Origin of the sequence: Aurantiacibacter odishensis, assembly GCF_003605195.1 — a bacterium.
GTDB classification, from domain to species: domain Bacteria; phylum Pseudomonadota; class Alphaproteobacteria; order Sphingomonadales; family Sphingomonadaceae; genus Alteraurantiacibacter; species Alteraurantiacibacter odishensis.
This window is the reverse complement of the sequence record NZ_QYOS01000023.1, coordinates 166,891-392,070: the sequence shown is the minus strand read 5'-3', so window position 1 is coordinate 392,070 and position 225,180 is coordinate 166,891. Positions and strand designations below refer to the sequence as shown.

213 protein-coding genes and 1 tRNA gene (2 of these 214 cut by a window edge) are annotated in these 225,180 nt (G+C 65.1%); 104 read left to right on the top strand and 110 right to left on the bottom strand.

The genetic code is table 11. The features are described 5' to 3' along the window. From D4Q51_RS08980 to D4Q51_RS08965, 4 genes are all read left to right on the top strand, one after another. Positions 1-657: the 3' portion of a M13 family metallopeptidase gene (locus D4Q51_RS08980; RefSeq protein WP_120077495.1), read on the top strand. It extends 1,473 nt beyond the left edge of the window; the window shows 657 of its 2,130 coding nt (coding positions 1,474-2,130); the start codon falls outside the window, past its left edge; the stop codon is at positions 655-657. 128 nt (positions 658-785) lie between these two features. Further along, entirely contained in the window at positions 786-1,631 is an 846-nt protein-coding gene (locus D4Q51_RS08975; protein ID WP_120077400.1) for an undecaprenyl-diphosphate phosphatase, read from the top strand. Positions 1,632-1,774: 143 nt separating this feature from the next. Then, positions 1,775-2,065: a hypothetical protein gene (locus D4Q51_RS08970; RefSeq protein WP_120077399.1), complete on the top strand. Its 291-nt coding sequence runs from the start codon at positions 1,775-1,777 to the stop codon at positions 2,063-2,065. A gap of 60 nt (positions 2,066-2,125) precedes the next feature. Further along, on the top strand, positions 2,126-2,377 hold the full coding sequence (locus D4Q51_RS08965) for a hypothetical protein (protein WP_120077398.1): 252 nt from the start codon (positions 2,126-2,128) through the stop codon (positions 2,375-2,377). Positions 2,378-2,459: 82 nt separating this feature from the next. Here D4Q51_RS08965 and phhA read toward each other — a convergent pair whose 3' ends face one another. Genes phhA through D4Q51_RS08950 form a run of 3 tightly spaced genes read right to left on the bottom strand, consistent with a single transcriptional unit; the run spans position 2,460 to position 3,983 of the window. Continuing rightward, positions 2,460-3,419 carry a phenylalanine 4-monooxygenase gene (gene phhA, locus D4Q51_RS08960; RefSeq protein WP_120077397.1) on the bottom strand — a complete coding sequence of 320 codons (960 nt, stop codon included), beginning with the start codon at positions 3,417-3,419 and terminating at the stop codon, positions 2,460-2,462. Between the two features lie 37 nt (positions 3,420-3,456). Beyond that, complete coding sequence (locus D4Q51_RS15860) at positions 3,457-3,684, bottom strand: hypothetical protein (RefSeq protein WP_240624644.1); 228 nt, start codon at positions 3,682-3,684, stop codon at positions 3,457-3,459. Next, positions 3,681-3,983, bottom strand: a complete 303-nt coding sequence (locus tag D4Q51_RS08950; RefSeq protein ID WP_120077396.1) for a hypothetical protein — start codon at positions 3,981-3,983, stop codon at positions 3,681-3,683. Before D4Q51_RS08950 ends, D4Q51_RS15860 begins: the two co-directional genes overlap by 4 nt. Positions 3,984-4,104: 121 nt before the next feature. On the opposite strand from D4Q51_RS08950, the gene recQ reads away from it, so the two are divergent. The 6 genes from recQ (at position 4,105) to asd (ending at position 9,322) form a co-directional block, all read left to right on the top strand. After that, positions 4,105-5,895 (top strand): DNA helicase RecQ, encoded by a 1,791-nt coding sequence (recQ, locus tag D4Q51_RS08945; protein ID WP_205689466.1) that lies wholly within the window; start codon positions 4,105-4,107, stop codon positions 5,893-5,895. Positions 5,896-5,978: 83 nt separating this feature from the next. After that, positions 5,979-6,887: an SPFH domain-containing protein gene (locus D4Q51_RS08940; protein WP_120077394.1), complete on the top strand. Its 909-nt coding sequence runs from the start codon at positions 5,979-5,981 to the stop codon at positions 6,885-6,887. Between the two features lie 6 nt (positions 6,888-6,893). Beyond that, a complete protein-coding gene (locus tag D4Q51_RS08935; RefSeq protein WP_120077393.1) occupies positions 6,894-7,094 on the top strand; it encodes a type II toxin-antitoxin system antitoxin in 201 nt (66 codons plus the stop codon). Between the two features lie 41 nt (positions 7,095-7,135). Beyond that, positions 7,136-8,125, top strand: a complete 990-nt coding sequence (locus D4Q51_RS08930; protein WP_240624643.1) for a right-handed parallel beta-helix repeat-containing protein — start codon at positions 7,136-7,138, stop codon at positions 8,123-8,125. Positions 8,126-8,201: 76 nt separating this feature from the next. Continuing rightward, positions 8,202-8,465: a DksA/TraR family C4-type zinc finger protein gene (locus D4Q51_RS08925; protein ID WP_120077392.1), complete on the top strand. Its 264-nt coding sequence runs from the start codon at positions 8,202-8,204 to the stop codon at positions 8,463-8,465. After that, positions 8,465-9,322, top strand: a complete 858-nt coding sequence (asd, locus tag D4Q51_RS08920; protein ID WP_120077391.1) for an archaetidylserine decarboxylase — start codon at positions 8,465-8,467, stop codon at positions 9,320-9,322. The genes D4Q51_RS08925 and asd overlap by 1 nt, the downstream gene beginning before the upstream one ends. On the opposite strand, the gene D4Q51_RS08915 is transcribed toward asd, so the two are convergent. The 9 genes from D4Q51_RS08915 to pabB all read right to left on the bottom strand — a co-directional run bounded on the left by D4Q51_RS08915 (position 9,301) and on the right by pabB (position 17,063). Then, positions 9,301-9,798, bottom strand: a complete 498-nt coding sequence (locus tag D4Q51_RS08915; RefSeq protein ID WP_120077390.1) for a GNAT family N-acetyltransferase — start codon at positions 9,796-9,798, stop codon at positions 9,301-9,303. The two genes, asd and D4Q51_RS08915, sit on opposite strands and share 22 nt — an antisense overlap. Further along, positions 9,795-10,820: a GTP cyclohydrolase II gene (ribA, locus tag D4Q51_RS08910; protein WP_240624642.1), complete on the bottom strand. Its 1,026-nt coding sequence runs from the start codon at positions 10,818-10,820 to the stop codon at positions 9,795-9,797. The genes D4Q51_RS08915 and ribA overlap by 4 nt, the downstream gene beginning before the upstream one ends. 44 nt (positions 10,821-10,864) lie before the next feature. After that, positions 10,865-11,653, bottom strand: a complete 789-nt coding sequence (gene xth, locus D4Q51_RS08905) for an exodeoxyribonuclease III (RefSeq protein ID WP_120077389.1) — start codon at positions 11,651-11,653, stop codon at positions 10,865-10,867. Positions 11,654-11,902: 249 nt separating this feature from the next. Further along, on the bottom strand, positions 11,903-12,571 hold the full coding sequence (locus tag D4Q51_RS08900; protein ID WP_120077388.1) for a LolA family protein: 669 nt from the start codon (positions 12,569-12,571) through the stop codon (positions 11,903-11,905). A gap of 126 nt (positions 12,572-12,697) precedes the next feature. After that, complete coding sequence (rpmG, locus tag D4Q51_RS08895) at positions 12,698-12,865, bottom strand: 50S ribosomal protein L33 (RefSeq protein WP_120077387.1); 168 nt, start codon at positions 12,863-12,865, stop codon at positions 12,698-12,700. Between the two features lie 160 nt (positions 12,866-13,025). Next, the gene (arfB, locus tag D4Q51_RS08890) at positions 13,026-13,430 is read right to left on the bottom strand and encodes an alternative ribosome rescue aminoacyl-tRNA hydrolase ArfB (protein ID WP_120077386.1); all 405 of its coding nucleotides are present in this window, start codon (positions 13,428-13,430) and stop codon (positions 13,026-13,028) included. Between the two features lie 8 nt (positions 13,431-13,438). Next, complete coding sequence (locus tag D4Q51_RS08885; RefSeq protein ID WP_120077385.1) at positions 13,439-14,095, bottom strand: RluA family pseudouridine synthase; 657 nt, start codon at positions 14,093-14,095, stop codon at positions 13,439-13,441. Further along, positions 14,092-15,270: a pyridoxal phosphate-dependent aminotransferase gene (locus tag D4Q51_RS08880; RefSeq protein ID WP_240624641.1), complete on the bottom strand. Its 1,179-nt coding sequence runs from the start codon at positions 15,268-15,270 to the stop codon at positions 14,092-14,094. Before D4Q51_RS08880 ends, D4Q51_RS08885 begins: the two co-directional genes overlap by 4 nt. Continuing rightward, on the bottom strand, positions 15,267-17,063 hold the full coding sequence (pabB, locus tag D4Q51_RS08875) for an aminodeoxychorismate synthase component I (RefSeq protein WP_120077384.1): 1,797 nt from the start codon (positions 17,061-17,063) through the stop codon (positions 15,267-15,269). Before pabB ends, D4Q51_RS08880 begins: the two co-directional genes overlap by 4 nt. 55 nt (positions 17,064-17,118) lie before the next feature. Between pabB and D4Q51_RS08870 the strand changes: the two genes are divergently transcribed. Further along, positions 17,119-18,645 carry a helicase HerA-like domain-containing protein gene (locus D4Q51_RS08870; RefSeq protein ID WP_120077383.1) on the top strand — a complete coding sequence of 509 codons (1,527 nt, stop codon included), beginning with the start codon at positions 17,119-17,121 and terminating at the stop codon, positions 18,643-18,645. Here D4Q51_RS08870 and D4Q51_RS08865 read toward each other — a convergent pair. The 4 genes from D4Q51_RS08865 to D4Q51_RS08850 all read right to left on the bottom strand — a co-directional run bounded on the left by D4Q51_RS08865 (position 18,642) and on the right by D4Q51_RS08850 (position 23,357). Continuing rightward, on the bottom strand, positions 18,642-20,033 hold the full coding sequence (locus D4Q51_RS08865; protein ID WP_240624640.1) for an ATP-binding protein: 1,392 nt from the start codon (positions 20,031-20,033) through the stop codon (positions 18,642-18,644). The two genes, D4Q51_RS08870 and D4Q51_RS08865, sit on opposite strands and share 4 nt — an antisense overlap. A gap of 19 nt (positions 20,034-20,052) precedes the next feature. Beyond that, positions 20,053-20,787 carry a response regulator gene (locus D4Q51_RS08860; RefSeq protein WP_120077382.1) on the bottom strand — a complete coding sequence of 245 codons (735 nt, stop codon included), beginning with the start codon at positions 20,785-20,787 and terminating at the stop codon, positions 20,053-20,055. Then, positions 20,784-21,344, bottom strand: coding sequence for an EF-hand domain-containing protein (locus tag D4Q51_RS08855; RefSeq protein ID WP_120077381.1), 561 nt, complete (start codon positions 21,342-21,344; stop codon positions 20,784-20,786). The genes D4Q51_RS08860 and D4Q51_RS08855 overlap by 4 nt, the downstream gene beginning before the upstream one ends. 204 nt (positions 21,345-21,548) lie before the next feature. Next, positions 21,549-23,357, bottom strand: a complete 1,809-nt coding sequence (locus D4Q51_RS08850; RefSeq protein ID WP_120077380.1) for an aminopeptidase P family protein — start codon at positions 23,355-23,357, stop codon at positions 21,549-21,551. A 170-nt stretch (positions 23,358-23,527) separates the two neighbouring features. Between D4Q51_RS08850 and D4Q51_RS08845 the strand changes: the two genes are divergently transcribed. Beyond that, complete coding sequence (locus D4Q51_RS08845) at positions 23,528-25,618, top strand: S9 family peptidase (protein ID WP_120077490.1); 2,091 nt, start codon at positions 23,528-23,530, stop codon at positions 25,616-25,618. On the opposite strand, the gene D4Q51_RS08840 is transcribed toward D4Q51_RS08845, so the two are convergent. Next, a complete protein-coding gene (locus D4Q51_RS08840; protein ID WP_120077379.1) occupies positions 25,587-27,230 on the bottom strand; it encodes a hypothetical protein in 1,644 nt (547 codons plus the stop codon). The two genes, D4Q51_RS08845 and D4Q51_RS08840, sit on opposite strands and share 32 nt — an antisense overlap. A 29-nt stretch (positions 27,231-27,259) precedes the next feature. On the opposite strand from D4Q51_RS08840, the gene D4Q51_RS08835 reads away from it, so the two are divergent. Further along, on the top strand, positions 27,260-27,655 hold the full coding sequence (locus D4Q51_RS08835) for an acyl-CoA thioesterase (protein ID WP_240624639.1): 396 nt from the start codon (positions 27,260-27,262) through the stop codon (positions 27,653-27,655). Here D4Q51_RS08835 and ald read toward each other — a convergent pair. The 3 genes from ald to D4Q51_RS08820 form a co-directional block, all read right to left on the bottom strand. Then, complete coding sequence (ald, locus tag D4Q51_RS08830) at positions 27,652-28,767, bottom strand: alanine dehydrogenase (RefSeq protein ID WP_120077377.1); 1,116 nt, start codon at positions 28,765-28,767, stop codon at positions 27,652-27,654. The genes D4Q51_RS08835 and ald overlap by 4 nt on opposite strands. 103 nt (positions 28,768-28,870) lie before the next feature. Next, positions 28,871-29,905: an alpha/beta hydrolase gene (locus D4Q51_RS08825; protein WP_120077376.1), complete on the bottom strand. Its 1,035-nt coding sequence runs from the start codon at positions 29,903-29,905 to the stop codon at positions 28,871-28,873. 207 nt (positions 29,906-30,112) lie between these two features. Further along, positions 30,113-31,552 (bottom strand): helicase HerA domain-containing protein, encoded by a 1,440-nt coding sequence (locus D4Q51_RS08820; protein WP_120077375.1) that lies wholly within the window; start codon positions 31,550-31,552, stop codon positions 30,113-30,115. A 109-nt stretch (positions 31,553-31,661) separates the two neighbouring features. Here D4Q51_RS08820 and D4Q51_RS08815 point away from each other — a divergent pair, with 109 nt between their 5' ends. Then, the gene (locus tag D4Q51_RS08815) at positions 31,662-33,236 is read left to right on the top strand and encodes a DUF6351 family protein (RefSeq protein WP_120077374.1); all 1,575 of its coding nucleotides are present in this window, start codon (positions 31,662-31,664) and stop codon (positions 33,234-33,236) included. An 80-nt stretch (positions 33,237-33,316) separates the two neighbouring features. After that, entirely contained in the window at positions 33,317-34,075 is a 759-nt protein-coding gene (locus tag D4Q51_RS08810) for a siderophore-interacting protein (RefSeq protein WP_120077373.1), read from the top strand. Between the two features lie 6 nt (positions 34,076-34,081). Here D4Q51_RS08810 and D4Q51_RS08805 read toward each other — a convergent pair whose 3' ends face one another. From D4Q51_RS08805 to D4Q51_RS08775, 7 genes are all read right to left on the bottom strand, one after another. Beyond that, positions 34,082-34,711 carry a hypothetical protein gene (locus D4Q51_RS08805; protein ID WP_120077372.1) on the bottom strand — a complete coding sequence of 210 codons (630 nt, stop codon included), beginning with the start codon at positions 34,709-34,711 and terminating at the stop codon, positions 34,082-34,084. An 86-nt stretch (positions 34,712-34,797) separates the two neighbouring features. Further along, positions 34,798-35,307 (bottom strand): hypothetical protein, encoded by a 510-nt coding sequence (locus tag D4Q51_RS08800; RefSeq protein ID WP_120077371.1) that lies wholly within the window; start codon positions 35,305-35,307, stop codon positions 34,798-34,800. Positions 35,308-35,412: 105 nt separating this feature from the next. Then, positions 35,413-36,183 carry a sugar-transfer associated ATP-grasp domain-containing protein gene (locus tag D4Q51_RS15975; RefSeq protein WP_240624654.1) on the bottom strand — a complete coding sequence of 257 codons (771 nt, stop codon included), beginning with the start codon at positions 36,181-36,183 and terminating at the stop codon, positions 35,413-35,415. Then, the gene (locus D4Q51_RS08790) at positions 36,101-37,558 is read right to left on the bottom strand and encodes a 7TM domain-containing protein (protein ID WP_120077369.1); all 1,458 of its coding nucleotides are present in this window, start codon (positions 37,556-37,558) and stop codon (positions 36,101-36,103) included. Before D4Q51_RS08790 ends, D4Q51_RS15975 begins: the two co-directional genes overlap by 83 nt. Then, positions 37,548-38,513 (bottom strand): BamA/TamA family outer membrane protein, encoded by a 966-nt coding sequence (locus D4Q51_RS08785; protein WP_162925245.1) that lies wholly within the window; start codon positions 38,511-38,513, stop codon positions 37,548-37,550. Before D4Q51_RS08785 ends, D4Q51_RS08790 begins: the two co-directional genes overlap by 11 nt. 105 nt (positions 38,514-38,618) lie before the next feature. After that, positions 38,619-40,967 carry an FtsK/SpoIIIE family DNA translocase gene (locus tag D4Q51_RS08780; protein WP_120077367.1) on the bottom strand — a complete coding sequence of 783 codons (2,349 nt, stop codon included), beginning with the start codon at positions 40,965-40,967 and terminating at the stop codon, positions 38,619-38,621. Between the two features lie 174 nt (positions 40,968-41,141). After that, a complete protein-coding gene (locus D4Q51_RS08775) occupies positions 41,142-41,678 on the bottom strand; it encodes a thiamine phosphate synthase (RefSeq protein WP_120077366.1) in 537 nt (178 codons plus the stop codon). 20 nt (positions 41,679-41,698) lie between these two features. Here D4Q51_RS08775 and D4Q51_RS08770 point away from each other — a divergent pair, with 20 nt between their 5' ends. Next, positions 41,699-42,367 (top strand): YggS family pyridoxal phosphate-dependent enzyme, encoded by a 669-nt coding sequence (locus tag D4Q51_RS08770; RefSeq protein WP_120077365.1) that lies wholly within the window; start codon positions 41,699-41,701, stop codon positions 42,365-42,367. A gap of 18 nt (positions 42,368-42,385) precedes the next feature. Here the strand turns inward: D4Q51_RS08770 and D4Q51_RS08765 are convergent, their stop codons facing one another. Then, a complete protein-coding gene (locus D4Q51_RS08765; RefSeq protein WP_120077364.1) occupies positions 42,386-45,145 on the bottom strand; it encodes a [protein-PII] uridylyltransferase in 2,760 nt (919 codons plus the stop codon). A 143-nt stretch (positions 45,146-45,288) separates the two neighbouring features. Between D4Q51_RS08765 and lgt the strand changes: the two genes are divergently transcribed. Both lgt and D4Q51_RS08755 read left to right on the top strand, forming a co-directional pair. Continuing rightward, the gene (gene lgt / locus D4Q51_RS08760; protein ID WP_120077489.1) at positions 45,289-46,209 is read left to right on the top strand and encodes a prolipoprotein diacylglyceryl transferase; all 921 of its coding nucleotides are present in this window, start codon (positions 45,289-45,291) and stop codon (positions 46,207-46,209) included. Between the two features lie 5 nt (positions 46,210-46,214). Next, the gene (locus D4Q51_RS08755; protein ID WP_420807534.1) at positions 46,215-47,297 is read left to right on the top strand and encodes a class I SAM-dependent methyltransferase; all 1,083 of its coding nucleotides are present in this window, start codon (positions 46,215-46,217) and stop codon (positions 47,295-47,297) included. Here D4Q51_RS08755 and D4Q51_RS08750 read toward each other — a convergent pair. The 3 genes from D4Q51_RS08750 to D4Q51_RS08740 are packed head-to-tail and all read right to left on the bottom strand — an operon-like array spanning position 47,294 to position 51,126. Beyond that, positions 47,294-48,835 carry an ABC transporter permease/substrate-binding protein gene (locus D4Q51_RS08750; RefSeq protein ID WP_120077363.1) on the bottom strand — a complete coding sequence of 514 codons (1,542 nt, stop codon included), beginning with the start codon at positions 48,833-48,835 and terminating at the stop codon, positions 47,294-47,296. The two genes, D4Q51_RS08755 and D4Q51_RS08750, sit on opposite strands and share 4 nt — an antisense overlap. After that, the gene (locus tag D4Q51_RS08745; RefSeq protein ID WP_120077362.1) at positions 48,832-49,611 is read right to left on the bottom strand and encodes an ATP-binding cassette domain-containing protein; all 780 of its coding nucleotides are present in this window, start codon (positions 49,609-49,611) and stop codon (positions 48,832-48,834) included. Before D4Q51_RS08745 ends, D4Q51_RS08750 begins: the two co-directional genes overlap by 4 nt. After that, positions 49,612-51,126: a sensor histidine kinase gene (locus D4Q51_RS08740; protein ID WP_162925244.1), complete on the bottom strand. Its 1,515-nt coding sequence runs from the start codon at positions 51,124-51,126 to the stop codon at positions 49,612-49,614. Positions 51,127-51,256: 130 nt separating this feature from the next. Between D4Q51_RS08740 and D4Q51_RS08735 the strand changes: the two genes are divergently transcribed. From D4Q51_RS08735 to D4Q51_RS08715, 5 genes are read left to right on the top strand one after another with little or no spacing between them, the layout of a single operon-like run. Beyond that, positions 51,257-52,417: an isovaleryl-CoA dehydrogenase gene (locus D4Q51_RS08735; protein ID WP_120077360.1), complete on the top strand. Its 1,161-nt coding sequence runs from the start codon at positions 51,257-51,259 to the stop codon at positions 52,415-52,417. Further along, positions 52,414-54,015 (top strand): carboxyl transferase domain-containing protein, encoded by a 1,602-nt coding sequence (locus D4Q51_RS08730; protein ID WP_120077359.1) that lies wholly within the window; start codon positions 52,414-52,416, stop codon positions 54,013-54,015. The genes D4Q51_RS08735 and D4Q51_RS08730 overlap by 4 nt, the downstream gene beginning before the upstream one ends. Before the next feature lie 53 nt (positions 54,016-54,068). Beyond that, the gene (locus D4Q51_RS08725) at positions 54,069-54,746 is read left to right on the top strand and encodes a 1-acyl-sn-glycerol-3-phosphate acyltransferase (protein WP_120077358.1); all 678 of its coding nucleotides are present in this window, start codon (positions 54,069-54,071) and stop codon (positions 54,744-54,746) included. Then, entirely contained in the window at positions 54,736-55,551 is an 816-nt protein-coding gene (locus tag D4Q51_RS08720; RefSeq protein ID WP_120077357.1) for a DUF1295 domain-containing protein, read from the top strand. The genes D4Q51_RS08725 and D4Q51_RS08720 overlap by 11 nt, the downstream gene beginning before the upstream one ends. After that, on the top strand, positions 55,544-56,677 hold the full coding sequence (locus tag D4Q51_RS08715; RefSeq protein ID WP_120077356.1) for an endonuclease/exonuclease/phosphatase family protein: 1,134 nt from the start codon (positions 55,544-55,546) through the stop codon (positions 56,675-56,677). Before D4Q51_RS08720 ends, D4Q51_RS08715 begins: the two co-directional genes overlap by 8 nt. 5 nt (positions 56,678-56,682) lie before the next feature. Here D4Q51_RS08715 and D4Q51_RS08710 read toward each other — a convergent pair whose 3' ends face one another. The 3 genes from D4Q51_RS08710 to gyrB are packed head-to-tail and all read right to left on the bottom strand — an operon-like array spanning position 56,683 to position 61,060. Beyond that, positions 56,683-57,414, bottom strand: coding sequence for a M50 family metallopeptidase (locus D4Q51_RS08710; RefSeq protein WP_120077355.1), 732 nt, complete (start codon positions 57,412-57,414; stop codon positions 56,683-56,685). A gap of 4 nt (positions 57,415-57,418) precedes the next feature. Beyond that, the gene (locus D4Q51_RS08705; RefSeq protein WP_120077354.1) at positions 57,419-58,504 is read right to left on the bottom strand and encodes an AI-2E family transporter; all 1,086 of its coding nucleotides are present in this window, start codon (positions 58,502-58,504) and stop codon (positions 57,419-57,421) included. Between the two features lie 9 nt (positions 58,505-58,513). Next, a complete protein-coding gene (gene gyrB, locus D4Q51_RS08700; protein ID WP_120077487.1) occupies positions 58,514-61,060 on the bottom strand; it encodes a DNA topoisomerase (ATP-hydrolyzing) subunit B in 2,547 nt (848 codons plus the stop codon). A gap of 529 nt (positions 61,061-61,589) precedes the next feature. Between gyrB and guaA the strand changes: the two genes are divergently transcribed. The 3 genes from guaA (at position 61,590) to D4Q51_RS08685 (ending at position 64,831) form a co-directional block, all read left to right on the top strand. After that, positions 61,590-63,164, top strand: a complete 1,575-nt coding sequence (guaA, locus tag D4Q51_RS08695) for a glutamine-hydrolyzing GMP synthase (protein ID WP_120077353.1) — start codon at positions 61,590-61,592, stop codon at positions 63,162-63,164. A 32-nt stretch (positions 63,165-63,196) separates the two neighbouring features. Further along, positions 63,197-63,562 (top strand): hypothetical protein, encoded by a 366-nt coding sequence (locus D4Q51_RS08690; RefSeq protein WP_120077352.1) that lies wholly within the window; start codon positions 63,197-63,199, stop codon positions 63,560-63,562. 111 nt (positions 63,563-63,673) lie between these two features. After that, positions 63,674-64,831 carry an alkene reductase gene (locus tag D4Q51_RS08685; protein ID WP_120077351.1) on the top strand — a complete coding sequence of 386 codons (1,158 nt, stop codon included), beginning with the start codon at positions 63,674-63,676 and terminating at the stop codon, positions 64,829-64,831. A gap of 77 nt (positions 64,832-64,908) precedes the next feature. Here D4Q51_RS08685 and D4Q51_RS08680 read toward each other — a convergent pair whose 3' ends face one another. After that, a complete protein-coding gene (locus D4Q51_RS08680) occupies positions 64,909-66,345 on the bottom strand; it encodes a serine hydrolase domain-containing protein (RefSeq protein WP_120077350.1) in 1,437 nt (478 codons plus the stop codon). A 76-nt stretch (positions 66,346-66,421) separates the two neighbouring features. On the opposite strand from D4Q51_RS08680, the gene D4Q51_RS08675 reads away from it, so the two are divergent. Then, a complete protein-coding gene (locus D4Q51_RS08675) occupies positions 66,422-67,135 on the top strand; it encodes an endonuclease III domain-containing protein (protein ID WP_120077348.1) in 714 nt (237 codons plus the stop codon). A gap of 6 nt (positions 67,136-67,141) precedes the next feature. Then, positions 67,142-67,792, top strand: a complete 651-nt coding sequence (locus tag D4Q51_RS08670; protein WP_120077346.1) for an endonuclease III domain-containing protein — start codon at positions 67,142-67,144, stop codon at positions 67,790-67,792. Positions 67,793-67,799: 7 nt separating this feature from the next. On the opposite strand, the gene D4Q51_RS08665 is transcribed toward D4Q51_RS08670, so the two are convergent. The 3 genes from D4Q51_RS08665 to D4Q51_RS08655 form a co-directional block, all read right to left on the bottom strand. Continuing rightward, complete coding sequence (locus tag D4Q51_RS08665) at positions 67,800-68,354, bottom strand: DUF924 family protein (protein WP_120077344.1); 555 nt, start codon at positions 68,352-68,354, stop codon at positions 67,800-67,802. A gap of 7 nt (positions 68,355-68,361) precedes the next feature. Then, positions 68,362-68,772, bottom strand: coding sequence for a hypothetical protein (locus D4Q51_RS08660; protein ID WP_120077343.1), 411 nt, complete (start codon positions 68,770-68,772; stop codon positions 68,362-68,364). A gap of 79 nt (positions 68,773-68,851) precedes the next feature. After that, positions 68,852-69,094, bottom strand: a complete 243-nt coding sequence (locus tag D4Q51_RS08655) for a zinc-finger domain-containing protein (protein WP_120077342.1) — start codon at positions 69,092-69,094, stop codon at positions 68,852-68,854. Between the two features lie 56 nt (positions 69,095-69,150). Between D4Q51_RS08655 and D4Q51_RS08650 the strand changes: the two genes are divergently transcribed. From D4Q51_RS08650 to D4Q51_RS08630, 5 genes are all read left to right on the top strand, one after another. Beyond that, positions 69,151-70,113: an ABC transporter ATP-binding protein gene (locus D4Q51_RS08650; protein WP_120077341.1), complete on the top strand. Its 963-nt coding sequence runs from the start codon at positions 69,151-69,153 to the stop codon at positions 70,111-70,113. 336 nt (positions 70,114-70,449) lie between these two features. Continuing rightward, positions 70,450-72,042, top strand: a complete 1,593-nt coding sequence (nadB, locus tag D4Q51_RS08645; protein WP_120077340.1) for an L-aspartate oxidase — start codon at positions 70,450-70,452, stop codon at positions 72,040-72,042. Between the two features lie 14 nt (positions 72,043-72,056). Then, on the top strand, positions 72,057-72,947 hold the full coding sequence (locus tag D4Q51_RS08640; RefSeq protein WP_120077339.1) for an alpha/beta fold hydrolase: 891 nt from the start codon (positions 72,057-72,059) through the stop codon (positions 72,945-72,947). Between the two features lie 59 nt (positions 72,948-73,006). Beyond that, positions 73,007-74,032: an amidohydrolase family protein gene (locus D4Q51_RS08635; RefSeq protein WP_120077338.1), complete on the top strand. Its 1,026-nt coding sequence runs from the start codon at positions 73,007-73,009 to the stop codon at positions 74,030-74,032. A gap of 118 nt (positions 74,033-74,150) precedes the next feature. Continuing rightward, a complete protein-coding gene (locus D4Q51_RS08630; RefSeq protein ID WP_120077337.1) occupies positions 74,151-74,966 on the top strand; it encodes a universal stress protein in 816 nt (271 codons plus the stop codon). Positions 74,967-74,975: 9 nt separating this feature from the next. Here D4Q51_RS08630 and D4Q51_RS15700 read toward each other — a convergent pair whose 3' ends face one another. Further along, on the bottom strand, positions 74,976-75,275 hold the full coding sequence (locus tag D4Q51_RS15700) for a DUF1330 domain-containing protein (protein ID WP_162925241.1): 300 nt from the start codon (positions 75,273-75,275) through the stop codon (positions 74,976-74,978). A gap of 184 nt (positions 75,276-75,459) precedes the next feature. Between D4Q51_RS15700 and D4Q51_RS08620 the strand changes: the two genes are divergently transcribed. Next, positions 75,460-75,735 (top strand): hypothetical protein, encoded by a 276-nt coding sequence (locus tag D4Q51_RS08620; RefSeq protein ID WP_120077335.1) that lies wholly within the window; start codon positions 75,460-75,462, stop codon positions 75,733-75,735. Between the two features lie 82 nt (positions 75,736-75,817). Here the strand turns inward: D4Q51_RS08620 and D4Q51_RS08615 are convergent, their stop codons facing one another. Next, complete coding sequence (locus tag D4Q51_RS08615; RefSeq protein WP_120077333.1) at positions 75,818-76,036, bottom strand: hypothetical protein; 219 nt, start codon at positions 76,034-76,036, stop codon at positions 75,818-75,820. A 633-nt stretch (positions 76,037-76,669) separates the two neighbouring features. Here D4Q51_RS08615 and D4Q51_RS08610 point away from each other — a divergent pair. The 4 genes from D4Q51_RS08610 to D4Q51_RS08600 all read left to right on the top strand — a co-directional run bounded on the left by D4Q51_RS08610 (position 76,670) and on the right by D4Q51_RS08600 (position 82,534). After that, complete coding sequence (locus D4Q51_RS08610; RefSeq protein WP_120077332.1) at positions 76,670-78,721, top strand: ribonucleoside-diphosphate reductase subunit alpha; 2,052 nt, start codon at positions 76,670-76,672, stop codon at positions 78,719-78,721. A gap of 176 nt (positions 78,722-78,897) precedes the next feature. Then, complete coding sequence (locus D4Q51_RS15695; protein ID WP_162925239.1) at positions 78,898-79,233, top strand: GIY-YIG nuclease family protein; 336 nt, start codon at positions 78,898-78,900, stop codon at positions 79,231-79,233. A 13-nt stretch (positions 79,234-79,246) separates the two neighbouring features. Continuing rightward, entirely contained in the window at positions 79,247-79,525 is a 279-nt protein-coding gene (locus tag D4Q51_RS08605) for a hypothetical protein (RefSeq protein ID WP_120077331.1), read from the top strand. 66 nt (positions 79,526-79,591) lie between these two features. Further along, positions 79,592-82,534, top strand: coding sequence for a CHAT domain-containing tetratricopeptide repeat protein (locus tag D4Q51_RS08600; RefSeq protein ID WP_120077330.1), 2,943 nt, complete (start codon positions 79,592-79,594; stop codon positions 82,532-82,534). On the opposite strand, the gene D4Q51_RS08595 is transcribed toward D4Q51_RS08600, so the two are convergent. Further along, entirely contained in the window at positions 82,531-83,382 is an 852-nt protein-coding gene (locus D4Q51_RS08595) for an arylamine N-acetyltransferase family protein (protein WP_240624637.1), read from the bottom strand. The two genes, D4Q51_RS08600 and D4Q51_RS08595, sit on opposite strands and share 4 nt — an antisense overlap. Positions 83,383-83,510: 128 nt before the next feature. Between D4Q51_RS08595 and D4Q51_RS08590 the strand changes: the two genes are divergently transcribed. The 3 genes from D4Q51_RS08590 to D4Q51_RS08580 all read left to right on the top strand — a co-directional run bounded on the left by D4Q51_RS08590 (position 83,511) and on the right by D4Q51_RS08580 (position 84,650). After that, positions 83,511-83,909, top strand: a complete 399-nt coding sequence (locus D4Q51_RS08590) for a PepSY domain-containing protein (protein WP_120077329.1) — start codon at positions 83,511-83,513, stop codon at positions 83,907-83,909. Between the two features lie 65 nt (positions 83,910-83,974). Beyond that, entirely contained in the window at positions 83,975-84,283 is a 309-nt protein-coding gene (locus D4Q51_RS08585; RefSeq protein WP_120077328.1) for a hypothetical protein, read from the top strand. 43 nt (positions 84,284-84,326) lie between these two features. Then, positions 84,327-84,650, top strand: a complete 324-nt coding sequence (locus D4Q51_RS08580; protein ID WP_120077327.1) for a hypothetical protein — start codon at positions 84,327-84,329, stop codon at positions 84,648-84,650. 4 nt (positions 84,651-84,654) lie between these two features. Here the strand turns inward: D4Q51_RS08580 and D4Q51_RS08575 are convergent, their stop codons facing one another. Further along, the gene (locus D4Q51_RS08575; protein ID WP_120077326.1) at positions 84,655-84,960 is read right to left on the bottom strand and encodes a hypothetical protein; all 306 of its coding nucleotides are present in this window, start codon (positions 84,958-84,960) and stop codon (positions 84,655-84,657) included. Between the two features lie 41 nt (positions 84,961-85,001). Next, entirely contained in the window at positions 85,002-85,214 is a 213-nt protein-coding gene (locus D4Q51_RS08570; protein WP_120077325.1) for a hypothetical protein, read from the bottom strand. Between the two features lie 210 nt (positions 85,215-85,424). Between D4Q51_RS08570 and D4Q51_RS08565 the strand changes: the two genes are divergently transcribed. The 6 genes from D4Q51_RS08565 to nhaA all read left to right on the top strand — a co-directional run bounded on the left by D4Q51_RS08565 (position 85,425) and on the right by nhaA (position 89,425). Further along, positions 85,425-86,492, top strand: a complete 1,068-nt coding sequence (locus D4Q51_RS08565) for a ribonucleotide-diphosphate reductase subunit beta (protein WP_120077324.1) — start codon at positions 85,425-85,427, stop codon at positions 86,490-86,492. Between the two features lie 129 nt (positions 86,493-86,621). Further along, positions 86,622-86,912, top strand: a complete 291-nt coding sequence (locus tag D4Q51_RS08560) for a DUF1294 domain-containing protein (RefSeq protein WP_120077323.1) — start codon at positions 86,622-86,624, stop codon at positions 86,910-86,912. Positions 86,913-87,031: 119 nt separating this feature from the next. Then, positions 87,032-87,304, top strand: a complete 273-nt coding sequence (locus D4Q51_RS08555; protein ID WP_120077322.1) for an HP1242/YdcH family protein — start codon at positions 87,032-87,034, stop codon at positions 87,302-87,304. Between the two features lie 17 nt (positions 87,305-87,321). Beyond that, the gene (locus D4Q51_RS08550; RefSeq protein WP_120077321.1) at positions 87,322-87,606 is read left to right on the top strand and encodes a hypothetical protein; all 285 of its coding nucleotides are present in this window, start codon (positions 87,322-87,324) and stop codon (positions 87,604-87,606) included. Between the two features lie 293 nt (positions 87,607-87,899). Next, entirely contained in the window at positions 87,900-88,085 is a 186-nt protein-coding gene (locus D4Q51_RS08545; protein ID WP_120077320.1) for a YdcH family protein, read from the top strand. 119 nt (positions 88,086-88,204) lie between these two features. Next, positions 88,205-89,425 carry a Na+/H+ antiporter NhaA gene (gene nhaA, locus D4Q51_RS08540; RefSeq protein ID WP_120077319.1) on the top strand — a complete coding sequence of 407 codons (1,221 nt, stop codon included), beginning with the start codon at positions 88,205-88,207 and terminating at the stop codon, positions 89,423-89,425. 16 nt (positions 89,426-89,441) lie between these two features. Here nhaA and D4Q51_RS15690 read toward each other — a convergent pair whose 3' ends face one another. After that, entirely contained in the window at positions 89,442-89,588 is a 147-nt protein-coding gene (locus D4Q51_RS15690) for a hypothetical protein (protein ID WP_162925237.1), read from the bottom strand. Positions 89,589-89,755: 167 nt separating this feature from the next. Between D4Q51_RS15690 and D4Q51_RS08535 the strand changes: the two genes are divergently transcribed. Next, positions 89,756-90,034, top strand: coding sequence for a hypothetical protein (locus D4Q51_RS08535; protein ID WP_120077318.1), 279 nt, complete (start codon positions 89,756-89,758; stop codon positions 90,032-90,034). A 7-nt stretch (positions 90,035-90,041) separates the two neighbouring features. On the opposite strand, the gene D4Q51_RS15855 is transcribed toward D4Q51_RS08535, so the two are convergent. Both D4Q51_RS15855 and ppk2 read right to left on the bottom strand, forming a co-directional pair. Next, the gene (locus D4Q51_RS15855) at positions 90,042-90,587 is read right to left on the bottom strand and encodes a thermonuclease family protein (protein WP_205689464.1); all 546 of its coding nucleotides are present in this window, start codon (positions 90,585-90,587) and stop codon (positions 90,042-90,044) included. Continuing rightward, the gene (gene ppk2 / locus D4Q51_RS08525) at positions 90,550-91,335 is read right to left on the bottom strand and encodes a polyphosphate kinase 2 (RefSeq protein ID WP_120077317.1); all 786 of its coding nucleotides are present in this window, start codon (positions 91,333-91,335) and stop codon (positions 90,550-90,552) included. Before ppk2 ends, D4Q51_RS15855 begins: the two co-directional genes overlap by 38 nt. Before the next feature lie 98 nt (positions 91,336-91,433). Between ppk2 and argB the strand changes: the two genes are divergently transcribed. The 4 genes from argB to D4Q51_RS08505 all read left to right on the top strand — a co-directional run bounded on the left by argB (position 91,434) and on the right by D4Q51_RS08505 (position 94,140). Then, positions 91,434-92,330: an acetylglutamate kinase gene (gene argB / locus D4Q51_RS08520; protein WP_120077316.1), complete on the top strand. Its 897-nt coding sequence runs from the start codon at positions 91,434-91,436 to the stop codon at positions 92,328-92,330. A gap of 83 nt (positions 92,331-92,413) precedes the next feature. Beyond that, positions 92,414-92,692, top strand: coding sequence for a YggT family protein (locus tag D4Q51_RS08515; protein WP_338068467.1), 279 nt, complete (start codon positions 92,414-92,416; stop codon positions 92,690-92,692). A gap of 53 nt (positions 92,693-92,745) precedes the next feature. Next, on the top strand, positions 92,746-93,516 hold the full coding sequence (locus D4Q51_RS08510; RefSeq protein ID WP_120077315.1) for a hypothetical protein: 771 nt from the start codon (positions 92,746-92,748) through the stop codon (positions 93,514-93,516). A gap of 3 nt (positions 93,517-93,519) precedes the next feature. Then, positions 93,520-94,140: a MarC family protein gene (locus D4Q51_RS08505; RefSeq protein WP_120077314.1), complete on the top strand. Its 621-nt coding sequence runs from the start codon at positions 93,520-93,522 to the stop codon at positions 94,138-94,140. A 264-nt stretch (positions 94,141-94,404) separates the two neighbouring features. Here the strand turns inward: D4Q51_RS08505 and D4Q51_RS08500 are convergent, their stop codons facing one another. Next, a complete protein-coding gene (locus tag D4Q51_RS08500; RefSeq protein WP_120077313.1) occupies positions 94,405-95,016 on the bottom strand; it encodes an LON peptidase substrate-binding domain-containing protein in 612 nt (203 codons plus the stop codon). Continuing rightward, a complete protein-coding gene (locus tag D4Q51_RS08495; protein ID WP_120077312.1) occupies positions 95,013-95,933 on the bottom strand; it encodes a tetratricopeptide repeat protein in 921 nt (306 codons plus the stop codon). The genes D4Q51_RS08500 and D4Q51_RS08495 overlap by 4 nt, the downstream gene beginning before the upstream one ends. A 196-nt stretch (positions 95,934-96,129) precedes the next feature. On the opposite strand from D4Q51_RS08495, the gene D4Q51_RS08490 reads away from it, so the two are divergent. Then, positions 96,130-96,204, top strand: a tRNA-Gly gene (locus D4Q51_RS08490). 68 nt (positions 96,205-96,272) lie between these two features. On the opposite strand, the gene pyk is transcribed toward D4Q51_RS08490, so the two are convergent. Beyond that, positions 96,273-97,757, bottom strand: coding sequence for a pyruvate kinase (gene pyk, locus D4Q51_RS08485; RefSeq protein ID WP_120077311.1), 1,485 nt, complete (start codon positions 97,755-97,757; stop codon positions 96,273-96,275). Between the two features lie 45 nt (positions 97,758-97,802). Here pyk and D4Q51_RS08480 point away from each other — a divergent pair, with 45 nt between their 5' ends. The 10 genes from D4Q51_RS08480 to D4Q51_RS08435 all read left to right on the top strand — a co-directional run bounded on the left by D4Q51_RS08480 (position 97,803) and on the right by D4Q51_RS08435 (position 104,081). Continuing rightward, positions 97,803-98,120 (top strand): DUF1244 domain-containing protein, encoded by a 318-nt coding sequence (locus D4Q51_RS08480; RefSeq protein WP_120077310.1) that lies wholly within the window; start codon positions 97,803-97,805, stop codon positions 98,118-98,120. A gap of 109 nt (positions 98,121-98,229) precedes the next feature. Further along, positions 98,230-98,466 (top strand): DUF2312 domain-containing protein, encoded by a 237-nt coding sequence (locus D4Q51_RS08475; RefSeq protein WP_119587879.1) that lies wholly within the window; start codon positions 98,230-98,232, stop codon positions 98,464-98,466. A 97-nt stretch (positions 98,467-98,563) separates the two neighbouring features. Next, on the top strand, positions 98,564-99,445 hold the full coding sequence (locus D4Q51_RS08470; RefSeq protein WP_120077309.1) for an SDR family oxidoreductase: 882 nt from the start codon (positions 98,564-98,566) through the stop codon (positions 99,443-99,445). A 78-nt stretch (positions 99,446-99,523) separates the two neighbouring features. Beyond that, a complete protein-coding gene (locus D4Q51_RS08465; protein ID WP_120077308.1) occupies positions 99,524-100,270 on the top strand; it encodes a YebC/PmpR family DNA-binding transcriptional regulator in 747 nt (248 codons plus the stop codon). A gap of 21 nt (positions 100,271-100,291) precedes the next feature. Next, positions 100,292-100,756: a crossover junction endodeoxyribonuclease RuvC gene (gene ruvC, locus D4Q51_RS08460; RefSeq protein WP_120077307.1), complete on the top strand. Its 465-nt coding sequence runs from the start codon at positions 100,292-100,294 to the stop codon at positions 100,754-100,756. Between the two features lie 105 nt (positions 100,757-100,861). Then, positions 100,862-101,206, top strand: a complete 345-nt coding sequence (locus D4Q51_RS08455) for a hypothetical protein (RefSeq protein ID WP_120077306.1) — start codon at positions 100,862-100,864, stop codon at positions 101,204-101,206. A gap of 50 nt (positions 101,207-101,256) precedes the next feature. Further along, positions 101,257-101,556: an antibiotic biosynthesis monooxygenase family protein gene (locus D4Q51_RS08450; RefSeq protein WP_120077305.1), complete on the top strand. Its 300-nt coding sequence runs from the start codon at positions 101,257-101,259 to the stop codon at positions 101,554-101,556. Between the two features lie 176 nt (positions 101,557-101,732). Then, positions 101,733-102,083 (top strand): ArsC family reductase, encoded by a 351-nt coding sequence (locus tag D4Q51_RS08445; protein WP_120077304.1) that lies wholly within the window; start codon positions 101,733-101,735, stop codon positions 102,081-102,083. A gap of 22 nt (positions 102,084-102,105) precedes the next feature. Next, the gene (locus tag D4Q51_RS08440) at positions 102,106-103,014 is read left to right on the top strand and encodes an FUSC family protein (protein ID WP_120077303.1); all 909 of its coding nucleotides are present in this window, start codon (positions 102,106-102,108) and stop codon (positions 103,012-103,014) included. Next, positions 103,011-104,081 (top strand): glycerophosphodiester phosphodiesterase, encoded by a 1,071-nt coding sequence (locus tag D4Q51_RS08435; protein ID WP_420807531.1) that lies wholly within the window; start codon positions 103,011-103,013, stop codon positions 104,079-104,081. Before D4Q51_RS08440 ends, D4Q51_RS08435 begins: the two co-directional genes overlap by 4 nt. On the opposite strand, the gene ubiG is transcribed toward D4Q51_RS08435, so the two are convergent. Then, complete coding sequence (gene ubiG / locus D4Q51_RS08430; protein ID WP_120077301.1) at positions 104,062-104,799, bottom strand: bifunctional 2-polyprenyl-6-hydroxyphenol methylase/3-demethylubiquinol 3-O-methyltransferase UbiG; 738 nt, start codon at positions 104,797-104,799, stop codon at positions 104,062-104,064. The two genes, D4Q51_RS08435 and ubiG, sit on opposite strands and share 20 nt — an antisense overlap. 58 nt (positions 104,800-104,857) lie before the next feature. Between ubiG and D4Q51_RS08425 the strand changes: the two genes are divergently transcribed. Then, positions 104,858-106,138, top strand: coding sequence for an aspartate kinase (locus tag D4Q51_RS08425; protein WP_120077300.1), 1,281 nt, complete (start codon positions 104,858-104,860; stop codon positions 106,136-106,138). 12 nt (positions 106,139-106,150) lie between these two features. Here D4Q51_RS08425 and D4Q51_RS08420 read toward each other — a convergent pair whose 3' ends face one another. After that, on the bottom strand, positions 106,151-107,956 hold the full coding sequence (locus D4Q51_RS08420; protein WP_120077299.1) for an SLC13 family permease: 1,806 nt from the start codon (positions 107,954-107,956) through the stop codon (positions 106,151-106,153). A gap of 91 nt (positions 107,957-108,047) precedes the next feature. Here D4Q51_RS08420 and D4Q51_RS08415 point away from each other — a divergent pair, with 91 nt between their 5' ends. Further along, positions 108,048-109,067 (top strand): NAD(P)H-dependent flavin oxidoreductase, encoded by a 1,020-nt coding sequence (locus tag D4Q51_RS08415; RefSeq protein WP_120077298.1) that lies wholly within the window; start codon positions 108,048-108,050, stop codon positions 109,065-109,067. Here the strand turns inward: D4Q51_RS08415 and D4Q51_RS08410 are convergent. Together D4Q51_RS08410 and ligM are read right to left on the bottom strand one after the other, a co-directional pair. Beyond that, positions 109,064-109,744 (bottom strand): alpha/beta fold hydrolase, encoded by a 681-nt coding sequence (locus tag D4Q51_RS08410; RefSeq protein ID WP_120077297.1) that lies wholly within the window; start codon positions 109,742-109,744, stop codon positions 109,064-109,066. The two genes, D4Q51_RS08415 and D4Q51_RS08410, sit on opposite strands and share 4 nt — an antisense overlap. 102 nt (positions 109,745-109,846) lie before the next feature. Further along, the gene (ligM, locus tag D4Q51_RS08405; protein WP_120077296.1) at positions 109,847-111,265 is read right to left on the bottom strand and encodes a vanillate/3-O-methylgallate O-demethylase; all 1,419 of its coding nucleotides are present in this window, start codon (positions 111,263-111,265) and stop codon (positions 109,847-109,849) included. A gap of 116 nt (positions 111,266-111,381) precedes the next feature. Here ligM and D4Q51_RS08400 point away from each other — a divergent pair, with 116 nt between their 5' ends. Further along, positions 111,382-111,783: a VOC family protein gene (locus tag D4Q51_RS08400; protein WP_120077295.1), complete on the top strand. Its 402-nt coding sequence runs from the start codon at positions 111,382-111,384 to the stop codon at positions 111,781-111,783. A 199-nt stretch (positions 111,784-111,982) separates the two neighbouring features. Here D4Q51_RS08400 and D4Q51_RS08395 read toward each other — a convergent pair whose 3' ends face one another. The 8 genes from D4Q51_RS08395 to D4Q51_RS08365 form a co-directional block, all read right to left on the bottom strand. Continuing rightward, the gene (locus tag D4Q51_RS08395) at positions 111,983-112,387 is read right to left on the bottom strand and encodes a hypothetical protein (protein WP_120077294.1); all 405 of its coding nucleotides are present in this window, start codon (positions 112,385-112,387) and stop codon (positions 111,983-111,985) included. An 89-nt stretch (positions 112,388-112,476) separates the two neighbouring features. Further along, positions 112,477-112,656 (bottom strand): hypothetical protein, encoded by a 180-nt coding sequence (locus D4Q51_RS15685; protein ID WP_162925235.1) that lies wholly within the window; start codon positions 112,654-112,656, stop codon positions 112,477-112,479. A gap of 121 nt (positions 112,657-112,777) precedes the next feature. Beyond that, on the bottom strand, positions 112,778-113,680 hold the full coding sequence (locus D4Q51_RS08390) for a TauD/TfdA dioxygenase family protein (protein ID WP_120077293.1): 903 nt from the start codon (positions 113,678-113,680) through the stop codon (positions 112,778-112,780). A 13-nt stretch (positions 113,681-113,693) separates the two neighbouring features. After that, positions 113,694-114,701, bottom strand: coding sequence for a zinc-dependent alcohol dehydrogenase family protein (locus tag D4Q51_RS08385; protein ID WP_120077292.1), 1,008 nt, complete (start codon positions 114,699-114,701; stop codon positions 113,694-113,696). Between the two features lie 29 nt (positions 114,702-114,730). Then, on the bottom strand, positions 114,731-115,477 hold the full coding sequence (locus D4Q51_RS08380; protein ID WP_120077291.1) for an SDR family NAD(P)-dependent oxidoreductase: 747 nt from the start codon (positions 115,475-115,477) through the stop codon (positions 114,731-114,733). 19 nt (positions 115,478-115,496) lie between these two features. After that, complete coding sequence (locus D4Q51_RS08375) at positions 115,497-116,369, bottom strand: amidohydrolase family protein (RefSeq protein WP_240624636.1); 873 nt, start codon at positions 116,367-116,369, stop codon at positions 115,497-115,499. Positions 116,370-116,447: 78 nt separating this feature from the next. Next, positions 116,448-117,959, bottom strand: a complete 1,512-nt coding sequence (locus tag D4Q51_RS08370; RefSeq protein WP_120077289.1) for an aldehyde dehydrogenase family protein — start codon at positions 117,957-117,959, stop codon at positions 116,448-116,450. Positions 117,960-118,032: 73 nt separating this feature from the next. Next, entirely contained in the window at positions 118,033-120,177 is a 2,145-nt protein-coding gene (locus D4Q51_RS08365; protein ID WP_120077288.1) for a PQQ-dependent dehydrogenase, methanol/ethanol family, read from the bottom strand. A gap of 235 nt (positions 120,178-120,412) precedes the next feature. On the opposite strand from D4Q51_RS08365, the gene D4Q51_RS08360 reads away from it, so the two are divergent. Both D4Q51_RS08360 and D4Q51_RS08355 read left to right on the top strand, forming a co-directional pair. Then, positions 120,413-121,531 carry a 5-methyltetrahydropteroyltriglutamate--homocysteine S-methyltransferase gene (locus tag D4Q51_RS08360; RefSeq protein WP_120077287.1) on the top strand — a complete coding sequence of 373 codons (1,119 nt, stop codon included), beginning with the start codon at positions 120,413-120,415 and terminating at the stop codon, positions 121,529-121,531. Positions 121,532-121,667: 136 nt separating this feature from the next. Beyond that, the gene (locus D4Q51_RS08355) at positions 121,668-122,957 is read left to right on the top strand and encodes a metal-dependent hydrolase family protein (protein WP_120077286.1); all 1,290 of its coding nucleotides are present in this window, start codon (positions 121,668-121,670) and stop codon (positions 122,955-122,957) included. 12 nt (positions 122,958-122,969) lie between these two features. Here D4Q51_RS08355 and D4Q51_RS08350 read toward each other — a convergent pair whose 3' ends face one another. Together D4Q51_RS08350 and D4Q51_RS08345 are read right to left on the bottom strand one after the other, a co-directional pair. Beyond that, complete coding sequence (locus D4Q51_RS08350) at positions 122,970-123,500, bottom strand: nuclear transport factor 2 family protein (RefSeq protein ID WP_162925233.1); 531 nt, start codon at positions 123,498-123,500, stop codon at positions 122,970-122,972. Then, complete coding sequence (locus D4Q51_RS08345; RefSeq protein WP_120077284.1) at positions 123,497-124,225, bottom strand: nuclear transport factor 2 family protein; 729 nt, start codon at positions 124,223-124,225, stop codon at positions 123,497-123,499. Before D4Q51_RS08345 ends, D4Q51_RS08350 begins: the two co-directional genes overlap by 4 nt. Positions 124,226-124,311: 86 nt before the next feature. Between D4Q51_RS08345 and D4Q51_RS08340 the strand changes: the two genes are divergently transcribed. The 4 genes from D4Q51_RS08340 to D4Q51_RS08325 all read left to right on the top strand — a co-directional run bounded on the left by D4Q51_RS08340 (position 124,312) and on the right by D4Q51_RS08325 (position 127,538). Next, positions 124,312-125,256 carry an SDR family NAD(P)-dependent oxidoreductase gene (locus D4Q51_RS08340; RefSeq protein ID WP_120077283.1) on the top strand — a complete coding sequence of 315 codons (945 nt, stop codon included), beginning with the start codon at positions 124,312-124,314 and terminating at the stop codon, positions 125,254-125,256. A gap of 250 nt (positions 125,257-125,506) precedes the next feature. Further along, the gene (locus D4Q51_RS08335) at positions 125,507-126,346 is read left to right on the top strand and encodes a dienelactone hydrolase family protein (RefSeq protein WP_240624635.1); all 840 of its coding nucleotides are present in this window, start codon (positions 125,507-125,509) and stop codon (positions 126,344-126,346) included. Positions 126,347-126,453: 107 nt separating this feature from the next. Beyond that, positions 126,454-126,936, top strand: a complete 483-nt coding sequence (locus tag D4Q51_RS08330) for a YybH family protein (protein WP_120077281.1) — start codon at positions 126,454-126,456, stop codon at positions 126,934-126,936. Positions 126,937-127,130: 194 nt separating this feature from the next. Next, positions 127,131-127,538, top strand: coding sequence for a DUF4168 domain-containing protein (locus tag D4Q51_RS08325; protein WP_162925231.1), 408 nt, complete (start codon positions 127,131-127,133; stop codon positions 127,536-127,538). Positions 127,539-127,544: 6 nt separating this feature from the next. Here the strand turns inward: D4Q51_RS08325 and D4Q51_RS08320 are convergent, their stop codons facing one another. The 8 genes from D4Q51_RS08320 to D4Q51_RS08285 form a co-directional block, all read right to left on the bottom strand. Then, entirely contained in the window at positions 127,545-128,348 is an 804-nt protein-coding gene (locus tag D4Q51_RS08320; RefSeq protein ID WP_120077279.1) for a CmcJ/NvfI family oxidoreductase, read from the bottom strand. A gap of 1 nt (position 128,349) precedes the next feature. Then, positions 128,350-129,351 (bottom strand): aldo/keto reductase, encoded by a 1,002-nt coding sequence (locus D4Q51_RS08315; RefSeq protein ID WP_120077278.1) that lies wholly within the window; start codon positions 129,349-129,351, stop codon positions 128,350-128,352. Further along, a complete protein-coding gene (locus tag D4Q51_RS08310; protein WP_120077277.1) occupies positions 129,351-130,313 on the bottom strand; it encodes a Gfo/Idh/MocA family oxidoreductase in 963 nt (320 codons plus the stop codon). The genes D4Q51_RS08315 and D4Q51_RS08310 overlap by 1 nt, the downstream gene beginning before the upstream one ends. 90 nt (positions 130,314-130,403) lie before the next feature. Next, positions 130,404-131,312, bottom strand: a complete 909-nt coding sequence (locus D4Q51_RS08305; RefSeq protein ID WP_120077276.1) for a class III extradiol dioxygenase subunit beta — start codon at positions 131,310-131,312, stop codon at positions 130,404-130,406. Next, a complete protein-coding gene (ligA, locus tag D4Q51_RS08300) occupies positions 131,312-131,734 on the bottom strand; it encodes a protocatechuate 4,5-dioxygenase subunit alpha (RefSeq protein WP_120077275.1) in 423 nt (140 codons plus the stop codon). Before ligA ends, D4Q51_RS08305 begins: the two co-directional genes overlap by 1 nt. A 1-nt stretch (position 131,735) precedes the next feature. Continuing rightward, positions 131,736-132,044, bottom strand: coding sequence for a DUF2218 domain-containing protein (locus tag D4Q51_RS08295; RefSeq protein ID WP_240624634.1), 309 nt, complete (start codon positions 132,042-132,044; stop codon positions 131,736-131,738). After that, on the bottom strand, positions 132,041-133,066 hold the full coding sequence (locus D4Q51_RS08290; protein WP_120077273.1) for an amidohydrolase family protein: 1,026 nt from the start codon (positions 133,064-133,066) through the stop codon (positions 132,041-132,043). The genes D4Q51_RS08295 and D4Q51_RS08290 overlap by 4 nt, the downstream gene beginning before the upstream one ends. A 2-nt stretch (positions 133,067-133,068) precedes the next feature. Continuing rightward, the gene (locus tag D4Q51_RS08285; RefSeq protein ID WP_120077482.1) at positions 133,069-133,923 is read right to left on the bottom strand and encodes an NAD(P)-dependent oxidoreductase; all 855 of its coding nucleotides are present in this window, start codon (positions 133,921-133,923) and stop codon (positions 133,069-133,071) included. A gap of 161 nt (positions 133,924-134,084) precedes the next feature. On the opposite strand from D4Q51_RS08285, the gene D4Q51_RS08280 reads away from it, so the two are divergent. The 6 genes from D4Q51_RS08280 to D4Q51_RS08260 are packed head-to-tail and all read left to right on the top strand — an operon-like array spanning position 134,085 to position 139,390. Then, positions 134,085-134,756: a 4-carboxy-4-hydroxy-2-oxoadipate aldolase/oxaloacetate decarboxylase gene (locus tag D4Q51_RS08280; protein ID WP_120077272.1), complete on the top strand. Its 672-nt coding sequence runs from the start codon at positions 134,085-134,087 to the stop codon at positions 134,754-134,756. A gap of 16 nt (positions 134,757-134,772) precedes the next feature. After that, positions 134,773-134,916: a hypothetical protein gene (locus tag D4Q51_RS15680; protein ID WP_162925229.1), complete on the top strand. Its 144-nt coding sequence runs from the start codon at positions 134,773-134,775 to the stop codon at positions 134,914-134,916. Positions 134,917-134,935: 19 nt separating this feature from the next. Then, on the top strand, positions 134,936-135,994 hold the full coding sequence (locus D4Q51_RS08275) for a 4-oxalomesaconate tautomerase (protein ID WP_120077271.1): 1,059 nt from the start codon (positions 134,936-134,938) through the stop codon (positions 135,992-135,994). After that, on the top strand, positions 135,987-136,871 hold the full coding sequence (locus D4Q51_RS08270; RefSeq protein WP_120077270.1) for an amidohydrolase family protein: 885 nt from the start codon (positions 135,987-135,989) through the stop codon (positions 136,869-136,871). Before D4Q51_RS08275 ends, D4Q51_RS08270 begins: the two co-directional genes overlap by 8 nt. A gap of 43 nt (positions 136,872-136,914) precedes the next feature. Further along, positions 136,915-138,522 carry an AMP-binding protein gene (locus tag D4Q51_RS08265; RefSeq protein WP_120077269.1) on the top strand — a complete coding sequence of 536 codons (1,608 nt, stop codon included), beginning with the start codon at positions 136,915-136,917 and terminating at the stop codon, positions 138,520-138,522. Between the two features lie 7 nt (positions 138,523-138,529). Continuing rightward, positions 138,530-139,390: a PfkB family carbohydrate kinase gene (locus tag D4Q51_RS08260; protein WP_120077268.1), complete on the top strand. Its 861-nt coding sequence runs from the start codon at positions 138,530-138,532 to the stop codon at positions 139,388-139,390. On the opposite strand, the gene D4Q51_RS08255 is transcribed toward D4Q51_RS08260, so the two are convergent. After that, entirely contained in the window at positions 139,387-140,577 is a 1,191-nt protein-coding gene (locus tag D4Q51_RS08255; RefSeq protein ID WP_120077267.1) for a transaldolase family protein, read from the bottom strand. The genes D4Q51_RS08260 and D4Q51_RS08255 overlap by 4 nt on opposite strands. Before the next feature lie 164 nt (positions 140,578-140,741). Here D4Q51_RS08255 and D4Q51_RS08250 point away from each other — a divergent pair, with 164 nt between their 5' ends. Next, on the top strand, positions 140,742-141,512 hold the full coding sequence (locus tag D4Q51_RS08250) for a hypothetical protein (protein WP_120077266.1): 771 nt from the start codon (positions 140,742-140,744) through the stop codon (positions 141,510-141,512). Positions 141,513-141,529: 17 nt separating this feature from the next. Here the strand turns inward: D4Q51_RS08250 and D4Q51_RS08245 are convergent, their stop codons facing one another. The 8 genes from D4Q51_RS08245 to D4Q51_RS08210 all read right to left on the bottom strand — a co-directional run bounded on the left by D4Q51_RS08245 (position 141,530) and on the right by D4Q51_RS08210 (position 149,972). After that, positions 141,530-142,471, bottom strand: coding sequence for a complex I NDUFA9 subunit family protein (locus D4Q51_RS08245; protein WP_120077265.1), 942 nt, complete (start codon positions 142,469-142,471; stop codon positions 141,530-141,532). Positions 142,472-142,583: 112 nt separating this feature from the next. Then, positions 142,584-143,861, bottom strand: coding sequence for a spinster family MFS transporter (locus tag D4Q51_RS08240; protein WP_120077264.1), 1,278 nt, complete (start codon positions 143,859-143,861; stop codon positions 142,584-142,586). A gap of 121 nt (positions 143,862-143,982) precedes the next feature. Then, complete coding sequence (locus D4Q51_RS08235) at positions 143,983-144,846, bottom strand: crotonase/enoyl-CoA hydratase family protein (protein ID WP_120077263.1); 864 nt, start codon at positions 144,844-144,846, stop codon at positions 143,983-143,985. Further along, the gene (locus D4Q51_RS08230; RefSeq protein ID WP_120077262.1) at positions 144,839-145,771 is read right to left on the bottom strand and encodes a hypothetical protein; all 933 of its coding nucleotides are present in this window, start codon (positions 145,769-145,771) and stop codon (positions 144,839-144,841) included. The genes D4Q51_RS08235 and D4Q51_RS08230 overlap by 8 nt, the downstream gene beginning before the upstream one ends. Then, complete coding sequence (locus D4Q51_RS08225; protein ID WP_120077261.1) at positions 145,768-146,739, bottom strand: NAD(P)H-dependent flavin oxidoreductase; 972 nt, start codon at positions 146,737-146,739, stop codon at positions 145,768-145,770. The genes D4Q51_RS08230 and D4Q51_RS08225 overlap by 4 nt, the downstream gene beginning before the upstream one ends. 137 nt (positions 146,740-146,876) lie before the next feature. Then, a complete protein-coding gene (locus tag D4Q51_RS08220; protein ID WP_205689475.1) occupies positions 146,877-147,875 on the bottom strand; it encodes an NADPH:quinone oxidoreductase family protein in 999 nt (332 codons plus the stop codon). 13 nt (positions 147,876-147,888) lie between these two features. Further along, complete coding sequence (locus tag D4Q51_RS08215) at positions 147,889-148,701, bottom strand: tyrosine-protein phosphatase (RefSeq protein ID WP_162925228.1); 813 nt, start codon at positions 148,699-148,701, stop codon at positions 147,889-147,891. Next, entirely contained in the window at positions 148,698-149,972 is a 1,275-nt protein-coding gene (locus tag D4Q51_RS08210; RefSeq protein ID WP_120077258.1) for a TetR/AcrR family transcriptional regulator, read from the bottom strand. Before D4Q51_RS08210 ends, D4Q51_RS08215 begins: the two co-directional genes overlap by 4 nt. Positions 149,973-150,090: 118 nt before the next feature. Between D4Q51_RS08210 and D4Q51_RS08205 the strand changes: the two genes are divergently transcribed. The 6 genes from D4Q51_RS08205 (at position 150,091) to D4Q51_RS08180 (ending at position 157,326) form a co-directional block, all read left to right on the top strand. Beyond that, the gene (locus tag D4Q51_RS08205; RefSeq protein ID WP_120077257.1) at positions 150,091-151,134 is read left to right on the top strand and encodes a phosphotransferase family protein; all 1,044 of its coding nucleotides are present in this window, start codon (positions 150,091-150,093) and stop codon (positions 151,132-151,134) included. 30 nt (positions 151,135-151,164) lie between these two features. Continuing rightward, on the top strand, positions 151,165-151,941 hold the full coding sequence (locus tag D4Q51_RS08200) for an SDR family oxidoreductase (protein ID WP_120077256.1): 777 nt from the start codon (positions 151,165-151,167) through the stop codon (positions 151,939-151,941). After that, positions 151,941-152,741 carry an SDR family NAD(P)-dependent oxidoreductase gene (locus D4Q51_RS08195; RefSeq protein ID WP_120077255.1) on the top strand — a complete coding sequence of 267 codons (801 nt, stop codon included), beginning with the start codon at positions 151,941-151,943 and terminating at the stop codon, positions 152,739-152,741. The genes D4Q51_RS08200 and D4Q51_RS08195 overlap by 1 nt, the downstream gene beginning before the upstream one ends. Positions 152,742-152,974: 233 nt before the next feature. Further along, the gene (locus D4Q51_RS08190; protein ID WP_120077254.1) at positions 152,975-155,011 is read left to right on the top strand and encodes a 3-hydroxyacyl-CoA dehydrogenase NAD-binding domain-containing protein; all 2,037 of its coding nucleotides are present in this window, start codon (positions 152,975-152,977) and stop codon (positions 155,009-155,011) included. Beyond that, the gene (locus tag D4Q51_RS08185) at positions 155,004-156,188 is read left to right on the top strand and encodes an acyl-CoA dehydrogenase family protein (protein WP_120077253.1); all 1,185 of its coding nucleotides are present in this window, start codon (positions 155,004-155,006) and stop codon (positions 156,186-156,188) included. The genes D4Q51_RS08190 and D4Q51_RS08185 overlap by 8 nt, the downstream gene beginning before the upstream one ends. Before the next feature lies 1 nt (position 156,189). Continuing rightward, a complete protein-coding gene (locus D4Q51_RS08180) occupies positions 156,190-157,326 on the top strand; it encodes an acyl-CoA dehydrogenase family protein (protein WP_120077252.1) in 1,137 nt (378 codons plus the stop codon). Here D4Q51_RS08180 and D4Q51_RS08175 read toward each other — a convergent pair. Genes D4Q51_RS08175 through D4Q51_RS08160 form a run of 4 tightly spaced genes read right to left on the bottom strand, consistent with a single transcriptional unit; the run spans position 157,323 to position 162,081 of the window. Further along, entirely contained in the window at positions 157,323-158,396 is a 1,074-nt protein-coding gene (locus D4Q51_RS08175; protein ID WP_120077251.1) for an acyl-CoA dehydrogenase family protein, read from the bottom strand. The genes D4Q51_RS08180 and D4Q51_RS08175 overlap by 4 nt on opposite strands. Before the next feature lie 5 nt (positions 158,397-158,401). Beyond that, a complete protein-coding gene (locus D4Q51_RS08170; RefSeq protein ID WP_120077250.1) occupies positions 158,402-159,598 on the bottom strand; it encodes an acyl-CoA dehydrogenase family protein in 1,197 nt (398 codons plus the stop codon). 12 nt (positions 159,599-159,610) lie between these two features. After that, entirely contained in the window at positions 159,611-160,819 is a 1,209-nt protein-coding gene (locus tag D4Q51_RS08165) for a thiolase family protein (RefSeq protein ID WP_120077249.1), read from the bottom strand. After that, positions 160,816-162,081, bottom strand: coding sequence for an acyl-CoA dehydrogenase family protein (locus D4Q51_RS08160; RefSeq protein WP_120077248.1), 1,266 nt, complete (start codon positions 162,079-162,081; stop codon positions 160,816-160,818). The genes D4Q51_RS08165 and D4Q51_RS08160 overlap by 4 nt, the downstream gene beginning before the upstream one ends. 169 nt (positions 162,082-162,250) lie before the next feature. Here D4Q51_RS08160 and D4Q51_RS08155 point away from each other — a divergent pair, with 169 nt between their 5' ends. Further along, positions 162,251-163,333 carry a Zn-dependent alcohol dehydrogenase gene (locus D4Q51_RS08155; protein WP_120077481.1) on the top strand — a complete coding sequence of 361 codons (1,083 nt, stop codon included), beginning with the start codon at positions 162,251-162,253 and terminating at the stop codon, positions 163,331-163,333. Between the two features lie 19 nt (positions 163,334-163,352). Here the strand turns inward: D4Q51_RS08155 and D4Q51_RS08150 are convergent, their stop codons facing one another. Together D4Q51_RS08150 and D4Q51_RS08145 are read right to left on the bottom strand one after the other, a co-directional pair. Then, a complete protein-coding gene (locus D4Q51_RS08150; protein WP_240624633.1) occupies positions 163,353-164,333 on the bottom strand; it encodes a calcium/sodium antiporter in 981 nt (326 codons plus the stop codon). Further along, positions 164,330-164,578, bottom strand: coding sequence for a hypothetical protein (locus tag D4Q51_RS08145; RefSeq protein WP_120077247.1), 249 nt, complete (start codon positions 164,576-164,578; stop codon positions 164,330-164,332). Before D4Q51_RS08145 ends, D4Q51_RS08150 begins: the two co-directional genes overlap by 4 nt. Positions 164,579-164,735: 157 nt before the next feature. Between D4Q51_RS08145 and D4Q51_RS08140 the strand changes: the two genes are divergently transcribed. Beyond that, the gene (locus tag D4Q51_RS08140; RefSeq protein WP_120077246.1) at positions 164,736-165,659 is read left to right on the top strand and encodes a mechanosensitive ion channel domain-containing protein; all 924 of its coding nucleotides are present in this window, start codon (positions 164,736-164,738) and stop codon (positions 165,657-165,659) included. 67 nt (positions 165,660-165,726) lie between these two features. Here D4Q51_RS08140 and D4Q51_RS08135 read toward each other — a convergent pair whose 3' ends face one another. Further along, complete coding sequence (locus D4Q51_RS08135) at positions 165,727-167,484, bottom strand: class I adenylate-forming enzyme family protein (RefSeq protein ID WP_420807530.1); 1,758 nt, start codon at positions 167,482-167,484, stop codon at positions 165,727-165,729. 562 nt (positions 167,485-168,046) lie between these two features. Here D4Q51_RS08135 and D4Q51_RS08130 point away from each other — a divergent pair. Both D4Q51_RS08130 and D4Q51_RS08125 read left to right on the top strand, forming a co-directional pair. Continuing rightward, positions 168,047-170,758 (top strand): TonB-dependent receptor, encoded by a 2,712-nt coding sequence (locus D4Q51_RS08130; RefSeq protein WP_120077244.1) that lies wholly within the window; start codon positions 168,047-168,049, stop codon positions 170,756-170,758. Between the two features lie 80 nt (positions 170,759-170,838). Further along, positions 170,839-171,723, top strand: coding sequence for an acyl-CoA thioesterase (locus tag D4Q51_RS08125; RefSeq protein WP_240624632.1), 885 nt, complete (start codon positions 170,839-170,841; stop codon positions 171,721-171,723). A gap of 24 nt (positions 171,724-171,747) precedes the next feature. On the opposite strand, the gene D4Q51_RS08120 is transcribed toward D4Q51_RS08125, so the two are convergent. The 4 genes from D4Q51_RS08120 to D4Q51_RS08105 all read right to left on the bottom strand — a co-directional run bounded on the left by D4Q51_RS08120 (position 171,748) and on the right by D4Q51_RS08105 (position 183,564). After that, positions 171,748-174,807 (bottom strand): CHAT domain-containing protein, encoded by a 3,060-nt coding sequence (locus D4Q51_RS08120; protein ID WP_240624631.1) that lies wholly within the window; start codon positions 174,805-174,807, stop codon positions 171,748-171,750. After that, positions 174,807-180,743: a beta strand repeat-containing protein gene (locus D4Q51_RS16030; protein WP_120077243.1), complete on the bottom strand. Its 5,937-nt coding sequence runs from the start codon at positions 180,741-180,743 to the stop codon at positions 174,807-174,809. The genes D4Q51_RS08120 and D4Q51_RS16030 overlap by 1 nt, the downstream gene beginning before the upstream one ends. Beyond that, entirely contained in the window at positions 180,740-182,467 is a 1,728-nt protein-coding gene (locus D4Q51_RS08110; RefSeq protein ID WP_120077242.1) for a ShlB/FhaC/HecB family hemolysin secretion/activation protein, read from the bottom strand. The genes D4Q51_RS16030 and D4Q51_RS08110 overlap by 4 nt, the downstream gene beginning before the upstream one ends. Before the next feature lie 197 nt (positions 182,468-182,664). After that, positions 182,665-183,564: a tetratricopeptide repeat protein gene (locus tag D4Q51_RS08105; RefSeq protein WP_120077241.1), complete on the bottom strand. Its 900-nt coding sequence runs from the start codon at positions 183,562-183,564 to the stop codon at positions 182,665-182,667. Positions 183,565-183,685: 121 nt separating this feature from the next. Between D4Q51_RS08105 and D4Q51_RS08100 the strand changes: the two genes are divergently transcribed. The 4 genes from D4Q51_RS08100 (at position 183,686) to D4Q51_RS08085 (ending at position 189,715) form a co-directional block, all read left to right on the top strand. Then, a complete protein-coding gene (locus D4Q51_RS08100) occupies positions 183,686-186,151 on the top strand; it encodes an NAD(P)-binding domain-containing protein (protein ID WP_120077240.1) in 2,466 nt (821 codons plus the stop codon). Between the two features lies 1 nt (position 186,152). After that, positions 186,153-187,019, top strand: coding sequence for a hypothetical protein (locus D4Q51_RS08095; RefSeq protein ID WP_120077239.1), 867 nt, complete (start codon positions 186,153-186,155; stop codon positions 187,017-187,019). Positions 187,020-187,035: 16 nt separating this feature from the next. Beyond that, a complete protein-coding gene (locus tag D4Q51_RS08090; protein ID WP_120077238.1) occupies positions 187,036-188,790 on the top strand; it encodes a cytochrome c3 family protein in 1,755 nt (584 codons plus the stop codon). Between the two features lie 64 nt (positions 188,791-188,854). Continuing rightward, positions 188,855-189,715: a metallophosphoesterase gene (locus D4Q51_RS08085; protein ID WP_120077237.1), complete on the top strand. Its 861-nt coding sequence runs from the start codon at positions 188,855-188,857 to the stop codon at positions 189,713-189,715. 21 nt (positions 189,716-189,736) lie between these two features. On the opposite strand, the gene D4Q51_RS08080 is transcribed toward D4Q51_RS08085, so the two are convergent. The 6 genes from D4Q51_RS08080 to D4Q51_RS08055 all read right to left on the bottom strand — a co-directional run bounded on the left by D4Q51_RS08080 (position 189,737) and on the right by D4Q51_RS08055 (position 202,549). Continuing rightward, the gene (locus D4Q51_RS08080; RefSeq protein ID WP_120077236.1) at positions 189,737-194,032 is read right to left on the bottom strand and encodes an LVIVD repeat-containing protein; all 4,296 of its coding nucleotides are present in this window, start codon (positions 194,030-194,032) and stop codon (positions 189,737-189,739) included. Further along, the gene (locus D4Q51_RS08075) at positions 194,032-196,017 is read right to left on the bottom strand and encodes a hypothetical protein (RefSeq protein WP_420807533.1); all 1,986 of its coding nucleotides are present in this window, start codon (positions 196,015-196,017) and stop codon (positions 194,032-194,034) included. Before D4Q51_RS08075 ends, D4Q51_RS08080 begins: the two co-directional genes overlap by 1 nt. Before the next feature lie 57 nt (positions 196,018-196,074). Further along, positions 196,075-198,051, bottom strand: coding sequence for a heme-binding protein (locus tag D4Q51_RS08070; RefSeq protein WP_120077235.1), 1,977 nt, complete (start codon positions 198,049-198,051; stop codon positions 196,075-196,077). Further along, entirely contained in the window at positions 198,051-199,457 is a 1,407-nt protein-coding gene (locus tag D4Q51_RS08065; protein ID WP_120077477.1) for a multiheme c-type cytochrome, read from the bottom strand. The genes D4Q51_RS08070 and D4Q51_RS08065 overlap by 1 nt, the downstream gene beginning before the upstream one ends. A gap of 126 nt (positions 199,458-199,583) precedes the next feature. Beyond that, positions 199,584-200,393, bottom strand: a complete 810-nt coding sequence (locus tag D4Q51_RS08060; RefSeq protein ID WP_162925226.1) for a hypothetical protein — start codon at positions 200,391-200,393, stop codon at positions 199,584-199,586. A 71-nt stretch (positions 200,394-200,464) separates the two neighbouring features. Beyond that, positions 200,465-202,549, bottom strand: a complete 2,085-nt coding sequence (locus D4Q51_RS08055; RefSeq protein WP_120077233.1) for an adenylate/guanylate cyclase domain-containing protein — start codon at positions 202,547-202,549, stop codon at positions 200,465-200,467. Positions 202,550-202,688: 139 nt separating this feature from the next. Here D4Q51_RS08055 and gdhA point away from each other — a divergent pair, with 139 nt between their 5' ends. After that, the gene (gene gdhA, locus D4Q51_RS08050; protein ID WP_120077232.1) at positions 202,689-204,053 is read left to right on the top strand and encodes an NADP-specific glutamate dehydrogenase; all 1,365 of its coding nucleotides are present in this window, start codon (positions 202,689-202,691) and stop codon (positions 204,051-204,053) included. 13 nt (positions 204,054-204,066) lie between these two features. On the opposite strand, the gene D4Q51_RS08045 is transcribed toward gdhA, so the two are convergent. Further along, entirely contained in the window at positions 204,067-204,897 is an 831-nt protein-coding gene (locus D4Q51_RS08045) for a class I mannose-6-phosphate isomerase (protein WP_240624629.1), read from the bottom strand. A gap of 122 nt (positions 204,898-205,019) precedes the next feature. Between D4Q51_RS08045 and D4Q51_RS08040 the strand changes: the two genes are divergently transcribed. Genes D4Q51_RS08040 through D4Q51_RS08030 form a run of 3 tightly spaced genes read left to right on the top strand, consistent with a single transcriptional unit; the run spans position 205,020 to position 208,254 of the window. Continuing rightward, positions 205,020-205,868 (top strand): sulfite exporter TauE/SafE family protein, encoded by an 849-nt coding sequence (locus D4Q51_RS08040; RefSeq protein WP_120077231.1) that lies wholly within the window; start codon positions 205,020-205,022, stop codon positions 205,866-205,868. 22 nt (positions 205,869-205,890) lie between these two features. Continuing rightward, positions 205,891-207,021 (top strand): pyridoxal phosphate-dependent aminotransferase, encoded by a 1,131-nt coding sequence (locus D4Q51_RS08035; RefSeq protein ID WP_240624627.1) that lies wholly within the window; start codon positions 205,891-205,893, stop codon positions 207,019-207,021. A 15-nt stretch (positions 207,022-207,036) separates the two neighbouring features. Continuing rightward, positions 207,037-208,254 (top strand): NHL repeat-containing protein, encoded by a 1,218-nt coding sequence (locus D4Q51_RS08030; RefSeq protein WP_120077230.1) that lies wholly within the window; start codon positions 207,037-207,039, stop codon positions 208,252-208,254. A gap of 42 nt (positions 208,255-208,296) precedes the next feature. Here the strand turns inward: D4Q51_RS08030 and D4Q51_RS08025 are convergent, their stop codons facing one another. From D4Q51_RS08025 to D4Q51_RS08015, 4 genes are all read right to left on the bottom strand, one after another. Continuing rightward, positions 208,297-208,488 (bottom strand): helix-turn-helix transcriptional regulator, encoded by a 192-nt coding sequence (locus D4Q51_RS08025; RefSeq protein WP_120077474.1) that lies wholly within the window; start codon positions 208,486-208,488, stop codon positions 208,297-208,299. Continuing rightward, a complete protein-coding gene (locus D4Q51_RS08020; protein ID WP_120077229.1) occupies positions 208,485-208,910 on the bottom strand; it encodes a hypothetical protein in 426 nt (141 codons plus the stop codon). Before D4Q51_RS08020 ends, D4Q51_RS08025 begins: the two co-directional genes overlap by 4 nt. After that, positions 208,907-209,089: a hypothetical protein gene (locus D4Q51_RS15675; protein ID WP_162925225.1), complete on the bottom strand. Its 183-nt coding sequence runs from the start codon at positions 209,087-209,089 to the stop codon at positions 208,907-208,909. Before D4Q51_RS15675 ends, D4Q51_RS08020 begins: the two co-directional genes overlap by 4 nt. A gap of 209 nt (positions 209,090-209,298) precedes the next feature. After that, the gene (locus D4Q51_RS08015; protein WP_120077228.1) at positions 209,299-211,416 is read right to left on the bottom strand and encodes a TonB-dependent receptor; all 2,118 of its coding nucleotides are present in this window, start codon (positions 211,414-211,416) and stop codon (positions 209,299-209,301) included. 91 nt (positions 211,417-211,507) lie between these two features. Between D4Q51_RS08015 and D4Q51_RS08010 the strand changes: the two genes are divergently transcribed. The 3 genes from D4Q51_RS08010 (at position 211,508) to D4Q51_RS08000 (ending at position 215,094) form a co-directional block, all read left to right on the top strand. Beyond that, a complete protein-coding gene (locus tag D4Q51_RS08010; RefSeq protein WP_120077227.1) occupies positions 211,508-212,704 on the top strand; it encodes a winged helix-turn-helix domain-containing protein in 1,197 nt (398 codons plus the stop codon). 94 nt (positions 212,705-212,798) lie between these two features. Then, the gene (ftsH, locus tag D4Q51_RS08005; RefSeq protein ID WP_120077226.1) at positions 212,799-214,751 is read left to right on the top strand and encodes an ATP-dependent zinc metalloprotease FtsH; all 1,953 of its coding nucleotides are present in this window, start codon (positions 212,799-212,801) and stop codon (positions 214,749-214,751) included. 64 nt (positions 214,752-214,815) lie between these two features. Continuing rightward, a complete protein-coding gene (locus D4Q51_RS08000; protein WP_120077225.1) occupies positions 214,816-215,094 on the top strand; it encodes a hypothetical protein in 279 nt (92 codons plus the stop codon). Positions 215,095-215,173: 79 nt separating this feature from the next. On the opposite strand, the gene D4Q51_RS07995 is transcribed toward D4Q51_RS08000, so the two are convergent. After that, positions 215,174-216,361 carry a DUF3667 domain-containing protein gene (locus D4Q51_RS07995; protein ID WP_120077224.1) on the bottom strand — a complete coding sequence of 396 codons (1,188 nt, stop codon included), beginning with the start codon at positions 216,359-216,361 and terminating at the stop codon, positions 215,174-215,176. Positions 216,362-216,470: 109 nt separating this feature from the next. On the opposite strand from D4Q51_RS07995, the gene D4Q51_RS07990 reads away from it, so the two are divergent. Then, entirely contained in the window at positions 216,471-216,704 is a 234-nt protein-coding gene (locus D4Q51_RS07990) for a DUF3072 domain-containing protein (protein WP_120077223.1), read from the top strand. A 78-nt stretch (positions 216,705-216,782) separates the two neighbouring features. Here D4Q51_RS07990 and rpoZ read toward each other — a convergent pair whose 3' ends face one another. After that, positions 216,783-217,127, bottom strand: coding sequence for a DNA-directed RNA polymerase subunit omega (rpoZ, locus tag D4Q51_RS07985; protein ID WP_120077222.1), 345 nt, complete (start codon positions 217,125-217,127; stop codon positions 216,783-216,785). A 103-nt stretch (positions 217,128-217,230) separates the two neighbouring features. Here rpoZ and D4Q51_RS07980 point away from each other — a divergent pair, with 103 nt between their 5' ends. Next, complete coding sequence (locus D4Q51_RS07980; protein WP_120077221.1) at positions 217,231-218,394, top strand: phospholipase D-like domain-containing protein; 1,164 nt, start codon at positions 217,231-217,233, stop codon at positions 218,392-218,394. A 4-nt stretch (positions 218,395-218,398) separates the two neighbouring features. Here the strand turns inward: D4Q51_RS07980 and D4Q51_RS07975 are convergent, their stop codons facing one another. The 5 genes from D4Q51_RS07975 to D4Q51_RS07955 form a co-directional block, all read right to left on the bottom strand. Next, positions 218,399-219,163, bottom strand: coding sequence for an SDR family NAD(P)-dependent oxidoreductase (locus D4Q51_RS07975; protein WP_120077220.1), 765 nt, complete (start codon positions 219,161-219,163; stop codon positions 218,399-218,401). A 74-nt stretch (positions 219,164-219,237) separates the two neighbouring features. Further along, complete coding sequence (locus D4Q51_RS07970) at positions 219,238-220,854, bottom strand: FAD-binding oxidoreductase (RefSeq protein WP_120077219.1); 1,617 nt, start codon at positions 220,852-220,854, stop codon at positions 219,238-219,240. After that, positions 220,851-221,204: a c-type cytochrome gene (locus tag D4Q51_RS07965; protein WP_240624626.1), complete on the bottom strand. Its 354-nt coding sequence runs from the start codon at positions 221,202-221,204 to the stop codon at positions 220,851-220,853. The genes D4Q51_RS07970 and D4Q51_RS07965 overlap by 4 nt, the downstream gene beginning before the upstream one ends. A gap of 83 nt (positions 221,205-221,287) precedes the next feature. Further along, a complete protein-coding gene (locus tag D4Q51_RS07960) occupies positions 221,288-221,959 on the bottom strand; it encodes a TetR/AcrR family transcriptional regulator (RefSeq protein WP_120077218.1) in 672 nt (223 codons plus the stop codon). A 6-nt stretch (positions 221,960-221,965) separates the two neighbouring features. After that, positions 221,966-223,486 carry a replicative DNA helicase gene (locus tag D4Q51_RS07955; protein ID WP_120077472.1) on the bottom strand — a complete coding sequence of 507 codons (1,521 nt, stop codon included), beginning with the start codon at positions 223,484-223,486 and terminating at the stop codon, positions 221,966-221,968. A 148-nt stretch (positions 223,487-223,634) separates the two neighbouring features. Between D4Q51_RS07955 and D4Q51_RS07950 the strand changes: the two genes are divergently transcribed. Together D4Q51_RS07950 and D4Q51_RS07945 are read left to right on the top strand one after the other, a co-directional pair. Beyond that, complete coding sequence (locus D4Q51_RS07950) at positions 223,635-224,126, top strand: UPF0262 family protein (RefSeq protein WP_120077217.1); 492 nt, start codon at positions 223,635-223,637, stop codon at positions 224,124-224,126. A 75-nt stretch (positions 224,127-224,201) separates the two neighbouring features. Next, positions 224,202-224,864 carry a glycoside hydrolase family 25 protein gene (locus D4Q51_RS07945; RefSeq protein WP_240624625.1) on the top strand — a complete coding sequence of 221 codons (663 nt, stop codon included), beginning with the start codon at positions 224,202-224,204 and terminating at the stop codon, positions 224,862-224,864. A gap of 4 nt (positions 224,865-224,868) precedes the next feature. On the opposite strand, the gene D4Q51_RS07940 is transcribed toward D4Q51_RS07945, so the two are convergent. Continuing rightward, positions 224,869-225,180 carry the final stretch of a M14 family metallopeptidase gene (locus D4Q51_RS07940; protein ID WP_120077215.1) on the bottom strand. Its footprint extends 828 nt past the window's final position, so the window shows 312 of its 1,140 coding nt (coding positions 829-1,140); its start codon lies off the right edge, out of view; the stop codon is at positions 224,869-224,871.

Below are 225,180 nucleotides of genomic sequence, written 5' to 3'. Positions count from 1 at the left end.
GAGTGGGGCATGCTGCCGCAGACGGTGAATGCCTACTATTCGCCGCTCACCAACCGCATCGTCTTCCCCGCGGCGATCCTGCAGCCGCCGTTCTTCAACGCGGAAGCCGACCCGGCCGTGAACTACGGCGCCATCGGCGCGGTGATCGGTCATGAGATCGGTCACGGCTACGACGATCAGGGCTCGCAGTTCGATGCCTCCGGCACCCTGCGCAACTGGTGGCAGGATTCGGACCGCGAGGGCTTCGAGCAGTTCACCCAGCGCATGGGCGAATTCATTGAGGCCTATTGCCCGGTCGACAGCCCCGAAGGCCCGGTCTGCCTGCGCGCCGGCCAGTCCATGGGTGAAACCCTTGGCGACGTCGTCGGCCTGCAGATGGCGCACCGCGCCTATCGCCTGTCGCTGAACGGCCAGGAAGCACCGGTGATCGACGGCCTGACCGGCGACCAGCGCTTCTTCCTCGGCTTTGCCCAGGTTTGGCGCGGCATGGAACGCGAGGAATCGCTGCGCAACCGCGTGATGACGGCCAACCACCCGCCGGGTGAATTCCGCCTCAACAACGCGGTGCGCCATCTCGACGCGTGGTACGATGCCTTCAACGTGGGCCCGGACGATGAGCTCTACCTGGCACCGGAAGATCGCATTTCGATCTGGTAAGGCGCAAAAAACCAACCGTTGATACCCAAATGTGCGGGGGCGAGGCTTGACTTCGCCCCCGTTTTGGTTGGAGGCCCGTTGCGCTTTCAAACCACGCTCAGTTTCCAGTCCAGGACCATTATTCGCGCATGACTTTCCTTCAGATGTTGATCCTCGCCATCGTGCAGGGGATCACCGAATTCCTGCCGATCTCGTCCTCCGGGCACCTGATCCTCGTGCCGGTGTTTCTCGACTTTCCCGATCAGGGGCCGATGCTCGACATCGCCGTGCACATCGGTTCGCTGCTGGCGATCATCGTCTACTTCTTCAAGGACGCCTGGGGTCTGGCGCGGGGCGGCTTCGCCACGGTCGGAATCGGCAATGCGCCTAAGGAGAAGCGACTGTTCTGGTGGATCGTGCTGGGCACTATCCCTGCCGTGATCGCGGGTCTTGCCATAAAGACGGGCGCGCTGAATGGCGTGGCAGTGGCGCTGTTCGGCCTCAAGATCGAGGACGGCGACCTGCTCGCGTCGTTGCGCTTCACCGATCTCATCGCGTTCAACCTCATTTTCTATGGGATCCTGCTCGGCCTTGCCGACTATTTCGGGCGCGAGGACCGTTCCTACGAAGACATGACCTGGCGCGATGGACTGCTGGTGGGCCTAGCGCAGGCACTGGCGCTGATCCCCGGCACCAGCCGTTCCGGCGTTACCATGACGGCGGCACGTGTTCTCGGCTTTGGCCGGGTGGAAGCGGCGCGCTTTTCCTTCCTCCTGTCCATCCCCGCGGTGGCGGGCGCAGGTGTGCTGATCGTTCCGGACCTGATGGAAGCGGGCAGCGAGATGGTGATCGAAGCGCTGATCACCGGCGCGCTGACATTCGTCGCCGCTTTCGCCACCATGGCCTTCCTGATGAACTTCTTGAAGAAGGCATCCATGCTGGTCTTCGTGATCTATCGTATCGCCATGGGCGTATTGCTGCTGTGGATGTTCTAATCCGGCGTTAACGAATTAAACGAAGCTTTATCAGTGACTTCCCTGCGGACTTGCTGCATCTGGCGCCGACCTGCGGCTGCCTTTGAGGAACCCGCCTGCGCTATGGCCCGTTCTACAGGTGACGAAACGCAAGGAAGAGGCAGATGGGCTATCTCTACATGATACTGGTGGGCGTGGTCCTGGGTTGGCAGGCGGCATTCGTGCTGCGCGCCGAATCCACCCGCGCGCTCGCCCGTTTCATCGGAGTCGGTGTGGCCGGCTCGCTTGTGTCCGGCATCCTCCTTACCCCTGCCCTGAGCGAGGGGAATCTTATTTCAGGAACCTATACGGTAGATGCGTTGTTGATCACCATGGCCGGGGCTATAGCCGCGCTCGCAGCTTGTCATTTGCTGCACATGCGCGGGTTTTTCGAGCCGGGTCTGGAAAGACGTTAGTATCGTTTCTCAAGGCCTTTTCCGTGTGTGGGATGGCCGTTTCTGGAAGGGAAGTACCAAATGAAGAAGATTCTTGCTTTCGCCTCTGCTGCTGCGCTGGGCCTCGGTCTCGCTGCCTGTGATAGCCCGAGCGAAGAAGCTGCAGAAGAAGAAGCCGAAGCCATGGAAGAGCAGGCCGACGACATGGAAGACGCCGGCATGATCACCGACGAAGAAGCGGACGCGATGGAAGCCGAAGCTGACGACATCGAAGACGCCGCCGAAGGCGACACCGACACCTACACCGAAGGCATGGAAGAAGCCGTCAACTAAGAGACGCCTTTCCCAGAACATGAAAAGGGCCGATCCTCGCTGGAGGGTCGGCCCTTTTTCTATGCGATTGTGACTGGCAGGATCAGACCGGCCTGGCGCTGCTTCCGCGCCCGCCGCGCAGGAAATATTCCTGTGTGCCCCGGTGCAGCACGTTGTCGACGTCGATCACCGCCGAATTGGCATAGGTGAACCCGGCACCGAGGTTGCGATAAAGCCGATCGAAATCGCGTTCCACCGTCTGGCGGTAAAGATCCTCGAAGCTCTCGATCACGAAATAGGTCGGTTGCAGGTCATCGATCACGTAGTCGGTGCGCATGACCCGGTCGACATTCAGCATGATGCGGTTGGGGCTTTCACCCTCCAATGCGAAGATCGCCTCGGTCGGGCCGGACAGGATGCCCGCACCGTAGATGCGCGGTTCGCCCGCTTCCAGCATCAGGCCGAATTCCACCGTGTACCAGTAAAGCGAACCCAGCGCCTTCAGCTTGTTGTAGCGCATGGCCTTCCACCCCGCGCGGCCGTATTCCTGCATGTAGTCGGCAAACGTCGGGTCGGTCAGCAGCGGCACGTGGCCGAACACATCGTGGAAGACGTCCGGCTCCTGGATGTAGTCGAAAGTCTCGCGCGTGCGGATGAAGTTGCCAGCCGGGAAGCGGCGATTGGCGAGGTGCCAGAAGAACACGTGATCGGGAATCAGCATGGGCACGGGCACCACGCTCCAGCCGGTCAGCTTGCCCAGTTCCTCAGATAGCTCTCCGAAATCGGGCACGCCGCCCTTGCCGAGGTCGAGCTTTTCAAGCCCTTCCAGCATGGCCGAACACGCGCGGCCGGGCAGCACGCCCATCTGGCGCGCGAACAGGTCGTCCCAGACCTTGTCGTCCTCACTGTCGTACTGCGTTTGCTGCGGCTCCAGCCAGTCCTCGCCCACGTGGGCGGGGCGTTTGAGCGGCGCGGTGAAGACATCGTTCGAGACCACAGGCAGGGCGCTGAAATCGTGCGGGCGTTCTTCGGCTTCAGGCGGCTTTTCGGCAATATCGGTCATGTTTCACTTGATACCACATCTGTCGGGCCGGAGCGAATCATGGGGCCTGGGGCACGGTCGTTTCGTCCGGCGTTGTTTCATCTACGTTTCCAGCAGGTTCGCGTTCCTCCAGCATGGCGGCGGCATCTCGCAGGGCGGCTTCCTCGCCCTCTGTCGCGGGTGCGGGGCCGCGACCTGTCTCGCCGTCGCTGCAGGCGGCACATGCAAGAAGGGCCAGGCCCGCGAAGGCCCGGCCCCACCTGCGCTGGTTGCGCGCGCGGATCACTCGGTCGCGGCGTCCATTTCGGCCTGTGCAGCCTCGGCAGCGGCGAGGGCATCGTCGACGGCTTCCTGGGCCTCGTCACCGGCGGCTTCGGCGGTGGCTTCGGCTTCGTCCATCGCGGCTTCGACGTCTTCTTCCGTCATGGCATCGGCATCCTCGACCGGATCGGGCGCACCGGCCATCGCATCGTCCGCGGGCACTTCCACGGTGTCGGCAACGGCTTCTTCGGAAGCGTCGGTGGAATCACCGCAGGCGGCGAGCGCGAGAGCGGCGGTGATGGTAACGAATGCAAGCTTTTTCATGGTGGGCTATGTCCCCTTCCTCGTGGTTGAACTGAGGCGGCGGTATAGCCGCGCAACGTCCACGTGGAAATGCCTGTTGCGACGGTAGGCGCGGGGGCGGCGACCTGTCACATGGAGCATCGTGATCGACACGCTGGATCTTGCCCGGGCGCGCGAGGAATTGCGCCGCCTCTTTGGCTTTGCTGACTTCCGCGGTCGGCAGGCTGACGTGGTGGAGCGCGTGCTGGCGCGGCAGAGCACGCTGGCGGTAATGCCGACGGGGGCGGGCAAGTCGCTCACTTACCAGCTTCCCGCGACCATGCTGGAGGGAACGTGCGTGGTGATCTCGCCGCTCATCGCCCTGATGCACGACCAGTTGCGCAGCGCGCGGGCCAACGGCATACGCGCTGCCACGCTCACCAGCGCCGATGCCGACTGGCGCGAGACGCTGGATGCATTCCGGGCTGGCGAACTGGACCTGCTATACGTCGCTCCGGAACGTGCCAGCCAGCCTGGCTTTCGCGACCTGCTGACCTCTGCGCGGGTTGCCCTGTTCGCGGTGGACGAGGCGCACTGTGTTTCCGAATGGGGCCACGATTTCCGCCCGGACTATCGCCAGCTTCGGCCGTTGATGGATGCCTTCCCCGATGTGCCGCGCCTTGCGCTGACGGCCACGGCGGACGCACATACGCGGGCCGATATCCTTGCTCAGCTTGGAATTCCGGAGGAAGGCCTGGTCGTCGCCGGGTTCGACCGGCCCAATATCCGCTACGCCATTCGCCCGCGCGATTCGCTGCCCCGGCAACTGGCTCGGCTGTGCGCGGATAATCCGGGTCCGGGCATCGTCTACGCACCCACCCGCCGCAAGGTGGAGCAGCTGGCTGAACAACTGGCGAAGGACACGGGCCGCTCGGTGCTGCCCTATCACGCAGGCCTGTCGCCAGAGGTTCGCGCCGAGAACCAGGCGAAGTTCGTCGCCAGCGAGGACATGGTGATGGTGGCGACTATCGCCTTCGGCATGGGGATCGACAAGCCGGACGTGCGCTTCGTCGCACACGCGGCAACGCCCAAGTCGATCGAGGCCTATTACCAGGAAACGGGCCGCGCGGGCCGCGACGGCGATCCGTCTGTGGCCCTGATGCTGTGGGGCGCGGGCGACTTCGCGCAGGCGCGGATGCGCGTGGCCGAGGTGGACGAGGCACGCCAGCACGGCGAGCGGCAGCGGCTCGATGCACTGGCAGGTCTTGTCGAGACCGCCGGTTGCCGCCGCGCCGTGTTGCTGCGTCATTTCGGCGAGGATCCGCCGCAGACCTGCGGCAATTGCGACAACTGCCTCGATCCGCCCAAGGTGATCGAAGTGACACAGCTTGCGCGCAAGCTCCTGTCCGCCGTCTATCGCACCGGGCAGACCTTCGGCTTCGGCCACTTGCAAAAGGTTCTGACCGGCGTTGCCGACGAACGCGTGGTGCAAAAGGGGCATGAGAGCCTGTCGGTGTTCGGGATCGTGGAGGGCGAGGATGCGGCGCTCCTCCAGCCCGTATCCCGCGCGCTTCAGGTGCGCGGCAGCCTGGTGCAGACCGAGCACGGCGGCCTCGCGCTGGCAGGGGACGCGCGCGATATCCTGACAGGCGAGGCCGAAGTGGTGATGGCCAAGCCACCGGAGCGTCAGCGTGGACGGAACGGGCGGGGGCGTGGTGGCTCCACCCCCAATCCCGTGGGCGATCCGCTGTTCGATGCCTTGCGCAACCTGCGGCGCGATCTGGCGGCGGAAGCGGGCGTTCCGCCCTATGTGGTGTTCCACGATGCGGTCTTGCGCGCGATGGCGGCGGACAGGCCGGTGAACCTCGCCGAGATGTCGCAAATCCCCGGTGTCGGCGCGAAGAAGCTGGAAGCTTACGGCGAGGCATTCCTCAAGGCGATTGCAGAGAGCTGAGGCACATTCCCGATTCTGCTTCCCCAAACCGGCAATTTGATATAAAAGTAATATCATAATTATATCAAACAGGAGGGTTTTCGATGAGTACAGAACACATTCCCATGGCGCGCAGCCGGGAAGTCCCGGCGAGCGGCTACAACGGTTATGTCATGCTGCTGGTATCGCTGGCGCTGACGCTGGGCGGCGTCTGGCTATTTCTCGCGGGCGTGTCAGTTGCCAAGGCGGACGGGTCCCCGCTGATGCTGATTATCGGCATTCTCATCGCGCTGGTCGGCCTGCTGTCGTGGATCGGCTTCTACATGATCCAGCCGAACCAGGGCGCGGTGATCACGCTGTTCGGCGAGTATCGCGGCACCGACCGGACGGAGGGCCTTCGCTGGGTCTGGCCGTGGATGATGAAGCAGAAGATCAGCGTGCGCGCACACAACATCCATTCCGAGCGTATCAAGATCAACGACCTGCGCGGCAACCCCATCGACATTGCCTGTAACGTGGTGTGGCGCGTGCGCGATACGGCGCAGGCCGTGTTCGACGTCGACGATTACGATGAGTTCGTGAACATCCAGATCGAGGCGGGCCTGCGCACCGTGGGCGCGCGCCATCCCTACGACGATTTCGAGGAAAACGAGACGACGCTGCGCGGCAGCCCGGACGTGGTGAACTCCGAATTGCAGGCCGAGCTCAACGAGCGCCTTGCTGTGGCCGGGATCGTGGTGGACGAGGCGGGCCTCACCCACCTTGCCTACGCCAGCGAAATCGCCGGGGCCATGCTCCGCCGCCAGCAGGCCGAGGCCGTGATCGCCGCCCGCGCCAAGCTGGTGATGGGCGCGGTTTCCATGGTGGAGATGGCGCTGGAAAAGCTGTCCGCCGACGATATCGTACACCTTGATGACGAGCGCCGCGCGGCCATGGTGTCCAACCTGATGGTGGTGCTGTGCGGCGAGCGGGACGTGAACCCGGTCGTCAACGCGGGCTCGCTCTACCAGTAAAAACCCATGCCCAAGGCCCAGAAGAAAGCATTTGCCCTGCGGCTAGACCCGGCGCTCCACGACGTTGTGGAGCGCCTTGCCGCAGGCGAACTGCGTTCGGTCAATGCCGAGATAGAGGTGCTGCTGCGCGAGGCCCTGAAACGGCGCGGGATCGAGGTGCCGAAAACGGTCGCTCCGCGCCGGGGGAGGCCACCGAAGGACGCCTGACAAGGGGCAGGGCGTTAACCATTGTACGCTAGTCTGCGCCCATGATCTCGCAGGTTTCCCGCCTTGCCCCGCGCCGCTTGCCGACAGGCGTGATCGGGGCCTTTGCCGCCCTCGCCGTGGCCGCCATTCCGCTTGCGACCCTGTTCGCGCAGGAGCGGCAGCCTCCGTTCACCGTGGTGGAGACCGGGCGCGGCTACGATCGGCTGCAGGACGCGGTCGATGCCATCGGCGACGCGCGCGGCTCCATCTCCATCGCGCCCGGCCGCTACGAACAGTGCGCGGTGCAGACCGCAGGCTCCGTGTCCTACCTTTCCGCGCAGGCGGGGGCCGCCGTGTTCGACGGCGTGACATGCGAGGGCAAGGCCGCGCTGGTGCTGCGCGGACGCAGCGCAGAAGTTTCCGGCATCGTCTTCCAGAACGTGCGTGTGCCCGATTTCAACGGTTCGGGCATCCGGCTGGAGCAGGGCAACCTGACCGTGGCACAAAGCTGGTTCCGCGATAGCCAGCAGGGCATCCTGACGCACAACGATCCCGCCGGGCGGCTGGTGATCGACCGCAGCACCTTCACCCGCCTCGGCACTTGCGAGGGTTCGGGCGGCTGCGCCCATTCGATCTACACCGGCGAATACGGCCACGTGCGCATCACCCGCAGTCGGTTCGAGCAGGGACGCGGCGGCCACTATGTGAAGGCCCGCGCGATCCGCGTCGACATTGCATCCTCCAGCTTCGACGATTCCGCCGGGCGCGGCACCAATTACATGATCGACCTGCCAGGTGGGGCCAGCGGGCAGATCGCCAACAACTGGTTCGTGCAGGGGCAGGACAAGGAAAACCACGCCGCCTTCATCGCCGTCGCCGCCGAGGGGCGCGCGCGCGACAGTTCCGGCCTGTCCGTTGTCGGCAACGATGCGCGCTTCGCCAGCGGGGTCGATCGCGAGTCGGTTTTCGTCGCCGACTGGTCGGGCGACATGGGCGGCGTGGGCGAGAACGCGCTCGACCGCCGCTTGACACGTTACGAGATCATCCGCTGACGCCTCTCGCCAGCGGGTCTTTTGCGGGAACGTGTGACCCTGCTAGGCCATTGGCTGAGAAACCAGGAGATTTCCCATGGCAGGCGGATGGTCGCGCGATGGCGCGGTGCAGGACCAGATCGACGATACGGTAAGCGACGCTGTCGCCGCCGCACGCGCGCGCATTCCCAAGGGGGAAAGCGCCGAGTATTGCGACATCTGCGGCGAGGACATCCCCGAAAAGCGCCGCGAGGCCGTGCCCGGTGTTCGCACCTGTGTGGAATGCCAATCCGGAAAGGATAGCGCGGTGCGTCACTCGACGCTGAACCGGCGCGGTTCCAAGGACAGTCAGCTGCGCTGATGGCAAATCCGTTCATCTGGCTACAGCACGCGCTGCCACACCACGGAATCTCCCGCCTTGCTGGCAGGTTCGCGGGAAGCGAGACACCTTGGCTGAAGGACAGGCTGATCCGCCGCTTCATCGATGCCTACGATGTCGACATGACCGAGGCCGCACGCCCCGTCGAAGCCTATGCCAGCTTCAACGACTTTTTCACTCGCGAGCTGAAACCCGGCGCCCGACCGCTGGCCGATGCCGAGGAATTCGTCGTGTCCCCCGCCGATGGCGCGATCAGCCAGATCGGCCATATCGAGGAAGGGCGTATCTTTCAGGCCAAGGGGCGCGAGTTCACTGCGACACAGCTGCTGGGCGGCGACCCGGAGCTGGCCCGGCGGTTCGAAGGCGGCACATTTGCCACCATCTACCTTAGCCCGAAGGACTATCACCGCGTCCACATGCCTGCTGCGGGGGAACTGCTGGGCACCATCTACGTCCCGGGCGACCTGTTCAGCGTGAACCAGGTAACTGCAGAGAACGTCGACGACCTGTTCGCCCGCAACGAGCGGCTCGCCGCCCTGTTCGACGGGCCTCGCGGCTGTTTTGCCAGCGTCATGGTCGGCGCAATGATCGTGGCCGGGATCGAGACCGTATGGGGCGGTCGAGAGGCTGCACACGCTCCGCACCTTCGCCATCGCACCTTCTCCGATGGAGAGCATAACTTTGCCGCCGGAGACGAAATGGGCCGCTTCTTCCTCGGCTCCACCGTGGTTCTGCTGTTCGAGCCGGGTGTCGAATGGCTGGAGCAGTTCAGCGCAGGCGACAGCGTGCGCATGGGCCAGGCGCTGGGGCGCTGGGTTCAGCCGAAGGCGGGCGCATAGGTCAGCGTGGCGGAGGGGATTGGCGCGCCGAAACTCTTCACCTGCAAGTATTCGCCCAGTTCGCCTTCGAGTGTCAGCGGCGTGTGCTGGACATAGCCGAAGCGGGCATAAAGCGCCGGATCGCCCAGCACGGTAATCCCTTTGGCCCCGCGCGCCTTCATCGCCTGTTCGCCTGCGTCCATCAGTGCGCGGCCAATGCCTTCACCTTGCCGCGCGGGTTCCACGGCGATGGGGCCGAAGACCATCCACCCATCTTCCCCGTTGGATAACCTTGCGCTCGAATAGGTCACCTGGCCCACAATCTCGCCGTCCTCGACAGCCACCAGTGACAGCAGCAGGTCTCCGTCGGCCCGGAGCCGGTCGATCACGTCTGCCTCATCCCCGTCAGAATAGGGATGCCCCTCGAACGCGCGCAGCGTCATTGCGCGGATCGCCGGCTCATCGCCCGCGCGCTCCTCGCGGATGGTCCAGGTCACGCCAGCAGGTGCCCCGCGCGGTCGCGCTTGGTGGCGAGATAGCGGGTGTTGTGTGGGTTCGCAGGAAGTTCATGCGGCACCCGCTCGGTCACCTTTACCCCGGCATCCTCCAACGCGACGACCTTTTCGAGGTTGTTCGTCATCAACCGCACCCGGCCTATGCCGAGCAGGTCCAGCATCCGCGCCGCCAGCGGGAAATCGCGCGCTTCCTCCGGCAGGCCGAGGCGGCGATTGGCTTCCAGCGTGTCGAACCCCTCGTCTTGCAGGCGATAGGCGCGCAGCTTGTTGACGAGGCCGATGCCGCGCCCTTCCTGCCGCATGTAGAGAAGCACCCCCCAGCCGCCTTCGCTCGCCGCGGCGGACATGGCGGCGAGCGCATGGTCTAGCTGTGGACCGCAATCGCACTTGAGGCTGCCGAAGATGTCGCCCGTCAGGCATTCGGAATGCAGGCGGACGAGCGGCACCGTCTCCGTCGAACGCTGGCCCAGCACCAGCGCCACGTGCTCACGCATGTCTCCGGGAGAGCGGAAGACGACGATCTCGGCCTGCTCCTCGTGCGCGATGGGCAGATGCGCTCGGGTGGCGATGGCGAGGTTGGCAGGGACCTTCCACGCGGCGAGATCGACTGAGTGCAGGGTTGCGGGCTCGCCAGCCGGATCGGGATCGACCAGGAAAGCAGGCAGCATCCCTGCAATCCGCGCCAGCTCCATCGCCACTTTCGCCGCTGTCATCCATTCCAGCGGTTCGGCCAGGAACGGGCCTTTCAGCGGATTGACCGGATCGAGCGCCGGGTCCGCCACCGGCAAGGCGGCGTGAAGGTCCAGCGGGTCGGCGGCGCGCATCAGCACGGGCGAGTGACCATCGGCGGCAGGCCGCTGGTTGGTGAGCTTCAGCGTCTCTGCGCGGGCGGCGGATATCAGCAGGTGATCGGAGCGGGCGCTACGATCGAGCGCGGTCTCGACGGGCAGAAGGACGGGTGCGTCCCCAACCCTGATCGGCCAGCCGTGGCGCAGGGCGTCCACCGCTTGCGCTACGCGCCGTTCGGGCGATGGAGGCGATGCCTCGCTCAGAGGTCGAACTCCGTCATCAGCGGCACGTGGTCGCTCGGCTTTTCCCAGTCTCGCGTGTCCTCGGCGATGGAATGGGCGACGCTTTGCGCGGCCAGATCGGGCGATGCCCACATGTGATCGAGGCGCCGCCCGCGATCCTTGCCCTGCCAGTAGGTGCGGTAGGACCACCACGAATAGTTACGCTCCGGCGCGGGGATATGCTTGCGGCCAAGGTCGACCCAGTCGTGTGCGCCTTGCAGCAGGTCCAGCGTTTCGACCTCGAGCGGCGTGTGGCTGACGACTTTCAGCAGCGCCTTGTGGTCGTAGACGTCGCATTCCAGCGGCGCGATGTTGAAATCGCCCACCAGCAGCGTGGGCCTGTCGATCTTTTCGGCCCAGCGCGTCATGCGTTCGAGGAAGTCGAGCTTCTGCCCGAATTTCAGGTTCTTCTCCCGGTCGGGAATGTCGCCCCCTGCCGGGATGTACACGTTTTCCAGCACCAGCCCGTCGAGCGAAGGGAATTCGACGCCCACGTGCCGTGCCTCGCCGTTATCCTGCCAATCGTGACGGGAGAATTCCTGCATGGGGACGCGGCTGACCGTGGCGACGCCGTGGTAGCCTTTCTGCCCGTGCACCGCGATGTGCTCGTAGCCCAATTCCCTGAACGCCTCGTAGGGGAACTGCTGCTCCTGGCACTTGATCTCCTGCAGGCACAGCACGTCTGGCGCGTGTTCCTTCAGGTAGCGCTCAACGATGGGCATGCGCAGGCGGATCGAATTGATGTTCCAGGTGGTGATCTTGACCATGACTGCTGCCTAGTCGCGGGCAGCAGATAAAAAAACCCCCGTCGCGGGGGCATAATGCGACGGGGGTTCGTTTTTCGAGCGTTCGTCACGCTTCGCAAGAGAAACGGCTTTAATCGAGGTCAGGGCAACAGGGGGGAAACCCGCCTCACCGCGTCTCTATGCACTCAGAAGTAGGGGGAAGAGGCTGTCGCGGCAATGAATGACGTGTGTAATCTGTCGCAAATTTACAACCATTCACCTATGGACTGTTTATCCCGGACGGCGGGACGAACGGCGCGGGTCACGGAAACGGAACTCGCTGTCGGATACACTCATGCCATAGCGGTGATTGCGCAGGCGCACGGTCGTGCGCTGATTTTGCGAATCGAGCGCCACCCAGCTGTTCAGTTCCAGCCCGCCGGGGGCCGATGCCTTCTCTACGAAGATCAACGTCATCGTGGGGAATTCGGGACGGTCGGGATCGCTCACCGCAATAGATACGACGCCGTTGCGGTTGCCACCCTGCACACGGCCGTAGCGGGTGATGTCACGCTGCGGGTTCAGCAACGCGCCCAGCGGCGAATCGCCGATGGGATAACGCTCAACCTGGCTCACTTCGTAATCGATGATCGAAAGCGCACTGCCGTTTGAAACGACCAGCATGTTCACATCGTCGGAATACTCGAAGCGGATTTTGCCGGGGTTCTTCAGGGTCAGTTCGCCCGAAAGCACGTTGCCGACGCGGTCGGTCTGCGTGAAATCGGCGCGCATTGTGGAAATGCCGCGCAGCGCGCGGGCGGCGCGCTGCAACTGGTCTGCCTGGGCCTGGGCGGCAACCGGGGTAGCGGCGACCGAAAGGGTAGTCGGAACGGCAAACGCCATCGCGCCCAGGGCGGCGGCGATGGCGGGTGTGCGGATAATGTTTTTCAAGGCGTTCATAGTCTCACCAATTATGGACCCTCTGGGTACAGGTGAGGCATTGAACCGTCCGTGAACCCAGGAGGTTCCCCCCATTCAGGAAAACCGGGTTCGACAAAGCGCGGACCAAGCGTGCCCGAAGGCGTCTTACTTGATCTTGCCTTCCTTGTACTCGACGTGCTTCTTCGCAATCGGATCGTACTTGCGGAAGGTGAACTTTTCCGTGTGGTTGCGCGGGTTCTTCTTGGTCACGTAGAAGTGGCCGGTGCCTGCGCTGGAGTTCAGGCGGATCTTGATGGTTGCGGGCTTCGCCATGGTCTTGCCTTCAAAAAGTCTGGTAGGGGCGCATCTGGCCCGAAAATAATTGGGGCGACGCATCAGGCGCCGCCCATCGCGCGTGCCATTGGTAGAGAATCGGGGAAAAGTCAAGCTTGGTGAGCGCCCGAGCCGAAGGACAGGGCGAAGGCGGCCGGGCCTACAGGTCGATCTTTCCGCGCATCGCCTTCTTCTCGCCGTGGGCCTTCTTGCTGGCGAGGCGTTTTTTCTTGTTCAGCCGGTTCACGCGGGTCTTGGCGCGCTTCTTCGGCTCCTTGATCGCTTCCTCGATCATCGCCGCCATCCGCTCTCGCGCATCGCGCCGATTCGCGTCCTGCGTGCGGTGGCTGCGCGCGTCGATCACGATGTCGCCCGACTGACTGAGCCGGTTGCCGGCAATGTCCTTCAACCGGTGGAACACACGCGGTGGCAGGCCGAGGGCATAGATGTTGAAGCGCAGCTGCACGGCAGTCGCCACCTTGTTGACGTTCTGCCCGCCGGGGCCGGAGGCAGCGATAAAGCTCTCCTCCGCGATCTCGTGCGCCCGGTCGAGTATCCTGCCCATTCCCGGTCCTATCCGGCGCCCAGCTTCACGAAGTCGGCAGGCAGCGGCGCTTCGGCCACGATATCGGGCTTGCCCTCGCGCGGCATTACAAGTGCACTGGCGTGGAGCATGGTGCGCGAGACACGGGCATCCTTGTTGCCGTAGACAGGGTCCCCCAGCAGCGAACGCTTGAAGGCGTGCTCGGCATGGACGCGGATCTGGTGGGTGCGGCCCGTTTCCGGGCGGAATTCCACCAGCGTCAACCCGCCGTCCAGTTCCTTGCGCTTGGTCCAGTGCGTTATGGAGGGCTTGCCCTTCTTCGCCACGATCATCCGCCAGCCGCGCGCCTCGCTGCTGATCTTGGTTAGCGCGAGGTCGATGGTGCCTTCCTCCTCCTCCACCGGTCCGGCAACGATACCGAGGTAGGTCTTGGAGACGAGCTTTTCCTCGAAGGCCTTGTTGAAGCGTTTCAGCGCCTTGGGGTTGCGCGCCAGCAGCAGGCAGCCGGAAGTATCGGTATCGAGCCGGTGCACCGCCTGAGGCGCGCGCTGGAAGCCGAGCTTAAGCTGCTCGAGATGGTCCTCGAGGCTCGCTCCGCCCTTGCGCGGTGTCTCGATGGGGAGGCCAGCGGGCTTGTCGATGACGAGCGCCTCGCCGTCTTCGAAGAGAATGTCGATCTTGGTCATGAAAGCGCCTTTTCGATGCGATCCAGCGCTGTGTCCAGCACGGCCTCGTCCGCGGCAAAGCTGATGCGGAAGCCGTCCCTGCCACCGAACGCCGAGGCTGCGACGGTGGCAACGCCGTTGTCGAGCAGGTGCAGCGCCAGCTTGCCGTCGTCGCCGCCGAACGGCTCCATCAGCGGGGCAGCATCGACAAGGCAGTAGAACGCGCCGTCGGGGACGGGTGTGGAGAGGCCGGGGGTGGCGTTGATACGCGCCGCCACCATGTCGCGGCGGCGGCGGAAGGCATCGCGCCAGTCGGCAAGGAAATCCTGCGGCCCCTCGAACGCGGCGACGGCTGCGGCCTGCGATATGCTGGCGGGGTTGCCGCTGGAATTGCTCTGCAACTTGCCCATTGCGGAAATCAGCCAGTCGGGCCCGGTGGCCACTCCGATGCGAAAGCCCGTCATCGCATGGCTCTTGGAAACGCCGGAGACCGTAATGATGCGCTCCGCAAGGTCCGGGCAGAGCGCTGCCAGCGCGGCATGCGGCTCGTCCGAGTAGCGCAGCGGTGCGTAGATATCGTCTGACAGCACTAACACCTGCGGGTGGCGGCGCAGCACCTCGCCGATGCCGCGCAGCATGTCTGCCGAAAACACCGCGCCGGTGGGATTGCCGGGCGAGTTGAGCAGCAGCCAGTTGGTGCGCGGGGTAATCAGCGCCTCGAGTTCGCTGGGGCGGAAGCGGAAGCCGTCGCTGGCCGATGTGCGCAGCGGCACCACGGTGCCCCCTGCAAAGCGCACCATCTGCGGATAGCTGACCCACCACGGAGAAGGCACGATCACCTCGTCGCCGGGGCTGACGGTGGCGACAAGCGCCTCGAAGATCGCCTGCTTGCCGCCTGCCGTCACGATCACGTCCCGCGCCTCGGCAGCAATGCCGAGATCGCGGCGGAAATGCAGCGCGGCGGCTTCCTTCAGGCGCGTGGTGCCGGTGACGGGAGTGTAGCGCGTATCGCCAGCATCGAGCGCGGCCTTGGCGGCTGCGATGACGTGGAGCGGGGTGTCGAAATCCGGCTCTCCGACGCTCAGTGAGATGATGTCGCGGCCCTCGGCGCGAAGTTCGCTGGCCCGGTCGGTCATCGCCGTCGTGGGTGATGCCTCGATCCGCTGGAGTGCCTGGCTGAGGTGCTGCGCGCTCATGGCAGTTCCAGCGTCGCCGGAATCAGGCCACGCAGGGCATTGCCGATGAAAAAGCCGTTCTCTAGGTCTTCGAGCGCCACTTCGCCTTCGCGCGTCTTGCCGTCCTCGATCAGCGAGCGGCGCAGCACGCCGGGCAGAAGTCCGGCGGAGAGCGGCGGAGTGACGAGCGTTCCGTCGCGCTTCACGAACACGTTGGTCCAGCTGCCTTCCGTCACCATGCCGTCGCGCACCAACAAGGCTTCGACCGCGCCGACGCTCTTGGCGGTCGCCAGCGCCGCCTCGTAGAAGCTGCGGTCGCTGCTCTTGTGATAGAGCCGCCAGTCGTGCGCGACCGTGGGATGCGGTAGCAGCACGCAAGGCGCGGGATCGGGCAAGGGAGCTGGAAGGGGATGCGCCTCCAAGCTGACCGCGCCAGAACGCGAGAGCACGAGCCGCAGCTTCGCCGCCTCCTCCAGTTCGAAGCACAGCGCCTGGATGCGGTTGCGCGTTTCGTGCCGGTCGAAAGCGAAGCCCAGTTCCGCCGCGCTCGCCTTCATGCGTTCGAGGTGCATTTCGAGCAGCGGCGTGCCTGCCATCGGGTCGAAGCGCATCGTCTCGATCAGGTCGTGCCCGCCTGCCGCCCCGCGCACGAAAGCGCCTTTCACGAGGCATTCGCGCCATTCTTCCATGCCGTCGCTGTCGGCGACGATCGCCCCGCCCACGCCCAGCACGGCCTTGTGTCGCTGGTTCTCGCCCGGCGTCAGGCGGATGGTGCGGATCGCAACGTTGAAAGCGGCATCGCCACCGGCGTCGATACGTCCGATGCCGCCGCAATAGGGACCGCGGGCATCGCGCTCCACCTCGTCGATCAGTTCCATCGCGCGGATCTTGGGGGCGCCTGTGATGGAGCCGCAGGGGAAGATTGCGTGCAGCACGTCCACTGCGGTGCGGCCTTCCTTCAGGTCTGCCAGCACTGTCGTCGTCATGGTGTGGAGCGTGGGATAGGTCTCCACCTTGAAGGGATGTTCCACCCGTACGCTGCCGGCCTGTGCCACGCGGGAGAGATCGTTGCGCATCAGGTCGACGATCATCAGGTTCTCGGCCTTGTCCTTCACCGACCGGCTGAGCTGATCGCGCAGCGCCGCGTCCTCTGCCTCGGTGCCGCCGCGCGGGCGGGTGCCTTTCATCGGCTTCACCTTGGCGTGGCCATCGCGCAGGGCGAAGAACAGCTCGGGGCTGAAAGAGAGCAGCCAGTCCGATCCGTCGAACACGAGGCCCCCGTATCCGGCAGCCGCCGTGGGGCGGATCTTCGCATAGAGCGTCAGCGGGTCGCCCTTCGCCGGGCCTGCCAGCGGGAAGGTGAGATTGGCTTGGTAGATGTCGCCTGCGCGGATGGCTTCCTGCAACGTATCGAAAGCATCGAGGTAGGCACCGGTCGAGACTTGTGGATCGAGCGGGCCGATGCTCGCCTCGCCCCTGCACTTCGCCGCAAGCCAGCCCTCGACTTCGACAGCAGAAATGATCTCGGGATCGTCGAACAGGCCTAGCCACACCAGCGGCCCGACGGCCCCTGCACGCGCCGCGGCAAGTGGCACCAGCCTGCCTTCCAGCGCCAGACCCGCTTCGTAGGCGATATAGCCCGCCAAGTGCTTGCCGCTTGTCCGCCGCGCCGCGTCGGCTTCTGCCAGCACGCGCACGACCTCGTCCGCCCGCCGCGCCACGAAAACCTGTGAGGGTTTCGTGAAGCAGTGCGCATCGCTCGCACCATGGGCGCGTGCATCGTCCAGCAGCACAAAGGGGGACTTGCCATCCATCAGGCCCGCTCTAGGGTTCGCATCGGAATCCGGCAACAAGGTATTAGGGGCTAGAATGGCCGACATTTTTCTCGGTAACGATCTGAATGGAAACCGGCAGGCGCTGGACCTGTCGCGCGCGAACCGCCACGGCCTGATCGCAGGCGCGACGGGCACCGGCAAGACGGTAACCTTGCAGGGCATGGCCGAGAGTTTCTCCGCTGCCGGGGTGCCGGTGTTCGTGGCCGACGTGAAAGGCGACCTGTCAGGCATTGCCATGCCGGGTTCGCCCAAGTTCAAGCACGCCGACAAGCTGGAAGGCCGGGCGAAGGAACTCGGCATGGACGACTATGCCTATTCCGATAACCCGGTGGTGTTCTGGGACCTATACGGCAAGAACGGCCACCCCATCCGCACCACGGTATCGGAAATGGGGCCGCTGCTGCTGGCCCGCCTGCTGGACCTGAACGAGACGCAGGAAGGCGTGCTGCAGATCGTCTTCCGCTACGCCGACGAGAACAAGCTGCTGCTCCTCGATTTCGAGGACCTGCGCGCCATGCTCGCCTGGGCCTATGACAATTCCAAGGAACTGTCGGGCGAATACGGCAACGTATCGAAGCAGTCGGTCGGCGCGATCCAGCGCCAGTTGCTCAGTTTCGAATCGCAAGGGGCGGACCATTTCTTCGGCGAGCCTGCGCTGGAGATCGACGATTTCCTGACCGTGGACGAACAGGGTCGCGGCGTGGTGAACGTGCTGGCGGCAGAGGAACTGATGCGCAGTCCCAAGCTCTACGCCACGTTCCTGCTGTGGCTGCTGGCCGAACTGTTCGAGAGTCTGCCCGAAGTGGGAGATCCGGAAAAGCCAAAGCTGGTGTTCTTCTTCGACGAGGCGCACCTGCTTTTCGACGATGCGCCCGATGCCCTGCAGGACACCATCGAGCGGGTGGTGCGGCTGATCCGTTCGAAGGGCGTGGGCGTCTATTTCGTGACGCAGAACCCCATCGACATTCCGGAGGAAGTGGCGGGCCAGCTGGGCAACCGGGTGCAGCACGCCCTGCGCGCTTTCACCCCGAAGGATCAGCGCGCCATCAAGGCGGCTGCGGAGACGTTTCGCATCAATCCCGATCTGGACGTGGCAGAGGCCATCACGCAGTTGCGCGTTGGCGAGGCGCTGGTCTCGACGCTGGACGAGGAAGGCGCGCCCACTGTGGTGCAGCGCACACTGATCAAACCGCCGCGTTCGCGCCTTGGCCCTGTGAACGCGAAGGAGCGCGCGATCATCCAGTCGGTCAGCCCGTTCGACGGGAAGTACGACGAGCGCGTCGACCGCGAGAGCGCAGAGGAAGTGCTGGCGCAGAAGACACTGGATGCCGCGAAGACGGCGGAAGAAGTGGAAGAGAAGGGCGTGGAGGAAGTGCGCAAGCAGCCGCGCAAGACCGCCTCCATGTGGGAGAAGGCCGGCAAGAGCGCCGTGAAGGCGGCGACTGGCTCGCTGGCCTCGATTGCCGTGGCGACGGCGCTCGGCAAGAAATCCAGTGCGGATCCGGTGCGCACGGGCCTCAATGCCTTCGTGCGCAATATCCTCGGCGGTTTGATGCGTTAGAGCGGTAGCCTGATTTCGGCCAACAGCCCGACGATGGCGCCATCCTCTCCGTTCACATTTGACAAGACCAGCGTGCCGCCGTGCTGTTCGGCAATGGCGCGGGCCAGGGTCAGGCCGAGGCCCGCGCCGCCGGTTTCCCGGCTGCGCGAGGTTTCGCCGCGCGTGAACGGCTCCGTCATGTGGGCGATCTGGTCTTCGGGAATGCCCGGCCCCGCATCGGCGATGCGGATAACGGCCTGGTCGTTTTCCCTGGTCAGGCTGATGCGAGCCTCACTGCCGTAGCGCAGGGCATTGCCGACAAGGTTGCGAATGGCGCGGCGCAGCCAGGTGGCGCGCACGGGCAAGGCCACGCGCTCGGTCTCGCCCAGGGCGACATCTTCCCCCATGTCCTCGTATTCGTCCACCACCGAGGCGATGAGGGCGGAGAGTTCGGTCCGCTCCAGCGGGTCGCTCGGCCTGCCCACGCGGGCGAGGGACAGGATGTCGTCGAGCGAATGGGTGATGTCCTCGATCGTGGCGGCCATCTTCGCGCGCTCGGCTTCGTCGTCCACGCTTTCGATCCGCACCCGCAGTGCGGCGAGCGGCGTCTTCAGGTCGTGCCCGATTGCACCAAGCATCACGTCCTTCTCGTCGAGCAGCCCGGCGATGCGCGCTTCCATGGCGTTATGGGCAGTGATCAGGCGGCGGGTGTCTTCCGGGCCGGACGGTTCCATCGGCGGCGCACCGTCCGCCACTCCGCCGAAGCGTTCTACTCGCCGGGTCAGCGCGGCCAGCGGGCGGGTAATACGGCGCAGCAACAGGTAAAGACCGCCAACCATCACGAGGTAAAGGATCAGCGTCTGCATGATGATCCCTACCATCGTACTGCGGGGGCGTTCGGGGCGCGGGGCCCGGGCGATCAACCACTGGTCCTCGCCTGCGCGCTTCATCCCCGCCACGACGAGTTCACCACCGGGGTCCCACCGGTTGCGCAAGAAGCGCCCACCCCGGCGCAGGCCGTCCATAATGTATCTGTCACGCGAAACCTCGCGCGAGATGACGACGAGTTCACTCACGGCAACACCTTGCGATTCGAGCACTTGGTGCAGCGCCCGTTCCCTCTCGCGGTTGCGGCTCTCGCCCTGTAGCTGTGGAGACTCCAACGCCCGCTCTATGCGAAGGCGGCGGCGTTCCTGGCGGTCCGCCCTCTGATCGTCGCGGGTCGCGAATTCGATGCGCGGATCGGCAACCAGCTGGAAAGCCAGTTCGTTGACGAGACCGTTCTCAATCCTTCGTTCTTCCGCCTGGTAGCGCAACACCAGCGAAATCGACTGCGCCACGAGCAGCGCCAGCGCCACCGAAAGCAGCATCTGGCCCAGCAGGCTTCTCGGGAGGAAGCGACGGATCATGCCTGACCTGCTCTGCCAGTCAGTCCGTTACGGGCACGAAGCGTTTCACTTCCGCCGCCAGCATGTAGCCACCGCCCCAAACCGTCTGGATCAGCTTCGGATCGCGGCTGTCGACTTCGACCTTGCGGCGTAGGCGACTGATCTGGTTGTCCACCGCGCGGTCGAACAGGTGCGCCTCGCGCCCCTGCACCATGTCGAGCAGGCGATCGCGGTCCATCACCTGCTGCGGATGATCGAGCAGGGCGACCAGCAAGCGGAATTCGGCAGACGAGATCGGCACGACCGTGCCTTCCGGATCGGTAAGGCGGCGCTTCAGGGGATCGAGATGCCATCCCTCGAATTCGTAATGCGCTTCGGTATCGGTCTGCGCAGCGCCGTTCTTGCCAGCCCGGCGCAGGACGGAGCGGATGCGGGCGACCAGTTCGCGCGGCTCGAAGGGTTTCACCACGTAATCGTCTGCGCCGATTTCCAGCCCCACGATACGGTCCATCGCCTCTCCCTTCGCTGTCAGGAAGATTACCGGCAGCTTGCGGCTTTCGACGAGGTGGCGACACAGCGAAATGCCATCCTCTCCCGGCATCATGATATCTAGCAGGATGAGATCGGGCACTTCCTCCAGCAAGGCGGAGCGCGCCTTCGCCGCGTCGCTGGCCTGACGCACGGCAAACCCCTGGCGCGACAGGTAGTCGGCCAGGGGTTCACGCAGGCTGGCTTCGTCATCCACCAGCAGCACTCTTACGGAACTATCGCTCATCCGCGGTTCTGGCGGCGCTCGGCGCGACGCTCGCTGCGCTGTTCGCGGCGTTCCTCGGCAGTCACGGTGCCGTCGTTGTCGGCATCGGCGCTGTCGAACCGGGTGAGGGCGGCGCTTGTGAACTCGGCTTCGCTGATCGTGCCGTCGTTGTCGGTATCGGCGCGGGCCATCATCATGCCGCGCATACCGCCACCACGGCGGCCCATGCGGTGACCGCGACGGCCTTCGCGTTCACCGGCTTCGGTGCCGCGTTCTGCGCGGCGCTCTGCGCGGCGTTCCTGCATGGTGTCGCGGGCGGCCTGCGATTCCTCGAAGGTGAGCATGCCGTCGCCATTTGCATCCATCCGGTCGAAGCGGGCACGGGCGCGAGCCTCGCGGTCAGCCTCATCTATAACGCCATCGTCGTTGGCATCCATGCGAGCGAACTGCGCGGCAGCACGGGCTTCGGCATCGGCGCGGGTCATGTCGGCACCGCGTTCTGGACGGTCCTGCGCGATGGCGGCACCGCCGACGGTGAGGCCGGTTGCTGCCAGGGCGAGAATCAGGGTCTTCTTCATGGTCACTCTCCAAGTCTAATCGGTAGAGCAACGGGCCGCCGGCTTGAAGGGGGAGGAGGATATCCGGCGTCCCGCCACTCTCAGTGACCGGTTATAGGAGAGCAATGTCGCAGGACTTTGCCGTGCGAGAACAGATTTGTCGCAGTTTGTCGCGCTGGGGCAGGCCCGTTAATCTGGCCGCCAGATTGCCGCTGCAAGGCCGCCCTAGAGCGGCTTGCAGGCCTCTTCCAGCCACGCCAGCGCATCGCCTTCCACCTGCGGGGCAAGCACCTCGCGCACCTTGGCGTGATAGCTGTTCCACCACTCGATCTCGGCCGGGCTGAGCAGGCTGCGATCCACCAATGTGCGGTCGATCGGCGCGAAAGTCAGCGTTTCGAAGCCGAGCCACTCGCCTTCGCCGCCCGGAATCTCGCGCTTCTCCACCAGCACCAGGTTCTCGATGCGGATGCCATATTCGTTGGCCTTGTAGTAGCCCGGCTCGTTGGAGAGGATCATGCCTGCCATCAGCGGCTGGTCGGTACCGGCCTGCGATCCGCGCGGCTTGGCGATGCGCTGCGGCCCTTCGTGCACGCCCAGGAACGCGCCGACGCCGTGGCCGGTGCCGTGGGCATAGTCCACGCCAGCCATCCACAGGTGCTGGCGCGCCAGCGCATCCAGCGCAGAGCCGGGCGTGCCGGGCGGGAAGGTCTGCATGTCGAGCGCGATGTGGCCCTTCAGCACGCGGGTGAAGCGGTCGCAAACCTCTGCGGGCGGCGCGTCGGGGCCGACCCAGATGGTGCGCGTGATATCGGTGGTGCCGTCGGGATACTGCCCGCCTGAATCGACAAGGTACACACTGTTCGGCTCCAGCCGGATGTTACTTTGCTCGTCCACGCGGTAGTGCGGGCTTGCGCCATTGGGGCCTGCGCCGCTGATGGTATCGAACGAGAGGTCGCGCAGCAGGTCCGAATTCGTCTTGCGCAGTTCGTGCAGCTTGGCGGCGGCAGAAAGCTCGTCCACCTTGCCCTGCGGCGCTTCGACCGAAAGCCAGTGGAGGAACTGCGTGATCGCCACGCCGTCGCGCGCCTGGGCGTTGCGGTGGCCCTGCTGTTCGGCGGGCGTCTTGATCGCCTTCGGCAGCACAGTGGGATCGTCCTTCGTCACGATCTCGGCACCGACATCGTCGAGCCGCTGGAAGATCGCCGCGACCGAACGCTGCGGATCGGCGGCCACGCGCTTGCCTGCCATTTCGGCGAAGGCATCGGAAAACTCGTCACGCGGGCGGATGCGCACGGCATTGCCCAGCGCCTGCGCCACTTCGGCGGGCACTTTGTCCGGGGCGATGAACCAGTCCGCAGTCCCGTCCGACTGCACGAACAGGTAGGACAATGCCACCGGCGTATGGTCCACGTCGGCGCCGCGAATGTTGAGCGTCCAGGCGACCGAATCGAGCGCGCTGATCACCACCGCGTCGAGCTTTTCCTTCTTCAGCCACTCGGCGATTTCACCGCGCTTCTCTGCGCTGGAGCGGCCTGCGAGCTTGTCGTCCTGCACGTAGGCCGGGGCGGGCGATGGCTCGGGCTGATCGTCCCACACGGCATCCAGCGGGTTGCTATCGACCGGTACTAGTTCGGCACCGACTTCTTCCAGCTTTTTCGCCATGGCATTGGCCCACCCGCGCGTGTGCAGCCAAGGGTCGTAGGCGATGCGGGTGCCTTCTCCGGCGTTCTCGGCCAGCCAGTCCGCCATCGAATCGTCGGGAACGCTCTTGTACTCGTAAAGCTGCCCGCTCACCTGCTGGCGTACCTGCAGGGTATAGCGGCCATCGACGAACATCGCGGCCTTGTCCTTAAGAACTGCCGCACTGCCCGCAGAACCGCCGAAGCCCGTCAGCCACGCCAAACGCTGGGCATAGGCACCCACGTATTCGCTCAGGTGCTCGTCACTGATCGGGATTACGAACCCATCAAGATCGCGGCGGGCGAGTTCCTTGCGCAGGGCATCGAGGCGGGCTTCGTGGGTTTGCATCAGCATTTCGTCGTCTTTCCGGTTTCGGAGGAAACAATTAGGCGTTACCGACGCGACATAGGCCTTCACCGTGCGGGTTTCCACCCGCAGCACGGCAAGCCGGAGCAGGAGCACGTCAATCCATGTCGATCTTTCGCAACATCACCCTTGTCGCCGCAGCCGCCGTTGCTACGTCGATGCCGGCAAAAGCACAGGACAGCGATTTGAACTACGACACCAGCATCCAGCCGCCCCGCGCCGAACAGCGCGAATATAGCTACACGCGCCACGGCATCACCGTGTCGGACCCGTGGGCGTGGCTGCGCGATGATAGCTACCCCACGATCGATGACGAGGACGTGCTCGACTACGTCCGTGCCGAGAACGCCTATTTCGAGGCGCAGATGGCAGGCCAGCGCGGGCTGGTGGACGAACTCTTCACCGAAATGCGCGCCCGCATCAAGGAAGCCGACGCCAGCGTGCCGCAACGCGACGGCGACTACGAGTACTGGACCGAGTTCGAGGAGGGCGCACAGTATCTCAAGTACTATCGCCGCCCGGTTGCAGGCGGCGATGCACAACTGATTCTCGATGGCCCGGCCCTGGCCGAGGGGCAGGAGTACTTCAGCCTCGGTGCTTTCTCCGTCAGCGAGAACGGGCGCTATCTCGCCTATTCGACGGATACGACCGGCGGCGAATTCTACACCGGCTTCATCAAGGACCTGGAAACCGGGGAATTGCTGGAAGACCGGATCGCGGACGTGAACACCGGCCTGATCTGGGCCGCGAACGACACCGTGCTGGTCTATGGCCGCGCCAATGAGAACTGGCGCGTGGATCGTGTCCTGGCACACACGATCGGCCAACCTGCGGAAAGCGACATTGAACTCTATCACGAGGAAACACTGGGCTACACCGCTTCGCCCGGCATCTCCTCGAACCGCGAATGGCTGGTGATCGCGACGGGCGACAACGAAACGAGCGAGGTGATGTTCACCTCCATCGACGATCCCACGGGCGATCTGACCGTCATCAAGCCGCGCCAGGTCGGCGTCGAATACTCCGCCGATTTCCACGACGATACGATCTACATCTGGACCAACGACGAACACGTCAATTTCCGCCTCGCCACCGCGCCGCTGAGCAATCCGGGCGAGTGGACGACGCTGATCGAGGGCTCGGACGAATTCTACCTGACCGGTTTAGACCTGTTCAAGGATTTCTACGTCACCGAAGGTCGCCTGAACGGCCTCGACCAGGTGCAGGTGCGCTATTACGATGATCCGTCGCGGGTGGAATCGATCGATTTCCCCGAAGCGGCCTACGATGCAGGCGTGGCGAACAATCCAGAATGGGACGTGGACCGCATCCGCCTCGCCTACGAAAGCCTGATCACGCCCGACACCGTCTACGACTACCACGTTGCCAGCCGTGAGCTGGAAACGCTGAAGGTGCAGGAAATCCCCAGCGGCTTCGATCCCTCGCTTTACACCGTGGAGCGGCTGGAAGTGCGTGCGCGCGACGGAGCGATGGTTCCGGTGTCCATCGTCTACCGCAAGGATCGTGAAATGGGCGGGCCGCTGCACCTCTATGCCTACGGCGCCTATGGCTACGCCGTGCCACCGGGGTTCTCCACGTCGCGGTTCAGCATGATCGACCGCGGTATGGCGTACGCCATTGCGCACATCCGCGGCGGCGATGATCTGGGCCGCAACTGGTATCTCCAGGGCAAGATGGAAGAGCGGACCAACACCTTCAACGACTTCGTCGACGTTGGGCGCGGTCTGGTGGAGATGGGCTACACCGCCGAAGGCATGGTCAGCGCGAGCGGCGGCTCTGCCGGTGGCGAACTGATGGGCGCGGTGGTGAACCAGGACCCGGCGCTGTTTGGCGCGGTGGTGTCACACGTGCCCTTCGTCGACGTGCTCAACACCATGCTGGACGACAGCCTGCCGCTCACGCCCGGCGAATGGCCCGAATGGGGCAACCCGATCGAGAGCAAGGCGGCTTTCACCCACCTGCTCAGCTATTCGCCCTACGATCAGGTAACGCGGCAGGACTATCCGCCGATGCTGGTGACTGCGGGCCTCAACGATCCGCGTGTTACCTACTGGGAGCCTGCCAAGTGGGTCGCCAAGCTGCGCGAGTACAAGACCGACGAGAATATCCTGCTGCTGAAGACCAACATGGGTGCAGGACACGGTGGCCGCTCCGGCCGCTGGGAAGGTCTGCGCGAGACGGCGGAGGAAGTTGCCTTCATCCTCTGGCAACTAGGCGTCGAGGAATAGCGGCGTAGCGCCAGGACAGGCCGGGCTCTCCGCCATTGATCTTGCGGTGCAGTTCGGCGACGATCCGGGCCAGCCGGGGATCGATGCGGGCGAGCTTGCTGTACAGGCCGGGATTGGCCTGTATCAGGCCGAAGCCTGCCACCTTGCCGTAGAAAATAGGCGTATTCTTCGGCAGGCTGTCGATGTCGAATCCCTCGCTCAGCGTCCAGCGCAGAGCCAGTTTCTGGCTGTTGAACATGGCATAGAGAGCATCGGCGTGTGGACGCAGATCCTCATCGCTGAAAACAGCCAGCAGGCGTGCGGGCAGGACGATGTTCCAGCCATCAGACCTGTCCTGCAAGGCAGCCATCCAGGCGAGCACTTCGGGCACCAGGGCGCTCTGGAGGTGGGCGGGTTCTCTCTCGAGAAATTCGATCAATTCGCGTTCGCGCCAGCCCGGTTCGAGGTTTCCGCGCAGCCTGCTCAGAAACACAGGCAGATCCTCGCGCAAGGCCGTTTCGTAGTCACGCCGCACGGCAGCGATCCTGCGGGCCTCGGCCAGTAATTCCTCGAAGCCCTCGCGGGAAAAGATGCCTCCGCCCTCCGGACGAGGAGCAAGCAGGAGGGCAACACCCTCGCGCCCCGGAACTTCGGGCAATTCGATGCTTGGCTGCCTGGTCCGGGCGAAGCCCGCCTGCCAGCGGTTGTAGGCCGAGCCGGTGATCGACGTGAAGCGGAAGAACGTGGCCAGAGGCAGCGGCACGATACATTCGGGCGCTCCGTATACAAGCCGCGTCTTGCCCTCGCGCGCCCTTGCCGTGAGGTGCCTGAGGCCCGTCACCAGCCCGAACGGTGCGCGATAGGTGCCGCGCGACAACGTCAGCCCGGCATGGGGCCTCGGGGCATTCTTCCAGATCAGCAAGCTGCCGTGATCGAGGTCTTCCAGCGTCCATTGCGACGGCATCTCGTCCGCGAGTTCTCCTCGCAATGTCGCGGCATCGTCAGGCGCAAGCCAGAAATAGCGACGGGACTTCGCGCCGCGCGAATGCCCCGGGTCGTAGACACTGCCGATGTCGCAGGAGAGCAATATCTGGCGGCCGTCCCCGATGCCGCGTTCCAGCAACACCGGGCTGTCGCCGGGCGAAATCGGCGCGAACCTGGCCTGTCGTCGTCGGAGGTGCGCCAGCCAAGGGCGGCCGCCGCATAGCTGGATCGCAAACAGCGCGGCATAACTGCCGGGCAGCACGCCCCATAGCGGATGCAGACGCCCCTGCCAGACTTCGGCGGCAAGCAGCACCATCGCGGCGAAGATTGCCGCCGCCTGGATCAGCGGTACGCGCAGAGCCAGCAGGAACCAGCACACAACAGGCAGCGAGAGCAGTAAGCCGAGAATCGCGGCAAGCGCCAGCAGTCCGATCCACCAGTCGCTCGACTCGGTTGAGGCTGCGCTGCCGACGATGCCGAAGCTGGCCATTGCCACGATCCCCAGCAGCATCAATGGCAGGAACAGCGGGTGGTAGGGCAACGGCACGGTGAAGTAGAAAACCCAGCGGAAGCCCAGCCGTTTGCCGAGCGCACCGAAGGGCGCGAGCGCAGATTGCGACCGGGTGTTCGACTTTTTCACGCCAGCCATTATGCCATGAAGACATGCACCAATTCTTGATGAAATTCACCGCGCTGCCTGAGCATATCGACGCCAATGGGCACGTCAACAACACCGTGTGGGTGCGCTGGATGGAGGATCTGTCCGTCGCGCACTGGAACGCGCAGGCCGAGCCTGATCACCGCGATGCCTACGTCTGGGTCGTAACACGGCACGAGATCGACTACCGCGGCAATGTGACCGAGGGTGCGGAAGTGACAGGCGAGACCATCATCAAGGATGGCCCGCGCGGTGCGCGGTTCGACCGGCACTACGAATTCCGCGATGCCGAGGGCAAGGCGCTGGTGCGCGCCAAGTCGACTTGGGCGATGGTGGACAAGGCCAGCGGGCGGCTGATGCGCGTTCCGGCAGAAGTCGCCGCGCCGTTCCTGCCGCCCGAAGGCGCCGAAAGCTAGGCGATCGCTTCCTCAATCGGCAGCAGGTCGTAGCCCAGTTCGCTGGCGACCGCCGGGTAGGTGACGCGGCCCGCGTGCACGTTCAGGCCCTGCGCCAGGTGAGCATCGCGGCGCATGGCTTCCTTCCACCCGAGGTTGGCGATGCGGATGGCGTGCGGCAGGGTGACGTTGTTCAGCGCATAGGTGCTGGTGCGGCTGACAGCACCGGGCATATTCGCCACGCAGTAATGCACCACGTCGTCCACCACGTAGGTCGGGTTATCGTGGGTCGTGGGCTTGCTGGTTTCGAAGCAGCCGCCCTGGTCGATCGCGACATCCACCAGCACCGCGCCCGGCTTCATGGTCTTGAGCATTTCACGGCTGATCAGCTTGGGTGCGGCGGCACCGGGCACCAGCACGGCACCCACCACCAGGTCTGCCTGCGCCACGGCCTGTTCAAGGTTGGCCTTGCTGGCAAAACGCGTGCTCGCCCGCGCCTCGAAATGGGTGCCGACTTTCTCGAGCACTTCGGGGTCGAGATCCATGATGACGGTGCGCGCGCCAAGGCCGGCCGCCATCTGCGCGGCGTTGAAGCCGACGACGCCGCCGCCGATCACCAGCACGCGGCCCGGCAGCACGCCCGGCACGCCGCCCAGCAGCACCCCGCGACCACCATGTACCTTTTCCAGCGCGTTGGCGCCCGCCTGGATGCTCATGCGTCCAGCCACCTGGCTCATGGGCTTGAGCAGCGGCAGGCCGCCGCGAGGGCCGGTGACGGTTTCGTAGGCAATCGCGGTGCAGCCTGACTTGACGAGGCCTTCGGTCTGCTCCGCATCGGGGGCGAGGTGCAGGTAGGTGTAGAGGATCTGCCCCTCGCGCAATCGGGCGATTTCCTCAGGCTGCGGCTCCTTCACTTTCACGATCATGTCGCACTCGGCAAAGATGTCCTCGACCTTGCCGATCACCCTTGCGCCGCTGGCGACGTATTGCGCATCGTCAGCGCCGATGCCCGTCCCGGCACCGGTTTCCATCCACACCTCGTGGCCGTTGGCGACCAGTTCTTTCGCGCTCTCCGGCGTCAGGCCGACGCGGTATTCGCGGTTCTTGATCTCGCGGGGGCAGCCGATGCGCATGGGAAACTCCGGGTAAGAATGGGGGCTGGGCTGCCAAGGCCGTTACAGGTGAAACCTGTTTGACGCAATCCTTTCACGGAGGCGCAGCCGAGCCGTTTCTGCCTCAATCCCCGGCTGTCAGGAAAGCTCCCGCTGCGGCCGTCCAGACATCACGATTGCAGGCAAAATCGCCGTGGCCGCAGCCCTCGTCCGTCACGAGGGTCGCGAACCCGGCCAGCCGAGCGAAATCCAGCGCCGGCTCGGGCGAAACGATGCGATCTTCGCGGCTGACGATGACCATCATGTCCACCTGCCGTCCCAGTTCGCGCGCGGCCAGCGCCATGTCACCGCCGAAATGGCGGGCAATGTCGAGATCGATCATCGCTTCGCCCTGGCGCTGAAGGTCCCAGCTCGTGCCTTCGTCGAAAGTGTCTTCTGCCGCGCGCGTTTCTATGAAGTCGAACGAATCCTCGCGCGTCACCGTATCGTTGGCGACGCCGATCGGCCGGGTGACGAGGCCGAAGCCTGCATTGATGGCGCGCGCTTCCGGGCAGCGGCAGGCGCGTTCCCAGGCGCGGATGGCATTGGCAGTGTCCCAGCGAACGATGTCGTAGGCGGGCAGGCGCGGGCTGCCGATGATCGGCACGAACTTGCGGGCGAAACCGGGATAGCGCGCCGCCCATTCGAAAGTCTGCATCCCGCCCATGGAAATGCCGGTGACGGCGTGCAGCCGATCAAGCCCGAGGTGTTCGGTCACGAGCCGGTACTCGCTTTCCACCATGTCGCCGATCGTGAGGGCGGGGAATTCGCCCATCGGCTGGCTGGCGGAATTGCTGGGGGAGATCGACACGCCATTGCCGATGGGATCGACAAGGATGATGAAGTAGGTTTCCGGGTCGAGGAAAGGCGCGGCAGCGAGAAAGTCCATCTGCTCCGTCTTGCCGCCGTACCAGGCGGGGATCAGCACGGCATTGTCCCGCTCCTCGTTCAGCGATCCGTAGGTGCGATAGCCGATGCGGCATTCGGCAATTTCGCCGCAGGTGCCAAGATCGGCGAACTGCTGTTCCTGGGCCATGGCGGGCGCGGTTCCTGCCAGCGCGGCGACTGCGGCCAGCAAAAGCGCGGCGGAGGAAACAGCGAGTTTGTTGATGAAATACATGCTGGGGCCCCTTTTCCCGTATCTCCGGCTCGTGGCTGGCCGGATTGTCGAGTCGGCAGCCTAACCGGGGATCGGAGCGAGGCAAGCAGCTTGTAGGAAAGGCGTTTTATGCTGCCCTTGCCGCCCCGCCTCCCCACCCGGCCGCCAAGGATGCCACTATCTTGTGGTGGCCGGGGGGGGGAGGCGGGGCGGCATGGACGCGCCTGATTATACCAGCACGTCCTCGATACCCGGCACGGTGATCGTGCGATCGCCGCCGAAATCCTCGTGCACGGAAATCAGCCCGGTCTTTTCGAGGTGTTCGAGCAGGCGGCGGATGCGACCCGGCGAGGCGGTGCCGTAGACGCGGGCGAGGTGATCCTCGTCGGGCGTGCCGCTCCCACGCGCAGCGGAGACGACGATGGCGAGGTAGGGCGCCAGCACGTCGTCCGCGACGCCTTCGGCCATTGCTTCCACCCGCGCGCGCTGGTTCTCGTCAAGCAGGCCGACCCCGGCGCTGGCAAATGCGAACAGGCGGCGGAAGGTGGGCATGTCGATATGCGCGCTGGCCACGCCCTGCTGGCGGCAGCGGGTGGCGAAATCGCGGAACAGGGTGCTGGCGGGGCGGAAGGTCGCGCCGTCCTCCGCCGCCATTTCGGCGAGGACGGTATCGACATCGCCCGTCGCCACGTCGTGCGACAGCGACTCCTGCGGTTCGGCGCGAGAGGCCATGCTCTGCGCCAGTTCCTCCACCGGTGGCGGCGCGGGCGGTGGAGGGGGAGGCGGCTGGTGCACCTTTTCCGCCGCTTCCTCCGCCAGGTCTGCATGGAGCAGTTCGCCCATCGAGGCAGCGTCCGCCTGCGGCAGCGGGGTGAGCGCGCTGGCGGCGTTCTTACCACCTGTTTTCACTTCGCCGATGTGCACGGCCACCGGGCGACGGCTTACAGCCGGGCCGAGGCCGAGGAAATGCCCGCGCTGGAGATCGCGGATACGCTCCGCCTGCTTGCGGTCCATGCCCAAAAGGTCCGCTGCGCGCTGCATGTCGATATCGAGGAAGGTGCGGCCCATGAGGAAGTTCGACGCCTCTGCCGCCACGTTCTTCGCCAGCTTCGCCAGCCGCTGCGTGGCGACGATGCCCGCAAGGCCGCGCTTGCGCCCCCGGCACATCAGGTTGGTCATGGCGGAAAGCGTCAAGCGGCGGGTATCTTCCGCCATCTCTCCTGCGGCGGCGGGGGCGAACATCTGCGCCTCGTCCACCACCACCAGCGCGGGGAACCAGTGTTCGCGCGGGGCATCGAACAGCGCGGTGAGGAACTGCGCGGCGCAGCGGATCTGCTGTTCCACTTCCAGGTCTTCCAGCGCCAGCACGACAGAGGCGCGGTGCTGCCGGATGCGGCCCGCCAGCGCCTCTATCTCGCGCGGGGAATAGCTCGCGCCTTCCACAACCACGTGATCGAAATGGTCAGCCAGCGAAACGAAATCGCCCTCAGGATCAATGATGACCTGCTGCACGAGGCCCGCGCTCTGTTCCAGCAGGCGGCGCAGCAGGTGCGATTTGCCGCTGCCCGAATTGCCCTGCACCAACAGGCGCGTGGCGAGCAGTTCCTCCACGTCCACCAGCACCGGGGTGCCGTGCGCGTCCTTTCCGATCTCGATGTCCGTATTCACGAGAGCGAGGGTAGGGAGCCGATACGATTCGGACTAGGCGGCGAAAGGCATTTATCCAGCGATTGTTAGCCGCTAGCCTGTCGGGCCAGAGGAAGAGGGGACCAAATTCATGCGCGTGACTGTTCTTGCAGGTGTCGGCCTTGCCGCCGTTGTTGCTGCCTTTGTCGCCACCGGGCCTGCCGCGTCGCAGGTTGGCGCGGGCAGCGCGGAGCGGTGCGAGCGGTTCGCTGCCGAGGTGGCGCGCCTCGATAACGTGAGCGAAGCCAGCGCCACGTTCGAGGAAGCGGGCATGATGCCCGGCCAGTTCGGTCAGCCCGGCATGATGCTGCCCGCCCACTGCAAGGTGAGCGGCGTGATCGACCGGCGGCGGGGCGTCGGCGGCGTGGAATACGGCATCGGCTTCGAACTGCGCCTGCCGGCGGAGTGGAACGGGCGCTTCCTGTTGCAGGGCGGCGGAGGATTGAACGGCAGCGTGAACCCCGCCGTCGGCCCCGTCGCCGCCGCGCGCACGCCCGCCCTCGCGCGCGGGTTTGCCGTCGCCAGCCACGACAGCGGCCACAAGGGGCCGGTGTTCGACGACAGCTTCTATGCCGATCAGCGTGCGGCGCTCGATTTCGCCGAAGCTGCCGTGCCGCAGGTAACGCATGTGACCCGCGAGCTGACGGCCATGTTCTTTGGGCGCGAGCCGCACCATTCCTACATGACCGGCTGTTCCACCGGCGGGCGCGAGGGGATGCTGGCGAGCCAGCGTTATCCCGAACTGTTCGACGGCATCGTGATCGGCGCGCCAGCCATGCGGCCCGGCCATTCGAACCTGGCGATGGAACAAGCGCAGGTGCTGCTGAACGCCACGCTTCCTGCCGGGGCCGAGGGGCCGGCGGGCTTCACCCCTGCCGAACTGTTGCTGGTGGAGAGCGAACTGGTGCGCCAGTGCGATGCCCGCGACGGGGCGGCGGACGGCATCATTGCCAATGTCGAGGCGTGCCGCGCCTTCGATCCCACCGTGCTGCAATGCGAGGCAGGTGAGAGCGAGAGCTGCATCGCGCCCGATCGGGTGGAGGCGATGCAGCGCGGGATGGCCTCTCCAGAGCTGGCGGATGACACGGACACCTATGTTTCCTATCCGTGGGACACCGGCATCACCTACGCTGGCCCCGGCCTACCGGGCTTCCTGCCACGCGGGCAGGGCGGCCCCCTCGGCCCGCCCACCACAGCGCGTGACATCGATATCGATGCACGGATGCACGAGGTGCGCTGGGACGCGGTCGGACGGCTGACCGACACCGCGTTCTGGACCAACCTCTCCACCTATCTCGGGCGCGGTTCCAAGCTGATGTTCTTCCACGGCGTGTCCGATCCGTGGTTCTCCGCCTTCGACACCTGGGACTATTACCAGCGCGCCCGCGCGGCGAACGGGGCCGAGGCATGGGACGATGCCGCGCGCTTCTACATGGTGCCGGGGATGATGCACTGCTCTGGCGGCAATGCCTTCAGCAATTTCGACCTGCTCGGCCCGATGGTGGACTGGGTGGAAGGCGGCGCAGCGCCCGGTGCTGTCACCGCGAGCCGCGCTAACAGCGATGCGCAGATGCCGCTGTGCCCGCACCCGTCCTACGCGCACTACACCGGCGGGGGAGAGGGGTTGGCAGGCAGCTACGAATGCCGGATGCCGCAGGAAAGTTGAGGGCCAGAGTCGTTTCCGGGGTTGCAATAGCGTTTCCCGTGCCCAGCTTTGTTGCGAGTTAATCGCAATAAGGAAACAGCATGGCCTCCAGACCCGCCCCCCGTACCATGACCGTCACCGCCACTCGCAAGGTAACGCCCTCGATGCTGCGCGTGACACTGGGCGGGGAGGGGATGGTGGACTATCCCGAAGGGCAGCAGGGCGGATACGTGAAGCTGCGTCTCGATCCGCTGCCGGGCAAGGACAAGCTGACCGTGCGGACCTACACTATCCGCGCCCAGCGCAAGGGCGAGATCGACGTCGATTTCGTGCTGCACGAAACCCCGGACGGAACCCACGGCCCCGCCACCGACTGGGCGCTGGCGGCCCGGCCCGGAACGGTGATCGACCTTGGCGGGCCCGGCCCGGCCAAGCCCCTTCCGGAAGACCGCGATTTCTACCTGATTGCAGGCGACATGACGGCGCTACCCGCGATATCGGTCAACCTCGAAGCCCTGCCGCGCGATGCGAAAGGCGTGGCGGTGCTGGAAGTGCAGGACGAGGCGGACAGGCAGGAAATCGACGCGCCAGAGGGCGTGGACATTCGCTGGCGGGTCAACCCGCAACCCGGCGCGCAGCCCGATCTGCTGGCGACTGCGCTGCGCGAGGTGCCGTGGCCGCAAGGCGAGGTCTATGCCTGGGCGGCCTGCGAATTCTCGTCGATGAAGCAGCTACGCGCCTACTTGCGCGAGGAGCGCGGGCTTGGCCCGGACAGCCTCTATATTTCCAGCTACTGGAAAAGCGGGCTGAGCGAGGAAGACCACAAGATCGCCAAGCGCGAGGACGCCGAAGCGGCCTGAGCCGCTTTACGCCGCCACCGTCTCGCGCTGGTAGACCCAGTAGTTCTCGCCCCAGCGCTCCTCCAGTTCGGCGAGGCATTCGCGGTGGATTTCGCGCACGCGCTCGGGCGTCATGTATTCCGCCTTGTCGATCTCCTCGATCTTCAGGGTCGACTTGTCTTCATACAGGTGCTCGCCTTTCAGCAGCGCGTTATCGTCGTAGGGCCAGATGAAGGCCTGGCGGCTGGAGACGAGATAGAGCCCGTCTGCCTTTTCCGCCTTCACGCCGATCTTCGCCAGTTCCTCTCCCGTGCTCATCTGGTGGAACCACATCTCGTCCGCGATGCCCCAGTCGGCCACGGCCACCTTGTCACCGCTGTTCCACAGCACGATGTCGCCGATGGCGGAGTAGAAATCATAGACGCCCTGCTTGCCGTGCACCTGCGTGGGATTATCCCCCCAGCACACGTGATAGACGGGGTCGTCCGCCATCATGTCGGGCGCGGTGATCTCCTCGAACATGGCCGCGCCTTCCAGGTGAACGTGGCGGCAATAATTCTTCAGGATCGCCTTGTGCAGCGGGCTCTCCAGGCTGTCGTGCAGGGCAATCGAGGGGTCCATGCAGGCATAGACTTCGCGTTCGTACTTGCTGGGCATGTGGTGTCTCTCTCTCTCTCTCCCGTTATGGGGGGAAGGATGCCACCTGTGCGGACAAAATCAACGTCTGAAACGGCCGCGCCGGTTCAGCCCATCTGTTGCGCCTCGATATCGCGGATCGCGTTCACACCCTCTTCGGCATGGATCTTCAGCTTGCTGATCGAGTTGTTGCACGCCAGGGCGATCATGGAGATTTCCTGATCGTAGTGCTTCAGCTTCATGGGATGGAACCACGCAAGGGTCTTGGCCGTCACCTTGCAGCGGTCGGGTCCGAGCGGCTCGATCTCGCAGCCTTCCACGGTCTTCTCCAGGCGCGCGCCCAGTTCCGCCGGAAGCACCGATTCATAGATGTAGGACTTGCCCGGAACGGCTTCCAGTTCGGTAACCGGGAAAGTCAGGTCGGGCAGCATGTCGAGCACCATGACATAAGTCTTGTCGCCGGTGCGGGTGATGGTGCCGACCTCCGCCTTGTGGTGACGCGGATCGCCAAAGTCGATCATGGCGTAGACATCCTCGGCCGATCGCTCGATCTCCGTGTCCATCTCGATCTCGACCGGCCCTTCCGGTGCCATCTTCGGCTTGAACAACCCGAACATCGGCGCTTCCCCCTGCTGCCTTCTATCCCGTCGATCCACCGTACCCGTTCCCGCGCGACTGCGGAACTGGGTTAATGGCGCGACAGGAGTTTCAGTAATCCCCGCTCAGCAATCTTCGCCCGCCGCGATCAGCCTGCCGCGCAGGCCCTGCAGCGTGGTGTTCTGGATTTCGATGCCGGGGTGGGCATTCACCTCGATCACCATCGGCCCCTCGTTCACGTCGTGCACGATATCCACGCCGCAATAGCCCAGCCCCACGGCGGGTCCGGAGTGAGCGGCGATATCGAGCACTTCCTCCCAGTGCGGGATCTTGAAGCCGATCAGCTGCTGGCCGGTGTCGGGATGGTGGGTGATCACCTTCTTGCCCTGCTTGGCGCGGAAGATAACGCCTGTTTCCAGATTCACGCCCGCCCCGATGCCGCCCTGGTGCAGGTTCGCCTTGCCGTCGGACTCGTTGGTGGGAAAGCGCGCCATCGCCATCAGCGGGAACGTGCCGCGGCAGATCACGCGCACGTCGGGCAGGCCGTCGTCCACCAGGAAGGCGAAGGCCGGATCTGCGCGGATCAGGGGCTCGATCAGCGCGGCATCGTCCGACGCGGCATCGCCGGAAAACTGTCCGTCGACGATGCGGCGCACGTGGTTCTGCACGTCATCCGGCGTGATCGGCTTGCCCGAACCTTTCAGCCAGTTGCGGCCTTCCTTGCGCACCGCCAGCAGAATGCCGTCGCCCTGCGAGCCGCGCGCCGGCTTGATCGCCCAGGCATCGGGCAGGATCTTCTCCGGGTCGAAGCTGCTAAGCTGACCATAGCCGGAGACCACGGCTATGGTGCCGGAGGTTTTGACGCCGTGCTCCACCAAAGCCACCTTGGCCGCCACCTTGTCGCGCGCCCGCTCGATCGCGTGGCGCGGATTGTACTTGGCGATGATCGCGTTGCGCAGATTGATGCCCAGTATCTCGTCCACCACCGGAGTCGAGGAAGCCGAGGAGGGCAGGCTCGAACAGCCTTCCGATCTCGCTTCGGCGGGCGAAGAGTGCGGCGATGCCGCCGCCTTCATCGCGTCTGCCGGTGGAACGGTCATAGGGCGGGAGCGGCGCGTCAGCAGGTTCATCGGGTTGAACATCGGGCAATCCAAGCTGTGTTGCGGAAATTTCGGCACGGACACGGTCCCACTCGAACGCGGTCAGGCGACCGGGGGACGGTTCTGCGGGTCCATCCGGGTTTGCCTGCATCTGCGGAGGCGCGGCACGCCTGTCGATCGCGGGCGGGTTCGCACGCCTGTCGGTCAGCGACCGGACAACGAGAGGACGTCCCGGTGGGGGTGGCCGGGACGGGAAGACCGAGAGCTGGACCTCCGTCTCCTTCTCATCCTCGTCGTGCGGCTTGTCGATCTCGGCGCGGGCGGCGAGGATCTGTTCCACTTCCTCGACCGGGGCGGGCGCCACCTCCTTGCCCATGCGCTTCATCCAGCCCTCGTACCAGATGGGGAAGAAGCGCCCGATCTCCGTCATGCGCAGGCCGCGATAACGGCCAAGGATGGTGATGGCGATGGCGGCAAAGCCCGGCAGCAGCAGCGGCGAGACCTCGATCAGGCGCAGCGCAATCTCGCTCACCATCACGAACTGGATCACCAGCGCCAGCATCATGGTGTTGAAGGCGATGTGCGCGGCTTCGAAGTAACCGTCCTTCTCCCACTGACGCCACCAGCGTTCCACCACCAGCGCGGTGACGACCACGGGCATGGCGTCCACCTGCAGGTTGGTGTCGAGAATGCCCTGCAAGGCGGCCAGCACGAACACCACCAGCGAAATCAGCACGCCGAGGAAACCCACGCGGGTCATCCGCAGCTTCAGCAGAGAGGGGGCGACGGCCATGCCGATGGCGACGGCAGTGCACAGCACGATGGGGCCGAAGACCGGGCCGATCTGCAGGAAGGCAAGCGCGATCAGCATGGGCGTGAACAGCCCGAAAGCCTTCATCCCGATGAAACTGCGCGCCAGCACCACCAGGAAGCTGCCGATGGGCAGCACCATCAGCAGGTTCGATGGCTTCAGGCCCCAGATCGCCTGCGACACGGCGATGCCGCCCAGCGCCGACGGCATGGACAGCGGATTGCGCGTGTTGCTGATGCCCCAGAGCGCAAGCGCGCCCAGCACCGCGAACACCGCCATGCCGATGTAGGCGGGGCGGCGCACCTGCGGCGTGGCGCGTTCCCACGCGCCTTTCAGGAATGCGATCTTGTTAGAAAACATGGGCCAAGGACAGGCTCAGCCGGTAACCCTCGCGCATCCGCACGGGATCGTTGGAGGTGCTGACGATGTATTTCGCCTCTGCCTCGATCCGCCAGTCACCCGGCCACCACAGGAATTCCACCTCGGGCACGAACTGGGTGTCGTCGCGCGGGATGCCGCCGGGGGTCATGCGACCTTCGAACCGGGTGTGTCGCACCTCGATGGCGGGGCGCACGCGCAGGTCGTCGGTGATGGGGCGGGTGTAGGAGAGCGACGCGGATTCGCGGGTGTAGGCACGGTCCGGATTGTCGGAATCGATTTCTTCGGCGCGCAGGTCGACGTTCACGTAGTGATAGCGTCCGATGCGGTGGCGATAGTCGAGATCGACACGCAGGCCCTCGCCTTCGGACGCGGTGCCGTTCGGGCCGTCGGTGTTGGCATATTCGCGGTCTCGCCACGTGACGGTGGCGCGCACGCGGTGTTCGAGGACCGGCTGGTATTCGATGCGGACGGAGGCCTGCACCTCGTCGGTGTCGGCGCTCTCCACGCTGACGAGATCGTCGTAGATGCGGCCCTGGAGGCGCACGGCCCAGTCGTCGCCGAACTCCTGTTCGACAGAGGCGGTGAAGCGGTCGCGGTCGTAGCGTTCGCGGCCCGTGGCATTGCCGAAGCGTTCCACCTGGATGCGGTCTGCCTCGAGGCGGAAAGTGGTGGTCTCGTCCTTCAGTTCCACGCCCACCTGTCCGCGCAGGTAACCGCCGTCGCCCACAATGATCAGCTCGTCCTCGCGGTCGCTGCTTTCGGAAGTGACGACGCCTGCCTCGACGCGGGCGAAGGGGTCGAGCTCCCAGCCATTGCCGTCCTGCGCTGTGGCGGGCGTGGAAAGACCAGCGCCCAGCATGGCGAGTGCGACAGTGGCGAGACGCAACACGGCGCGAAAAGGTGATTTCCCCTGCATGGGAGGGGAATTACGCATTCAATGGTTTAGACTTTGCTAACCCTAACGCGAAAGGTTTTGCTCGGCACGTTCGGGCGCTTTACCGCCTAGAACCATATCGGTTATTCGTCCTGAGAGTGACAATCAGATCGGGTTGCCGTCCCGGTCGCGGAAGATCTCGCGGCGGCCGACGTGGTTGGCGGGGCCAACCAGCCCTTCGCCTTCCATGCGCTCGATCCACTTGGCGGCGGTGTTGTAGCCCACGCCCATCTGGCGTTGCAGCCACGAGCCGGACGCCTTCTGGTTCTCGATCACGATCTGGCAGGCTTGGCGATACTTGCGCTCTTCGGGGTTGTCGCTGGCCGTGAACTCGTCCTCGAAGTTGAAGCCGCCGTCTTCCGGCTCCTCGGTGACGGAATCGATGTAGGCCGGCTCGCCCTGCGCGCGCCAGTGATCGGCCACTTTCTCCACTTCCTCGTCGGACACGAAGGGGCCATGCACGCGCTGGATCGCGCCGGTGTTGGGCTTGAACAGCATGTCGCCCTTGCCCAGCAACTGCTCCGCGCCCTGTTCGCCCAGGATCGTGCGGCTGTCGATGCGACTGGTGACATTGAAGCTGATGCGGGTGGGAAGGTTGGCCTTGATGACGCCAGTGATCACATCAACCGAGGGGCGCTGCGTCGCCATGATGAGGTGGATGCCCGCTGCACGCGATTTCTGCGAAAGGCGCTGGATCAGCACCTCGATCTCCTTGCCGACCACCACCATCAGGTCGGCCAGTTCATCGACGATCAGCACGATCTGCGGCAGCACTTCGTAATCGAGTTCGGCCTCTTCCACGATGGCCTCGCCCGTTTCGGGGTCGTAGCCGGTCTGCACGGTGCGCTTGAGCGGCTTGCCCTTGGCGGCAGCGGCGGCGACGCGTTCGTTGAAGCCGTGCAGGTTGCGCGCGCCGATTTCGCTCATCATGCGGTAGCGCTTTTCCATCTCCTCCACCGCCCACTTCAGGCTGCGGACCGACTTGTGCGGCTCCGTCACCACGGGGGCGAGCAGGTGGGGAATGTCGTCGTAGCTCTTGAGCTCCAGCACCTTGGGATCGATCAGGATCAGGCGGCACTCGGCGGGAGTGAACTTGTAGAGCAGGCTCAGCAGGATGGCGTTGAGGCCCACCGACTTGCCCGAGCCGGTGGTGCCCGCCACCAGCAGGTGCGGCATGGCAGCAAGGTCCGCGACGATGGGATCGCCGGAGATTCCCTTGCCGAGAATGATCGGCAGGTTGCCGCGCGCGTCGACGAAGGCCTCGCTTTCGCACAGTTCCTTGAAGCTGACGGTCTGGCGGTTGGCATTGGGCAGTTCGATGCCCATCACCGTCTTGCCGGGAATCGGCGCCACGCGCGCGCTGATCGCGCTCATGTTGCGGGCGATGTCCTCGGCGAGGCCGACGACGCGGCTGGCCTTGATGCCGGGCGCGGGCTCCAGTTCGTACATGGTGACGACGGGGCCGGTTTTCACCGCGGTGATCTCGCCCTTGACGTTGAAATCGTCGAGCACGGTTTCCAGCAGGCGGGCGTTGCGCTCCAGCGCCAGCTTGTCGAGCGGCGGGGCGTTGTCGACGGCAGCGTCTTCCAGCAGGTCGATGCTGGGCAGGGCATAGTCGGCGAACATGTCGGGCTGCTGCGTCTTGGTCGATGGCTTTGCCCGGCGCGGCGGCGCAGCGGGATCGGCAATCTCGACCGGACGGCGCTCGACGGCAGGAGCGGTGTCGTCCTCGTCGTCTTCGGTATCGGGCCTTGCTTTCGCACGGCGCGCCTTTTGCCGTTTCGGTTCGTCAGGTTTGAAGGAATTATCCGAAGTGGAGAGGCGCGGCATGATGCCAGCCCAGTTCGGCATGGTCAGCAGCCCGGCCCAGTCCACTGCGAACACGCGGCCCGCCAGCAGCGCACCGCCGCCAAGGCAGGCAAGCCCGCCTGCGAGGATTCCCCAGAACCGTCCGCCTTCGGGCAGCAGCCCGGCCAGGGCATCAAGCGCGCCTTCGCCCAGCAATCCGGCCAGCCCGCCAAACCCGGCAGGCCAGCTGTGCTGGCGCGCATCCGTCACCAGAGAGAATGCCGTCGCCAGCAGCACCATGGCCACCAGCAGCACACCCACCGTGCGCCACCACGCGCCGCCCCAGTGCTCGTCCTCGTCCGCATCGCGCCACAGTTTGCGCGCAAAGACGTAGGTCAGCGGCAAAAGCAGCACGGAGACCCAGCCGAAGGCCGTCAGCGCCAGGTCGGCGGCAAAGGCACCAGGTGCGCCCATCCAGTTGTCGATGGTGTCGCCTGCGGCAGTGGAAAGCGAGGGATCGGTCTGGCTGTAGCTGACCAGCGAAATGGCGAGGAACGCCGTGAAGGCGAACAGCACCACCGCGCCCGTCAGCTGCGCGCTGCGCGCCAGCGACCGGCGAAATGCGGCGCGCCAGTCTGCATTCGGTTTGGCGGCCCTCGTGGCCATGGTCGATCCCCTAATGATGCGTCCCGGTCGGCAGAATCCCATAGCGGGACTCCGGGGTCAAATTGTTTTGGTTTTGTTTTACGCACCTGCCTCCGCAGGCGCGTCCTCGCTAGATGCGCAGGCAAGTTGCGCCCGCTGCGGGCGGGCGTTCGCCCTTGCGGCCCTATGGGCCGTTCAGGAGAGGCCGTCTATGGCGGCCCATCTTGGCCAATCGAGTTGGCGCGCTGTTTCTCGCGTCATTCCGCCCAGCGCGATCACCGGCATCTGCGCGTGGCTCGCCAGCGTGCGGAACCTTGCTGGGCCCAGCACAGCGCCGCCGGGGTGGGAGCGAGTGAGGAAAACCGGCGAGAGCATGATCGCGTCCGCCCCAATACGGTTGGCCTGTGCCATTTCGCGCATGTCGTGGACGGTGGCGATGGTGATCATGTCGCCCCTTGTCGGATAGATCGACAGCGGCGCGCCGTAGACGCCGTGTGCGCCCCATTCGCGCGCGGTCAGGGTGCTGTCGGACAGGATGACGAGATGCCCCATGCGCCGCGCAATGCGTGCCAGCGTCTCGAACCGAGCCCGCCGCTCCGCCGGAGGGAGGTGGTAGTGGCGATAGACGAAACCCACCGGTTCCCTAAATTCGCCCAGCCGCTCCTCCAGCACCGCGTCGTTGCGCGCGTCCGAAAGCAGCCACAGGTTCGGCAGGGACTGGAAACCGTTCATCCCCGCGCTATAGCGCGCCTATGAGCAAAAGCGCCACAGAACGCCTGGCAGAAGTGCAGGCCAAGATCGACAAGACCTGCGCCATCGCCCGCCGCAAGCCGGAAGAGGTGACGCTGGTCGCCGTCAGCAAGACGCACGTCGCCGAAGCGATCCGCCCTCTGCTGGAGGCAGGCCAGCGCGTTTTCGGAGAGAACCGGGTGCAGGAAGCACAGGAGAAGTGGCCCGCCCTGCGCGAGCAATATCCGGACGTTCAGCTCCACCTCGTCGGCCAGCTGCAATCGAACAAGGCCGAGGACGCCGTCGCCCTGTTCGACTGCATCCACTCGCTCGACCGGCCCAGCCTGGTGAAAGCGCTGGCCAAGGCGTTCGAGAAGACCGGCAGGCGCGTGCCGTGCTTCGTGCAGGTGGATATCGGCGAGGAAGAGCAGAAGGGCGGCTGCGCCATTGCTGACCTGCCCGGCCTGCTGGAACAGGCGCGCGAGGCCGATATTCCGGTTGCCGGGCTGATGTGCGTGCCGCCGCTCGGTATCGAGCCCGCGCCCTATTTCGCCCTGATGGCCAAGATCGCCGACGATCACGGTCTCGAAGGCCGATCCATGGGCATGAGCGGCGACTTTCCCACCGCCATCATGCTGGGCGCGACCCATGTGCGCGTGGGCACCGCGTTGTTCGGTGAACGCGGGATTTGAGGCGAGGCCGCAGTCTGTTCAGGCGGCTTCCGCAGTCTCCGGCTCACCCGCGGCGATCGCGTCCAGCAGGGCGCGCTTGACCTTTTCCAGCCGTTCCTCGTTGACGATCTTCCCGCCCAGCAGGTCAGTGACGTAGAAAGTGTCCACCGCGCGCTCCCCGTACTGGGTGATGTGCGCGGAATTGATGATCAGGCTCGCTTCGAACATGGCGCGGGTCAGGCGGTTGAGCAGCGCGGGCCGGTCCGTCGCGTTCACCTCGATCACGGTGAAGCGGTTCGAGGCATCGTTGTCGAACAAGACCTGCGGCGCGACGTGGAAGTTTTCCGCGCGGCTCTGCTTCAGCGGACGCTTGGCAAGGCGCGGCACCATGTCGATCTTGTTCGCCAGCGCATCCTCGATGGCTTTCTTGAGGCGGGCAAGCTGCTGGTCCTCGCTGAACGGCTTGCCCAGCGGATCGAGCACGAGGAAATTGTCGACTGCCTTGCCGACACGGTTCGTGTGGATGCGCGCATCGATGATGTTGCCGCCCGCCAGGTGAATCGCGCCCGCGATGCGGAAGAACAGGCCGGGGTGATCTTCCCCGATGACGGTCACCAGCGTGGCGCCAAGCGCCTCGTAGAACTGCGCGTGGATGGACAGGGCGTGGTTGGCATCGCGCGCTGCCTCGTAATGCGGCAGGTTGATGGCGATCACGTCCTCCGGCTCGGCGATCCAGTAGGCATCGTCGAAACGGTTATCGAGCGCTTCGACGAGATAACCCTTGTCGCCGAGCATTTCGGCGACGGCTTCCTTCTTGGCGTTCACGCGTTCCTCGCGCCCGTGCGCCTTGTGGCCAAGCCGCAGCCGCTCGACCGAGCTTTCGTAAAGGTCGCCGATCAGCTGGCGTTTCCAGCTGTTCCAGATGCCTGGCCCCACCGCGCGGATATCGACGATGGTCAACACGGTCAGCAGCCTCAGCCGCTCAAGGTTCTGCACTTCGGCCACGAAATCGCCGATGGTCTTTGGGTCGGAAAGGTCGCGCTTGAAGGCGGTCGCGCTCATCAGCAGGTGATAGCGCACCAGCCAGGCGACAAGCTCGGTCTCTTCCTCGTCCAGCCCGAAGCGCGGGCAGACCTTGCGCGCCACGTCCGCACCCAGCACCGAATGGTCCCCGCCGCGGCCCTTGGCGATATCGTGCAGCAGGACGGAGACGTAGAGCGCGCGCCGGTTCTTGATCAGCGGCAGCATCTCGCTGGCGAGGGGATGATCGTCCTTCAGCTTGCCGCGTTCGATCTCGCTCAACAGGCCGATGGCGCGGATGGTGTGTTCGTCCACCGTGTAGTGGTGGTACATGTCGAACTGCATCTGCGCGTTGACCTTGCCGAAATCGGGCACGAAGCGGCCGAACACGCCTGCCTCGTTCAGCCAACGCAGCACGGTTTCGGGATCGCGCTGCCCGCCCAGCACTTCGAGAAACAGTTCGTTGGCGCGCGGGTCCTTGCGCACCTTGGCGTCGATCAGACCGGAATCGCGCCGGGCGATACGGATAGTGGCGGGGTGGACTTCCAGCCCCTCGCGCTCGGCAATGGCGAACACTTCCAGCAGGCGCACGGGGTCCTGCTGGAACCAGTCGTCCGAAGGCGCGGCGATCTTGCCGGCCTGCACCGGGTAGCCGTCTATCGTCTTGGCCGGTTTGAGCGAGGAGAAGAACTCGCTGATGATGCTGCGCTCCTGCGTCTCCTCCTCGATGTGAGAGAGGAACACGCCGGTCAGGTGGCCCACGTGCTTCACCTGCAGGAAGTAGAACTGCATGAAGCGTTCGACCGCGCTCTTGCCGGGGCGATCGGCGTAATTCATCCGCGCCGCGACCTCGCGCTGCAGGTCGAAGGTCAGGCGGTCCTCACCGCGCCTGGCGATGGTATGCAGGTGGGCGCGCACGGCCAGCAGGAAGCCCTCCGCGCGGCGGAAGCTGCGGTATTCCTTCTGCGTGAACAGCCCCTTGTCGACCAGCTCGCGCGCGCTTTTCACGCGGTGGGTGTACTTGCCGATCCAGTAGAGCGTCTGCAGGTCGCGCAGGCCGCCCTTGCCGTCCTTCACATTGGGTTCGACGACGTAGCGGCTGTCACCCATGCGCTTGTGCCGGGCATCGCGCTCGGCCAGCTTCTCGGACACGAACTGGCTCTCGGTGCCGGGCACCACTTCGGCCCAGAAGCGGTTGCTGGCGGCTTCGTAAACGTCCTGGTCGCCCCACAGGAAACGCCCTTCCAGCAAGGCTGTGCGGATGGTCAGGTCTTCCTTCGCCATGCGCACGACCTCGTTCAGCGAACGGCTGGAATGGCCCACCGTCAGGCTGAGATCCCACAGGTAGTAGAGGATCGCCTCGATCACCTGCTCGCACCAGGATGTCGGCTTGTCCGGCGTGACGAAGGCGATGTCGACATCGGAATGCGGACACATTTCGCCGCGTCCGTATCCGCCCACGGCAATCAGCGCGAGCCGCTCCCCGCTGGAACGGTTGGCGACCGGATAGACGTGGTCGATCACGTGGTCGTGAACGATGCGGATCAGCTGGTCCGTCAGGAAGGCGTGGCCATAGGCGCTCTCGTGCCCCGAACCCGGCTTTTCCTCCAGCCTGCGCGCCAGTTCGGCGCGGCCGGCATCCAGTGCGGCGCGCAACTGTTCGACGATGGACTGGCGTCCATCGGTCGCGCCCTTGTCGGCCACGATCTCTTCGATCGCGGCGACGAGTTTGCGCCGGTCGAGAATGGCGCGCTGTCTGGGAATACTGGGAAGGCTCACATGGCCCGAGATAGGCGCAGGCGCGGTTCAATGCAAAGGGGCTTTGGTGCGGGAAGGGGTTTCAAGCCACAGCGCCCTGTGCCAAAGCGCGGGCATTGCCACGAGAGGCGCATCGCCTCCTCAGTCTCAAGGGAAACAGCGTGATCGTAGATGTTCTGGCAGCGGCGGGCGGCGAGGTCACCCGGTGGAGCGACCTGGGGCTGCGCACCGGTATCGACCTCGGCTTCTTCGAGCTGAAATACTATTCGCTCGCCTACCTTGCGGGCATCATCCTTGGCTACTGGCACCTGTCGAAAATGGTGAAGGCACCGGGCGCGCCGATGGCGCAGGTGCACGTGGACGACCTGTTCTTCTACTGCACGCTAGGCATCATCATCGGCGGGCGGCTGGGCTATGTCACCTTCTACGAACCCGGCCACTGGACGGACTTTTCGGGCGACGGCTTCGTCAGCTGGAAAGTGCTGCGGCTATGGGATGGCGGCATGAGCTTCCACGGCGGTCTCGTCGGCGTGGTGGCGGCGATTGCCTATGTCAGCTGGCGCGGCGGGCTGCCGTTCATCCGCGTGGCGGACTACATTTCCGTCAACGTCGGCTTCGGCATGATGTTCGGGCGTATCGCCAACTTCATCAATGGAGAGCTGTGGGGGCGCCCGGCGGGCGAGGGCGTGCCCTGGGCGATGACCTTCTGCGACCGCGGCGTCGGGCCTGCGGGTGAATGCCTGTCCAGCTTCATCCCCCGCCACCCCAGCCAGCTTTATCAGGCGCTGGGCGAGGGGCTGATCGTGGCGGTCATCATGCTCTCGCTGTTCTGGCTCACCCGCGCGCGCTATCGCCCGGCAATGCTGGTGGGCGTGTTCACCACAGTGATCTCGATCGCCCGCTTCGTGGTGGAATTCTATCGCGAGCCCGATGCGCAGTTGCAGGAATTCGCGGCAGAGACCGGGCTGTCGATGGGCCAGTGGCTCACCATCCCGCTGATTCTCGTCGGGATCGGGCTGGTGGTCTGGTCACTCACCCGCGCCCCGCTGGCGAGCGGGGGCAAGCGACAGGCGGAGGCCTCTTGAACGACCTGCGTGACGAGGACGCGAAGCGCGACCTTGGCGACACCTTCCGCCGCCTGATCGCCGCGACCGGACCGATCAGCCTGATGCATTTCATGGCCGAATCGAACATGCGCTATTACGCCGACAAGCGCGTGATCGGTGAAGGTGGTAGCGCGGGCGGCGATTTCATCACCGCACCCGAAATCAGCCAGATGTTCGGCGAACTCATCGGCCTATGGCTGGCCGACATGTGGATCCGCGCCGGGCGTACGGAGCCTGTCCATTACGTCGAACTCGGGCCGGGCAGGGGCACGTTGGCGCGCGATGCGAGCCGCGCGATGAAGCGCTATGGTCTCGCGCCGAAAATGCATCTCGTCGAAACCTCGCCCCGGATGCGCGATGCGCAACTGGCAGCCGTGCCCGACGCTATCCAGCACCGCGACCTGTCCACCGTGCCGATGGAAGGGCCGATCCTGCTGGTTGCCAACGAATTCCTCGATGCGCTGCCGGTGCGCCAGTTGATAAAGACGGTGGACGGCTGGCGCGAGATCATGGTGGGCGTGGACGGGCTGAACAAGTTCGTCGAGACGCCGGGACGTCAGCCGATGGATTCCGCCGTGCCCGAAGCGCGCCGCGACGATCCGCCCGGCACGGTGATCGAAACCTCTCCCGCCAGTGCCACGGTGATGTTCGAGGTGGCTGGCCGCCTCGCCAGCCAGGGCGGCGCGGCGCTGTTCATCGACTATGGCTATACCCATGGGCGCAGCGGCTCCACTTTGCAGGCGCTGAAGGATCACCGGAAGATCGGCGTCTTCGATGCGCCGGGCGATGCGGATATCACCGCGCACGTCGATTTCGCGCAGATGGCGCAGATCGCCCGCTCGCGCGAGGCCCGCGTGCTGGGCACGGTGACGCAGGGGCAGTGGCTGACGCGGCTGGGCATCAACGACCGGGCCGAGGCACTGTCCGGCTTCGCCCCGCAGCATCGCGACGCCCTGATGCGTGCGCGCGACCGGCTGGTGGAGCCGGACCAGATGGGCGACCTGTTCAAGGTAATGGGCCTAGCCGGCCCCGACTGGCCCGATGGCGCGGGGTTTGCCGAGGATTAGGGAGCGACCTGCTCCAGCAACCACTGCGCCGCGCGTTCGGGCGGCCACTTGTCGTCCTCCCGGTCCACCGCGTAATTCGCCTGCCGCATGGTTGCCACGTCCACCGCGCCCAGCAGCGGCTGGAGCGCCTGTGCCAGTGCTTCATCCTCGGCCATGCGTGGCGAGACGAGAACAATGGCATCGTAGGAAGGCAGCGCCTCGCGCGGGTCTTCCAGCACGACGAGATATTCCGCCGCGATGCGCCCGTCCGAGGTGTAGGCGCTGATCACGTCGGCCTCCCCCGAGACAAGGGCATTGTACATGAACGTGGGTGAATAGGTGCGCTGTTCGCCGAACCGCAAACCATAGGCATCGCGCACGGTCGTCCATTCGGGCCGCTCGAACCACTCCGGATCGCCGCCGACGGTCAGCTGCGGCGCGACGGCGGCAAGGTCGGCGATGGTTTCGAGACCGTACTGCTCCGCCGTCTGCTGCGTGACCGCGAAGCCGTATGCGTTCTCGAACCCCAGCCGCCCGAGCACGGCGACGCCTGTATTCTCCTGCTCCCAGCTTACGATCTGGTCATACATCGCCGCGCGGCCCGGATTGTCGGACCGGCCAAGTTCGTTCGCCCACAAGGTCCCGGTATAGTCGACCGCAATATCGATCGCTCCACTGGCAACGGCGTTGTGGATCACGGCGGAACCCAGCCCCTCGCGGTATTCGACGGCGAAGCCTGCATCCTCAAGCAAGGTGCCGATGGCGCGGCCAAGGATGTATTGCTCGGAAAAAGTCTTGCTGCCGATCACCACGGTCTCGCGCGTTTCGCCGCGCCAGTCGACGAGCGACATCGCCGCGCCTGCGATGCCCGCCAGCGCCAGCAATGCGCCGGTGATGACGAGCGCCGGGCGACGTTTCGCAAAACCGCGCTCTACAAGGCCGAACAGCGCGTCCGCCACCAGTGCCAGCCCCGCGCTGGCAAAGCACCCGGCCAGCACCAGCACCCAGTTCTGCGTCTGCAATCCGGCGAAGATCGGATCGCCGAGGCTGCGCTGGCCGATGGTGGTGGCGAGCGTCGCCGCGCCAATGGTCCACACGCTGGCGGTGCGGATGCCCGCCATCACGTAGGGTGCGGCGAGCGGTGCCTCGACCAGCCGCAGTTTCTGCCAGCCGGTCATGCCGAGGCCGTCCGCCGCCTCGATCAGTTCGTCATCGAGATTGGCGAGTGCGGTAACAGCGTTCCTGAGAATCGGCAGCAGGGCATAAAGCGCCAGCGCCAGCCATGCGGGCAGGAAGCCCAGCGTCGGCAGGTCCTCCCCGAATATGCTGCGTGCGGCGAGCAGGATGGGGAAGAACAGCGCCAGCAGCGCGAGCGCGGGAATGGTCTGCACGAGGCTGGCGAATCCCAGCGCCACGCGCGCCACCGGCGGCGAGCGGCTGGCCCAGACCGCCAGCGGCAGCGCCACGGTAATCCCCAGCGCCACGGCAGCGGCGCACAGCAGGACGTGCTCGGCAAGTTGCGGGCCAAGGTCCAGGATCGCATCGAGCAGCGCGCTCATTCCCCGATGCCTTCAGAGGTTCGGGCGAGTTGCCGCGCCTGCGCCCGCGGCACGTCCACCAGCGCCTGCGCGATATCGCCGCCCGCGCCGGCCAGCAAGGCGGCGGGCGTTTCGTCGGCGACGATTTGCCCTGCGTCCATCACCAGCACGCGGGTGGCGAGCAGCAGGGCCTCGGCCATGTCGTGCGTCACCATGACGGTGGTGAGGCCGAGGTCATCGTGCAGGCGGCGCACGCGTTCGCCAAGCTGGCCGCGCGTGATCGGGTCCAGCGCGCCGAAGGGTTCGTCCATCAGCAGCAGGTGACTGTCGCCCGCCAGCGCCCGCGCCACGCCAACGCGCTGCCGCTGCCCGCCCGAGAGTTCGGCGGGCAGGCGCGTGGCCATTGCCGGGTCGAGTTCGACGAGCTCCAGCAGTTCGGCAATGCGCGCCTCGGGCAGGCGTTCACCCTCCAGACGCGGGGTGAGGGCAATGTTCTCGGCTACGCTCATGTGCGGGAACAGGCCGATGCCCTGGAACACATATCCGATGCGGCGGCGCAGCGGCGCGGGCGGACCTGCCAGCACGTCCTCCCCGTCCAGCAGCACGCGGCCGCTGGTCGGTTCCACCAGCCGATTGATGCATTTGAGAAGCGTGGACTTGCCCGATCCCGACGCGCCAACCAGCGCGACGAATTCCCCACTGCAGATATCGAGCGAGACGTCGCGCACCGCGTGAACATCGTCGTATCGCTTTCCCACAGCCTCGAAACGCAGGAAGGCGGGCGGCGAGGGATCCATTCAGGCTGAAAGCGCGGCTTTGGCCATGGTGATGTTCGCCACCAGGCCTTCGTCTCCGAAGCGGCGTTCCCACTTGCCCTGCAACTGGCCGGTGATGCTCATTTCCACGAGGCGCGAGCCGAAGCCGACTTCGCCGCTTTCCTTCGCGGGCGGGCCGCCGTGCTCGGTCCAGCACAACTGGATGGCATCGCCTGCATCTTCCACTACCAGGTCGACATGGCCGCTATCGGTGGAGAGCGCGCCGTACTTGGCTGAATTGGTGGCGAGTTCGTGGAACACCAGCGCCAATGGCGTTGCCGCGCGCTGGCCGATCGTGGCATCGATACCCGCCACATGCACGCGCGGCTGGTCATCGTTGTCGGTATAGGGCGCGAACAGCGCCTCCAGCATACCCTGCAAGCTGTCCTGCCGCACGCCGTCGCCGGGGCGCACGAATTCGTGCGCGCGGCCCAGCGCCCGCAGGACCTTGGTCAGTTCCTGCGCGAACGGCTCGTGCTCCGGCGACTTGCGCGCTTTCAGCGTGGCGAGGCCGGTGACGACCGCAAAGATGTTCTTGATCCGGTGCGAAAGTTCGTTCGCCAGCAGGTCACGCTCTTCCAGCGCGGCGCGCACTTCGTCGATGTCGGTAAGCGTGCCGAACCACCGCCGCAGCGTGCTGTTGTCTTCTGCCACCGGCACGGCGAGGGCGAGCACCCATTTCCACGAGCCGTCAGCCCGCTTCAGGCGGAATTCGGCATCGAAAGCCTTGTTCTCTTCAAAGCTGCTGGCCCATTCGACAAAGGCGTGGTCGGCATCGTCGGGATGGATGAACGGGCGCCAGTCCTCTGCCGTCTTGGGCGGCGGGGCGCCTGTCACCTGCGTCCAGCGCTTGTTGAAATAGTCGAAGTTGCCGACGCTGTCGGCGGACCAAGCGATCTGCGGCACGCCTTCGATCATGCGCAGGAGGCGTCGCTCACGCTCGGCGATGATCTGCTCTGCCTGCGCCGCGGACCGGCGCGCTTCCAGCCGCCGGACGGCGGCCTGGGCCAGCACGGCCAGCCCTTCGCGCTGGAAATCGCTGAGCGGTTCGGGGTGCGGCCGCGTGTCGATCACGCACAGCGTGCCCAGCGATGCGCCTTCCTTCGACACCAGTGGGTGCCCGGCGTAATAACGGATTTCCGGCGCGCCGGTGACGAGCGGGTTCTCCGCGAAGCGCGGATCGACTTCGGCGTTGGTTACTTCGAGCAGTTCCGCGCTGCCGAGGGTGTAGTTGCAGAAGGCGGCCTCGCGCGGAGTGCCACTGTCTGTCAGGCCCCGTTTTGCAAGGAAGCGCTGGCGCTCCGCTTCCAGCAGGGTGACGACCGAGACCGGCGCGTTGCACAGCTTGGCCGCGAAATCGACGATCGCCTTCAGTTCGGGATCGCCTTCCAGCATATCCGCGTTGAAGCTTTCGACAACGCCCAGCCGCGCTGCCTCGTCGATGAATTCGCTGGCCGGTTCGGGCATTGCCGACGGCTGCAAGAGGGGATCGTCCAATGCCATATATGGTCCATGTAGCTGGACGGCGGGAAGAATCCTAGACGAGTCAGCAAGTTTCGCTTGCAACCTGTTTGCCAGACAGCCCCCGCTTGCTATTGGCGACAACGAACACAGGAGCAGATCACCCATGCGCGCCACCCCCGATTTCGATTTCGGCCTTACCGAAGAAGCCCAGATGATCCGCGAAACCGTGGCTCGCTATGCCGATGAGCGTATCGCGCCGATGGCGGCTCAGATCGACGCGAAGGACGAGTTCCCGATAGAGCTGTGGCCGGAAATGGGCGAACTGGGCCTGCACGGGATGACGGTGAGCGAGGAAGACGGCGGCACGGGCCTCGGCTACCTCGAACACACCATCGCGGTGGAGGAAGTGAGCCGCGCCAGTGCCTCGGTCGGCCTCAGCTACGGCGCGCATTCCAACCTGTGCGTCAACCAGATCGCGCGCTGGGGCAATGCAGAGCAGAAGGAGAAGTATTTGCCCGGCCTGATTTCGGGAGAGCATGTCGGCAGCCTCGCCATGAGCGAGACGGCCGCCGGTTCCGATGTCGTCTCCATGAAGCTGAAGGCGGACGCGGTTCAAGGCGGCTACCTGCTCAACGGCACGAAGTTCTGGATCACCAACGGCCACTATGCCGAAACGCTGGTGGTCTATGCCAAGACCGACCCCGCAGGCGGCAGCAAGGGCATCACCGCATTCCTGATCGAAAAGGACATGCCCGGCTTCTCCGTCGGCCAGAAGATCGAGAAGATGGGCATGAAAGGCAGCCCCACCAGTGAGCTGGTGTTCGAGGACTGCCACGTGCCGGAAGAAAACGTGCTGGGCGAAGTGGGCAAGGGCGCAGCCGTGCTGATGAGCGGGCTGGATTACGAGCGCGTGGTGCTTTCGGGCGTGCAGCTGGGCATCATGCAGGCCTGCCTCGACACCGTCATCCCCTATGTTCGCGAGCGCAACCAGTTCGGCAAGCGCATCGGCGATTTCCAGCTGATCCAGGCCAAGGTGGCCGACATGTACGTGGCGCTGCAATCCGCGCGCGCCTACACCTATGCCGTGGCCAAGGCCTGCGACAACGACAAGACCACCCGTTTCGATGCTGCGGGCACGATCCTGCTGGCATCCGAAAACGCCTTCCGCGTGGCGGGCGAGGCGGTGCAAGCGCTGGGGGGCGCAGGCTACACCACGGACTGGCCGGTGGAACGCTATTTGCGCGACGCGAAGCTGCTGGACATCGGCGCGGGCACGAACGAGATCAGGCGGATGCTGATCGGGCGAGAGTTGATTGGATCATGAGCGCACCCGTACTCACCTCTACCCTCGACAGCGACAGCCCGGAGGCCAAGGCCCGCGCCGCGCATAATCGCGCGCTGGCGCAGGAACTTCGCGACAAGGTGGCCGAGGCCGCGCTGGGCGGCTCCGAGAAGCATCGCGAGCGCCACGTTGCGCGTGGCAAGCTGCTGCCGCGTGAGCGGGTGGAGCGCCTTCTCGATCCCGGCTCGCCCTTCCTAGAGATTGGCCAACTGGCGGCGAACGGCATGTACGGCGGCGACGTGAACGGCGCGAGCATGATCGCAGGCATCGGGCGGGTGTCGGGCCGGCAGGTGATGATCGCCTGCAACGATCCCACGGTGAAAGGCGGCAGCTATTACCCGATGACGGTGAAGAAGCACCTGCGCGCGCAGGAGATTGCCGAGGCGAACCGCCTGCCGTGCATCTACCTCGTCGACAGCGGCGGGGCGAACCTGCCGTTTCAGGCGGAAGTCTTCCCCGATCGCGATCACTTCGGGCGTATCTTCTACAACCAGGCGAACATGAGCGCGAAGGGCATTCCGCAGATCGCCTGCGTCATGGGAAGCTGCACGGCAGGCGGGGCCTATGTGCCCGCCATGAGCGACGAGAGCGTGATCGTGCGTGAGCAGGGGACGATCTTCCTGGCAGGCCCCCCGCTGGTGAAAGCCGCGACGGGCGAGGAAATCAGCGCCGAGGACCTTGGCGGCGGGGCGCTCCATGCCAAGAAATCGGGCGTGGTCGATCACCTGGCCGAGAACGACGAGCACGCGCTCACCATCGTGCGCGATATCGTCAGCCATCTTGGCCGAAACGAACAGGCAAAGCTGGACGCGCAGGAGCCGCGCCCGCCAAAGTTCGATGCGGAGGACCTCTATTCGATCATCCCCGAAGACGTGCGCGCACCCTACGACGTGCACGAAGTGATCGCGCGCATCGTGGACGGCAGCGAGTTCCACGAGTTCAAACGCGACTATGGCTCCACGTTGGTATGCGGCTTTGCCCACGTGTGGGGGATGCCGGTGGCGATCCTTGCCAACAATGGCGTGCTGTTTTCCGAAAGCGCGCAGAAGGGCGCGCATTTCATCGAACTGGCCTGCCAGCGCGGCATCCCGCTATTGTTCCTGCAGAACATCTCGGGCTTCATGGTCGGCGGCAAGTACGAGGCGGAAGGCATTGCCAAGCACGGCGCGAAGCTGGTGACGGCGGTCGCCACGGCGCAGGTGCCCAAGATCACCGTGGTGATCGGCGGCAGCTTCGGCGCGGGCAACTATGGCATGTGCGGGCGCGCCTATTCCCCGCGCTTCCTGTTCACCTGGCCCAACGCGCGCATCTCGGTGATGGGCGGCGAACAGGCGGCCAGCGTGCTCGCCACCGTCCACCGCGATGCGGACACGTGGAGCGATGAGGAAGCGGAGGAGTTCAAGGCCCCGATCCGCCAGAAGTACGAGGACGAGGGCAACCCCTACTACGCCACCGCCCGCCTGTGGGACGACGGCGTGATCGATCCGGTGCAGACTCGCGACGTGCTGGGCCTCAGTTTAGCGGCCTGCCTCGAAGCGCCGATCCCCGAACGCCCGCAGTTCGGCGTGTTCAGGATGTAGTTGTCGCCTCCCTGCTGGCGTGCAATGCATGGCGGGAGGGAGAGAGGAAAAGCGTGTCAGCAAAGCCGAGCACCAAGCCAACGCTTCTGTCGCGCATCGTGTGGCGGCTGCTGCTCTGGCTGTATCGCGGGAAGGGCTACAGGCTAGAGAACCATCCGCCGAAGCTCGACAAATTCATCCTCGTCGGCGCGCCGCACACCTCGAACTGGGATTTCATCTACTTCGCGGGCGCGGTGCAGGACGTGGGCATTTCCCCGCGCTTCATCGGCAAGCACACGCTGTTCAAATGGCCGATGACGCGGTTCATGTACGACATGGGCGGGATGCCGATAAACCGTTCCTCCCCGCGCGGATACGTGAACGCCGTGGTGGACCAGGTGAAGGCAGCTGACCGGATCGCGCTGGTGATCGCGCCCGAGGGATCGCGGACCAGTGACGGGCGCTGGCGCAGCGGGTTCTACCATATTGCCAGCGGCGCGGGCGTGCCCATCGTGCCGGCCTGGGTCGACGAGGACACCGGGCGTGCAGGCTTCGGCGAGGCGATCATGCCATCGGGCGATTTCCATGCGGACCTCGCGAGGATCGCTGCGTTCTATCGGTCTGTCCTGCCCGATTGCCCGCGTTTCGAGGTGCTGGCCGAACAGGCGAAGGGCGAGGTGGCAACGCCTGCACGGCCGGTAGAGCCGGACATGCTTGCGCCGGGGCAGGATTCACCGCCCGATGCCGGTTGAACTGCTTGTCCTGAACTTCGCGCTGTTGCTGGCGGCGCTCTTCGTATTGTGGGTGCTCGCGGTTACGATCGGGAAGGCCAGTTTCATCGATGCCGTGTGGGGTCTGGCAATGGCCGGGCTCGCCACCACCAGCCTGCTGTTGCTGCCGTTCCATACGCCGGGCGCCGTCGTTCTCTGGGCGATGACCGCGGCGTGGGGCGTGCGCCTTGGCATTCACCTTCTGCGACGGTTCCTGCATAATGGCGAGGACTCCCGTTATCGCAAGATGCTGCCCGATCCTGCCAACCGCGCTGCCTTCGCGCTAACGGCCTTGTGGAAGGTCTTCCTGCTGCAAGGCGTGCTGATCATGGTTGTCAGCAGCCCGGCGCAGGTCGGCATCCTCGCGGCTGGCGACAGGATCGGCCTGCCCGATCTGGCCTGGGCAGGCATTGCCCTTTACGCGGTGGGCCTATTCTTCGAATGGGTAGGGGACTGGCAACTCGCCCGCTTCAAGGCCGACCCGGCGAACAAGGGCAAGGTGATGGACAAGGGGCTGTGGCGCTACACCCGCCATCCCAACTATTTCGGCGATGCCTGCGTGTGGTGGGGCATCTTCATTGTCGCTCTATCCATCGCGCCCGGCGCGGTGATCTGGACGCTGCCGGGGCCGCTGTTCCTCACTTTCACACTGGTGAAATGGTCGGGTGCAGGCATGACCGAGGCCGCGATGCGCGACAAGTATGGCGAGGACTTCGCCGCTTACGTAGAGAGGACATCGGGGTTCATTCCAAGGCCCCCCAAGCAAGAGGACCGGGCCGATGGATAGCAGCAAGCAGGGCAGCGGCGTGAAAGCCTGGCTGGCCCGTCTCGCCCGTTTCCTCATCATCGTGCTGGCACTGTTCACCGCGATCAGCCTGGTTGCGGCGGACGCCTGGTGGATCAGGGTGTTCGACTTTCCGCGGCTGCAGTTCGCCATGGTTCTGGTGATTGCGTTGGCGTTGCTGCTTCTCACGCATTCGCGCCGCCTCTGGTTGTGGCTGCCGCTGGGCGCGGCCGCGCTGGCGGTGCAACTGTGGCAGGTGGTGCCCTACTTCGGTTTCATGCCGCAGCAGGCCGTGAGCGCGGACAGCTGCGAACCCCCCGACCGCCTGCATATCGCCAGCCTCAACGTGCTCCAGTCGAACCGCGATTTCGACCGCGCCATCGCCTACGTGCGAGAGGAAAACCCGGACGTGTTCCTCGCCATGGAGAACGATGCGGCGTGGACCGATGCCCTCTCCGCTGCACTGGATGCGGATTACCCCTATTCGATGAAGATCCCGCAGCCCAACACCTATGGCATGGCGTTGTGGTCCCGCCTGCCGTTTGCCGAGGTGGAGCGCAACGAACTCGCGGGTGGCGGCACACCGTCGATCAAGGCGCGCATCACCCGTGCCGATGGCGGAGTGATGACGCTGTTCGCCGTCCACCCGCGCCCGCCGCGCCCCGGCCAGGACAGTGGGCAGCGCGACGCCGAGCTGGTGCTGCTGGCAGACCTCGTGCGCGAATCGGGCAGGCCCACGCTGGTGGTGGGCGATTTCAATGATGTCGGCTGGTCCAGCGTGACGGGCACGTTCCAGCGCATTGGCCAGTTGGTCGACCCGCGACGCGGGCGCGGCTTTACCGCCACGTTCGATGCCACCAACCCGTTGATGCGCTGGCCGCTCGATCACGTCTTCCACACCGACGATTTCGGCGTGCTGCGGTTCGAGAAAGGGCCCGACGTGGGCTCAGACCATTTCCCGCTGGAAGTGGAGCTGTGCCTCTCCCCCGCCGAATTCGCACCGCAGCAAGAGGCGCCCGAACTCACCGAGGAAGCCGTGGAGGATGCGCGCGAGGAGCTGGAGGAGGCATCGCAAGGCGGCGACGGGTTCGAGGCCGACAACCTCACCGTCACCGCGCCGGAGGACTGACCGCATTAGCGGTGTCCTTCGTGGTTGAGAGCGTATTTCAGGCTCCACCCGATCATCAGCCCGGATAGCACGATGATAAGGATTGCCCAGATCCAGTGCGGCAGCAACAGCTCTGCCTCGATCGCCCCAGTGTCCGACAGCATCACCTGCCCGCCGATCACCGCGCTTTCGGAGAACAGGTAGTCCATGTCATTGAACATGGAGAGCGCGGCCAGCACGCCGAGGAATTGCAGCGCGAACAGTTGCAGCCCGCGCGGGCCTTTCCACGCCAGCCAGCCGAGCGCGGCAGCGATCAGGGGCAGAACGACCACGCCCACAACGCTGCGCACCCAGATAACCGTGGAGAGCACCAGCGCCCCCGCCAGCAGCACAAGCGCGGGCTTCCAGTGCCTGCGCGCGGCGCTGGCGAGGATCAGCAAGGCGCCCATCGCGCTTGGCCCCAGCGGGCCGCCCATGGCGATCAGTGCGCGCGACAAGCCGCCACCATCCATCGCCGTGCGGGATGACGCATAGCCCGAGCCATTGGCGTAGATCACCAGCTCGTCGAAAGCGTTGCCCGTCAGGATTGCGGTGAGGCCGTGGCCCATCTCGTGGAACCAGGTGGTGAGGATGACGAAGGGCCAGATCAGGTAATTGCCGAAAGGCAGCGCGGGGAGGAACATCACCAGCACGCCTGCAAGGATCAGGCGACCCACCTGCTCTTCCTGGCTACCGGGCCGCACGCCTCCCCATGCCATCGGCTTACTCTGCCTCCGCCGCGAGCGGCTGGGTCACGCCGCGCTGCTGGGCCAGCACGCCCCAGGCGGCAAGGAACAGCCCGGCCACCAGCGGGCCGACGACGATGCCGGAAAGCCCCATTGCGGCAATCCCGCCAAGGGTGGTGACGAGGATGATCCAGTCCGGGATGCCGGTATCGCGGCCCACCAGGATGGGGCGCAGCACGTTATCCGCCATGCCGATCACCGCGAAACCCGACACCAGCACGACGACCCCCTGCCAGATGTCGCCCACGGCCAGGAGATACAGCGCGACGGGTGCCCACACGACGGCAGGACCGATGGCCGGGACGAGCGAGAACAGCGCGGTGAGCAGGCCCAGCAGGACGATGTTGGGCACGCCTGCGATCCAGTAGGTGATCGATCCCAGCGCACCCTGCACCAGCCCGACCACGACCGAGCCCTTGATCGTCGCGCGAACGATGGCGAGGAAACGCTCGGCAAGTTCGTAGGCCACGTCGCTCGCCAGCGGCAGGTGGGCGATCACCTGTCGGCCCACATCCCTGCCGTCGCGCAGCAGGAAGTAGGCAACATATAGCCCGATGCCGAAAGCGAGGACGAAGCCCAGCGCGCTGCCGGTGATGGCCACCGCCTGCTGCGCGATCAGGCCGGAGCTTTCCAACGCCAGGTCCTGCGCGCGTTGCTGCACCATTTCCGGCGTGCCGAAGCCCGACGCGTCGAGGTTCTGGCGGATGGCCTCGGGCAGGGCGTCATGCACCGTCTCGAACAGGGCGGCTATATCAACGCGTCCCTCGCGAAAAGCCAGGACCACGGCGGTCGTCTGTTCCACCACCACACCGCCGATGAAGAAAGCAGGGATGATGATGGCAACGGTAATCACCAGCAGGGTGGCAATGGCCGCGCGGTTGCTGCCGCCAAGGCGCGCGCGGAACCACTGGTACATCGGCTGGAACATGATCGCCGCCAGCGTCGCCCACAAAAGCGGGGCGACGAAGGGCCAGACGATATAGAGCAGGACCAGCGAGACCAGCGCGAGGAAGACGAGGAAACCGCCGTTCTCCACCGCTCCTGACTTGTGCTGCCCGCTCATCGAAGCGCCCTAGATATCGAGGTTGGCGACGTTCAGGGCGTTGTCTTGGATGAACTCGCGGCGCGGTTCCACCACGTCGCCCATCAGGCGGGTGAAGATTTCGTCCGTCACGTCGGCGTCCTCCACCTTCACCTGCAACAGCTCGCGGTTTTCCGGGTCCAGCGTGGTCTCCCACAACTGCTCGGCGTTCATTTCGCCAAGACCCTTGTAGCGGCTGACCGAAAGGCCCTTGCGCCCCGCGGTCAGCACCGCATCGAGCAGCTGCGAGGGACGGGTGATGGCCGTGTCGGGATCGAATGCCGGGGTATCCGCATCGGTTTCCTCGGCATTGTCGTCCACCGGCTGCGGCTCCGCGCTGCCTGCCTTCACAAGGCGGGCAGGCTTGGCATAGGTGTCCGCCTGCGCCACGCCGCGCGTGTGCAGCTTGCGCGCTTCCGCGCTGTCGAGGAACTTCTCCTCGATCAGGTGAACGTCGGTCACGCCGCGCCACACCCGGTCGAAACGCACGTCGCCAGTCTCGGTGGTGCGGGCGGACCATTCTGCCTCGGGATCGCTCAGCTGGATCTGGCCCGCAGCCTGGACGAGGCGCTCGTCGCGCTGCGCGGGGGTCAGGCCCGGCTCCAGCGCGCCGGCCATCGCCATCGCCTCGATCACAAAGCTTTCGTACTTGCGCGGCGCGAAGGCGAGCAGGTTCTTCAGTTGCAGCGCCTTGTCGACCAGATCGGCAAGGTCGGCGCCCGAACGCGCGCCTTCGTGGGTTTCCAGCACCCGGTCCTGCAGGCCTGCATCAACCAGGTAGCGATCCAGCGCGCCCTGATCTTTCAGGTAGACCTCGCTCTTGCCGCGCGCGACCTTGAACAGCGGAGGCTGGGCGATGAACAGGTGTCCGGCCTTGATGATCTCGGGCATCTGGCGATGGAAGAAGGTGAGCAGCAGCGTGCGGATGTGCGCGCCGTCGACGTCGGCGTCGGTCATGATCACGATCTTGTGATAGCGCAGCTTTTCCAGATTGAACTCGTCGCGCAGCCCCGTGCCCATCGCCTGGATCAGTGTGCCGACTTCCTTGGACGAGATGATCCTGTCGAACCGCGCACGCTCCACGTTCAGGATCTTTCCCTTCAGCGGCAGGATCGCCTGATACTTGGAATCCCGCCCGCTCTTGGCGGAGCCGCCTGCCGAATCACCCTCTACCAGGAAGATTTCGGACTTGGCGGGATCGCGCTCGCGGCAGTCGGACAGCTTTCCCGGCAGGCTGGCGACGCTCATCGCGCCCTTGCGGCTCATTTCACGCGCCTTGCGCGCGGCTTCGCGGGCGGCGGCGGCGTCGATGATCTTCTGGACGATGGCCTTGGCGTCGGCGGGGTTCTCCTCCAGCCATTCGGTCATCTTTTCGCCCATCAGGCTTTCCAGCGGCTGGCGCACCTCGGAGCTGACCAGCTTGTCCTTCGTCTGGCTGCCGAACTTGGGATCGGGCAGCTTGACGGAGACGATGGCGGTCAGCCCTTCGCGCATGTCCTCCCCCGAAAGCGAGACCTTGGCGTTCTTCAGCAGGCCCGCGGCATTGGCGTAGTTGTTCAGCGTGCGGGTCAGCGCGGCGCGGAAGGCGGCAAGGTGCGTGCCGCCGTCGCGCTGCGGGATGTTGTTGGTGAAGCACAGCACGTTCTCGTAGTAGGAATCGTTCCATTCCAGTGCCACGTCGATGCCGATGCCGTCCTTCTCCGCGGAAACCGAAATGGGTTCGGGCACCAGCGGGGCCTTGTTCCGGTCCAGCCACTTCACGAAAGCCGCGATGCCGCCTTCGTAGAACAGGTCGTGCTCTTCCACTTCCTCGTGACGACGATCGCGCAGCAGGATGCGCACGCCGGAATTGAGGAAGGCGAGTTCGCGGTAGCGGTGCTCCAGCTTGTCGAAATCGAACTCGGTGACGTTCTTGAACGTGTCCTCGCTGGCCTTGAAGGTGACGCGGGTGCCCTTCTTCAGGCCATCGTCGTCGCCGTTGCTTTCCACCGGCGGCGCATCGCCCACTTCGCGCAGGGATTCCACGGCGTCGCCGTGCTCGAAGCGCATCCAGTGTTCCTTGCCGTTGCGCCATACGCGCAGTTCCAGCCACTCGGAAAGCGCGTTCACCACCGAAACGCCCACGCCGTGCAGGCCGCCCGAGACCTTGTAGGCGTTGTCGTCGCTGGTGTTCTCGAACTTCCCGCCCGCGTGCAGCTGGGTCATGATGACCTCTGCTGCCGAAACGCCTTCTTCCTTGTGGATGTCCACCGGGATGCCGCGGCCGTTGTCTTCGACCGACACGCTGCCGTCTGGATTGAGCTCGATCAGCACAAGGTCGCAGTGCCCGGCCAGCGCCTCGTCGATGGCGTTGTCGGACACTTCGAAAACCATGTGGTGCAGGCCCGAACCGTCGTCGGTATCGCCGATGTACATGCCGGGCCGCTTGCGCACCGCGTCCAGTCCCTTCAGCACCTTGATGCTGTCGGAACTGTACTCGCCGTTCTGGCGCTTCTTTTCGGGAGTGGCTTCGGGTGTGTTTTCGGGCGTATTTTCCATGCCGATCATATAGGCACTGCGTACCCTGTTCGGAAGGCTGGCGGGTCCGTACAGGACGCTTTTCCACGCCTTATCGGGTCAGGGAGCGAAAACCGCCCGCGCGCAAGTCCTTCCCCGGTCGCCGGATACAAAAATGGCCACCCCCGCGAAGGGGTGGCCATATGTCGACCCGGAGACAAGGGGGGGAGGGGGGAGAGGAAGCCTCCGGGCCTAAGGGGTCTCTTGCGTATCGCTCTTAGAGGATGCCCATCAGCAGGGTCGTGCTGACGGTGATCGCTGCGAGCGATGCAAGGATATTCGGTGCGAACTGGCGCATTGTTACATCGTCCTGTTTTTAAGAGTGCTTTGCGGCGCGACTCGTTACGAGCGCTCCGTTGACGCAGACGCAAATGGCGACTGGTCGAAAATATTACAAATGCGAAATATTCGACAAGTGTTGCGAGTTTTGCAACTGCGCTGTCTCTGCGGCTTGGCAGGACCGCTCCCGCCCCTACTGGACTTGCGCGCTGCCATTGGGCAAGGCGCTGCCATGCAGGCAGATCTCATCCCCGATTCCATACTCATCGTCGATTTCGGCAGCCAGGTTACGCAGCTTATCGCGCGCCGCGTGCGCGAGGCGGGCGTCTATTCCGAAATCGCTCCGTTCAGCCAGGCGGAGGAAGCCTTCAACCGGATGAACCCCAAGGGCATCATCCTTTCGGGCAGCCCCGCCAGCGTGTGCGAGGAGGGCAGTCCGCGCGCCCCGCAGGTGCTGTTCGACAGCGGCCTGCCGATCCTCGGCATCTGCTATGGCCAGCAGGTGATGACCACGCAATTGGGCGGCGAAGTGCGCCCCGGCCACGAAACGGGTGATGGCGGCGAATTCGGGCGGGCCTTCCTCACCGTGACCGAGGAATGCGCGCTGTTCGACGGCCTGTGGAAAGTGGGCGAACGTCACCAGGTGTGGATGAGCCACGGCGACAAGGTGACGCGCTTTGCCGACGGGTTCGAAATCGTCGCCACCTCCGACGGCGCGCCATTCGCGGTGATCGCGGACGAGAAGCGCAAGTATTACGGCACGCAGTTTCACCCCGAAGTGTACCACACCCCCGATGGTGCGCGGCTGCTGGCGAACTTCGTGCGCCATGTGTGCGGGCTGGCGGGCGACTGGACCATGGCTGCCTACCGCGAGACGAAGATCGCCGAAATCCGCGAGCAGGTGGGTGACGGCAAGGTGATCTGCGGCCTGTCCGGCGGCGTCGATTCCTCGGTTGCCGCGATCCTGATTCACGAGGCCATCGGAGACCAGCTGACCTGCGTCTTCGTCGATCACGGTCTGCTGCGCCTGAACGAGCGGCAGCAGGTGGAGACGATGTTCCGCGACCACTACAACATCCCGCTGGTGGTGGTGGATGCGGAGGAACGCTTCATGGCGGGCCTCGAAGGCGTCACCGACCCGGAAAAGAAGCGCAAGTTCATCGGCGCCGAGTTCATTAACGTGTTCGAGGCCGAGGCGCAGAAGATCGGCGGGGCCGATTTCCTGGCGCAGGGCACGCTCTATCCCGACGTGATCGAGAGCGTCAGTTTCACCGGCGGGCCGAGCGTGACGATCAAGAGCCACCATAACGTGGGTGGTCTGCCCGAACGCATGAACATGAAACTGGTCGAGCCCTTGCGCGAACTGTTCAAGGACGAGGTGCGCGATCTGGGCCGAGAGCTGGGCCTGCCCGACATGTTTGTGGGCCGCCATCCCTTTCCCGGACCCGGCCTCGCCATCCGCATCCCCGGCGAAGTGACCAAGGAGCGCTGCGACATCCTGCGCAAGGCCGACGCGATCTACCTAGAGGAAATCCGCAACGCGGGCCTCTACGACGCAATCTGGCAGGCCTTTGCCGTGCTGCTGCCGGTGAAGACCGTGGGCGTGATGGGCGACGGGCGCACCTACGACAGTGTGTGCGGCCTGCGCGCCGTGACCAGCACGGATGGCATGACGGCGGACGTCTATCCCTTCGATGCAGGCTTCCTGACAGGCGTCGCCACGCGTATCGTGAACGAGGTGCAGGGCATCAACCGGGTGGTTTACGACTATACCTCGAAACCGCCGGGGACCATTGAATGGGAGTGACCTGACACTCCCACCAGTCAGGGGAGGGACTGATGGGGCAGTACTGGAAGCGGATCGTCATTGCCGGGATCGGCGTGGAATTGCTCTACGCGCTCTACGTCTATTTCCTCAGCACAACCGACCTTGTCGGCTACAAGCCGGAGGGACTGGCCGTCGCCTTCATCCTGTTCGCTCTCGGCGGGTTCTGGGCCGCGCGACCGGCGCAGGGGCAGCGCCTCGCCATAGGCCTCGGCGTGGGGATCGTCGGCACGCTGTTCTACTACGCGATCTCGATGCCCGTGCTGCTTGCAGGGGAGATGGAGTTCCCGCTGATGGCCTGGGTGAACCACGCCCTGAAGCTGGCGGGCGGCGCGGTCGGCGCGCTGATGGCAGGGCGGCTCGCCCCGGCCCGCGCCTGACCGCGATACGGAATCTGGACCGGGCTAAAGAAACGCTACCTCGCAAGGCGGGAAACCGCTTCCGACCTTGGCGGTTCAATCGTCAAACACCCTTGCGAAGGAAGCCCCCAAATGTCTTTGCACGACCCCAAACCTGATAATTTCGCACTGCTCGACAGCATCGAAGTGGGCGACATCGTCGCCGCCAACCGCGTGTTCATGGCCCCGCTCACCCGTGCCCGCTCCGAAAAGGACGGACATCTGCAAACGCCTCTCCACGCGCTCTACTATGCCCAGCGCGCCAGTGCTGGCCTGATCGTTTCCGAAGCGACGCAGATCAGCCAGCAGGGGCAGGGCTATGCCTGGACGCCCGGAATTTACACGGAGGAGCAGGCCGATAGCTGGAAGCTGGTGACCGATGCCGTGCACAATGCCGGCGGTCGCATCTTCGCGCAGCTGTGGCACGTCGGCGCGGTCAGCCACCCGGTTTTCCAACCCGACGGCGGCGCGCCCGTTTCCTCCAGCGAATGGACCCCTGAAGGCGAAGCCTTCGTGGGCGACTATCACCCCGATGGCCCCGCGGTGCCGCACCAACAGGCCCGCGCCCTGCGCGAGGACGAAATCCCCGCGCTTCTCGACGATTATCGCAACGCCGCGCGCATGGCCGTGCGTGCCGGGTTCGACGGCGTGGAGCTGCACGCCGCCAATGGCTACCTGATCGACCAGTTCCTGCGCAGCGGCGTGAACCAGCGCAAGGACAGGTACGGAGGCAGCCTGGAGAACCGCACGCGCCTGCTGGGCGAAGTGGTGGATGCGCTGACGGAAGTCCTGCCCGCAAACCGCGTGGGCGTGCGCCTGACGCCGATCGGCGGCGCGGGCGGCAGTGCCGATGCCCATCCCGAGGAAACCTACCCTGCCGCCGCCGCTGTGCTGTCCGGGCGCGGCCTCGCATACCTGCACGTGGTGCGCGCGACGGACCACGGCGGCGCGGACGGGGACCGATCAGAAGGCGACAAGATCGTGCAGGCCATGCGCGATGCTTTCGACAGCACCTTCGTGGTGAACGGCAACCTCTCGCCCGAGGATGCCGCGAAATGGATCGACGAAGGCTGGGCTGATGCGGTGGCCTTCGGCCGCCTGTTCATCGCCAACCCGGACCTTCCCGCTCGGATTGCCGAAGCCGGCCCCTATAACGACGCCGATGGCGACACCTTCTACGGCGGCGGCGCGGAAGGTTACGTGGATTATCCGAGCCTGATCGAAGTCGACGATCCGCTGAAACCGAAGTGATGGCGAAGGGGCCGCGCGGCGGCGTGGCCCCTTTTCCTTACGCGCTTCGCCCAGGGCAGGAAGCTGCCCTGCGCGGCTTACCGGCGTTCGAACACCGGGCCGCCGTCGCTCACCGTCATGCCGCCGCCGGTGTCGGCGACGAAAGTGAGTTCCTGCCCATCCGCGGGATCGATCCACGTGGCATTGCCGATACGCACGAGGTTCCAGCTTTGCCCGCTTGGCGCAATTACTTTCAGTTCGCTGCCGTCGGGCTCCAGCGTTACCACCAGATCCTCGTTCCCCTGCATGGCATAGCTGCCCGACAGCGCGACAAGCTCACCCTTGCTCGCCGGCAAGCGGTCGCGCACCAGTGGCGGGTTGCGGGGCCAGTCGTAGACGATGTTCGTGGTGCGCCCGATGTCGCCCACCAGCGGCCAGCCATTGTCCGCCCCGGTCATCACCACGATCAGGTCGTCACTCGCCGGATAGGCCATGAAGTTGCTCTTGTAGCCCTTGTTGGACCCGGAATGATTGAGCCGCACCGCGCCATCGACCTCGCCTGTCCCGATGCCGAGCCCGTAGTCGTTCGCCACCGTGCTCGTCATTTCCCGCGCCACGGCCCCCGGCAGTCCGGCGTCGCGTTCGCCGGCCAGCGCGCGCATCAATGCGGTGGCGAACAGCGCATACTCACTGGGCGTCGTCCAAAGCGAAGCAGCGGCATATTCGGGATAGACGTGCCAGCCGCCCTCCACCGGCGAGCCGTCGCCGTTGTAGGCCAGCGCCACGTTGTCACGCGGAAGATCTCCTTGTCGCTCTGCGGAAAACAAGCTGCGGTCCATGCCCACGGGATCGAGGACATAGCGGCGCATGATCGCGGGGAACGGCTCGCCCGTCACCTGTTCCGCCCAGTACTGCGCGATGGTGTAGCCGCCGCCGGAATAACTGTAGCTGCCCACGCCTTCGGCGGAGATCACCACCATGTCGGTGTTGGTCGGCGCCGCACCCATGATAACCTGCGCCGTGGTCGGCACTTCGGCGCCGGCTGCATAGCCGGGGAAGCCAGATACGGCGGCGCCATTCGTATGGCTCAGCAGTCCGCGCAGGGTAATCGGGACGCCGTCCGGGTTGATCTGCGCAAGGTCGAGCCCACGCAGGTCGGCGGAGATATCGGCATCCAGCGAGACGCCGCGATCCAGCGCCAGTGCTGCGATACCCGCCGCTGCCACGGCCTTGGAAAGCGATGCCGCCTGGTACAGCGTGTCGGCATCGATTCCCTCGCCATAGCCACGCGCCCATTCGAGCTTCCCGTCGCGAACCACCGCGACGCTGGCATTGGCAATGCCGAGGTCCGCCATGCGCTGGGCAATGCTGCGTACCTCCGGTGTCTCTCCACGGAATGTCACGAGCGGGGCGAGGGCTGTTTCGATCTCGGCCTGTTCTGGTGTGCTGTCCTGCGCTGCGGCAGGAACGGTGCACAAGGCGAAAGCGCACAAGGCAGGGGCGATGGGGGCGCAAAGGCTGGAGCGGTGGATCATCCCGGCATGATGACGCTACTGTATTGCATTGGCAAGACACTTGCTGCAGGGGCAGGTGCGAGGCACTAGGGCAGCGATGGAACTCCCTCTCGGCCCCGACCCCCGCAGTGAGCGATTGGCGCGCATCCATACGGCGCTGATCGGCGCGTTCGGACGCATTGATCGGGTGGACCAGCGGCGCCGCGATCCGGTGTGGACGCTGGTGCAGGGGGTGATCGGGGCGCAGACCAAGACGCCTGTCTCCGACGCCTCCACCGATGCCCTGCTGGCGCGGTTCGGATCGTGGGAAGCGGTTGCGCGCGCCGATGCGGCCGAGTTGCAGCCGCTGCTGCGAAACCAGACCTTCCCGTCGGTCGCTGCAGAGCGGCTGACGGCGTGCCTGTTCGCGATCATGGAGGAACGCGGCGCGGTCGACATGCGCCACCTCTCGAACCTGCCCGATGAGGAAGCGATGGCGTGGCTGGAAGCCCTGCCCGGCGTCGGGCGCAAGATCGCGGCGGGCGTGATGAACACCAGCATGTTTGCACGCCGCCAACTGGTGATCGACGGCCACCATCGCCGGGTGATGCAGCGCGTGGGGCTGGTGCCGCCAAGGGCCGATACCGCGCGCACCTATTCCGTGTTGATGCCGCTACTGCCCAAGGAATGGAGCGCCGCCGACATCGACGAGCATCACCTGCTGGTGAAGCGACTGGGACAGGTTCACTGTCGTCCCGCGCGCCCGCAATGCGAAGCGTGTCCGATCCGCCCGCTTTGCGATACCGGAACCGGCAGGGTGCCGGGGCGCTGATCGCTCATGCTGAACGAACGCCAAGTCGAGGAAGTCTACCGCCGCCTTGCCAAGGCCATGCCGGGTCGCACGAAAGGTGCCAAGGGCCCCAAGGGCCAGCCCGACGCCTTTCGCTCGTGCATCTCGTGCATGCTCTCCGCCCAGTCGCTGGACCGCAACACCGCCGCCGCGACGAAAGCGCTGTTCGCCCTCGCCACCACGCCGGAAGCCCTGCTGTCGCTGAGCGACGAGCAGGTGGCCCGCGCGATCAAGCCGTGCGGTCTCTACAACATGAAGGCGCGCAATATCCGCAAGTTCTGCGAAGCCCTGCTGGAAGAGCACGGCGGCGTGGTGCCCGATACCCGCGAGGGGCTGCTGTCGCTGCCCGGCATCGGGCGCAAGTGCGCGGATATTGTGATGAGCTTTACCTTCGGGAAGGACGTGATCGCCGTCGACACCCACGTTCACCGCGTGTGCAATCGCATCGGGCTGACAGAGGCGAAGACGGCGGACAGGACCGCGCAGCAACTGGAAGAACGGTCGCCCGAATGGGCCAAGCGCGACGGGCATTTCTGGCTGATCCAGTTCGGCAAGCGCGTGTGCAAGGCGCGTGCACCCGAGTGCGAGGCGTGTCCGGTGAACGACCTGTGCGAATTCTACGCGGCGGCGCGCACCTGACGCTGGCCTACCATGCGAACCCCGCCTCTATAGCGCGCTTCTCCGCCGGCGTGCTGGTTCGCCCCAGCACTGCGTTGCGGTGCGGATAGCGTCCGAAACGGGCGATCATGCGGTAGTGCGAACGTGCAAAGGGCAGGTTCGCGCCGCCGTTGATCTGCGCGAACAGGCGCAGGCTGAGCAGGTGGTCGGCAATATTCTCGCTGTGCATCAGCGGCATGGCGAGGAACTGGCGTTGCTGCCGGGCAAGCAGCGACAGGTATCCGCGCCGCAACGCGCCGTAGGTGATCGCGCGAGCCAGCGGATCGGTGGCGAATGCCTGCGGCGTATCGCGATAGACGTTGCGCGGCACCTGGTCGAACAATAGCACGGCGGCAAGCGCGGTTTGCGGATCGTGCAGGAAGCTGGACGGCGGACAAACGAAAAGCGCCTCCAGCCAGTGCCGGAAGCGCTTTTCTATTGTCGCATCTGTCTGTTCGGAGCCGCCCCACCAGTCGGCCGGGGTGAGCTCGTGAAACCAGAAGTGCAGCAAGTCGGCGGCCCATTGCCGTGGGGCAAGGGCCACGCCCGGTTCAGCCTTCGGCTTCGTCTTCGTTGCGCGTGTAGGGCACGAAATCGTCGATGAACAACACGCCGCTGAACATGCCGGAGGAGCGATCGATCGTGCGCATCACGTCGGTGCGGCACAGGCGTGAGCCATAGCGTTCGATCACGGGCACGTCCCACCGGTCGAGGTTCTGCGGGTTCTGCGCGCGGGCGACCCACAGCGTGTCACCGCGTTCGTAGACGAGGCCGACATTCTCCTCGACGCGCAGACGGTTGCTGCTGAACAGGTTGATGCAGCTCTGCGGCTCACCGGCGGTGCGGCCTTCGACGAGTTCTGCGAATGCCTGCTCTGCGCGTTCTTCGCGGTCCTGCGCGGCAGCGGGGATAGCCAGCGCCATCGCGGCGACGGCAGCGGAAACGGTAATGGCTTTCAGCATGGTAGCTCTCCTGATGACGAACGTCATAAGCCTCGAATCATGAACCCGTGCTGACCGCCTTTTGTTCCGTTTTCGGCTATCAGGCAGCCGCCCCGGAAACGGAAGCATCGGGCACGTTGCCATCGTCCATCGGGCCGTCCTTCAGAATGAAGCGCCGGTCGCAATAGCCGCAGTCGACATAGCCCTTCTCGTCGATCTGCATGTAGACGCGCGGATGGCCGAGGCTGGCGGGCAGGTAGTTCTCGCCGCCGCGGATGTCTCCGGCGCCGTCGCACCAGACGCGGGGCGTATCGACAATGGTGGTTTCAGGTACGTGATCCATGGCCCATGCTCCTATCGCTTTACGCGCCCCTCGAAAAGCCCCTAAGAGCGCGCGTCATGAGCGAAGCAGCAATCGAAATCCGTGACCTGGTGAAGGAATATGCCGGCAGCAAGGGCACCGGGCCCAAGCTGGCGTTGAAGGGCGTCAGCTTCGACGTGCCGCAGGGCAGCGTGTTCGGCCTGCTGGGGCCGAACGGGGCGGGCAAGTCCACGCTGATCAACATCATGGCGGGGCTGGTGAACAAGACCAGCGGCAGCATGAAGATCTGGGGCCACGATATCGACCGCGACCACCGCAACGCGAAGCTGAACATCGGCATCGTGCCGCAGGAAATCGTGTTCGATCCGTTTTTCACACCGTTCGAGGTGCTGGAGAACCAGGGCGGCTTCTACGGCATATCGAAGGCGCTGCGCCGTTCGGAGGAACTGCTGAAGGCCGTGCGGCTGGAGGACAAGCGCGACGCCTATGCCCGCACCCTGTCGGGCGGGATGAAGCGGCGGCTGCTGATCGCCAAGGCCATGGTCCATTCCCCGCCGATCCTGGTGCTGGACGAACCGACAGCGGGCGTGGACGTGGAACTGCGCAAGCAACTATGGGAACTGGTGGGCGAGCTCAATGCCGAGGGCGTGACCGTGGTGCTGACCACGCACTACCTGGAAGAGGCGGAGGAGCTGTGCGAGCAGATCGCCATCATCAACCACGGCGAACTCATCGCGAACAAGCCGACCCGCGAACTCGTGGGCATGATGGGCGAGAAGATCGTCGCCGTTACGGTCGACAAGGATATCGCCCGGCTTCCCGCCGATACGCGCTTCCACAAGTGCGAGGTGGTAGGCGAACGGATGATGGAGATCACCTTCGACAAGAGCGAGATGACCGCTGGCCAGGTGTTGGCCAAGGTGCAGGAGCAGGGCTTCGCGATCGAGGATGTCTCCACCCGCGAGGCCGATCTCGAAGACGTGTTCGTGCAACTGACTGGCGAAGCGGACCGGGAGAAGGCGGCCGAGGCCGAGGGCTGATCCACCGGGGACTCAGCTAATTCGCTTCCACATCCTCCCGCCAGGTTCCCTTCGCGATGCGGCGAATGGGCTTCCGGCAATGTGCACAGCGGCTGACGAAGGTAAGCCCGTTCCAGTCGGCGCGACGACCGGATGGCTGGTGGCGATCGAACAGGCACGCAATTCGACGCAAGGGAACCCCCTTTCCGAAGTCGTGAAACAGAAGCGCCCGGCTATTGTGCAGCGCAGCATCTCATAGGTATTTTTCCTTAGCAAGTGCAAAATAATCTGCCCTCGTCGCGGGTACGGCGCCTGCGGCCTTGCAGGGGGAGAAGCGAGCGGGCAAAGCTTGCCACGATGACAACACCTTCAACCGATTACGACGTTCTCGTCATAGGTTCGGGCGCTGCCGGGCTGACTGCCGCGCTGACCCTGGCAACCCGGCTGCGCGTTCTGGTGCTGGCCAAGGGCAAGCTGACCAGCGGCTCCACCGCGTGGGCGCAAGGGGGGATCGCTGCCGTGCTGGATGCGGGCGACACCTTCGAGGATCATATCCGGGATACGATGGTGGCGGGCGCCGGCCTGAACGACCGTGAGACCGTGGAATTCGTGATCGAGGGCGCGCCCGCCGCGATCGACCGGCTGTGCGAACTGGGCGTGCCGTTCAACCGCGAGAGCGGGGACCTGCACCTCACGCGCGAGGGCGGCCACTCGCATCGCCGGATCGTGCACGTGAACGACGCCACCGGCTGGGCGGTGCAGGCCGCGCTGCTGAAAGCGGCGGAGGAAAACCCCAACATCACCCTGCTGCCCGATCATTCCTGTGTGGATCTGATCACCGGGCGTCACGAGGCGAAATATTCGGGCAGCGGCCGGGTGTGGGGCGCCTATGCGCTGGATACCACCACCGGCAAGGTGGAAGCGTTCACCGCCACCGCCACGGTGCTGGCCGCTGGCGGGGCGGGCCGCGTCTACCAGTTCTCCACCGCGCCGCGCGGCGCGACGGGGGATGGCATCGCCATGGCCTGGCGTGCGGGCGCGCGCGTTTCCAACATGGAGATGATGCAGTTCCACCCCACCTGCCTCTACAACCTCGAGGTCAAGAACTTCCTCGTTACAGAGGCCGTGCGCGGCGAGGGCGGGCACCTGCTGCATCCCGAGACCGGCCACCGCTTCATGGTCGATTACGATGCGGAGCGCATGGAACTGGCCCCGCGCGACGTGGTGGCCCGCGCCATCGACGACCAGATCAAGCGCTACGGCCTCGACTACGTGCATCTCGATATCAGCCACCAGCCCGCCGATTTCGTGCGCGAGCATTTCCCCACCATCCACGAGAAACTGCTGGGGCTGGGCATAGACATGACGACAGAGCCGATCCCCGTCGTGCCCGCGCAGCACTACACCTGCGGCGGCGTGGTGATCGACCTTGCCGGGCGCACCGATCTGCCGGGCCTGTGGGCGGCGGGCGAAGTGACGGAGAGCGGCCTGCACGGGGCCAACCGCCTTGCCTCGAACTCGCTGCTGGAATGCTTCGTGTTCGGCGATGCTGCTGCGCGCGATATCCTGGCCTGCTGGGACAAGCTGGATACCGCGCCGGAAATCCGCCCCTGGGACGATACCCGCGTGACCGACTCGGACGAGGAAGTGGTCATCAAGCAGAACTGGACCGAGATCCGGCGCATGATGTGGAACTATGTCGGCATCGTGCGCACCACCAAGCGGCTGGAGCGCGCCAAGCATCGCATCGACCTGCTGGCGAGCGAGATCGACGACTATTACGGTCATTTCCGCGTGACGACGGACCTGATCGAGCTCAGGAACCTGCACCAGTGCGCCGACCTGATCGTGCAGAGCGCGCTCAGGCGGCACGAAAGCCGCGGCCTGCATTACACGCTCGACTATCCCGAACTGGACGAGACCGCGCGCGATACCGTGCTGGTACCGTAAGGACGAGGAAAGCCATGCCCGAGATTACCGCCAACGGTATCACCATCCATTACGACGAGCACGGCCCCGCCGATGGGGAGCCGATGCTGCTGATCATGGGGCTGGGCGCGCAGATGATCCTGTGGCCGATGGAGCTGGTGGAGGCGCTGGCGGGTCACGGCTTCCGGGTGATCCGGCACGACAACCGCGATATCGGCCTCAGCCACAAGTTCGACGGGGCGAAGGCGCCCGGCGTGGTGCGCCACGCCCTCATGCGCCGCATCGGACTCAAGCCGCGCGTGCCCTACACGCTGGCCGACATGGCCGAGGACAGCGCCGGGGTGCTGGACGGACTGGGCATCGGAAGCGCGCACGTGGTGGGCGGCAGCATGGGCGGCATGATCGCCCAGCACCTCGCCGCGCGCCATCCGCAAAAGGTCCGCACGCTCACCTCGATCTTCTCGACCACGGGCAATCCCAAACTGCCGAAGTCCCGGCGCGAGGCGATCAAGGCGCTGACGCAGCGACCCGCCTCGCTCGACGAGGAGGTGCTGGTGAGCCACGGGAAGAACGTGGCCCGCACCATCGGCTCGCCGGGTTTCCCCGCCCCCGAAGAGCGGCTGGAAGCGCGCACCCGCGCCCTGGTTCAGCGCAGCTTCTATCTGCAGGGGCCGGTGCGGCAGATGGCGGCGATCATCGCCGACGGCGACCGTTCGAAGATGCTCCGCCGGATCGAGGCACCCACGCTGGTGCTGCATGGCGAAGACGATCCGCTGATCCCTGTCGCCCACGGCCACGACACCGCCGCCGCGATCCCGAACGCGAGGATCAGGACAATCCCCGGCTGGGGTCATGACGTGCCGCTGGAACTGGTGGACGAGATCGCCGACGAGATCGCCCGGCACGCGAGGGCGGCAGGCAACTAGTCGCCATAGCCTTGCGCGCGGCCTGATGCTGGTGCCATAACTCCCGCCAAGGGGGACGCATGATGAAGACGCTTCTTGTCCCGCTTGGCACTGCCGCGCTCTGCCTGCCTGCTATCGCGATGGCACAGGATGGTGATCCGCAGCGCCCGTACACCGGCCCGGTTATCGACGTTCATCTTCATGCTTCCGGCGCTGAGGACAACGGCCCGGCACCGAACGGCGTCTGCCCCGGTATGGCGGCAGACCTGCGCTACACCGGCGACCGGTCCTGGCCCGCCGTGGTGGTGGACATGATGCTGAACCCGGCCTGCGAGAATCCCATCCTCGGCCCTGCTACCGATGAAGAAGTCATGGAGCAGACCATCGCCGAAATGGAGCGCCGCAATGTCATCGGCATCCTGAGTTCCAGCGCTGAGGACTTCGCCACCTGGTCCGCAGCCGCGCCCGGCAGTTTTATGCGCGGCCACGCGCTCAACATCGATTGGGAGGATGCACCGCCGCCTGCCGAGATCGCGGAGGATTACGACGCCGGGGAATTTGCCGTACTGGCCGAAGTGACCAACCAGTATGGCGGAATCCTTGCCGATGATCCTTCTTTCGCGCCCTACTGGGCCATGGCGGAAGAGCGGGGTATCCCGGTGGGCATTCACATCGGCAATGGCCCGCCCGGCGCGCATTCGTTCTATCCGCAGTTCCGCATCCAGTCACCGCTGCAACTGGAGGAAGTGCTGCGCGCGCATCCCCGTCTGCGCGTCTATGTCATGCACGCAGGCTATCCGTTCGCGGATGAGATGAAGGCACTGTTCTACTATTTTCCGCAACTGATGGTGGACGTGGGCGTGCTGCAACTCGCCCTGACGCGAGAAGAATACCACGCCTTCCTGCAGGACCTGACAGAAGCCGGATTTACCGACCGGATCATGTTCGGATCAGACCAGATGAACTGGCCCGGCATGATCGGGGAAGGGATCGACGCCATCAACGATGCGCCTTTCCTGACGCACGAGCAGAAGAAGGCGATCCTGCACGACAACGCCACCCGCTTCTTTGCCCCCGAACTGGCAGCGATGCGCGGCGGGGATTAGGCGCGCGTCAGGTCCTTCCGGCCCGACGTCCTCCGAATTGCGCGCGGATATGCCGACGTCTTGACGACGAAGGCGGCGTTATATCATTCTGGCGCGGGGAGTAGCGAGGAGACCGATCATGAATGGCACCATCGTTGCGGCAACAGATTTTTCGGCGCGGGCGGACCGGGCCGTCGACAGGGCATTGCTGCTTGGCGAGCAGCTTGGGCTGGATGTCGAGCTGGTCCACGCCATCGAATATGCGCCCGGCAGCACTCTCGACAAGGCAGCGCTTGACGACCGCATGCGCGATATCCTGCCCGAAACCGATGCGCGGGTGACATTCAGTTACCCCGAAGGTTCGGTGCCCGCCGCGATTGCCGGCCATGCGGAAGATACCGATGCCGCCATGATCGTGCTGGGGGTCGCGCGCTACAACACCGTGGGCGATTTCTTCCTCGGAACGGCGGTCGACCGCGTCATACGTGGCACCGGTAAGCCCGTGCTGGTGGTGAAGAAGCGCCCGCATCACGCGTACGGCAAGATCCTTGTCGCCACCGACTTTTCCGACCCTTCGCGCAAGACGCTCGACTGGGCCGCCTCGACCTTTGCCGAGGCGGAGATTCACCTCCTCCATGCCTTTTCCGTGCCGTTCGAAGCGTGGAACAAGGCAAAATACGTGGCGGACGAGATCGAGGCAGAGGCGCGCAGGAAGCTCTCCGACCTGCGCGAGGGATTGCCCGAGGACGTCCGGTCGCGCACCTCCATCCACCTGGTGCGCGGGAGCCTGTGTTCCGCCGTGAACGAAGTGTCCCGGCGGGAGGGGATCGATCTTGTCGCGGTCGGCTCCCAGGGGGAAACCGGCTTCCGGCACGCTACCATCGGCAGCCAGGCGAGCAGCGTGCTGGAGAATACCGAGGTGGATACCCTGCTGATCGGACCGCGCGTCGCCTGACGGGCGACGCTATTCCGGCCCTTCCACGCCTTCGACGATCACCAGCGAGCCAGCGGTGGAGTTGTCGGTGCGGAAATGACGCACGGCCTGGTATTCGGCCGAGTTGTAGAAACCCTTCGCCGCCTCAACGGAGGGAAACTTCACGACCACGCTTTGGTGCGGGGCGTCGCCCTCCATGACCTGGCTGTCGCCATCCACCACCAGCGCCTCGCCGCCGTGCGCCGTCAGGATCGGCATGACCGCTTCCACGTAATTCCCGATCCCTTCGGCATCGGTAATCTTGTAATGTGCGATGATGTAGCCGGGCATTTGCTGTCCTCCCCTGGAAGGCCACATGCCCCGGAAACGCGCGGCCTGTCCATCGTTCCGGCCCGTTTTGTTCATCTGGGAGACTGCCTTTTTTCCGCCTTTTTTGAAACCAACCCGCCCTGCGCCCGTTGGTGGTGCAATCGATGGAGAAACGGCGGCACGTGGTCGCCGGGAAGGAAACGTAATGAAAAAGCTTATTCTTATCGCCACCGCACCCGCTCTCGCGCTTGCCGCCTGCGGCGAGGACAGCGCCGTGGAAGAGCGCGGCGACATGCTCGAAGAGCAGGCCGACGCCATTGAAAACGTCGGTGACGACCGTGCCGGCCAGCTGGAAGAAATGGCCGACGAAGCGCCGACCGACGCTCAGGAAGACATGCTGAACGAGCGCGCCGAGGAAATCGACGACATCGGTGACGATGCTGCCGACGCGATCAACGAACGCGCCGACGAAATGGAATAGTCCCCGCTTCACGCGGATCCGGCCAGATGGTCGGATGCAGGAAGGCCCTCGCAGCGATGCGGGGGCCTTTCGCGCTTCAGGGCTATTCCAGCATGAGGATCATGAAGAAAGACAGGAACGTTCCGGCGAGGAACAGCGCCCAGCTCCAGTAAAGCCGGAAATCGAGACCGAAGTCCTCGTACTGCACGTCGAACGGGAAAACATGTAGAACCCCGCCGCTCGTTCCGCCCGAACCCATGAACAGCGCGACGATCAGGGTTAGGAAAATACCGAATGGAATCGCTTTGAAAAAGGCGATCATCTTCTGCGCTCCGCTTGCCTTGCTTGTGCCCGTTGTCCGTGTGGACGGTGCCAATCGCGACCGACCTTATCAGCACGTGGTTATCATCGGGTTATCGCGCGCGGCCTCGGGCAGCAAAGATTCCCGCCGGGGATGGCCGGGGCCTGCTGCGGGGACGCATTATTGCGCGGCCTGATTCGATTGATTCACGCAGTCGCACCGCGGCACCTTTTTTTCCGCAGTTTGGTTTTTCCTCTTGCGCAGCGCGGGAGTCGAGGAACATCCACGCGTCGCGCCGTATTGCCCGCGCCAGACACCGGCCCGCAATGTCCTCTCGCACGGTAAATCGCACTTAACCCTCTTGCGCCCGAGTCCCACCTGATTCACAACTGGTGGTGGTCGACTTGCCGGGGCGACCTACTAGACCTAGATATAGGGGGCAGCGCGAGGAGCATCGCGCATGAGGTTCCGATTCGCTCTAGAAGGCTCACGCGGCAGGCTCGAAACAGGCGGTGGGGGATAAATAAACTCCCCCCGATGCATGGGCGGAGAGTCACTGGCAGCCTGCCGGTTTCGATTCGCAGATCATGCGGATTTCAGGCGGAGGAACCGGGGGATCCGGTCACCCTCCACGACAGACGGGGACTTGGCCAAATGGAATTTCGGAACACGGACGAGACGGCAATGGGGCTCGACGAACAGACTGCGGGCGACACCGAAACCAAGCCGGCCACGAAACCCAAGTCTGGCAATACGAATACAACGGGAGCAAAAGGCTCCGACGAGAAAGCGGTAAGCATGGAAAAGACGGACCTGGGCAGCGAAGAGCTGGTGAGTGAAGCGGCAGCGGAAGCGCTGGCCGAAGCTGCCAAGGCTGCGCTCAAGCCCAAGAGCGATTCGAAAACGGTCAATCCGCGCCGCTTCAAGATCAAGACCGATCCGGAGCGCGACGCGAACCTCACCGATTTCGGCAAGGAAACGCTGAACGATCGCTACCTGTTGCCGAACGAGACCTATCAGGACCTGTTCGCCCGCGTGGCCGATGCCTATGCGGACGATCAGGAACACGCGCAGCGTCTCTACGATTACATCTCCAACCTCTGGTTCATGCCCGCAACGCCCGTTCTCTCGAACGGCGGCACCGGGCGCGGCCTGCCGATCTCGTGCTACCTGAACTCGGTGTCCGACAGCCTCGACGGCATCGTCGGCACCTGGAACGAGAACGTGTGGCTTGCCTCCAAGGGCGGTGGCATCGGCACCTACTGGGGCAACGTGCGTGGCATTGGCGAGCCTGTAGGCCTCAACGGCAAGACCAGCGGCATCATCCCCTTCGTGCGCGTGATGGACAGTCTCACGCTGGCGATCTCGCAGGGCTCGCTGCGCCGCGGTTCGGCCGCCTGCTACATCGACGTGCACCACCCGGAAATCGAGGAGTTCCTCGAAATCCGCAAGCCTTCGGGCGACTTCAACCGCAAGGCGCTGAACCTGCACCACGGCGTGCTGTTGACCGACGAGTTCATGGAAGCCGTGCGCGCCGGCGAAAAGTTCGATCTCAAGTCGCCCAAGGACGGTTCCGTGCGCGGGCAGGTGGATGCGCGCTCGTTGTTCCAGAAGCTGGTCGAAACCCGCCTTGCAACAGGCGAGCCCTACATCGTGTTCTCCGACACGGTGAACCGCATGATGCCAAAGCACCACCGCGACCTGGGCCTGAAGGTCTCCACCTCCAACCTGTGCAGCGAAATCACCCTGCCGACCGGGATCGATCACCTCGGCAACGACCGCACGGCAGTGTGCTGCCTCTCCTCGCTCAACCTGGAAAAGTGGGACGAGTGGAACGGCGACAAGGCCTTCATCGAGGACGTGATGCGCTTCCTCGACAACGTGCTGCAGGATTATATCGACCGCGCCCCCGAAGAAATGGCCCGCGCCAAGTATTCGGCCATGCGCGAACGCAGCGTCGGCATGGGCGTGATGGGCTTCCACTCCTTCCTGCAGAGCAAGAACATCGGCTTCGAAAGCCCGATGGCGAAGGTGTGGAACCTCAAGATGTTCAAGCACATCAACGCCAAGGCGAACGAGGCGAGCATGATGCTGGCCAAGGAACGCGGGCCGTGCCCCGATGCCGAGGAAATGGGCGCGATGGAGCGTTTCAGCTGCAAGATGGCGATCGCGCCGACCGCGTCGATCTCCATCATCTGCGGCGGCACCAGCGCCTGTATCGAGCCGATCCCGGCGAACATCTACACCCACAAGACGCTTTCGGGCAGCTTCGTGGTGAAGAACCCGTACCTGGAAAAGCTGCTCGACAAGAAGAGCAAGAACTCCACCGCCATCTGGAACTCGATCCTCGAGAAGGGCGGCTCCGTCCAGCACCTCGACTTCCTCAATGCCGAGGAGAAGGCCGCGTTCAAGACCAGCTTCGAGATCGACCAGCGCTGGCTGCTCGAATTCGCTGCCGACCGCGCGCCTTTCATCGATCAGGCGCAGTCGCTGAACCTGTTTATCCCGGCGGACGTCGACAAGTGGGACCTTGCCATGCTGCACTTCCAGGCGTGGGAGAAGGGCATCAAGTCGCTCTACTACCTGCGCTCGAAGAGCGTGCAGCGCGCCGGTTTCGCCGGCGGCGTGGAAGCGGACAACACCGCCGAACCCTCGAAGTACGAACTGCCGACGACCGACTACGACGAGTGTCTGGCTTGTCAGTGAGGAGAAGGATTTGAAGAGTTTCCGGCTCGAAAGGCTGGAAAAAATGAGGCCCGGACCAGTTGGAGCTGGAGCCGGGCCTCGTGACATCAACCTCGGAGGCCGACTGTCTTTGCAATCTTCTGATGCGGATGCATCAAGGATCAGTCAAGCCCTCCGAATATTACCGGAGAAGTATAATGACTGTATCTACCCATAATTTTCAGGGTCTTAGCGGTAATTGGTATCCGTTTGAAATGCGTCACTTGCCCACAGCGGCGAACGACGATTGCGGTGTCTACCTTTTTGGCCGACTTCGCTCCGATGCCCTTTACGACGTGCTCTACATCGGGCGTGCGAATCAGCTAAGTTCTCGTGTCACTCCTCACCATGAGAAGGTGCGGCCAGCCATCGACCTTGGAATGACGACGCTCGGTCAGCTTGTCTGCGCAAACGACTCTCATGCGGATTTTATCGAACGCGATCTCATTGCGAACTTCAATCCGCCACTCAATGACCGACTCCGGACCGCATAAAAGGTAGGCGAAAATGAGAAGCAGACTGATTGGCGTTTTGTTACTTGGTCTGCTTCTCTCCGCCTGCGCCAGCCAGGTCGATGCGGGCGTGGTGCGCGACGGTGGGGCGCCCGGTTTCTGGTGGGGGCTGTGGCACGGCTTCGTCTTCCCCTTCGCCTGGGTCGGCTCGCTGTTCTCGGACGAGATCGCCGTCTACGCCGTGCCCAATTCGGGCGGGTGGTACGATTTCGGCTTCTTCCTCGGCATCACCGTTCTGGGCGGGGGCAGTCATTTCGGCTCGAAACGCCGGTAATTCCTCTTCCTTTTTGCGGACGGGGGGATAGTCTGCATTGCCGAACAGGGGTTCTTCGGGGGTTGCATGACAAACCATTTCGCGGTCGCGCGCGCCGGGCTGATGCTGGCGGCGGCGATGCTGACCACGCCTGCCATGGTCGGGCCGGTTCAGGCGCAGGACGACGCGGATACCGCAGCGGTGGCGGCCCCGCCCGCGGACGCTTCTCTGTCGGAGCGGGTTCAGCATTGGGCCGATTCCGACCGCGAGGGCGACCCGGCGGCGACGCTGGCCGCGCTGATGGTCTTGCAGGCCGAGGTGGAAGCCGATCCCTCCAACGTCTCCGCCCGCCAGCGGGGCGAACTGCTCGCCATGATCGGCACCACGCACTACGCGATGCAGCAGCTGGACGAGGCCGCGATCTGGTTCGACCGTGCCGCAGAGGTCTATGCCGAGGACGGCAACGCGCCCGACAAGGTGGCCGAAATGGCGATCAACCGCGCCGTGCTGATGCGCCGCGCGAACCGTCTGGCCGAAGCCGAGGAAGCCGCCCGCCTCGCGCTGTCCATCCGGCAGGAACTCTATGACGAGCCGCACGAGGAAGTCGCCTCCGCATTGGGGATGCTGGGCAACGTGCTCTATTCCTCGGGCCGCTACGAGGAATCGCTGGACCTGATGCGCCGCGCGCTGGACGAACAGCGGGCCGCCGGGCCGGACGACGCGTTGGAAATCATCAAGCGGCTCGACAGTCTCGCCTCGCTGCTGGACGAGACGGGCCGCGATACAGAGGCCGTGCGCGTAGCGCGCGAGGCGGAGGCGCTGGCCCGCGCGAACCTTGGCCGCGACCATGCTTGGTACGGCTATGTCCTCAACACGCTGGGGCAGGCGCTGCTGGAATCGGCGCTTTATGCCGAGGCGATTCCGGTGATCCGCGAGACGCTGGACGTGCGCCGGGCGCAGCTTGGGGACGAGCACCCCTATACCGCGGCCTCGCAGATGGTCCTCGCAACGGCGCTGGAGGAAACGGGCCGCCTGCAGGAAGCGAGCGTGCTGTCGGGCGCGGCGACGGCGATACTGGAGCAGCACCGAAACCTGATGGACCCCAACACGCTGGCAGGCTTCCTGCGCACCCGCGCGCGGCTGGCGGCATCGCTTGGCGAGTGGGACCTCTACGCGCAGCGCATCGCCGATGCACAGCCGGTGCTGGCGGACATGCTCGACCCGCAAAACCCCTCGCTGGCGGTGTTCCATATCGAGCACGCCTACCAGCTTTACCGGCGCGGCGACGCGGACGAGGCCCGCACTCTGGCGGAACGCTGGGTGCCGATCGTGGTGGAACGGCTGATCCCGTCCAACAACGACCGTATCTTCGGCGAAATGCTGCTCGCCCGCCTGCGCCAGCTTGACGGCGATGCGGCGGCAAGCGGCGACGCGCTGTGGCAGGCGATCGATCCGGTCGCCGCAGAGCTGGTCGGCAAGCTTTCCGACGTGCGCGCGGCCGACCGCGACATTGCGCGGCAGGCGAGCGCCAATTCCCCCGCGATGCTGCTGTATCTCGCAACCGCGCTTGCCGCCGGAGACGAGGACCGCGCCTTCGGGGCCTTGCAGATCCTCACGCTGTCGGAACTTGCGCTGACGCAGCGCCGCGCCAGCGACGAACGCAGCGGCGAGGCAAGCGAGGCCTTCGCGCTGCATCGCCGGCTTGTCGATACCAACCGCCGCCTGCGACTGGTGGAGCGGCGCATAGCCCTCGGGCTGGCGGAAGACGGCGAAGATGGGGCGGCAGAGGCGCTGGACAGCCAGCGCGCCCGGCTGGACGCAGAGGCGGCGGACCTGCTGGCACAGCTTGTTGGGCGGCACCCCGATTTCATCGCCCGCATCCGTCCGCAACCCGTATCGCTCGAACGGCTGCGCCAGTCACTGGGCGAGGGCGAACTGGTCGTCATCCCGGTCGAAACGAAACACGGCAGCTGGGTGGCGCAGGTCGACGAGGGCGGCATGACGTGGAACGCGATGGATGGCGAAAGCCTGCGTTCCAATGTGGCCGCCATGCGCGAGGCCGTCACTTCGGGCAGCGACCTCAAGGCATTCCCGACCAAGGCTGCCTATGCGCTTTTCGGGCAACTCTTTCCGCAAGGCATCGCGGGTTACGATCAGGTCTACCTTTACGGTGGACAGTCGCTCGCCAGTCTGCCCCTGGCCATGCTCCTGACGGGGCAGGCCGGGGAAGACCTCGCCTCCGCGCCGTGGCTGGTGCGCGATGCCGCCTCGCAGGTGATCGGCAATCTCGCCGTTTTCGCCCAGGGTCGCGCCGCTGCGCCGCTGCGGGGGGCGGACGTGTCGACCTTTGCCGGGATCGGTGGTGCGCAACTGCCGGGCGAGGGGGATAGCGAGGTGCGGCTTGCGGGCCTGTTCCGTTCGGGCCGTCCGGCGGCAGACAGCATCGCCGATCTGCCGCCCCTGCTGACCGCAGACGCGGAACTCCTCGCACTGGCCGAAGCCCTGCCCGGCGACGATGTGCTGCTAGTGGGCAGCGACGCGGCGGAGGAGAACTTCAAGCGTGCGGACCTGTCGAAGGCCCGCGTGATCGCATTCGCCACGCATGGCCTCGTCGCCGGGGAATTGCGCAACCTGTGGGAACCTGCATTGCTGCTCGGCACGCTTGGCGAGGACAGCGGTGAGGACGGCTTGCTGGGCGCGAGCGAGATCGCGCAGTTGAAGCTGGATGCGGACTGGGTGATCCTGTCCGCCTGCAACACCGCATCGGGTGCCGACGGCGGCGCGCCGGTCTATTCCGGCCTCGCCACCGCCTTTGCTCAGGCAGGCGCGCGCAGCCTGATGCTCAGCCACTGGCGCGTGCGCGACGATGTCGCCGCCGTGCTCAGCGTCGATACAGTGCGCGGTGCGGCGCGGGGCCTGTCGCGGGCAGAGGCGCTGCGTCAGGCGCAGCTTGCCCTGATGGCGCGCGACGAGATCCCGGATGCCGCCCACCCGGCGATCTGGGCACCGTTCGTCATTCTGGAGAACTAGAACAGCGGCAGGCGGGCCACGTCTTCTTCTGAGAGGTGGAGGCCGAAGCGGTCTGCCAGGCAACGGCGATAGTCCCGCGGTGTCTCCAGCGTGACCCGCTGCGTTTCCTCGTCCTTGCGCCACACTGTCAGTTGCCGGTCCACAAGGCTGGCGAAGCCATCGGGCAGGCACAGGCTGGCGACGCAGGCATTGGTGAAACGCGAGGTGGGATGGGTAGCCGACCAGTGATTGCCCAGCGCCATGTCCGCATCGGCCACTTGCGCGGTGTCGAAAGCGAACTGCGGTTCCCAGGCGTGGTCGCTCCCGGCACGGCCATCGGTGGCAAGCCTTGGCCCCATGCGCTCCAGCAGCCAGCTTCCGGGCAAGTCCCCATCAGTGCCGATGCGCGTCAGCCGGTGTTGCGCACCGTCGCCGGACGTGGCGAGCGCGCCGTCCGCCAGCGGCATCGGCGGAGAGTATGAACCGCCGAACCCCGCGTCGGCGATCCACCGTTCGGCGCCGAGTTCCACCAGCACCAGGCAATGGGTGCGCGGCGTGGGCTCGGGCGGATTGCCCAGCAGCACGCGTGCCAGCAGCAGGCGAACGTCGAAGCCCATGCTCGCCAGCACGTCTGCCAGCAGGCGATTGTGCTCGAAGCAGTATCCCCCGCGCCGCCGCGTCACCAGCTTGGCGAAAGCGGAGTCGCTGTCGCAGGCGATGCCGTGGCCCAGCGGGATGTCGAGGTTCTCGAACGGGATCGACCGGCGGTGCGCGGCCTGCAAGGTCGCCAGCCCCGCGGCATCGCGTGACGGGGGCCGGTCGAGGCCGATGCGCGCCATGTAGGCGTCGATCATGTCTGGCTGAATCATGCCATGCCCATAAGCCAGGTTACCGAAAGCGACAATTTGCGACTTGAGGCAATTGGCCTCTTGCGCGCAGAACAAAGGGAGCTAGGGGTTATTGCAAATGATTTGCAACAGCATTTGAGGGGCTATCCATGCGCAAGTGGCACCGCTGGCTTTCCGTATTTTTCGCCATCGTCATGATCTTCGTCGCGGTCACTGGTCTCCTGCATTACGTGGTGGTGTGGTGGCCTGCGAGCGAGCCGACCGCACAGCAGATCGCCGCCGCCGCGCCCCCGCCGGGCTTCGTATGCCCCGAAGGATGGCGCTGTATCGCGCCTGCGCCCGAAGCTGCTAACAATCCGCTGCGCCCCTATCTCGGCCTCATCCACCACCTGCATGCAGGCAGCGAAGGCGGCATCTGGGGAGAGATCATCGTGATGCTTTCAGGCCTCGCGCTGGTGTTTTTCACCGTCTCGGGCATGTGGGTCTATTATCAGATGTGGCAGAACCGCAGGGCCAGGGGCCTGAAAAAGGGGCTTTTCTGGAAATAGGTTCCGCGCGGTTCATCGCGGCGCGGTAAGGCGATGCTAACCAATTGCTGCCTATACCCGCGTCCATGAAAGGGCATGGCCAGAACAACCGCTTCCCGACCCATCACGGGTACGGCGAGATCCGCGTCTCGCGGTACTTCGTGCTGTACCTGTCGCAGATCGCGTGGGTGGCGCTGGGCTTCTATCTCTTTTCCGGCGCCTACTGGCCCAGCACCTGCCAGCCGACGGACCTTTTCCAGGTCTATGCCTGCTCGATGCGCCTGCCCGAAGACGGCGGCGGCTGGCGCGAAGCGGCGCTGCTCACATGGCTGTGGGCGACGCCGATCCTGATAATGCTGGAAGTGTCGCGCCGCGTGGGCAAGTCCAAGGACTGAACGAAGTTGACCTGACTGTGCTGCTGCTTCAGTCTGCAAGACGATGCGCCGCATACAAACCAAGCCACTGAAAAGCAGAAGAACCTTAGGCGAGGCATCCGGCGCGCTTGTCCTACCCGTCGCAATAATCGTGTCTTTTGTCGTCGCCCTCGCCCTCGATCAGGATTGGTGGGCGATCTTCGGCATCACCCTCGGTGTCGCGTGGATAGCACAAGGAATTGTAACGTGGTTTGCCGCTCCGGATGGCACTGAGCGTGGCAAGAGCCGATCCCACGCGGATGTCGTGGTGCCGCGCGAAGCAAAGCTCGGTGCATTGGCAGCGCTCGCCGTTGTCGGAGGCGTTGTGCTTTTGATTTCGCTCCTCTGAATCCTCAGTCCTTTTTGTCGAGCTTTTCCTCGCGTTCTTCCGATGCGCCGCCATAGCCGCGTTCGGTAACGTCGGGCGCGTCGGCCATTTCCTCGCCGTCCTGCGCGCCATAACCGAGGCCCTTGTCGGACTGCTGCTCCGCCTGCTGGCGGCGCTGTTCGCGGTCGCCGCGGTGCGTCTGGTTCTCCATCTGCGCACCCGCCTGCTTTTGCTGCTGCATCGCATCGCCTTCGGGTGCCATCTGCGGTTCCTGATTTTCACGCGGGGGCGTGGTGCCTGCGTAGCGATCGTTTCCGGTCTGCTGATTCATCGTAAGTCCTTCGTGGTGTCTGCTGGGGGAGAGGGTGCGGCCTAGCCGCTCGTGCGTTCGGCGGGATCGTATTGCGAGCGGCGCGCAGGATCGTCGCGGTCGTTTTCGCGCGCCTTCTCCTTCTCGGCCTTTTCGCGGGCCAGCGCCTCGCGGCGAACCTCGTCCTCCTTCGGGCCGGTGCGTTCGATATCGCCAGGCTCATTGCCTTCCTTCAGCGTGACATTGCGGGAATCGCGGGGTTCGTATTCGCCCATGGGGGCCTCCTGGTGCTATATGCTTTCACGATAACAACCCGCGAGTGTCTCCCGATGTTCCGCGGCTCATCGCCGCGCGGCACCCTCGGGGCGCATGGGAAGATGAACAGCAATGCCGGATTTATCCACGACACAAAGTCCACTCTTGCTATCGAATCAGGTTAATGATTCCCTATGTAGGTTGTTCGCACGCTAGCCCGGAGATACCAGATGTCGTTGCTCGAAGCCCGCAAGACCTACAAGCCCTTTGAATACCCCTGGGCCTACGAGTTCTGGAAGCGCCAGCAGCAGGTCCACTGGATGCCCGAGGAAGTTCCGCTTGGCGAGGACTGCCGCGACTGGGCGCAGAACCTGACGGAGCACGAGCGCAACCTGCTCACGCAGATCTTCCGCTTCTTCACCCAGGCCGACGTGGAAGTGCAGGATTGCTACCACGAGAAATACGGCCGCGTGTTCAAGCCGACCGAGGTGAAGATGATGCTGGCCGCGTTCTCCAACATGGAGACGGTGCACATCGCCGCCTATTCCCACCTGCTCGACACCATCGGCATGCCCGAAAGCGAATACGGCATGTTCCTTGAATACGAGGAGATGAAGGCCAAGCACGACTATCTGCAGGAATTCGGCGTCGACAACGACGAGGACATTGCCCGCACGCTAGCCATGTTCGGCGGCTTTACCGAGGGGCTGCAGCTGTTCGCCAGCTTCGCCATGCTGATGAACTTCCCGCGCTTCAACAAGATGAAGGGCATGGGGCAGATCGTCAGCTGGTCCGTGCGCGACGAATCGCTGCACTGCGAAGGCATCACCCGCCTGTTCCACGCCTTCTGCGCGGAGCGGGATTGCCTGACCAAGTCCGTGAAGGAAGACATCATGGACATGTGCCAGAAGACGGTGCGCCTTGAGGATGCCTTCATCGACCTTGCTTTCGAGCAGGGTCCGGTAACGGGCATGACGGCGAAGGAAATCAAGAAGTACATCCGCTACATCGCCGACTGGCGCCTGTCGCAGCTGGGCCTGCCCGCCATCTACATGGTGGACGACCACCCGCTGCCCTGGCTGGCCCCGCTGCTGAACGGCGTGGAGCACGCCAACTTCTTCGAGACCCGCGCGACCGAATATTCCAAGGGCGCGACCAAGGGCAACTGGCAGGACGTGTGGTCCAGCTTCGACAAGCGCCAGAAAGCCAAGGCCGCGAACGAGGAAGAGGCCGAGGACCTGGGGCCGGACATGTTCGGCGAAACGAGCGGCGGTGCCGGGAGCGTTGCGGCGGAATAAGCGGCGAGATCATCCGGTCATCGAACCACACTCTTCAATTTTGTGATTTGCTGTTGAAAAGCAATCAGTTCGAAAGATTTCTGCCATTAGAAGCGACCTAATCTCGTCGAGGGGTAAGGTGCGTTTCTTATGGCAGGAAGCTGGTTCGAATGGCTCGTCTACTATCTCATCGCGATAAACTTCGTAGCCTTCGCCGCGTTTGGCCTGGATAAAGCTTTCGCGGAAACTGGCGGCCGCAGAATAAGCGAAAGGCGATTGATCGAGTGGGCAATGCTTGGTGGCACGCCGGGCGCTTATGCGGGAAGATACCTCTTCCGACACAAAACGCGGAAAATCTCGTTCTCCGACAGACTACATGGCGTTGCCATGTTGCAAGGTGCTCTGCTCATCGGCGGGTATCTCTACTATCTGTACGGTTGATGCGTCTTCCCGCTGAATCTCGATTGCAAGCGATCGCCAGCAAAACTTGACCCACCTCAAAGTCCGCTGCCCGCACTCGCGCTAGAATCCTTTCCGCACCACAGGAAGGACCCACGCGAATGTCGCAGCATACCCCGAACGAACTCACCGCCATTTTCCGGCGCGATCATGACTTGCTCACGCGTCTGAAGACGCAGGATGCGCACTACGCGCGGCTGGCCGAGGAGTATCACGAGGTGAATCGCGCCGTGCATCGGCACGAGAGCGAAGCGGAGGTTGTCAGTGACGATCATGCCGAGGAGCTGAAGAAGCGGCGGCTTGCCTTGCTCGATGAAATCACGACAATCGTGGAGCGCGCCCGCAGCGCCGATGCGCCGGGCGCGGCGGCTTGATCGAGGAGACACACGTCATGCGTATTACCCTTGCCAGAACCATCCTTGCCCCCACTTTCGTCGCGGGCGCCGCCCTTGCGCTCTCCGCCTGCGGCGGGGCCGAGGAGGCGGAGGAACCCGCACCCGCGATGACAGAGACCCCGCTGGAAGTGGACGACCTTTCCGGCGGCGAGATCATCGGCGTCAATCCCGATGCCGAAGGCGTGGACGTGGAACTGCCGCAAACCGAAATGCGCAACGCCACGCCCGAGGAAATCGAGGCCGCGCGGGCGGAAGCCGCAGCGGAAACGGAAGCCGAATAGAAGGCCCGATAACAGGGGGCGGCGGGCCGGAAGCCGCACGTTCCGGCCCGCCTGCAAAACCCCTCGGCCAGAAAAATTCGATTCTGCTTGAAACCTTTCGCGGTGATACACATTATCATCATTGCGGACCGGGCCCCTCTGGCGCGCGCTTTCATTTGGCGCACGTGATGTCGGACCGCATCGGACAGCCGGTGCGTGTTTGACGGGGCCTCTTCCCCCTCCCCACAAACCACCCGGCAAAGACGATACCGGCCGTCCGATCCTAGCAACTCTCTTTTCGAAGGAGACGAAGGATGACGGCCCGTTTCTACAAACTCACAGAGCTTCACGCGAAGCTGGACGAAGCCGTGCGGCGCGAGATCAACCGCCGCGCGCCGGACCAGTTCAAGGTGATGGCATTGAAGCGCCGCAAGCTGCGCGTGCGCGATCTGCTTGCCCGACTCAATCCTACAGGCCGCCAGGGCATCCCGAACACCTGACGGCCTTAGCGAGAGGCGGGCGGCAGATACCTTCCTCATCTCCGACCCGCGACCCGAAGCGGGGAGCCGCCCGTCTCTCGCACCCTTTTCCCCGACATCCCCAGGAGAACGACCCCGACATGATTGCCAGAGCCATAGCCAAGCCGGTCAAGGAAGTGATCGCCCCTGCCATGCGCGATTTCCTGCAAAAGGAAAGCGCGGGCGGCATCACCCTGATCGTCGCTGCGGCGCTGGCGCTGGTGATCGCCAACTCGCCCTTTGCCGCAAGCTATTTCGGCCTGCTGGACGTGCCCGTAGTGGCGGGCATCGGCAGCGGCGTGATCGACAAGCCGCTGCTGCTGTGGATCAACGACGGCCTGATGGCGGTGTTCTTCTTCCTCGTCGGCCTGGAAGTAAAGCGGGAGGCGCTGGTGGGCCAGCTCAACTCCTGGAACAAGGCCTCGCTCCCGCTGATGGCGGCCATCGGCGGCATGGCGCTGCCCGCCGCGATCTACATCGGCATCAACATGGGCACGCCGGAGAACCTCGGCGGCTGGGCTATTCCGGCGGCCACCGACATTGCCTTTGCGCTGGGTATCCTCACCCTGCTCGGCCCGCGCGTGCCGGTGGCGCTGAAAGCGCTGCTGCTGGCGATCGCTGTGATCGACGATATCGGCGCGATCACCATCATCGCGCTGTTCTATACCGCAGAGACGAACGTCAACATGCTGATCGGTGCCGCCGTCACGTTGGCGGTGCTGGCGATGTTCGGGCGCGGGCGCGTGGCCTCCTCCATCCCCTACGTGCTGCTGGGCCTCGTGCTGTGGGTCTTCGTGCTGAAATCGGGCGTCCACGCCACGCTGGCAGGCGTCGCCGCCGCCATGTGCGTGCCGATTGCCGGGCGCGGTGGGGAGGCTCCGCTGGAAAAGATGGAGCACGCGCTGCACCCCTACGTCGCCTTCCTGGTGATTCCCATTTTCGGCTTCGCCAACGCCGGTGTCTCGCTCTCGGGCGTGGGTCTGGATACGCTGTTCTCGCCGCTGCCGCTGGGCATTGCGGCGGGCCTCGTGATCGGCAAGCAGATCGGCATCGTCGGCTTTGCCTGGGCGGCGGTGAAAGCCGGGTTCGCGACCCTGCCCGAAGGGGTAAGCTGGCGGCAGATCCACGCGCTTTCGCTGCTCGCCGCCATCGGCTTCACCATGAGCCTGTTCATCGGCAACCTTGCCTTCGCCGACCCGGCGCAGGTGGACGCGGTGAAGATCGGCGTGCTGTCGGGTTCGCTGGTGGCAGCCGTGGCAGGTTACCTGATGCTGCGCGCGACCCTGCCGGAGCCGGTGGAGGCCGAGCCGCAGGCGGCCTAGCGGCTAGCTGCGCGCCCTAGGTTCTGGGATGGGCGCGGCGGTCCTTTCCGCTGCGCCGCTCGCCCTTGCGGCGATCGGGGAAGTCGATGGGCACCTGCTGCTTGCGGCGATCCTCGCCCGAGCGGCGACCCCAGACTTCCGGCGTTTCTTCCTCGGCGGACATGCCCGCCTCCCGGTTTACGACCGGGTGCGTCCCCGGACAATTGCGTAGGACAGTGGCAGCAAAGCCTTCGCAATTCGTTAACCGTCCTGCGTGGCCTCGCGCGCGATTTCGGAACATTGCCCCCGCCGTCTCGGTTGAAGTCGCATAACACGCGGAGAAGCAACGACATGGAAGAACCCAAGAGCAACAAGAACCTTTGGTATCTCGTCATCGCCCTGCTGGCGGTGGTGATCATCATCTTCGTCCTCAACCCGACGCGCGGTGAAGACGAAGCGCAGATGGAAGCCGCGGTGGAGCAAGCCGAGATCGACCGTGACGATACCCTGCAGGACTATCCCGTCCAGGCCGATCCGGTCGGCGAGGAAGGCGAAGTCGAGCTGGAGATCCCCGAAGGCGAGGAAACCGGCGACCTCAATCCGCAGAGCGACGCCGTCAGCGTCGAGTAAGGGCGCGTCAATCGCACCAGTCGCGGGCGAATCCGCTGTGCCGCGCCAAGCCTCGCTCGGTCATGGTGTCGGCCAGCGCTTCGCCGCCGCGCCTCAATGCCCGCAGTTCGCGGCCATACTGGTCGCGCGGTGCCTCGGCCCCGCCTTCGATCTCGAAAGCACCAAGGTTGAGCCACGCAGTCAGTTCGTCCCGTGCCACGCGGGCCAGTTTGCGCTCGGCATCGCACATGCCGTCAAGTTCCGGGGCATCGAACCCGGTCAGGCGAATGCGCCGGTCGCCGAGACGCAGGGTGTCGCCGTCCACCACGCAGGCGAATGACGAGCCTTGTCCGCAGACGGTGAACTGCCGCTCCATCGGCTGCCATTCCCCTTCGCCAATACCGAACAGCCGCGTCGCCGCCCACAGGCCCAGTAGCACGGCGGTGTAGACGACCCAGCGCCAGCGTCGCCACGCCGCACGCCATCGGCGGCGACGCTGCCAGGCAGCATCGAAGCGCGGAGCCTTCGTCAGCGAATCAGTCCTCCACAGAGTGGGGCAGCGGGTAGGGAGCAATCGGCTGGAGCAGTTGGAAATCCTCCTCCAGCGGTTCGTGGCCCAGTTCGGGCCAGTTCAGCCCCTCTTCCGGCACGCGGGTATCGGGCAGGCGATCCAGCAGATTGCGTATCAGGGTGAGGCGGCCATGCTTCTGGTCGTTATAATCGACGACGGTCCACGGCGCGTGTTCCGTATGCGTGGCGGCGAACATCGCTTCTCGCGCGGCGGAGTATTCTGCGAACTTCGTGCGGCTGGCCACGTCGATGGGCGAGAGCTTCCAGCGTTTCAGCGGGTCTTCCAGCCGCTCCGCAAAACGTTCCTCCTGCGCCTGCTGACTGGCGGAGAGCCAGTACTTGAACAGGCGGATACCGTCGTCCACCAGCAGCTTCTCGAACGTGGGCACTTCGCGCAGGAACTTGTCCACCTGTGCATCGCTCGCGAAGCCCATAACCTTCTCAACGCCAGCGCGGTTATACCAGCTGCGGTCGAACAGCACGATCTCGCCCGCGGCAGGCAGGTGCGGCACGTAGCGCTGGAAATACCACTGCGTGCGCTCGACATCGCTCGGCTTGGGAAGGGCGACCACGCGGCACTGGCGCGGGTTGATACGCTCGCTGATCGCCTTGATCGTGCCGCCCTTGCCGGCGGTGTCGCGCCCTTCGAACAACACGCAGATGCGCTCCCCCGTCGCCTTGGCCCAGCGTGCCATGGCGACGAGTTCGTGTTCCAGCGGCTCGATGAGGTCTTCGTACTGGCTGCGTTTCATGGATCAGGGTTGTTCCACCAAGCCGCCTTGCCCGCAAGTCGGTATTGGTCAGGCGGCTATTGGCGGGAAGGGCGCACGCGTCTAAGCGATTCGCCGACATGACCGACACGACGAACGACAGGATGCTGGCGAAAGCCGAGACGCTGATCGAGGCGCTGCCCTATTTCCAGCGGTACGCGGGGCGCAGCTTCGTGGTGAAGTACGGCGGCCACGCCATGGGCGATCCCGAGGCGGCGCAGGACTTTGCCGAGGATATCGTGCTGCTGAAGGCGGTGGGCATCAACCCCGTGGTGGTGCACGGCGGCGGCCCGCAGATAGGCGCCATGCTGAAGAAGCTGGGCGTCGAAAGCCAGTTCGTCGACGGCCTCCGCGTCACCGACAGGGAAACCGCGAAGGTCGCCGAAATGGTGCTGTCGGGCGCGATCAACAAGGAACTGGTCGGCTGGATTACGCAGGCCGGCGGCAAGGCCATCGGCATTTCCGGCAAGGACGGCAAGATGGTGGTGGCCGAGAAGGTGAAGCGCACCGTGAAGGACCCGGACAGCCAGATCGAACAGGCGGTGGACCTTGGCTTCGTGGGCGAGCCGAAAGAGGTCGACACCACGATCCTCGAAACCGCCAGCAAGGCGGGCATGATCCCGATCATCGCCCCCATCGCCACCGACGATGCGGGCCACACCTACAACATCAACGCCGATACCATGGCAGGCGCCATCGCCTCTGCCCTGGGCGCGGCGCGGCTGTTCCTGCTGACGGACGTGGCAGGCGTGCTGGACAAGGACGGCAAGCTCGTCACCGACCTGAAGCCCGCCGACATCGCCCGGATGCGGGGGGATGGGACGATCAGCGGGGGCATGATCCCCAAGCTGGAAACCTGTGTCCACGCCGTGGAAGGTGGGTGCGAGGCGGCCGTGGTGCTCGACGGACGCGTGCCCCATGCGATGCTGCTGGAGTTCTTCACCAGCCGCGGCGCGGGCACGCTGATCAGCGCCTGAGAGCGTCGTATCCTTGATCGGCGCTTGACGCGTATTACCTCGACGATACACTTCCCTGAAACCACCATGCTGCGGAGAATTTCGTGCTCGCCCTGATCCAGATTTTGTCGATGATTGCCCAGGCCATCGTGTTCCTGGTGATCATCCAGTTCATCATCGGGCTGCTGTTCTCCTTCAACGTGATCAGCCCCCGCAACGATTTCCTCGTGCAGGTCTACAATTCGATCAATTCGCTGCTCGATCCGCTGCTGAAGCCGATCCGGCGCTTCCTGCCCGATACCGGAGCGATCGATTTCTCCCCGCTGGTGCTGATCCTCGCGTTGAACGCGATCATCTATATCCTCGCCGACATTGCCATTTAGGCCGGAAGGCCAGACCCTTTGACAAACAGGCGGGGCAAGAGCAGGGCGCGAATATGATTGCACGCGCTACCATTGCAGTTGCCCTCGTTGCTATGCTGGCGGCATGTGCCAGCCCGCGCCAGCAGCAGATCACGCGAGAGCGCCGCGCCGCAACCGAGTTCCTGGAGCGGCAGGGTAGCGTTGGCGATCCGGGGCGCGTGGCCGCGGCCGGCTTTGCCTTTGCCAAGATGGCGCGCGAGGATGGGCAGTGGACGGCGTTCCGCGCCTATGCCGCGGACGATGCTGTAATTCATGGCGAGAACGGCCTGATCCCTGCACAGCCGTGGCTGGCCAGCATGGACGATCCCGAAGAACCGGTCGCCTGGGGGCCGAACGCGGTCTGGTCCAGCTGCGACGGCACGCTGGCGGCGACCTTCGGGCGCTTCATCGAGCCGGAAGGTATGGTGGGCAGCTATGTCTCCATCTGGGAACTGCAACGCGACAACAGCTACAAGTATACCTACGACCTCGGCGTGCCCGACGATCCGCAACCTGCGCCACGGCCCGAGCTGGACATTCCCGAAGGCGCGATCGTGGTGCCCGGCCTCACCTCCGTGGAGGGGCGCATTGCCGATTGCGCCGAGGCCGTGCCGCTCTCGCCCGACGTTCCGGTGCCCGCAGGCGCCTCCGCCGATACGAAGCGCGCGGACGATGCCACGCTGGAATGGACATGGCTGCACGGCGCGGACGGCACCCGCACCGTGGTGGTAAACTGGCTGCGCGATGGCGAATGGCAGGAGGCCGTGCGCCTGGTCGCCCCGGCTGGCTCAGAGGCAGGCGAGTAGGCGATGGAACAGCTTTTCCTCTCCGCCTTCATCACCCTGTTCGTGGTGATCGACCCGCCGGGCTGCGCGCCCATCTATGCCGGGTTGACCAAGGGCGCGACGCCTGCAGAGCGCCGGATCATGGCGATCCGCGCCTCCGTCATCGCCTTCGTCATCCTGCTGGTATTCGCACTGTTCGGGCAGGACCTGCTCTCCGCCCTGCATATCGAACTCGATTCCTTCCGCATCGCGGGCGGGCTGATGCTGTTCTGGATCGCCTGGGAAATGGTGTTCGAGAAACGCACCCAGCGCCGCGAGGAACGCGCCGAACGGGCCGCGCGAGAGCACGTGGAGGACGTGTCGGTCTTCCCCATGGCAATGCCCATGCTGGCAGGCCCCGGCGCCATCGCCGCGATCATGCTGCTGATGAACGAGGCCGTCGGGCTGGAACAGTCGCTGGTGGTGATGGGCGCGCTGGTTTCGGTGCTGCTGATCACCATGATCGCGCTGATCGCGGCTGGCCCGCTGATAAAGCTGCTGGGCGAGCGCGTCGAAGCCGTCATCACCCGCCTTTTGGGCGTGCTACTGGCGGCACTGGCGGCGCAATACGTGATCGACGGACTGCGCGGTAGTTTCGGGGTGTGATGGTTTGTTTTTCGCACCTGCCTCTGCAGGTGCGTCCTCGATGCTGTTCGCTCCGATCCGACTTCGTCGGTTCTGCGCGGCGCCAGCGGGCGGCTATTCGGCCTAGCGGTCCGCTAGCCGCGGACCGAACCAGTCTCGATTATCAGGGTTAGTGCGAGACACGGTCGCGCCAGCGACCGCAAGGGCGAACGCCCGCCCGCAGCGGGCGCAGCTTGCTGCGCATCTAGCGAGGACGAAGCCGCGGAGGCGGCTTCGCAAAACAATCTATTGTAAGGTCACGTGCTCGTCGTCGGGGTCGCCCCGGCCGAAGAATTCCATCAGTTGCACCAGCAGGTCGCAGCGCTCGCGCAGGTTACGCGCTTCCAGCAGTCCCTGCTTCGCCGCCGCGTCGAACGGGGCGATCTGGGAGACGCCGTTGATCAGCGCCACATCGTCCAGCCGCGCGACGGAATCCCAATCGATGGCATAGCCCTGGCTGTCGGCGAACTTGCGCGCCTCGTGCTCGAAACTCGCGCGCTCGCCCAGTGTCAGGTATTCCTCCTTGGGCTCCTCGATCAGTTCGGCCTCGACCTGCCGGAAGGGCGTCGTCACTTCCAGTTCGCGCAGCACGCGGAAGCGGGCGATGCCAGTGAGGACGATGTTGTAGCGCCCGTCCTCGCTGGTCTCCACGTCCTCTATCTTGCCCACGCAGCCGACCTCGTACAGCGGCGCGCTCTCCATCGAATCCTGCGGCTGGATCATGCCGATCCGCCGGTCGCGCGCGAGCGCGTCGCCCACCATGGCGCGGTAGCGCGGCTCGAAAATGTGCAGCGGCAGTTGCAGCTGCGGAAACAGGATCGCGCCGGTCAGGGGAAAGATGGAGAGCTTTGTTGTCATCCGAACAGGATCAACGACAGCTTGCGGCGCTGGGCGGACACCCACGGGTCTTCCATGCCGACGGCCTCGAACATCTTGAGCAGCTTTTCTTTTGCCCCGGCGTTGCCTTCCGCGCCGCCGCCTTGGATGGCGCGCAGCAGCACTTCGGCGGCCTCGTCGCGCTCTCCGGCGGCGAAGGCGGCTTCGGCAAAGGCGATCTGCGCTTCGGTATCGGCTGGGCGTTCAGCTGCCGCCTTGCGTAGCGCGTCAAGCTCGCCGGTATCGACCTGCGTGCCCGACAGTTCCAGCGCGGAATGGGCCTGCTGCACCAGCGCATCGTCCTTCATCTCCTGCGGCAACGCGTCGTAGGCCTGCTGAGCCGCTTCGGTCTGCCCGGCGGCAACGAGTGCGCGAATCAGGCCCGACTGCACTTCGGGCTTGTCAGGGGCCATCTGCGCCAGCTGCACGAAAACGGATGCCGCGCGCTCGGCATCGCCATCGGCCAGCACCTGCTCGCCCATGCCTACAAGCTGGTCGATATCGGGCGCTTGCTGGCCCTGCTGTTGATCATCGGCTGCGCCTGCCTGCACCGGCACCTGTTGCAGGATCTGGTCGAGTGCCTGCTTCAGCTGCGATTCGGTGCGCGCCGAGGTCAGGTCAGCCACCGGCTGACCCTGGAACATGGCGTAGACCGTGGGGATCGACTGCACCTGGAACTGGCTGGCAATGAATTTCTGCTCGTCGACATTGATCTTGGCGAGGATCACGCCCTTGTCGGCATATTCGGCGGCGACCTTTTCCAGCACCGGAGTGAGCGCCTTGCACGGCCCGCACCACTCGGCCCAGAAATCGAGGATGACCAGCTTGGTCTGGCTGGGATCGACCACTTCCTTGCGGAATTGTTCGACTGCCTTCTGCTCTTCGATGCTGAGGCCCATGCTTGCCAAATGTCTGCTCCTGCTTTTGGTATGTGTGTGATTGCACAATGTGGCGTTTATGTGCCCAATGTGAAGGGTAAAGAGAGAGCCGCGCAAGGTTTCTGATTGCGCTGCAATTTTGCTCTTGCGGGGTGTGAGACTCGCTGCTAACTGCGCCGCTCCCCACCCGGACATGAGCCGGGTATGGCGCCAGTGAGCGGGCGTAGCTCAGGGGTAGAGCACAACCTTGCCAAGGTTGGGGTCGGGCGTTCGAATCGCCTCGCCCGCTCCAGTTTTCCTCCCGGAAACTTTTCAGACGAGAAACGACGCGCGGATCAGTCGCGCGCCGATCTCCCGTGTCTAGCTCTCGTAATTCTCCAGTTCGTCACCCTGCACGTTCACCACGTGCACGAGGTTCGTCGCGCCGGCCTGGCCGAAGGGGACGCCGGCCAGCATGGCGAGGCGCGTGCCTTCCTGGGCGAAGCCGTGGCGCAGGGCCATGCGCTTGCCCTTGGCGATCATCTCCTCGAAGCTGCCGATGTCCTTGGTCGCCACCGGGTGGCCGCCCCACAGCAGGGCGACGCGGCGGGCGACCGCCATCGACGGGGTCAGCACCATCAGCGGCACGGCAGGGCGTTCGCGCGCCACGCGCCGGGCGCTGCTGCCGGAAAAGGTGAACACGGCGATCGCGCTGATGTTCACGGTGTCGGCGATGGTCATGCAGGCGTGGCTGAGGGCATCGGCCAGCGTGGGATCGGGCGGGGTGTCGAGCATGCGCACGCGCTGCTTGTAGCCCTCGTCCTGCTCCACCTGCCTGCCGATCGAATCCATCATCAGCACGGCTTCCTCGGGCCAGTCGCCCGCGGCGGTCTCGGCGCTCAGCATCACCGCGTCGGCCCCGTCGTAGACCGCGTTTGCCACGTCCGACACTTCGGCGCGAGTGGGGGCGGGGCTCTCGATCATGGACTCGAGCATCTGCGTCGCCACGATCACCGGCTTGCCTTTCAGGCGCGTGGCGTTGACGATCTTCTTCTGCAGCGGCGGGACTTCCTGCGGCTCCAGTTCCACGCCAAGGTCGCCGCGCGCCACCATGATGCCGTCGGCAAGGTCGATGATCTCGTCGAGGCGGCGGATCGCTTGCGGCTTCTCGATCTTGGCGCACAGCGCGCCGCGCCGCTCGCCATTGGGGCCTGTCATCAGCTTGCGTGCTTCGGCAAGGTCATCCGGCCGCTGCACGAAGGAAAGGCCGATCCAGTCGACGCCGTGCTCCATGGCGAATGCGAGGTCGCGCTTGTCCTTGTCCGTCAGCGCGGGGATGGGGATTTCGGCATCGGGCACGTTCACGCCCTTGCGGTCCGAGATCACGCCGCCGACTTCGGCCTTGCAAACGATCTCGCCATTGCTGACGCTTTTGACCCGCAGGCGGATCTTGCCATCGTTCACTAGCAGGCGCTGGCCTTCCTCCACCACGTGGAAGATTTCCGGGTGCGGCAGTTCCACGCGGTTCTCGTCGCCCGGCTCGCCCACGCGGTCGAACGTGAAGGTGCCGCCGTGAGGGATCGTGGCGCGGCCATCCCTGAAGGTGCCGACGCGCAGCTTCGGACCCTGCAAATCGGCCAGGATGGCGATGGGCCGGTAGAATTCCTTCTCCAGCTTGCGGATGTTGGCGATGGTGCGGGCATGCACCTCGTGCTCGCCGTGGCTCATGTTCACGCGGAAGGCATCGGCGCCTGCCTGGAACAGCCTGCGCAGCATGTCGATGTCGTTGCAGGCGGGGCCGGTGGTGGCGAGAATCTTGACCTTGCGGCTGCGGGGGCCAAGTTTGCGGGTATCGACGTTTTCCATGGCCCCCGCCTATGACAGGGCCACATGACAAGACAAGGATATATAATGAGCGAGCCCACCGATCCCCTCGACATGCTGCCCGACGACGTGGCCGCCGCCGCTTTCCGCCGCCTGGTGCGCCACCTGCGCCACCGCCACGATGCGCAGAACATCGACCTGATGGGGCTTTCCGGCTTCTGCCGCAACTGCCTGGCGGACTGGATCCGCGATGCCGGTTACGACGGCAGCAAGGAACAGGCGCGCGAACTGATCCACGGGATGCCGATGGAAGAGTGGAAGGCCACCCGCCAGACCGAGGCCACCCCCGAGCAACTCGAGCGGATGAAGGCCAGCGTCGCGAAGAACGAGGGCGGCGCGCACTAATTTTCCACTTTCGCACAAATCGGTCCACAGGCCCGCTTGCGCCGCCGCGCGGCTGCGCTAACCAGCGGCCCGACCGATTCTCGAAGACTACTACCGGAGCAATACCCCCATGGCCGAAGCCACCGACGACCGCCTGCGCCTGCTGATCGAGCGTATCGAACGCCTCGAGGAAGAGAAGAAGGGCATCGCCGATGACATTCGTGACGTGTACGCCGAAGCCAAGGCCGTGGGTTACGACGTGAAGATCATGCGCCAGATCGTGCGCCTGCGGAAGATGGACGCGAACGACCGCAGCGAGCAGGAGATGATTCTCGATACCTACAAGGCCGCACTCGGCATGGCATAAGCCGGGCTGGCCGGAGCCAGTAAGGCGACGGCACGCGGAACGTCGTGACACGGGCAGTCGTTGGTCCTGTAAATCAAGCATTTGCAGGACGACGACCATGACCGACACTCTTACTTCTTCCAAGAGCGCCACTTTCATCGAACCGATTGCCGAGGAACCGGCCATGCCGGGCCACGAAAGCGCGCTGGATCGCAAACCCGAATGGCAGCCGCGCTATCCCGGCTCGGGCCGGATGAAAGGCAAGGTCGCGATCATCACCGGCGGCGACAGTGGCATCGGCCGCGCTACCGCCGTGCTGTTCGCACGCGAGGGCGCGAATATCGCGATCTCCTATCTCGAAGAGCACGATGACGCGAAAAAGACCCGCGAACTGTGCGAGGCGGAAGGTGCCGAGGTACTCCTGTCCGCAGGCGACGTAGGAGACCTGAAATACGCGCGAGGGTTCGTCGAGGCCGTAATGGAGCGGTTCGGGCAGATCGACAGCCTGATCCAGATCGCTGGCGAACAGCACCCCGATTACGACATCGCCGACATCACGCCCGAACAGCTCCAGCGCACGTTCCAGTCCAACATCTATTCGATGTTCTACATGGCGCAGGCCGTGCGCCCGCACCTGAAGCGCGGGGCGACCATCGTGAACTGCACCAGCATCACCATGTACCAGGGCGCGCCGATCCTGCTCGATTATTCCGCCACCAAGGGCGCGATCACGGCTTTCACCCGCTCGCTGAGCGGCCAGTTGATGGACGACGGTATCCGCGTGAACGGCGTGGCGCCCGGCCCGATCTGGACCCCGCTCAATCCCTGTGGTGGTATGCCGGAAGAGGAAATGGACGATTGGGGCACCGATACCCCGATGGGCCGCGCGGGCGAGCCGAACGAAGTGGCGCCGGCTTTCCTGTTCCTGGCCTGCGAGGATTCCTCCTACATGTCCGGGCAGGTGCTGCATCCCAACGGCGGCACCGTGGTTGGCGGCTGAGACGACAGACATTGTTGAAGGATGGGCGGGGCTGGGCTAGGCCCCGCTTTCATTTTCAGCCCCTTTAGAAGAACCATCATGGCAGGCCATTCCAAATTCAAGAACATCATGCACCGCAAGGGTGCGCAGGACAAGAAGCGTTCCAACCTGTTTTCAAAGCTTTCCCGCGAAATCACCGTGGCGGCGAAGATGGGGATGCCCGATCCTGACATGAACCCGCGCCTGCGCCTCGCGGTGAACGCGGCCAAGGCACAATCGATGCCCAAGGACAACATCCAGCGCGCGATCGACAAGGCTTCTGCCAGCGATGGCGAGAATTACGAGGAAGTGCGTTACGAGGGCTATGGCCCCGGCGGCAGCGCGATCATCGTGGAAGCGCTGACCGACAACCGCAATCGCACGGCCACCTCGATCCGCACGGCGTTCTCCAAGCACGGCGGCAACCTCGGCACCGAAGGCAGCGTCGTGCACGGGTTCGAGCGGCTTGGCCTGATCGTCTATCCCGCCGATGCGGGCGACGAGGAAAAGGTGCTGGAAGCCGCGCTGGAAGCGGGCGCGGAAGACATCGCCTCGACCGAGGACGGTCACGAAATCTGGACCGCGGCGGACGACCTGCACCAGGTCGCCAGCGACCTCGAAAAGTCGCTGGGCGAAGCGGAAACCGTGAAGCTGGCGTGGAAGCCTAACCTCACCGTCGACATGGACGAGAAGAACGCCTCCACCCTCTTGAAGCTGATCGACGTGCTGGACGACGATGACGACGTGCAGACCGTGTGGGGCAACTACGACATTTCCGACGAGGTGATGGAGAAGGTGGGAGGCTGAGCCTCTCATGCTGATTCCCTCATGCTGATTTTGGGCCTCGATCCCTCGCTTAGCTGCACCGGCTGGGGCGTGATCCGGGCCGAGGGAAGCCGCATCGCGCACGTGGCCCACGGTCAGATCGCGACCTCATCGCGGGCGACCATGCCGGACCGGCTGGCCATGCTGCACGCCGGGATCGCGGAGGTCATCGCCCGCCACCGGCCCCACCGGGCTGCGTGCGAAGAGGTGTTCTCCAACAAGAACCCGCAATCGACGCTGAAGCTGGCGCAGGCACGCGGCGCGGTGCTGGCGGCCTGCGGCGCGTCGGGCCTGGAGGTGCGCGAACACGCGGCGCGGCTGGTGAAGAAGGCGGTGGTCGGCACCGGCGGCGCGGAAAAGGCGCAGGTGCAGGCCATGCTCAAGGTGCTGCTGCCCGGCGCGGCGGTGGAAGGGGCGGACGCGGCCGATGCGCTGGCCGTTGCCATTGCCGACGCCAACCTGCGTTAGAAGTATCGGCCACAAGTTGTTTCGGAACAAGCGCTTGGCGGCTTCGTAGATAGGCTTGACCGGCACGTGGGAGGCGTGGCGCCAACGCGAACACGGAGCATTCCCATGCGCAAGAAATTCCTGCCCGCCCTGATCGTGGGCACTCTTTCCCTCAGCGCCTGCCAGACGGGCGTGGGCGGCAATCCGCTCGGCGGCCTTCTGGGCGGCATCCTCGGCGGCAACGGCTATAACGAGCGGAACCTCAGCGATTTCGAGCGCGCGGCCGTGAATGCCTGCGGGCAGGAAGCCGACCGTTACACCCGCGACCGCGTGCGGGTGGACCGGGTGGACCAGGTGACGCGCGACAGCGTGCGCGTGGACGGGCGTATCGAAACGAACGACCGCAGCCGCGACGAGTTCACCTGTACCTTCGCCAGCAACGGGCGCATCGCCGACTTCCGCGTGCTCTGAGGACGTGTAGGGAGATTTGACAGCGCCTGCGACCGGAGTAATCCGCTCGCATGTATCTCGTCGTCTTCCGCAATCGCAAGCGCGCCGATATCGACCGTGCGGCCTACGATGCCCAGGCGGCGGAAATGGAAGCGCTCGCCGCTCAGCAGCCGGGCTACCTTTCGTTCAAGAGCTATGCCGCCGACGATGGCGAGGTCGTCGCCCTGTCCGAATGGCAGGACGAGGCAACCGCTCGCGCATGGGGCCGCGTGGCCGAGCACCGGACTGCCATGAGCGATGGCCGCACGCGCTGGTATGCCGAATACACGATGTTCGGTTGCGATACCCCGCGCACCCACCGCTTTCCCTGACCTGTCCTACACTGCCCTGTTTGGGGCAGGCCGACTGGCATGGCCGTGAATGTCGCAAATCTGCCCAACGTCCGCGCTATCGGGGGAAGCCTGAAAGCCCGTGCTGACAGGGTGGACATTTTCCCTCTAGGACAGTGTTCCATGTGTTCCAGGTTAGCAGGAAAAGGCTCCTTTGCATGACGGTTGAGTTCTACGGCATCCCCAACTGCGACACGGTGAAGAAGGCGCGAAAGTGGCTGGATGCGAAGGGGATCGAATACATCTTCCACGACTACAAGAACGAAGGCGCCGACGCGGCCAAGGTCTCCAGGTGGATCGACGCGGAGGGTGTCGACACCGTGCTCAACCGGCGCGGGACCACGTGGCGCAAGCTGCCTGACGAGGAGAAGGCAGGGGCCGGCGATGCCGCTGGCGCTGTCGGCTTGCTGGTAGAGAACCCCAGCATGATCAAGCGCCCGGTGGTGGAGCACGACGGCGGCCTGCTCGTCGGCTTCGACGAAAGCGAATGGAAAGCCGCCTTGTGCTGACACAAACCGTGCTGACTCGCTGATGCTTGAGCGGCTGCAAGAGAACTGGCGCCGGGCCTTTCGCGAATCGCTGGAATCGGCGCTGGCGGCGGGCATCGCCTGGTGGATTGGCACGCTGGTATTCGGACCGGAGCATACCCCGCTGTTCGCCGCCGTCGCCGCCGTGGTCAGCCTCGCTCCCGGCCTGCCCAGCCATTCGCGCCAGGCTCTCGGCCTCCTGCTGGGCGTGGTGGTGGGCATCGTGGTCGGCGAAGCGGCCCTTGCGCTGGCCGGCGAGGTGCAGCCGCCGGTGATGGCGCTGGCGGTGTTCGCGGCGATCATGCTCGCCATCGCTTTCGAAGTGCAGCCGATCATCGGCATCCAGGCGGGCGTCTCTGCCGTGATCGTTCTGGTGGAGGGGCAGGGCGAGAGCAGCTACGCCCGGGTGATCGATGCGCTGATCGGCGGAGGCGTGGCGCTTGCCTTTAGCCAGGTACTGCTGACACCCGATCCCTTCGGCATCCTGCGCAAGGAAGGGGCGAAGCTGATGCGCGCGGCGGACACCCTGCACGAGGCGCTGTGCCGATGCCGGGATGGCAAGAGCGGGCGCGACGAAGTGGAGAGCGCGCTGCGCGATATGGACCGGGCCGCAATGTCGCTGGATGAGCAGCTTGAATACGTCGGCCGGATCGCGCAGCGCACCTTTCGCGGGCGGCTGTACAAGGCGCGGATCGAGGCACGCACAGAGCAGTGGCGGGTATGCTCGAAGCGGCTGCGCCTCTCCTTGAGCGATGTGGCCCACACGATGCTGGCGCGCGAAGGCAGTGAGGATGACGGTTCCAAACTGGACGAGGCCGCGCGCTGGGTGGAAGCGGGGCAATCGCTTTCGCAAGGGAAGGATGACAGGTTTCATTCGGTCACGCAGGCCGAGGACGAGGGGGTTTGGAAATGACGGGCAGGAGCATCGTCGCAGCAATCGTGCTCTCGTGCGCGGCCCTGATAAGCTGCCTCGCCCCGACAGCGAGCACGGCACAGGAGGACGCAATGCTGATCATCGCCCATCGCGGTGCGAGCGGGGAGCGGCCCGAGCATACGCTGGCAGCCTACGAACGCGCCATCGACCAGGGGGCCGACTACATCGAGCCGGATCTCGTTGCGACGAAGGACGGCGTCCTGGTGGCGCGCCACGAGAACGAGATCTCGGGCACGACCGACGTTGGCGAGCGCCCCGAATTCGCCGCCCGCCTCACCACCCGAATGATCGACGGCGAGGAGGTTACCGGCTGGTTCACCGAGGACTTCACGATCGCCGAACTGCGCACCCTTCGCGCCCGGGAACGGCTGCCGGACCTGAGGCCGCAAAACACGCGCTACGACGGTCTCTACCAAGTGCCGACGCTGGAGGAGATCATTCGGCTGGTTCGCGCCAAGGAGGCGGAAACAGGTCGCCCGATCGGGCTCTATCCCGAGATCAAGCATCCCGGCTATTTCAGCAGTATCGGTCACGACCTTGTCGCGATGCTGGTGAAGCAGTTGCATGCCGCTGGATACGAAGGCGCAGACGCGCCGGTGTTCATCCAGAGCTTCGAAGTCGCGCCTCTACGGCGGCTGAATGGCCTGACCGACCTGCGGCTGGTGCAGCTTGTCAGCGCCGAGGGCGGTCCTGCTGACATCCCCGACCGGACTTACCGATCCATGCTCGACGAGCAGGGCCTGACTGCCATCGCGGCCTACGCCGACGCAATCGGCGCGGAACTGCGGCTGCTGCTGGCCGAGGACGGCTCTCCCACGCCGCTTGTCCAGTCCGCCCATCGGGCAAACCTTCAGGTGCACGGCTGGACGCTGCGGCCCGAGAATGCATTCCTGCCACCCGCCTTGCAGTCAGGCGACGATCCGCTCGAACACGGCTGCGCGGGCAACCTGCTTGATGCGTTGGAAGCCGCTGGGGTGGACGGAGTCTTCGCAGATCGGATCGAAGGCCTGACCTATTGCACCGAGGCTACTTCTTCCGCGCCATGACGATGTAGTTGAGCGACAGGTCGTCCGACAGGTGCAGGCCCTTGCCTACACTGAACGCGATGCCTTTGGGCTCTCCCATGGCCATCCCAGCCGATACCAGCAGCGCCTCCAGTTCTTCGGGTGTGACAAAGTCCTCCCAGTGGTGCGTCCCCTTGGGCACCGCGCCCAGCGCCTCCGCCGCGCCCACGAGGAGCGTGCGGCTCTTCAGCGTGCGGTTGGGGGTGGAGAGCACCATCAGCCCTTCTGGCGCCAGGTGCGCGGCAAGCTGGGCGATGAAAGCCTGCTTGTCCTCGACGTGCTCGATCACTTCCATGCTGGTGACGAGATCGAAATGGCCGAGGCCCAGCGTGCCGAGTTCGCCGTGGCGATAGTCGATAGGCAGCCCCGCGCCCGCCGCGTGGTTGCTGGCAGCGGCAATGTTCTCTTCCGCCGCGTCCACTCCGGTCACTTGCGCGCCCAGCCTCGCCAGCGGCTCGCACAGCAGACCCGCGCCGCAGCCCACGTCCAGCGCGCGCCTGCCCGCCAGCGGCTTCGCGGTTTCCACGTCGCCGCCCCAGTGCATGTCGATTGCCTCGCGGATGAAGCCCAGCCGCACCGGGTTCAGCTTGTGCAGCATTGCCGAGGAACCGGCGGGATTCCACCAGTCGGCGGCCAGCTTGCCGAAGTGTTCGGCCTCTTGAGGACGAATGGTTGCATTCGATACAGTTGCGTCAGCCATGCTTGCTCCCTAACAGCGCGCACGAACACAAACCAGTATAACGCATGAAGGACGTATCTTGGCCCGCATCGTGATGAAATTCGGAGGCACGTCTGTTGCCGGGACCGAGCGCATTCGCCGCGTCGCCAATATCGTGCGCGCGCAGGCTGCGGGCGGTAACGAGGTGGCCGTGGTCGTCTCCGCCATGGCGGGCGAGACGGACCGCCTCGTCAATTTCTGCCGCGAAGCCAATCCCCTGTACGATCCTGCGGAATACGACGTTGTCGTCGCCAGCGGGGAGCAGGTGACCAGTGGCCTGCTCGCACTCACGCTGCAGGCGATGGGCTGCAAGGCGCGCAGCTGGCTTGGCTGGCAGCTGCCGGTGAAGACCTTCTCCGCCCACGCCAACGCCCGCGTCGACGAGATCGACGCGCCGCGCCTGCGCGAATCGATGGCGGCGGGCGAGATCGCCGTGATCCCCGGTTTCCAGGGCGTGTCGGAGGAAGGCCGCATCACGACGATGGGGCGCGGTGGCTCCGACACATCGGCCGTGGCCATCGCCGCTGCCGTCGATGCCGACCGCTGCGATATCTACACCGACGTCGACGGGGTCTACACCACCGACCCGCGCATCGTCGCGCGGGCGCGCAAGATCCCTTACGTCTCCTACGAGGAAATGCTGGAGCTTGCGTCTGTCGGCGCAAAGGTGCTGCAGACCCGCTCCGTCAGCCTCGCCATGAAACACAACGTGCGCGTGCAGGTGCTCTCGTCCTTCGTGGACGATGGCGCGCCGCCTGCCGATACCCTGCCCGGCACGATGATCGTCTCCGAAGACGAGATGCAGAAGATCCTGGAGGAATCGAATATGGAACGCCAGTCCGTTACCGGCATCGCCCATGACAAGAACGAGGCCCGCGTGGTTCTCACCCGCGTGCCGGACAAGCCGGGCGCGGTGGCCGATATCTTCACCCCGCTGGGCGAGGCCGGCATCAACGTCGACATGATCATCCAGAACGTGGGCCGCGACAAGGGCGAGACCGACGTGACCTTCACCGTGCCGCAGGCCGAACTCGCCCGCGCGCAGGCGCTGCTGGAAGACAAGAAGGAAGCGCTTGGCTTCAACCGCATCATCACCGACAGCAAGGTCGCCAAGATCAGCGTCGTGGGCATGGGGATGAAAAGCCACACCGGCGTTGCCGCCACGATGTTCAAGGCGCTGGCCGATCGCGGCATCAACGTGCAGGCGATTTCCACCTCGGAGATCAAGGTGTCCGTGCTGATTGACGAGGACGAGACCGAACTGGCCGTGCGCGTACTGCACACCGCCTATGGCCTCGATGCGAAGGACGACGCCGCGTAAGCTGTCTGCGACTTAGAGGATGGTCAGCGCCACGCAGGTGGCGAGGCCGACGGCCACGTTCATTGGCAGGCCGACCCGCAGGAAATCGACGAAGCGATAGTTCGCCGCGCCGTAGACCAGCGTGTTGGTCTGGTAGCCGATGGGCGTCGCAAAACTGGCGCTCGCCCCGAACATCACGGCGATCACCAGCGGGCGTGGATCGACGCCCAGCGACTGCGCGAGGCCGATGGCGAGCGGCGTGAGAATGACGGCGACTGCGTTGTTGGTGACCACCTCCGTCAGCAGCGAGGTGACGGCGTAGAGGGCAAGTAGCAGGACAAAGGGCGAGGCGGCAGCGAACAGCGGGCCGAGCGCGTTCACCATCATCTCGACCGTGCCTGCATTCTCCAGACCCTTGCCGAATGCGAGCATCCCGAAAATCAGCACGAGCGTGTTTCCGTCGATCGAACTCCACGCTTCTTCCGGCTCGATGCAGCGGGTCAGCAGTACGAGCGCGACCCCGGCGATAGCGAGCCCCTGGATCGGCCAGCCCAGCACGGCGGCGAGCAGGACGACACCGGCGAGAACGGCGAGCGCAATGGGCGCCTTGCTGCGCCGGAACGCGCGCGCTGGTGCCTCGCTGACGTCGGCAAGATGCACGTTGTCCTGCAACGCCCGCGCCCCGTCACTGCCGATCGCCAGCAGCAGCCGGTCGCCCACGCGGCAGCGCACTTCGGCCAGTTCCGGCCCCGCGATATGGCGAGGGCGCGACAGGCCGAGCACGCGCAGGTGCAGTTGCGAGAGCATCGGGATTTCGGCGAGGCGCCTGCCGATGACGGGATGGCCGGGACTGATAACGGTCTGGATCAGGCGCAGGTCCGCAGGTCGTTCCGGCCCGGCGGTGATAAGTTCTCCCCCAAGCCCGGTCAGGCCGGTGCGGAAATCGAAATGCTCGGCCAGCGAGGCAAGCTCTGCCGGACTCGCGGCGACGACCAGCTGATCGCCTGCGCCCAGCACGTGGGCCTCTACGTTCTTGCGCTCGATCCGAGTCCCCATCTTGATGCCGATCACCCGCACGCCGGGGCGGCGGGCGATGCCGGTGTCACCGATCCGCCGACCGATCAGCGAACTGCGCGCTTCCATCACGAGGTGGGAGAGGAACATGTCGCTCTCCGCTTCCTGGTCTGTGCTGCGCGGTGCGCGGTCGGGCAGTAGCCATGGCCCAAGCAGGACGAGCACGGCAACGCCCGTAGCGGCCGCGACAAGGCCGACGCCGGTGATCTCAAAGATATGGAACGGCTCCAGCCCGGCATCGCGGGCAACCCCGTCGACCAGCAGGTTGGTGGAGGTGCCGATAAGGGTCAGCGTGCCACCGAGGATGGAGAGGTAGGACAGCGGGATCAGCAACCGCGTTGCCGCCGTCCCCAGCACGGTCGCGATGCGCTTCACGATGGGGATCATCACGATCACGACGGGCGTGTTGTTCATGAAGGCCGAGGCGAAGATCGTGCCCGCCCCGATCTCGGCAACGGCAAGCCGGGGCTGACGGCGGGTGCGGCGGATGACCCAGCCCGATACCGCTTCCAGCACGCCGGTTCGCAGCAGCGCGCCCGAGAGCACGAACATAGCAGCAATGGTGATCGGCGCGGCGTTGGAGAACACGCCAAGCAGTTCCTCGGTCGACAGGAAGCCCAGCACCAGCATGGCCACCCCAGCCGCGGTCGCAAGGATGACCGGCGGCATCCGCTCGAGCAGGAATGCCACGAACAGGCCGACAAGCAGTACCAGCCCGATCACCGGCCCGTAGGCATCGCGCCAGTCGAGAAGAGCATCGAGCATTGGCCTGCGTCTACCGCGTTGCAGAACAAGCGGGAAGCGCCATTTGCAACCCGCGCTTGAAGCAGGCGCACACCGGGCCTAACAGCCGGGCATGAACACCTATCCCAAGACATCCGCGCTGATGGCGCGTGGCAGCGAATTCCTCGGCTCCGACTACGCGATCATGTGTGGCGCGATGAGCTGGGTTTCGGAGCGGGGCCTCGTCTCCGCCATCAGCAATGCCGGTGGCTTCGGCGTGATCGCCTGCGGCGCGATGACCCCCGAACTGCTCGACAACGAGATTGCCGAGACCAAGAAGCTGACGGACAAGCCCTTCGGCGTGAACCTCATAACCATGCACCCGGACCTGTTCGACCTGATCGATGTGTGCGCGAAGCACGAAGTCGGCCACGTCGTGCTGGCAGGCGGCCTGCCGCCCAAGGGCAGCGTGGATGCCATCAAGCAGAAGGGCGCGAAGCTGATCGCCTTCGCCCCGATGCTGGCGCTTGGCAAGAAGCTGCTGCGTTCCGGCGCGGATGCGCTGGTGATCGAGGGGATGGAGGCGGGCGGCCACATCGGCCCTGTCTCCACCAGCGTTCTGGCGCAGGAAATCCTGCCTGAACTGGCGGCCGAGAACCTCGTCTTCGTGGCTGGCGGCATCGGCCGGGGAGACATGATCGCAGGCTACCTGGAAATGGGCGCGGCGGGCGTGCAGCTTGGCACCCGCTTCGCATGCGCGACCGAGAGCATCGCCCACCCTGATTTCAAGAAGGCATTCTTCCGTGCCAGCGCCCGCGATGCCGTGGCCTCGGTTCAGGTCGATCCGCGCCTGCCGGTGATCCCGGTGCGCGCGCTGAAGAACAAGGGCACGGAGGAGTTTACCGCCAAGCAGCGCGAAGTCGCCGCCGTGCTCGACCGCGAGGAAATCGCTATGGCCGAGGCGCAGTTGCAGATCGAGCACTACTGGGCGGGCGCACTGCGCCGCGCGGTGATCGATGGCGACGTGGAGAACGGCAGCCTGATGGCAGGCCAGTCGGTCGGCATGGTGAAGGCGGAAGAGCCGGTCGCCGACATCATCACGCAGCTGATGCAGGAAAGCGAAGCCGCGCTGACGCTGCGTAACAGGGTCTAGCGCGCCAGCGCCAGCAGCACCGCGACGGTGGTGTCCGGATCGTTCTGCATCACGAAATGGTCGGTATCCGTCTCGTGATAATCCCAACCGCCAGCGCGGGCCTTGTCTGCAAACGCCGCGAAGGGCGTGGGATCGTAGCCGGTGGCGAAGATGTAGCTTTTCCTCGCGATGAGCTTTTCCTCACCGCTGAAGGGAATTGCCTCCAGCAGCGTCAGCAGCGGGTGAAAGCCCACCACGCCCGGCACCTGCTCGAAGTCGATTGACCCGATGGGCGTGACGTAGCCCGGCTGGTGGCGCTGCGTGTCGATGTACCAGTTGTGCTCGAACTCGCCGGTAATGTCCCATAGCGACTGGTCGCTTTCGGGCATGAAGGCATCGACGTAGCAGATCGCGTCGATCCGCCTGCCGAGGCGAGAAGCGACGGCGCTGATCACCATGCCGCCGTAGGAATGGCCTGCGAGGATGAAACGTTCGAAGCCCGCTTCCTCGATCTGATCGCATACATCGTCGACATGGTCGGAGAGCGTGAGGCCGGGGTGCAGTTCGTCCTGCCGCGAGCCAAGGCCGCGCAGGGTGCAGTTCAGGACGCCGTCCCCTTCGGCCTCCAGCCTTGCGGGCACTTCACCCCAGGTGTGGTTTCCACCCCAGGCGCCGTGAACGAGAACGAAATTGGCCATCGGCAATCCTCCTTTTCCTGCAAGCTAGGTCCGGCCACGAAAAAGGGGAGGCAGTTTCACGCTGCCTCCCCCGATTCCTGTCAGCCGTTTGGCTGCGAAGACTTACGAGAACGTCTTCGAGGTGCGCCAGCCGGTGGCGTAAGTGTCGGCAGCCATCTTGCCGTAAGGTACCGGCGAGACGATGACCTTGACGTCCAGCTGCTTGTGCGGCTCGACGGTGGTCTTCTCGGTGCCGCCGTTTTCCTCGCCCCAGGTGAGGGCCAGCTCGGTGCCCAGCGGCACATCGGAATCGACGAAGCCGAGCGACAGGGCCTTTTTCTCGTTCCACGAGTAGCCGGTGAACATCGACTTGCCGATAACGGTGCCGTCGGCATCCTTCACGGCGTCGAAGCTGGAGTTGCCGTAGTTGGCCAGCGGCAAGTCGAAGAACTTGTACTGCTCGCCTTCCGGATCGAACATGGAGCCCACGATCTTCTTCATGTCGTCGGCGTTCCACTCGAAGGTCACCTTCTTGTAGCGATCCTTGGTGCCGTCCTCTTCCATCTTCTTCAGCGCGTCAGCGCCGATGAAGTCATGGTCGAACTTCACGAAAGGACCGTAACCCAGCTGGTAGGGGTTGGTGTAGTAGTCCTCGATCGTGTCGCCGATGAACGAGCCCGCGATCGAACCGGTGGCTTCGTAACCGTCGGCAGGCAGCCACTTGCGATAGTCTTCCAGCAGTTCGCCGGTGTAGATCGGAGGCAGCGGGCTGGGGATCCAGCCGGATTCCAGCGTGTTCGACGGGTAGGCGCGGCTGCCGACCGGGATGAGGCCGAATTCTTCGCCGGCTTCGAGGATTTTCTCGCGGACATACTCCTGGTCTTCGTACGGACCCCAGATTTCCAGGCCCGGCGAACCGGCCATGCCGTGGCGCAGGGTACGGATCGTCTTGTCGCCGATCTTCATGGTCGACATGTTGAAGAACTTCAGCTTGTCCAGCGGTTCGCCGTTCAGCTTCTCGATCACGTCCCAGGCGCGCGGGCCCTGGATCTGGAAGCGCCAGGAAATGCGCTTCACCGGCTTGCCCATCGGACGCGAGGGCGAGCGCGGATCGTTGATGATGTCGACGTTGTAGCCGCCCTTTTCGGCCTGGAACATCAGCCAGTTGGCAGCAGGCGCGCGGCCCACGTAGACGTATTCTTCTTCGGCGAGGCGGAAGATGATGCCGTCGCCGATCACGTGGCCGTAAGGCGTGGTGGGGACGTACTGCTTCGCCTTGTTGACTTCCCAGCCCTTGGACGAGTTGACCATCGTGTCGGACAGGAGCTTACCGGCGTCCGGACCGTTGATGTACAGGTCGAACATGTGGTGCGACTGGTCGAACAGCACGGCGCCGTGCTGCCAGGCCCACTGCTCGTCACGCCAGTTCGAGAATTCGGGTGCGACGACCGGGTACACGTAGGCACCGATCTTGTTGTTGCGAAGCTGCTTGACGATGCCGCCATCCGCTTTCGCCAGCACTTGTTCCAGATTGTCGGCCATTATGGCTCCTCTCCATGGTTGTGAATGAATCACGTATGCGAAATTAGTATGTGGTGCATACAATATTCGGCTACAGGTGCAAGGCGAATCCGCAGCAAAATGGCAGGAGGGGCATCATGCAGGTCGAAGCGTTGGACCACGTGAACATCATTACCGATGATCTGGACGGCACGGCGAATTTCTATGCCGAGCTGCTGGGCCTCGAACGCCGCGACGCGCCGCCGCCGCTGACGCCGCAGACCGCGCAGTGGATGTTCGATGCGGCAGGGCGGGCGATTTTCCACATCAACTCGCTCGATTGCCAGCGCACCTACGACCGCGAGGTGACGCCGGGCGATGTCACCGGCGCGCTGCACCACGTGGCGCTGCGGCTGACGGGCTACGAGGAAATGAAGGCGCGGCTGGATGCGCGCGGCGCGGACTACCAGGAGAACCTTGTGGAAGCGATTGGCCTGAAACAGATTTTCACCGCCGATCCCAACAACGTGCTGCTGGAGCTGAACTTCTTCGGCGAGTGACTTGCAGGCCATGCAAGTTGATGAATTACATACTGGGCGCGGGGAAACTGCATTTCCATAAGGCGCGCCGGAAACGCGAAAGCCCCGCGTGGCGGCGGGGCTTTTTCATGGGGACGACTGACGGTTTCAAGGAGCTGGGGCGGGGTGTCCGTTATTGGCCGTCCTGTAGGAAAGTTTTTTACTGACCGCCATCGGGTCCTTAGCTGCCGACCTCACTGTCGGACTTATTTTCATCCGAGCGCACTTGAGCGCGCCCGCGATTGCTTCGCCGGGTGACGCGTTCCGAACGAGAAGTAGAGAACGCTCCCACACCGTTGATCCGTCGAAAATGAATCCAGATGATAAAGACTGCATAGGAAACAAAGCCAATCACAAGTGTCGATATGCCCAGAGCATAGGACCATTGTTCCAATATCATCGCTGGTAGGAGCAAAACGAATAGGGGCGCAAAGGCGATTAGGTGATGGCGCAGCGTGGGCATTCCTGCCCAGTCTACCCTGATCCATTCCTTGTCTATTGCGGTGCGAAGACTTTGGATTGGACCTTTCATCTTGCCAATTTGCAGGATGTTCCCAATGACCGCAACCGGGTTGTTAGCGAACATTCCCTACCTTCGGCAGCCTAAGCTTGGAATCGCAAGGCGCAGATAGCCGCCCTTATCAGGCCTGCCTCACATTCGAACGAGCAGGGCAATCACTCCCCCGACGCCTCGCTCCGGTTACGATACATTTCGGCAAAATAGGCACCGCCGGAAACCGCGATGGCGACGATGGCCGCCCTTGCAATCTCGATCTCGGCTTCGAGCAGCCAGATCATGCCCAGTCCGCCGATGAACACCGATGCTGCCAGCAACAGGAGTTTCGATATCTTCACGTAGCACCTCCCCCAAAAGTCGTACGAACGACTTGGCACCGGGAGGTTTACGCCGCTCTAACGGGCAGGCACGTGCTGAAGCCTGCGGTGCCAGCCTGCTCAGGCGAGCACACAGCCGACCCTAAACCGGCACCCCGCCCGCAATAGTCGTGCGGTACATTTCGCGTCTGAAACCGTCGTAGTCGTTGGGGCCTAGATGCATGGTCGCCGCGTTGTCCCACATGCAGACCATGCCGGGTTCCCACCTGAGGCGGCAGGTGAAGGCGTGCTGGATGGTGTGCTGCACCAGGAAGTCGATCAGCGGTTTTGCCTCGTGCGTGGTCATGCCGTCAATCCCGGCGGCGTAGGTGTCGCAGATGTAAAGCGAGGGCTCGCCCGTGTGCGGGTGGGTGCGGATCAGCGGGTGGACGGTGCCCCTGATGCCCTGCTCGTGCTTTTCGGGATCGCCGAACTGGATCGCGCCGCCTTCGCGCAGCAGGTTCTGCGTGGCGAAATTGTTGCGCGCGCTCATCCAGACTTTCAGCGGGCGCAGCATGTCCTGATAGGTCTTGCTGAGGTGCCGGAAGGCGAGCGCGGTGTTCGTCCAGGTGGTGTCGCCGCCGTAGGGCGGGCCTTCCACCTGCCGCAGCGTGGTGATGCTGGGCGGCTCTTCGAGGAACGGGCTGTCTGTATGCCAGCCGCCGCCGAACAGGCTGGGCGTGACCACGTCCGCTTCCTTGATGATCGGGTGCACGTCGCGGTGGCCTTCCACGCCTTGGGTATAGGCATCGACGGCGAAGGGGCCGAGGCGGCGAGAGAACTCCTCGTGTTCGGCGTGGGTCAGGTGCTGACCCTTCAGGAACACCATCTTGTGCTTCCACAACGCCTGCTTGAGCGATTGGATGCCCTCGTCCGATAGGTCGGGCAGGCGTACGCCGGTGACTTCCGCCCCCATCGCCGCGCCCAGCGGTTCGCAGGTGAAATGCTCCGACTGGAACGGGTGGTTATCGAAATCGCCGCACGGCGCTACGCGAACCTGCCACATGGCCTCTGGCCTCCTAACCCAGTGAAATCACCGTCTTGCCGAAGCTTTCCGGCCCCCAGCCAAAGGCGTATGCCTTGTCCGCTTCCTCGAAGGCGAAGGTCTTGCCGACGGGGAAAGTGAGGTGGTGCTTGTCGACGAAGGTGTTGAGATCGCTCGCCATGCGGGCGGAGCCGACGAAGATGCCGCGGATCGAGGAGCCGGTGAACATCAGGCCGCGCGGTTCGGGCGGGGTGCCGTCGGCCAGCACGCCGATCAGCGCGATCTCTGCCAGCGGGGCGCAGGCCGTCATGGACTGTTCCAGCGTGCCGGTGCCGCCCACTTCGACGATCTTGTTCGCGCCGCCGAAGTTGTCGCGCACATGGGCGCCCCATTCGGGCGTGGTCTTGTAGTTGATGACGTGATCGGCGCCCAGCTCCTTCACCTGCTCCAGCTTCTCGTCAGACGAGCTGGTGGCGATCACTTCCGCTCCGAACGCCTTGGCCAGTTTCAGCGCGATCAGGGAGACGCCGCCGGTGCCCAGCACCAGCACCCTGTCGCCCGCCTTCAGCGGATTGCCGCCTTCGAACAGCGCGTTCCACGCGGTGACGCCGGCGCAGGGCAGGCAGGCGGCCTGTTCCATCGTCAGGCTGCGCGCGATGGGGACCACGCCGTGCTCGTCCAGCACCACTTTCTCGGCCAGCATGCCGGGTGCCTTGCCGTCGCCAAGGGCAGGCACGAACTTGGGCGGGCCGTTGTGCCAGCCCTGGAAGAAGGTGCTCTGCACCTCGTCGCCCACGCGCACCGATTTCACGCCTTCGCCCACGCCCACGACCTTGCCCGCGCCGTCCGACAGGGGGATGGAAGGCTCTGTAATCGGACCGCCGAAATACTTGCCAGCAGCAACCGCGAAATCGCGGTAGTTGAGCGACCATGCGGTGGGCGCGATAAGGATCTGGCCCGGACCCGGCTCGGGATCGGGCAGCTCGTCCATATAGAGCTTGTCAAAACCGTCGGCACCTTCCGGCAGCAACCATGCGCGCATTGTCTCTCTCCCCTGCGACCTTTTCGGTATCAGACTTCCAGCGTTTCCAGCGTGCCGCCGTCAACCGCCCAGTCCTGACCTGTGACATGGCTTGCGGAATCGGACAACAGGAACACGGCGACCTCCGCCATTTCCGCGACGCTGCCCATGCGCCGCTGCGGCACGCGTTTTGCGATCATGCTGCGCTGCTCTTCCGGAATGCGAGCGAGGGCTTCTGTCTCGATGAAGCCGGGGATCACGCAGTTGCAGCGCACGCCGTGCGGGGCCATTTCCATCGCCACCGCGCGGCTGAAGCCCAAAAGGCCGTGTTTCGAGGCGACATAGGCGGGGTTCATCGCCATGCCGCGCTTCGATGCCATGGAACCTGTGACGAGGATGGAACCGCCCTTTGCCTCGACCATTGCGGGCAGCACTTTCTGCACGGCCCAGAACACGCTGGTAAGGTTGACGCGCAAGGTGTCGTCCCACAGCTCGCCGGGGTATTCCAGCAGCGGGGTGAAGCCGCCCGTCAGGCCCGCGTTGGCGAAGAGACCGGTGATGGGTCCGTTCTGCTCCACCGCGCTGTCGAGCGCGGCTTCGAGTTGCTCTCGCTCGCCCACGTCGGCAGTCGCCCATGCGGCCTTGTCGCCCAGTTCCTTCGCCGCCTGTTCCAGCTGCTCCGCCCGCCGCGCGATCAGGGTTACGGCCGCGCCGCGATCTGCCAGCATGCGCGCCGTTTCCAGCCCGATGCCCGACGATGCGCCGGTTATGGCGATGTGCTTGCCTGCGAAATCCATTACCTCTCCCCCCGACTGACTAGGCCAGACCCAGCACGCGGGCGGCGTTGTCCTTCATGATGCCGGGCATCACCTCGTCGCGGAAACCCACTTCCTTGGCCGCCGCGATCCACTTGTCCGGGTGGATCAGCGGGAAGTCGCTGCCGAACAGCATCTTCTTCTTCAACTGGGTGTTCGCGTAGGTGATCACCTGCTTGGGGAAGTACTTGGGGCTCCATCCCGACAGGTCGATGAAGACGTTGTCCTTGTGCAGCGCCATCGACAGGCTCTGGTCCACCCACGGCCAGGAGGGGTGGGCAAGGATGATCTTCATGTCGGGAAAGTCCACCGCGACATCGTCGATCAGCATGGGCTCGCCGTATTTCAGGCGCATCCCGCCGCCGCCGCGCATCCCGGTGCCCATGCCGGAGTGGCCGGTGTGGAAGATCACGGGCAGCTTGTACTCGTTGATGACCTCGTAGATCGGATAGCCCATCCGGTCTGCCGGATGCGCGTTCTGCGCGATGCCGTGGAACTTGAAGCCCTTGACCCCGTGGTTCTCGATCAGGTCCAGCGCCTCGCGCGCGCCGTACTTGCCCTTGTGCGGGTCGATAGAGGCGAAGGGGATGCAGATATCGTCGTTCTTGTTGGCGATCTCCGCCACTTCGTAATTGGAGACGCGCTTTGCCCCCATGCCGCTCTCGCAATCGACGGTAAACATGCAGAAGGCGATGTTCGTCTCGCGGTAGAGCTCGATGATCTCGGGCATCTTGGGCCGTTCGCGCGGCGCCTTGAAATAGGCGCTGGCGGCATCGAAGAACTTGCCCATCACCGGGTCTTCGGGATCGTGGCAGGATACCTCGGCATGCACGTGCACGTCGATGGCGCGGACCTTGTTGATATCTACGGGCAAGGCGGTTCTCCGGTTCGAATGCAAAAGAAAAGGCCCGCCCCGGAATGGTCCGGCGGCGGGCCTGTTCATGTCAGCCGATCACAGCTTCATGATGACCGATTTGGTTTCGAGGTAGGCCTCGATCCCTTCGCGGCCCTGTTCGCGGCCGACGCCGCTTTCCTTGTAGCCGCCGAAGGGGATCGCGGTGTCGATCATGGCGTGGCAGTTCACCCACACCGTGCCCGCCTGCAGCTTGCTGGCGATGCGGTGCGCGGCGGACGCATCCTTGGTCCACACGCCTGCGGCGAGGCCGTACTGCGTGTCGTTGGCGTCCTTCACCACTTCGTCGAGGTCCTCGAACCGCTGGGCGACGACGACGGGGCCGAAGATCTCCTCGCGCACGACGCTCATCTGCGGGTTCACGTCGGTGAGGATGGTGGGGTTGACGTAGTATCCGTCACCGCCCGGACCGTCACCGCCCATAAGGACGCTCGCGCCGTCGCGCTTGCCGGCGTCGATGTAGCCCATCACGCGCTCGTGCTGCTCCTTCGACACCAGCGGCCCCATGTGGGCATCGGGATCGAGGCTGGCACGGGGCGCCCAGAAGTCGGCGGTATTGGCCATGCCTTCCACCACCTCGTCGAACACGCTCTTGTGCGCGTAGAGGCGCGAACCGGCAACGCAGACCTGGCCGGAGTTGAAGAAGATCGCCTGCGAAACGCCGGGCGCGGTTTCAGCCACGTTCACGTCGGGCATCACCACCACCGGGCTCTTGCCGCCCAGTTCCAGCGTGATGTGCTTCAGCGTGTCGGTGACGTTGCGGTTGATCAGCTTGCCGATCTCGGTCGAGCCGGTGAAGGCCACCTTGTCGACATCGGGGTGCTTCACCATGCGATCGCCCGCGGTGTGGCCGTAGCCGGTGATGATGTTGACGACGCCTGCGGGAATGCCCGCCTCGGCGATCAGGTCCGCCAGGCGCAGCGCGGTGAGGCTGGTCTGCTCGGCAGGCTTCAGGATGGTGGTGCAACCGGCGGCGAGGGCCGGCGCGATCTTCAAACAGGCCATCAGCAGCGGGAAGTTCCACGGCACGATCTGCGCGCAGACGCCCACCGGCTCCTTCAGCGTGTAGGCGAACATCATGTCGCCCGGCATGGTGTAGGGCGAAATCGTCTCGCCGTTGATCTTGCCGGCCCAGCCCGCGCAGAAGCGGATGTGGGCGGCGGCGCCCGGCACGTCGATCGCGCCGGCCATGCCCTTGGGCTTGCCCACGTCGATGGCTTCCAGTTCGGCCAGTTCGTCCGCGTGTTCCTCGATCAGGTCGGCGAGGCGGTTCATGATCTTCTGGCGGGCGACCGGCGGCATGTTGCGCCAGCGGCCATCGTCGAACGCGGTGCGGGCGGCGGCGACGGCGCGGTCGACGTCCTTGTCGCTCGCCTCGACGATCTTGGAGACGACCTTGCCCGAGGACGGATCTTCTACGTCGATGGTCTCGCCACCGGAGGAATCCACCCATTCGCCGTTGATGTAGAGCTGCGGACTGCGGCCCAGCGCCTTCTTCGCGGCTGCCGAATATTCGCGCTGGGTACGGTCGATCGTGGTCTGTTCGTTCATTGTGGGGCTCCTATCCCGGGAGAATCGAATAATTGTTGTCTGTTATAGCAATCTTGGCAGGCTTTGGCCATGACTAACCGCCGCGCTGTTCCAGCTCCTTGTCCTGGTTAGCGCGGAAGATGACGAACTGGCGGATCGCCTCGATCCGTTCCGCCGACAGGCTCTTGGAAAAACCGACCATGCCGCGCGGCTCCAGCGCGCCGTCGTGGACGATGGTCTGCCACACCTGCTCGCTCTGCAGCACGGCGCTGCGGCGCAGGTCCGGCAGCACAGTGGAGCCGACGGCGTTGTCGCCGTGGCAGGCCCCGCAATAACGGCCATAGTCGTAAGTGCCTGAAGCCACCTGCTCCTCGCTGCCGCGGAAGGCGGGCGGGTCGAGTGGCAGGCGAACCAGCTCCGGCTCCGGCGGCAGTTCGCCCCTAGCGCCCAGCTTGAATACCAGCAGGCGAGAGATGTTCTGCACGGGGCCGCTCGTCTCGTTCAGGAAGCCGCCGGGCGCCAGCGGCCAGATACCGCCCCAGCCCGCCAGCACGGCCATGTATTGCTCGCCGTCGATCATGTAGGTGATGGGCGGCGCGACCACCCCGGTCTGCGCGCGGAAGCGCCACAGTTCGGTGCCGTCGGTGACGGAATAGGCGGCCATGTTGCCCGCTGCCGTTCCCTGGAACACCAGCCCCCCGCCGGTCGCCAGCGCGCCGCCGTTCCACGGACCGGGATACTGCACGCGCCAGCGTTCTTCCTGCGCCACCGGATCCCACGCGATCAGCGCGCCCTTGGTGGCGGCGGCGGAAGCGGCGCGGATTTCGGGGTCTGCGGGCAGGAAGCCTGCCGACTGGTCGATACCGACGTTGAAGCCGTAATTGGGATCGGGCTCCCATCCCTCTTCGGGAACGTAGGGGAAGGCTGCCTCGATCGCCGGGATGAACACCAACCCTTCTGCCGGGTGGAAGGCCATGGGGTGCCAATTGTGCCCGCCGCCCGCGCCGGGGGTGGAAACGAAGGGGACGCCGGTGTCGCCATAGCGCGCTTCGGGCACTTCGATGGGGCGGCCCGTCGCCATGTCGATCCCGGTCGTCCAGTTCTGCGCCACGTAGTTGTTCGCGCTGATCAGTTCGCCGGTCGCGCGGTCGAGCACGTAGAAGAACCCGTTCTTTGGTGCCTGCATCAGCACCTCGCGCACTTCGCCGTCGATCTCCAGGTCGGCCAGCATGATGTGCTGCGTGGCGGTGAAGTCCCAGGTGTCGCCGGGCGTGGTCTGGTAGTGCCAGACGTATTCGCCGGTGGAGGGACGCAGCGCCACGATGCTGGAGAGGTAGAGGTTGTCGCCGCCGCCGGGGCTGCGATAGGCCTGGTTCCACGGGGACCCGTTGCCGACGCCGATATAGAGCAAATCCAGCTCCGCGTCGTAGGCCATGGCATCCCACACGGTGCCGCCGCCGCCCAGTTCCCACCACTCGCCGTTCCACGTCTCGCGCGCGGCGGCAAGGTGGGCAGGCTCGCCTGGCGCTTCTTCAGGGGCGCCCGGCACGGTGTAGAAGCGCCACAGCATCTCGCCCGTTTCGGCATCGTAGGCGGATACGTAGCCGCGCGTCGTGTATTCCGCGCCGCCGTTGCCGATGATCACCTTGCCGTCGATCACGCGCGGCGCGCCGGTGATGGTGTAGGCCATCGACTGATCGACGGTGACTTCGGACCAGACCTCCTCGCCGGTCGCCCGGTCGAGCGCGATCAGCCGCCCGTCCAGCGTGCCGAGGAACAGCTTGTCGCCCCAGGCGGCAACGCCGCGGTTCACCACGTCGCAGCAGGCCTTTACCGCCGTCGCGCCGGGCACCTGCGGATCGTATTCCCACAGCGGCGCGCCGGTGGTGGCATCGTAGGCCTTCACCTTGCTCCAGGCGGTGGTGACGAACAGCTGCCCGTCGATCACCAGCGGGGTCGCCTCCTGCCCGCGCGCGGTATCCATGTCGGCATACCAGGCAAGGCCCAATTGGCCGACGTTGCCCGCGTTGATCTGCGCCAGCGGGCTGTAGCGCTGCTCCGCATAATCGCGCCCGTAGGTGAGCCAGTTGGCATTGTTGGCAGCGGCAGAAATCAGGTCAGCCCCGTCCACCGAGCCAACCTGTGCGGGAACGGTCTGTGCCACGTCCTCGCCAGTGGTCTGGCAGCTTGCCAGCGCGATGCCCATGGCGGCAATGGCCGCCCACTTGCCCAAGTTCATCGTTGCCTCTCCCAAAGCATGTCCCCGCGTGCCCCGATGAGGCCGCGCAATCGTAACTATCGTTAGTGTTGCGGCGGGCAAGGTGCAAGCGGGACGAAGGGCTGTCCGCGAAGAGAATCCATGTTGCACATGCGCAGGGGCTGCGCCTATGAAAGTCGCTGTCAGTCGAGCGCGAGCCCGCGTCATGACCCTGGCTTTTGCATCTCGTTGCTACTGGCCAAGACAGGATTACCCGATGACTTTCAAACTACCCTCCCGCGCCGACCACGTCGGTTCGTTCCTGCGTCCGCGCTCGGTGATCGAGGCGCGCGAGCGCCACGCGAAAGGCGACATTACCGCCGCCGACCTGCGCGACGTGGAGGATGCCGCCATTGCCGACCTCGTCACCTGGCAGCAGGACCTCGGCCTCAAGGCCATTACCGACGGCGAATACCGCCGCTTCTTCTTCCACACCGACTTCCTTCTCCAGCTGGCTGGCGTCGAGGAAACCGGCGGCATCAAGAAGGCGTTCAAGAACGACAAGGGCGTGGACGTGGAATTCGCCCCGCCCAAGATGGTCATCACTGGCAAGGTGAAACACGAAAAGCCGATCCAGCGGACGGACTATGAATACCTCGCCGGCCACGTGAACGCGCCGGGCGCGGTCGCCAAGGTCGCCATTCCCAGCCCCACCATGCTGCACTTCCGTGCAGGCCGCGCAGGCATTCCCGAGGAAGCCTATCCGGACATGCAGGGCTTCTACGACGACGTGGCCAAGGCCTATTCGGAAGAAGTGGCGGACCTGGTGGATGCAGGCTGCCGCTATATCCAGTTCGACGACACCAACCTCGCCTACCTGTGCGACACCGGTCACCGCGACGATGCCAAGGCGCGCGGGATGGACCCCGATTCGATCACGCATGATTATGCCAGGCTGATCAACGCCAGCTTCGCGGGCGCGCCGGACGACCTCGTTCGCGCGATGCACCTGTGTCGCGGCAACTTCCGCTCCAGCTGGGCGGCGGAGGGCGGCTACGATCCCGTCGCCGAGGTGATGTTCAACGAATGCGAGATCGACGCCTTCTTCCTCGAATACGACGATGCCCGCTCGGGCGATTTCTCGCCGCTGCGTTTCCTTCCCAAGGGCAAGAGCGTGGTGCTGGGCCTCGTATCCACCAAGCTGGGCGAGCAGGAAAGCAAGGACGACATCAAGCGACGGATCGACGAGGCAGCGAAGTATGCCGATCTCGACCAGTTGGCGCTCAGCCCGCAGTGCGGCTTTGCCAGTACCGTGCACGGCAACGACATCACCACGCAGCAGCAGGCCGACAAGATCCGCCTGTGCGTGGAAGTGGCCGAGGAAGTCTGGGGCTGATCGACATCGCACTTGTCCTGCGGCGATCCGGACGGATTGCCGCAGGATGCACTCACCCCTCCCATCGCCAGGTCGATGGACAGACCCGGCTTTTAGCGGCAGACCCAGCATTTCCGAAAAACGAAGGGTCGCCGCCATGAAGATCGTAACCACCGCCATCGCATCGCTGCTGGCCGCTGTTGGCCTCGCGCCCGTCGCCGCGCAGGATGTGCAGGTGATCCACGCGGGCAATGTCATTCGCGATGCGGCCAGCGGGCTGGAAGGCCCTTCCACCATCACGATCGAGGACGGGCGCATCGTCTCCATCGCGCCCGGCCTGCAACCGGCGACGGATGGCGCGGTGCTGGTGGACCTTTCGGCCAAGACGGTGATGCCGGGCCTGATCGACCTTCACGTTCATCTGGACGGTAATCCGGGCGGCGATTTCCGCGATGCAGCGGTGGATACCGATGAATATGCGACATTGCTGGGCGCGGCGAATGCGCGCACCACGCTGGCAGCAGGCTTCACCACCGTGCGCGACTTGGGCAGCGCGCCGCAAAGCATGTTCGCACTTCGCCGCGCGACAACCGAAGGCGTTCTGCCGGGGCCGCGCATCGTCGCGTCCGGCCCGCCGCTTGCCATCGTGGGCGGGCACGGCGATGTCTCGGGCTTTGCCCCGCATGTGACCGAGGTGCTCGATACAGGCTTCACCTGCACCGGCCCCGTCGAATGCATGGAAAAGGTGCGGCTGGCGGCGCAGAACGGGTCCGACTGGATCAAGATCACCGCGACGGGCGGCGTTTTGAGCCAGCAGGGCCGCGGGCTGGAAGCGCATTTCACCAACCCGGAAATGGCAGCCATCGTGGAGGCGGCAGGCGCCGTGGGCCTGAACGTTGCCGCCCACGCCCACGGCGCGCGCGGGATCGAGGCAGCGGCGCGGGCAGGCATCGTCACCATCGAACACGGCACCTATCTGGACCGCGAGGCGGCAGAGGCCATGCGCGCGAACGGCACCGTGCTCGTGCCCACGCTGATGGCGTTTCAGGGCGTGACGGAGCGGCTGGGCACCGGGGTGTTCACGCCGACCGTGGAAGCGAAAGTGCGCGAGGTTTCCGACATCGCGCAGGTGTTCATGCGCCGCGCGGTGGAATGGGGCGTGCCCATCGCTTTCGGCACCGATGCTGGCGTGTTCGAGCATGGCCGCAACGCGGGCGAATTCGCGCTGATGATGCGGCAGGGCATGAGCAGCCCCGATGCCGTCGCCAGCGCCACCACTGCCGCGGCGCGGGTGCTTGGCATGGAGAACGAGATCGGCCGCCTGGCGCCCGGCTACTCGGCAGACATTATCGCGCTGGACGGCAATCCGCTGGACGATGCCAGTCTGCTGGAACAGGTCGACTGGGTGATGGTGCGCGGGCGCGCGCTGGACCAGGCGGGCGACTGAACGCCGCCGCCTTCAGAACATCGTATTGTCGTTCAAAGCCTCTTCGGGCACCGGCTGAATGACGTCCCAGTGTTCCACCAGGTAGCCATCGTTAACGCGGTAGATGTCCACCACCGCGCTGCCGGAATCGTCCGGCGCGCGCTTGAAGTGATAGTGCACGGCCACCAGCGTACCGTCCGGCCCCTCGTCCCCGTAGATCACGCGCTTCACATCGTGCGTCATATCGGGGTTGGCTTGCATGTGCGCGGCCAGCACTTCGATTGTCGGGTCGCGCCCGGTGGGGGAATTGGGATCGTGCTGGATGTAATCGGGATGCACCCACGCCTCGAACCCGTCGGTCAGGCGGTTCTGGTTGTAGAACACCTCGATAAAGCGTTCGGAGACTTCGCGGTCCGACAGGCTGGCGCGGTCCGAGGTGTCCATCGGATCGCCCATGGCTCTCGCCTCTTCGGCAGTCTCCATGTCGGGCGGACCTGTCCCGGCCTGCTCGCACGCGGCGAGCGCCAGGCCCGCCGCCAGCACTGCTGCCGTGCGCCAGATCAATTGCCGTACTCGTCCTTCACCATCATGTCGGTGAAGTGGCCGACCTTGAACGCTTCGCCCAGCACGGGGTGGGCAAAACTCATTTCCACCGGGTGGCGGTTGGGCCAGGTGGTGCGCCATTCGTCCTCGGGCAGGATGCGGTCGGGGCCCAGCGGATTTTCCGGGTAGGGCACCGTGGCGGGCTGGAGGTGTGCGGTCGTCTTTGCCCAGCCGGTCTCGTAGTCGCCCTGCCACTGCATCAGGTAGTTCAGGCGTTTGATCTTCCACACGCCGTCCTCGCGCACGTAGTCGTTCTCGTAGATGCCCGCTTCCCAGAACTGCTGCGGCGGTCCTTCGGGCTTCCAGTCCATCGCCTCGTCATGCCAGCCGCCTGCCAGCATCCCGCGGAAGCGGCCCTTGGCAGTCTTGCGATCCTCGGCGACGGTGATGACGGGCTGGAGCTGGAAGTGATCCAGCAGCAGGCCGTGCACCGGCCCGCGGCGGCCGCGGGTGAACAGGTTCTGGAACCAGGTGCCGTAAAGCCGCATCACGCCTTCCGGCCCTACGTATTCGCCCGACAGGAACACCACCACGCCATCGTCGGCGAACAGCCCTGCGACCTCTTCCGGGCGGTTGTAATCGATGTAGTAGCCATAGGCCATCTGCAGGCGCTGGATCGCGGCCTCGTCTTCCAGGCGGTGGACGCTTTTCTCCAGCGCAGCCAGGCGGCTTTCGGTGTCACTCATTTGAACTCTCCCCATCTCATTCTTTGTATGCAACACTAACGAATGATACGATCATGAAAAGCCCGTTTCGGGTGAGGGAGAGAAAAATGCGCGTCGATCCGGCGGACTACAAAGAGCAGTGGCAGGGCCGCGTGGCTTTCATCACCGGCGCGGTGACGGGGATCGGCCTCGGCACAGCGAAGGCCTTTGCCGATGCGGGAATGCGGCTCGCGCTTTCCTACCGTAACGAGGACGACCGGGCACAGACCGAAAAGTGGCTTGCCGACAAGGGTTACGAGACGCCGCTGTTCTGCAAGCTGGACGTGACCGACCGTGACGGATTCGCGAAGGTAGCGCAGCAGGTGGTCGACCATTTCGGCGAGGTCCACGTGCTGGTGAACAACGCGGGCGTTTCCGTGTTCGGCCCGACGGACGAGGCCAGCTACGACGATTACGACTGGATCATGGGCGTCAATTTCGGCGGCGTGGTGAATGGGCTGCAAAGCTTCATGCCGCACCTGAAGGCAGCCAGCGGTCGCCGCCACGTGGTCAACGTCGCCAGCATGGCCGCCTTCCTGCCGGGGCCGCAGGCGGGCATCTACACCGCCAGCAAGTTCGCCGTGCGCGGACTGACGGACAGCCTGCGCTACAACCTTGCCCCGCACGGTATCGGCTGTTCGCTGTGCTGCCCCGCGCTCACCCGCACCAACGCCTGGGCGAGCGCGCACAAGCGGCCCGAGCAGTTTGCCGAAGCGGGCTTCGCACCGCCGAAGGAAGGCGAGCTGGAGCAGTTCGGCAGCGCTTTCGAGCAGTTCGGCATGGACCCTTACGAAGTGGGCGCGAAGATCCTGCGCGGGATGAGCCAGCAGGACGGCCTGATCCTCACCCACCCCGAACACGGCGTGGACCTGACCGAGGAATTCGCCAAACAGATCGCCGCCCTGCCGGTGGAGGAATGCCCGCCGGGCCGCGCCCATATCGAGGCGCTGCGCCGCAAGGCGGGCAAGGATGCCGAAGCCGGGCTGAAAGTGGCGATGGACGATCTCACCTGACTTGTTTTCCGATTGCGCCTCCGCGCAATCGTCCTCGCTAGACGCGCTCCGCTTCGCTGCGCGCCCGCTGCGGGCGGGCGTTCGCCCTTGCGGCGCGCTAGGCGGGCGCCGTTTCCTGTGCTTTCTCCTAAGGTTTTGAATGTTGCCACGGAGGTGGCAGCGAAAAACAAAACACGCTAACCTCCTCTCCCTAGACGGGGACAATCGAGAGGAATTTCCAGCAATGTGCACGCAGGAACAAGCCAGCAATATGCCGACCATCAACCGCCGCCAGTTCGGCGCGCTGGCAGGGGCGGGGGCGGTCGCGGCCTGTGCCCCGATGGATACGAGTGCAGAGGCGAACGGCGGGCTGGTGGAGAACACCGTCACTTTCGCAGCACCCGGCGGCACGTTCGACGGCGTGTTCATCCATCCCGCCAGCGGTTCGCACCCTGCCGTGATCCTGTGGCCCGACATTGCCGGGCTGCGTCCTGCGAAGGTGCAGATGGGGCGGCGGCTGGCTGAGGCGGGCTATGCCGTGCTCGTCGCCAATCCCTATTACCGCAGCGTTGCGGGCCAGCAGTTCGAGGACTTCGACGACTGGCGGAGCAACGACGGCTGGAACAAGGTGACCCCGTGGCGCGAGAAAAACACGCCCGACGCGGTGCAGGAAACCGCGCGCGCCGTGGTCGCGTGGCTGGACGCGCAGGACGCAGTCGACAGCTCTCGCGGCATCGGCAACCAGGGTTATTGCATGACCGGCAGCTGGACGATTTTCACGGCCGCTGCCGTTCCCTCACGGGTGAAGGCGGCTGCCAGCTTCCACGGCGGCGGACTGGTGGGCGACGGGCCGATGGCGCCTGTGAACCTGCTCGACGACATGGCCGACGATGCCGAGGCGATCATCGCCATTTCGCGTGACGACGATGCCCAGGCGCCCGACGCCAAGGTCGCCCTGCGCGCCGCTGCCGAAGAAGCCGAGGCCGATATCGACGTGGAAGTCTACGACGGCGACCACGGCTGGACCGTGCTCGACAGCCCCGTCTACGCCCAGGCCGAGGCCGAACGGGCGTGGAGCGAACTGCTGGAAATGTATTCCGAGACGCTGTGATCGCCGGTTTTCGGGTATTGCGCGAGATCAATGTGAGCCTCGCGCTGCCTGCCTAGCCCCTATTCCCGATGGCCCCGCGGACGGGGTGACGAGGGGATTGAGAGACCATGGCAAGACGAATTCTGGCAATGGCGATGGGCGCACTTGCGCTGGCGGGCTGCGGCGGCGGGGCGGACCCCGCGGCGGTGGTGGACACCGTGCGGCAGACCGAGCAATCGCAGTTGCAGTCCATCGCCAGCGACGACGTGGTGGGCATCGCGCGCCTCTATGCCGACGATGCGGTGCTGGTGCGACCGGACGGCACGGTGTTGCACGGCGGGGCCGAGATCGGCGCGGAATACGCAGCGCTGATCGAGGATCCGAACTTCGACCTCACCATAGAGCCGACCGGCGGCTGGGCCAGCGCCAACGACGATCTCGCCGTGCTCACCAGCCAGGTGCAGTTCACAACCAGCGACCCGGAAACGGGCGAGCCGGTGACGCTGCCGATGAACAGCCAGACCGTATGGACCAAGGACCCCGGCGGCAGCTGGATGATCCGATCCGCCTACAACGTGGCGCATGAAGTGCAGGCACCTGCCGCCGAGTGATTCGGCGCGGGCCAGTGCGGCAAACAGGCGCGTCGCGGCGACAGGCTGCGGCGCGCCTTTCCATGTCTGGCACCCGGTGACAGCGGTTCGTCGCGCGTGGCGAACACAAGACGCTCCTGGTCCTTCGCTCGCGGCGTTCCGGCGCGGGCGCGCTTGCCTTGGCGACGGCCCAGACGCAGCATTGCGGCGGGGGCGTGACCACGCTTGGAAGGACCACGCACATGATTACCGTTACCACTCTCGCCTCGGGCGCATTGCTGTTCGCGCTCGCGGGCCAGTCTGCGCAGGACGCGCCGGACCCGCTCGACCCCGCCGGCATGGAGCAGACCGCACCGGACACAGCAGCAGACACGGCTTCGGAGGATTTCTCCGACGACGAGATCGACGCTTTCGTCGCTTCCGGCCTCGCGATCCGCGCCTTGCGAGAGGATGCCGCACAGGACCCTGACGCGATGCAGGCAGAGGCCGAGGCGATCATCGCCGCCAATGGACTGGACCGCGCGACATACAATGCCATCGGCAACGCCGCGCAGGAAGACCCGGCGCTCGCCGCGCGGGTGCAGCGGGCCATCGGGGAAGCGCGACAGAGCGCCGAAAGCTAGGCGCGCCTAGCCAAACCAGTACGCCGTGCCGCGCATTTCCAGCGAGATGCGCGGGGCGGCGTCTTCGGGCGCGAGCGGATTGTCGAACGCGCCATGCGGCATCAGCTGCGCGCGTTCCGGGTCGCTCTCGCTGGTCTTGAACACCAGCGCCTCGCCAAGATGCATGTTCGAATAATAGAACCAGCGGTGCGCCGGATTGTGCGCCAGCAAGTAGTTCGGGAAACCCCATTCAGGCGATCCGTCAAGCGGATCGAAGATCGCGTCGCAATCGATCAGGTCATCGGCACTCAGCGAGGTATAGTCGCACAGGCCCAGTGGCACGTCCTGCGGCGGCGGGCTGAGCACGCGCCACACGTTGTACTGCGCGCTGCGCACGATCGTGCGGCCTTCGGGTGCAGTCTGCGCGCGCGCGCCCGCAGCGGCTTCCTTCGCCATATCTACGTGAACGAAGCGGGCAGGGTGGGAATTGTCGTGCGCGGCGTTCGCCCCCGCTTTTTCGGAGAAGCGCAGGATGCCCATCGGCGCCATCGCTACGTGATCGCAACCGACAAGGCCGGTGAGCATTTCGGCGATTTCGCCGGAATGGACGCGCCTCACCTCGGCAAGGTCTGTGAGGTCGGCGAGCGCGCTTTGGTGTTCGACGAGCGTGAAGCCTTCCACATCGAGAGAGCAATCGCGTCCGCGCGCATCGGCGATGTCCACCTCGACGGGCGCGAGCGGGACGAAGTCCTTCTCGTGCGCGTTGGCATAGAAATAAGGGCGCTTATCGGTGCGTTCGCAGTATCCGATCCGCGCTCTTATTCCCTTCATGTCAGGCGTCCTCAAATTCCTCGGTGTCGATCGTCGGGCGGATCGCGTCGTGATAACGGTGGCCGTGGACCGACTGGTGGTTCACGATCTCGCCCGCCTTCGCGATGGCATCTGCCGGAATGTCGACGGTCGCCGCGTGGAAGTTCTCTTCCATGTGCGCGATGGAGGTGGTGCCGGGGATCACGTGGCAGTTGTCGCCCTGTTCCAGAACCCAGCGGTTGGCGAGCTGTGCGGGCGTGACGCCCACTTCTTTCGCCAATGCTTCGAGCTGCTCGATCACCTTGAGGTTCTTCGGCCAGTTCTCGGCATTGAAGCGCGGCATCTTGGTGCGCAGGTCCTTCTCCTCGAGGGTGGAGGGATCCCGCAGCACGCCGCCGAACGCGCCGCGACCGGTGCTGCTGAAGGCGACGAGGGCAATGCCCAGTTCCTTGCAGGTGTCGAGCACGCCCAGTTCCACGTTGCGGGTCCATAGCGAGTATTCGGGCTGCACGGCGGCCACGGGATGCACTTCGTGCGCCTCGCGGATGTGCGCGGCATTCCATTCGGAAACGCCGTAGGCCCCGATCTTGCCCGCTTCCATCGCCCGCACCATCGCGCCCACGCTGTCCGCGATCGGCACCTTGGGATCGAAGCGGTGCATGTAGAACAGGTCGATGTGGTCGGTCTTCAGCCGCTTGAGGCTCGCGTCGAGGTTCTCCTCGATGCTGTCCGGCGCGCAGGAGACGCCGCGCTTCGCGCCGTCCACCACGATGCCGCACTTGCTGGCCAGCAGGAATTCGCCGCGGCGGTGCATCACCGCCTCGGCCAGCAGTTCCTCGTTCTTGCCGCCGCCGTAGATGTTGGCGGTGTCGAGGTGATCGTAGCCAAGGTCCAGCGCCTGGTTCAGCAGCTTCACCTTCACGTCGTGTTCGGGCGGAGTGCCGTAGGCCCACGAAAGGTTCATGCAGCCGAGACCGACTGGATGAACCTTTCGCCCGGCGAGTTCGCGCTTTGCGAGGGCCATCAGGACCAGCCGTCCTGTTCTTCGAGGCTGGCGGCGAGTTCGCCGATCACGCGGTAGCAATCGAGCACGCCAGCGACCGAGCTGTTCGGCTCGCGCCCTTCGCGGATCGCGGCAATGAATTCGCGGTCCTGCAATTCGATGCCGTTGTTGCTGGGCACGTCCACGCCGGACAGGTCGATGGGCTCGTCCTTGCCATTGAACAGGTCGTCATAGCGGGCAAGGTAGGTGCCGGTGTCGCCGATGTAGCGGAAGAAGGTGCCGAACGGCCCCTCGTTGTTGAACGACAGCGACAGGGTGAGAATCTGGCCCTTGTCGGTCTTCATCTGGATCGACTGGTCCATGGCGATGCCCAGCTTGGGGTGCTTTGGCCCCTGCAGGATGTTGGCCTTCACCACCTTGGCGCCGGTCATGTACTGGAAGATGTCGATGGTGTGGGCGGAGTGGTGCCACAGCAGGTGGTCGGTCCACGAACGCGGTTCGCCCTTGGCGTTCTTGTTCTCGCGGCGGAAGAAGTAGGTTTCCACGTCCATCGAGAGGATTTCGAGGTCGCCCGCATCGATCTGCTGTTTCACCCACTGGTGGCTGGGATTGAAGCGGCGGGTGTGGCCCACCATGCAGACGAGGCCGGTTTCTTCCTGCTTCTTCGCCACCGCCTGGGCATCGGCCCAGCTGTCGGCCAGCGGAATTTCGATTTCGACGTGCTTGCCCGCGTCCATCGCCTTGATTGCCTGGTCAGCGTGCATCTGCGTGGGCGTGCAGAGAATGACCGCGTCGATTGCGTCGTTCTCGAGCATTTCCTCGTAATCGGTCGTGGCGTGGCCGATGCCGTACTTGTCGGCCATGGCCTGCGTCTTGTCCTGCGTGCGGCCGACGAGGCTGACGACTTCGACGCCGTCGATGTTCTTCAGGCCGTCGAGGTGCTTTTCACCGAATGCGCCGCCACCGGCGAGTGCGATTTTCATGGGGGGTCTCCCTATCGAGAGTTGTTGTCGAGTGGTTCACATAATCAAAGGGCGCCCGCGGTGAATGTTCCGATGGGCGCCCTTCGTTCGTCAGGCCTTGGCGAAGGTTCCGCCGCTCAGCACGCGGCGCGGTTCCAGCGGTTCGCCCGCGGTCTCCTCCGGCTGGAGGATCAACGCGCCCAGCGCCGTGTTCGAGGCCGGGATGTGGTAGAAGTTGTAGAGGTCGCGCACCTTTTCCGGCAGCGCGCCGCGCATGATCAGCCACATTACCAGTTCGATGCCCTCGCTGCCTGCTTCGCGCAGATAGTCGATGTGCGGCTTCTTGGAGAGCGCCTCGGGATCGTTGATCAGCTGGTCGATGAAATCGAGATCGAACTCCTTGTTGATGAGGCCGGCGCGCGGCCCCTGCAACTGGTGGCTCATGCCGCCCGTGCCCCAGACATGCACGTTGAGGTCCTCCGGGAAGCTTTCCACGGCGGCGCGGATGGAATCGCCCAGCGCATAGCAGCGCGCGCCCGAGGGCGGCGGGTAGGTGACGACGTTCACGGGCAGCGGAATGACCTTGCACGGCCACTGATCCGGCTCGCCGAACATCATGGTGAGCGGGATGGTGCAGCCGTGGTCCACGTCCATCTCGTTCATGATGCACATGTCGAAATCGTCGAGGATCAGGCTCTGCGCGATATGCCAGGCAAGATCGGGATGGCCGACCACGTCGGGCACCGGGCGCGGGCCCCAGCCTTCGTCGGCGGGCTTGAACTTTTCCGCGCAGCCGATGGCGAAAGTGGGGATGATGTTCTGGTCGAACGCGGAGGCGTGGTCGTTGTAAACGAGCACGACCACGTCGGGCATGTTTTCCGGCTTCTTGATCCAGTCACGGATGGCCTGATAGCCCTTGAATACCGGGCCCCAGTAATCATCCTGCGACTTGCCGGTCTCGATCGCCGCACCCAGCGCGGGGATGTGGCTGGAGGTGATTCCTGTGGTTACGCGGGCCATTAGTATTTCCCCTTGATCGAACGTTGGCCTTCGGGCGAGCGGCCGCCTTCCAGCATCATCCTGGCATAGTCTTCCTGGCTCATCCCGGTCATCGACCCGGCGGCGAACTGGAAGCTCTTCTTGTCGGTGCTGAACAGCTTGGCGAGGTAGTAGATGTTGCCGCCGTGATCGATCATCGCGTTGTAATCACGGTCCATCACGGCCTTCTTGGCCTCTTCCGAGATGTTCCACTCATCGAGATAGGCCTTCTCGTCGGCGAGGAAGCGTTCGCGGTTCTCGGCCTTCATCAGGCTCATGGCGAACTGGTTGAGGTGGTATCCCTTGCGCGCACGCTGCGCGGTGAACACGCGAGTGCCGGGAATGTCCTCCATCTCGGCAAGGTATTCGTGGATGTTGATCCGCTCTTTCTTCTTCTCGGTCATGTCAGGCTTCCTCAGCGTCTTCCCATTCGTATTCCAGCGGCGCCTCGCGGAAGGCGAAGCGGTCGATGTGTTCCTCGATCACGCCGCGCATTCGCACGTTTTCCTCGCGGTCGGCCGTGGTCAGCGTGATGCCGATGCCGTCCTTGTGCGCGGTCATCACGGCGTTGGTGTGTTCGGAAAACGGGAACACGCCCATGCCGTCGCCCTCGTCGTAGGTGGTAGCCATCTTGTGGCCCCAGTGCTTGACGAGTTGCTGGATATACCGCTCCGGCTTCTCGCACTTCACCATGCCTGTTGCGGTCGCGCTCAATGTCCGCGCTCCGCCAGCACCTTGTTGAGGCGACCGTAGACGCGGCGGGCATTGCCCTCAAAGATCATGTGTTTCTCTTCCGCGGAGATATCCAGCGCATCGACATACCGCTTGGTATCGTCGAAATAATGGCCGGTCTGCGGATCGATGCCGCGCACTGCGCCCACCATTTCGCTGCCGAACAGGATGTTCTTGTTCTCGATCACGTCGGCCAGCAGGTTTATACCCGGCTGGTGGTAGACGCAGGTGTCGAAGAACACGTTGTTCATCAGGTGGCTCTCGATATCCGGCTGCTTCAGCATGTCGGCGAGGCCACGATAGCGGCCCCAGTGATAGGGCACCGCGCCGCCGCCGTGCGGGATGATCAGCTTCAGGTCCGGGAAGCGGCTGAAGAGGTCGCCCTGGAGCAGCTGCATGAAGGCGACGGTATCGGCGGCAAGGTAATAGCCGCCCGTCGCGTGCATCGAGGGGTTGCAACTGCCCGACACGTGGATCATCGCGGGCACGTCCAGCTCGCACATAGCCTCGTAGATCGGGAACCAGTACTCGTCCGTCAGCGGCGGGTGCTGGAAATAGCCGCCGCCGGGATCGGGGTTGAGATTGCAGACGACGAAGTTCAGTTCCTCAACGCAGCGGCGCAGTTCGCGCACGCTCTCGCTCATGTCGGACTTTGGGCTCTGCGGCAGCATGCAGCCGCCGATGAAGGTATCGGGGAAGAGCTGCGTCACGCGGTAGATCAGGTCGTTGCAGCGCTTCGCCCATTCGCTCGCCACCGCCTGATCGCCCACGTGCGGGGCCATGGCCGATGCACGGGGCGAGAAGATGGTGAAATCCGCCCCCCGTTCCTTGATCAGCTTGAGCTGGTTGTCCTCGATCGTCTGGCGGATTTCGTCGTCCGAAATATCCGGATAGGGCGGCGGCTGCGTACCGTTCTTGTACGCCGCCTTCTGCTCTTCCCGCCACGCGTCGTGCCCTTTGGGCAGGACGGTGTAGTGGCCGTGACAATCGATGATCAGGCTCATTTTCAGCTCTCTCCCTTGAAGTCCGGCGTTTTCCGGATCGCATCCAGCTTGGCAGACAGGGTTTCGGGCGGCTCTGTCATGTCCAGCCCGCCCAGCTGCGTGTGCCAGGCCACGGTCTGGTCGCTCATCGCGGCAGAGGTGCCCATCGCGCGCAGCATTTCTGCCGCCTCGTACATTTCGGCAGCGCGCCGGCCGCCGTGCTTCAGCATCCGGTCGAGGTTGTAGTCGGCACGCTCGGCCCAGGTCTGTTCCTTCGCGCTGGCATCCAGGGAGGCGAGCACTTCGTCCAGCACGCCTGCCTGCGAGGACGCGAGCACCATTTCGGCGGTCAGCGCCTCCACGCCTTTCACCATGATCGAGCGGCACAGCTTGATCGCGCTGGCCCGGCCCACGGTGCTGCCCACGGCGCGCACGTCGGTGAATCCCAATGCGGTCAGCGTCTCAACCGCGTCATCCGCCTTGTTGCCTGCCACCAGCAGCGGCACGGAAAGGCCCACGTCGACAGGCGCCATGATGGCAACGTCGACATAGCGCACATTGACCGCCTCGATCGCCTCGGCCGCCATCGCCTTTGTCTGCGGGGCGACCGAATTCATGTCCAGCCACATGGCTTCCTGCGGCAGGTAGGGCGCGTATTCGCGCGCCGCATCCAGCGCCTGGTCCGCCGTCACGAGCGAGAGGATCACGTCGGCGGTGGCCAGCACCTCCCCGCAATCCTCGCCCAGCGTCAGGCCCGACTTGCTCATGGCAACGCGCCGTTCGGGCAGGATGTCCCACCCCTTCGCGCCTTCCCACTTCGCAGAGCGGGCAAATGTTTCTCCGGCCTCGCCGAAGCCGATCAGTGCCACTTTAGGCATTTTGGTTTCCGAATCTTGCGCAGACATCGCTCTCGACGCGGCCTCCTATCAATTGTAAGTGTTGCATACAAGTTTGCAGCGACCCCGAAGGTGCCGCTTGACGAGTGGCGGGGTAGGGGTTCACGCGATTAACACAACAGTTCGAGAGGAGATTTGTTCACATGGGTGTGGTTGTCCAGAATATCGAACGGGCCGATCCCGAAGTCGTGGAGGCGCTGGGCGCCTGCGGCGTGGCCACCGTTCACGAAGCGCAGGGGCGCACTGGTTTGCTGGCAAGCTACATGCGCCCGATCTATCCCGGCGCGCGCATCGGCGCCTCCGCCGTGACGATCTCCGTGCCTCCCGGCGACAACTACATGGTCCACGCCGCGATTGAGCAGTGCCGCGAAGGCGATGTGCTGGTGATCGCGCCGACCTCCCCGTGCGAGGACGGCTATTTCGGTGACCTGCTGGCCACCAGCGCGCAGGCGCGCGGGGTGAAGGGCCTGATCATCGACGCGGGCATCCGCGATGTGCGCGACCTGAAGGAAATGGATTTCCCCGTGTGGTCCAAGCGCGTGTTCGCGCAAGGCACGATCAAGGCGAGCCTTGGCAGCGTGAACGTGGACGTGGTCTGCGCGGGCGCTTTCATCCGGCCCGGCGACATTGTCGTTGCCGACGATGACGGCGTGTGCGTCACCCGCCGCGAAGATGCAGAGGAAGTGCTGAAGAAGGCGCAGGCGCGCGAGGCGAACGAGGAAGAGAAGCGAAAGCGGCTGGAAAGCGGCGAACTGGGCCTCGACATGTACGGCTTCCGCGACAAGCTGAAGGACATGGGCCTGAAGTGGGTCTGAGCCTCACGAGCAGCAGGTGAACAGGCCCGAACTGCACTGGCCGACCGTTCTGCGGACCGGATGTGCAACCTGGGCCATCGGCCTGCTGCTCGCCCTCCTGCTGCTGCCGCCCCTGCTGGAGGGGCTGGCATGGCTATTCGAGATCATAGACAGGGATTGACCTGCGAAGGGTGTAGGACATGAAAGAAGCACCGGTCATGTGGATGCGCGGGGGCACGTCGAAAGGCGGATATTTCCTCGCCTCAGACCTTCCGAGCAGTACACAGGAGCGCGACGCGTTCCTGCTGGGCGTGATGGGCAGCCCCGATCCGCGCCAGATCGATGGCATGGGCGGGGCGGACCCGCTGACCAGCAAGGTGGCCGTGGTGAAGCGGTCAGAGCGCGAGGGCGTGGACGTCGACTACCTGTTCCTGCAGGTGTTCGTGGACCAGGCCATCGTCACCGATGCGCAGAACTGCGGCAATATCCTTGCAGGTGTCGGCCCCTTTGCCATCGAGCGCGGCCTGGTGGCAGCGCGCGGCGAGGTGACGGATGTTACCATCTACATGGAGAACACCGGGCAGATCGCGGTTGCCAGCGTGCAGACACCGGGAGCGATGCCGACTTACGAGGGCGAAGCGAAGATCGACGGTGTGCCGGGCAGCCATGCGCCCATTCCCATCGAGTTCCGCGATACGGCAGGTTCCAGCTGCGGTGCGCTGCTGCCCACCGGCAACCCGGTGGACGAGATCGAGGGCGTGCCCTGCACTCTCATCGACAACGGGATGCCCTGCATCGTCTTCAAGGCCGAGGACGTGGGCGCAACCGGCTACGAAACGCGCGAGGAGCTCGAGAGCGATGCCTTCCAGCCGATCCGCGACAGGATCGAGAAAATCCGGCTCGCCGCTGGCCCGCTGATGAACCTTGGCGACGTGGCCGAGAAATCGGTGCCCAAGATGACGCTGGTCGCCCCTCCGAAGAACGGCGGCGCCGTCACCACCCGCGTCTTCATCCCGCACCGCGCCCACGCCTCCATCGGTGTGCTGGGTGCCGTCACCGCCGCCACCGCCTGCCTCGTGGAAGGCTCCCCCGCAGCTGAAGTGGCCGACATTCCCGAAGGCGCGGAAAAGACCATGAGCATCGAACACCCCAGCGGCGAGACGACCTGCGTGATGAAAGTCGACGATGCAGGCGAAGTCACCAGCGCCGCCCTGCTGCGCACCGCGCGCAAACTGATGGATGGAACCGTCTATGTCTGATCGTATCACTTCCTGGCATCCCAGCCCTTCGAAACCCGCCTACACCCCGCCGCCCGGCGCGGTGGACGCGCATTGCCACGTGTTCGGGCCGATGGCGCAGTTCCCCTTCAGCCCCAAGGCGAAGTACCTGCCAGAGGATGCCGGGCCTGACATGTTGTTTGCCCTGCGCGATCACCTGGGGTTCGAGAAGAACGTGATCGTGCAGGCCAGTTGCCACGGCACGGACAACGCCGCCACGCTGGATGCGATTGCCAAGTCGAATGGCAAGGCGCGCGGCGTGGCCGTGGTCGATCCTGCCATCAGCGACGACGATCTGGCAAAGCTGCACGACGGCGGCATTCGCGGCATCCGCTTCAATTTCCTGAAGCGGCTCGTCGACAATGCGCCCAAGGACAAGTTCCTCGAAGTCGCCAACCGTCTGCCTAAGGGCTGGCACGTCGTGATCTATTTCGAGGCGGACATCCTTGAGGAAATGAAGCCCTTCATGGCCGCGATCCCCGTGCCCATCGTGATCGACCACATGGGCCGCCCCGACGTGACGCAGGGGCCGGACGGGCCGGACATGCGCGCCTTTCGCGCCCTGCTCGATTCGCGGAAGGACATCTGGTTCAAGCCCACTTGCCCGGACCGGCTCGATGCCATCAAGGAGGGCGGCAAGGGCGACCCGTGGGACAATTTCGCCGCCGCCGTCGCTCCGCTGGTGGCGGACTACCCCGATCGCTGCATCTGGGGCACCGACTGGCCGCATCCCAATATGCAGGACGAGGTGCCGGACGACGGCCATATCGTCGACATGATCCCGCGCATCGCGCCAAGCGAAGAATTGCAGCGCAAGCTCTTGGTCGAAAACCCGAACCGGTTATACTGGTCCGACTAGAAAAGGCCGGCGCACCACCAGACCGGCCATGATGGAGAGATCAATGGCTGGAGAAGAGCGCCGCCTCGACAGGGCGCTGTGCGACTGGTTCGCCGACGTAGAAATCCTCGACACCACGATCGGCGGCCTGCTGCGCGATCAGGCAGCCGCCAATCCTGACCGGGACGCGCTGCTGGAAGGCCTGCCCGACGGAACCGTGGGCCGCCGCTGGACCTACGGCGAATTGCTCAGCGATGCGGAGCGGCTGGCCAAGGGCCTCGCCGCGCGCTTCCAGCCCGGAGAGCGGGTGGCGATCTGGGCGCCCAACGTGCCCGAATGGGTGCTGGTCGAATATGCCGCCGCGCTGGCGGGCCTGACGGTGGTGACGGTGAACCCGTCCTACCAGAAGCGCGAGTTGTCCTACGTCTTGCAACAGAGCACATCGGTCGCGCTGTTCCTGATCGGCGAGTTTCGCGGCAACCCGATGGCGAAAATCGCCGCCGAAGTGGCTGACGACCTGCCCGCGCTGCGCGAGATCATCGACATGCACGACGAGGCCGCGCTGTTCACCGATCCTTCCGGTACGCTGCCCGAGGTCGACACCAACGATCCCGCGCAGATCCAGTACACCAGCGGCACCACCGGCTTTCCCAAGGGCGTGGTCCTCTCGCACCGCAACCTCACCAACAACGCCCGCCTGTTCGTGGAAGTGGGCGACCTGCCCCGCGGCCTCGGCGCGCTGGGCCTGACACCGCTGTTCCACACCATGGGCTGTTCGATGGGCGTGCTGGGCGCGCTGCAATCGGGCGGGGCCTACTGCCCGCTGCTGGCTTTCGATCCGGGTGCCGCGCTGGACCTGGTGGAAGCGGAGAAGCTGAGCTGGACCATCTGCGTGCCGACCATGGCCGTCGCCATGGTGGCGGCGCAGAAGGCAAAGGCGCGCGACCTTTCCTCGCTCCAGCGCATCGGCATGGGCGGGGCGATGGTCGCCCCCGAACTGGCGCGCAACGTGCGCGACGTGCTGGGGGCCGATACGCTGGTGGCCTATGGCCAGACCGAGAGCAGCCCGCTGATCACCACGGGCAGGCCGGGCGACGATTTCGACAAGATCATCACCACCATCGGCCAGCCCGCTCTTGGCTGCGAAGTGGGCATCTTCAATCCCGACACCAACGAGGTCGTGGCCTGCGACGAGGTGGGCGAAATCCGCTGCCGCTCGGCCTCCACCATGCTGGGCTACAACGACGATCCGGAGGCGACGGCGGAAACCATCGACGCGCAAGGCTGGCTGCACACCGGCGACCTCGGCACGATGGACGACCAGGGCTATGTGAAGATCACCGGCCGGGTGAAGGAAATGATCATTCGCGGCGGCGAGAACCTGTTCCCTGCGGAGATCGAGAACGTGCTGCTGGAGCATCCCGACGTTGCCGAGTGCGCCGTGGTCGGCGTGCCGGACGACGTGCTGGGCGAGGCGGTCGCCGCCTTCGTGCGAATGGACGACGGCAAGGCGCTGGATGCAGAGGCCCTGCGCGCCCATTGCCGCAGCCAGATCAGCCCGCAAAAATGCCCCGCGCACTGGCAGCAGGTCAGCGAGTGGCCGCTGACGGGTTCGGGCAAGATCCGCAAGTTCAAGCTGCGCGACGAATGGGTGGCGGCAAACGCCAAGTAGCCGCCGCGTGACTATCCTCGCCATAGGCCGCGCCACCTTCGACCTTGGCTATGCCTGTCCGTCCTTCCCGGTGGAGGACGGCAAGCTTTCCGCCACGCATTTCTGGGCAAGCGCGGGCGGCTCTGCCCTCAACGGCGCGATCACCGCGCGTGCGCTGGGAAGCGAGGTGCGCCTGTCGACCCTGCTGGGCGCAGGCAGCTTTGCCGACGCTGTACGCGGCGAACTGGCGCAGTACGGCGTGCCGTTCGAGGATTTTGCCGACCCCGCGGTCGAAGTGCTGCCCGTCTCCAGCATCATCGTGGTGCCCGACGGCGGCACGCGCACGATCATCGACCAACAGCCTCCGCAGGCGGTGGCGCGCGCCGTGCCCGATGCAGGCTGCCTCGACGGTGTGGACGTGCTCTACTGCGACGGCTTCCTGCCCGAGATCGCCGTGCCGCTGGCCAGGGCAGCGCGGGAACGCGGCATTCCCGTGGTGCTGGACGGGGGATCGTGGAAGCCGTGGACGGGCGACCTCATCGCGCACGTCGATCATGCGGTGGTGTCCGAGCGGTTTCACCCGCCGGGGCAGGGCGGAGCTGATATCCTCGATGCCGTCCGCGCGCTTGGCCCCAGCGTCGCCGCGATCACGCGGGGGCCGGGGCCGATTTCATGGAAGGCAGACACGGGGCGGGGCGAAATCGCCCCGCCGCAGGTCGATGCCGTCGATACGTTGGGCGCGGGCGACGTGTTTCACGGTGCCTACTGCCACTTCCTTGCAGCGGGTGAGAACGTCGCGGACGCTCTCACCCATGCTGCCGAGGTGGCGGCAGAAAGCTGCCGGTATTACGGCACACGCGCCTGGATAGAGGCTCGTCCGGCTGCTTAGCCTTCCATCACCATGCGCACGAAGTCGACCGTCTGCCGGGTGGCGGCAGCGAACTCGGTCGCGGTGGCCTGGAAACTGCCGAACTGCGCGAATTCGTGCGGCTTCATGCCTTCGAACTCGTAGGCCTGGCGGAACGCGGGCAGCTTCATCAGCTTCTCGATGCTGGCCTTGTTCGGCTCGCGCTCGATCGCCTTGGCGTCGAACGGGGCCAGCTCGTCCTCCACTTCCATCAGCTGTTTGATGTAGCTGGGCGGGCAGGTGTAGACCATGTCGCTGCCGGCGAAGTCGGAAATGTGGCGCGAGACGGTGTTGCCGTCCTTGTCCGTCTCCACCCGCATCGAGCATTGCAGCATCTTGGACGGGTGGTCGATCTCCTTGCCGTGCCAGTAGGCGCGCTTCAGCACGGCTTCCTCGCCGTCGCGGATCTCGTCCAGCGACAGTTCGATGCCGCGCTGCTCGGCCTGCTTTTTCCAGTCGCTCTTTTCGCCAAGGCGGCTGGACATGTGGGTGATGACGCTGCGCCACTTGGACAGGTCCACGCCCGCGGCCTTCGCGCGCAGCAGACCGGCGGAGACGGCGGCGCGGCAGCGCGCATACTGCGCCACGGCGAAGCTGGTGGTGTTGTTGGTGGAAATGCCGCGTGCGGTCAGCTCCTCCAGCACCTCGTACCCTTCCTTGGAGCCGGGCAGCTTCACCATAACGTTGTCGCCCTGTGCAGCGATGGAAAGACCCTGCGCCAGCATGGCCTCCCCATCGGTGACGAAGCGCGGATCGACCTGGCCCGACAGCATTCCGTACTTGTAGCCCGATGCCTCGAACGCGGGGCGGATGGCATCGGCGCCCAGCTTCACGAGGTGCAGGTACATCTTCCAGTATACGCCCTCGACATCGAGGCCGGGGTTCTGGGCGGCGATATCCTTCACCAGCTTTGTCCAGCCTTCCGGATCGAGCTGCACGGCCTGCAGCGACAGGGGCGGGTTGGTGGTAACGCCGCGAAAGCCCATCTCGGCAGGGGCATCGGGGTTGTAGAAGCGGGTGAGCTGCGCTTCCCAGTCGTCGCGCTTGCCATCGGGCGCGGCGGCGACGGTCTCTTCCTTCCAGCTGGGGAAGACCAGTGGCGAACTGTCCCACCAGATTTCCGCATCTGCATTGGTATCGGCGAGCTTTTCAAGAACGTGCTTGGTCATCGGGAATCTCTCCAGCGTTTGCTTGGCACGGCCCTTCGCACTGCAAGACGGGCATAGTCAATTACCCGATGCCGATATGGCCACGAATTACGACATTTCGCCGTATCGCCAGACGCGCGCGGACCGTGCGAATATGCTATACACGCCTCGAAGGGATTCCGCATATGGCCCATATCCTGCGCAAGATCGCATTCGCCACGGCCCTCGCCGCGACGGGACTGGCAGCGCCCGCCGCTGCCGACGGTATCATGGACGAGCCCCTGCCGCGCTTCGAGGACCGACTGTGTCCCGGTATTATCGGTTTGGACCGCGAATATGCCGGGCTGATGGTGAGCCGCCTGCGCGAGAACGCCGACGCCCTCGGCTTGCGGCTGGCGGGCGGGGATGCTTGCGAGGCCAACGTGGTTATCGCCTTTGTCGAGGACAGCCGCGCCTACCTGGCCGAAATGATGGACGAGCGCGGATACCTGTTCAACGACATGACGCCCATGCAGCGGCGGCAATTGCTGGAAAGCACGGGCGCTTCCGGCGTGTGGCACCAGGTCGCGGCGCGCACGCGGGATGGCATCAGGGTCGGCAGGCGAGAGAACCTGGCGCAGGTGCCCACGGCCGGCATGTGGCAGGCGCATTCGCGCATCTACCGCCCCGTACGCCACGATATCACCTACGCCCTCGTCCTGCTGGACCGTGACGAGGCGCGCGGCCTTACACTGCGGCAGCTTGCCGACTACGCCACGCTTCGCGCACTCGCGACCGAATTCCCCGCCGGCGCGGGTGAGGGAGAGGCGAGCATGCTGACCCTGTTCGAGGATGCCGACAAGCCGATGGAACTCACCGCGTTCGATCGGGCGTGGCTGGAGCGGCTCTATGCAGGATTGCCGAACATTCCGGCGTCGACCCGCTTGCAGGGCGTCGAAGTGGCTGAGAGCGAATAGGCTCTCGCGCCGCTTTTTCAGGCGCGCTTCTCGGTGAAGCGGCCGTGCTTGCGATAGCGCACCATCCAGCGGTCTAGGAACAGCGACAGGGGCTTTGGCGAAATGCCCATCTTGGCCAGCCCCGGCGTACCCTTGCTGGCCACGCTGCCTTCTTCCAGCATCGCCAGCTGGTCCGAATTGATCGGCGTCAGCGGCACCGAGGCGAAGACTTTCGCCAGCGGTGTGGGCATGGGGAAGAAGGTGCGATCGCGTCCCTGCCCGTCGGCGATCATCTGGTGGATCTGCATCATGGTGAGCTTTTCCGGGCCAGCGGCCTCGTAGGTCTTCCCCCCGTGAGCGCCGGGGTCTTCCAGCGCGGTGGCGACGGCCGCCGCCACGTCATCCACCCACACCACCTGAAATTCGCTCTCCGCGCCGAACACCGGCATCACCGGCATCATCTGCACGAGATCGGCAAACATCGGGACAAGGCCCGCTTCCTCTCCGAACACGACGGAGGGACGGATCAGGGTCGCCTTGGGGAAGGCCTCCAGCACCTGCCGCTCGCCATCGCCCTTGGTGCGATAGTAGCCGGTTTCTGCTTCCGGATCGGCACCAATGGCGGAGATGTAGACGAAGCTCGTGGCGCCCGTTTCGCTCGCCGCGCGCGCGGCATGGCCGGCACCATCGGCTTGCAGCGCCTGCTGGTTCCCGTCGAACGCGCCGATCAGGTAGACCACCGCGTCGGAGCCTTTCACGCAGGCCTCGATGCTGCGCTTGTCCAGTGCGTTGCAGCGCGCGAACTGAAGCTGGCCGAGGTTCGCCAGCGGCTTCAGCTTGAAAGCCTTTTCCGGCTCCCGCGCGGCGATGCGCACGCGCGCCCCGCGCTCCAGCAGGTCCTGCGCCACGTGGCTGCCGATAAATCCGTTGCCGCCGATCAGGGTAACCAGCTTGCCGTCGAGCGGGGAAGTGCGTGCCATGGTGCGATGAAAGTCCTTGCGCGTGGGGTTAAGTCGAAACCTTCCGCGCCCTTAGCCCGAAAGCGCCGCGCCCTTCAATGCCCCCGATGGTCCCCGTCATACTGGGCAGGCGCTATTTCTCCTCGACCCAGTCGTTCGCGATGCTACGGGTGGCAAGCAGCATCAGGATACCCGCCACGATGTAGAGCGGCAGGGCGGTGAGGATGGATATGCGCAGCGATTCATCGCCGTAGACCGGCGCATAGGCGTCCGAGATGAGGCCCAACGCGTAGATACCGCCGCCAAGGCCGATCAGGTTGTTGATGAGCAGGAATATCGCCGAGGCGGTTGCCCGCGCGCGCGGTTCCACCAGGTGCTGCACCGCTGTCAAAACTGGGCCGAACCAGACGTAGTTCAGGCCCTGCGGGATGAGGAAGAGCAGAAAGGCCGCGACAAGGCTGTCGGTCAGCACGCCGGCGGCATAAATCGGCGCGCCCACGATGAAGGCGATGGCGGGCAGGCGCGGGTACCACTTGCGGTTGCTGCCCAGCCGGTCTGCCAGCGCGCCGCCCGCTAGCATCCCCGTCACGCCGCCAATCAGCAGCACGCCGCCGGTGAACAGCGCCGCGCCCCACAGGTCGAGCTCGAAACTGCGGATCAGGAAGCTGGGCTTCCAGAAGCCGATGCCGTAGCCGAGCATCGAACTGAACGCCGCGCCGAAGGCCATGAACCAGAACGACGGCTTCTTCGCGAGGATCTGGAATACCGACCAGATCGACTGCCCGCCGTGCGACCCCGCTCCGGCACTTTCCGGCCTCGGCACGTCCTTCACCAGCAGCTTGAACACAGGCGCGATCAGGATGCCGAGGCCACCCATCACGAAAAAGGCCACGCGCCAGTCGATCGTCGAGGCGATCCAGCCGCCGCCCATCACCCCAATGGCGCTGCCGATGGGAATGCCGAGCGAATAGATCGCCAGCGCCGTCGCCCGGCGGCGCGGTGGGAAATAATCGCCGATGATGGCGTAGCTGGGGGCAACCCCGCCTGCCTCGCCCACACCCACGCCGACGCGGGCGAGGAAGATGTGCAGGAAGTTCTGCGCCATGCCGCACAGCGCAGTGAACGCGCTCCAGAACACCAGCGCGATGGTGATGACCCAGCTGCGACTGGTGCGGTCCGCCACAGCGGAAAGCGGGACGGCCAGCGTGGAATAGAGCACGGCGAAGGCCAGGCCGCCGAGCAGGCCCATCTCGCTGTCCGACAGGCCGAGGTCGGCCTGGATCGGTGCCGCGAGGATCGACAGCATCATGCGGTCGAGGAAATTGAAAATGTAGACCAGCAGCAGCATGGCAAGGACGATGCTGGCCTTTGCCGGAAGTACCCGTGCCGGAGTTTCTGCGACTGGCGTCATGCTGCGTTATCCTGAAGAGGGAAATGGTCGGAGGCCGGATCGGCGGACCCGGCCTCCTTTCGCCCGAAACAGCGCGCCCCGAGAGATGGAAAGGGGGCAGGCGTTCTGGTGCGACCTGATGTCATGCGAAGGGCGGTTCGTCGGCCCAGCCCATGTCGGGCATCGCGGTGGATACGGTGTCGGGATATTGCGCCTCGCGCTTCTCCCTGAAGGCGGCGATGCCTTCGCGCACGTCGGCGGAGCGTCCGCGCGAGGCGAAGACGCGGCTGTCCACGCGGTGCATGTCCATCGGGTGTGCCATCGTCTGCCCCTGCCACATGAGTTGCCGGGCCAGCGCGACCGAAACGGGCGCGGAGGCGGAGGTCATTTCCAGCGCCTTTTCCTTCGCGGCATCCAGCAGGGCGTCGGACGCGTGGAGCGACTGGATCAGACCCGCATCCAGCGCTTCCTGAGCGCCGAAGACGCGGCCCGAGAATGTCCAGTCGAGCGCCTTGGCCATTCCCACGATCCGCGGCAGGAACCAGCCGGAGCAGGCTTCCGGTGTCACGCCGCGGCGGGAGAACACGAAGCCGTAGCGCGAATCCTCGGCGGCCATGCGCCAATCCATGGGAAGCTGCATGGTCGCCCCGATGCCGACTGCCGCTCCGTTGGACGCGGCGATCACCGGCTTCAGGCTGCGGAAGATGCGCAGCGTCACCATGCCGCCGCCGTCGCGGTCCGGCCCGCCCACGTCCTCGCGGCCCGTCCGCTTGTCGTAATCGAAGGTGTCGCCGCCGCTGCCGAGATCGGCCCCGGCGCAGAACGCACGGCCCGAGCCGGTCAGGATCACTGCGCGCACGGCGTCATCCGCATCGGTCAGGTCGAACAGGGCGAGCAGGTCCCTGATCATTGCCGGATTAAACGTGTTCATCTGGTCCGGCCGGTTGAACGTCGCCACCGCCAGGCCATTGTCGATTGCGAGGTCGAGGGTCTGAAAGTCAGCCATCCAGTTTCTCTCCATAGAGCGCGCGGGCGTCCTCTTCGTAATCGGGGTAGCTCGCTTTCAGGGAAGCAAGGTTGAGCAGCATGGTCGCGACCGGACGCTGCCCGGCGGGGCGGAATATGCGGTATTCGACCCACAGCGATTCCGTCTTGCGGCTGCCGGTGCGGGCGATGACTTCGCGGATGATCTCGTAGGTTTCGGCCACCAGCAGCGGCCCGTCGCGCAGGCTGATTTCCTGGTCCGCGAACAGGCCCACGCTGGGGCGGCGCACGGCGAAGGGCTCTCGGTCGGCGGTGGAGTTCGCCAGCACGGAGATCATCTCGATCGGCAGCTCGCGCTCGAACCGGGCGTTTGGTTCGGTGATGACCTGGAGCTTGTCGACAAGACTGAACGGGTAGAGGTCGCCCATTCGTGTGTTGCGGTCCATCGTCACCGCTATGCGCGAAGTGCGCGTGCCGACGGGCACGTCCGCCACCAGCACGGGATCGGCCAGCGGCTCAAGCTTGGCGAGGCGTGCGCGTAGGAAGCTGAGCGGAGCATCCGGGCCGACCGACATGGAGCCGGTGAGAACCTCCGTGCCGTCCTCCTTCTCCATGCGGATCGCGGCGTAGTCTGGTCGCTCATCGTCCGCCGTCGCCAAGGCTCGGACGGCCTCGCCTTCGAACACTGGCGCGCGGTAATGAGCGGAGATGCAGCCGGTGCGCCGCCAATCGTCGCCCCAAAGGGCTTCGGCCAGCGGCTCGAACTGCGAGAAATGCGTCGGCCCCTCGATCGTGCCGCCGGAAAAGCCCAGCTTTTGCGCAGTGCCATCGTCGTGGATCGACGCGCTGCCCGACACCGATTGCGCGCCCAGCATCTGGCGCGGGTGGCGATAAGGACCCGTCAGCGTGTCGCCCTCGCGCACGATTTGGGTCGCGAACCCTGTCATGCCAGCAAGGCCGGCAGCCGCTGGCCGGCGATGCCGCGCGCCTCCTCCATGATACGTCCGATCAGCTCTGCCACGGTCGGCACGTCGTGGATCAGCCCCTGCGCCATGCCTGCCCAATAAAGTCCGTTGTCGAGGTCGCCTTTCTCCATCACGTTCTTCCCGCGCGCCCCGGCCACCAGATGAGCGACGTCCTGGAACTCGGCATCGGGCCGCGAAAGAAGGTCCACGACCTCGTCGGAGACGCTATTCTTGCCCACGCGGGCGGTGTTGTGGAGGTTGCGGAAGATGAGGTTCGTGTCCCGCTCCGTGCTGGCGACGATCTTCTTCTTCACGTTCGCGTGGATCTGGCATTCCTGCGTGGCGAGGAAGCGGGTGCCCATGTTCACGCCCTCTGCCCCCAACGCCAGCGCGGCCACCAGCCCGCGCCCGTCGGCGATGCCGCCGCTGGCGATGATCGGGATGTCCAGCGCGTCCGCTGCGGCGGGGATCAGGATCAGGCCGCCGATGTCGTCCTCCCCGGGATGCCCTGCGCATTCGAACCCGTCGATGGAGATGACATCCACCCCCATGCGCTGGGCGGAAAGGGCATGGCGCACGGCGGTGCACTTGTGGATCACTTTCACGCCGTTGGCCTTGAAATCCTCCACGTGTTCCTGCGGGCGATGCCCGGCGGTTTCCACGATGGTGATGCCCGCCTCGATAATCGCCTGGCGATACTCGGCATAGGGCGGCGGCTTCATGGTGGGCAGGATGGTGAGGTTGACGCCGAACGGCTTGTCCGTCCGCTCCCGCGTTGCGGCGATTTCCTTCGTCAGGTCTTCCGGCGTCGGCTGCGTCAGCGCGGTCAGCACGCCCAGCGCGCCGGCCTCCGCCACGGCAGCGACGAGCGGCGCACGGCCAACCCATTGCATGCCGCCCATCATGATGGGGTGCTCCACCCCGAACATTGCCGTGAACCGGTTGCGCATGCTCTCTCCCTCACGCGATTCGTGGAGGGCATCATTCCTTACGAAGCGCCCGCTGGCAACGGCCAATTCGCGTTTTTCGAATATCCGGAATGTTAAGACGCCTAAGGCAGGGCGTATCAGCCGAATGCCAAGTATGGTCAGCCGAAAGTCACGACGACCTTGCCGACAGCCTTGCGATCCGCCAGTCGCCGGATGGCCGCGCCGCCTTCTTCCATCGGGTAGGTGCGGTCGATCCGGGGGCTGATCGTGCCGTCCTGCCACCAGCGCATCAGCTGCTCGACATGCTCGGCATTGCGCTGTGGATCGCGCATCACGAACCCGCCCCAGAAGACGCCGCGCACGTCGCAGCTTTTCAGCAGCGTCAGGTTCAGCGGCAGCTTGGGGATGCCCGCCGGGAAGCCCACGACAAGATAACGTCCTTCCCACGCGATGCTGCGCAGCGCGGGCTCGCAATAGTCGCCGCCGACCGGATCGTAGATTACGTCGGCGCCGCCTGGTCCCACGGCATCCTTGAATGCGGCGGAAAGCGCCTTGCTCTCCTCCTTGTCGAACGGCGCGCGGCCATAAATCAGCGTTTCGTCCGCGCCCGCCGCGCGTGCCGCCTCGGCCTTCGCCTCGCTCGACACCGCGGCGACGACGCGCGCGCCCATCGCCTTGCCGATCTCGACTGCAGCCAGCCCCACGCCGCCCGCCGCGCCGAGCACCAGCAGCGTCTGGCCTTCGCCCAGTTCGCCGCGATCCTTCAGCGCGTGGATGGTGGTGGCGTAGGTCATCAGCAGGGCGGAGCCTTCAATCGGGTCCGCGCCTTCGGGCAGGCGGGAAGCCCGCTGAGCGTCCACCACGATCTGCTCCGCCATTCCGCCGAACCCTGTAACGGCGATCAGCCGGTCGCCCTCGCTCCAGCCGTCCACGCCTTCGCCCACCGCAATCACTTCACCTGCGATCTCCGCGCCGGGCGCGAAGGGGCGGGGCGGGCGCATCTGGTACTTGTCCTCGATGATCAGCACGTCGGGATAGTTGATGGCGCAGGCGAGCACGCGCACCGCCAGTTCGCCCTTGCCGGGGGTGGGCGCATCGACTTCGGTGAGTTCCAGCGTATCGGGGCCGCCGGGTTGGTGCGAAAGCAATGCCTTGATGATCTTTACTCCGTTACGAGGGGATAGGTTCGAGGAGCCGCGACCGGAGCGCGGCCTGCACGGCATCGTCGATGCTAATGGCGTCGAGATAAGCGGGTAGCGAACCGTACTCGCTGTCGATCCCCGCGAATGCACTTTCCAGGAAGGCGGGCCGTGCCGATCGCATCACAGCGATCGCTTCGGGCGGGAACGCATCGCGCATGGCCCCCTGCGCCCGCGCGCCGCCATCGCGGCCCGTGAACAGGGAGCGGGCCATGTCGTCCTCGCTGGCAACGATCCTGTCGGTCATCGCGTAGTCGTCCAGCACGAGATCGCGTGGCACGCCGAGCGCGCTCAGCACCAGCGCCGCCGCCATGCCGGTGCGGTCCTTGCCTGCCGAACAATGGATGACGCATGGTGCGGTGCCATTGGCGATGTGCCGGATGATGCCGGAAAAGGCGTGGCTCATCGTGCGCGGAAGCTCGGCGTAGAAATCCAGCATCAATGCTTCTGCGCCGCCCGCGTCCTGCGGATAGTCCCGCGCCATGTCGACAAGCCGTCGCTTGTGCCCTGGCGGCCACGTATGGAATGCGAGGTGCGAGGCTTGCCACGCGGTTGGGTCGGCCTTCCGCTCGCGGGGTGCGCGCAGGTCGAACACGGTGGCGATTCCCGCCGCTTCGAGCGCGGCGATGTCACCTTTTGTCAGTTGCGACAGCCGGTTGGAGCGGAACAATACGCCTCGCCGCACTTTCCGGCCGTCTCTTGCGGGATAGCCACCGAAATCGCGGAAGTTCGCTGCGCCTTCGAGTTCGACGATGCGCGCCCTGTCTTCCGGCCCGAGAGTCATTCCCCGGCCAGGATGGTGTCCGGATCGGCAAACATGCCGCGCGTCAGGCACGAGGCGTAGAGCCGGATCGCGGTCTCGCGGTCCATCGTCTCCGCCCATTTGCGCAGGTCATAGGCGGAGTTGAGCATGGCGGTGATCGTCTGGCTGGCGATCATCGGGTTCACTACGCGGATCGATCCCTCCTGCGCGCCGTCCACCAGCGTATTGCCGAAACGCAGCGCGGTCTGGTCGGACTTGGCCAGCACTTCGGTGCGCACGTCGGCGGGCAGCGCCTGCAATGCGGAGGTGCGGGTGAGCGGGAACTCGCCCTCGAACTGCAGATCCATGAAATGCGCCATCATCGCCTCAAGGTGCTGCCACTGCGTCTCGCCCGCGCTGACGGCCGCCTGCTGCACTGCGGCCATGCGGCTGAAGGAGCGGCGGAAGCACTCCGCTATCAGGTCGTCCTTTGCATCGAGGTGATGGTAGAAGCTGCCCTTCGTCACCTGCAATTCCTCGACGATGCGAGTCACGCTGGCCCCGCGATAACCGCTTTCGTTGATAAGCCGGGTGGCGACGCCGAGGAAATTGGGCGCGCCGCGCTCCTCGTCGCCCACGGGCTCGCCATCGGCACCGGGCGGCAGCGCAATTGGCGACCATGCGGTTTCGGGTAAGGCGAGGCCGTGATCGAAAAGGTCGAACAACTGGCGGTGCACGCGCGGAAACTCGTCTGCCGGGAAGCGAGCCAGCCAGACGGGCATCCAGAAGATGGTTTCCTGCAACAGGTGTGTGCGCGCCGTCATCAACGGCTTCGCCTTCTGCGGAAAATCGCCCCACAGCGCGCGTGTGGCGCGGAACAGGTCGACGTACTGCTTCAGCAACGGTTCGCGGATCGCATCGTCCAGCGTGCGGACTTCGGACAGGGTTGCGATGGGCACATCGGTGCCGTCAAGCACGGCGGCGCGCAGATCGATATGAAGCTGCAACAGACAACGCACACGTTCGCGGGGCGTGGCCTCCTTCGCCGCCTCGTCCACATATTCGCGCAGGCGACCAATGGCGCGTTCGAAAACGGCGGCGGCCAGTACATCCTTGCGGGGGAAGTAGTAGGTGACGCTGGTGGTGCTCAGTTCCACCGCCTGCGAAACGGCCTGCAGCGTCGTCGCCTTCGCGCCGTGTTCGTTGATCAGGTTGGTCGCCGCATCCAGCAGGGCATCGCGCTTGCGCCGGAAACGCTGGCCGCGCTGGGGTTCCCCAACCTCCCCTGAAGTTTCGATTGCTTTCGCGTCCATGCCCCTTTCATGCCGCAAACAGGTCCGTTCGCCAAGCAAAAGGATAAACGGAAAGAGGTTGTCCTCGGCCAAGTTTCGAACGTATGGTATCTTCAAATGGTGAAAACGAGGTGCCTTGATGACGGATAGCGAGCAGGACCGGTTCGCCGATCTCGACGGTGACAGCCTGTCGCGTTGGATTGCGGGCAATTCTGCGCTGGAGGGTCGGGTTGATTCGATCGTCAAGTTTTCCGGCGGGCAGTCCAATCCTACCTATCGGATGGAATGCGGCGGGCGCAGTTACGTCCTGCGACGCAAGCCGTTCGGCACAATCCTACCGTCCGCCCACGCGGTGGAGCGCGAGTACCGGCTGATCAGCGCGCTGCATCCGCTCGGCCTGCCGGTGGCGAAGCCCCATGCGCTGTGCGAGGACGAGGGGGTGATCGGCTCCCCGTTCTACATCATGGACATGGTGGAGGGCCGGGTGTTCTGGGACGGCGCGCTGCCCGATTGCGCGAAGGAGGAGCGCGCGCCCATCTACCACGCGATGGTCGACACGCTGGCGCGGCTCCACGCCGTCGATCCGCAGGAGGCAGGGCTTGGCGATTACGGCGCGCCGGGCAACTATTTCGAGCGGCAGGTTGGCCGCTGGACCAAGCAGTACCGCGCCTCTCAAACCGACGATCTTGCCGCCGTCGAGCGCCTCATCGAATTCCTGCCTGACACGGTGCCGGAACAGGAGCGCACGAGCATCATCCACGGCGACTACCGGATCGACAACCTTATCTACGCCCCCGATGGGCCGGAAGTGCGCGCGGTGCTGGACTGGGAGCTTTCGACGCTGGGCGATCCCCTGGCCGATTTCACCTACTTAGCGATGAACTGGGCGCTGCCCCGGCAGGGGCGCAACGCGCAGCTTGGCGGGCTGGACCTGGAGGAGCTGGGTATCCCCTCGCTGGAGGAGATCACCCGCCAGTATTGCGAGGCCACGGGCCGCAGCAGCGTGCCCGACATGAACTGGTATTTCGCCTACAACCTGTTCCGCCTCGTCGGCATTCTCCAAGGCATCAAGAAGCGCATCATCGACGGTAACGCCTCCAGCAAGGACGCGCAGAAGAAAGCCGCGATGGTGGAGCCGCTGGCCGATGCAGCCCTTGGTTTCGCCAAGAAGGCCGGAGCCTGAATTTCCCAAATATCTCAAGGAGTACGACCCATGTCGCTGTTCGATTGCACCGGTAAGGTTGCCGTCATCACCGGATCTTCGCGCGGGATCGGCCGCGCCATTGCGGAGGAACTCGCCGCCCACGGCGCGCGCGTCGTCATTTCCAGCCGCAAGCAGGACGCCTGCGAAGACGTGGCCGCCGCGATCAACGCAAAGCACGGGGAGGGCACCGCCGTCGCTATCGCCGCCAGCATCTCCGAGAAGGAAGCGCTCGAGAAGCTCGTCGAGCAGACGCACAAGAAACTCGGCCCGATCGACGTTCTCGTCTGCAACGCGGCGAGCAATCCCTACTACGGTTCAATGGACGGGATCACGGACGAGCAGTTCCGCAAGATCCTCGACAACAACGTGCTTTCCAACCATTGGCTGGTGCAGCTTGCCCTGCCTGACATGCGGGCGAGCGGCGGGGGCGCGATCGTGGTGGTTTCCAGCATCGGCGGCCTTCGCGGGTCGGCCATGATCGGCGCCTACAACATCTCCAAAGCGGCAGATTTCCAGCTGGTGCGCAACTACGCGGTGGAAGTCGGCAAGGACAATATCCGCATCAACGCCATCGCGCCCGGCGTGGTGAAGACGGACTTCGCCCGCGCCCTGTGGGAAGACCAGAAGGCGCATGATCGCACCGCCGCCGTCACCCCCATGCGCAGGCTGGGCGAGCCCCGCGATATCGCCGGGGCGGCGGTCTATCTCGCCAGCGATGCGGGTGCGTGGATGACAGGGCAGATGATGGTGATCGACGGCGGCGTCACCATCGGGTCAGGGATGTAGTGGGCCAGCTTTCCGGCAAGGTCGCCTGCATCACGGGGGCTGCTTCCGGCATCGGCCGGGCGAGCGCGCTGCTGTTCGCAGCCGAGGGGGCAAAGGTCGTCGCGTTCGACCGATCCTCCAATGTCGCCGATACGGTGGAAGCGGTGAAGGATGCAGGCGGGCAGGCCATCGGCATGACGGGCGACGCTGCGGAAGAGGCCGATATCGTCGCGCTGGTGAGCCAGGCGCGCGAGGCTTTCGGCGGCCTGCATGTGTTCTTCGCCAATGCCGGGATCACCGGCACGGCGCGGGAGGGGTTCTTCGACAGCGATGCCGCCAACTGGGCCGAAGTGCTGCGCGTCAACCTGATCGGCCCGTTCTGCGCGGTGAAACATGCAACGCCTGCAATCAGCGAAAGCGGCGGTGGGGCTATCGTCTGCACCGCCTCGGTCGCGGGCCTGCGTTCCGGCGCCGGGCCTGCGCCCTATTCGGCGTCCAAGGCAGGTGTCATCAACCTGGTGCAGACGGCGGCGCAGCAGCTTGCGGGCACCGGCGTGCGCATCAACGGCATCTGCCCCGGCCTGATCGAGACGGGAATGACCGCGCCGCTCTACGAGAATGCGCGGGCGAAGGGACTGGAAGACAGGATCGGACTGCTCAACCCGCTGGGGCGCGGCGGCGAGCCCGAGGAGATCGCGAGAGTCGCGCTGTTCCTCGCCTCCGACGCGGCCAGCTACGTCCACGGCCAGATCACGGTGGTCGACGGCGGGCTTTCCACTTCGCACCCTGTCACGCGGCCTCCGGGGCTGGCGCGAGGCTGACGGGCGGCGCAGGGGCAAGGGCCAGGGAACGGACAGCAAGGGGTCGCGGCGCGATACCGCCGAACCCAGCAATGCCGTGGCGAGGTGTGGCCCGACGCACTCGCAAGGCCCTTACGGCGACTCGGCAAAGCCGCTTGTCTGAAAACACGGTATGTCCTACGGCTGTGCACGAAGCAGAGTCGCGGCGGCCTTTTGTCGGTCCGCGGGCGCAGCCAGTCTGAACGGGAGCCAGCATGTCCAAAGTCACCACCACGCGCGAAGGCGAAGTCCTTGTCGTCACGCTCGACAATCCGCCGGTGAACGCCTTCTCCACCGAAGTCCGCAACGCAATGGCGGCGGCCGTGGATGAAGCCGCGAATGATGAGGGCGTGAAGGCCGTGGTGATCCGCGCAGAGGGTCGTATGTTCTCCGGCGGGGCAGACATCACCGAGTTCGGCAAGCCCCCGGTCCATCCCACGCTGCCCGAACTGATCGACTCCATCGAGAACCTCGACAAGCCCGTGGTCGTGGCGCTGAACGGCACGGCGCTGGGAGGCGGCTGCGAGATCGCGCTGGGATGCAACTACCGCATCGGCATTCCCGCGACCAAGATCGGCCTTCCCGAAGTGAAGATCGGCATCCTGCCCGGCGCGGGCGGCACCCAGCGCCTGCCGCGCGTGGTGGGCGTGGAGGAAGCGCTGCCCATCATCGTGACGGGCAACCCCGTTTCGTCAAAGAAGGCCGAGGCAATCGGACTGCTCGACCGGATTGTGGCGCCGGAAAACCTGCGCCAGGAAGCCATCGCTTTCGCCCGCGAAGTGGCGGGGCGCAGCGAGCATCCCGTCTCCAGCAAGCGCACCGACAGGATCGACCAGCACGATCCCGGCGTGTTCAAGGCATTTCGCGAGAAGAACGCGCGCCGCCTGAAGGGTCTCGACGCGCCGGCACGCTGCATCGAGGCGGTCGAGCTTGCGACGCAGCTTCCCTACGACGAGGGCATCGCCAAGGAACGTGAGTTCTTCATGGAACTGGTGATGGGCGACCAGTCGAAGGCCCTGCGCCACGTGTTCTTTGCAGAACGGCAGGCAGGCAAGATCGACGGCTTGCCGAGGGACGCGGTGCCGCTCCCGATCAGCAAGGTCGGCATCATCGGCGCTGGCACGATGGGCGGCGGGATCGCGATGAACTTTCTCTCCGCCGGATACGATGTCACCATTGTGGAGCGCGAGCAGGAGGCGCTCGATCGCGGCGTCGGGATCATCCGCAAGAATTACGATGCCACGGCGCGCAAAGGGCGCATGAGTGCCGAGCAGGTGGACAAGGCGATGGGCCACCTAACCACCTCGCTCGATTATCAGGACCTCGCCGATTGCGACCTGGTGATCGAGGCAGTTTTCGAACTGATGGCGATCAAGAAGGACGTGTTCGGCAAGCTGGATACGATCTGCAAGCCGGAGGCCATCATGGCCTCGAACACCAGCTATCTGGATGTGAACGAAATCGCTGCCTGCACCTCGCGGCCAGAGCAGGTGGTGGGCCTGCACTTCTTTTCGCCCGCCAACATCATGCGCCTGCTGGAGGTCGTGCGCGGCGACAGGACCAGCCCGCAGGTGATGGCAACCGCGATGGATCTGGCCAAGAAAATCGGCAAGGTCGCGGTGGTTTCCGGCGTGTGCCACGGCTTCATCGGCAACCGTATGCTGGCCAAGCGGCAGGAGCAGGCAAGTGAGCTGTTGATGGAAGGCGCGCGGCCGGCGCAGGTGGACAGGGTGCTGACCGATTTCGGCTTCCCGATGGGGCCGTTCCAGATGGCCGATCTTGCCGGTCTCGATATCGGCTGGGACCCGGACAAGACGAGCAGCTCCAGCGTGCGCGAAGTGTTGTGCGAGCGCGGGCGGCGCGGGCAGAAGACCGGCAAGGGCTTCTACGATTACGACGAGAACCGCCAGCGTACGCCATCTGACGAAGTGGACGCGGTGATCGCCGACTTCGCCGTGAAATCGGGCAAGGCGCAGCGCGATATCTCCGACGAGGAAATCCGCGAGCGGCAGCTCTATCCGATGGTGAACGAGGGCGCGTTGATCCTGGAGGAAGGCGTGGCCCAGCGCGCGAGCGACATCGATACCGTGTGGGTCAACGGCTACGGCTGGCCGCCGCACACCGGCGGGCCGATGTTCTGGGCCGATACCATCGGGCTCGATACGGTTCTGGCGGGGCTGGAGAAGCACGGCATGGAAGTGAGCCCATTGCTGCGCGACAAGGCGGCGAAGGGCGAGACGTTCAATGGCTGACGCGCTAGAAGGCTTCCGCCGGGAGGCGCGCGACTGGCTGGAGGCGAATTGCCCGGCCGAAATGCGCACACCCATGCGCAGCGAGAAGGACATCTGCTGGGGCGGGCGCAAGTTCACTTTCGCCAGCGACGCGCAGAAGCAATGGCTGGACGTGATGGCGCAGCGCGGCTGGACCGTGCCCGACTGGCCGAGAGATTACGGCGGCGGCGGTCTGTCGCCAGCCGAGGCCAAGGTACTGAAGCAGGAAATGGCGGCGCTCGGCTGCCGGGTGCCGCTGCAAAGCTTCGGCATATCCATGCTCGGCCCCGCACTACTGGAATACGGCACCGAGGCGCAGAAGCTGGAACACCTGCCCAAGATCGCGCGCGGCGAAATCCGCTGGTGCCAGGGTTACAGCGAGCCGAACGCCGGCTCAGACCTCGCCAGCCTTGCCACCAGCGCGGAGGACATGGGCGACCATTTCCTCGTCAACGGGCAGAAGGTGTGGACAAGCTATGCCGATCAGGCGGACTGGATATTCTGCCTTGTGCGCACCGACACCAGCCAGAAGCAGGGCGGCATTTCCTTCCTGCTGTTCGACATGGAGTCGGAAGGGGTTTCGACGAAACCGATCAGGCTGATCAGCGGCGCTTCGCCCTTTTGCGAGACATTCTTCGACGATGTGAAAGTGCCCAAGGACCAGTTGCTGGGGGCGGTCAACCAGGGCTGGACCGTGGCGAAATACCTGCTCGGCCACGAGCGGGAAATGATCTCCGGCATGGGCGGACGGGCGCAGGGGCCGTTGCTATCGGAATACGCGCTCGCGAAGATTGGGCGCGACGAACAGAGGCGGCTGGACGACCCGGTACTGCGTGCGCGTATCGCCCTGTACGAGGTGCGTGCCCACGCCTTCGCCGCAATGAGCGAGCGGTTCATCGACCGTCTGAAGGCAGGCAAGATTCACCCCGCGCAGCCCAGCATGATGAAATACTACGGCACCGAGCTGAACAAGGACCGTCACGAACTGCTGATGGCGGCGGGCGGCAGCGATGCGCTGGAATGGGATAGCGAGAATTCGGGTGGGGGAAAGGCCGCGCGCGCCTGGCTGCGCACGAAGGCCAACTCCATCGAGGGCGGGACGAGCGAAATCCAGCTCAATATCATCGCCAAGCGCATCCTCGAACTGCCGGAGGGCTGACATGCCGCTGTTCCTAGACGACGATCAGGAAACCCTCGCCGACACCGTGCGCCCCTTCATGGCGAGCGAGGCGCCTGTCTCCCACCTGCGCACGCTTCGCGATGCAGACGATCCGGCGGGGTTCAGCCGCGACCTTTGGCGGCAGTTCGGCGAGATGGGCTTCACCGGCGTGCTGGTGGACGAGGCTGACGGTGGCCTCGGCATGGGTCATGTCGAGGCGGGCATCGTGCTGGAAGAAATCGGGCGTAATCTCACCCCCTCGCCTTTCATCGGCACGGCGGTGGGCGCGGTTGAGGCCCTGCGCGGCGCAGACGCGCCGCTGAAGCAGGCTTGGCTGCCGGGCATCATCGCGGGCGAGACGGTGGCGGCGCTGGCGCTGGACGAGGCGGCGAAGCACCGCCCGCGCCATGTCGGGCTGAAAGCGGAGCGGCAGGGCAACGGATTCCGCCTATCGGGTGAAAAACAGTTCGTCGCCTTCGGGCACGAGGCGGACCTGCTGATCGTTTCCGCGCGCACTTCCGGTGATGGCTCGGACGAGGACGGCGTGACTCTGTTCGCCGTGCCGCGCAGCCAGCCGGGCATCACCGTCAAGGCCGAGCGGCTGGCCGACTCCAGCTTCGCCGCGCGCGTGGACTTGGACGGGGTGGAACTGGACGGCAGCGCGGTGATCGGCGAAGTCGACGGCGGCAGGGCATTGCTCAACCGGGTGCTGAGCGTGGTTCGCGCCGGGGCATCTTCCGAAATGGTGGGCGTTGCCGAAGGGGCGAGCGCCATGACGCTCGACTACCTCAAGCAGCGCAAGCAGTTCGGCCGCGTGATCGGCAGCTACCAGGCGCTGCAACACCGCGCCGCGCACCTCTACAGCGAGATGGAAGTTGCCCGCGCCGCCACGCTGAAGGCGCAGCAGTCGCTCGATGCAGGCAGCGCCGATGCGGACCGCGATGCGTCGGTCGCCAAGGCGATGGCGGGTATGGCCAGCGGCCTTGCCGTGCGAGAGGCGGTGCAGATGCACGGCGGCATCGGCATGACCGACGAGTACGACGTCGGTTTCTTCATGAAGCGCCAGCGCGTGCTGGCCGAAATGTTCGGCGATGCCGATTTCCATGCGGACCGGCTAGCCCGCATGGACGGCTATTAGGCCGCGCGCAACAATTCGATGTAGCGGGAGAGGTGCTCGTCCTCGTCACCCAGCAGGTGGCCGAGGATCACCATGCGTTTCGCATAGTGCGACAGCGGCAGTTCCCAGGTCATGCCGATGCCGCCGTGAATCTGGATGGCTTCCTCTGCCGCCAGGTTGCCGACCTTGCCCAACGTGTACTTCGCCGCCGCAACGAACCGGTCGCGCTCCGGCTTGTCGAAGAAGGCCGCCGCGTTGATCGAGGACGAACGCGCCTGTTCGATCTCCAGCGCCAGCGTCGCCATGCGGTGCTGCAAGGCCTGGAACTTGCCGATGGGCACGCCGAACTGCTTGCGGGTGCGCATGTATTCCAGCGTCTGGTCGCGCAGCTGGTCCATCACGGCAACGCCTTCCCAAGAAAGCGCCACCACGCCCGCCGCCTCGGCCGCGGCAATGGTGCCGGCATCGACGCCGGAAAGCAGCTTCGCCGAAGCGCCCGAGAGGTGAAGCTCGCCGCCCGAGCCGCCATCCACCATCCTGTAATCGGACACGGAAACGCCTGTCCCCCCTGCTTCCACGAGGAAAGCCTTGTCGCCTGAGGTAACGACGATCAGGTCCGCCGCGCCGAGATAGCCGACAACGCCTTTTGCGCCGTCGAGCGTCCAGTCGTCGCCGGAGCCGCTGGCGGTAACATCGCGGTCCTCCCCGCTCTCGGCGTCGTGCGCGGGCGCGTGCGCCAGCGTCACGATCCTTTCGCCGCCGATCACGCTTTCCAGCACCTCGCTCTCGCCAGCGGCGGCCAGCAGGTGTCCGGCCATCAGCGTCTCGAGGAACGGGCCTGTCGCGATGGCGCGGCCCACTTCGGCGAACACCACGCCAATATCGAAGGCGCTGCCGCCGAAGCCGCCGACATCCTCGGAAAACAGCGCGCCCAGCACGCCCAGTTCGGCGAGCTCGCTCCACATCGCGCGATCGAAGCCGTGCTCGGTCTCGATTACCTTCAGGCGTTTTTCCCAGTCGAAATTCTTGGCGAGGAAGCGGGACATCGTATCCGCCAACATCTGCCGGTCTTCACCGATTGCAAAATCCATGACGATCAGAGCTCCAGTATGGCCTTGGTGATGATCTCGCGCTGCACCTCGTTGGAGCCGCCGAAGATCGAAAGTTTGCGGTTGTTGAAATATTGCGACGAGACGGGGCCGGTCCACTCGGGCCCGATGGGCGTGCCGTTATAGCCTTCCTCCAGGCTCTCCGCGACGAAGGGCTGGGCATAGCGACCCGCCGCGCGGCGCATCAGCGCGCCGATTTCCTGCCGGATCTCGGTGCCGCGGATTTTCAGCATGGAGCTTTCCGCCACCGGCGCGCCGCCCTTGCCTGCCGCATCCAGCACGCGCAAGTTCGTGGTCTTCATGTTCTCGAGGTCGATCTCCAGCCGCGCCAGCCGCTGCGCGAACAGCGGATCGTCGATCAGCAGGGTGCCGTTCTTCTTGGTGGTGCGGGCCACGTGCTTCAGCTGTTCCAGCGCGGCCATGCTCGCGCCGATCCCGGCGATGTTCGTGCGCTCGTAAGTCAGCAGGTACTTGGCGTAGGTCCAGCCCTTGTTCTCCTCGCCCACGAGGTTTTCTACAGGCACCTTCACGTCGGTGAAGAACACCTCGTTCACCTCTGCATCACCATCCAGCAGCTTGATCGGGCGCACCTCGATGCCGGGCGATTTCATGTCGATCAGCAGGAAGGAGATACCCTCCTGCTTCTTCCCGCTGCTGTCGGTGCGGACAAGGCAGAAGATCCAGTCGGCGTGCTGGCCCAGCGTCGTCCAGGTCTTTTGACCGTTGACGATGTAATGGTCGCCTTCGCGCACCGCGCTGGTCTTCAGGCTGGCAAGGTCAGACCCGGCTCCCGGCTCCGAGTAGCCCTGGCACCACCAGTCCGTGCCATCGAGGATGCGCGGCAGGTAGTGCCGGCACTGTTCTTCGGTGCCGTACTTGATCAGCACTGGCGCGAGCATGGAGAGGCCAAAGGGCACGATGCGCGGCGCGTGGGCCATCGCGGTCTCGGTCTCGAAAATGAACTTCTGCATCACCGACCAGTCGGTGCCGCCGTATTTCTCCGGCCAGTGCGGGGCGAGCCAGCCCTTCTCGTTGAGGATGGCGTGCCATTCCTCCATGTCGGCCTTGGTCAGGTGCTTGCCCTCGCGCACCTTGCTGGAAAGGCGCGCGGGCAGCTTTTCCTTCAGGAAGGTGCGGACTTCCTCGCGGAAGGCTTCCTCTTCGGGAGTATATTCAAGGTTCATGGCTTCTCTCGCTTACGCAGGAATTTCGAACAGGCCGGCAGCGCCCATGCCGCCCGCGACGCACATGGAGACGACGGCGTAACGCTCTCCGCGCCGCCGCGCTTCGAGCAGCGCTGCGCCGACCAGCCGCGATCCGGTCATGCCGAAGGGGTGGCCGAGCGCAATCGCGCCGCCGTTGACGTTGAGCCTGTCGGGATCGATGCCGAGGTGGTCGCGGCAGTAGAGCGCCTGGCTGGCAAAGGCCTCGTTGATCTCCCACAGGCCGATATCGCCCACCGAAAGCCCGGCGCGGTCGAGCAGCTTGGGAATGGCGAAGACGGGGCCGATGCCCATTTCGTCGGGCGCGCATCCGGCGGAGGCGAAGCTTCGGAAAATGCCCAGCACCTCGCGCCCCTCGGCCTCTGCCGTGGCGCGGTCCATCAGCACTTGCGCCGCCGCGCCGTCCGAGAGCTGGCTGGCGTTGCCTGCAGTGATATGCTGGCCCTGCTTCACTTTCGCGCCGTCCCTGAACACGGGGTTGAGGCCCGCAAGCACCTCGTAGGTCGTGCCGGGGCGGATGCCTTCGTCGGCTTCCAGCGTCACCGTTTCGCGGCCCATCTCGCTGCCGTCCTTGGCGCGGATCACCTTCTCTGTGGTGAGCGGGACGATTTCCTCGGCGAGCCGCCCGGCCTCGGTAGCGGCGGCGGCGCGCTGCTGGCTTTCCGCGCCGAAGCGATCCTGCGCCTCGCGCGGCACGTTGTATCGCTCGGCCACGATCTCGGCGGTTTCGATCATCGCCATGTAGGCGTCCGGCTCGTGCTCCAGCACGTTCGGCGAACGCCACGAGGGATCGACGATGCCCGGCACCATGGTGAGCGAGATCGATTCGCAGCCGCCCGCCATCAGCACGTCGGCATCGCCTGCCATGATGCTGCGCGCGGCCAGCGCCACGGTGGTGAGGCCGGAGGCGCATTTGCGGTCCAGCGTCATCGCGGGAACGCTTTGGGGCAATTTGCTCCCGAACACGCTCATGCGGCCAAGGTTGTAGAACTGCGGGCCGTACTGGTTGCCGCAGCCCCAGTAGAGGTCCTCCACCCGCTCAGGCTCTATCCCGGCGCGATCGAGCGCGGCGTCGATCACATGAGCGGCCAGCCTGTCGGGCATGGTGGCGTTGAACGCGCCGCGATGGGCCTTGCCGATGGGCGAGCGGGCGGTGGAAACGATGGCGGCTTCGCGGGTCATGGCCTCGCTCCCGGCTTTGCCTTCAGGTCGGTGTACTTGGCGAATTCGTTACGGGCGATGGCGCGGTTGTGAACTTCGTCCGGCCCGTCGGCAAAACGCAGCGTGCGGATGCTGGCCCATGTCGCGGCAAGTTCGTGATCGCTGCTGACGCCGCCGCCACCGTGCGCCTGTATCGCGTCATCGAGGATGGCGAGCGCCATCGTGGGGGCCTGCACCTTGATCATGGCGATCTCGTTCTTGGCGGCCTTGTTGCCCTCGCGGTCCATCATGTCGGCGGCCTTGAGGCACAGGAGGCGGCTCATCTCGATATCGATGCGGGCGCGGGCCACGCGTTCTTCCCACACGCTCTGCTGGTAGATGAACTTGCCGAAAGCCACGCGGCTGGTGAGGCGGCGACACATGGCCTCCAGCGCTTCCTCCGCAACTCCGATGGTGCGCATGCAGTGATGGATGCGCCCCGGACCCAGGCGGCCCTGCGCGATCTCGAACCCGCGCCCTTCGCCCAGCAGGATGGCGTCGGCGGGCAGGCGCACGTTGTCGAGCGTGATTTCCGCATGGCCGTGGGGCGCATGGTCGTAGCCGTAGACGGTCAGCATCCGTTCGATCGTCACGCCCTCTGCATCCATCGGCACGAGGATCATCGACTGGCTGCCGTGGCGCGATCCTTCGGGATCGGACTTGCCCATCACGATGGCGACCTTGCAGCGCGGATCGCCCGCGCCGCTCGACCACCACTTGCGGCCGTTGATCACCCATTCGTTGCCGTCGCGGATGATGCTGGCCTCGATATTGGTGGCGTCGGAGGAGGCGACGTCCGGCTCCGTCATCAGGAAGGCGGAGCGGATTTCGCCGTTCATCAGCGGGGTAAGCCAGCGGTCCTTCTGTTCGCGCGTGCCGTAGCGGTGCAGCACTTCCATGTTGCCGGTGTCGGGCGCGGAGCAGTTGAACACCTCGCTGGCCCAGTGGACGCGGCCCATTTCCTCCGCGCACAAGGCATACTCCAGATTCGAAAGCTGCTCCCCCTCGAAGGTGAAACTGTCGTCCACATGGGCTTGCCCGGAGTGGGGTGGCATGAACAGGTTCCACAGGCCAGTCTCGCGCGCGAGGGGCTTCAGTTCCTCGATCACGGGGTTCGGCGCCCAGCGGTCTCCCGCAGCGGCCGCCGCCTTGTAATCGGCCTGTCGTGGCCTGATTTTCTCGTCGATGAACTGCTTGACCCGGTCGCGCATGGCGCGCTGTCGGTCGCTCAGGTTGAAATCCACGTCTTCCTGTCCTCTCCACGGCACCGAACTTTCGAAGCAACGTCCGAATGCACCTTTTTGGGCCGCTTGTCTACATACGCATTCTTCAGGTTTCGAAAATTCGCCTTGGCAAAGCGGGCCAATTGCGCGAACCTCTCGAATCGAAAATTCATGCCGGATGGAGAGCATAGTGAAAGCAGCCGTATTGCGCGCGGTGGGTGAGCCGCTGCAGGTCGAGGATGTCACCATTTCCAAGCCCGGACCGCGCGAGGTGCTGATCCGCGCGGCGGCCACCGGCGTATGCCATTCGGACCTGCACTTCGTGGAAGGCCACTACCCCACCGCTCTACCCACGGTGCTGGGCCACGAATGCGCAGGGATTGTGGAGCAGGTGGGCAGCGAGGTGCGTACTGTCGCACCGGGCGATCACGTCGTCACCTGCCTTTCCGCTTTCTGCGGGCACTGCGAGTTCTGCGTTGGCGGGCACCTGTCGCTGTGCAACGAGCCTGACACCCAGCGCCCCAAGGATGCCGAGCCGCGCCTTGGCACGGCAGATGCGTCTATGGCGCAGTTCCTCAACCTCTCGGCTTTCGCCGAGCAATTGCTGATCCACGAGAACGCCTGCGTGAAAATCCGCAAGGACATGCCATTGGATCGGGCCGCCCTGCTGGGCTGCGCCACGATCACCGCCTATGGCTCCGTGGTCCGCACGGCGGAGGTCAGGCCGGGGCAGAGCGTGGCCGTGATCGGCTGCGGCGGCGTGGGCCTTTCCACTATCAATGCAGCGCAGATCGCCGGGGCCGGACGCATCATCGCCATCGACATGGTGGCGGAGAAGGAACAGCTCGCCCGCGATTTCGGCGCGACCGACTTCATCGACGCGTCCGAAGGCGACGTCTGGAAGAAAGTGCTGGGCCTGACGAACGGCGGAGTGGACCACGCCTTCGAGGCGATCGGCCGGGCCGACACCGCATCCGACGCCTTCCGCATGCTACGCCGCCGAGGCATCGCCACGGTGATCGGCATGATCCCTGTGGGCCAGAAGGTGACTCTGAACGGCTACGAACTGCTTCAGGAAAAGCAGCTGCGCGGATCGATGATGGGATCGAACCAGTTCCCCGTCGACATCCCGCGCCTCGTCGATTTCTACATGGCCGGAAAGCTGAAGCTGGACGAAATGATCTCGCGCCGCATTCGGCTGTCGCAGGTGAACGAGGCGTTCGAGGAAATGAAGGGCGGCAAGATCGCGCGGTCGGTGATTACGTTTGATTGACGTGGGACGCCGCAGTCGATCATATCAGGCCGGCGGTGACAGCCACGTAACCAGCATAGCCTGCCACCAGCAAGGAGCCCTCGACTCGTGAAAGCCTGCCGCCGGTAAAGGCGAACAGCATCACGATGGCGGAAACGGCCAGCAGCACCAGCAGGTCAGTTTGGAGAATACCCGCCGGAATCTCGGTAGGGGCCACAATTCCGGTTACCCCCCCAATGAAGAGTACGTTGTAGATGTTTGAGCCAAGGACGTTGCCGAGGGCAATCTCTCCCTGGCGCTTGATCGCGGCGATCGCGGATGTCACCAGTTCCGGCAGCGAAGTCCCGACGGCCACGACCGTCAATCCGATTACTTCGTCCGAAACGCCGAGACTCGCTGCAATCGTGATCGCAGCATCGACGAGCAGGCTGCCTCCCCAAACGATGAGAGCTATCCCCGCAAGCAAGGACGCGGCCGCCAGCACAATCGATCCTTTAGGCTTGGCAGAAGGAACGAGTGCGGGATCGATCTCCTCAAGTGCCAACGCCTTGTCGTAGGCCGCGCCATGACCCGCCCCTGCCTTTTCCTGCCGAAATGCAAGATACACGTAGGCAAACATCCCCACCACCAGGAGGATACCGACGCCCCGGGTAAGGCCGAGTGTATAACCTGCCGCGATCAGTATCGCTGCGCAGACCAGTCCTGTTCCGCCATCGCGCCAGAGAACCCCGCGAGGAACCGCGAAGGGAGAGAGCGCAACCGCCAGACCGAGGATCAGCAAGAGGTTCGCTATGTTCGAGCCCACGATATTGCCAAGAGCGATACCCGGCGAACCGGCAAGGGCGGCCTGAACGCTCGCCGCGAGTTCGGGCATCGAAGTCCCCATCCCCACGATCGTGAGGCCAATGAGCATCGGCGAAAGACCGAGATGTTCGGCAATGCGAACAGCGCCTCGCACGAGGAGTTCGCCACCGGCGATCAGAAGGACGAGACCAAGAGCAAGCAGCAGGTATGTCATCATAACAGGTCCAATGCGACGCGAAGGCCGCCCAGCAGGGCTGCAACCGCTGTTGCCACCGCGGCGCGAGCATTCAGGATGCGGGCGCGATTGAGCGCGGTTACCAGGCGGTTCAGATCCGCGTGGTTGAAGTCCTCGAACTTGCTGACCCGGCGCTGGGGTTTTCCCGCCGCTTGCAGCCAGAACCAGGCCGACATCACCGCCGCTACGATGATGGTCACGTCCAGCACGTAAAGCGCTAGTTCCATTGGATTGCTCCGCAGCGGAGAATATGCGCGCCGATGAATGTGTTTGAAAATTTCATCTCAAGCCTCGTCCGATCAAATGATCCTGAAAAACCACTTGTTCCGACATCGCGATGCAAAGGGAGCTATCGCCAGAGGGGCCCGGTAACTCGCGACAGATATGAGAGCCGCCAAGGTTTACAAGTGGCGGGCGGTCAAGCAGTTCACATTTTTTGAAGAGCCGCACGGAGGCGTGCGGCAGAGAATTTTCGATGGAGAGCAGATGAATTTCGAGATTCCTTCAGCACTCTACACTTCCGACGTTTTTGCATCGGTGTCCCTCATTCTGGTCCTGCTCGGCGCAAGGCTGATCGCAGGCCGCGCCCTGCGGCGCAGAGAGGATCTTACGCAGCAAGTTGCGCGCCGCTGGACCGCGAACTTCCGCAACGTGCTGATCCTCATAGCGGCAATCGGCCTCATCATGATCTGGGCGCCGCAACTGCGGACCTTCGCCCTGTCGCTCACGGCGGTCGCAGTTGCCATTGTCGTCGCGACCAAGGAGCTGATCCTCTGCCTATCCGGCGCGGCGCTGCGCACCTTCACGCGCGCGTTCTCTGTGGGAGACGTGATTGAGGTGGGCACGACGAAGGGTGAGGTTCTCGATCTCAACCTGCTGGCGACGCGGCTGAAGGAATTCGAGAGTACGGACGGGTCGATCGTGCCGACAGGCCGCACGATTACCCTTCCGTACAGCTTGCTGTTCACCCTGCCTGCAAAAGTCCTGCCTCACGCAAAAGGGACTATCGAGCACGCCTTCGAAATGACCTTCGAGCCTGATGCAGACATCTTCGCCATGAACGAGGAACTGCTTGAGACCGCTGAAATGGCGCTGGCCGACAGGGTCGGTGACACCGAAAGCACGACATCCTCGGGTAACGAGAGAGCGCGTTGCCGGATCAACTTCGGGACAAGTGAAATCGGCAAGTATCGTCTCGAAATCATTCTGATCGGTCATCTGCCCGACCCGCAAGGCGCGGAGAACGCGGTTGCTCGCGCAATCGGCTCATTGGTGCATTCGCGGCAACGAATCACTGTCGGGGCGTAGTTATTTCTCTGTCCGAAATCGGGTCGAACGAGGGGGCTGCCCGAATTGAACAGACACGCCCGTCGTATCAGCCCGGCCCATTGAACAACCCGCGTAAATTCTTCTTCAGAATCTTGCCGTTCGCGTTGCGTGGCAGGGTGTCTTCGGTGAAAGCGACCCGCACCGGCACTTTGAAATGGGCCAGCCGCGCGGCGACCCATTCCTGCAATTCCTCCACGCTCGCGCTTTCGCCGCTGGCGAGGTGGACGACGGCGGCGGGTTCTTCCCCAAGCTGGCGGTGCGGCAGGCCGATCACGGCGGCGTCGCTGACGGCCGGGTGTTCGTAAAGGACGTTCTCGACCTCGCTCGAATAGATGTTCTCGCCGCCGCGGATCACCATGTCCTTTGCCCGGTCGACGATGTAGCAGAAACCTTCCTCGTCCAGCCGCGCTAGGTCGCCCGTGCGCATCCAGCCGTCGACGAAGCTTTCCGCCGTCGCGTCGGGCCTGTTCCAGTATCCCTTCGCCACCATCGGGCCGAAGGCGTAGAGCTCGCCAACTTCGCCCACCGGCAATTCCCGGGTGCCGTCCAGCGACATGATTTTCAGGTCCGCCACGGCCACCGGCGGGCCGCAGCTGTCGGGGCGGTTCAGGTAGTCCTCCGCCACATGGCCCGTCACTGTCGCCATCGTTTCCGTCATGCCCCAGCCGCTGCCGGGCGCGGCACCGAATTCATCGTGGATGCGCCGCACCAGTTCGGGCGCGGCGGGAGCGCCGCCGTAGGTGATGAGTTCGAGGCTGGAGAGGTCGTAGTTCCCGCGCGCCGGGTGATCGAGCAATTGCCAGGCGACTGTCGGTACGCCGCCCGTCAGGTTCACCCTCTCGCGCTCTATGATGCGCATGGCTTCCTCTGCATCCCAGTGGTGCATGAACACCATCGTGTGCCCGCTGACGAAATAGCCGACCATCGCGGCGGAGCAGGCGGTGACGTGGAACAGCGGGATCACCAGCAGCACGGTTTTCGGCTCCGGTTCCGGCGGCATCTCGCCCCGGCGCAGCGGCGCGAAGGCGAGGTTGTACTTGCTGGAAAGCACATTGGTGCAGATGCTGCGATGCGAACCGAGCGCGCCCTTGGGATTGCCGGTGGTGCCGCTGGTGTAGAAGATGGTGGCATCGTCGTCCGGTGCGATGTCGGCTTCGGGCAAGTCCTGATCGGGCAGGGCGGCCCAGGTGTTGCTGGTGCCGAGAATATCTTCCAGCCTCTGCGCGCCATCCAGCGAGCTTTCGGCGCGCGAGACGATGCAGGTTTCCAGATCCGGCAGGTCGGCGCGGATCGCTCTGACGCGCTCCCACCGCTCGGCATCGCAGATGATCGCCTTGCTGCCTGAATCGGCGAGGCCGAACGCCAGCTCTTCGGCGGTCCACCAGGCATTGATGGGCACGCAGATCGCGCCCAGCGCGGTGATGGCGAAGAAGGCGACCGGCCATTCGGGCAGGTTGCGCATGGCCAGCGCGACGCGGTCTCCCTTCTGGATGCCGCATTCGCGCAGGTGACGGGCGAGGGCGGCAGTGGCGCGGAAACCGGCCTCGTAGCTCACGCGCTCGTCGCGGTAGATAGTGCACAGCGCATCGCCGTGAGCGCGCGACGCCTCCACGATGGCGCGCAGCGAGGGCGGGGCATTCTTCCACACGCGGGTGGGGCGACCATCGATGGCAACCGTTTCCATCTCGAACGGCTGGCCGGGCGCGGTCAGCATCGCGCGGACTTTCGCATGGCTCACCGCGGGCCAGTTTGCAGGCGGCGACCACCGCTCTCTCGAGGCGCTTTCCGGGCCTTTCTCGGTCATGGGCATCTCTCTCCTTGGCGCCGAGGATAGGCATGGGCGGGCGGGATTCGCAAGGGGCGAAATTGCCAATCCTGAAAACAGGGTATGACGCGGGAGCCTTTCGTATGCGTATCTTACGCGGCTTGCGTGGAATGTCGGGTATGTGTGCAGGCGGGCATTGGCAGGAAGCGAGGTTCTTGGTTCGGCCCTACCGTCCCCCTGTCGACGCACGGTGCAGGCGGGTGGCCTGCAAGCGTGGCGCACGAACCCGCGGCGAGCGTCAAGCGCCCTGCGATGCCTCCAGCCATTCGCCGGCCCACGCGCGGATAGCTCGCCCTGCCTCGCTCGCGATACCTGCGGCAGGGGGCAATTGTGCCCCGGTGGTAACACATCGAACTCGTCAGGATACCCGATATTCAAATTACTTGATTAGGCGCGAACAAAGGCGCACACATGGGGTCATACAGATGAAGGACGCCGTACCGACTGTAGGAGGGCGTGGGAAAGAGCCGAACAATCGGCCGTCCATGCCCCGGGTGCACGGCGTACCTCGCAAAGAAAAAGGTTCAGTTGGGAGAGAGCTATGAAACCGGTTTTTCGTCAGTCCATTGCCTATGGTGCGCTTGCCTGCGCCTTGCTTGGCACGCCTTCCCTCGCATTTGCGCAGGAAGAGGAGGCCACGCAGGAGGAGGTCGATGACGGCAACGTGATCGTGGTGACGGCACAGGGCCGTGCCCAGTCGCTGGCCGACGTGCCCATCGCCGTCTCTGCCATTTCGGCGGAAATGCTGGAGCAGTCCGGCACCACCGATATCCGCGAACTGAACCAGATCGCGCCGTCGTTGCTGGTGTCCTCCACCGGCAACGAGGCGAACGGCTCGGCGCGAATTCGTGGTATCGGTACGGTGGGCGACAACGCTGGCCTGGAAAGCTCGGTCGCGGTCTTCATCGACGGCGTCTATCGCTCGCGTTCGGGTAACGCATTGTCCGAACTCGGCCCGATCGAGCGGGTGGAAATCCTGCGCGGTCCGCAGGGCACGCTCGGCGGGCGCAACTCCACCGCGGGCCTCATCAACATCTACACCGCGCCGCCCGAATTCGACCTTAGCGGCTACGGCGCTTTCACCTACGGCAACTACGATGCCATGCGCTTCGAAGCCGGATTCAACGCACCCCTTAGCGAGACGGTCGCCGCGCGCGTGGACGGCGTCTATTTCAAGCGCGACGGTTTCTACAACGATGTGACAAACGGCGTCGACGTGAACGACCGCGACCGTTACCTGGTTCGCGCGCAGGCCCTGTTCGAGCCGAACAGCGACGTCAGCTTCCGCCTCATCGCCGACTATTCCAAGAAGGACGAGGCCTGCTGCGCCGCTACCTTCGTGCAGCCCGAATTTGCACCGCTCGCCGTCATCAGCCCCGGCCTCGATGCGTTCACGCGGCCCACGCCGGGCAATCCGGCGCTCACCAGCACGAGCAACCCTATCGTGAACGTCCTGCTGGGCCTCGGGCAGGATCCGCGCGCGCTGAGCCAGGACACGTTCAACCGCGATATCTATCCCACCGCCGGTCGCAGCTACGACGGGGAAACGGAGGACTGGGGCCTTTCGGGCGAACTGAACTGGAGCTTCGGCGATGTCACGCTGACATCGATCACCGGCTATCGTGAATACTCCAACTTCCAGGGTTCGGACACCGACTACACCACGGTGGACCTGCTCTACCGCGCGCCCGACGAATTCGGCGGCGCGCGCGCTTTCGAGACGTTCACGCAGGAAATCCGACTCAACGGCTCACTCTTCAACGATCGGCTCGACTGGCTGGTGGGCGGCTACTACGCCAACGAGAGCCTGCGCTCGCAGGACAACCTGCGCTTCGGCGCGGACTACGGCACTTTCGTGAACTGCCGCGTAGCCCTCGCAATCAACCCCGCGCTGGTGAACCCTGCTGCCGACAACTGCATAGGGGCGGGTGTTGCCTTCCTGGACGGAACGGTGGGCGACCCGGCCTTCGGACCCGCCACGCCGCTGGTTCTCGCCGGTATCAACAACCTGGCGATGGTGAGCGATCTGGGCGGCACGGGGGACGTGTACGACCAGGATAGCGAGAACTTCGCGATCTTCACGCACAACATCGTGCACCTGACCGACACGATCGACCTGACCCTGGGCCTTCGCTACACCAGCGAGAAGAAGGATTTCAGCGCCACCTTCGGCAACGACAACACGATCTGCCCGACCAACAGGGGTCTGCTGTCTCCGCTGTTGCAGGTGCCGGATCTGGCCGGTCTTGCGGGCGCTATCATCGCCCTGTCCTGCCAGGGCAACTCCACCGCCGAACTGGACGGCGTTTCGCTCTCCGATTCGCGGGACGAGGACGAGCTGACCGGCACTGCAGTGCTCTCGTGGCAGCCCAACCCGGACCTGCTGATCTACGGCAGCTATTCGCGCGGCTACAAGGCGGGTGGTTTCAACCTCGATCGCTCGGCGCTGGCAAACCCCGTGTTCTTCAACGTCAACGCCATCGATGTGTCGAACCTGCAGTTCGAGGAAGAGACCGTCGATGCCTTCGAGATCGGCGTGAAATATACGAGCCGCCCGTTCTCGATCAGCGTCGCGGCGTTCCGGCAGGAGTTTTCCAACTTCCAGTTGAACACCTTCAACGGCTCGGTTTTCCTCGTGCAGAACATCAACTCGTGCGGCACTTCGCTGGGCGGTGCCGACCAGGATGGCAGTGCGACGACAGGTGCGTGCAGTCCTGACGACGTCCAGCCGGGCGTTGTGGCACAGGGCTTCGAACTGGAAACCACGTTCAACCCGCTGACGGACCTGACGCTGGCCTTCGGTCTGACCTATGCCGATACCAGCTACGAGAACGACCTGATCGGTGACGACACCGGCGCGCCGCTCGATCCCGCGCTGCGCCTGCTGCCGGGCGACAACCTGTCGAACGCGCCCGAAATCGCGGCAACCGGCTCCATCAGCTGGACGCCGGAGCTGGGCACGTCGGGCCTGCGCGGACTCGTCTACCTGAACGCGCGCTCGGTGGGGGCCTACAACACCGGGTCGGACCTTGCGTTCGGCAAGGAGCAGGAGGCCTTCACCATAGTCAACGGACGCATCGGCGTATCCGGCGACGACCGGGCGTGGTCGGTGGAGCTGTGGGCCAACAACATCTTCGACAAGGACTATACGCAGGTGGCCTTCAACACTCCTTTCGTCGCGCCGCAGCAGGTCTATTCGGCCTATCTTGCGGAGCCTCGTACCTACGGGATTACGGTTCGCGCCGGTTTCTAGGGCCGCCCGTTCCCGCTATCGCATGACGGGCCGGGGCAGGTTCCCCGGCCCTTTCGCTTTCTGCTCATGGGGAGATCGCCTTGACGACCTTTGCCGACATGCTGACCCTTGATGCAGCAGGCGAAGGACGCTGGACCGGCCAGCCCGGACCGGGCGTTGGCAAACGCATGTTCGGCGGGCATGCGCTGGCGCAGGCGCTGATGGCGGCCTGCGAGGCTGAGACGGACACGGAACGCCTGCCGCACTCGCTGCACGCCCATTTCCTCCAGCCCGGCAACGCGCGCGAGGCCACGCGTTACGAGGTGACGACGCTGGGCGCTGGGCGCAGCTTTGCCCGCCGCCGCGTCGATGCCATGCAGGGTGACAGTCACGTACTGACGATGACGGTGTCGGCGCAGCGCGAGGAGGGCGGTTTGGCCCACGCCGATCCGCCGCCCGACATCGGAGATTTCGACAGCGCGCGCCGGGCGCTGGAGGAATGGCAGGAGGCGCAGGGCAACCTGCGCCGGATGCCGGTGATCGGCGACCTTGGTTTGAGGCCCATCGAGGTTGTGCCTGCCGACGCGCCTTCCCTCTTCGGCGATACGCCGCGTCCGCCCCGCTCCGCCGTGTGGATGCGGGCGCGGGACGGCGAGGCGGTCAGCCCCGCCATGGCCCGCGCGCAACTGGCCTACGCATCGGACATCCTGTTCCTGCGCAATGCGCTGCTGCCGCACGGCGTGAGGCCGGGAGAAGACGGCATCCAGATAGCCAGTCTCGACCACGCCCTGTGGTTTCACGCGACGCCCGATTTCAGCCAGTGGCATTTGCTGGCGGGTGAGAGCCCCTGGGCCGGCAATGGGCGTGGCCTCAGTCGCGGACACTTCTTCGCGCAGGACGGCACCCTGGTGGCCACCGTCACACAGGAAAACCTGATGCGCGTGACGGGCGGCAGGCCTGCCGAAAGGCTGGGGGACCGGGACTGACCGCGCGCGCCGCTACTCGCACCGTTACTGGCGGCGGACCGGCACCGTGCCATCGCCCACGACGGCAAAGGCCGACCAGTAGAACGGGTGCGACGTAGCGGCATCGTCCATCAGGGCGAGCTGGGCATCGCGCAGGGCGCGCGTTGTGGCGACGCCTTCGCCCGTCTGGAAAAGGCCGGAAATCAGCTCGCTCGTCGCATCGAAATCGTCCGGCACCGGCCAGTGACTGGCGACGACGGTGCGGCTGCCCGCACCAACAAAAGCGCGCACCAGCCCGTCGAGCGCGAAATCGCCCGTGCCGCTGATCCCCGCCTCGCGGCTGGCGACGAGGCCGCCCGCGCTGGCCGTGTTGCAGGCGGAAAGGATCACGAGGTCAGCATCCATCTGCAGGTCGAAAATCTCCGCGAAGCTGAGCAGCCCGTCGCTCTGCCCGTCACCGAACGAGGTCATCAGCGCCGGGCGCGGCGGACACTCGGGCTGGGGCGCGGTGACGAGACCGTGGGTGGCGAAATGCACGATGCGGTATTCGTCGAGCCGGTCCATGGCGAGCAGGCCCGTATCGGTGAACTCGGCATCGGTAAGCACCGCGGCCTGGCCGCCGTCAGCGCTGACGATGCGGTTTGCCGTGCGCAGCTCGCTGGCGGCGATGGGGTTGTTCCAGGCCGAGGGTCCCCACTGGCACCTGTCGCTGACCGCCCCCGTCGCCGCGCGCGTGCCGGAGGGGAAGCCTGCCTGCCCCAGCGGCAGGTTCTGGCCGAGGCCCAGGTATTCGCCCTGCGCGTCCGATGCGCGCGAACGGCGCACGTCGCGGAAGGCGGTTGGCGAGACCGAGGTGGAAATCTCCACCGTGCGGCCCAGCCATGCCGTGCCGCGGTAATCGAATGCGTCGCCGTCGGGGTCGGCGGTGCGCGCCTCGTAGCGCGCCACGCTTTCGTCGTCCGTCACCAGCAGGTTCGCAGGCAGGCGCAGCAGCGCGCCGTCGGGTTCGAAGACGAGGTGCCGCGCCTGCCGAAGCTGGCCGTCAATCGGGGCGAACAGCGCCTGGTACAGTTCGCGCGCGGTGCCGATTTCGAAGGGATAGGTGATCGTCTGCCCTGCCAGTTCGACGGCGATGGAATCGCGCAGGGTGTCCACCATGGCATCGATCCCGGCGACATCGGCATCGATCCGGTAGCCGGTCGCGGTGCCGCGCTCGATGAAGATCGCGTAAGCCGCATCTTCCAGCATCACCAGCTTGTAGTAGGCCTCGCCCTCGCCAAGCGTTGCCTGAAGGTCGGCGAGGCTCATCTGCTCGTCGCTGACCACGCGGTAGCGCGGGTAGGAGGACAACGCCTGCTGCAATTCCAGCTGGGTCTGCTGCAAACCGGCCAGTTGCGCGCGCCTCGACGCCAGTTCGGCGGCCTGTGCGGCATCCTGGCCTGAGGCGTCCATGGCGAGCTGCGCGATATCGGCGCGCAATTGCTCGATCGCCCGGCCGATGTTGAGCGAGCGGCGGAAAAGCTGCGCTGCCTCGTCGCTGCCGGCCGAGAGTTCGCGGGCGAGCACGGCCTGCGTCTGGGCAAGACCGGGCCGCAGCAGCAACTGGCTGGCGGCGAACATGCGCGCGGCGGTGTCGACTTCGCCGGATCGGCGCGCGAGCAGGTCGAAGTAGGGCGAAAGCAGGCGGCGCAGCGATGCGCTCGGCTTGCTGTCGCCGTCTTCCACCAGCATCGCGAAAAGGGCCAGCGCTTCCTCCTCGCGGCCATTGCGCGCGAAGAATCCGGCCAGTTGCGAGCGCGCGCTGACCAGGGCGGGGGAGCCGGGGTAATTGGTTTCGAGCAGGTCGAGGGCCTGCCGGTAAAGGGCTTCGGCACCGGCGAGATCGCCCTGCGCCTCGTCGATCTCCGCCAGTACGGCCAGGACCTGCGCGCGCAGCCACAGGATCGAGACGATGCGGCCGTCGCGAACGGAAACGAGGCTGTCGAGCGCATCGGCAAGCGTGCTGCGGGCCTCGGCCTCCCGGCCCTGTGAACGCAGCGCCGTTGCCCTGACATATTGCCCTTGCGCATCCAGCAGTTCCGCCCGCTCCAGCACGGTCAAGGCGCGCGTTGCGTTGGTGATGGCGTTGCCCTGTTCCGCCGAAAGGCGGTCCGCCAGCGGCTCGCTCACCTGCATGGCGCGCAGGGCATCGAGGCTGTTCGCGTTGCCGGGCAGCGGCATATCCAGCATGGCGATGGCTTCGGCCGGAGCATCCCTGTTCAGCGCATCGAGCGCCTCGTAATTGCGGGCAAGCCGGGTGAGGATGGGATGCTCGCCCACCTGCTGACGGGCGGCCACGAACATCAGCGCCGCTTCGAGGTAGTTGCCAAGGTTTGATTGCTGGAGGGCGGCGTTGAGCTGCGCTTCCACGGCCTGCTGGCCATCGAGGTTCTGGGCGGATTCGGAGAAGAACTCCGCCGCATCGGCATAGGCCCCGGCATTGGAGCGGCGATAGGCCTCGACCAGCGCGTTCTCCGCAGAGATCGCTTCCGCCTGGGCGCGGGCGAAGGCGCTGGCGTCGCTCGCTTCGGTGAGCGGGATGGAGACGGTGCCTTCCACCAGGCGGTCGCTCGCCAGCGTTGCCAGCCCCAGGCGCAGCGCATCGCCGTATGCCGCCACGCCGCGCGCTACGTAGGTCATGCCATCGGCGCTGCCTATGACGGTCTGCGTGCGCAGTCCGCTATCGGGGGCAGTACAGGTATAGGTGGCAGCGCCGGGCAAGCCTGCGGGCGGCGTGGCCTCGGTGCTGGCGGTGCACGTGGCGCCGTCCCGCCGTGCCTCTGCCAGGAGGTCGGCCTCGCTGGCATTGGCCAGCACGGCGAGACTGCCGACGGGGGCGGAGGCGTCGCGGCAGACGAGGGTGTACCGCCTGTCGAACAGGCCGTCGCCCGGTTGCGGCGAACGGATCTGCGCCTCGCACAACCCGTTGCTGCCGATGGGCACGGAATCGCGCAGCGAAACCGGCACCTGCTGCGCGCTGGCGGGCGCGGGCAGGGCAAGCGTGGCAACGGTCATCACGCCCAGCAGGGCGGCGAGAGGACGCGTGGAAAGGGCGGGGCGGCGCATCACTCTTCTCCTCCCTCGTCGTCTTGGTCGTTCTCGTCCTCCTGCGCGCCCAGCGTGTAGAGCGCGCTGTCGCCGCCGCTGGCGACGGGATCGTCGATCCGCTCGTCCTCACTGATAAGCGGTGCGTCGAACAGGCCGGGGAATTCCACGCCGAATCCGCTGGTGTATCCGCGTGACGGGTTGCCCGTCTGCTCTCCGGAAACGGGGTTCCTCACCAGCACCTCGTTTTGGATCGGTCCTTGCGGAGTGTCCTCCGGCCTTGGGGTGATGCTCGGGCAGATTGCCGTGTTGATCACGCACTCGTTCAGGGTCGCGCTGTCGTCGAACGGCCCCGAAAGCATTCCCGAGGCGACGGTGTTGAAGAAGAATTCCTCGTCGAATTCGAACCTGTCGTTCGTGCTGTTGGACGCAAGACCGTAGAGAATCGCGCGAAGCGGTGGGACGCCGGATGCCGGGTCGATCTGGCTGACGGAGAATCCCGCGCCGCCAAGTGCAACCTCGATACCGCCGAAGCGGTCGGCATCCCCGGTGTTCTGGCCGTAAATGTATTCCAGAGCGGCCAGCGACACGGTGCCCGCGCTGATGTAGCTGGAGGGTCCGCTCGTGCCGGTGAGCGTGAAATCGCCCAGCAAGCCGGGAATGGCCGGATCGTCGGGATCGCTCAGGATCACCGCCAGATTGTCGCTGGTCGTGAAGAGGAGGCTGTCGGCCACGAAAGACAGGCCGCCCGACAATTCTCCGCCAGTGCTGAGCCCGCTTACACTGGCATCAGGCAGGATCATCTGCAGGCTGGGTCCGGCAACGAAAGTCAGGGAGTCCCCGAAAGCCGCAGAATCGTAGCGGATTGCGCCGACGATCTGCATCACGCCGCCGCTGGCGATGGTGATCTCCTGCGCGCCGCCCGCCTGGCTACCGACGAGGTTCAGGTCGCGCAGTTCTGCATCCACGCTGGCATCTGCCGTATCTGGCAGCGTGATTGTCAGCGAATCCGCCGTGATCGCGGCCACTTCCGCGCCCGTCAGCGTGAAGCCCGCCTCCTGCGTCGCTCCGCCGATCACGTTGCGCGCTGCGGTGTCGAGAGAGACGATCTCCACGTTCGTCCCGCCGAGACTGGCCTGCGGGTCGATCTGCAGTTCGCGCGTAGCAAGCCTCAGCGAACTGGCGGCAAAGGCCCGCTCTGCCGCGTTGTCGCCGGTGATCGTGATCGTTCCGCCCGCGGTAATGTCGAACGTCGCCGTCAGGTCGGCCGGCGCGCTGCCCCCCAGGATAGTGCCGCCGTTGGCGTACTCGATTTCCAGGTCGCCGGTCATTGCGGCGACTAGATCGCTGGTGACGGTGATGGCGCCGTTATCCGCAAGCAGGCGGCTGACGGTGGGCGAGGGCTGGCTCCCCAGCGACTGCGCGTCAAGTGATGTCAGGGCAATCGATCCGTCGATGGCGAGGACGTCGATGATACCGGCGGTGGCGGTCGCTCCGCCGGTGGCATTCGCGGAAAGGAGGGTTTGCCCCGCACTGATGGTAGAGGGCACCGCACCGGCCAGAGTCTGCATTGTCACCGAACCGGCGGTTGCGTCACCTGCGGGGACTACCTGCGCGTCGGCGATCATGGTCAGGCCAGTCGTGCTGGTGAAGTCTCCCCCATCTGATACCGCGAGACTTGTCGTGCCGCCTGTCGCATCGCTGCCGTTGTAACCTTGCGCGAAAGCGCCGAGCGTCGTCGTGCCTGCGGCGTTCAATGTCGATCCGGACCCGCTGACACTGATCGCAGTCGTGCCGCCGATGGCTTCGCTGCCGGTACCGAGTCCAACCGGATCGCCAGCCTCGGCTTCGGCATAGAGTCCGATGTCGCCCCCGGCATCGAGCGAGGAACCGGCAACTACGTCGATGGAGGCGCTGCCCGCATTGGCGGTCCCACCGGTTTCGAGCGCGGAGGCCCCAGCGGCGAGGTTCACGTTGCCGCCGAAGCTGGCGGCTGCGTTGGTGATTTGGATTACGGCGTTCCCGCCCACGGCGTCACTGGCAATCGCGCCAAGATCGACCGCTGTGGAACCCGCAACGGAGAGGCTCGCCGTGTCCGAAACGATGATAGCGGCATCGCCGCCCAGCGCGCTGCCACCGTCGCTACCGATGGCCATTCCGCCAATGGAAATGCCGCCCAACTGAATGTCTGTTTGGAGGCCGTCGACCGCCACAGAAGCCGATCCCGCGGTGGCAAGCCCCCCCGCGCCGGTGCCGGATGTGCCGCCTGTTGCGGCAACCTCTAGACCCAGCGCGCCTGCGATATCCGCGACCGCTCCGCTCGCCGCAACGAACGCGGCACCGCCGCCTGTCGCCGCGCCGCCTGCTCCGTCAAGACTGTCGCCGCCGTTGGCCGAGGCTTCGAGATCGACGGTAGAACTGGAGGTCAACGCGGCTCCTGAATCGAGTGCGAGCGTCGCGCTGCCGCCGGTCGCATTGCCGCCCGCAGGCGTGGCCGCGCCCGAACCGCCGGGCTCGTCGCCTCCGAAACCCTGGGCCGACAGGGCGACCGGGCCGGTAAAGCCGAGCGTGGCCGTCGTTGCGACCAACAGGCTGTCACCACCGGTGCCGTTGCCGCCGGTGCCGCCTTCTGCCCCGATCCCGTCGCTGCTCAGGGCTGCGCCGCCTGCCTGCAGGCTGGCGTTCGCCAAGGCTCCGGCGGCGGCCTGTCCGCCGATGCCGTCACCCCCGGCAAGACCCACGCCGCCTTCGCCTTCGGCGCTGATGGCAAGGATACCGCCTGCCTGCAGGTCGGCCGTGTCGCTGGCGAGAGCGAAGGCGACGCCGCCCGAGCCGGTGCCCCCGGTGCCGCCGCCGTCCACCACGTCGCCTCCGCTGCCGCTGGCATCAAGGTCGATATCGCCCACCACGACGAGCGAGGCGGAGTCGAGCAGCATCACGGCCGTCGCCTGACCGCCCAGACCATCGCCGCCAAGCGTGTCGAGCGAGTCGCCGCCGCTGCCCGCCGCCTCGAAATTGAGGCGAAGAAGCGTGCTGCTTCCTCCGCTTGCCGTCACCAGCGACGCGTCGCCGCCGGTGCCGTTCCCACCCGAACCGCCGCTGGCAGTTGCCGAGCCGCCGATGCCGCCTGCATCGATGTTGAGGCCCGCTGCTGGTGCGTCGATAATGCCGCCCACATTGGCGACCTGCGCGATGCCCCCCGTGCCACTGCCGCCGATCCCGGTTGCGGTGTTTCCGCCTTCACCGGCGGCGCGATAATTCTGGTCGAGCGAGGCCGTTACCGTGCCGCCGTCGATATTCGCCGCAATGGTGCCGCCGATACCGTCGCCGCCGTTGCCGGTCGTGCCATCACCGCCGATGCCCTCTGCATTGATGCTGGCACTGGCGAGATCGAGCGTACTGTTTGCATCGATCACGAAACCGGCCGCGCCGCCCGTGCCCACGCCGCCCGATACGCCGTTGCCGCCGATGCCGATGGCGCTCTGGCTGAAAACGTTGCCGATGGATACGCCGCTGCCATTGGCAATCTGGAGCAGCAAGGACGCGCTGCTGGATGTGCCCGCACCGCCTGCCCCGCCGATGGAATCGCCGCCCTGGCCGATGCCGGAGAAGAAAAGGGTGCCCGCGAAATCTGCCGTGGCCTCGTCAACCGAAACGAGTGCGCTGCCACTGGTCGCGTCGCCGCCAGCGCCGCCGCCCGCATTGCCGCCGAAGGCATCGACCTTGAGCTGCATCTCCGCGCCGTTCATCGCCAGTTGGGCGCCTTGGGCAAGGAAAAGCTGCGCGGTTCCACCGGTGCCGAGGCCGCCGTTGCCCGCGCCTGTCGAAGCCCCGCCTTCGCCGATCGCGAAGGACTGGCTCACGCCGTTGATGGTGAGGACACCGTCCGGGCCGGAAACGTTGATCGTGTTCGTGCCGCCGGTGCCGTTGCCGCCGTTCTCTCCGGTTCCGCCCTGTGCATAGCTGTCGAGGACCAGCGCGCCGTCGAACAGCGTTGCGGGAAGGAAGAACAGATCGATCGTGCCGCCGATGCCTTCGCCGCCGTCCCCGCCACCGGTGACGTTCCCGCCGAAGCCGTTGGCAAGCAGCAAGGTATCGCCCTCGACCGAGAAGGTGCTGGTATCGTCGGCGGAGACGAAGATCGAGCCGCCCTGCGCTGTCGGACCGGCACCTGCTGCGGCCACCCCGTCACCCACGCCCGCGCTGGCATCTGCCACGAGGAAGCCATTGGTGATCGAGAAGAAGCCGCCGCCGTCGCTTCCGCCGATGGAGATGTTGCCGCCCTGGCTGTTGCCGGTCAGCCCTGCGTTCACCCCGGTCAGGTTCGGCGAGAAGGCGGTGGCAAAGATATTCAATCCGCCGTCGAGGGCGATGGTGCCGCCGGAGAACATGGAGAAATCGGCAAAGCCGCCGGTGAAGATCCCGGCAAATTCGTATGCCGCTGTCTGCACCTCGGCGAGCGCACTGGCCGAAACCACCGTATCGCCGCCCAGTTGCACGGTGCCGCCGTCTGCCGAGATCGACGCAAAGCCACCGGCAGCGTCGCCAACGAACGCGCCGCTGAAGTCCACGGCGGCGTAGGCGTTGGCGGTCACGGTCGAGCGTCCGCCGACCGTGACGAGCCCATCGGTGGAAGCGGAAACACTGGCGGAGCCGCCGTTGACGGGCAGGGTCTGCGAACCGTCCGCGAAGCCGAAGTTGTTGGCCGAGACGTAGAGCTCCTCGCCTACGCTGATCGTAGACCCGGCGCCGGCCCGAACGCTGGCCTGGTTGCGCCCGACGATCACGAGATCGCCCGCAAAGCTGGAACTGCCCAGGTTCGTCGTCACGCTGGTCTCGCTCTGGCTGATCGCGGTGACGTCGCTGGTGGCGGTGACGCCATCGAGCACGATCTGCGTCGGCCCGAAGCCCGGATCGGTGCGCCCGTTGAAGAACGAATCCGCGCCCTCTCCGGTCAGGCCGCCATCGATCTCGCGCCCGGTCACGTTGTAATTGGCGGACAGGATGATCTCTCCGCCCGCAACGGTGGCGCCGGTCGCCACGTCGAAGCCCAGGTTTCCGCTGAACAGCATGGATACGCCCACGGAGGTATCGGAAACGGAGCTGGTGACGCCATAGATGATATGGTTGTCGCCCGCGCCGCTGCTCTCGGGCCCGCCCGTGCTGCCGGTGTGGCTGATCGCCTGGCCTTCGCTGCCGCTGGCGAAGGGAATGATGATGTCGAACAGACCGGAATTGTGCGTCAGCTGCGCTTCCAGCGCGCCGACATAGGCGGTGGAGCCGTTGAAATACGCATCGCCCGCCATGTCTATATTGGTGGAGGAAACGATGAAGAAGCTGCCCTCCGGCGTTCCGGTGAAGCTGGCACCGGGCGCGATGGTGATGGACGAATTGTTGCCCGAAAGGAGCAGCGGCCCAGCGCCGGTCGCGAAGTCGGTGAAGCTGGCGATATCCACCGCATTGGTGGTGAGCATAAGCTGCGGCACTTCAAATACCGCGGTGCTGCCTACGAGGATGCCAGTGGGCGAATAGAAGGCCACGAAGCCGCCGGGCGCAATGGGGGTGCCTTGTCCATTGGTGAGGAAAGCCTGCACCGTTCCCGCGAATTCGGCAGGCGCCGCGATCTGCGTGGGCTGGATGCGATTGAGAATGGCGAAGCCGCCGGCGTTAGGAGCGCCTGTGTAGATCGCGGTGTTGCCGTTCGGCAGGAAAATTTCCGGCGCGCCGTTGATCTCGTTCGGGAACCAGTCGATCACCGCGTCGAAGCCGTCGACCTCGATCCGGTCGAACGTCGCTTGGCTGCGATCGACGGTCACACTGCCCTGCACCACTTCGAAAGTTGCGTTGTAGGCCTGCGCCCCGGCAGTCTGCGGAGCCGCCAGCAGGGCCAGCGTCAGCGCGGCAGGAGCGCAGCCCCGCAGGAGGGCGGAACGGGCATGGATGGCGGACTTGGTCATGACGACCTCCAGGGGTGCAGGCGGGCAGTGATGGAAAAGAGGAGGCGCACGTCGTTGCGCTCTGTCTGGAAATCCAGCGTGCGCAGCGGCACGGCGACGACGAAATTGCCCTGCATGTTCGCGCCGCGCACGAAATGCACGCCTGCCCCGGCTGACAGCAGTTCCTCGCTGTTGTCGGCGGCGAGGCTGGGGTCCTCGTTCCAAGCGCGGGCATAGTCGAGGAAGACGAACGGCTGGATGGCGAGGTCTTCGAGCGATTGAGGCGCCAGCGAGCCGTAGCCAAGCTCGAACCGGGCACCGATGCCCGAATCCCCGATAACCGCGCCAGCATCGTAACCGCGCCCGATGGAATATTGCCCGCCTGCGAATTCCTCGAAGGCGGGCAGTGGCTTCGCGCTGTACTGCGCATCGAGATCGAAGCTGAGCGCCAGCAGCGGCACCGGTCGATATTCGGCGGACAGTTCGCCGCGGACGAAAGTGGGCGTGGGGTCCTGCTCGATTCGCGCCGGCGGCACGGCACCGTTCAGGGTGCAGGCGACGAGGTTGGGGCGGCAGTCCTCGGCAGCGTCCAGCACGTCCAGGCCCTGCCGCAGTTCCACGAGGCCCGCCAGGCGGGTGCGCGGTTCGTATGGCGTGTAGCCGCCGCGGCGCTGGATGGAGTCCTCGTCCACGAAAAGGAAATTGCTGCGCAGGTAGGCCGTGCGAACGCGGTCGCGCGCCAGCCCGGTTCCTGCAAAATCCACGTCCTGGTCGATATAGTCGAACCCGGCGGCGCCCCACACCGATGCCTCCTGCGTGCGCAGGACAGGATAGCTTGCCTCCACGTTCACCAGCACGGTGTCGGATTCGATCTCGAAACCGGGCAGGGCGTCCGGCTCGGTCCAGCCCAGCGTCAGCGAGCCGCCCAGTGTCAGCCCTTCGCCGCCCAGCCGCATGTCGTGCGCGATCTGGAGCGTCTGCTGCTCCACGAAGTCGAGCGTTGAAAAGAACGAGATCGCCGTGCGATCCCCCAGGCCCGTCAGCCCGTAGGCTTCGGCGCGCACCAGTCCGGCAAATCGGCCCAGCGCCTTGCTGCCCCAGTTCTGCACGTTGGCATCGATGGCGAAGTTGTCGCGCAGCACAGCCACTTCGCCAACCAGGTCGCCCGGCTGCCCGCCTTCCGCCGCGCGCAGGGACAGGCGCACTTCCATGCCGGGCACGTCGTTCGCCAGCAGCAGGTAGCGTTCCGCTTCCTTCACGTTGAAAACCGGCTGGCCTACCAGCCGTTGCAGGTAGGAGGACAGAACGGCTTCCGCGCCCTTCGTATCGCCGCGCGCCCGCACCGCCACGAGGCGGCCCAGCACCACGCGCATTTCCGCATTGCCCTCGCCGAGGCTCTGCGCCGGTATCTCGACGGCGGCGAGATAGCCTGCGTCCGCCAGCAGCGCAGCGGCACGATCGCGAATGTCGCACAGCGCGCGAACCGGCAGTTCGCGGCCAAGGTAGCCCTCGTGCGCCCGTGACAGGGCGACATCGGCGGCGCGATCGGCCCCGACATAGGTGACGCTGTTCAGCGTGAGGGTAAGGCCGGCATAGTCGGGCTGGTCCAGCGCGCAGGGGCGGCGCTCCATCTGCCCGTCGATGGTGAGCGTGGTGTCCTGCCGCTGCTCGGGGCGCTGCTGCGGACCGGTAAGTTCCTCCCGAGTCGGCGGGCGCACGTCCTGCGCCCATGCGGAAGGCGCCATTACGGCAAGTGAACTTGCCGCAAGGAGAAACGAGGCAAGTCTGCGCCCCGAATAGATGCGCGGCCCTCGCAGCGCAGGCGAATGGATATTCATCCGGTCTGTTCCCTTCCCCCGAATGGGTCACGACCAACTATGCGTGCGACTATGCCGATATTGCGAGATCGAGTCCACGCAATCACGGCAACTTTATCGAGAAATCATTCAATTCCCAGTTGGTTGGCAATTTCGGCGATTTGATTTGTCGCATCAGGGTGGGCGGCGACCGCAGCATCGCGTGTACGGCGAGCATCGCCCAGGCGGCCCATCTGCTGGTAGCTGCGCATCAGCATCACCCATTCCTGCACGCTGCCGCCCTGTGCCTCGATCCGGTCTGCCAGTTGCTGCACCATGCCCTGCGCCATCGCCTGCTGCTGTCCGGGAGACAGGCTGGCAGCAGCGGCCATCTGGTCCTGCGTCGGTCCGCGGGTCGGCATGGCCAGCGCGTTGGCGGGAAGCAGGTCGCGCGTCGAGGCGGCGGTGGCGATGCGTTCGTCCACGTCGATGTCGTTGATCGCGGCTACCTGCTGGATCGTGCGGACGAGATCGTTCTCCCAGGGCGCGCCCGGCGGCGTGTCGGCCAGCAGCGCCAGCCAGTCTGCAATCGCGCCTACGTGATCGCCGGAAAGGTCCTTCTCCACCGCCAGGAAATATCGCGCGCGCGGGTCTGCGGCATCGAGGGAAAGGGCCATCCGGAAGGCCTCTGCCGCAGGGGCGGGCATGGGGTCGTTCTCGCTCGCCATGACCCTCGCCTCGCCCAGCGAAGACCACAGTTCGGCGGCGTCCCCATCTGCCTGCACGGCCATCTCGTATGCTTCCGCAGCTTCGGCGAAACGGTTTGCGCCGAACAGCGCGATGCCCAGTTCGTGCCAGGCTTGCGCGTTGGCGGGATCGGCCTCGGCCCGCGCACGCAGATCGTCGAGGGTGGGGGCGGTCGACATGCCCGCCTCGGTCTCGGCAACGGGCTCCTCCGGCGAGGCGAGGAATCGCCAGCCGATCACTCCTGCCAGAACGAGAAGCGCCGCCACCGCGGCGATAGTGCCTGTCTTCAAATCGCCCATAGCCTGCGCAAATCCCCCTTCCGCGCGGACGATAGCGCAAGAAAATATCCCCGCAACAGGCATCGGCTGTTTTCAAGAGAGGGCCTTTTGGGCATAGTCGGGGCTATCCGGGGGGATAGACATGGCAGATCAGCCAGGACGCATTAAGGTGGCGATTGTGGGCTCGGGGCCGGCTGGTCTCAGTGCCGCAGCCCATGCCGCTGCCAAGGGCATGAGCCATGTGCTGATCGAAAAGACCGATCACCTCTCCGACACCATCTTCAAATACCAGAAGGGCAAGCACGTGATGGCGACGCCCAGCAACCTGGTGCTTCGCAGCGACCTGGATTTCGAAGCGGGCAAGCGCGAGGCCATTCTCGAGACCTGGGATCGCCAGATTGAGGAAGGCAAGGTCGAGGTCCTCTTCAACGCCGAAGTCACCGCGATCACCGGCGAGAGCGGCGATTTCACCATCGAGATCAAGGGCAAGGACCCGGTCCGGGCCGAATATGTGGTGCTGGCCATCGGCACGCAGGGCAATCCGAACCTGCTGCGCATTCCCGGCGCGGACCTGCCCATCGTGCAATACCAGCTGGACGATCCCGGCGAATATTACGACGAGCACATCACCGTGATCGGCTCGGGCGATGCAGGCATCGAGAACGCGCTGGGCCTTGCCGCCGATGCCGCGCAGGCCAACGTCGTCACCATACTCAACCGCAGCGACAGCTTTGCCCGCGCCAAGGGCGCAAATGTGAAGTTGCTGGAAGAAGCCGAGGGCGACGGACGCATCAACGTGATGCGCGAGACGACTCCCAACGAACTGCGCATGGGCGAGCAGGGCGGCGAACTGGTGCTCGACACGCGCGACGGGCAGCAGACGATCCGCTGCGACCGCGTGATCGCGCGCACCGGCTCCAAGCCGCCGCGCGATTTCGTGGAAGCCATCGGGGTGAACTTCACCAGCGAGGAACGCGACGCCTTCCCCGCGCTGACCCCTTCGTTCGAGACGACCAAGAACGGCGTCCACGTGATCGGCGCGCTGGCGGGCTATCCGCTGATCAAGCACTGCATGAACCAGGGCTACGATGTGATCGAGTTCCTGTCGGGCAACACCGATCTGAAACCTGCCGACCAGCCGATCCTGGAAGAGAAGTTCGCCGGGCTCCCCGGCAATCACCCGGTGGAATACTGGCTCGACCTGTTCGGCGAGAACATCGTCATCTTCGAGGAACTCTCGCCGCTGCAATTGCGCGAACTGATGCTCGATTCCACGGTGCACAGCCATGCGCCGGGCGAAGTGGTGTTCACCCGCAACGAGCCGGGTTCGTCGATGTTCTGCATCGCGCAGGGCAGCGTGCTGGTGGAAGTCAATCCCGACGATCCGTCCGTCACCGTGCCAATCGAGGAAGGCTCCATCTTCGGCGAAGTCGGCCTGATTTCAGGCCGTCGCCGCGGCTCCACCATCCGCGCGGCGGAGCAGCTTGTGACGGTGGAACTTTCCCGTAACGCTGCACTCAAGCTGATCGCCACGGTGCCGAGCGCGGGCCGCGCGGTGAACCGCATCTCCATCGAGCGCCAGTTCCTGCAGATGTTCGGCTCCGGCCTGACGCGGGAGGACGTGGCCGAAATCGTCGAGCAGGGCGAAGTGGTGGACGTGCGCGCGGGGCAGAAGATCGTGGAAGAAGGCGCGGAGGACAAGGATATCTACGTGATCCGCCGCGGTTCCATGATCGTGGAAAAGGAGATCGGCGGACACCCGGTCTTCCTCTCCTACCTTCCCGCAGGCTCCTATTTCGGCGAGATGGCAGTGATCGACGGATCGAAGCGAACCGCCACGGTGAAAGCCGCGATCAAGAGCGAGGTGATCCGCTTCCCCGGCGAGGCATTTACGGCGGTTCTCGACAAGAACGCCAAGCTGCGCGGGCGCCTGCTGGAGGACATGAAGAACCGCCGCGAGGTCAATGCCTTCGTCGAGGCGCGCAAGGACAGCTTCGGTTCTGCTGCCGACATGTATTCCGAAACCGCGCAGTTCCTGGTCGACAACGGCATCGGCGAGGCGACCGACGTGCTGCTGATCGACGAAACGCTTTGCGTCGCCTGCGACAATTGCGAGAAGGCCTGCGCCGACAGCCACGACGGGCTTTCCCGGCTGGACCGGGAGGCAGGCCGTTCCTACGCCCACCTGCACGTGCCGACATCGTGCCGCCACTGCGAGCATCCGCACTGCATGGCCGACTGTCCGCCCAACGCCATCCAGCGTGGGCCGGACGGGGAGGTGTTCATCGACGATACCTGCATCGGCTGCGGCAACTGCCAGCGCAACTGCCCCTATGGCGTGATCCGCATGGACGCGAAGCCGCCGAAGAAGCCGGGCCTGCTCAGCTGGCTGTTCTTCGGCAGCGGGCCGGGGCCGGGGGAGGCGAGCTATGCCTGGCGCAAGAAGCACACCGATCCGGCGAAACCCAAACAGGCGATCAAGTGCGACATGTGCGCCGGCATCGAAGGCGGCCCCGCCTGCGTGCGCGCGTGCCCCACGGGCGCGGCCATCCGCGTTTCGCCCGACAAGTTCCTGACGGTCACGAAGCTGACGGAAGAGGTGGAATAGCATGGCCACCACCAACGAGGGCTTCACCGCCGGGGAAAAGCGCCGCGATGCGGACCACGTCAGCTTCCTCAAGCACCGGCGCTTTCGCTGGCTGAAAGTCGCGCTCGTCCTCAGCCTGGTCGCGCTCGTCAGCTACCTGCTGGTGGACGTGGAGCCGCGCCACAATGGCGGCAGCTGGTACGGTTACACGCTGGGCACGATCGGGGCGGGGCTGATCGTCTGGCTCTCGCTGCTGGGCGTGCGCAAGCGCAACATGACCGAAGGGCGCTGGAGCCTGAAGGCCTGGACCTCGGCGCACGTCTACCTCGGCCTCGCGCTGATCGTGATCGGGACGCTGCACACGGGTTTCCAGCTCGGCTGGAACGTGCACACGCTGGCCTGGGCGCTGATGATGATCGTGATCATATCCGGCATCTACGGCATCACCGTCTACGCCACGCTGCCCGCGCGGGTGAGCGAGAACCGGCGCGAGATGACCAAGCGCGAAATGCTCGATGCACTGGATGCGATAGACCGCCAGTTGCAGAGTGCCGCGCAGCCACTGGGGCGCGAGCAGAGCGACCTCGTCATCGCCGCGCTGGAACAGGACCCCTTCGATTTCGGCATCGTCGCCCGTCTCACCGGCAATTACCGTGGATGCAGGACGAACCGCGCGCTCAACGCCTTCGGCATCAGCGCCTCGGTGGACGATGCCGAGGACAAGGTCGGCAAGCTGCTGCGCCGCCGCAAGGCCCAGCTTGACCAGATCCGCCGCCAGATGAAGCTGCGCGCGCTGCTGGATATCTGGCTCTACGTGCACGTGCCCGTCACCATCGCGCTGATCGCCGCGCTGACGGCGCACGTCGTTTCCGTGTTCTACTACTGGTGAGGGGGAGGGACGCGCGATGCATATCCTGATCCGCAGCATCCAGCTCACCGCTACGGGCCGCGAGATCGTGCGCGAGCGCGAGGCGAGCGGCGATGCCATCACCGTGGGCCGCGCGGCGGAAAACGCGATTGCCTTGCCCGATCTTGCCGTCGAGCAGAATCACCTTGCCCTAACGCGGGAGCCGAATGGCAGCCTGCGCGCCAAGGCCGTGGGCACGCTGGGCTTCACGCACGACGGCGTGCACACGATGGAAGCCGTAATAGACCCTTCGCGCGGCGGCGAGCTGGGCCTTGGCACCTATCGGCTGGAGATCGGCCGCGAGGAAGACAGCGTCACCGTCGTCACCATCCGGCAGGCGGACAAGAACGCAGGCGAGGAGAAGGATCGGCTCGGCGGCTTCGCGCTGGGTGGCGCGCTGCCCAGCAAGCGGGCGATGGCCTGGGCGGCGCTGGCGGCGATCCTCGTCGCCTTCCTCGCGGTGCCGATCTATACCCATGTCACCCGCACGGTGGTGAGCGATCCCGACATCGACGAGCCGGGCGCGGTGGTGATGGATGCGAGCTGGTCCACCGGTGCGCTGTCCTCGGTGCATCATGGGTTGGAAGACAACTGCGAGGCCTGCCACGTCGATGCCTTCGTCGCCGTGCGCGACGAGACGTGCCTCACCTGCCATTCCGGCCTCGGCAACCATGCCGAAGTCGACCGGCAGAACATCGCCATGCCTGAATTCACCGGCGGGGAGGCGTTCCTGTGGAGCGTCGCCCACGCCTTCGGCAAGCCGGGCCCGAACGCCTGCACCGACTGCCATACCGAGCACGAGGGCGCAGGCCGGATGGAGCCGACCAGTCAGCAGTTCTGTTCCGACTGCCATGAGACGATGGACGTGCGGCTGACCGATACGGCGCTCGGCAATGCCAGCGATTTCGGTACGCTGCACCCGCAGTTTCAGGCGCTCGTGAGGCCAGAGCGCGGGGCCGAGGAAATGCGCCTGTCGCTCGACAATATCAGCGGCGATTTCAACGGTCTGAAATTCCCGCACGACATGCACCTGTCTTCCACCAATGGCGTTGCGCGCATGGCGCAGCGGCTTCGCATAAACGCAGGCGGCGCGCCGCTGGAGTGCAACGACTGCCACGAGACCGGGGCCGATGGCGTCAGCTTCATGCCGGTACAGATGGAGGAAAGCTGCGAGAGCTGTCACTCGCTGGTCTACGACCGGGTGGGCAGCACCTTCCGTTCTCTCAGCCATGGCGATATCGAGCAGACGCAGGCCGACCTGCTGGCGCAGGACCGCAGTCCGCGCCGACCCGTGTCCACCGGCAGGCGGCGGCCCGGCCCCTACGCGCCGGGCGGCATCTACTACGGCAATTTCAGCCGCGTCCTGCCCATGTCGATTACCCGCGCCAGCTTCGCGGACGAGGGGCTGTGCGGCGAATGCCACTACCCGGCGCTGGACGGATCGCTGGCGGTCGAGCCGGTCGTGCAGCGCGAACGGCAATTCCAGCACGGCTGGTTCGATCACGATGCCCACGGCCCGAACGCGATGGGCACGGATACCGAGCAGGAGGCCTGCGCCACCTGTCACGCAGCCGAAACCTCTGATGCGGCAACGGATTTCCTGATGCCGAAACTGGAATCGTGCCGCGATTGCCATCTGGGAGAGGACGCGGAGGAAGCCGAAGTGCCCAGCAGCTGCGCCATGTGCCATTCCTATCACCCGCCCGAGGGGGTTGATTCCGCCCCCCGTCGTGTCGCAAGCTTGCGCGAATGACAGGAGCGGGATCGGTCAGGAACGCTGCCGCCGACAAGGGGGATGTCACGTTGGGGGATGCGGCATGATTATCGCGCAGATGACCGATATCCATATCGGCTTCGAGCCCGAAGCGCGTCCTGAGGAACTGAACCGCCAGCGTTTTCGCGCTGTGCTGGACCGGTTGCAGAAGCAGCCCAACCCTGTCGACCTGCTGCTGCTGACCGGCGACATCACCGATCGCGGCGACCGCGAATCTTTCGAGAAAACCGCCGAACTGCTGTCCGAACTCGACATGCCGGTAAAGGCGCTGGTGGGTAATCACGACACGCGCGAGGAACTGCTGAACGCTTTTCCCGATACCCAGACGACCGACGAGGGCTTCATCCAGAGCGCATTCATGCAGGACGGCCTGCTGGTCATCCTTCTCGACACGCTGGAGCCGGGGCGCCACGGCGGTGCCTTCTGCGAGAAGCGCGCCTCGTGGCTGGCGGGCATTCTGGCGGACAACCCTGATGTGCCCGTCGTCATCTTCATGCATCACCCACCGGTGATCTCTGGCATCGCATGGATGGACCCCGACCCGGCGGACAAGTGGCTGGCGCGGTTGTGCGAGGCGCTGTCGGGTCACGAGGCGCGCGTGCTGGCGATCCACTGCGGGCACCTGCACCGCCAGCTGAGCGCGCGGTTCTGCGGCATTCCTGTCAGCGTAACGCCCTCGGTCGCGCCGCTGGTGTCGATGGACATGCGCCCGATCAGCAGCACGAAGCCCGACAGCCGCGCTCTCATCACAACGGAGCCGCCGACCTACGCGCTGCACCGCTGGGAGAACGGGCACCTCGCCAGCCATTACGAGCGCGTGGGCGACTGGGAGGTGCTCGCCTACTACGGCCCGCATCTCGTCCCGATGATCAAGCACATGGAAGACGAGAAGGGGCTGGGTTAGCCCTCGGCAACCAGCGGGCGGTCATTGCCCCGGTCTGCGCCGCGCCATCACCGGTCCGGCACCGGGCACCCACGCGGCCATATCGGCATCGTCCGATACGCGCCACGGGATACCGGCATCGTTCAGGAACAGGTTCTCCATTTCCGCGCGATTGAACGGGCGGGAGCCGAGCCGCCCGAACACCGCCATCTGGCCGCCGGTCTCGTCCACCGCCCGGTCCCGGTCAAGGCCCTTCGACAGCGCAATCGCGGGCGACTGCGTGCGCGCCCAGGCGATCAGTTCGGGCATCGGCGCGGGGCTGAAGCCGTAGTAGTTGGGCTGGCTGTCGGGGCTGGTCATCTGGAACACCTTCATGCCGTTGCGCCCGTCGGCGACGTAGGCGAACAGGCTGGCGTTGGTGGAGGCGACGATCACGTCCTGCGCGTCCGGCGTCTGCCCCGCGGGCCAGGGATTGGCGTAGGGCGCTGGCGGCACGTGGCGCTGCGGAGCGAGCGGGCGCGTCACGTCCAGCATCACCAGTCCGTCCGCCCCGGCCGCAACGTAGAGATAGGTTCGTGCGATGTAGATGCGGCGCGCGTCGGGCAGCAGGAACGTGCCCTGCGTGCGCTGAACCGGCTGGCGCAGGTCCGTCACGTCGAACAGCTTTATCCCGTCCGCGTCCGTCACCCACAGGTAGCGGAACTGGATGGCGGAGGCCCGTGCATCGTCCATCGGAATGACGGCGGTGAGTTCGGGCCGCGTGGGATCGGCGATGTCCACCACCACCAGGCCGACATCGGCGGTGATGTAGGCCACTTCGCCTGCCAGGTGGATATGCCGCGCCCCGTCCAGCACGCCGTCCGGGTTCCAGGCATCCGAGCCATCGGCGTAGGTCGCGCGGGCGAGGTGGTTGTTGCGGAATTCGCCGTCGGCCAGCGTGTTGACGTTGACGAGGATCAGCCCCTCCACCGCGTCAGAGATCGCCGCGTAGGAATAGATCGGCAGGAACGACTGCTCCTCGTTCATTTGCCGGATCTGCTCGGTGTTGCGGGTGGGCGCGATGGGTTGGTTGGTGGGCAGCGCCATGCACGTCGCGTTTCGAGTATCCACGTGCGTGTCATGCCCCAAGGGGCTGAACGGCGCCGTTATGATGCGTTCGGAGAAGCCCTTGTTGGCGATGGAGGCGATGTCATAGACGCGGAAACCGCCGCGCCCTTCGGCCACGAACATATACTCGCCCCGCATCTGCAGGCAGCCGACCCGGTCGCTGGTCCCCTCGTGGACATTGGCGAACTGTTCCACCGCGTACGTTTCGCCCGACAGGTCTTCATCGAAGAACTTGCCGCGCGTCCAGTCGCGCAGCTCGCGGTTCCCCTCGTTCACGAACTGGGCGTAGTAATCGGGGTAGGCGTAGCGGTGGAGGTAGGAACCGAGCACGGCCTGCGGCTCTTCCCACTCGGTGACGCGCACCGCCTCGAACCCGCCTTCGAGGCCGGTCCAGGCATTCATGCCGACGAAGTTCACGTAGTTCGTCCCCAGCAGCAACAGCTGCGCCATGATGGCGTTGTTGTCCTCGGCATCGGACAGGTGGCAATCGCTGCACTGCTTGGTTTCCTCGCGCCGGACGGTGTGCGGGAAGTGGGGGGCGAAGGCCTGCGAGGAGAAGCCCGCCGCGCTGATCGGCGGCTGCTGGATATAGATACGCTCGCGATTGATGTTGGTGCTGCTGAGCACCAGCGCGCTGGTTGAGCGCACGGGCGCGACCTGGTTGCCCTTGGTGGTCTGGTGGATGCCCAGCTGGAACATCTCGTCGCGCGCCACCTGCGGGTTGTAAGTGGCGAAGTTGCGGGTAGTGCCGCCGTCGTAGCGGTGCACTTCGCTCTGCCAGTTCGCCTCGATCGGCAGGTGGCAGCCGCCGCAACTGGTGGTCCACGAAAGGTGGCAGGTGAAGCAGGCCATGTCCTTGCTGTCATGAGCGCGGTCTTCGGGCGCGATGCCGGGGCCGAAGTTGAACACGCCGGTTTCGGCAGCGTCGGCGGAAACGAGCTTGGAGCGGGCGGACTTCACGTTGAAACCGGGTGAGGTGGGATCGACGCTGTCGCGCACCAGGCTGACTTCCCACGACAGGTCCGGATCGACGATGGAGCGCTGGATCAGCGTGCGTCGCCCGCTGTCCGGGTCCTCGCGCCATTCGAAGCGGCGACGGCCGTCGGGATTGCGCAGCAGGGTCAGGTCATGCCCCTCGGGCGGGGCCGCCGGGCCGCTGGTACGCAGGGTTGGATAGTCGTCCGCCGTGCCGTGGCAGTCTACGCAGCCGATCTCTATGGCATTGGCGACTTCGCCGTAGATCAAGCCGTTGCCGTGGCTATCCTGCGCGTAGTGGCAGTCGGCGCACTGCATCCCGTTCTCGGCATGGATGGACATCATGTGCACCGCCACGCCGGGATTGTTGGTGCCATTCTCGGCCGGGTCGTCCTCGACCTCCACGAATTGCCCTTCGCCATCGCGGCGGAAGCGCTGGCGCCAGCGGTTCTCGTGATACGCGAACTGTTCTGGCGTATCGGTTTCGCGGTTGCCGGGGCGCAGGATCTCGCCGTCGGCATCCAGCAGGTTGCCCTCCCGGTCGCGCTTGAAGATGGCGCGGAAGTTCCAGCCGTGACCGTGGTAGTCGGCGAACTGGGTGTGTTCCAGGTCGTCGTTCAGGTCATATACGTTGCGCAGGAAATCGAGATCCGCCCACAGGCCGCGCGGGGCCGCGCCCTCTGGATTGCGGTCGAGCACGTGGCGCACTTCCTCCGCCGTCAGATAGCGCTGGGTGCGGTAGAACTCCTCGTATTCCTCGTCGCTCATGCCTTCGGGGCGCGGCGTTCGGTTTTCCGGGCCGGGCCACATGAAAGGCGCGTCGGTCTCGTAATCCCACATGGTGTAGCCGAGGTAGGAGTTCAGGAAGATGTTGGGCTGGTGCATGTGGCAATTCATGCACTGCGCGGTGGGAATGGCGCGGGTGAAGACGTGCTGCAGCGGGTGGCCTCTCTCGCGCTCGTCCAAGGGCACTTCGCCGTGGTCGTTGCCGCTGTGAGCGTCACTGTGGCCGGGATGCACGAGGCCGCCATGGCCGCTGTCGGCATAGGAACCGTGGCTTTCGGCGCGCTGGCGATTGATCGTCGGGTCGGCGGTGATCGTCTGCCCGTCGCGGCCATATTGGGCGTAGGTCAGGGAGTGGCGATACTCGCGGTCGTTCGCATAGACCACGTGGCAACTCGAACAGCCGGAATGGCGATAGTCGCCCGGCTGGTCGTTCGTGCCCATGAACCAGGTGAACGGATCGTTGAGGCGGGTCTTGTGAATGTTGAGCACCGGGATCGCGGCGCGAAGGCCCGTGCCGGGGCCACGGTTCGACTGCTTGAGGTCCGGCCTGCCCGGTTCCTCCAGCCGCTGGATCTGGCCGGTGGGATTGGGAATGCCGATTTCCGGGAACTGCGAGTTGATCGTGCGGCCGCCGCGCTCGAATACGCGGAACACGTCAGCCGGCGGGACAACCTGCCACGTGGGCAGCGGATAGAGCGCCGCCAGCGCGCCACGCTCCGCCTGCTCGGTGGAGACCGTGCCGAACGGCTCCCCTTCCGCTGGCATGGCGCTCTGGATCAGCGCCGCCTCGCCCTCACGGGTGTAGGCTTCGCCGATGACGTAGTTCTTGAAGGGCAGAATCCCGTTGTTGTAGGCAGCCCCGCCCCACAGCATTGCGCCCGTTGCCATCAGCGAGCGTTCGGCTGCCTCGATCACCTGTATGTGGCAGGCCCCGCAGGCTTCGCGCGCAATGCGGTAGTCGCTGGGATTCACGAACTTGACGAATTCGGGCGTCTCGCGGTTCAGCAGTGAGTATGACCGCTCCGGGTTCGCCGACGAGGGATAGTGCCAGCTTTCGGGATAGCTCGGCAGCACGTGGGCGGCTTCGCGTGCGGCGACGTAGTCCGGATGGTCGAAGCCCAGGTCCGGGTTGCCCTTCACTTCCTCGTTGCCGCCGTGGCAATCGGTGCAGCCCAGCACCACGGCATCGGACACGTGCATGGTGGACAGGCGCGGCACGTCTTCCAGCCCCGTCATCACCGGGGCGTCGGAGGCGGAGTGGCAGGTGAGGCAGCCTTCCGACTTGTCGACCGCTTCGCGCCAGGTCTGGTTCTGTGGGGCGGGTTCCGCCAGCACGCCCGCAGCTTCGTAATCGCGGTAGACCGCCTCTTCGTATCCGCCCGCCGCCATCAGCGATCCCGCGCCCAGCAGGGCAGCCCCGGCGGCGAACACGGCAGGCACGACATGGCGAGGGGAAAGGCGTTTCAGCATCAGTAGGTCAGCACCGCATTGGCAAGGACGGAGTAATAGACCCGGTCCTGCCCCAGGTTATCGAACAGGTCGCGAAAGCCATCCCCCGCCACCAGCGCGGCGGCGGAGAGGCGGAAGACGAGGTTCTGGTTGGCATTGGGCCGCCAGATCGCGGCAGCGGATACGTCGAAGCCGATGTCCTTCGGGATGGAACCCTCGACGCGCAGCGCCTCCAGCACGGCGGTATTCTCGAACCACAGGTGGTTGGCATTGGTGGAGAGGCGGAATTCCGGCGTAAGGTCGAAATCCGCGCCCACGCCCGCCAGGATCAGGCCGGGATTGTTGAAGTTCGACTGCCCCTGTTCCTTCGACGGGCGCAGGTTGTTGAGAATGCCGTTGCGCCCGTTCACCGCGATGGCGCGGCCGCCGCCTGCAAAGGGGATCGTCTGGCGAATCCAGTAGCTTGTATCGGCGCCGGCAAAGATCGGGTTCTCGAAAATCGCGTCGTAACCGCCTTCCACATCGTCGAACGGATCGGAATCCCCGCTGGCGTAGAGGGCGGACAGACGGAAGCGCATCCAGTCGCGGTCGTACGAAAGTTCGGTCGCGCCGAAGAAGGCGCGGATATCGGCGGGCTGATCGGTGAAGAAACTGTTCCGGTCTTCTCCGAATGCGCCGTATAGGCTGGCGGTGATGTTGATGCGGCCGATGCGCCCGTCGGCGTTGTAACCGACGTAGAGCACATCGTACTCGCGCCCGCGCAGGGTGCCGAGCAGGGCGGGGCGCACGGGAAAGCCGTTGCGGTCGATCTCCACGTCGCCCGCCTCGCGGTTCATGTTGTAGGCGAAGGTAATCTGGCTGGTCAGCGCCGGGATCAGGAAATCCTGGCGATAGGCATTGGCGATGAACACGAAATCGCTGCGCGGCGTCTGCGTGATCGCGTTGAGGCCGGAGTTCGTATCCTTCTCCAGCCGCCAGAACGCGCCTACGTTGTACTGGAAGCGATTGTTGTCGCGGGTGCCGAAGAAGCGGATGCCCAGCTGGCTGTCGTTGAACAGGAAGCCGCGGAAGTCTGCCTGGAACGGCTGGATGCCGATGCGGAAGCTGTCGAAATCGTACCGCTCGCTGGTGTTGCGGATGTGATAGTCAAAGAAGGCTTCCTGCACGCCGAGATAGTGATCGAGGCGGTGCGAGGGGCGGCTTGGCTCCACCAGCAGGACGCGGCGTTCCGGCACGTCGACGTAATTGACGTTGTAGGCCAGCGTGACGCGGTATTCGACATCGGGCGGCTTGTAGGCGGTGGAGCCCTTGATCAGCGCCGCGCCGAAGATGAAGGTCTGCGAGAAGACCGGCGAGAAATCGCTGCCGAACACGTCCAGCCGGTTCGGGTCCTCGGTCGTCTGCACGCCGACGGGGATGGGGAAAGTGCGCGGCTCTATCACCGTGTCGGAAATGGCGTTGACGACGAAGAACCAGTCGTTGCCTTCAAGGCCGAGGAAGCGCGGCGTCCAGCACTCGGCGCTGCCGACCGGATAGTTTACGGCGTCTGGGTCGTAGGTGCGACCTTCGGCAGCGGCGGCTTCTCGTTCTGCCATCTCCGCTGCGGCGCGCATGGCGGCGCGGCGTTGGCGTTCCTCGTCACTACCGACGCAGATCGGACGGTCGCCCTTGTAGGTGTTTTGGTGATAGGGATCAAAGATACTGGAATTGATCGCCGCGTCCATCTGCGGACCGATCACCGGGGCGAGCGTCTGCATCAGTCGCCAGCGGTCCGGGATCGGGATCTGGTCGGTCGGGAAAGCCTGCGGCGGCGGCGCGCGCACCGCGCCTTCGTTATCCTGTGTGACGGGATCGGGCAGTTCGCCCACGTAGCCGGGGCGGCGGCGACCCTCGATGATCTCAGGGTCGACAGCCTCGGCAGGATCGACCTGCGTTCCCAGCCCCCCGTCAGGCCGCTGGCGCTCTTGCTCCTGCTGCGCGGGTGGTTCCTGCGCCTGCTGCGGCATCGGCCCCACCGGGTGCGCCGCGCTGGCGAGGAGGAGGAGTGACAGCGAAGTGCTCACCTACAGACCCTCGCACACGTTCTGCGCCGGATCGTCGAGGAATGGAGCGAAAGGGCAGTTCACATAGCGCAGCCGCGTGGTCGTGCCGCCGGTGCGCACCTCGATGGTGTCGGCGCGGATGTCCTTGGGCGCGTTGCCGATACCGGTGTTGAGGCGCAGCCCTGCATTATGCAGGCCGAGGAAGCTGACCATGTCATCCTGATCGATCCCGTCGCCCGAAACGCCGATGCCGCCCACCAGCACGCCGCTCCGGTAAATCGGCACGGAGCCGGGGAAGATCTGGATACCGTTGGCGACGCGCGGCAGGCCCGATGGCGAAACCGGCACGGCGGTGCAGCCGCGCGGGGTGTCGGCATTCAGGCCGGCTGTGAAGAACACGTGCTCGAATATCTCATCGCCGACGAGGTCTGTCTGCAATCCGACCATGAAGGGGCTGAAGGTCGCGCTGTCGGCGACCGAGAGCGGGCCGGGCGGCATGCCCACCTCGCCATCGGGGAAGTAGGGCCGCGAGAGGTTGCCACCCGAACGGTCGGCAAAGGCGTGGCTGCCGGTGAGCGCATTCGGATCGCCGAGGAAATCGCGCACGCGCTGCACGTATGTCGCCACAGGGCCGCCCGCGTCCAGCAACTGCTGCGCAGCCACCGGATTGGAGAAGAAGGTCGCCGTGCGGGCCTTCTGCAGGCTCACGTCGATGCCGAAGATCGGTCCGTCCGACGAACGCACGATGCCGAGGATCTCGCCATGCGTGTCGACCACGCTGATGCTCGCCTGCATCGTGGAATCGAGCGGGCGGCGAATCTGGGCGCGGGCGCGGGAAAGGACGGCAAAGGCCTCTTCCATGATCGCGCGGACCTCGGCCTGCGTCAGCGGCTGCGCGACGCTGGCCGCATCGGTGCCGCCGCGGATGGGATAGCGAGGATTGCCGCTGCCATCGTCGAGAATGAAGGCGCCGGGGAGGGCAAAATCCGTCGCCGTCGCCGCGCGCAGGCCGGAGGCACTGGTGCCATAGGTCGTGCCCGCGACCAGCCCTGCGCCGGTGTAGTAACCGGGCACGGCGAACAGGTTGCCCGCCGTGCCGTCGATCGCGGCAAAGCTGCTGCCGGTGCCGCCAAGGTTGGTGGGTACATCGGTGAAGCGCAGCGAAGTGCCGTCGACGAAAATGCGGTTTGCGCGGATGTCGTCCGGCGCCATGAAGCCCTGCGCCCCGGCGATGGCGATGGCTTCCTCGGCATCGTTCTCGACGTCGAGGATGTTGGCATCGAAGCCATAGTCCCCGTCGCCCATCACGCCGATGCCGCCCACGACCACACCGTTCTTGTAAAGCGGGACTCCGCCCGGATCGGCCGCGAGGCCCAGCGGCGAACGCTTGGGGCCGATCATGCCGTCACCGAACCGCGCGGAGAGGTCCGAACAGGGAAGCTGGCTGAACTGCACGCCAAACAGCGGCCCGCTTTCGAGTCCGACCGTGGTGGGCGCTGGCGGGAAGTGTTCCTGCACGATCTGGCTGGCGGTTCGGCTGGTGAAGGCGTTGCCGCTGCTGGAGAGGTATGCCCCCGTCACCGCCTTGGCGATGGCGGGAAGCTGCGCGGGCACTTCTGCGCCTTGCAGGCCGAATATCTGGCCTGCGGGCAAATCCGCGCCGATGCGCTTTCGGCTGACAACGGCGGTGTCGCGCGCGCCGTTCATGCGGAAAACGCCCAGCACGTTGCCCACCCGGTCCGTCACCGCGATGAAGGAGGGCAGGCCGCGCGCCTGCGCTTCTGCCACCGCCTGTGCGATGATCTGGCCGACCTCGGCGGTGGTGAGAGCCTCCTGCGCCGGGGCCACGAACGGAGAGCCGGGCGTGGGTGTTGGCGTAGCGGTTGCCGTGGCGTTGGGTGTCGGCGTCTGCCCGCCGCTGCCCGATCCTCCGCCACCGCACGAGGCGAGCACCAGCGCACTGGCGGCAAGCAGCGAAGTGGCCCCCCGCGCCCTCATTATTGCAACCGCCCAATAGCGGACGTCGCTTCGCCCAACGCGGTGCGGAAGGCTGAGGGACGATAGCTTTCGGGTGAGGTCACGGCGTCGTAGGCGCGGTTGATGCTGGCGCGGATCCCGGCGGCTGCGCCCACAGTCACGCGCCCGTCGCTGACCATGGCGTTGAGCAGGGTGTCGACCGCCATCACCGCCTGCACGCTGCCCGCGTAATCGGTGAAGCGGGGCGCCGTGGCGTTGCTGCCGATGCGTTCCACCACGGTGAACGCTGCGCCGCCATCATAGCTGCGCGAGGACAGGGTTTGCGACAGCGCCAGCGCTTCCTGCCGCAGGGCTATCGCGGCCTGCTGCGCTTCGGCGCGGCCCTGGTTCATCGACGCATGAAAAGCGCGCGCTGAATTGCGGAAACTGTCTGCCCGGCCCGGCGCGAGAGCGTCGGCAACCGCATTCAGCATGATGATGTTCTCGTCGTTGAACGGCGGTTGGCCGAAGGTGATCGGCCGGCCCGGATTGGTCTCGAACGTCAGGCGGCGATCCTTGCCATCGGTGATCGGGCGGTGGCACGAATGGCAATCGTAGAAATAGAGCTGCGGGAAGACACCTTGGGTGCCGTAGGCGGGACGGGCGAAGAGGTCCGTCGCGCGGGCGACGGCTTCTGCCTGGCCCACGGCCCACAGGCGCACACTGTCGGGCCGGCCCTTTCGCTGGACGTAGTCCTCATCGACATCGTGGTGCTGCTGGAAGGCGCTGAACAGGTCGAGCTCGAAAGTGATGCGCGGGTGGCCCGCCGCCATCATCGCGTGGGTGACGAACTGGCCCCGCTCGGTGCTGCCGTAGTGGCAATCGAGGCAGACGCGGGCGCGGGCCTGCGGCTGGTCGAGCGGGGTGAGGCCATTGGCCACGTTGTTGGCGTGGGTGCCCTGAATTTCGTAGTGTGATTCGAGCCAGCCGATCGATGGGCCGTGGCAGCTCTCGCAGCCCACGCCGTCATCCAGCTGGAATTTCGGCCCCCGCTGGCTGACCGGGGCGAAAGTGGCGTGGCAGCCGTAGCAGTTCTCCGCCTCCTGCTGGCCGTTGTAACCTAGCGAGGCGACGATCTGGCGTCCCCGACGCCCCTGTAGCACGTTGAACGCGCGCGAATGCGCGCCGCTGACGGCGCTGGGCGATTGCCATGTTGCAATCTCGTCCTGCCGCACGATAGCCCCGTTGCCCTCGCTGCGGCCGTGACAGGTGGAGCCTGCGCAACTGGCAACGCCGGTGAAGGTATAACCGGACTGGGCCTGCAAGGGGTCGCTGCCGGAAAGGCCGATGGAAATCGCAGCAGCGGTGCCCGCACCGATGCCCAATGCCGGAAGCACGCGCAAAGCGCGGCGCGACACAGCGCGAACCACTGCGCCAAAGGCGGTCATGGCGCGTCGCGTTCCGGCGCTTGAACCCATTGCGTATCCCCCCGATACTTTTTCAACCGGCAGCCCCCCGCTGCCTTTTCCTCCATGTCGGCCGGCGCGGCGATCAGGCGTCGCGCCGGTCGGTAATCAGCTTTCCTCGCCTTCACCTGCGCCGTGGGCTGCGGCAACGATCTGGGCAAGCTGCACCTCGCAGCCATTGGAAATCAGCGCCTGCGCCAGCGCCTCGCCGTCGTCGGGCACGTCGGACAGGAACCTGAAAGTCACCTGCACCGCCTCGTCATCAGGTGCGCGGCCAATGGTGTAGGTCATCCCGTCGCGCAGTTGCAGCGCCGATTCCCAGCGGGCAAGGCCATCGCCGTCGGCAAAGATCACCTGCACGGCATCGTCGGGCGAACCGGCAGGGGCGATCGAATAGATCGCCTCTCCGGTCTTGTCCGCGCGCCACAGGTTCACCCGGTCTACATCCGAAAGGCAGATCGTGCCGGGCGTGGCAACATCGACGTACCAGATGTTCGGGTTCGTCTCCCCATCCGCGCCAGGAACGCCGCGCGAGGATGCGATGCGCGCCTGCGGGCGGCGTGAGGTGAGGGCGGCAAGCGCGGTGTTGCGCGATCCGGCATTGGTGCGCGAAGCGAGGACAAAGGTGCCCGGGCCGCGCAGGACGCGGGTGCGTCCGCCGTCGAGCACGGTGATCACGTCGCCTTCACGCAAGGTGATGCGCTGGGTGTCGCTGATCTGCGTGCCTACGGAATAGGTACCTGCGGATGGCCCGCTGGCGGCCACAACCGTGCCGGCGTATGCCGCCTGCGGCGCCATGACCAGCCCCGCAGTCGAGGCGGCCAGCGCAAGTACAAGCCTGCTTCCACCGGGCATCGCTTCACTCCTCCACACGTCTGGCAGACGTTGTAACAAAAAGCTGGCCAAGTTGTCAGCCATGTTAAGAATCTTTTCTTTCCGGTGCGCCGGTCCTGCGGGAGATTACTTGGCGCGCCGCAGATCGGCCCGTTCTATTTCGAGCCCATGACATAGGCACCTTCCGTGTTCAGGTTGCGGCTCCGCTCCAGCAAGGCCTGCAGTGCGGTATCGTTCGGATAGCGGGCAGCGAGGGTGGCAATCGCTTCCACCCCGCGCTCGCGGTCCGTGCCCAGAATCCCGACAGCCTCGGCGAGGGCCTGCCGGTCCTCCGCGGGAAAATCGGGTGCGGGCTCGGCAAGTTCCAGCGCGCTTGCCCGGCCAGACAGCACCACGCTGCCCATCGGTCGCCACCAGTCGAGGCCCGAGCGGCGGGCGAATTCGCCGCTGGCCATGATCGTGCTTCGGAACGTCTTGTTACCCGATTCGAGCCGCGCCGCCGTGTTCATCGAATCGCCGAGTGCGGTGTACTGGATGCGGTTCTCGCCGCCGAAATTGCCTACTACGGCCTCGCCCACGTGCAGGCCCACGCGGGTTACACCGATGGGGGGCAGGTCCGGGTCCATCGCGGCCACTTCCTCGCGGAAACGCTCGCCCGCCAGGTAGACGGCATATCCCGCGCGGGCCGCTCGCTCGCCATCGTCCGGGCGGCTGATCGGAGCGCCCCAGAAAGCGACCACGGCATCGCCGATGAACTTGTCGAGAATGCCGCCGTGATCGAGAATGACCTCGGACAGCATTTCCAGGTACCTGTTGAGCAGCTTGGCTACCATCTCGGGCGGGATGGCGTGGCTCATCTTGGTGAAGCCTTCGAGGTCGGAGAACAGCACGAAGATCTCACGCTTCTCGCCGTGCAGGCGCAGCAGTTCGGGATGCTCGATGATCTCGTCGGCGATGCTTTGGGGCAGGTATTTGCCCAGCGCGCCCTCTGCGAACTGACGCTGCACCGCCGTGGCCGCGCGGGCCGTACTGGTGACGGCGGTGAAGGCGACGATCCAGCCTAGCGCCGGGCCGACGGCGGGAAAGCCGTAGGTGTCGACGCCGCGCGCGTGGAGGACGAGCGGCAGGCCGATGAACACCGCCAGTTGCACCAGAAAGACGGGGACGAAGCGCCAGCCCCGCAGTTCCAGCAGCGCGGTGACGGTGGCCGCCAGAACGGTGAAGAGCGCCAGCGACCACAGTGCGAGGCCCGATGGCTGCGACAGGCGCGCCCCGTCGAGCATCTGGGCGATGGTATCGGCGTGCAGTTCCATCCCCGGCGGACGGGGCGAGCGGCTGCCTTCAGCCGTCCAGTCATCCTCACGCGAGGAGAAGGGCGTCAGTGCCCGGTCGTAATCGACGATATCGCCGCCGATGATGACGTAGCGGCCCGTCACGATCGGCGCGAGACCGGCGGCAATATCGGGATTGGCGAACAGGTCTATCGTCAGTTCGGTATAGATAGGGATATCGTGAGCGTCGGGTTCGTCCGGCACCTCGCTTTCGTAGACGCCGGGCAGGCGGAACCGAATTGCGCCCTCGTAGCCATCGAACTGCTCCACCGCCGGATCGCCCGCAGCGCGCAACATCGCGCGGCCCAGCAGGGGCGGCAGGTCGGGGTCGATATCGGGCCAGACCCGCGTAACGCCCTGATCCGAGGGCATACGCACGCTCGCCGGGGCGACGTTCGAACCTTCGAGCTGTTCGATGAACCGGTCGAGGAACTGCTGCTGCTCGTAATTCATGTCGAGCGAGTTCGCCTCGAACGTGGTGTAGGCGAGCAGCGTGGGCGTCTCCATTCCGCGCAGGGTCTCGATCAATTCGGCATCCTCGCTCTGCGGCTGGTCGAACAGGATATCGACGCCGATGGCCTTCGCGCCCATCGCGTCCAGGTTCTCCAGCGCGTCTGCCAGCATCCCGCGGTCGAGCGGCGAACGCTTTTCCAGCGCGATCAGGGTCTGGTCGGTGTAGGTGACCATCAGGATGCGCTCGTCCTGCTCCACCTGCTGCGCCAGGGTATAGGCTCGGTAATCGTAGAGCGCGCGCTCGGCATCGTCCGTGCCGGGCAGGCTCCAGCTGAAGCGGGCCAGCAACACGGCTGCCAGCAAAAGCACCGCCGTCGTCACCAGCCGCCGCGTGCCCGCCTCGCGCACATTGCGCCAGCCAGCCGAATACCAGTGCGGTGAAGCCCGCTCCGCCACGATGAAATCCCCCTTGCGACACCCTTGTCTTTCACTCGCGCGGCAAATTCAAGTCGATCGGGATTCGTCAACGCGGCGCAAAGGAGTCATAAGAGGCGCACAAGAGTCGCGCATTGTTCAATCAAGGGGGGATAGAAGAATGGCTTCCGTTTACGATCGTCACGTGGACCTCAACCAGTTCATGGAAGGGGTGAAGAAGCGCAATCCGGGGCAGACCGAATTCGTCCAGGCCGTGCAGGAAGTGGCACAGGACATCTTCGAATTCATCGAAGACAAGGAAGAATACCACCAGGCGCAGATCCTGCGGCGAATCGCCGAGCCCGACCGGGTGGTGAGCTTTCGCGTGTGCTGGGAGGACGACAACCACAACATCCGCGTGCAGCGCGGCTGGCGCGTCCAGTGCAACAACGCCATCGGCCCATACAAGGGGGGCATCCGCTTCCATCCGAGCGTGACGGAAAGCGTGCTGAAGTTCCTCGCCTTCGAGCAGACCTTCAAGAACTCGCTGACCGGCCTGCCGATGGGCGGCGGCAAGGGCGGGGCGAACTTCAATCCCAAGGGCAAGTCCGATGCCGAGGTGATGCGCTTCTGCCAGAGCTTCATGACCGAACTCTACCGCCACATCGGCCCCGATACCGACGTGCCCGCGGGCGACATCGGCGTGGGCGGGCGCGAGATCGGCTACATGTTCGGCCAATACAAGCGCATCGTGAACCGCTGGGAAGGCGTGCTGACCGGAAAGGGGCTGGAATACGGCGGCTCCGCCATGCGGCCGGAGGCGACCGGCTACGGCGCGGTCTATTTCCTGCGCAACATGCTGAAGCACAAGGGCATGGACGTGGAGGGCCACACCGCCGTCATCTCCGGCTCCGGCAATGTGGCGACCCACGCGGCGGAGAAAATTACGCAGCTTGGTGGAAAGGTGCTGACCCTGTCCGATAGCGGCGGGTTCATCCACGATCCCGACGGCATCGACCAGGAAAAGATCGATTGGGTAAAGCACCTCAAGAACGTGAAGCGTGGGCGCATAAGCGAGTATTGCGACCACTTCACCAATGCCACCTACCACGGTGACGGTGCGCGCCCGTGGAAGGTTTCCGCCGATCTGGCGCTGCCCTGTGCGACTCAGAACGAGCTTGACGAGGAGGATGCCAAGGCGCTTGTCGAGAACGGTGTGAAGGCCGTGTCCGAAGGCGCGAACATGCCCACCACGCTGGAAGGCGTGCACGTGTTCCAGGATGCCAAGGTCATGTACGCGCCGGGCAAGGCCGCCAACGCTGGTGGAGTCGCTGTCTCCGGCCTCGAGATGAGCCAGAACTCGGAGCGTATCAGCTGGAATCACGGTCGTCTGGGCGACATGCTGACCGAGCTGATGGAAGGCATCCACGGCAAGTGCGTGGAATTCGGCGATCAGGGGAATGGCCACATCGACTATGTGAAAGGCGCGAACATCGCGGGCTTCAAGAAAGTGGCCGATGCGATGCTGGCTTTCGGCGTGATGTAAGCCTTAAGGTCTCTCAGCAGGGCGCTGTCACCAGCGCCTTGCCCTGCGGGGCAAAAGTGACGCTGGCGAGATCGGGTGCCAGCGCGCATTCGCCCGGCTTCACCACCTCGCTGCCCGATACCAGCACTTCTCCGGCCAGCGGCAGCACAAGCAGCGGCTCGGCATAGGTGTAGAGCAGGCCATCGTCCGGCACGCCGTCCACCCAGTCGAGGCGGAAGAAAGGTCCGTCCACCAGCGTGGCGCTGCCGCTGTCCGGCAGGCGCTGGTGCAGCGAAGTATCGTAAGGCGAGCCGTCCGCCACCGCCATTCCGGCCTCCAGGTGCAACTCGCGCGGGCGGCCATAATCGTAAAGGCGGTAGGTAATGTCGGTGTTCTGCTGCACTTCGATGATCGAACAGCCAGAGCCGATGGCGTGGACGGTGTTGGCGGGAATGTAGAACACGTCGCCCGCCTGCACCTCGTACCACTGCATCAGGTGCTCGATAGACCCGTCGCGAGCGGCCTCGCGCATGGCCTTGGGGTCCAGATGGCGGTCGAAGCCGATGCCGAGGCTGGCACCGGGTTCGGCGGCGATGACCACCCAGCATTCGTCCTTGCCCGTCTCGCCCAGGCCTGCTTCGCGCGCCTGCGCGGCATCGGGATGGCACTGCACTGACAGCTTGTCGCTCGTGAAAAGGTACTTCACCAGCAGTTGCGACATGGCGGGCGGCGGTTCGAACCAGATTTCGCCCACGCGCGCACCTTCGGGCGCGCGAAACGGTGCAGGCAGGGACTCGCGGCCCCACACTTTCTCGACGATACGCGTTGGCAGCATCATCGGCAGGTCAATTCTCGACTCGAACATGGCACCAGGCATAAACTGAAAATTCTTGATAAATATTAACCACGTCGGACTGCGAACCTCTCTTTGCGCCCTGTTAGACACTTACGGCACAAAGACCAGCCCTGCAAAAAGCCTCTCGCCCAATGTTGCGTTGCAACGTAGGGTTTGACGCCGTGAACGTTGACTCTGCCCTGTTCCTCCCCTTTCTCGCCCTGCTGGCGGCAGGGGCGGCTGCGGGATTTGCGGGCGGTCTGTTCGGCATCGGCGGTGGCTTCGTTGTCGTGCCAGCGCTCATCCTCATCTTGCCCCTGCTGGGCACCGCCCCGGACCAGTTGACGCACGTGGCCGTTGGCACAAGCCTTGCTACCATCATCTTCACCTCGCTGCGCTCCGTGCGCAGCCATGCTCTGCGCGGGGCCGTGGATACCGGAGTGCTCAAAAGCTGGGCGCCGTGGGTGGTGGGCGGCACCGTGCTGGGCGCGTGGATCGCCGACCTTGTCAGTTCCTCCACGCTCGCGCTGATTTTCGGCATCGGTGTGCTCGGCTTCGCCGTCCATTTCCTCAGCCCTCGCGTGCACGACCGGCAGCTGGCCAGCGCCATGCCGGGCGGCGTGACGCGGGCAGGGCTCGCCGGCGGCCTTGGCCTGCTGTCCAGCTTGCTCGGCATCGGTGGCGGCACCATCACCACCATGACGATGACGATTTGCGGCATCAGCATCCACCGCGCCATCGGCACGGCCAGCGGCATGGGCGCGATCATCGCAGTACCGGCCTCGATCGGCTTCATGGTGATCGGCGCGGACGAGATCGGTCTGCCGTGGGGCTCGCTGGGCTATGTCAACCTGCCCGCCGCGCTGGCCGTGATCGTCACCAGCGTGGCTGTAGCGCCTCTGGGCGTGGCGGTGGCGCACAAGCTGTCTCCCGCGCTGCTGCGCCGGGTGTTCGGAATTTATCTCATCTTTGTCGGAGCGACGATGATCTTCAATTCGTGAGCGGAAAAAAGGGGTAACAGCGATGGACATTGCACGCAGGACTTTCCTTGGCGGAGGCGCCGCAGCAGCAGGCATGGCCGCCGCCTTCCCGGCACTGGGGCAGGCAGACCCCATTGTTTCTGTCGCGAGCAATTTCGGCCCCGGCGATGGCATCGCCATGCTGGCCCGCAACGAGAACCCCTATGGCCCCGCGCCCAGCGCGGTGAGAGCGGCATCCGAAGCGGCGACCAAGGGTTGCTACTACGCCGACCGCGGCCTGCGCGTACTGCACGAAATGATTGCGGAGCGCCATTCGCTCAGCCCGTCGCAAGTGGTGATCGGCGCGGGCTCCACCGAGATCCTTTCCGCCATCGCCATCGCCTGGGGCCGCGACGGCGCGATCCTGTGCCCCGGCCTGTTCTGGGATACCACCGTGCAATACGGCGAACATCAGGGTGCGCGGGCGATCCGGGTGCCGCTGGCGGGTGACATGAACGTGGACGTTGCCGCAATGGGTGCAGCCTTCGACGACAGTGTCTCGCTGGTGCAGGTATGCAATCCCAACAACCCCACCGGGATGCTGGTGGAAGCGGGCGCGCTGCGGCAACTCGCCGCCCGCGTCACGCCCGCGGCCACACTGCTGGTGGACGAGGCGTACAACGAACTGGCGGACGATCCGGCAGGCAACAGCGTGGTGGACATGGTGCGCGAGGGGCATGACGTGATCGTGTGCCGCACATTCTCCAAGATCTACGGCATGGCGGGAATGCGCGTGGGCTATGCACTCACCAGTGAGGAAAACGCCGCGCGCATCCGCAGCCACATGATGAGCTTCGGCGGAAATACCTGCGGCCTTGCCGCTGCCATCGCGAGTTACGACGACAAAGGCTTCCTCGATGCCAGCCGCGCGGCCATCCTGGAAGGGCGCGAAATGATCGTGGATGCGGCCATGCGCAGCGGATTGACTGTGCTGCCGAGCCAGACCAACTTCGTCTATATCGAGGTGCCCGATGCAGACGCGGTGGCCAGCGCCATGCGCTCACGCGGCATCATCATCCGCCCGGCTTACGGTGAGTGGCGGCAATATTCGCGAGTGAGCACGGGGAGGCTGGAGGACGTGGCGCGCTACGCCGCAGCCCTGCCCGAAGTGATCGACGGCCTTGGGCCCGCTTAAAAGGAGATGGACTGGATGCGTAAACTGGTAAGCACTGCGGCGCTTGGTACCGCCCTTGTAATGAGCGGCCCGGCCCTAGCGGATACGCTGCTGGAAGTGGAGGCAGAGCACGTCAACGGAAACGTGCCGATGCCTATGTTCGCGGTGGACGCGAGCTGGCCTGAATTGCCCGACAACCTGATCCTGGGCCAGGCACCCGGCCTAGCGGTGGACAAGAACGACAACATCTGGGTGCTTAACCGCCCCAATTCACTCGATTTCAGCGAGACAGGCGCGGACAACGGGCAGAGCATCGCCTGCTGCAATGCCCCGCCGCACGTCCTCCAGTTCGATCAGGAGGGCAACCTGCTGCGCAGCTGGGGCGGCACGGACCTTGCTCCGGGCGAAAGCACGATGGAAGGCGAGGGGCGCGACGCTGTCGAGGTGGGTGACGAGCAGTGGCCGGCCAACGTCCACGGACTCTACGTCGACGATGACCTCAACGTCTGGATCGGCGGCAACGGCGGCGGCGATCACGTGGTGCTGAACTTCACCACCGACGGCGAATTCATTCGCCAGATCGGCACCCGCCAGCAGACCGACGGCAACCTCTCGCAGGAGTATCTCGGCAACCCGGCGGACATTCACTACGACGGGGAAAGCGTGCTGGTGGCCGATGGCTACATCAACAAGCGGATCATCGAATTCGGCGCGGACGACCTCGCGTTCGAACACCTGTGGGGCGCCTACGGCACGCAGCCGGGCGGCGGCACGCGCGACGGCGAATTCGACCAGTCGCAGGCCAGCAGCACCGGCGATGGCGGCGCGAACCCTGAAAGCGACAGCTTTGGCGATATCGTCCACTGCGTGACCCGCGGGCCGGACAGCACGATCTACGTCTGCGACCGTCGCAACAACCGCGTGCAGGTCTTCCGCGAGACCGCTGACGGGGTCGAATTCGTAGAGGATATCGTGATCGCAGAGGAAACCGGCGGCACCCGCACCGCGTCCGACGTGGCGTTCAGCCCGGACGGCAAGTACGTCTACATCGCCGACATGATGAACGGCCGCGTGTGGATCCTGCTGCGCGAAGGGCACGAGATCGTCGGCTGGTTCGGCCGCAACGGGCGCTATCCCGGCCAGTTCATCTGGCTGCACAGCGTGGACGTGGATTCGATGGGCAACGTCTACACCACCGAGGTCAGCACGGGGCGCCGCGTTCAGCGTTTCGTGATGACCGGCATGAGCGAGTGATGAGCGCGGGCGGGCGGCCGTGCAAGGTTGCCCGCCCGGTGTTCAATTTCGAAGGAATATCTCCTCGATCGTCAGGCCGAAGACGTCGGCGATGCGGAAGGCCAGCGGCAGGCTGGGATCGTACTTACCGGTCTCGATGGCGTTCACGCTCTGGCGGCTGACATCCAGCCGCTCGGCAAGGTCGTTCTGGCTCCACTCGCGCTCGGCGCGCAGCACGCGCAGGCGGTTCTTCACCGGCATTCTCCGGCCGTGCCCATCGTGATCTTGTTGTAGATCGCGCCCACGCCGATCCCGAAGAACCACAGGGTCGGCCACCAGAACGCGGCGATGTGCGGCACCGGCAGGTAGGTTTCGAAAAAGCCCCAGACCGCCGCCGCCGTCAGGGTAAGGCCGGTCGCCACCATGACCTGGCGCACGTAGAGCAGGCGCAGGAATTCGTCGCGCTCCTCTATGATCAGTCGGGCAAATATCCAGAAGACCGAGGCGAAGGCCACGCCGGGCAGGGCCGTGAGCAGATAGGCGGGCCAGCCGCTGAGGCCGCCATCCTCGATCAGCACTTCCGCCCCGTAGAGCGAGCCGAGATAGATCACCATCGCGACGACAATACGTAGCAGGTAGCGCCTGACCTCAGGCTTTTTCTTGAGGTCGCCGATCACCGCATTTCCCCGCGTCGAACAAGCGAGCAGCCGCGGTTGGAGAGTGTGGTGACCGCGAGAATCGGGAACACGATCAGAAGCGTTGTCGACACGTCCTCGGCGATCCAGCCGAAGGCCGACATGGCAGCGATCACAAGCATCGCGCTTGCCCAGCAAATTGCCTTGGTAGTGTTTTTCATGTCAAGCTCCTTTGAATTTATGTAAAGGACACTAGACATTGCATCGCTTGAAGTCAAGGTTGCTTTACAAAAGGCATAGGTCGCTTGACCTACGTCGAGCAAAGCCCTCGAAAAGTTGAAAGAAAAAGCCCCGCCTGCACCATGCATGCAGGCGGGGCTCTTGATCGGTGGCAGGCGCCCGCAATGCGCCTGCCACCGGGGGGATTCGGTCAGAACCGCCTGGTCACGCCGACGCGCAACTGGCGCGGTTCGACGATGCGGCTGACAATGCTCTCGATGCCTTCCGCCGGTTCGCCGGGCAGGCGAGTGGCGTAGAAATAGGTGATGTCGTTGTCCTTCGAATCGAAGACGTTGAGCAGTTCGGCGTGCACTTCCCAGCCGCGCAGCACTTCGATTTTCTGCGGGGTCCAGGCGGCGCGCAGGTTCACCAGCGTGGTGGAATCGCTGCGGACCGAATTGTCCTCGATCTGCGCGGCAGGGCCGAGATAACGCACACGGGCGGCGGCATTCCATTCGGGGAAGGCGACAGAAACGCCCAGCTCGCCCGAATTCTCCAGCGCGCCGGGGATGTAGTCCTGCCCCGCAGGCACATCGACATAGCGCGAGGTCGTGCCGGTCCACACCGCGTCGATCGCCAGCCAGTTGTTGGGCTTGTAGAAGGCGGTGAGTTCGTAGCCGTTGCGCTCGCTGCCATCGTTGGGTTCCACGGTTCCGGCATCGCCGACGTAGATCAGTTCGCTGTCGATGCTGCTCCACCAGTAGACGCCGGTGAAGATCAGACCGTCGCGCTCGAAGCGCAGGCCCAGTTCCTCGAAATGACCGTCCACCAGGCCGGGCACCGGATCGACCGGGTTGGTCACGCCGCGCGCGTCATTGGAATGGAAACCCTCGCCGTAGTTGGCATAGAGCGCCAGGCCGTCCGCCACTTCGTAGTTCACACCGATCTTGGGCGCGAAGGTCTCGTCGCCGGCGTCGTTGGTCCAGCTGAGCGCGCCGCGCAGCGCCTCGGCCTCGAAATCGTACCAGTCGCCGCGCAGGCCCGCGATCACCATCAGCCGGTCGACGGGCCGCCAGATCGCCTCGGCATAGAGGCCGAGCGATGCCTCCTGCACGGCAAAGGCGCCGACAGTGAATTCGGTTGCGCCGTCGATCGTCTCGTCCAGCCCGACCTCGCCGATATCGTCGTAGCGACCTTCCGCGCCGAGGCGCAGGCTGAAGCGATCGGAAAGCTGCGCGGTGCGTTCGATGCGACCGCCGAAGGTCCAGCGATCATCGTACTGGCGCAACTGGTCGCCGTTTACCGGATCTTCGAGGAAGTAGGTGAAGTTGGAAAGCAGTTCCCAGTCGTAATGCTGGGCGTAGGCGGTGACGCGCCAGTCGTCGGACAGGTAGTTGGCGGTGAATACGTGCCGCTCGGTCTCGCCGCGCAAGGTCTCGTCGATGGCGCAGAATCGGTCTTCGCAGAATGCCGTATCGGGGGCGCGCTCGGGGATCTGCTCGGTCGGTGCCCAGCTTGCGTCGAACATGCGGTAGGACAGCGAGAGGTCGCCCGCGCCCACCGGCTGGCTGAACTTGACGAAGGCCGAATAGCCTTCGAAATCCTCGGCCAGTTCCCACGGGCCGTTGTTGAACTTGGCCTGCCCCGCCACCAGCAGGTCGCCTTCGCCAACGCGCGCCGACCCACCGGCGACGAAGCGGTAGTAATCGTAACTGCCCACTTCCGCGCTGGCGAAGGGTTGCAGGCGATCGTGCGTCGTGATCTGCGAACTGCCGACGAATGAGAAATCGCCGGCGTCGGCGCGGTAGGGGCCCTTGCGGTAATCTACCCGTGCGACTGTTTCGGGGATCAGGCCGTTCACGTCGAGATAGCCCTGGCCGTGCCCATGGGTGCGGAAATTCACCGGCATGTCGTCGACGTAGACCGAATAGTCCGTGCCGTGATCGAGATTGAACCCGCGCAGGAAGAACTGGTTGGCCTTGCCGCCGCCCGAGTGCTGGGTAGCGATCAGGCCCGGCGTTGCTTCCAGCAGTTCGCCGGGACGCAGCAGCGGGCGGATTTCGATATCTGCGCCTGCCACGCCGCCTTCGCTGGCGGCCCCAGCAACGCCGATGCGCCGTTCCCCGCGACCGTAGACGTAGATGATGTCGCCCGTCCGGGAGTTGCGCACGACATTGGTGTCGTCCGGATTGGCCTGCGCGGCGGCGATGTCGGCGGCGGTGGCCTCGCGCTCTGCGGGCTGCTCGCCTTTCTCATTCGCCAGGGCGGGGGAGGCTGACAGCATGGCGCTGGCGGAAGCGAGCAGGCTTGTACGATAAAGGGTTTTCATCCGGTCCGTTTTCTGGTTGGTCAAAGTCAATCAGACGGCTGGCGCATCCCTTCTCGCCTCACCACGTAAATTACGGTAATCGGCACGTTACATGGACGTTACACCGCTATTCGAAGGCGAAATAGCCCGCCTGCGCGCTGCCGGGGTTTCCGGCGAGAGCGGGCGCGTGCGCGAGCTGTTCGACTACCTCGCCGCGCGTGGTCCCGATGCCGAAAGCGCAACGCAGGACGAACTGGCGCGCAAGGTCTTCGGCCAGGAAAGCAGCGATGCCGACGATGCGACGGTGCGCGTCTATATTCACCGCCTGCGCAAGAAGCTTGAGGATTTCTACGCCGCGAACGGGGCGGGCGAGAACGGCGCGCATATCGTGCTCCCGAGCGGCACCTATGCCTTGCGACTGGAAGGCCTGGAAGCGGGGACGCAACCGCCACCGAAACGCCGTCACGGAGCGCTGCGGCCTCGCGCATTCGCCTACTCCACTGCCGCCCTACTTCTCGCGATCACTGCCGCCGCCGCATTGTATTTCTGGGCGCAGCGGCCCGGGCCGCCCAACGCGATGTGGGATCCGCTGGCCGCATCGGACCGGCCCGTGCTGCTGGTGCTAGGCGATTACTACATGTACGGCGAAATCGATCCGGTGGAGCCCGACCGGGGCCGCCTGATCCGCGATTTTCGTATCGACAGCGAGCAGGATCTGGCCGCATTGCAGGATGCCGAGCCCGATCGCTATGGCTTTGCCGAGGATGTGGGGCTCACCTACCTGCCTTTCTCCACCGCCTACGCGCTGCAGGAGATCATGCCCGCAATCGGCGCGGACGATCGGGAGGTGCGCATCGTCGCCGCATCCGATCTGCGCGCCGACATGCTGCGCGAAAACGACATCGTCTACCTTGGCCTGCTGAGCGGGATGGGCCTGTTGGAAAGGCCCGTATTCGGCGGCTCCATGCTCCGCATCGGCGGCTCATACGACGAGCTGAGCGATACCGCGACCAACCGCACGTTCGTGAGCGAGGAATTCCGGCGGCTGTCCGCGCCCGTCACATACCGCGATTACGGCTTCCTCGCGCGGATCACCGACGAGAACGGCGGGGTGCTGATCGTGATCGCTGGCGCGCGCGAGACGGCGCTGCGCAGCGTGGCGCGGATCGCCGGTGGGCAGAACCTTCCCGCTGATCTGGCTGAGCGCGCGCGGGGCGACCGCGATATGGAAGCGTTGTTCCAGGTGACGGGCCAGCAGGGGGCAGACCTTTCCGAGCAGCTGATCTTCGCGCGCGGGCGCACCCGCTGATACGGCGCATCACTGGCGAATACCGCCCAAAGCCGTTATCTTGTCATTCACCCCGCAAAGCCTACATTGAAGGCCTGAAAGGACGCGATCTTACATGAGCGACAATCAAGAGCCTGAAAACGGCGGCGGGAACAACAATCCCTGGATGAAGAGCCTGATGATCTGGGGGGGGATCTTCCTCGCCCTGCTGCTGGCCGTATCCATGTTCGGCGGCCCGCGCGAAGCGCCGGGCACGGCCATCCTCTATTCCGATTTCAAGGAAAAGGTTGCCGAAGGCTCCGTTGCCGAAGTGACGATCGCGCCAGACCGGATTTCCGGCACGTTGAAGAACGACGAGCGTTTCGTCACCACGCCTGTGCCGGGCGATGTCAACCTGACGCAGCAGCTCGAGGACGCGAACGTCCAGTACACCGGCACTCAGCCAGAGCAGATGAACGTGCTGCTGGTGGTGCTGATCCAGGCACTGCCGTTTCTCCTGATCCTTGGCATCGCCTTCTTCGCCCTGCGACAGGTGCAGAAGGGCGGCGGTTCGGGCGCGATGGGCTTCGGCAAGTCCAAGGCCAAGATGCTCACCGAGAAGCAGGGCCGCGTGACTTTCGAGGACGTAGCCGGCATCGACGAAGCGCGCGAGGAACTGCAGGAGATCGTCGAGTTCCTGAAGGATCCGCAGCGCTTCTCCAAGCTGGGTGGCCAGATTCCCAAGGGCGCGCTGCTGGTCGGCTCGCCCGGTACGGGTAAGACGCTGCTCGCCCGCGCCATCGCGGGTGAGGCGCGCGTGCCGTTCTTCACCATTTCCGGCTCCGACTTCGTCGAGATGTTCGTGGGTGTCGGCGCCAGCCGCGTGCGCGACATGTTCGAACAGGCGAAGAAGAACGCGCCGTGCATCGTCTTCATCGACGAAATCGACGCCGTGGGTCGCCATCGCGGCAACGGCATCGGCAATTCGAACGACGAGCGCGAGCAGACGCTGAACCAGCTGCTGGTGGAGATGGACGGCTTCGAGGCCAACGAAGGCATTATCATCATCGCCGCCACCAACCGTCCCGACGTGCTCGACCCCGCGCTGCTGCGTCCGGGCCGGTTTGACCGTCAGGTGGTGGTCCCCGTGCCCGACATCGACGGGCGCGAGAAGATCCTTGCCGTGCACATGAAGAAGGTGCCGCTGGCGCCCGATGTGAACCCGCGCACCATCGCGCGCGGCACGCCCGGCTTCTCCGGTGCGGACCTCGCCAACCTCGTTAACGAAGCCGCCCTGCTGGCCGCGCGCCGCAACAAGCGCCTCGTCGCCATGCAGGAGTTCGAGGACGCCAAGGACAAGGTCATGATGGGCTCCGAGCGCAAGTCCATGGTGATGACCGACGACGAGAAGAAGATGACCGCCTATCACGAGGCTGGCCACGCCATCGTCGCCGTGCACGAAGAAGCGTCGGACCCGATCCACAAGGCCACGATCATCCCGCGCGGCCGCGCGCTGGGCATGGTGATGCGCCTTCCGGAGCGGGACAACTATTCCTACCACCGCGACAAGATGCACGCGAACCTGTCGGTTTCGATGGGCGGGCGCGTGGCCGAGGAAATCATCTTCGGACACGACAAGGTTTCCAGCGGCGCATCCTCGGATATCCAGTACGCCACCGACCTTGCACGCAACATGGTGACGAAGTGGGGCATGAGCGAGAAGCTGGGCCCGCTGCAGTACGAGCAGAGCCAGGAAGGCTATCTCGGCATGGGCCAGACCACTCGCACCTTTGCAGGGGCAGAGACGAACAAGCTGATCGACCAGGAGATCAAGGACCTGGTGGAAGGCGCGCACAAGCGCGCGACCGAACTGCTGACCAAGCACGAGGATCAGCTTCACCTGCTGGCCCAGGCCATGCTGGAATACGAAACGCTGACCGGTGAGGAGATCAAGGTCCTGCTGGAGAACGGCAAGATCGACCGTCCCGACGCGCCCACCGGCCCGATCCCGGTCGCGCCGTCGCAGGGTTCGTCCATTCCCAAGGCGGGCAAGCGGTTCGGCGGCGGAGAGGCTCCGCAAGGGGCTTAAGGCCAGTCGCGGGAGCCGGTTGCGGCTTTCGTGCGTTGGTAGGGCTCAACGAGGGAGTCCTGCCATGCACCGCCTGCTTGTCGTTTCAGTCTTTGCTGCCCCCGCCCTGCTACTTGCCGGAGCCTGCTCCGAAAGCACCGAGAGCAATGCAGAAGCCATGGCCGAGCGGGCCGCAGCCGATGCCGAGGCCAATGCCGAGGTGATCGGCAATGAACTGCGCGAAGGTGCGATCGTTGCGGCCGACGAACTGAGCGAAGGCGCTGCGGAACTGAGCGATGATCTGGCCGAGGCCGACGCCCGCGATGCGGACCCAGGCGACGGTGAGCTCGACGGCACCGACTAGCGGCGGCTGCTGTTCCTGACTTTGAAGAGACAAGCACGAGGGCGGGGCAGCGATGCGCCGCTCTCTTTCATTGTCGGCGTCAGAAAGCGCCAAGGACCAGCAACAGCTGGATGAAAAGACCGACGACGATCCAGATGAACGCGCTCAGCACCAGCAACCGCCAGAACGCCGAGAATCGCGAGAGGTCATAGGTGTAGCGAATCTGCTTGTAGAGGTGGATCGGCGGGATGAGCAGCGCCATCGCTGTCGGTATCCAGCTGGCTACGCCGATCGCACCGAGGATCGAGACGGTGATGAACAGCAGCGTCACGAAGCTGAGCGAATAGGTGATGAAGATCGCGTGGTCGTAGGCCTTGAAGCGCCGCTTCCAGGCGAACAGCAGCCACACGAAGGGGATCGAGATCGGGATCAGCATCCAGCTGAACTTGTAGGCGTTGGCCTGCAACTTGTAGAGCATCAGGCCGGGATTGTCGGACCATTTCGCAACCGCCGAATCGATGAAGGCGATACCCGTCTCGCCCGTCTCCAGGTCCGACAGGTCGGCCCGTACCACGGGCTCGGCGACGTTTTCGGCCGGCGTGGTATCGGCAGGGGCTGGGTTGCCCGGTGCGCCCGGCTCCTGCGTTTCTGTGCCGCTCGCCCCCTCGATGAAACCCTCGGCGAAGGATCGCATGGCGGATTGATCGGCCGAAGGGTCGTCCGCCAGATATTCGCGCAGGAAAGCCAGCCGCTCCTGGGCCTCGGTTCGCTCCTGCTCCGACAGGTCGGCGCTTGCGAGTTGCTCCTCGATTGTCGCGATTTCCGCATTCGCGGCCCCGCGGGCCTCGCCCAGCGTTTCTTCCAGAACCGCGTCGTTGGAAAGGTCGGTCGGCGCGGTCAGTCCCACCATCTGGAAGACGGCGAACATCAGGAAGACGCCGAACAGGAACAGCGCCATCGGCGAGACGAAGCGGGCGCGCTGCCCCTCGATATAGCGACGCGTCAGCCGGCCGGGCCGGAATACCAGCAGGGGAAGAGTGTGCCACAGCTTACCTTCGAAATGCAGCGCGCCGTGAAGCAGGTCGTGCATGAACGCGCCGATGGTGCGATGAAGATGCCCCTGCTGCCCGCAGGCGTGACAGTAGGCACCCGTAAGCACGGTATCGCAATTGAGGCACCGTTCCGGCTGATGCGGATGCGGCGACTTTGCACCGGAATCGGGTTCCAGGGCACGCGAAAGCAGTCCGCCTTCGGTCGCCGTGCCGACGCTATCGAAAATGTCGCTCACCGGCGTCCCCCCTATGCTCCGCGCCGCAACCTAACCGCTGCCATCTGTCCAGTCGAGACGGAACAAATAGAGATCAAAGGGCGTTGAACAGACAAAGGAGAACTCAAGTATGACTGCCCCGACACCCACCCGGCACCCGAAGGCCGATCCCGTCTCGAACGCCGAAAAGAAGCCCGAGAATTGGACCACGGGCGATGAAGCTATGACCGGCGCACAAGCCAGTTACCTCAAGACCTTGTGCGAGGAAGCGGGCACGCCCGAGGCCTATGACCCTGAACTCAGCAAGGCCGACGCCTCGCAGAAGATCGACGAATTGCAGGCTGCGACCGGGCGCGGGCAGTAGCACTCTGGCCGAGACCAAAAGCAAGAAGGCCGCACCCTGGGGGTGCGGCCTTTTTGTTACTTGCGAACTGCGAGGCGATCAGCCGTCGTAGTCGGATCCGATGGAGGTGGACCGCGTCGGTGCCGCAGCCGAGAGGCGCATGGCTTCGGCAGACTGGCTCAGCGAACCGATTTCATCGGCTTCGTCTTCTTCGTCCGGAAGGACGCGCTGCAGCGACTGGACCAGCGATTCCTGCAAGTGCTTGGGCTTCACGGTCTGCTCCGCGATCTCGCGCAGGGCGACGACAGGGTTCTTGTCACGGTCGCGATCGACCGTCATTTCCGCGCCGCCGGAAATCTCGCGCGCACGCTGGGCAGCCAGCAGGACGAGATCGAAACGGTTGGGAATCTTGTCGACGCAATCTTCGACTGTAACGCGCGCCATGGGCACTCCGATTGAATTGGTGTTGTCGGAAAGTGAGCCAGTTAGGCGGGCAGAACGCTTTCGTCAAGGTTTCCCTCGGCGCGGGCCGTGCTAACAGGCGAAGATGGACAGCGTGCAAGGCTATCGTGACCCCGAGCCGTTTTCGGCAGAGGCCCAGAGCCTGTCATTCACTTTCTTCCCGGCGGGCAAGGATCGCCGCGCCGCCATGCTGGAGATCATCCGGGAGGCGCGCGAGAGCCTGAAGGTCGCCTTCTACATCTTCGCCAGGGACGAAATCGGCAGCGAGGTGCGCGATGCGCTGGTGGAAGCCGCCGTGCGCGGGGTCGACGTCACGCTGATCGTCGATGGGTTCGGCGCCCAGGTGGACGAGACGTTCTTTGCCGAGATGACCGAGGCAGGCGGTAAGTTCTACACCTTCATGGCCCGCTGGAGCCAGCGCGCCCTCATTCGCAACCACCAGAAGATCCTGGTGGCGGATGACAAGGTGGCGATGCTGGGCGGCTTCAACGTTGAGGACGATTACTTCGCCCCGCCCGAAGAAAACGGCTGGAACGACCTGGGCTTCCGCATGGAAGGCGACGCCGTGCTGCAGGTCTCGCAGTGGTACGTCGAACTGGTCGAATGGGCGAGCAACGAAAAGGCGCAGTTCCGCGACATCCGCCACCGCGTGCGCAACTGGGATGCGGGAGAGGGGCCGGTGCAACTGCTGATCGGTGGGCCGTCGCGCCGCCTTTCAAGCTGGGCGCGGCGCGTATCGCAGGACCTGGAGGAGGGCGACAGGCTGGACATGATGATGGCCTATTTCTCGCCCAGCCGCCGCCTTCGCAAGCGAATCCGGCAGATCGCGCGCAAGGGTAAGACCAACCTGCTGCTGGCAGGCAAGAGCGACAACGGTGCCACCATCGGCGCCAGCCGCGCGCTGCACAACAAGCTGCTGGAAGCGGGCGCGAACATCTACGAATTCCAGCCCTGCAAGCTGCACACGAAGCTGATCGTGCTGGACGATGCCGTCTACATGGGCAGCGCCAACTTCGACATGCGCAGCCTCTACGTGAATCTGGAGATCGTGCTGCGGATCGAGGACGCAGCGCTGGCCGATACCATGCGCAGCTTCATTCAGGATCACTTTGCGGCCAGCGAACAGGTGACGCGCGAGGTTCACGATGCGCGCGCCACGCCGTGGACGCGGGCGAAGTGGTGGGCGAGTTGGTTCCTCGTATCGGTGGTGGACTACACCGTCAGCCGGAAGCTGAACCTCGGTCTCTAGCCACTCAGTGCGCGGTCTGGCCGCCGTCGATGGTCCAGGTCGCGCCGTTCACGAAGCTTGCCGCATCGCTGCACAGGTGCAGCACGGTTCCGGCAATTTCCTCCGGCTGGGCGTAGCGGCCCGATACGTTGTGCTGGAAGAACATGTCGGTGAAATCCTTGCTGTCCGCCCAGTGCTGCGTCATCGGCGTGCGCACGAAGCCGGGGGCAACGCAGTTCACGCGGATGCCTTGCCGTGCGTATTCGACAGCGGCCGCCTTCGTCAGGCCGGATACCGCGTGCTTCATCGCGCAGTATACGCTCATATTCGGGTCCGCGATCAACGCACCTACTGATGCGGTGTTGACGATGGCCCCGCCGCCGACCCACAGGAAATGGCGGATTTGCGCCTGCATGGCATAGAACACGCCCTTGAAATCGACATCGATGGCAAGGTCCAGTTCCTCTTCCGTCACCTCGTGGATGGGCCTTTGCGCGGGAAGGATGCCGGCATTGTTGAAAGCCATGTCCATCCCGCCGAAGCGCTTGATGGTACCCGCCACCAGCGCATCGATGGCGGCTTTGTCGCGCACGTCGGTCCTGATGAAGTCGGCCTCGCCGCCCGACTGGTGGATGATGGCGACGGTTTCCTCGGCGCGCTCGTCGATGTCGCCGATCATCACCTTTGCGCCGCGGTCGGCAAATGCGACGCAACTCGCGCGTCCAATGCCGGTGGCCCCGCCGGTCACAAGCGCCACCTTGCCGCTGAAATTATGGCTCGCGTCGTTCATGGTCCTGCCTCTTCGAGATCAAGGGAGAGGCCGGTCCCGCTGCGTGAGGGAGCGCGGGGCCGGCCATGCACCGGTCAGGCGATACCCTGCTTGCCCGGTGCGATGATGTGATTGGGGTCGAGCGCCTGCTTGATGCGGGCGTTCACCTCGCGGTTGGCGGCGCCGTACTGGTCGGCCACCAGGTCCATGGTGGACACGCTGGAGCGATAGGCCGCCCAGCCGCGTTCGCCGAAGCGGGTGATCATCTCCTCCATGCACTGCTCCGCCTTGCGGGAATGCTCGTCGTCGCCCTTGTCGAACATCAGGAAGATGATGTGGTGCAATTCGCGTCCGCCCACGGCGTAGGCCGGAGCATAGTCGAATCCCCACTTGTTCATGATCTCGGTCGCCAGCTGGGTCTGCCCGATGGTCTCGCCGCCCTTTGCCGGGGCCACGGGCGCGAAGGCGACTGCGCCGCCGCTGCGGCCCCACCAGCGCACGAGGCCCTTTTCCTCCAGCGTCATGCCGCCGCGCATCAGCGTCTTGTTGTGCTCGAAATAGGGATTGCCGCCCATCTCGGCCTCGGTCAGCACGTCGGCGCCCGTCGCCTCGAACGCCGTTGTCAGGATCGGTTCGATGGCGGCGATGATCTCGTCCGTGCCGTAAAGCGCGTAGAAGGTGTTCCACATGCCGATATCGTTGGCGCGGGCGTGGCGCTGGATCACGTCCAGCGGGATGACGCCTTCGCCGTCCCACAGGTCTGCCCGGCGGTTGAACATGCTCATCTGGTAGAGCGCGCCCATGATCAGCACGCCGTTGGGGATGAGGTTGTTCATGCGGAACGGGCGGATGGTGTCGGTAATCGCCGCCACGTCCTCCACGTTGGGCGATCGCACCATGAAGGGCTTGTAGGCCGGCGGCCTGGGCATCAGCCACATGCCCAGCTTGGTCACGATGCCGAAGTTCGACTGGGTGAAAATGCCGTCGAGGTAGGGGCCGTAGCCCCACTTGAACGCCTGCCAGGTGTTCCCGTTCTCGATGGAGCCCATGCCGGTTTTCAGGATCGTGCCATCGGCCAGCACCACTTCCATGCCGCACTGCATGAAGAAATGATCGCCGTAGGGCGTGTAGCCGACGCCGCGTTCCAGCGTGTTGCCCATCATCGAGACGATCGGGCCAACCGTGGGCACGTCCACCCAATAGGGCAGGTCGTTGTCCTCGATGTAGTCGTGGATCTGCTGGTAGGTGACGCCCGGCTCGACGAGGATTGTGCCAAGTTCGGCATCGAAATCGAGGATGCGGTTCATCCGCTTCAGGTCGAGGATCATCTGGCCGGAAGATGCAGGCGTGGCCATGCCGTAGCCCATGTTCTTGCCGGTGGAGATCGGCCACAGCGGCAGGCGATAGCGGTTGGCGAGAGCGAGGATGGCCTGCACCTGCTCCACGTTGGCGGGGGCCACCGCGCCCGATGGCACGTGCTCTCCGCGAAGATCGGGAATGCCGCTCTTGCGATAGGAGATCGTGCTCGCCTCGTCGGCGAAGACCCATTCGTCGCCGACGATGGCGCGCAGTTCGCGCACGACGCCTGCAAACACGTCGCGGTCCATGTCCTGCGGCATCATGCGGGCGCGGGCGAGCGGCGTCATCGCCGCCGTGCTGGCGACAGCGCCGCCGATCGCCATGACCTCGCGGCGGGAGAATCCGTTGCTCATCCGCCGTGCTCCTCGGGATCGGCCTCAGACTGCGCGAGCCATTCGGCCAGAGCCTGCAATTCGGCATCGGTGATTTCGGTGGGCTTGAAGGCAGGCATCGCGCCCATGCCGGAACGCACGATGGCGGCGGTGACGGCAGGCGGCAGCGCCCGCCCGCGGATGATCGGGGCGATGTTGTGGCCGTGGCAGTAGCCGCAGGTGCGGGCGTAGAGATACTCCGGCGCGCGCGGCTCGATCTCGTAGGTCGCCTGCGCCGAGGCGCTCATCGAAAAACCTGTCGCCATGCCGACCCCTGACAGCAGGGTGGCTCCGGTCAGGCCCGCCAGCAGGCGGCCTCGTCTGGGATGCATCGTCCCTCTCCCTTTTGCGGCGTTTGTCGCCGTCGTCGGGATCGAGTGTTAAATGCAATGGACAAAATGTCAATTGCAATACGCTAGGCGGGAGGTGCGTCGTCCAGTTCGGGCAGCGGACGATGCGCGATGGCGCGGGCGGTGTCGCGATCGACGCCGAGGCCGCACAGGATGTAACCGGCCACGCTTTCGGGATAATTGTCCGGCATCTGGCGCTTCACGATGGAGCCCATGGCTGCCAGAGTGGCGCCCAGCAGGATATCGCGGCCCAGCTCTGCCGAGGGGATGGGCAGGTCGCCGTTCTCCACCCCGTCGCAGATCGTGCGCATGGCCTGGCGGAAAGTCTCGCCTCCGAAGATCTCGCCCGATGCGCTCATGTTCAGCATGGACCATGCCCAGCGCCGGTCCTTCTGCGCCCGGCGAAGGTAATAGCGCACGGCAACCGTGCACTGCTCTCGCGAATCGGGCAGCTTGGCGACGGTCTGTGCGACAGCGACGAGGAAGTCATGTGTCACCTCGCTGGTCAGCGCCTCGCGCAGCTCCACCATGCTGGCGAAGTGGTTGTAAAACGTGGCGCGGGTAACCCCCGCCTTATCGGCCACGTCCTCGATGCGGGCGAAAAGGCCGTTTTCCTCCCCGAAGATATCGAAAGCGGCGGCGATGATCTTCGCGCGCGTCTCTGCCCGGCGCTTCTGGCCAACCTTGGTGCGGCCATCAGTTGCTGTCGGCTGCTCTTTTGCGCTGGATCCGGCCATGCCTTCCTATTCGAACCCGTAGTCCGAATAGTCCTTCATGTTGGGCGAGGTGAACTTGGTGAATTCGCTCTGGAACAGCAGTGGCACGTTGCCGGTGGAGCCGTGACGCTGCTTGGCAACGATCAGCGTCGCCTTGTTGCGCAGCTCAAGATAGCGGTCTTCCCAGACGCGGTACTTTTCCTTGTCGCCTTCGGAGCTGGTCTCCGTCGGCATGTCGGGGCGCAGCGCCTCGTGGTAGTAGTCGGCACGGTAGATGAACCAGACCATGTCGGCGTCCTGCTCGATGGAGCCCGATTCGCGCAGGTCGGAGAGCATCGGGCGCTTGTCCTCGCGCTGCTCCACCGCACGGCTGAGCTGCGAGAGCGCGATCACCGGCACCTGTAATTCCTTCGCCAACGTCTTCAGGCCGCGGCTGATCTCGGAAATCTCGTTCACGCGGTTGTCGCTGGCGCGGCCCGAGCCTTGCAGCAGTTGCAGATAGTCGACCACGATCAGACCGATGTCGTGCCGCCGCTTCAGCCGCCGCGCGCGGGTGCGCAGGGCGGAGATGGAAAGCGCGGGCGTATCGTCGATGTAGAGCGGCAGTTCGGCCAGCTTCTGCGCGGCGTAGGACAGCTTCTGGAACTCGTCGCGCTTCAGGCTGCCGGAACGCAGCGCCTCGGAGGAAATCTCCGCCTGCTCTGCCAGGATACGCGTTGCCAGCTGGTCACTGCTCATTTCCAGGCTGAAGAAGGCAGCGGGCGCGCCGTAGTTGTGCGGGCCGCCGTCGCGCATGTAGCGCAGGTGTTCCTCCGCGCAGTTAAAGGCAATGTTCATCGCCAGCGAGGACTTGCCCATGCCGGGACGCCCGGCGAGGATGACGAGGTCGGAATTGTGCAGGCCGGCGGTCTTGTTGTCGATCGAATCGAGGCCGGTTGTCTTGCCCGACAGCTTGCCGCCAGATTGCATGGCGACTTCGACAAGGCGGATCGCCTCCATCGAGGCGCTGCGGAAGGCGACGCCCGCCTTCTCGCTGGTGGCCCCTTCGGACACTTCGAACAGACGCTTCTCGGCGTTCTCGATCTGGCGCTGCGGCTCGACTTCCTCGGAGGTGTCGAGCGCGCCCTCCACCAGTTCGCGCCCTACGCCGACAAGCTCGCGTAACAGGGCAAGGTCGTAGATCTGCTGCGCCAGTTCGCGCGGGGCGAGCAGGCCCTGTCCGTCGGCGGTGAGTTGCGCGAGATACCCGGTGCCGCCCAGTTCGGACAGCGCCTCGTCACCGTCGAAATAGGGCTTCAACGTTACCGGCGTCACCACCATCTGCCGGTCCACCAGCGTCACGATGCGTTCGTAGATGCGGCCGTGGATGGGCGCGAAAAAGTGCGCCGGGCGCAGTTCGACGGGCAGTTCCTCCAGCACGCGGTTATCGATCAGCACGGCGCCGAGGAACGCGGCCTCCGCCTCCAGGTTGGCAGGCAGGCTGCGGCCCTGCTGGCTGCTGGTTTCGGTCTTGGTGGCGGAGCGGATCAGGAGGTCTTCGTCGGACATGGCGTTCTGATGCGCGTGTGCGAGGATGATCGCAAGATGGTCGACGGTAAACTTTATCGTTCCGGCTTGTGGATTGCGGGGAGAAATATTCTCGGCCCCAGATTGGCAATTGAACGCGAAGCGCGGCTGGGGCAGGAGGGCACCGCACATGGACCAGGAAACTGCCAACCGTATCGAGGAAATCACGCTGGACGAGGCGACCGTGCTCGCGCGCAGCGAAGATATCGAGAAAGAGCGCGAAGTGGCGCTGCGCGACCTGGTGGAAGACAATTTCTTCAAGCCCGTGCGCGCAACCGGCAACGGCCACGAGGGGCCGTGGCGCGTGCACCTCGAAGTGGTCGAGGGGATGCTGGCCTGGCACCTGAAGGATGCCGCCGGGACCGAGGCGGGCACCATCGGGCTTGGCATGGCCCGGATGCGCCGCGCGATCCGCGATTACTTCGCCATCTGCGACAGCTACTACAAGGCGCTGCGCCGCGCCTCTGCGCAGGAGATCGAGACCATCGACATGGCCCGGCGGGGCATCCACGATCGCGGCACGCGGCACCTGCTGGATGCGCTGGAAGGCAAGGTGGAAACCGATTTCGAAACCGCGCGGCGGCTTTTCACCCTGATCTGCGTCCTGCATATCAAGGCCTGAAACACCTACTCCCTTTCACACTGACAATCGGCTCGCACCATCGGCAAAAAGAAGAAATCCGTCCTCCGCTTCTGGGTGGAAGTGCTGCTGTTGCTGGCCCTCGTCGGGCTGGCGGCGGTGCTGTGGTTCCGCGCGTCGGGCTGGCAGCCCAGCCGCGCGGAATTTCCGATGCAGGGCGCGCTGATCGGCGCTGAAGACGGCGCGGTGGATTTCAACGCCCTGCGCGCGACGGGTGCCGACTTTGTCTATATCGAGGCCAGTCAGGGCAGCGAGGGACGCGATGCCATGTTCCCGCGCAATCTCGCCGCCGTGACCGATGCGGGCCTGCCGCACGGCGTTGTCCATACCTACGATCCGTGCGTCCCGGCTGGGCGGCAGGCGGCCAACTTTGTTACCATCGTGCCGCGAGATCCCGAGATGCTGCCTCCTGCCATCGCGCTTTCCAAGCTGGCGAGCGAGTGCGGAGACCCGATCGTAGAGGCGGGTCTGGAGAGCGAGCTGACCACGTTCATCAACCAGGTCGAAGGCCACGCCGGACAACCCGTGGTGCTGAAGATCAGCGCCGAGTTCGAGGCCGAACACGGCATCGCCACGCGCATCGAGCGCAACCTGTGGCTGGAACGCGATTTCGTGCAGCCCGATTACGGCGGTCGTCCCTGGACGCTGTGGAGTGCGACCAGCTACCTGCGCGGCGAATCCGGCAGCGCGGCGCTGCGCTGGGTGGTGGTGCAGCCGTAGGGGTTCAGTCCTCGTCCAGCCATTCCACCAGTGCGGCAAGGCATTCGCGTGCCAGCAGCTTGCAGCGTTCCGGGCTCCAGCCCTGATCTGGATCGGGCCAGTCGTCGTTATCCTTGAACGGCATTTCCAGCGTCATCGCGCAAGCACCGTAACGCTCGGCGACCTGGTTGGTGCTGATCGTCAGGTTGGCCTTGCCGGGTGCGGACTTGGGGTAGCCCTTCTTCGTCTGGAAATCGGGCGTGCGCCGGTCGAGGATGCGCTGGTAGCGATACATGCGCTCGCCATGATCGTCGGTCCACGAGGGGATGCCCTCGAA

Bases quoted from the DNA above. Each gene is read 5' to 3' on its own strand.
- D4Q51_RS08975 (WP_120077400.1), top strand. From the start codon at position 786: ATGACTTTCCTTCAGATGTTGATCCTCGCCATCGTGCAGGGGATCACC.
- D4Q51_RS08970 (WP_120077399.1), top strand. From the start codon at position 1,775: ATGGGCTATCTCTACATGATACTGGTGGGCGTGGTCCTGGGTTGGCAG.
- D4Q51_RS08965 (WP_120077398.1), top strand. From the start codon at position 2,126: ATGAAGAAGATTCTTGCTTTCGCCTCTGCTGCTGCGCTGGGCCTCGGT.
- phhA (WP_120077397.1), bottom strand. From the start codon at position 3,419: ATGACCGATATTGCCGAAAAGCCGCCTGAAGCCGAAGAACGCCCGCAC.
- D4Q51_RS08950 (WP_120077396.1), bottom strand. From the start codon at position 3,983: ATGAAAAAGCTTGCATTCGTTACCATCACCGCCGCTCTCGCGCTCGCC.
- D4Q51_RS08940 (WP_120077394.1), top strand. From the start codon at position 5,979: ATGAGTACAGAACACATTCCCATGGCGCGCAGCCGGGAAGTCCCGGCG.
- D4Q51_RS08935 (WP_120077393.1), top strand. From the start codon at position 6,894: ATGCCCAAGGCCCAGAAGAAAGCATTTGCCCTGCGGCTAGACCCGGCG.
- D4Q51_RS08930 (WP_240624643.1), top strand. From the start codon at position 7,136: ATGATCTCGCAGGTTTCCCGCCTTGCCCCGCGCCGCTTGCCGACAGGC.
- D4Q51_RS08925 (WP_120077392.1), top strand. From the start codon at position 8,202: ATGGCAGGCGGATGGTCGCGCGATGGCGCGGTGCAGGACCAGATCGAC.
- asd (WP_120077391.1), top strand. From the start codon at position 8,465: ATGGCAAATCCGTTCATCTGGCTACAGCACGCGCTGCCACACCACGGA.
- xth (WP_120077389.1), bottom strand. From the start codon at position 11,653: ATGGTCAAGATCACCACCTGGAACATCAATTCGATCCGCCTGCGCATG.
- D4Q51_RS08900 (WP_120077388.1), bottom strand. From the start codon at position 12,571: ATGAACGCCTTGAAAAACATTATCCGCACACCCGCCATCGCCGCCGCC.
- rpmG (WP_120077387.1), bottom strand. From the start codon at position 12,865: ATGGCGAAGCCCGCAACCATCAAGATCCGCCTGAACTCCAGCGCAGGC.
- arfB (WP_120077386.1), bottom strand. From the start codon at position 13,430: ATGGGCAGGATACTCGACCGGGCGCACGAGATCGCGGAGGAGAGCTTT.
- D4Q51_RS08885 (WP_120077385.1), bottom strand. From the start codon at position 14,095: ATGACCAAGATCGACATTCTCTTCGAAGACGGCGAGGCGCTCGTCATC.
- D4Q51_RS08880 (WP_240624641.1), bottom strand. From the start codon at position 15,270: ATGAGCGCGCAGCACCTCAGCCAGGCACTCCAGCGGATCGAGGCATCA.
- pabB (WP_120077384.1), bottom strand. From the start codon at position 17,063: ATGGATGGCAAGTCCCCCTTTGTGCTGCTGGACGATGCACGCGCCCAT.
- D4Q51_RS08870 (WP_120077383.1), top strand. From the start codon at position 17,119: ATGGCCGACATTTTTCTCGGTAACGATCTGAATGGAAACCGGCAGGCG.
- D4Q51_RS08865 (WP_240624640.1), bottom strand. From the start codon at position 20,033: ATGATCCGTCGCTTCCTCCCGAGAAGCCTGCTGGGCCAGATGCTGCTT.
- D4Q51_RS08860 (WP_120077382.1), bottom strand. From the start codon at position 20,787: ATGAGCGATAGTTCCGTAAGAGTGCTGCTGGTGGATGACGAAGCCAGC.
- D4Q51_RS08855 (WP_120077381.1), bottom strand. From the start codon at position 21,344: ATGAAGAAGACCCTGATTCTCGCCCTGGCAGCAACCGGCCTCACCGTC.
- D4Q51_RS08850 (WP_120077380.1), bottom strand. From the start codon at position 23,357: ATGCTGATGCAAACCCACGAAGCCCGCCTCGATGCCCTGCGCAAGGAA.
- D4Q51_RS08845 (WP_120077490.1), top strand. From the start codon at position 23,528: ATGCCGGCAAAAGCACAGGACAGCGATTTGAACTACGACACCAGCATC.
- D4Q51_RS08840 (WP_120077379.1), bottom strand. From the start codon at position 27,230: ATGGCTGGCGTGAAAAAGTCGAACACCCGGTCGCAATCTGCGCTCGCG.
- D4Q51_RS08835 (WP_240624639.1), top strand. From the start codon at position 27,260: ATGAAATTCACCGCGCTGCCTGAGCATATCGACGCCAATGGGCACGTC.
- ald (WP_120077377.1), bottom strand. From the start codon at position 28,767: ATGCGCATCGGCTGCCCCCGCGAGATCAAGAACCGCGAATACCGCGTC.
- D4Q51_RS08825 (WP_120077376.1), bottom strand. From the start codon at position 29,905: ATGTATTTCATCAACAAACTCGCTGTTTCCTCCGCCGCGCTTTTGCTG.
- D4Q51_RS08815 (WP_120077374.1), top strand. From the start codon at position 31,662: ATGCGCGTGACTGTTCTTGCAGGTGTCGGCCTTGCCGCCGTTGTTGCT.
- D4Q51_RS08810 (WP_120077373.1), top strand. From the start codon at position 33,317: ATGGCCTCCAGACCCGCCCCCCGTACCATGACCGTCACCGCCACTCGC.
- D4Q51_RS08805 (WP_120077372.1), bottom strand. From the start codon at position 34,711: ATGCCCAGCAAGTACGAACGCGAAGTCTATGCCTGCATGGACCCCTCG.
- D4Q51_RS08800 (WP_120077371.1), bottom strand. From the start codon at position 35,307: ATGTTCGGGTTGTTCAAGCCGAAGATGGCACCGGAAGGGCCGGTCGAG.
- D4Q51_RS08790 (WP_120077369.1), bottom strand. From the start codon at position 37,558: ATGTTTTCTAACAAGATCGCATTCCTGAAAGGCGCGTGGGAACGCGCC.
- D4Q51_RS08785 (WP_162925245.1), bottom strand. From the start codon at position 38,513: ATGCGTAATTCCCCTCCCATGCAGGGGAAATCACCTTTTCGCGCCGTG.
- D4Q51_RS08780 (WP_120077367.1), bottom strand. From the start codon at position 40,967: ATGGCCACGAGGGCCGCCAAACCGAATGCAGACTGGCGCGCCGCATTT.
- D4Q51_RS08775 (WP_120077366.1), bottom strand. From the start codon at position 41,678: ATGAACGGTTTCCAGTCCCTGCCGAACCTGTGGCTGCTTTCGGACGCG.
- D4Q51_RS08770 (WP_120077365.1), top strand. From the start codon at position 41,699: ATGAGCAAAAGCGCCACAGAACGCCTGGCAGAAGTGCAGGCCAAGATC.
- D4Q51_RS08750 (WP_120077363.1), bottom strand. From the start codon at position 48,835: ATGAGCGCGCTGCTCGATGCGATCCTGGACCTTGGCCCGCAACTTGCC.
- D4Q51_RS08745 (WP_120077362.1), bottom strand. From the start codon at position 49,611: ATGGATCCCTCGCCGCCCGCCTTCCTGCGTTTCGAGGCTGTGGGAAAG.
- D4Q51_RS08735 (WP_120077360.1), top strand. From the start codon at position 51,257: ATGCGCGCCACCCCCGATTTCGATTTCGGCCTTACCGAAGAAGCCCAG.
- D4Q51_RS08730 (WP_120077359.1), top strand. From the start codon at position 52,414: ATGAGCGCACCCGTACTCACCTCTACCCTCGACAGCGACAGCCCGGAG.
- D4Q51_RS08720 (WP_120077357.1), top strand. From the start codon at position 54,736: ATGCCGGTTGAACTGCTTGTCCTGAACTTCGCGCTGTTGCTGGCGGCG.
- D4Q51_RS08715 (WP_120077356.1), top strand. From the start codon at position 55,544: ATGGATAGCAGCAAGCAGGGCAGCGGCGTGAAAGCCTGGCTGGCCCGT.
- D4Q51_RS08710 (WP_120077355.1), bottom strand. From the start codon at position 57,414: ATGGCATGGGGAGGCGTGCGGCCCGGTAGCCAGGAAGAGCAGGTGGGT.
- D4Q51_RS08705 (WP_120077354.1), bottom strand. From the start codon at position 58,504: ATGAGCGGGCAGCACAAGTCAGGAGCGGTGGAGAACGGCGGTTTCCTC.
- gyrB (WP_120077487.1), bottom strand. From the start codon at position 61,060: ATGGAAAATACGCCCGAAAACACACCCGAAGCCACTCCCGAAAAGAAG.
- guaA (WP_120077353.1), top strand. From the start codon at position 61,590: ATGCAGGCAGATCTCATCCCCGATTCCATACTCATCGTCGATTTCGGC.
- D4Q51_RS08690 (WP_120077352.1), top strand. From the start codon at position 63,197: ATGGGGCAGTACTGGAAGCGGATCGTCATTGCCGGGATCGGCGTGGAA.
- D4Q51_RS08685 (WP_120077351.1), top strand. From the start codon at position 63,674: ATGTCTTTGCACGACCCCAAACCTGATAATTTCGCACTGCTCGACAGC.
- D4Q51_RS08680 (WP_120077350.1), bottom strand. From the start codon at position 66,345: ATGATCCACCGCTCCAGCCTTTGCGCCCCCATCGCCCCTGCCTTGTGC.
- D4Q51_RS08675 (WP_120077348.1), top strand. From the start codon at position 66,422: ATGGAACTCCCTCTCGGCCCCGACCCCCGCAGTGAGCGATTGGCGCGC.
- D4Q51_RS08670 (WP_120077346.1), top strand. From the start codon at position 67,142: ATGCTGAACGAACGCCAAGTCGAGGAAGTCTACCGCCGCCTTGCCAAG.
- D4Q51_RS08660 (WP_120077343.1), bottom strand. From the start codon at position 68,772: ATGCTGAAAGCCATTACCGTTTCCGCTGCCGTCGCCGCGATGGCGCTG.
- D4Q51_RS08655 (WP_120077342.1), bottom strand. From the start codon at position 69,094: ATGGATCACGTACCTGAAACCACCATTGTCGATACGCCCCGCGTCTGG.
- D4Q51_RS08650 (WP_120077341.1), top strand. From the start codon at position 69,151: ATGAGCGAAGCAGCAATCGAAATCCGTGACCTGGTGAAGGAATATGCC.
- nadB (WP_120077340.1), top strand. From the start codon at position 70,450: ATGACAACACCTTCAACCGATTACGACGTTCTCGTCATAGGTTCGGGC.
- D4Q51_RS08640 (WP_120077339.1), top strand. From the start codon at position 72,057: ATGCCCGAGATTACCGCCAACGGTATCACCATCCATTACGACGAGCAC.
- D4Q51_RS08635 (WP_120077338.1), top strand. From the start codon at position 73,007: ATGATGAAGACGCTTCTTGTCCCGCTTGGCACTGCCGCGCTCTGCCTG.
- D4Q51_RS08630 (WP_120077337.1), top strand. From the start codon at position 74,151: ATGAATGGCACCATCGTTGCGGCAACAGATTTTTCGGCGCGGGCGGAC.
- D4Q51_RS15700 (WP_162925241.1), bottom strand. From the start codon at position 75,275: ATGCCCGGCTACATCATCGCACATTACAAGATTACCGATGCCGAAGGG.
- D4Q51_RS08620 (WP_120077335.1), top strand. From the start codon at position 75,460: ATGAAAAAGCTTATTCTTATCGCCACCGCACCCGCTCTCGCGCTTGCC.
- D4Q51_RS08615 (WP_120077333.1), bottom strand. From the start codon at position 76,036: ATGATCGCCTTTTTCAAAGCGATTCCATTCGGTATTTTCCTAACCCTG.
- D4Q51_RS08610 (WP_120077332.1), top strand. From the start codon at position 76,670: ATGGAATTTCGGAACACGGACGAGACGGCAATGGGGCTCGACGAACAG.
- D4Q51_RS15695 (WP_162925239.1), top strand. From the start codon at position 78,898: ATGACTGTATCTACCCATAATTTTCAGGGTCTTAGCGGTAATTGGTAT.
- D4Q51_RS08605 (WP_120077331.1), top strand. From the start codon at position 79,247: ATGAGAAGCAGACTGATTGGCGTTTTGTTACTTGGTCTGCTTCTCTCC.
- D4Q51_RS08600 (WP_120077330.1), top strand. From the start codon at position 79,592: ATGACAAACCATTTCGCGGTCGCGCGCGCCGGGCTGATGCTGGCGGCG.
- D4Q51_RS08595 (WP_240624637.1), bottom strand. From the start codon at position 83,382: ATGATTCAGCCAGACATGATCGACGCCTACATGGCGCGCATCGGCCTC.
- D4Q51_RS08590 (WP_120077329.1), top strand. From the start codon at position 83,511: ATGCGCAAGTGGCACCGCTGGCTTTCCGTATTTTTCGCCATCGTCATG.
- D4Q51_RS08585 (WP_120077328.1), top strand. From the start codon at position 83,975: ATGAAAGGGCATGGCCAGAACAACCGCTTCCCGACCCATCACGGGTAC.
- D4Q51_RS08580 (WP_120077327.1), top strand. From the start codon at position 84,327: ATGCGCCGCATACAAACCAAGCCACTGAAAAGCAGAAGAACCTTAGGC.
- D4Q51_RS08575 (WP_120077326.1), bottom strand. From the start codon at position 84,960: ATGAATCAGCAGACCGGAAACGATCGCTACGCAGGCACCACGCCCCCG.
- D4Q51_RS08570 (WP_120077325.1), bottom strand. From the start codon at position 85,214: ATGGGCGAATACGAACCCCGCGATTCCCGCAATGTCACGCTGAAGGAA.
- D4Q51_RS08565 (WP_120077324.1), top strand. From the start codon at position 85,425: ATGTCGTTGCTCGAAGCCCGCAAGACCTACAAGCCCTTTGAATACCCC.
- D4Q51_RS08560 (WP_120077323.1), top strand. From the start codon at position 86,622: ATGGCAGGAAGCTGGTTCGAATGGCTCGTCTACTATCTCATCGCGATA.
- D4Q51_RS08555 (WP_120077322.1), top strand. From the start codon at position 87,032: ATGTCGCAGCATACCCCGAACGAACTCACCGCCATTTTCCGGCGCGAT.
- D4Q51_RS08550 (WP_120077321.1), top strand. From the start codon at position 87,322: ATGCGTATTACCCTTGCCAGAACCATCCTTGCCCCCACTTTCGTCGCG.
- D4Q51_RS08545 (WP_120077320.1), top strand. From the start codon at position 87,900: ATGACGGCCCGTTTCTACAAACTCACAGAGCTTCACGCGAAGCTGGAC.
- nhaA (WP_120077319.1), top strand. From the start codon at position 88,205: ATGATTGCCAGAGCCATAGCCAAGCCGGTCAAGGAAGTGATCGCCCCT.
- D4Q51_RS15690 (WP_162925237.1), bottom strand. From the start codon at position 89,588: ATGTCCGCCGAGGAAGAAACGCCGGAAGTCTGGGGTCGCCGCTCGGGC.
- D4Q51_RS08535 (WP_120077318.1), top strand. From the start codon at position 89,756: ATGGAAGAACCCAAGAGCAACAAGAACCTTTGGTATCTCGTCATCGCC.
- ppk2 (WP_120077317.1), bottom strand. From the start codon at position 91,335: ATGAAACGCAGCCAGTACGAAGACCTCATCGAGCCGCTGGAACACGAA.
- argB (WP_120077316.1), top strand. From the start codon at position 91,434: ATGACCGACACGACGAACGACAGGATGCTGGCGAAAGCCGAGACGCTG.
- D4Q51_RS08510 (WP_120077315.1), top strand. From the start codon at position 92,746: ATGATTGCACGCGCTACCATTGCAGTTGCCCTCGTTGCTATGCTGGCG.
- D4Q51_RS08505 (WP_120077314.1), top strand. From the start codon at position 93,520: ATGGAACAGCTTTTCCTCTCCGCCTTCATCACCCTGTTCGTGGTGATC.
- D4Q51_RS08500 (WP_120077313.1), bottom strand. From the start codon at position 95,016: ATGACAACAAAGCTCTCCATCTTTCCCCTGACCGGCGCGATCCTGTTT.
- D4Q51_RS08495 (WP_120077312.1), bottom strand. From the start codon at position 95,933: ATGGGCCTCAGCATCGAAGAGCAGAAGGCAGTCGAACAATTCCGCAAG.
- pyk (WP_120077311.1), bottom strand. From the start codon at position 97,757: ATGGAAAACGTCGATACCCGCAAACTTGGCCCCCGCAGCCGCAAGGTC.
- D4Q51_RS08480 (WP_120077310.1), top strand. From the start codon at position 97,803: ATGAGCGAGCCCACCGATCCCCTCGACATGCTGCCCGACGACGTGGCC.
- D4Q51_RS08475 (WP_119587879.1), top strand. From the start codon at position 98,230: ATGGCCGAAGCCACCGACGACCGCCTGCGCCTGCTGATCGAGCGTATC.
- D4Q51_RS08470 (WP_120077309.1), top strand. From the start codon at position 98,564: ATGACCGACACTCTTACTTCTTCCAAGAGCGCCACTTTCATCGAACCG.
- D4Q51_RS08465 (WP_120077308.1), top strand. From the start codon at position 99,524: ATGGCAGGCCATTCCAAATTCAAGAACATCATGCACCGCAAGGGTGCG.
- ruvC (WP_120077307.1), top strand. From the start codon at position 100,292: ATGCTGATTTTGGGCCTCGATCCCTCGCTTAGCTGCACCGGCTGGGGC.
- D4Q51_RS08455 (WP_120077306.1), top strand. From the start codon at position 100,862: ATGCGCAAGAAATTCCTGCCCGCCCTGATCGTGGGCACTCTTTCCCTC.
- D4Q51_RS08450 (WP_120077305.1), top strand. From the start codon at position 101,257: ATGTATCTCGTCGTCTTCCGCAATCGCAAGCGCGCCGATATCGACCGT.
- D4Q51_RS08445 (WP_120077304.1), top strand. From the start codon at position 101,733: ATGACGGTTGAGTTCTACGGCATCCCCAACTGCGACACGGTGAAGAAG.
- D4Q51_RS08440 (WP_120077303.1), top strand. From the start codon at position 102,106: ATGCTTGAGCGGCTGCAAGAGAACTGGCGCCGGGCCTTTCGCGAATCG.
- D4Q51_RS08435 (WP_420807531.1), top strand. From the start codon at position 103,011: ATGACGGGCAGGAGCATCGTCGCAGCAATCGTGCTCTCGTGCGCGGCC.
- ubiG (WP_120077301.1), bottom strand. From the start codon at position 104,799: ATGGCTGACGCAACTGTATCGAATGCAACCATTCGTCCTCAAGAGGCC.
- D4Q51_RS08420 (WP_120077299.1), bottom strand. From the start codon at position 107,956: ATGCTCGATGCTCTTCTCGACTGGCGCGATGCCTACGGGCCGGTGATC.
- D4Q51_RS08415 (WP_120077298.1), top strand. From the start codon at position 108,048: ATGAACACCTATCCCAAGACATCCGCGCTGATGGCGCGTGGCAGCGAA.
- D4Q51_RS08410 (WP_120077297.1), bottom strand. From the start codon at position 109,744: ATGGCCAATTTCGTTCTCGTTCACGGCGCCTGGGGTGGAAACCACACC.
- ligM (WP_120077296.1), bottom strand. From the start codon at position 111,265: ATGGCCGACAATCTGGAACAAGTGCTGGCGAAAGCGGATGGCGGCATC.
- D4Q51_RS08400 (WP_120077295.1), top strand. From the start codon at position 111,382: ATGCAGGTCGAAGCGTTGGACCACGTGAACATCATTACCGATGATCTG.
- D4Q51_RS08395 (WP_120077294.1), bottom strand. From the start codon at position 112,387: ATGTTCGCTAACAACCCGGTTGCGGTCATTGGGAACATCCTGCAAATT.
- D4Q51_RS08390 (WP_120077293.1), bottom strand. From the start codon at position 113,680: ATGTGGCAGGTTCGCGTAGCGCCGTGCGGCGATTTCGATAACCACCCG.
- D4Q51_RS08385 (WP_120077292.1), bottom strand. From the start codon at position 114,701: ATGCGCGCATGGTTGCTGCCGGAAGGTGCCGACGGTTTTGACAAGCTC.
- D4Q51_RS08380 (WP_120077291.1), bottom strand. From the start codon at position 115,477: ATGGATTTCGCAGGCAAGCACATCGCCATAACCGGCGCATCGTCGGGC.
- D4Q51_RS08370 (WP_120077289.1), bottom strand. From the start codon at position 117,959: ATGAACGAACAGACCACGATCGACCGTACCCAGCGCGAATATTCGGCA.
- D4Q51_RS08365 (WP_120077288.1), bottom strand. From the start codon at position 120,177: ATGAACTTGGGCAAGTGGGCGGCCATTGCCGCCATGGGCATCGCGCTG.
- D4Q51_RS08360 (WP_120077287.1), top strand. From the start codon at position 120,413: ATGACTTTCAAACTACCCTCCCGCGCCGACCACGTCGGTTCGTTCCTG.
- D4Q51_RS08355 (WP_120077286.1), top strand. From the start codon at position 121,668: ATGAAGATCGTAACCACCGCCATCGCATCGCTGCTGGCCGCTGTTGGC.
- D4Q51_RS08345 (WP_120077284.1), bottom strand. From the start codon at position 124,225: ATGAGTGACACCGAAAGCCGCCTGGCTGCGCTGGAGAAAAGCGTCCAC.
- D4Q51_RS08340 (WP_120077283.1), top strand. From the start codon at position 124,312: ATGCGCGTCGATCCGGCGGACTACAAAGAGCAGTGGCAGGGCCGCGTG.
- D4Q51_RS08335 (WP_240624635.1), top strand. From the start codon at position 125,507: ATGCCGACCATCAACCGCCGCCAGTTCGGCGCGCTGGCAGGGGCGGGG.
- D4Q51_RS08330 (WP_120077281.1), top strand. From the start codon at position 126,454: ATGGCAAGACGAATTCTGGCAATGGCGATGGGCGCACTTGCGCTGGCG.
- D4Q51_RS08320 (WP_120077279.1), bottom strand. From the start codon at position 128,348: ATGAAGGGAATAAGAGCGCGGATCGGATACTGCGAACGCACCGATAAG.
- D4Q51_RS08315 (WP_120077278.1), bottom strand. From the start codon at position 129,351: ATGGCCCTCGCAAAGCGCGAACTCGCCGGGCGAAAGGTTCATCCAGTC.
- D4Q51_RS08310 (WP_120077277.1), bottom strand. From the start codon at position 130,313: ATGAAAATCGCACTCGCCGGTGGCGGCGCATTCGGTGAAAAGCACCTC.
- D4Q51_RS08305 (WP_120077276.1), bottom strand. From the start codon at position 131,312: ATGGCCCGCGTAACCACAGGAATCACCTCCAGCCACATCCCCGCGCTG.
- ligA (WP_120077275.1), bottom strand. From the start codon at position 131,734: ATGACCGAGAAGAAGAAAGAGCGGATCAACATCCACGAATACCTTGCC.
- D4Q51_RS08290 (WP_120077273.1), bottom strand. From the start codon at position 133,066: ATGAGCCTGATCATCGATTGTCACGGCCACTACACCGTCCTGCCCAAA.
- D4Q51_RS08285 (WP_120077482.1), bottom strand. From the start codon at position 133,923: ATGCCTAAAGTGGCACTGATCGGCTTCGGCGAGGCCGGAGAAACATTT.
- D4Q51_RS08280 (WP_120077272.1), top strand. From the start codon at position 134,085: ATGGGTGTGGTTGTCCAGAATATCGAACGGGCCGATCCCGAAGTCGTG.
- D4Q51_RS08275 (WP_120077271.1), top strand. From the start codon at position 134,936: ATGAAAGAAGCACCGGTCATGTGGATGCGCGGGGGCACGTCGAAAGGC.
- D4Q51_RS08270 (WP_120077270.1), top strand. From the start codon at position 135,987: ATGTCTGATCGTATCACTTCCTGGCATCCCAGCCCTTCGAAACCCGCC.
- D4Q51_RS08265 (WP_120077269.1), top strand. From the start codon at position 136,915: ATGGCTGGAGAAGAGCGCCGCCTCGACAGGGCGCTGTGCGACTGGTTC.
- D4Q51_RS08255 (WP_120077267.1), bottom strand. From the start codon at position 140,577: ATGACCAAGCACGTTCTTGAAAAGCTCGCCGATACCAATGCAGATGCG.
- D4Q51_RS08250 (WP_120077266.1), top strand. From the start codon at position 140,742: ATGGCCCATATCCTGCGCAAGATCGCATTCGCCACGGCCCTCGCCGCG.
- D4Q51_RS08245 (WP_120077265.1), bottom strand. From the start codon at position 142,471: ATGGCACGCACTTCCCCGCTCGACGGCAAGCTGGTTACCCTGATCGGC.
- D4Q51_RS08240 (WP_120077264.1), bottom strand. From the start codon at position 143,861: ATGACGCCAGTCGCAGAAACTCCGGCACGGGTACTTCCGGCAAAGGCC.
- D4Q51_RS08235 (WP_120077263.1), bottom strand. From the start codon at position 144,846: ATGGCTGACTTTCAGACCCTCGACCTCGCAATCGACAATGGCCTGGCG.
- D4Q51_RS08230 (WP_120077262.1), bottom strand. From the start codon at position 145,771: ATGACAGGGTTCGCGACCCAAATCGTGCGCGAGGGCGACACGCTGACG.
- D4Q51_RS08225 (WP_120077261.1), bottom strand. From the start codon at position 146,739: ATGCGCAACCGGTTCACGGCAATGTTCGGGGTGGAGCACCCCATCATG.
- D4Q51_RS08215 (WP_162925228.1), bottom strand. From the start codon at position 148,701: ATGACTCTCGGGCCGGAAGACAGGGCGCGCATCGTCGAACTCGAAGGC.
- D4Q51_RS08210 (WP_120077258.1), bottom strand. From the start codon at position 149,972: ATGGACGCGAAAGCAATCGAAACTTCAGGGGAGGTTGGGGAACCCCAG.
- D4Q51_RS08205 (WP_120077257.1), top strand. From the start codon at position 150,091: ATGACGGATAGCGAGCAGGACCGGTTCGCCGATCTCGACGGTGACAGC.
- D4Q51_RS08200 (WP_120077256.1), top strand. From the start codon at position 151,165: ATGTCGCTGTTCGATTGCACCGGTAAGGTTGCCGTCATCACCGGATCT.
- D4Q51_RS08190 (WP_120077254.1), top strand. From the start codon at position 152,975: ATGTCCAAAGTCACCACCACGCGCGAAGGCGAAGTCCTTGTCGTCACG.
- D4Q51_RS08185 (WP_120077253.1), top strand. From the start codon at position 155,004: ATGGCTGACGCGCTAGAAGGCTTCCGCCGGGAGGCGCGCGACTGGCTG.
- D4Q51_RS08180 (WP_120077252.1), top strand. From the start codon at position 156,190: ATGCCGCTGTTCCTAGACGACGATCAGGAAACCCTCGCCGACACCGTG.
- D4Q51_RS08175 (WP_120077251.1), bottom strand. From the start codon at position 158,396: ATGGATTTTGCAATCGGTGAAGACCGGCAGATGTTGGCGGATACGATG.
- D4Q51_RS08170 (WP_120077250.1), bottom strand. From the start codon at position 159,598: ATGAACCTTGAATATACTCCCGAAGAGGAAGCCTTCCGCGAGGAAGTC.
- D4Q51_RS08165 (WP_120077249.1), bottom strand. From the start codon at position 160,819: ATGACCCGCGAAGCCGCCATCGTTTCCACCGCCCGCTCGCCCATCGGC.
- D4Q51_RS08150 (WP_240624633.1), bottom strand. From the start codon at position 164,333: ATGATGACATACCTGCTGCTTGCTCTTGGTCTCGTCCTTCTGATCGCC.
- D4Q51_RS08145 (WP_120077247.1), bottom strand. From the start codon at position 164,578: ATGGAACTAGCGCTTTACGTGCTGGACGTGACCATCATCGTAGCGGCG.
- D4Q51_RS08140 (WP_120077246.1), top strand. From the start codon at position 164,736: ATGAGAGCCGCCAAGGTTTACAAGTGGCGGGCGGTCAAGCAGTTCACA.
- D4Q51_RS08135 (WP_420807530.1), bottom strand. From the start codon at position 167,484: ATGACCGAGAAAGGCCCGGAAAGCGCCTCGAGAGAGCGGTGGTCGCCG.
- D4Q51_RS08130 (WP_120077244.1), top strand. From the start codon at position 168,047: ATGAAACCGGTTTTTCGTCAGTCCATTGCCTATGGTGCGCTTGCCTGC.
- D4Q51_RS08120 (WP_240624631.1), bottom strand. From the start codon at position 174,807: ATGCGCCGCCCCGCCCTTTCCACGCGTCCTCTCGCCGCCCTGCTGGGC.
- D4Q51_RS16030 (WP_120077243.1), bottom strand. From the start codon at position 180,743: ATGACCAAGTCCGCCATCCATGCCCGTTCCGCCCTCCTGCGGGGCTGC.
- D4Q51_RS08110 (WP_120077242.1), bottom strand. From the start codon at position 182,467: ATGGCGCCTTCCGCATGGGCGCAGGACGTGCGCCCGCCGACTCGGGAG.
- D4Q51_RS08105 (WP_120077241.1), bottom strand. From the start codon at position 183,564: ATGGGCGATTTGAAGACAGGCACTATCGCCGCGGTGGCGGCGCTTCTC.
- D4Q51_RS08100 (WP_120077240.1), top strand. From the start codon at position 183,686: ATGGCAGATCAGCCAGGACGCATTAAGGTGGCGATTGTGGGCTCGGGG.
- D4Q51_RS08095 (WP_120077239.1), top strand. From the start codon at position 186,153: ATGGCCACCACCAACGAGGGCTTCACCGCCGGGGAAAAGCGCCGCGAT.
- D4Q51_RS08090 (WP_120077238.1), top strand. From the start codon at position 187,036: ATGCATATCCTGATCCGCAGCATCCAGCTCACCGCTACGGGCCGCGAG.
- D4Q51_RS08085 (WP_120077237.1), top strand. From the start codon at position 188,855: ATGATTATCGCGCAGATGACCGATATCCATATCGGCTTCGAGCCCGAA.
- D4Q51_RS08080 (WP_120077236.1), bottom strand. From the start codon at position 194,032: ATGCTGAAACGCCTTTCCCCTCGCCATGTCGTGCCTGCCGTGTTCGCC.
- D4Q51_RS08075 (WP_420807533.1), bottom strand. From the start codon at position 196,017: ATGCCGCAGCAGGCGCAGGAACCACCCGCGCAGCAGGAGCAAGAGCGC.
- D4Q51_RS08070 (WP_120077235.1), bottom strand. From the start codon at position 198,051: ATGAGGGCGCGGGGGGCCACTTCGCTGCTTGCCGCCAGTGCGCTGGTG.
- D4Q51_RS08065 (WP_120077477.1), bottom strand. From the start codon at position 199,457: ATGACCGCCTTTGGCGCAGTGGTTCGCGCTGTGTCGCGCCGCGCTTTG.
- D4Q51_RS08060 (WP_162925226.1), bottom strand. From the start codon at position 200,393: ATGGCTGACAACTTGGCCAGCTTTTTGTTACAACGTCTGCCAGACGTG.
- gdhA (WP_120077232.1), top strand. From the start codon at position 202,689: ATGGCTTCCGTTTACGATCGTCACGTGGACCTCAACCAGTTCATGGAA.
- D4Q51_RS08045 (WP_240624629.1), bottom strand. From the start codon at position 204,897: ATGTTCGAGTCGAGAATTGACCTGCCGATGATGCTGCCAACGCGTATC.
- D4Q51_RS08040 (WP_120077231.1), top strand. From the start codon at position 205,020: ATGTTGCGTTGCAACGTAGGGTTTGACGCCGTGAACGTTGACTCTGCC.
- D4Q51_RS08035 (WP_240624627.1), top strand. From the start codon at position 205,891: ATGGACATTGCACGCAGGACTTTCCTTGGCGGAGGCGCCGCAGCAGCA.
- D4Q51_RS08030 (WP_120077230.1), top strand. From the start codon at position 207,037: ATGCGTAAACTGGTAAGCACTGCGGCGCTTGGTACCGCCCTTGTAATG.
- D4Q51_RS15675 (WP_162925225.1), bottom strand. From the start codon at position 209,089: ATGAAAAACACTACCAAGGCAATTTGCTGGGCAAGCGCGATGCTTGTG.
- D4Q51_RS08015 (WP_120077228.1), bottom strand. From the start codon at position 211,416: ATGAAAACCCTTTATCGTACAAGCCTGCTCGCTTCCGCCAGCGCCATG.
- D4Q51_RS08010 (WP_120077227.1), top strand. From the start codon at position 211,508: ATGGACGTTACACCGCTATTCGAAGGCGAAATAGCCCGCCTGCGCGCT.
- ftsH (WP_120077226.1), top strand. From the start codon at position 212,799: ATGAGCGACAATCAAGAGCCTGAAAACGGCGGCGGGAACAACAATCCC.
- D4Q51_RS08000 (WP_120077225.1), top strand. From the start codon at position 214,816: ATGCACCGCCTGCTTGTCGTTTCAGTCTTTGCTGCCCCCGCCCTGCTA.
- D4Q51_RS07990 (WP_120077223.1), top strand. From the start codon at position 216,471: ATGACTGCCCCGACACCCACCCGGCACCCGAAGGCCGATCCCGTCTCG.
- rpoZ (WP_120077222.1), bottom strand. From the start codon at position 217,127: ATGGCGCGCGTTACAGTCGAAGATTGCGTCGACAAGATTCCCAACCGT.
- D4Q51_RS07980 (WP_120077221.1), top strand. From the start codon at position 217,231: ATGGACAGCGTGCAAGGCTATCGTGACCCCGAGCCGTTTTCGGCAGAG.
- D4Q51_RS07975 (WP_120077220.1), bottom strand. From the start codon at position 219,163: ATGAACGACGCGAGCCATAATTTCAGCGGCAAGGTGGCGCTTGTGACC.
- D4Q51_RS07970 (WP_120077219.1), bottom strand. From the start codon at position 220,854: ATGAGCAACGGATTCTCCCGCCGCGAGGTCATGGCGATCGGCGGCGCT.
- D4Q51_RS07965 (WP_240624626.1), bottom strand. From the start codon at position 221,204: ATGCATCCCAGACGAGGCCGCCTGCTGGCGGGCCTGACCGGAGCCACC.
- D4Q51_RS07960 (WP_120077218.1), bottom strand. From the start codon at position 221,959: ATGGCCGGATCCAGCGCAAAAGAGCAGCCGACAGCAACTGATGGCCGC.
- D4Q51_RS07955 (WP_120077472.1), bottom strand. From the start codon at position 223,486: ATGTCCGACGAAGACCTCCTGATCCGCTCCGCCACCAAGACCGAAACC.
- D4Q51_RS07950 (WP_120077217.1), top strand. From the start codon at position 223,635: ATGGACCAGGAAACTGCCAACCGTATCGAGGAAATCACGCTGGACGAG.